Source organism: Ruegeria sp. YS9 (genome assembly GCF_024628725.1).
Taxonomy (GTDB): Bacteria; Pseudomonadota; Alphaproteobacteria; order Rhodobacterales; family Rhodobacteraceae; genus Ruegeria; species Ruegeria atlantica_C.
Window position 1 is genome coordinate 123,257 of record NZ_CP102409.1, and the last position, 218,264, is coordinate 341,520.

General features: G+C 58.9%; 244 protein-coding genes and 1 tRNA gene (2 of these 245 running past the window's edge). 115 read left to right on the forward strand and 130 right to left on the reverse strand.

The window, feature by feature from the left end:
* Window positions 1–163, forward strand: partial view of an NAD(P)H-quinone oxidoreductase gene (locus NOR97_RS00585; protein WP_257599908.1) — the end only. It extends 824 nt beyond the left edge of the window; the window shows 163 of its 987 coding nt (coding positions 825–987); its start codon lies off the left edge, out of view; it ends in the stop codon at window positions 161–163.
* 30 nt (window positions 164–193) lie between these two features.
* Here NOR97_RS00585 and NOR97_RS00590 read toward each other — a convergent pair whose 3' ends face one another.
* A complete protein-coding gene (locus NOR97_RS00590) occupies window positions 194–1,051 on the reverse strand; it encodes a DUF2189 domain-containing protein (protein ID WP_210093361.1) in 858 nt (285 codons plus the stop codon).
* Window positions 1,052–1,244: 193 nt separating this feature from the next.
* On the opposite strand from NOR97_RS00590, the gene NOR97_RS00595 reads away from it, so the two are divergent.
* Window positions 1,245–2,228: a quinone oxidoreductase gene (locus tag NOR97_RS00595; RefSeq protein WP_257599909.1), complete on the forward strand. Its 984-nt coding sequence runs from the start codon at window positions 1,245–1,247 to the stop codon at window positions 2,226–2,228.
* 49 nt (window positions 2,229–2,277) lie between these two features.
* Here the strand turns inward: NOR97_RS00595 and NOR97_RS00600 are convergent, their stop codons facing one another.
* The 10 genes from NOR97_RS00600 to NOR97_RS00645 all read right to left on the reverse strand — a co-directional run bounded on the left by NOR97_RS00600 (window position 2,278) and on the right by NOR97_RS00645 (window position 8,825).
* Window positions 2,278–2,811, reverse strand: coding sequence for an outer membrane protein (locus NOR97_RS00600; RefSeq protein WP_170346292.1), 534 nt, complete (start codon window positions 2,809–2,811; stop codon window positions 2,278–2,280).
* Between the two features lie 261 nt (window positions 2,812–3,072).
* A complete protein-coding gene (locus NOR97_RS00605) occupies window positions 3,073–3,549 on the reverse strand; it encodes a YHS domain-containing (seleno)protein (RefSeq protein ID WP_170346293.1) in 477 nt (158 codons plus the stop codon).
* 183 nt (window positions 3,550–3,732) lie between these two features.
* Entirely contained in the window at window positions 3,733–4,002 is a 270-nt protein-coding gene (locus tag NOR97_RS00610; RefSeq protein WP_170346294.1) for a hypothetical protein, read from the reverse strand.
* Window positions 3,999–4,604 carry a glycerol-3-phosphate 1-O-acyltransferase PlsY gene (gene plsY, locus NOR97_RS00615; protein ID WP_257599910.1) on the reverse strand — a complete coding sequence of 202 codons (606 nt, stop codon included), beginning with the start codon at window positions 4,602–4,604 and terminating at the stop codon, window positions 3,999–4,001. Before plsY ends, NOR97_RS00610 begins: the two co-directional genes overlap by 4 nt.
* Window positions 4,604–5,884 (reverse strand): dihydroorotase, encoded by a 1,281-nt coding sequence (gene pyrC / locus NOR97_RS00620; RefSeq protein ID WP_257599911.1) that lies wholly within the window; start codon window positions 5,882–5,884, stop codon window positions 4,604–4,606. Before pyrC ends, plsY begins: the two co-directional genes overlap by 1 nt.
* The gene (locus NOR97_RS00625) at window positions 5,881–6,333 is read right to left on the reverse strand and encodes a hypothetical protein (protein WP_257599912.1); all 453 of its coding nucleotides are present in this window, start codon (window positions 6,331–6,333) and stop codon (window positions 5,881–5,883) included. The genes pyrC and NOR97_RS00625 overlap by 4 nt, the downstream gene beginning before the upstream one ends.
* Window positions 6,330–6,716, reverse strand: coding sequence for a hypothetical protein (locus NOR97_RS00630; RefSeq protein WP_171616876.1), 387 nt, complete (start codon window positions 6,714–6,716; stop codon window positions 6,330–6,332). The genes NOR97_RS00625 and NOR97_RS00630 overlap by 4 nt, the downstream gene beginning before the upstream one ends.
* Window positions 6,701–7,219 (reverse strand): hypothetical protein, encoded by a 519-nt coding sequence (locus NOR97_RS00635; protein WP_257599913.1) that lies wholly within the window; start codon window positions 7,217–7,219, stop codon window positions 6,701–6,703. Before NOR97_RS00635 ends, NOR97_RS00630 begins: the two co-directional genes overlap by 16 nt.
* On the reverse strand, window positions 7,216–8,151 hold the full coding sequence (locus NOR97_RS00640; protein WP_170346299.1) for an aspartate carbamoyltransferase catalytic subunit: 936 nt from the start codon (window positions 8,149–8,151) through the stop codon (window positions 7,216–7,218). The genes NOR97_RS00635 and NOR97_RS00640 overlap by 4 nt, the downstream gene beginning before the upstream one ends.
* Before the next feature lie 59 nt (window positions 8,152–8,210).
* The gene (locus NOR97_RS00645) at window positions 8,211–8,825 is read right to left on the reverse strand and encodes a scavenger receptor class F, member 2 (protein WP_257599914.1); all 615 of its coding nucleotides are present in this window, start codon (window positions 8,823–8,825) and stop codon (window positions 8,211–8,213) included.
* Between the two features lie 83 nt (window positions 8,826–8,908).
* Here NOR97_RS00645 and NOR97_RS00650 point away from each other — a divergent pair, with 83 nt between their 5' ends.
* The 5 genes from NOR97_RS00650 to NOR97_RS00670 all read left to right on the forward strand — a co-directional run bounded on the left by NOR97_RS00650 (window position 8,909) and on the right by NOR97_RS00670 (window position 15,973).
* Window positions 8,909–9,676: a uracil-DNA glycosylase family protein gene (locus tag NOR97_RS00650; RefSeq protein ID WP_257599915.1), complete on the forward strand. Its 768-nt coding sequence runs from the start codon at window positions 8,909–8,911 to the stop codon at window positions 9,674–9,676.
* Window positions 9,673–10,272 (forward strand): metallophosphoesterase, encoded by a 600-nt coding sequence (locus NOR97_RS00655; RefSeq protein WP_170346302.1) that lies wholly within the window; start codon window positions 9,673–9,675, stop codon window positions 10,270–10,272. The genes NOR97_RS00650 and NOR97_RS00655 overlap by 4 nt, the downstream gene beginning before the upstream one ends.
* 196 nt (window positions 10,273–10,468) lie before the next feature.
* Window positions 10,469–11,011 carry a molybdenum cofactor biosynthesis protein B gene (gene moaB / locus NOR97_RS00660; protein WP_257599916.1) on the forward strand — a complete coding sequence of 181 codons (543 nt, stop codon included), beginning with the start codon at window positions 10,469–10,471 and terminating at the stop codon, window positions 11,009–11,011.
* Window positions 11,012–11,117: 106 nt separating this feature from the next.
* Entirely contained in the window at window positions 11,118–12,566 is a 1,449-nt protein-coding gene (locus NOR97_RS00665; RefSeq protein ID WP_257599917.1) for an efflux RND transporter periplasmic adaptor subunit, read from the forward strand.
* A 5-nt stretch (window positions 12,567–12,571) separates the two neighbouring features.
* On the forward strand, window positions 12,572–15,973 hold the full coding sequence (locus NOR97_RS00670) for an efflux RND transporter permease subunit (RefSeq protein WP_257599918.1): 3,402 nt from the start codon (window positions 12,572–12,574) through the stop codon (window positions 15,971–15,973).
* Here the strand turns inward: NOR97_RS00670 and NOR97_RS00675 are convergent.
* Both NOR97_RS00675 and NOR97_RS00680 read right to left on the reverse strand, forming a co-directional pair.
* Window positions 15,940–16,389: an NUDIX hydrolase gene (locus NOR97_RS00675; protein ID WP_257599919.1), complete on the reverse strand. Its 450-nt coding sequence runs from the start codon at window positions 16,387–16,389 to the stop codon at window positions 15,940–15,942. The genes NOR97_RS00670 and NOR97_RS00675 overlap by 34 nt on opposite strands.
* Window positions 16,390–16,393: 4 nt before the next feature.
* Window positions 16,394–17,194, reverse strand: coding sequence for a protein-disulfide reductase DsbD domain-containing protein (locus tag NOR97_RS00680; protein WP_170346307.1), 801 nt, complete (start codon window positions 17,192–17,194; stop codon window positions 16,394–16,396).
* Window positions 17,195–17,351: 157 nt separating this feature from the next.
* Here NOR97_RS00680 and NOR97_RS00685 point away from each other — a divergent pair, with 157 nt between their 5' ends.
* Window positions 17,352–17,906, forward strand: coding sequence for a YqgE/AlgH family protein (locus tag NOR97_RS00685; RefSeq protein WP_152456781.1), 555 nt, complete (start codon window positions 17,352–17,354; stop codon window positions 17,904–17,906).
* Here NOR97_RS00685 and NOR97_RS00690 read toward each other — a convergent pair whose 3' ends face one another.
* Entirely contained in the window at window positions 17,907–18,857 is a 951-nt protein-coding gene (locus tag NOR97_RS00690) for an L-threonylcarbamoyladenylate synthase (protein WP_257599920.1), read from the reverse strand.
* A 138-nt stretch (window positions 18,858–18,995) separates the two neighbouring features.
* Between NOR97_RS00690 and NOR97_RS00695 the strand changes: the two genes are divergently transcribed.
* The 7 genes from NOR97_RS00695 to NOR97_RS00725 all read left to right on the forward strand — a co-directional run bounded on the left by NOR97_RS00695 (window position 18,996) and on the right by NOR97_RS00725 (window position 25,500).
* Window positions 18,996–20,699 (forward strand): acyl-CoA dehydrogenase, encoded by a 1,704-nt coding sequence (locus NOR97_RS00695; protein ID WP_257599921.1) that lies wholly within the window; start codon window positions 18,996–18,998, stop codon window positions 20,697–20,699.
* Window positions 20,699–21,745 carry an MBL fold metallo-hydrolase gene (locus NOR97_RS00700; protein WP_257599922.1) on the forward strand — a complete coding sequence of 349 codons (1,047 nt, stop codon included), beginning with the start codon at window positions 20,699–20,701 and terminating at the stop codon, window positions 21,743–21,745. Before NOR97_RS00695 ends, NOR97_RS00700 begins: the two co-directional genes overlap by 1 nt.
* 4 nt (window positions 21,746–21,749) lie before the next feature.
* Entirely contained in the window at window positions 21,750–22,202 is a 453-nt protein-coding gene (locus NOR97_RS00705) for a DUF6173 family protein (RefSeq protein ID WP_170346311.1), read from the forward strand.
* Between the two features lie 56 nt (window positions 22,203–22,258).
* Entirely contained in the window at window positions 22,259–24,100 is a 1,842-nt protein-coding gene (locus NOR97_RS00710) for a glycerophosphodiester phosphodiesterase (protein WP_257599923.1), read from the forward strand.
* A complete protein-coding gene (locus tag NOR97_RS00715) occupies window positions 24,087–24,626 on the forward strand; it encodes a hypothetical protein (protein ID WP_257599924.1) in 540 nt (179 codons plus the stop codon). The genes NOR97_RS00710 and NOR97_RS00715 overlap by 14 nt, the downstream gene beginning before the upstream one ends.
* Window positions 24,627–24,715: 89 nt before the next feature.
* On the forward strand, window positions 24,716–24,850 hold the full coding sequence (locus NOR97_RS00720; protein WP_257599925.1) for an aa3-type cytochrome c oxidase subunit IV: 135 nt from the start codon (window positions 24,716–24,718) through the stop codon (window positions 24,848–24,850).
* Between the two features lie 17 nt (window positions 24,851–24,867).
* Window positions 24,868–25,500 (forward strand): hypothetical protein, encoded by a 633-nt coding sequence (locus NOR97_RS00725; RefSeq protein WP_257599926.1) that lies wholly within the window; start codon window positions 24,868–24,870, stop codon window positions 25,498–25,500.
* Here NOR97_RS00725 and NOR97_RS00730 read toward each other — a convergent pair.
* Both NOR97_RS00730 and NOR97_RS00735 read right to left on the reverse strand, forming a co-directional pair.
* Window positions 25,489–25,821, reverse strand: coding sequence for an AzlD domain-containing protein (locus NOR97_RS00730; RefSeq protein ID WP_170346315.1), 333 nt, complete (start codon window positions 25,819–25,821; stop codon window positions 25,489–25,491). The two genes, NOR97_RS00725 and NOR97_RS00730, sit on opposite strands and share 12 nt — an antisense overlap.
* The gene (locus NOR97_RS00735; RefSeq protein ID WP_170346316.1) at window positions 25,818–26,534 is read right to left on the reverse strand and encodes an AzlC family ABC transporter permease; all 717 of its coding nucleotides are present in this window, start codon (window positions 26,532–26,534) and stop codon (window positions 25,818–25,820) included. Before NOR97_RS00735 ends, NOR97_RS00730 begins: the two co-directional genes overlap by 4 nt.
* On the opposite strand from NOR97_RS00735, the gene NOR97_RS00740 reads away from it, so the two are divergent.
* Genes NOR97_RS00740 through NOR97_RS00765 form a run of 6 tightly spaced genes read left to right on the forward strand, consistent with a single transcriptional unit; the run spans window position 26,533 to window position 31,789 of the window.
* Complete coding sequence (locus NOR97_RS00740; protein ID WP_257599927.1) at window positions 26,533–27,471, forward strand: formate dehydrogenase accessory sulfurtransferase FdhD; 939 nt, start codon at window positions 26,533–26,535, stop codon at window positions 27,469–27,471. The two genes, NOR97_RS00735 and NOR97_RS00740, sit on opposite strands and share 2 nt — an antisense overlap.
* Window positions 27,468–28,004, forward strand: a complete 537-nt coding sequence (locus NOR97_RS00745) for a hypothetical protein (RefSeq protein WP_257599928.1) — start codon at window positions 27,468–27,470, stop codon at window positions 28,002–28,004. Before NOR97_RS00740 ends, NOR97_RS00745 begins: the two co-directional genes overlap by 4 nt.
* A complete protein-coding gene (mobA, locus tag NOR97_RS00750; RefSeq protein WP_170346318.1) occupies window positions 28,001–28,645 on the forward strand; it encodes a molybdenum cofactor guanylyltransferase MobA in 645 nt (214 codons plus the stop codon). The genes NOR97_RS00745 and mobA overlap by 4 nt, the downstream gene beginning before the upstream one ends.
* Window positions 28,642–29,133 (forward strand): molybdopterin-guanine dinucleotide biosynthesis protein B, encoded by a 492-nt coding sequence (mobB, locus tag NOR97_RS00755; RefSeq protein ID WP_170346319.1) that lies wholly within the window; start codon window positions 28,642–28,644, stop codon window positions 29,131–29,133. The genes mobA and mobB overlap by 4 nt, the downstream gene beginning before the upstream one ends.
* Window positions 29,134–29,153: 20 nt before the next feature.
* Window positions 29,154–31,199: a gephyrin-like molybdotransferase Glp gene (gene glp / locus NOR97_RS00760; RefSeq protein WP_374041613.1), complete on the forward strand. Its 2,046-nt coding sequence runs from the start codon at window positions 29,154–29,156 to the stop codon at window positions 31,197–31,199.
* Window positions 31,196–31,789 (forward strand): GNAT family N-acetyltransferase, encoded by a 594-nt coding sequence (locus tag NOR97_RS00765; RefSeq protein ID WP_257599930.1) that lies wholly within the window; start codon window positions 31,196–31,198, stop codon window positions 31,787–31,789. Before glp ends, NOR97_RS00765 begins: the two co-directional genes overlap by 4 nt.
* Here the strand turns inward: NOR97_RS00765 and NOR97_RS00770 are convergent.
* The 3 genes from NOR97_RS00770 to NOR97_RS00780 all read right to left on the reverse strand — a co-directional run bounded on the left by NOR97_RS00770 (window position 31,786) and on the right by NOR97_RS00780 (window position 33,878).
* Window positions 31,786–32,781: a hypothetical protein gene (locus NOR97_RS00770; RefSeq protein WP_257599931.1), complete on the reverse strand. Its 996-nt coding sequence runs from the start codon at window positions 32,779–32,781 to the stop codon at window positions 31,786–31,788. The genes NOR97_RS00765 and NOR97_RS00770 overlap by 4 nt on opposite strands.
* Window positions 32,782–32,795: 14 nt before the next feature.
* Window positions 32,796–33,266: a transcription elongation factor GreA gene (gene greA, locus NOR97_RS00775; protein ID WP_170346321.1), complete on the reverse strand. Its 471-nt coding sequence runs from the start codon at window positions 33,264–33,266 to the stop codon at window positions 32,796–32,798.
* A gap of 231 nt (window positions 33,267–33,497) precedes the next feature.
* Entirely contained in the window at window positions 33,498–33,878 is a 381-nt protein-coding gene (locus NOR97_RS00780) for a VOC family protein (RefSeq protein ID WP_170346322.1), read from the reverse strand.
* Window positions 33,879–33,964: 86 nt separating this feature from the next.
* Here NOR97_RS00780 and soxR point away from each other — a divergent pair, with 86 nt between their 5' ends.
* The 4 genes from soxR (at window position 33,965) to NOR97_RS00800 (ending at window position 38,830) form a co-directional block, all read left to right on the forward strand.
* Window positions 33,965–34,420, forward strand: a complete 456-nt coding sequence (gene soxR / locus NOR97_RS00785) for a redox-sensitive transcriptional activator SoxR (RefSeq protein WP_170346323.1) — start codon at window positions 33,965–33,967, stop codon at window positions 34,418–34,420.
* A gap of 136 nt (window positions 34,421–34,556) precedes the next feature.
* Window positions 34,557–36,203 (forward strand): electron transfer flavoprotein-ubiquinone oxidoreductase, encoded by a 1,647-nt coding sequence (locus NOR97_RS00790; RefSeq protein WP_257599932.1) that lies wholly within the window; start codon window positions 34,557–34,559, stop codon window positions 36,201–36,203.
* Window positions 36,204–36,348: 145 nt separating this feature from the next.
* Window positions 36,349–38,019, forward strand: coding sequence for a tetratricopeptide repeat protein (locus NOR97_RS00795; protein ID WP_257600816.1), 1,671 nt, complete (start codon window positions 36,349–36,351; stop codon window positions 38,017–38,019).
* Window positions 38,009–38,830, forward strand: a complete 822-nt coding sequence (locus tag NOR97_RS00800; RefSeq protein ID WP_257599933.1) for a 4-(cytidine 5'-diphospho)-2-C-methyl-D-erythritol kinase — start codon at window positions 38,009–38,011, stop codon at window positions 38,828–38,830. The genes NOR97_RS00795 and NOR97_RS00800 overlap by 11 nt, the downstream gene beginning before the upstream one ends.
* On the opposite strand, the gene NOR97_RS00805 is transcribed toward NOR97_RS00800, so the two are convergent.
* Window positions 38,823–39,821, reverse strand: a complete 999-nt coding sequence (locus NOR97_RS00805; protein ID WP_257599934.1) for a polyprenyl synthetase family protein — start codon at window positions 39,819–39,821, stop codon at window positions 38,823–38,825. The two genes, NOR97_RS00800 and NOR97_RS00805, sit on opposite strands and share 8 nt — an antisense overlap.
* 56 nt (window positions 39,822–39,877) lie before the next feature.
* On the opposite strand from NOR97_RS00805, the gene NOR97_RS00810 reads away from it, so the two are divergent.
* The 3 genes from NOR97_RS00810 to NOR97_RS00820 all read left to right on the forward strand — a co-directional run bounded on the left by NOR97_RS00810 (window position 39,878) and on the right by NOR97_RS00820 (window position 41,149).
* The gene (locus NOR97_RS00810) at window positions 39,878–40,093 is read left to right on the forward strand and encodes a DUF2007 domain-containing protein (RefSeq protein ID WP_152456800.1); all 216 of its coding nucleotides are present in this window, start codon (window positions 39,878–39,880) and stop codon (window positions 40,091–40,093) included.
* Window positions 40,090–40,869: a tRNA1(Val) (adenine(37)-N6)-methyltransferase gene (locus NOR97_RS00815; protein ID WP_257599935.1), complete on the forward strand. Its 780-nt coding sequence runs from the start codon at window positions 40,090–40,092 to the stop codon at window positions 40,867–40,869. The genes NOR97_RS00810 and NOR97_RS00815 overlap by 4 nt, the downstream gene beginning before the upstream one ends.
* A 115-nt stretch (window positions 40,870–40,984) precedes the next feature.
* On the forward strand, window positions 40,985–41,149 hold the full coding sequence (locus tag NOR97_RS00820) for a YdcH family protein (protein ID WP_170346328.1): 165 nt from the start codon (window positions 40,985–40,987) through the stop codon (window positions 41,147–41,149).
* Here NOR97_RS00820 and NOR97_RS00825 read toward each other — a convergent pair.
* The 11 genes from NOR97_RS00825 to NOR97_RS00875 all read right to left on the reverse strand — a co-directional run bounded on the left by NOR97_RS00825 (window position 41,146) and on the right by NOR97_RS00875 (window position 49,578).
* A complete protein-coding gene (locus NOR97_RS00825; protein ID WP_257599936.1) occupies window positions 41,146–42,012 on the reverse strand; it encodes a DMT family transporter in 867 nt (288 codons plus the stop codon). The genes NOR97_RS00820 and NOR97_RS00825 overlap by 4 nt on opposite strands.
* Complete coding sequence (locus tag NOR97_RS00830) at window positions 42,009–42,956, reverse strand: transcriptional regulator GcvA (protein ID WP_170346330.1); 948 nt, start codon at window positions 42,954–42,956, stop codon at window positions 42,009–42,011. The genes NOR97_RS00825 and NOR97_RS00830 overlap by 4 nt, the downstream gene beginning before the upstream one ends.
* Before the next feature lie 299 nt (window positions 42,957–43,255).
* Entirely contained in the window at window positions 43,256–43,978 is a 723-nt protein-coding gene (gene phbB / locus NOR97_RS00835; protein ID WP_170346331.1) for an acetoacetyl-CoA reductase, read from the reverse strand.
* Between the two features lie 186 nt (window positions 43,979–44,164).
* Entirely contained in the window at window positions 44,165–45,340 is a 1,176-nt protein-coding gene (locus NOR97_RS00840) for an acetyl-CoA C-acetyltransferase (RefSeq protein ID WP_170346332.1), read from the reverse strand.
* Between the two features lie 190 nt (window positions 45,341–45,530).
* Window positions 45,531–46,364 (reverse strand): EAL domain-containing protein, encoded by an 834-nt coding sequence (locus NOR97_RS00845; RefSeq protein WP_257599937.1) that lies wholly within the window; start codon window positions 46,362–46,364, stop codon window positions 45,531–45,533.
* A gap of 104 nt (window positions 46,365–46,468) precedes the next feature.
* Complete coding sequence (locus NOR97_RS00850; protein WP_170346334.1) at window positions 46,469–46,657, reverse strand: hypothetical protein; 189 nt, start codon at window positions 46,655–46,657, stop codon at window positions 46,469–46,471.
* A 94-nt stretch (window positions 46,658–46,751) separates the two neighbouring features.
* The gene (locus tag NOR97_RS00855) at window positions 46,752–47,723 is read right to left on the reverse strand and encodes a sterol desaturase family protein (protein WP_257599938.1); all 972 of its coding nucleotides are present in this window, start codon (window positions 47,721–47,723) and stop codon (window positions 46,752–46,754) included.
* Window positions 47,720–48,106, reverse strand: a complete 387-nt coding sequence (locus NOR97_RS00860; RefSeq protein ID WP_170346336.1) for a hypothetical protein — start codon at window positions 48,104–48,106, stop codon at window positions 47,720–47,722. The genes NOR97_RS00855 and NOR97_RS00860 overlap by 4 nt, the downstream gene beginning before the upstream one ends.
* A gap of 59 nt (window positions 48,107–48,165) precedes the next feature.
* The gene (locus NOR97_RS00865) at window positions 48,166–48,495 is read right to left on the reverse strand and encodes a hypothetical protein (protein ID WP_170346337.1); all 330 of its coding nucleotides are present in this window, start codon (window positions 48,493–48,495) and stop codon (window positions 48,166–48,168) included.
* Between the two features lie 84 nt (window positions 48,496–48,579).
* A complete protein-coding gene (locus tag NOR97_RS00870; protein ID WP_170346338.1) occupies window positions 48,580–48,948 on the reverse strand; it encodes a hypothetical protein in 369 nt (122 codons plus the stop codon).
* A gap of 63 nt (window positions 48,949–49,011) precedes the next feature.
* The gene (locus NOR97_RS00875) at window positions 49,012–49,578 is read right to left on the reverse strand and encodes a TlpA disulfide reductase family protein (RefSeq protein ID WP_050604043.1); all 567 of its coding nucleotides are present in this window, start codon (window positions 49,576–49,578) and stop codon (window positions 49,012–49,014) included.
* Between the two features lie 21 nt (window positions 49,579–49,599).
* On the opposite strand from NOR97_RS00875, the gene argH reads away from it, so the two are divergent.
* Together argH and NOR97_RS00885 are read left to right on the forward strand one after the other, a co-directional pair.
* The gene (gene argH, locus NOR97_RS00880; protein ID WP_257599939.1) at window positions 49,600–50,988 is read left to right on the forward strand and encodes an argininosuccinate lyase; all 1,389 of its coding nucleotides are present in this window, start codon (window positions 49,600–49,602) and stop codon (window positions 50,986–50,988) included.
* On the forward strand, window positions 50,970–51,185 hold the full coding sequence (locus NOR97_RS00885; RefSeq protein WP_374041593.1) for a hypothetical protein: 216 nt from the start codon (window positions 50,970–50,972) through the stop codon (window positions 51,183–51,185). The genes argH and NOR97_RS00885 overlap by 19 nt, the downstream gene beginning before the upstream one ends.
* A 260-nt stretch (window positions 51,186–51,445) precedes the next feature.
* Here NOR97_RS00885 and NOR97_RS00890 read toward each other — a convergent pair whose 3' ends face one another.
* On the reverse strand, window positions 51,446–51,832 hold the full coding sequence (locus NOR97_RS00890; RefSeq protein ID WP_257599940.1) for a glycine zipper family protein: 387 nt from the start codon (window positions 51,830–51,832) through the stop codon (window positions 51,446–51,448).
* A 94-nt stretch (window positions 51,833–51,926) separates the two neighbouring features.
* The gene (locus NOR97_RS00895) at window positions 51,927–52,358 is read right to left on the reverse strand and encodes a hypothetical protein (RefSeq protein ID WP_254440024.1); all 432 of its coding nucleotides are present in this window, start codon (window positions 52,356–52,358) and stop codon (window positions 51,927–51,929) included.
* A gap of 141 nt (window positions 52,359–52,499) precedes the next feature.
* Between NOR97_RS00895 and NOR97_RS00900 the strand changes: the two genes are divergently transcribed.
* The 3 genes from NOR97_RS00900 (at window position 52,500) to NOR97_RS00910 (ending at window position 57,031) form a co-directional block, all read left to right on the forward strand.
* Window positions 52,500–53,087 carry a TetR/AcrR family transcriptional regulator gene (locus tag NOR97_RS00900; protein ID WP_170346342.1) on the forward strand — a complete coding sequence of 196 codons (588 nt, stop codon included), beginning with the start codon at window positions 52,500–52,502 and terminating at the stop codon, window positions 53,085–53,087.
* Between the two features lie 97 nt (window positions 53,088–53,184).
* Window positions 53,185–54,450, forward strand: coding sequence for a diaminopimelate decarboxylase (gene lysA / locus NOR97_RS00905; RefSeq protein WP_257599941.1), 1,266 nt, complete (start codon window positions 53,185–53,187; stop codon window positions 54,448–54,450).
* A gap of 97 nt (window positions 54,451–54,547) precedes the next feature.
* Window positions 54,548–57,031, forward strand: coding sequence for a TIGR02302 family protein (locus tag NOR97_RS00910; protein WP_257600817.1), 2,484 nt, complete (start codon window positions 54,548–54,550; stop codon window positions 57,029–57,031).
* 3 nt (window positions 57,032–57,034) lie between these two features.
* On the opposite strand, the gene NOR97_RS00915 is transcribed toward NOR97_RS00910, so the two are convergent.
* Window positions 57,035–57,784, reverse strand: coding sequence for a zinc-ribbon domain-containing protein (locus tag NOR97_RS00915; protein ID WP_257599942.1), 750 nt, complete (start codon window positions 57,782–57,784; stop codon window positions 57,035–57,037).
* Window positions 57,785–57,966: 182 nt separating this feature from the next.
* On the opposite strand from NOR97_RS00915, the gene NOR97_RS00920 reads away from it, so the two are divergent.
* The 4 genes from NOR97_RS00920 to NOR97_RS00935 are packed head-to-tail and all read left to right on the forward strand — an operon-like array spanning window position 57,967 to window position 60,872.
* The gene (locus NOR97_RS00920; RefSeq protein WP_257599943.1) at window positions 57,967–58,644 is read left to right on the forward strand and encodes a cell division ATP-binding protein FtsE; all 678 of its coding nucleotides are present in this window, start codon (window positions 57,967–57,969) and stop codon (window positions 58,642–58,644) included.
* Window positions 58,641–59,540: an ABC transporter permease gene (locus tag NOR97_RS00925; RefSeq protein WP_170346346.1), complete on the forward strand. Its 900-nt coding sequence runs from the start codon at window positions 58,641–58,643 to the stop codon at window positions 59,538–59,540. The genes NOR97_RS00920 and NOR97_RS00925 overlap by 4 nt, the downstream gene beginning before the upstream one ends.
* Window positions 59,540–60,283 (forward strand): 1-acyl-sn-glycerol-3-phosphate acyltransferase, encoded by a 744-nt coding sequence (locus NOR97_RS00930; RefSeq protein WP_257599944.1) that lies wholly within the window; start codon window positions 59,540–59,542, stop codon window positions 60,281–60,283. Before NOR97_RS00925 ends, NOR97_RS00930 begins: the two co-directional genes overlap by 1 nt.
* Window positions 60,267–60,872, forward strand: a complete 606-nt coding sequence (locus NOR97_RS00935; protein WP_257599945.1) for a pyridoxamine 5'-phosphate oxidase family protein — start codon at window positions 60,267–60,269, stop codon at window positions 60,870–60,872. Before NOR97_RS00930 ends, NOR97_RS00935 begins: the two co-directional genes overlap by 17 nt.
* Window positions 60,873–60,892: 20 nt before the next feature.
* Here NOR97_RS00935 and NOR97_RS00940 read toward each other — a convergent pair whose 3' ends face one another.
* On the reverse strand, window positions 60,893–61,486 hold the full coding sequence (locus NOR97_RS00940) for an NAD(P)H-dependent oxidoreductase (protein ID WP_170346349.1): 594 nt from the start codon (window positions 61,484–61,486) through the stop codon (window positions 60,893–60,895).
* Between the two features lie 103 nt (window positions 61,487–61,589).
* On the opposite strand from NOR97_RS00940, the gene NOR97_RS00945 reads away from it, so the two are divergent.
* Entirely contained in the window at window positions 61,590–62,168 is a 579-nt protein-coding gene (locus NOR97_RS00945; RefSeq protein WP_257599946.1) for a TetR/AcrR family transcriptional regulator, read from the forward strand.
* 177 nt (window positions 62,169–62,345) lie between these two features.
* Here NOR97_RS00945 and lpdA read toward each other — a convergent pair whose 3' ends face one another.
* The 10 genes from lpdA to mdh form a co-directional block, all read right to left on the reverse strand.
* Window positions 62,346–63,734 carry a dihydrolipoyl dehydrogenase gene (gene lpdA / locus NOR97_RS00950; protein WP_170346351.1) on the reverse strand — a complete coding sequence of 463 codons (1,389 nt, stop codon included), beginning with the start codon at window positions 63,732–63,734 and terminating at the stop codon, window positions 62,346–62,348.
* Window positions 63,735–63,806: 72 nt separating this feature from the next.
* Window positions 63,807–64,076, reverse strand: a complete 270-nt coding sequence (locus NOR97_RS00955; RefSeq protein WP_152456823.1) for a hypothetical protein — start codon at window positions 64,074–64,076, stop codon at window positions 63,807–63,809.
* Between the two features lie 2 nt (window positions 64,077–64,078).
* Window positions 64,079–65,599: a 2-oxoglutarate dehydrogenase complex dihydrolipoyllysine-residue succinyltransferase gene (gene odhB / locus NOR97_RS00960; RefSeq protein WP_257599947.1), complete on the reverse strand. Its 1,521-nt coding sequence runs from the start codon at window positions 65,597–65,599 to the stop codon at window positions 64,079–64,081.
* Window positions 65,600–65,602: 3 nt separating this feature from the next.
* The gene (locus tag NOR97_RS00965) at window positions 65,603–68,560 is read right to left on the reverse strand and encodes a 2-oxoglutarate dehydrogenase E1 component (RefSeq protein ID WP_257599948.1); all 2,958 of its coding nucleotides are present in this window, start codon (window positions 68,558–68,560) and stop codon (window positions 65,603–65,605) included.
* Window positions 68,557–69,099, reverse strand: a complete 543-nt coding sequence (locus tag NOR97_RS00970; protein WP_257599949.1) for a DUF805 domain-containing protein — start codon at window positions 69,097–69,099, stop codon at window positions 68,557–68,559. Before NOR97_RS00970 ends, NOR97_RS00965 begins: the two co-directional genes overlap by 4 nt.
* Complete coding sequence (locus tag NOR97_RS00975) at window positions 69,096–69,749, reverse strand: hypothetical protein (protein ID WP_257599950.1); 654 nt, start codon at window positions 69,747–69,749, stop codon at window positions 69,096–69,098. The genes NOR97_RS00970 and NOR97_RS00975 overlap by 4 nt, the downstream gene beginning before the upstream one ends.
* Before the next feature lie 36 nt (window positions 69,750–69,785).
* Window positions 69,786–70,667: a succinate--CoA ligase subunit alpha gene (sucD, locus tag NOR97_RS00980; protein WP_170346357.1), complete on the reverse strand. Its 882-nt coding sequence runs from the start codon at window positions 70,665–70,667 to the stop codon at window positions 69,786–69,788.
* A gap of 13 nt (window positions 70,668–70,680) precedes the next feature.
* Window positions 70,681–71,508 carry a glycosyltransferase family 25 protein gene (locus tag NOR97_RS00985; RefSeq protein WP_257599951.1) on the reverse strand — a complete coding sequence of 276 codons (828 nt, stop codon included), beginning with the start codon at window positions 71,506–71,508 and terminating at the stop codon, window positions 70,681–70,683.
* Between the two features lie 709 nt (window positions 71,509–72,217).
* Window positions 72,218–73,411 (reverse strand): ADP-forming succinate--CoA ligase subunit beta, encoded by a 1,194-nt coding sequence (gene sucC / locus NOR97_RS00990; RefSeq protein ID WP_257599952.1) that lies wholly within the window; start codon window positions 73,409–73,411, stop codon window positions 72,218–72,220.
* A 308-nt stretch (window positions 73,412–73,719) separates the two neighbouring features.
* On the reverse strand, window positions 73,720–74,682 hold the full coding sequence (gene mdh / locus NOR97_RS00995; protein WP_117870353.1) for a malate dehydrogenase: 963 nt from the start codon (window positions 74,680–74,682) through the stop codon (window positions 73,720–73,722).
* 167 nt (window positions 74,683–74,849) lie between these two features.
* Here mdh and NOR97_RS01000 point away from each other — a divergent pair, with 167 nt between their 5' ends.
* Entirely contained in the window at window positions 74,850–75,605 is a 756-nt protein-coding gene (locus tag NOR97_RS01000) for a sulfite exporter TauE/SafE family protein (RefSeq protein WP_257599953.1), read from the forward strand.
* On the opposite strand, the gene NOR97_RS01005 is transcribed toward NOR97_RS01000, so the two are convergent.
* Window positions 75,606–75,911 carry a hypothetical protein gene (locus tag NOR97_RS01005; protein ID WP_257599954.1) on the reverse strand — a complete coding sequence of 102 codons (306 nt, stop codon included), beginning with the start codon at window positions 75,909–75,911 and terminating at the stop codon, window positions 75,606–75,608.
* Window positions 75,912–76,082: 171 nt separating this feature from the next.
* Here NOR97_RS01005 and NOR97_RS01010 point away from each other — a divergent pair, with 171 nt between their 5' ends.
* The 14 genes from NOR97_RS01010 to NOR97_RS01075 all read left to right on the forward strand — a co-directional run bounded on the left by NOR97_RS01010 (window position 76,083) and on the right by NOR97_RS01075 (window position 85,899).
* The gene (locus NOR97_RS01010; protein ID WP_257599955.1) at window positions 76,083–76,940 is read left to right on the forward strand and encodes a CoA ester lyase; all 858 of its coding nucleotides are present in this window, start codon (window positions 76,083–76,085) and stop codon (window positions 76,938–76,940) included.
* A gap of 6 nt (window positions 76,941–76,946) precedes the next feature.
* Entirely contained in the window at window positions 76,947–77,501 is a 555-nt protein-coding gene (locus tag NOR97_RS01015; RefSeq protein ID WP_171119697.1) for an NnrU family protein, read from the forward strand.
* A gap of 12 nt (window positions 77,502–77,513) precedes the next feature.
* Entirely contained in the window at window positions 77,514–77,720 is a 207-nt protein-coding gene (locus NOR97_RS01020; protein WP_170346365.1) for a DUF1737 domain-containing protein, read from the forward strand.
* Window positions 77,720–78,748 carry a MaoC family dehydratase gene (locus NOR97_RS01025; protein ID WP_257599956.1) on the forward strand — a complete coding sequence of 343 codons (1,029 nt, stop codon included), beginning with the start codon at window positions 77,720–77,722 and terminating at the stop codon, window positions 78,746–78,748. Before NOR97_RS01020 ends, NOR97_RS01025 begins: the two co-directional genes overlap by 1 nt.
* A gap of 54 nt (window positions 78,749–78,802) precedes the next feature.
* A complete protein-coding gene (locus NOR97_RS01030) occupies window positions 78,803–79,465 on the forward strand; it encodes a DUF1194 domain-containing protein (protein ID WP_257599957.1) in 663 nt (220 codons plus the stop codon).
* A 214-nt stretch (window positions 79,466–79,679) separates the two neighbouring features.
* Window positions 79,680–80,066: a succinate dehydrogenase, cytochrome b556 subunit gene (gene sdhC, locus NOR97_RS01035; protein ID WP_170346368.1), complete on the forward strand. Its 387-nt coding sequence runs from the start codon at window positions 79,680–79,682 to the stop codon at window positions 80,064–80,066.
* 13 nt (window positions 80,067–80,079) lie between these two features.
* On the forward strand, window positions 80,080–80,451 hold the full coding sequence (gene sdhD / locus NOR97_RS01040; RefSeq protein ID WP_117870336.1) for a succinate dehydrogenase, hydrophobic membrane anchor protein: 372 nt from the start codon (window positions 80,080–80,082) through the stop codon (window positions 80,449–80,451).
* Window positions 80,452–80,469: 18 nt separating this feature from the next.
* A complete protein-coding gene (gene sdhA / locus NOR97_RS01045) occupies window positions 80,470–82,275 on the forward strand; it encodes a succinate dehydrogenase flavoprotein subunit (RefSeq protein ID WP_257599958.1) in 1,806 nt (601 codons plus the stop codon).
* A 23-nt stretch (window positions 82,276–82,298) separates the two neighbouring features.
* Window positions 82,299–82,898, forward strand: a complete 600-nt coding sequence (locus tag NOR97_RS01050; protein WP_170346370.1) for a class I SAM-dependent methyltransferase — start codon at window positions 82,299–82,301, stop codon at window positions 82,896–82,898.
* Between the two features lie 132 nt (window positions 82,899–83,030).
* Window positions 83,031–83,672, forward strand: a complete 642-nt coding sequence (locus tag NOR97_RS01055; RefSeq protein WP_170346371.1) for a sulfotransferase — start codon at window positions 83,031–83,033, stop codon at window positions 83,670–83,672.
* A 31-nt stretch (window positions 83,673–83,703) separates the two neighbouring features.
* Window positions 83,704–84,483 carry a succinate dehydrogenase iron-sulfur subunit gene (locus tag NOR97_RS01060; RefSeq protein WP_257599959.1) on the forward strand — a complete coding sequence of 260 codons (780 nt, stop codon included), beginning with the start codon at window positions 83,704–83,706 and terminating at the stop codon, window positions 84,481–84,483.
* A 121-nt stretch (window positions 84,484–84,604) separates the two neighbouring features.
* Window positions 84,605–84,745: a hypothetical protein gene (locus tag NOR97_RS01065; protein WP_170346373.1), complete on the forward strand. Its 141-nt coding sequence runs from the start codon at window positions 84,605–84,607 to the stop codon at window positions 84,743–84,745.
* A gap of 49 nt (window positions 84,746–84,794) precedes the next feature.
* The gene (locus NOR97_RS01070; RefSeq protein ID WP_170346374.1) at window positions 84,795–84,989 is read left to right on the forward strand and encodes a hypothetical protein; all 195 of its coding nucleotides are present in this window, start codon (window positions 84,795–84,797) and stop codon (window positions 84,987–84,989) included.
* A 46-nt stretch (window positions 84,990–85,035) separates the two neighbouring features.
* Window positions 85,036–85,899, forward strand: a complete 864-nt coding sequence (locus tag NOR97_RS01075; protein WP_257599960.1) for a DUF1989 domain-containing protein — start codon at window positions 85,036–85,038, stop codon at window positions 85,897–85,899.
* Window positions 85,900–85,935: 36 nt separating this feature from the next.
* Here the strand turns inward: NOR97_RS01075 and deoD are convergent, their stop codons facing one another.
* The 3 genes from deoD to NOR97_RS01090 form a co-directional block, all read right to left on the reverse strand.
* Window positions 85,936–86,646 carry a purine-nucleoside phosphorylase gene (gene deoD / locus NOR97_RS01080; RefSeq protein ID WP_257599961.1) on the reverse strand — a complete coding sequence of 237 codons (711 nt, stop codon included), beginning with the start codon at window positions 86,644–86,646 and terminating at the stop codon, window positions 85,936–85,938.
* 17 nt (window positions 86,647–86,663) lie between these two features.
* The gene (locus tag NOR97_RS01085) at window positions 86,664–86,981 is read right to left on the reverse strand and encodes an H-NS histone family protein (RefSeq protein ID WP_257599962.1); all 318 of its coding nucleotides are present in this window, start codon (window positions 86,979–86,981) and stop codon (window positions 86,664–86,666) included.
* Window positions 86,982–87,105: 124 nt separating this feature from the next.
* A complete protein-coding gene (locus NOR97_RS01090; RefSeq protein WP_257599963.1) occupies window positions 87,106–89,073 on the reverse strand; it encodes a protein meaA in 1,968 nt (655 codons plus the stop codon).
* Window positions 89,074–89,217: 144 nt separating this feature from the next.
* Between NOR97_RS01090 and NOR97_RS01095 the strand changes: the two genes are divergently transcribed.
* The 6 genes from NOR97_RS01095 (at window position 89,218) to NOR97_RS01120 (ending at window position 96,131) form a co-directional block, all read left to right on the forward strand.
* Window positions 89,218–90,582, forward strand: a complete 1,365-nt coding sequence (locus NOR97_RS01095; protein ID WP_257599964.1) for a 1-acyl-sn-glycerol-3-phosphate acyltransferase — start codon at window positions 89,218–89,220, stop codon at window positions 90,580–90,582.
* Window positions 90,583–90,718: 136 nt separating this feature from the next.
* Window positions 90,719–92,002 (forward strand): crotonyl-CoA carboxylase/reductase, encoded by a 1,284-nt coding sequence (gene ccrA, locus NOR97_RS01100; RefSeq protein WP_257599965.1) that lies wholly within the window; start codon window positions 90,719–90,721, stop codon window positions 92,000–92,002.
* Between the two features lie 369 nt (window positions 92,003–92,371).
* Window positions 92,372–93,091 carry a LuxR family transcriptional regulator gene (locus tag NOR97_RS01105; RefSeq protein ID WP_170346381.1) on the forward strand — a complete coding sequence of 240 codons (720 nt, stop codon included), beginning with the start codon at window positions 92,372–92,374 and terminating at the stop codon, window positions 93,089–93,091.
* An 83-nt stretch (window positions 93,092–93,174) separates the two neighbouring features.
* Window positions 93,175–93,813 carry an acyl-homoserine-lactone synthase gene (locus NOR97_RS01110; RefSeq protein ID WP_170346382.1) on the forward strand — a complete coding sequence of 213 codons (639 nt, stop codon included), beginning with the start codon at window positions 93,175–93,177 and terminating at the stop codon, window positions 93,811–93,813.
* Between the two features lie 60 nt (window positions 93,814–93,873).
* Window positions 93,874–95,406, forward strand: coding sequence for an ATP-dependent RecD-like DNA helicase (locus tag NOR97_RS01115; protein WP_257599966.1), 1,533 nt, complete (start codon window positions 93,874–93,876; stop codon window positions 95,404–95,406).
* Window positions 95,403–96,131 (forward strand): SDR family oxidoreductase, encoded by a 729-nt coding sequence (locus NOR97_RS01120; RefSeq protein WP_257599967.1) that lies wholly within the window; start codon window positions 95,403–95,405, stop codon window positions 96,129–96,131. Before NOR97_RS01115 ends, NOR97_RS01120 begins: the two co-directional genes overlap by 4 nt.
* Before the next feature lie 3 nt (window positions 96,132–96,134).
* Here NOR97_RS01120 and NOR97_RS01125 read toward each other — a convergent pair whose 3' ends face one another.
* From NOR97_RS01125 to trpS, 14 genes are all read right to left on the reverse strand, one after another.
* A complete protein-coding gene (locus NOR97_RS01125; protein ID WP_170346385.1) occupies window positions 96,135–96,902 on the reverse strand; it encodes a TIGR02186 family protein in 768 nt (255 codons plus the stop codon).
* A gap of 2 nt (window positions 96,903–96,904) precedes the next feature.
* Window positions 96,905–97,825 carry a sulfite exporter TauE/SafE family protein gene (locus tag NOR97_RS01130; RefSeq protein WP_170346386.1) on the reverse strand — a complete coding sequence of 307 codons (921 nt, stop codon included), beginning with the start codon at window positions 97,823–97,825 and terminating at the stop codon, window positions 96,905–96,907.
* Between the two features lie 91 nt (window positions 97,826–97,916).
* On the reverse strand, window positions 97,917–98,840 hold the full coding sequence (locus NOR97_RS01135) for a sulfite exporter TauE/SafE family protein (RefSeq protein WP_257599968.1): 924 nt from the start codon (window positions 98,838–98,840) through the stop codon (window positions 97,917–97,919).
* Window positions 98,841–98,930: 90 nt separating this feature from the next.
* Window positions 98,931–99,899, reverse strand: coding sequence for an ABC transporter permease (locus NOR97_RS01140; protein WP_170346388.1), 969 nt, complete (start codon window positions 99,897–99,899; stop codon window positions 98,931–98,933).
* On the reverse strand, window positions 99,899–100,993 hold the full coding sequence (locus NOR97_RS01145) for an ABC transporter permease (RefSeq protein WP_152456858.1): 1,095 nt from the start codon (window positions 100,991–100,993) through the stop codon (window positions 99,899–99,901). Before NOR97_RS01145 ends, NOR97_RS01140 begins: the two co-directional genes overlap by 1 nt.
* A 1-nt stretch (window position 100,994) precedes the next feature.
* Window positions 100,995–102,524 carry an ABC transporter ATP-binding protein gene (locus NOR97_RS01150; protein WP_170346389.1) on the reverse strand — a complete coding sequence of 510 codons (1,530 nt, stop codon included), beginning with the start codon at window positions 102,522–102,524 and terminating at the stop codon, window positions 100,995–100,997.
* Between the two features lie 95 nt (window positions 102,525–102,619).
* Window positions 102,620–103,618 (reverse strand): BMP family protein, encoded by a 999-nt coding sequence (locus tag NOR97_RS01155; protein WP_170346390.1) that lies wholly within the window; start codon window positions 103,616–103,618, stop codon window positions 102,620–102,622.
* Between the two features lie 139 nt (window positions 103,619–103,757).
* Window positions 103,758–104,177, reverse strand: coding sequence for an N-acetyltransferase (locus tag NOR97_RS01160; RefSeq protein WP_254440026.1), 420 nt, complete (start codon window positions 104,175–104,177; stop codon window positions 103,758–103,760).
* An 11-nt stretch (window positions 104,178–104,188) separates the two neighbouring features.
* Complete coding sequence (gene tsaB / locus NOR97_RS01165) at window positions 104,189–104,779, reverse strand: tRNA (adenosine(37)-N6)-threonylcarbamoyltransferase complex dimerization subunit type 1 TsaB (RefSeq protein WP_257599969.1); 591 nt, start codon at window positions 104,777–104,779, stop codon at window positions 104,189–104,191.
* Window positions 104,769–105,332 carry a NifU family protein gene (locus NOR97_RS01170; RefSeq protein WP_170346393.1) on the reverse strand — a complete coding sequence of 188 codons (564 nt, stop codon included), beginning with the start codon at window positions 105,330–105,332 and terminating at the stop codon, window positions 104,769–104,771. The genes tsaB and NOR97_RS01170 overlap by 11 nt, the downstream gene beginning before the upstream one ends.
* Before the next feature lie 69 nt (window positions 105,333–105,401).
* Entirely contained in the window at window positions 105,402–105,995 is a 594-nt protein-coding gene (locus tag NOR97_RS01175) for a 2-hydroxychromene-2-carboxylate isomerase (RefSeq protein WP_170346394.1), read from the reverse strand.
* A gap of 9 nt (window positions 105,996–106,004) precedes the next feature.
* On the reverse strand, window positions 106,005–106,460 hold the full coding sequence (locus NOR97_RS01180) for a universal stress protein (protein WP_170346395.1): 456 nt from the start codon (window positions 106,458–106,460) through the stop codon (window positions 106,005–106,007).
* Between the two features lie 77 nt (window positions 106,461–106,537).
* Entirely contained in the window at window positions 106,538–107,401 is an 864-nt protein-coding gene (locus NOR97_RS01185) for a branched-chain amino acid aminotransferase (RefSeq protein ID WP_170346396.1), read from the reverse strand.
* Between the two features lie 59 nt (window positions 107,402–107,460).
* A complete protein-coding gene (trpS, locus tag NOR97_RS01190; protein WP_170346397.1) occupies window positions 107,461–108,489 on the reverse strand; it encodes a tryptophan--tRNA ligase in 1,029 nt (342 codons plus the stop codon).
* Window positions 108,490–108,575: 86 nt separating this feature from the next.
* Here trpS and NOR97_RS01195 point away from each other — a divergent pair, with 86 nt between their 5' ends.
* Window positions 108,576–109,262: a rhomboid family intramembrane serine protease gene (locus NOR97_RS01195; RefSeq protein WP_170346398.1), complete on the forward strand. Its 687-nt coding sequence runs from the start codon at window positions 108,576–108,578 to the stop codon at window positions 109,260–109,262.
* Here NOR97_RS01195 and murJ read toward each other — a convergent pair whose 3' ends face one another.
* Genes murJ through NOR97_RS01210 form a run of 3 tightly spaced genes read right to left on the reverse strand, consistent with a single transcriptional unit; the run spans window position 109,263 to window position 114,740 of the window.
* Entirely contained in the window at window positions 109,263–110,804 is a 1,542-nt protein-coding gene (murJ, locus tag NOR97_RS01200; RefSeq protein ID WP_257599970.1) for a murein biosynthesis integral membrane protein MurJ, read from the reverse strand.
* Entirely contained in the window at window positions 110,801–113,620 is a 2,820-nt protein-coding gene (locus NOR97_RS01205) for a [protein-PII] uridylyltransferase (protein WP_374041594.1), read from the reverse strand. The genes murJ and NOR97_RS01205 overlap by 4 nt, the downstream gene beginning before the upstream one ends.
* Window positions 113,580–114,740 carry a penicillin-binding protein activator gene (locus NOR97_RS01210; protein WP_170346400.1) on the reverse strand — a complete coding sequence of 387 codons (1,161 nt, stop codon included), beginning with the start codon at window positions 114,738–114,740 and terminating at the stop codon, window positions 113,580–113,582. The genes NOR97_RS01205 and NOR97_RS01210 overlap by 41 nt, the downstream gene beginning before the upstream one ends.
* 88 nt (window positions 114,741–114,828) lie before the next feature.
* Here NOR97_RS01210 and rsmI point away from each other — a divergent pair, with 88 nt between their 5' ends.
* The 3 genes from rsmI to gshB all read left to right on the forward strand — a co-directional run bounded on the left by rsmI (window position 114,829) and on the right by gshB (window position 117,053).
* On the forward strand, window positions 114,829–115,686 hold the full coding sequence (gene rsmI, locus NOR97_RS01215) for a 16S rRNA (cytidine(1402)-2'-O)-methyltransferase (protein WP_170346401.1): 858 nt from the start codon (window positions 114,829–114,831) through the stop codon (window positions 115,684–115,686).
* A gap of 1 nt (window position 115,687) precedes the next feature.
* Window positions 115,688–116,059: a YraN family protein gene (locus NOR97_RS01220; protein ID WP_170346402.1), complete on the forward strand. Its 372-nt coding sequence runs from the start codon at window positions 115,688–115,690 to the stop codon at window positions 116,057–116,059.
* Between the two features lie 61 nt (window positions 116,060–116,120).
* The gene (gene gshB, locus NOR97_RS01225; protein WP_257599971.1) at window positions 116,121–117,053 is read left to right on the forward strand and encodes a glutathione synthase; all 933 of its coding nucleotides are present in this window, start codon (window positions 116,121–116,123) and stop codon (window positions 117,051–117,053) included.
* Here the strand turns inward: gshB and NOR97_RS01230 are convergent.
* Genes NOR97_RS01230 through cobU form a run of 4 tightly spaced genes read right to left on the reverse strand, consistent with a single transcriptional unit; the run spans window position 117,050 to window position 120,648 of the window.
* Window positions 117,050–118,564 carry a YifB family Mg chelatase-like AAA ATPase gene (locus NOR97_RS01230; protein WP_257599972.1) on the reverse strand — a complete coding sequence of 505 codons (1,515 nt, stop codon included), beginning with the start codon at window positions 118,562–118,564 and terminating at the stop codon, window positions 117,050–117,052. The two genes, gshB and NOR97_RS01230, sit on opposite strands and share 4 nt — an antisense overlap.
* 47 nt (window positions 118,565–118,611) lie before the next feature.
* Entirely contained in the window at window positions 118,612–119,493 is an 882-nt protein-coding gene (locus tag NOR97_RS01235; RefSeq protein ID WP_257599973.1) for a glutathione S-transferase, read from the reverse strand.
* A gap of 58 nt (window positions 119,494–119,551) precedes the next feature.
* Window positions 119,552–120,130 (reverse strand): histidine phosphatase family protein, encoded by a 579-nt coding sequence (locus tag NOR97_RS01240; RefSeq protein WP_257599974.1) that lies wholly within the window; start codon window positions 120,128–120,130, stop codon window positions 119,552–119,554.
* The gene (cobU, locus tag NOR97_RS01245) at window positions 120,127–120,648 is read right to left on the reverse strand and encodes a bifunctional adenosylcobinamide kinase/adenosylcobinamide-phosphate guanylyltransferase (protein ID WP_171616775.1); all 522 of its coding nucleotides are present in this window, start codon (window positions 120,646–120,648) and stop codon (window positions 120,127–120,129) included. Before cobU ends, NOR97_RS01240 begins: the two co-directional genes overlap by 4 nt.
* 98 nt (window positions 120,649–120,746) lie before the next feature.
* On the opposite strand from cobU, the gene NOR97_RS01250 reads away from it, so the two are divergent.
* The 6 genes from NOR97_RS01250 (at window position 120,747) to NOR97_RS01275 (ending at window position 127,317) form a co-directional block, all read left to right on the forward strand.
* Entirely contained in the window at window positions 120,747–121,625 is an 879-nt protein-coding gene (locus NOR97_RS01250) for an RNA polymerase factor sigma-32 (protein ID WP_170346408.1), read from the forward strand.
* On the forward strand, window positions 121,622–122,446 hold the full coding sequence (locus NOR97_RS01255; protein WP_257599975.1) for a ChaN family lipoprotein: 825 nt from the start codon (window positions 121,622–121,624) through the stop codon (window positions 122,444–122,446). Before NOR97_RS01250 ends, NOR97_RS01255 begins: the two co-directional genes overlap by 4 nt.
* 63 nt (window positions 122,447–122,509) lie before the next feature.
* Window positions 122,510–123,706 (forward strand): bifunctional phosphopantothenoylcysteine decarboxylase/phosphopantothenate--cysteine ligase CoaBC, encoded by a 1,197-nt coding sequence (gene coaBC, locus NOR97_RS01260; protein WP_257599976.1) that lies wholly within the window; start codon window positions 122,510–122,512, stop codon window positions 123,704–123,706.
* A 15-nt stretch (window positions 123,707–123,721) separates the two neighbouring features.
* Complete coding sequence (dut, locus tag NOR97_RS01265; protein WP_171641698.1) at window positions 123,722–124,177, forward strand: dUTP diphosphatase; 456 nt, start codon at window positions 123,722–123,724, stop codon at window positions 124,175–124,177.
* A complete protein-coding gene (locus NOR97_RS01270) occupies window positions 124,177–125,226 on the forward strand; it encodes a HesA/MoeB/ThiF family protein (RefSeq protein WP_257599977.1) in 1,050 nt (349 codons plus the stop codon). Before dut ends, NOR97_RS01270 begins: the two co-directional genes overlap by 1 nt.
* Window positions 125,227–125,301: 75 nt before the next feature.
* Window positions 125,302–127,317: a M3 family metallopeptidase gene (locus tag NOR97_RS01275; RefSeq protein WP_257599978.1), complete on the forward strand. Its 2,016-nt coding sequence runs from the start codon at window positions 125,302–125,304 to the stop codon at window positions 127,315–127,317.
* Window positions 127,318–127,319: 2 nt separating this feature from the next.
* On the opposite strand, the gene NOR97_RS01280 is transcribed toward NOR97_RS01275, so the two are convergent.
* From NOR97_RS01280 to NOR97_RS01305, 6 genes are read right to left on the reverse strand one after another with little or no spacing between them, the layout of a single operon-like run.
* Window positions 127,320–128,252, reverse strand: coding sequence for a glyoxylate/hydroxypyruvate reductase A (locus tag NOR97_RS01280; protein ID WP_170346414.1), 933 nt, complete (start codon window positions 128,250–128,252; stop codon window positions 127,320–127,322).
* 15 nt (window positions 128,253–128,267) lie between these two features.
* Window positions 128,268–129,407, reverse strand: coding sequence for a rod shape-determining protein RodA (gene rodA / locus NOR97_RS01285; protein WP_170346415.1), 1,140 nt, complete (start codon window positions 129,405–129,407; stop codon window positions 128,268–128,270).
* Window positions 129,404–131,353, reverse strand: coding sequence for a penicillin-binding protein 2 (gene mrdA, locus NOR97_RS01290; RefSeq protein WP_170346416.1), 1,950 nt, complete (start codon window positions 131,351–131,353; stop codon window positions 129,404–129,406). The genes rodA and mrdA overlap by 4 nt, the downstream gene beginning before the upstream one ends.
* Window positions 131,350–131,886, reverse strand: coding sequence for a rod shape-determining protein MreD (locus NOR97_RS01295; RefSeq protein WP_257599979.1), 537 nt, complete (start codon window positions 131,884–131,886; stop codon window positions 131,350–131,352). The genes mrdA and NOR97_RS01295 overlap by 4 nt, the downstream gene beginning before the upstream one ends.
* The gene (gene mreC, locus NOR97_RS01300; protein WP_170346418.1) at window positions 131,879–132,781 is read right to left on the reverse strand and encodes a rod shape-determining protein MreC; all 903 of its coding nucleotides are present in this window, start codon (window positions 132,779–132,781) and stop codon (window positions 131,879–131,881) included. Before mreC ends, NOR97_RS01295 begins: the two co-directional genes overlap by 8 nt.
* A 58-nt stretch (window positions 132,782–132,839) precedes the next feature.
* Window positions 132,840–133,886, reverse strand: a complete 1,047-nt coding sequence (locus NOR97_RS01305; protein WP_039523195.1) for a rod shape-determining protein — start codon at window positions 133,884–133,886, stop codon at window positions 132,840–132,842.
* A 155-nt stretch (window positions 133,887–134,041) separates the two neighbouring features.
* Between NOR97_RS01305 and NOR97_RS01310 the strand changes: the two genes are divergently transcribed.
* On the forward strand, window positions 134,042–134,827 hold the full coding sequence (locus NOR97_RS01310) for a 23S rRNA (adenine(2030)-N(6))-methyltransferase RlmJ (RefSeq protein ID WP_257599980.1): 786 nt from the start codon (window positions 134,042–134,044) through the stop codon (window positions 134,825–134,827).
* A 178-nt stretch (window positions 134,828–135,005) separates the two neighbouring features.
* Here the strand turns inward: NOR97_RS01310 and NOR97_RS01315 are convergent, their stop codons facing one another.
* Window positions 135,006–136,574 carry a 2-isopropylmalate synthase gene (locus NOR97_RS01315; RefSeq protein ID WP_257599981.1) on the reverse strand — a complete coding sequence of 523 codons (1,569 nt, stop codon included), beginning with the start codon at window positions 136,572–136,574 and terminating at the stop codon, window positions 135,006–135,008.
* Window positions 136,575–136,862: 288 nt separating this feature from the next.
* On the opposite strand from NOR97_RS01315, the gene NOR97_RS01320 reads away from it, so the two are divergent.
* The gene (locus tag NOR97_RS01320) at window positions 136,863–137,528 is read left to right on the forward strand and encodes an SDR family NAD(P)-dependent oxidoreductase (protein ID WP_257599982.1); all 666 of its coding nucleotides are present in this window, start codon (window positions 136,863–136,865) and stop codon (window positions 137,526–137,528) included.
* Window positions 137,529–137,532: 4 nt separating this feature from the next.
* Here the strand turns inward: NOR97_RS01320 and NOR97_RS01325 are convergent, their stop codons facing one another.
* A complete protein-coding gene (locus NOR97_RS01325; RefSeq protein WP_257599983.1) occupies window positions 137,533–139,014 on the reverse strand; it encodes an MORN repeat-containing protein in 1,482 nt (493 codons plus the stop codon).
* Window positions 139,015–139,167: 153 nt separating this feature from the next.
* Here NOR97_RS01325 and NOR97_RS01330 point away from each other — a divergent pair, with 153 nt between their 5' ends.
* The 3 genes from NOR97_RS01330 to NOR97_RS01340 all read left to right on the forward strand — a co-directional run bounded on the left by NOR97_RS01330 (window position 139,168) and on the right by NOR97_RS01340 (window position 142,833).
* Window positions 139,168–140,826, forward strand: coding sequence for an NAD+ synthase (locus NOR97_RS01330; protein ID WP_257599984.1), 1,659 nt, complete (start codon window positions 139,168–139,170; stop codon window positions 140,824–140,826).
* Window positions 140,827–141,088: 262 nt separating this feature from the next.
* The gene (locus tag NOR97_RS01335) at window positions 141,089–141,364 is read left to right on the forward strand and encodes a hypothetical protein (RefSeq protein WP_171363624.1); all 276 of its coding nucleotides are present in this window, start codon (window positions 141,089–141,091) and stop codon (window positions 141,362–141,364) included.
* Between the two features lie 137 nt (window positions 141,365–141,501).
* A complete protein-coding gene (locus NOR97_RS01340; RefSeq protein WP_257599985.1) occupies window positions 141,502–142,833 on the forward strand; it encodes an FAD-binding oxidoreductase in 1,332 nt (443 codons plus the stop codon).
* A 4-nt stretch (window positions 142,834–142,837) separates the two neighbouring features.
* Here the strand turns inward: NOR97_RS01340 and NOR97_RS01345 are convergent, their stop codons facing one another.
* Entirely contained in the window at window positions 142,838–143,770 is a 933-nt protein-coding gene (locus tag NOR97_RS01345) for an MBL fold metallo-hydrolase (RefSeq protein WP_257599986.1), read from the reverse strand.
* A 116-nt stretch (window positions 143,771–143,886) separates the two neighbouring features.
* Here NOR97_RS01345 and NOR97_RS01350 point away from each other — a divergent pair, with 116 nt between their 5' ends.
* A complete protein-coding gene (locus NOR97_RS01350) occupies window positions 143,887–144,321 on the forward strand; it encodes a DUF1801 domain-containing protein (RefSeq protein WP_257599987.1) in 435 nt (144 codons plus the stop codon).
* Between the two features lie 75 nt (window positions 144,322–144,396).
* Entirely contained in the window at window positions 144,397–145,722 is a 1,326-nt protein-coding gene (gene gltX, locus NOR97_RS01355; protein WP_170346428.1) for a glutamate--tRNA ligase, read from the forward strand.
* Window positions 145,723–145,775: 53 nt separating this feature from the next.
* On the opposite strand, the gene NOR97_RS01360 is transcribed toward gltX, so the two are convergent.
* A complete protein-coding gene (locus NOR97_RS01360) occupies window positions 145,776–146,345 on the reverse strand; it encodes a gamma-glutamylcyclotransferase family protein (RefSeq protein WP_257599988.1) in 570 nt (189 codons plus the stop codon).
* Window positions 146,346–146,438: 93 nt separating this feature from the next.
* On the opposite strand from NOR97_RS01360, the gene NOR97_RS01365 reads away from it, so the two are divergent.
* A complete protein-coding gene (locus NOR97_RS01365; RefSeq protein ID WP_170346430.1) occupies window positions 146,439–146,885 on the forward strand; it encodes an Rrf2 family transcriptional regulator in 447 nt (148 codons plus the stop codon).
* A 2-nt stretch (window positions 146,886–146,887) separates the two neighbouring features.
* Here NOR97_RS01365 and NOR97_RS01370 read toward each other — a convergent pair whose 3' ends face one another.
* Together NOR97_RS01370 and NOR97_RS01375 are read right to left on the reverse strand one after the other, a co-directional pair.
* Window positions 146,888–149,416: an ABC transporter permease gene (locus NOR97_RS01370; protein ID WP_257599989.1), complete on the reverse strand. Its 2,529-nt coding sequence runs from the start codon at window positions 149,414–149,416 to the stop codon at window positions 146,888–146,890.
* Window positions 149,413–150,108, reverse strand: a complete 696-nt coding sequence (locus tag NOR97_RS01375; RefSeq protein ID WP_170346432.1) for an ABC transporter ATP-binding protein — start codon at window positions 150,106–150,108, stop codon at window positions 149,413–149,415. The genes NOR97_RS01370 and NOR97_RS01375 overlap by 4 nt, the downstream gene beginning before the upstream one ends.
* A gap of 66 nt (window positions 150,109–150,174) precedes the next feature.
* Between NOR97_RS01375 and NOR97_RS01380 the strand changes: the two genes are divergently transcribed.
* Window positions 150,175–150,801 (forward strand): arylesterase, encoded by a 627-nt coding sequence (locus NOR97_RS01380; RefSeq protein WP_257599990.1) that lies wholly within the window; start codon window positions 150,175–150,177, stop codon window positions 150,799–150,801.
* 18 nt (window positions 150,802–150,819) lie between these two features.
* Here NOR97_RS01380 and NOR97_RS01385 read toward each other — a convergent pair whose 3' ends face one another.
* The 4 genes from NOR97_RS01385 to NOR97_RS01400 form a co-directional block, all read right to left on the reverse strand.
* Complete coding sequence (locus NOR97_RS01385) at window positions 150,820–151,374, reverse strand: L,D-transpeptidase (protein ID WP_170346434.1); 555 nt, start codon at window positions 151,372–151,374, stop codon at window positions 150,820–150,822.
* Between the two features lie 164 nt (window positions 151,375–151,538).
* Window positions 151,539–151,745: a cold-shock protein gene (locus tag NOR97_RS01390; RefSeq protein WP_170346435.1), complete on the reverse strand. Its 207-nt coding sequence runs from the start codon at window positions 151,743–151,745 to the stop codon at window positions 151,539–151,541.
* Between the two features lie 123 nt (window positions 151,746–151,868).
* Entirely contained in the window at window positions 151,869–152,060 is a 192-nt protein-coding gene (locus NOR97_RS01395) for a hypothetical protein (protein WP_257599991.1), read from the reverse strand.
* Window positions 152,061–152,195: 135 nt separating this feature from the next.
* On the reverse strand, window positions 152,196–153,230 hold the full coding sequence (locus tag NOR97_RS01400; protein ID WP_170346436.1) for a fatty acid desaturase: 1,035 nt from the start codon (window positions 153,228–153,230) through the stop codon (window positions 152,196–152,198).
* A 309-nt stretch (window positions 153,231–153,539) separates the two neighbouring features.
* Here NOR97_RS01400 and rplO point away from each other — a divergent pair, with 309 nt between their 5' ends.
* From rplO to NOR97_RS01485, 17 genes are all read left to right on the forward strand, one after another.
* Complete coding sequence (rplO, locus tag NOR97_RS01405; protein WP_170346437.1) at window positions 153,540–154,013, forward strand: 50S ribosomal protein L15; 474 nt, start codon at window positions 153,540–153,542, stop codon at window positions 154,011–154,013.
* A gap of 109 nt (window positions 154,014–154,122) precedes the next feature.
* Window positions 154,123–155,487, forward strand: a complete 1,365-nt coding sequence (gene secY / locus NOR97_RS01410) for a preprotein translocase subunit SecY (RefSeq protein WP_170346438.1) — start codon at window positions 154,123–154,125, stop codon at window positions 155,485–155,487.
* The gene (locus NOR97_RS01415; RefSeq protein WP_257599992.1) at window positions 155,484–156,128 is read left to right on the forward strand and encodes an adenylate kinase; all 645 of its coding nucleotides are present in this window, start codon (window positions 155,484–155,486) and stop codon (window positions 156,126–156,128) included. Before secY ends, NOR97_RS01415 begins: the two co-directional genes overlap by 4 nt.
* Before the next feature lie 200 nt (window positions 156,129–156,328).
* Window positions 156,329–156,697 (forward strand): 30S ribosomal protein S13, encoded by a 369-nt coding sequence (gene rpsM, locus NOR97_RS01420; RefSeq protein ID WP_170346440.1) that lies wholly within the window; start codon window positions 156,329–156,331, stop codon window positions 156,695–156,697.
* A 15-nt stretch (window positions 156,698–156,712) separates the two neighbouring features.
* Window positions 156,713–157,102, forward strand: a complete 390-nt coding sequence (rpsK, locus tag NOR97_RS01425; protein ID WP_093965380.1) for a 30S ribosomal protein S11 — start codon at window positions 156,713–156,715, stop codon at window positions 157,100–157,102.
* 114 nt (window positions 157,103–157,216) lie between these two features.
* Window positions 157,217–158,233 (forward strand): DNA-directed RNA polymerase subunit alpha, encoded by a 1,017-nt coding sequence (locus tag NOR97_RS01430; protein ID WP_117870179.1) that lies wholly within the window; start codon window positions 157,217–157,219, stop codon window positions 158,231–158,233.
* Window positions 158,234–158,351: 118 nt separating this feature from the next.
* Window positions 158,352–158,774: a 50S ribosomal protein L17 gene (rplQ, locus tag NOR97_RS01435; protein ID WP_170476977.1), complete on the forward strand. Its 423-nt coding sequence runs from the start codon at window positions 158,352–158,354 to the stop codon at window positions 158,772–158,774.
* A 159-nt stretch (window positions 158,775–158,933) separates the two neighbouring features.
* Window positions 158,934–160,319: a trypsin-like peptidase domain-containing protein gene (locus tag NOR97_RS01440; protein ID WP_257599993.1), complete on the forward strand. Its 1,386-nt coding sequence runs from the start codon at window positions 158,934–158,936 to the stop codon at window positions 160,317–160,319.
* Between the two features lie 3 nt (window positions 160,320–160,322).
* Window positions 160,323–161,633, forward strand: a complete 1,311-nt coding sequence (locus tag NOR97_RS01445) for a replication-associated recombination protein A (protein ID WP_257599994.1) — start codon at window positions 160,323–160,325, stop codon at window positions 161,631–161,633.
* Window positions 161,634–161,731: 98 nt separating this feature from the next.
* Window positions 161,732–162,538, forward strand: a complete 807-nt coding sequence (locus NOR97_RS01450; RefSeq protein ID WP_257599995.1) for a crotonase/enoyl-CoA hydratase family protein — start codon at window positions 161,732–161,734, stop codon at window positions 162,536–162,538.
* Window positions 162,539–162,658: 120 nt separating this feature from the next.
* The gene (locus NOR97_RS01455) at window positions 162,659–163,702 is read left to right on the forward strand and encodes an RluA family pseudouridine synthase (RefSeq protein WP_257599996.1); all 1,044 of its coding nucleotides are present in this window, start codon (window positions 162,659–162,661) and stop codon (window positions 163,700–163,702) included.
* The gene (locus NOR97_RS01460; protein WP_257599997.1) at window positions 163,699–164,370 is read left to right on the forward strand and encodes an HAD-IA family hydrolase; all 672 of its coding nucleotides are present in this window, start codon (window positions 163,699–163,701) and stop codon (window positions 164,368–164,370) included. The genes NOR97_RS01455 and NOR97_RS01460 overlap by 4 nt, the downstream gene beginning before the upstream one ends.
* A 3-nt stretch (window positions 164,371–164,373) precedes the next feature.
* On the forward strand, window positions 164,374–165,081 hold the full coding sequence (locus tag NOR97_RS01465; protein ID WP_257599998.1) for an ATP12 family chaperone protein: 708 nt from the start codon (window positions 164,374–164,376) through the stop codon (window positions 165,079–165,081).
* 205 nt (window positions 165,082–165,286) lie between these two features.
* On the forward strand, window positions 165,287–166,303 hold the full coding sequence (locus NOR97_RS01470; RefSeq protein WP_170346448.1) for an amino acid ABC transporter substrate-binding protein: 1,017 nt from the start codon (window positions 165,287–165,289) through the stop codon (window positions 166,301–166,303).
* A 126-nt stretch (window positions 166,304–166,429) separates the two neighbouring features.
* Window positions 166,430–167,662, forward strand: coding sequence for an amino acid ABC transporter permease (locus tag NOR97_RS01475; RefSeq protein WP_257599999.1), 1,233 nt, complete (start codon window positions 166,430–166,432; stop codon window positions 167,660–167,662).
* 3 nt (window positions 167,663–167,665) lie between these two features.
* The gene (locus tag NOR97_RS01480) at window positions 167,666–168,964 is read left to right on the forward strand and encodes an amino acid ABC transporter permease (RefSeq protein WP_170346450.1); all 1,299 of its coding nucleotides are present in this window, start codon (window positions 167,666–167,668) and stop codon (window positions 168,962–168,964) included.
* A gap of 12 nt (window positions 168,965–168,976) precedes the next feature.
* Complete coding sequence (locus NOR97_RS01485) at window positions 168,977–169,768, forward strand: amino acid ABC transporter ATP-binding protein (RefSeq protein ID WP_170346451.1); 792 nt, start codon at window positions 168,977–168,979, stop codon at window positions 169,766–169,768.
* Between the two features lie 49 nt (window positions 169,769–169,817).
* Here the strand turns inward: NOR97_RS01485 and NOR97_RS01490 are convergent, their stop codons facing one another.
* From NOR97_RS01490 to rpmH, 12 genes are all read right to left on the reverse strand, one after another.
* On the reverse strand, window positions 169,818–170,315 hold the full coding sequence (locus NOR97_RS01490) for a histidine phosphatase family protein (RefSeq protein WP_257600000.1): 498 nt from the start codon (window positions 170,313–170,315) through the stop codon (window positions 169,818–169,820).
* Entirely contained in the window at window positions 170,312–170,998 is a 687-nt protein-coding gene (locus NOR97_RS01495) for a ferredoxin (protein ID WP_257600001.1), read from the reverse strand. The genes NOR97_RS01490 and NOR97_RS01495 overlap by 4 nt, the downstream gene beginning before the upstream one ends.
* 22 nt (window positions 170,999–171,020) lie before the next feature.
* Complete coding sequence (gene argB, locus NOR97_RS01500; RefSeq protein WP_117870155.1) at window positions 171,021–171,884, reverse strand: acetylglutamate kinase; 864 nt, start codon at window positions 171,882–171,884, stop codon at window positions 171,021–171,023.
* 60 nt (window positions 171,885–171,944) lie between these two features.
* A complete protein-coding gene (gene yihA, locus NOR97_RS01505) occupies window positions 171,945–172,598 on the reverse strand; it encodes a ribosome biogenesis GTP-binding protein YihA/YsxC (protein WP_170346454.1) in 654 nt (217 codons plus the stop codon).
* Window positions 172,595–173,332: an MOSC domain-containing protein gene (locus NOR97_RS01510; RefSeq protein WP_257600002.1), complete on the reverse strand. Its 738-nt coding sequence runs from the start codon at window positions 173,330–173,332 to the stop codon at window positions 172,595–172,597. The genes yihA and NOR97_RS01510 overlap by 4 nt, the downstream gene beginning before the upstream one ends.
* Entirely contained in the window at window positions 173,329–175,158 is a 1,830-nt protein-coding gene (gene yidC / locus NOR97_RS01515; RefSeq protein ID WP_257600003.1) for a membrane protein insertase YidC, read from the reverse strand. Before yidC ends, NOR97_RS01510 begins: the two co-directional genes overlap by 4 nt.
* Before the next feature lie 126 nt (window positions 175,159–175,284).
* Window positions 175,285–176,817 (reverse strand): bifunctional diguanylate cyclase/phosphodiesterase, encoded by a 1,533-nt coding sequence (locus tag NOR97_RS01520; RefSeq protein ID WP_257600004.1) that lies wholly within the window; start codon window positions 176,815–176,817, stop codon window positions 175,285–175,287.
* Between the two features lie 61 nt (window positions 176,818–176,878).
* Complete coding sequence (gene ttcA / locus NOR97_RS01525; RefSeq protein ID WP_257600005.1) at window positions 176,879–177,772, reverse strand: tRNA 2-thiocytidine(32) synthetase TtcA; 894 nt, start codon at window positions 177,770–177,772, stop codon at window positions 176,879–176,881.
* 43 nt (window positions 177,773–177,815) lie between these two features.
* Window positions 177,816–179,432 (reverse strand): acyl-CoA dehydrogenase family protein, encoded by a 1,617-nt coding sequence (locus NOR97_RS01530; protein WP_257600006.1) that lies wholly within the window; start codon window positions 179,430–179,432, stop codon window positions 177,816–177,818.
* A 67-nt stretch (window positions 179,433–179,499) separates the two neighbouring features.
* Window positions 179,500–179,745, reverse strand: a complete 246-nt coding sequence (yidD, locus tag NOR97_RS01535) for a membrane protein insertion efficiency factor YidD (protein ID WP_152456928.1) — start codon at window positions 179,743–179,745, stop codon at window positions 179,500–179,502.
* Window positions 179,742–180,167 carry a ribonuclease P protein component gene (rnpA, locus tag NOR97_RS01540; protein ID WP_257600007.1) on the reverse strand — a complete coding sequence of 142 codons (426 nt, stop codon included), beginning with the start codon at window positions 180,165–180,167 and terminating at the stop codon, window positions 179,742–179,744. The genes yidD and rnpA overlap by 4 nt, the downstream gene beginning before the upstream one ends.
* 25 nt (window positions 180,168–180,192) lie before the next feature.
* Entirely contained in the window at window positions 180,193–180,327 is a 135-nt protein-coding gene (rpmH, locus tag NOR97_RS01545; protein ID WP_005980833.1) for a 50S ribosomal protein L34, read from the reverse strand.
* A gap of 295 nt (window positions 180,328–180,622) precedes the next feature.
* On the opposite strand from rpmH, the gene NOR97_RS01550 reads away from it, so the two are divergent.
* The 5 genes from NOR97_RS01550 (at window position 180,623) to NOR97_RS01570 (ending at window position 185,609) form a co-directional block, all read left to right on the forward strand.
* Window positions 180,623–181,354 carry a TVP38/TMEM64 family protein gene (locus NOR97_RS01550; protein ID WP_257600819.1) on the forward strand — a complete coding sequence of 244 codons (732 nt, stop codon included), beginning with the start codon at window positions 180,623–180,625 and terminating at the stop codon, window positions 181,352–181,354.
* 3 nt (window positions 181,355–181,357) lie between these two features.
* Window positions 181,358–182,776: an NAD(P)/FAD-dependent oxidoreductase gene (locus NOR97_RS01555; protein ID WP_257600008.1), complete on the forward strand. Its 1,419-nt coding sequence runs from the start codon at window positions 181,358–181,360 to the stop codon at window positions 182,774–182,776.
* 18 nt (window positions 182,777–182,794) lie between these two features.
* Complete coding sequence (locus NOR97_RS01560; RefSeq protein ID WP_254440029.1) at window positions 182,795–184,177, forward strand: ATP-binding protein; 1,383 nt, start codon at window positions 182,795–182,797, stop codon at window positions 184,175–184,177.
* A 64-nt stretch (window positions 184,178–184,241) separates the two neighbouring features.
* Window positions 184,242–184,318 (forward strand) — tRNA-Arg (locus NOR97_RS01565).
* 533 nt (window positions 184,319–184,851) lie between these two features.
* Window positions 184,852–185,609 (forward strand): IS5 family transposase gene (locus NOR97_RS01570; protein ID WP_257599340.1). Its coding sequence is split into 2 segments (ribosomal slippage): window positions 184,852–185,176 and window positions 185,176–185,609, totalling 759 coding nucleotides; the frame shifts between segments, so codons are not numbered across the junction.
* Window positions 185,610–185,626: 17 nt separating this feature from the next.
* Here NOR97_RS01570 and NOR97_RS01575 read toward each other — a convergent pair.
* Window positions 185,627–186,415, reverse strand: a complete 789-nt coding sequence (locus tag NOR97_RS01575) for a hypothetical protein (RefSeq protein WP_257600009.1) — start codon at window positions 186,413–186,415, stop codon at window positions 185,627–185,629.
* Window positions 186,416–186,663: 248 nt separating this feature from the next.
* Here NOR97_RS01575 and rpsJ point away from each other — a divergent pair, with 248 nt between their 5' ends.
* Genes rpsJ through NOR97_RS01595 form a run of 4 tightly spaced genes read left to right on the forward strand, consistent with a single transcriptional unit; the run spans window position 186,664 to window position 188,626 of the window.
* Window positions 186,664–186,978, forward strand: coding sequence for a 30S ribosomal protein S10 (rpsJ, locus tag NOR97_RS01580; protein WP_008756422.1), 315 nt, complete (start codon window positions 186,664–186,666; stop codon window positions 186,976–186,978).
* A 15-nt stretch (window positions 186,979–186,993) separates the two neighbouring features.
* Window positions 186,994–187,719 carry a 50S ribosomal protein L3 gene (gene rplC, locus NOR97_RS01585; RefSeq protein WP_152459170.1) on the forward strand — a complete coding sequence of 242 codons (726 nt, stop codon included), beginning with the start codon at window positions 186,994–186,996 and terminating at the stop codon, window positions 187,717–187,719.
* Window positions 187,716–188,333: a 50S ribosomal protein L4 gene (gene rplD, locus NOR97_RS01590; RefSeq protein WP_155148664.1), complete on the forward strand. Its 618-nt coding sequence runs from the start codon at window positions 187,716–187,718 to the stop codon at window positions 188,331–188,333. Before rplC ends, rplD begins: the two co-directional genes overlap by 4 nt.
* Window positions 188,330–188,626 carry a 50S ribosomal protein L23 gene (locus tag NOR97_RS01595; protein WP_009176651.1) on the forward strand — a complete coding sequence of 99 codons (297 nt, stop codon included), beginning with the start codon at window positions 188,330–188,332 and terminating at the stop codon, window positions 188,624–188,626. Before rplD ends, NOR97_RS01595 begins: the two co-directional genes overlap by 4 nt.
* Before the next feature lie 835 nt (window positions 188,627–189,461).
* On the opposite strand, the gene NOR97_RS01600 is transcribed toward NOR97_RS01595, so the two are convergent.
* From NOR97_RS01600 to NOR97_RS01610, 3 genes are all read right to left on the reverse strand, one after another.
* On the reverse strand, window positions 189,462–189,674 hold the full coding sequence (locus NOR97_RS01600; RefSeq protein WP_257600010.1) for a DUF1127 domain-containing protein: 213 nt from the start codon (window positions 189,672–189,674) through the stop codon (window positions 189,462–189,464).
* Window positions 189,675–189,853: 179 nt separating this feature from the next.
* Window positions 189,854–190,303, reverse strand: coding sequence for a hypothetical protein (locus NOR97_RS01605; protein WP_257600011.1), 450 nt, complete (start codon window positions 190,301–190,303; stop codon window positions 189,854–189,856).
* 21 nt (window positions 190,304–190,324) lie between these two features.
* Window positions 190,325–190,693, reverse strand: coding sequence for an antibiotic biosynthesis monooxygenase (locus NOR97_RS01610; protein WP_170347642.1), 369 nt, complete (start codon window positions 190,691–190,693; stop codon window positions 190,325–190,327).
* 77 nt (window positions 190,694–190,770) lie between these two features.
* Between NOR97_RS01610 and NOR97_RS01615 the strand changes: the two genes are divergently transcribed.
* Entirely contained in the window at window positions 190,771–191,202 is a 432-nt protein-coding gene (locus NOR97_RS01615; RefSeq protein WP_170347643.1) for a MarR family winged helix-turn-helix transcriptional regulator, read from the forward strand.
* 115 nt (window positions 191,203–191,317) lie between these two features.
* Here the strand turns inward: NOR97_RS01615 and rpmD are convergent, their stop codons facing one another.
* The 20 genes from rpmD to ettA all read right to left on the reverse strand — a co-directional run bounded on the left by rpmD (window position 191,318) and on the right by ettA (window position 203,494).
* Complete coding sequence (rpmD, locus tag NOR97_RS01620) at window positions 191,318–191,506, reverse strand: 50S ribosomal protein L30 (RefSeq protein ID WP_005621828.1); 189 nt, start codon at window positions 191,504–191,506, stop codon at window positions 191,318–191,320.
* A gap of 12 nt (window positions 191,507–191,518) precedes the next feature.
* Window positions 191,519–192,085, reverse strand: coding sequence for a 30S ribosomal protein S5 (rpsE, locus tag NOR97_RS01625; protein ID WP_170347644.1), 567 nt, complete (start codon window positions 192,083–192,085; stop codon window positions 191,519–191,521).
* Between the two features lie 173 nt (window positions 192,086–192,258).
* Window positions 192,259–192,618: a 50S ribosomal protein L18 gene (gene rplR / locus NOR97_RS01630; protein ID WP_152459162.1), complete on the reverse strand. Its 360-nt coding sequence runs from the start codon at window positions 192,616–192,618 to the stop codon at window positions 192,259–192,261.
* Window positions 192,619–192,629: 11 nt separating this feature from the next.
* Window positions 192,630–193,163 (reverse strand): 50S ribosomal protein L6, encoded by a 534-nt coding sequence (rplF, locus tag NOR97_RS01635; RefSeq protein WP_170347645.1) that lies wholly within the window; start codon window positions 193,161–193,163, stop codon window positions 192,630–192,632.
* 13 nt (window positions 193,164–193,176) lie between these two features.
* Complete coding sequence (rpsH, locus tag NOR97_RS01640; protein WP_068340741.1) at window positions 193,177–193,569, reverse strand: 30S ribosomal protein S8; 393 nt, start codon at window positions 193,567–193,569, stop codon at window positions 193,177–193,179.
* 13 nt (window positions 193,570–193,582) lie between these two features.
* Window positions 193,583–193,888, reverse strand: a complete 306-nt coding sequence (gene rpsN, locus NOR97_RS01645) for a 30S ribosomal protein S14 (RefSeq protein ID WP_010437098.1) — start codon at window positions 193,886–193,888, stop codon at window positions 193,583–193,585.
* Window positions 193,889–193,907: 19 nt separating this feature from the next.
* Window positions 193,908–194,468, reverse strand: coding sequence for a 50S ribosomal protein L5 (rplE, locus tag NOR97_RS01650; protein ID WP_170347646.1), 561 nt, complete (start codon window positions 194,466–194,468; stop codon window positions 193,908–193,910).
* A complete protein-coding gene (gene rplX / locus NOR97_RS01655; protein ID WP_152459159.1) occupies window positions 194,461–194,772 on the reverse strand; it encodes a 50S ribosomal protein L24 in 312 nt (103 codons plus the stop codon). Before rplX ends, rplE begins: the two co-directional genes overlap by 8 nt.
* Window positions 194,773–194,774: 2 nt before the next feature.
* The gene (gene rplN / locus NOR97_RS01660) at window positions 194,775–195,143 is read right to left on the reverse strand and encodes a 50S ribosomal protein L14 (RefSeq protein ID WP_039523372.1); all 369 of its coding nucleotides are present in this window, start codon (window positions 195,141–195,143) and stop codon (window positions 194,775–194,777) included.
* A gap of 75 nt (window positions 195,144–195,218) precedes the next feature.
* Complete coding sequence (rpsQ, locus tag NOR97_RS01665; RefSeq protein ID WP_152459158.1) at window positions 195,219–195,449, reverse strand: 30S ribosomal protein S17; 231 nt, start codon at window positions 195,447–195,449, stop codon at window positions 195,219–195,221.
* 4 nt (window positions 195,450–195,453) lie between these two features.
* A complete protein-coding gene (rpmC, locus tag NOR97_RS01670) occupies window positions 195,454–195,660 on the reverse strand; it encodes a 50S ribosomal protein L29 (protein WP_010437082.1) in 207 nt (68 codons plus the stop codon).
* A gap of 812 nt (window positions 195,661–196,472) precedes the next feature.
* A complete protein-coding gene (locus tag NOR97_RS01675) occupies window positions 196,473–196,679 on the reverse strand; it encodes a cold-shock protein (RefSeq protein ID WP_170347647.1) in 207 nt (68 codons plus the stop codon).
* Window positions 196,680–196,935: 256 nt separating this feature from the next.
* Window positions 196,936–197,556 (reverse strand): 2OG-Fe(II) oxygenase family protein, encoded by a 621-nt coding sequence (locus NOR97_RS01680; protein ID WP_257600012.1) that lies wholly within the window; start codon window positions 197,554–197,556, stop codon window positions 196,936–196,938.
* 235 nt (window positions 197,557–197,791) lie between these two features.
* On the reverse strand, window positions 197,792–198,205 hold the full coding sequence (rplP, locus tag NOR97_RS01685) for a 50S ribosomal protein L16 (protein ID WP_117872242.1): 414 nt from the start codon (window positions 198,203–198,205) through the stop codon (window positions 197,792–197,794).
* A gap of 12 nt (window positions 198,206–198,217) precedes the next feature.
* Entirely contained in the window at window positions 198,218–198,928 is a 711-nt protein-coding gene (gene rpsC, locus NOR97_RS01690; protein ID WP_117872244.1) for a 30S ribosomal protein S3, read from the reverse strand.
* Window positions 198,928–199,308, reverse strand: coding sequence for a 50S ribosomal protein L22 (rplV, locus tag NOR97_RS01695; protein WP_039538267.1), 381 nt, complete (start codon window positions 199,306–199,308; stop codon window positions 198,928–198,930). The genes rpsC and rplV overlap by 1 nt, the downstream gene beginning before the upstream one ends.
* A gap of 3 nt (window positions 199,309–199,311) precedes the next feature.
* Entirely contained in the window at window positions 199,312–199,590 is a 279-nt protein-coding gene (gene rpsS / locus NOR97_RS01700) for a 30S ribosomal protein S19 (protein ID WP_068348022.1), read from the reverse strand.
* A gap of 3 nt (window positions 199,591–199,593) precedes the next feature.
* Window positions 199,594–200,436: a 50S ribosomal protein L2 gene (gene rplB, locus NOR97_RS01705; RefSeq protein ID WP_170356688.1), complete on the reverse strand. Its 843-nt coding sequence runs from the start codon at window positions 200,434–200,436 to the stop codon at window positions 199,594–199,596.
* Between the two features lie 798 nt (window positions 200,437–201,234).
* Complete coding sequence (locus NOR97_RS01710; protein WP_257600013.1) at window positions 201,235–201,774, reverse strand: hypothetical protein; 540 nt, start codon at window positions 201,772–201,774, stop codon at window positions 201,235–201,237.
* A 52-nt stretch (window positions 201,775–201,826) separates the two neighbouring features.
* Window positions 201,827–203,494: an energy-dependent translational throttle protein EttA gene (gene ettA, locus NOR97_RS01715; protein ID WP_257600014.1), complete on the reverse strand. Its 1,668-nt coding sequence runs from the start codon at window positions 203,492–203,494 to the stop codon at window positions 201,827–201,829.
* Window positions 203,495–203,630: 136 nt separating this feature from the next.
* Between ettA and NOR97_RS01720 the strand changes: the two genes are divergently transcribed.
* The 3 genes from NOR97_RS01720 to dacB all read left to right on the forward strand — a co-directional run bounded on the left by NOR97_RS01720 (window position 203,631) and on the right by dacB (window position 206,299).
* The gene (locus tag NOR97_RS01720) at window positions 203,631–204,101 is read left to right on the forward strand and encodes an MOSC domain-containing protein (protein ID WP_257600015.1); all 471 of its coding nucleotides are present in this window, start codon (window positions 203,631–203,633) and stop codon (window positions 204,099–204,101) included.
* Between the two features lie 32 nt (window positions 204,102–204,133).
* The gene (locus NOR97_RS01725; protein ID WP_170347363.1) at window positions 204,134–204,754 is read left to right on the forward strand and encodes a nicotinate-nucleotide adenylyltransferase; all 621 of its coding nucleotides are present in this window, start codon (window positions 204,134–204,136) and stop codon (window positions 204,752–204,754) included.
* 66 nt (window positions 204,755–204,820) lie between these two features.
* Window positions 204,821–206,299, forward strand: a complete 1,479-nt coding sequence (dacB, locus tag NOR97_RS01730; RefSeq protein WP_257600016.1) for a D-alanyl-D-alanine carboxypeptidase/D-alanyl-D-alanine-endopeptidase — start codon at window positions 204,821–204,823, stop codon at window positions 206,297–206,299.
* Between the two features lie 19 nt (window positions 206,300–206,318).
* Here the strand turns inward: dacB and NOR97_RS01735 are convergent, their stop codons facing one another.
* From NOR97_RS01735 to NOR97_RS01745, 3 genes are all read right to left on the reverse strand, one after another.
* Window positions 206,319–206,741, reverse strand: a complete 423-nt coding sequence (locus NOR97_RS01735; RefSeq protein WP_170347312.1) for a tellurite resistance TerB family protein — start codon at window positions 206,739–206,741, stop codon at window positions 206,319–206,321.
* Between the two features lie 88 nt (window positions 206,742–206,829).
* Window positions 206,830–207,204 carry an EamA family transporter gene (locus NOR97_RS01740; RefSeq protein ID WP_216603830.1) on the reverse strand — a complete coding sequence of 125 codons (375 nt, stop codon included), beginning with the start codon at window positions 207,202–207,204 and terminating at the stop codon, window positions 206,830–206,832.
* On the reverse strand, window positions 207,201–207,926 hold the full coding sequence (locus NOR97_RS01745; protein ID WP_257600017.1) for a class I SAM-dependent methyltransferase: 726 nt from the start codon (window positions 207,924–207,926) through the stop codon (window positions 207,201–207,203). Before NOR97_RS01745 ends, NOR97_RS01740 begins: the two co-directional genes overlap by 4 nt.
* A 364-nt stretch (window positions 207,927–208,290) precedes the next feature.
* Between NOR97_RS01745 and NOR97_RS01750 the strand changes: the two genes are divergently transcribed.
* From NOR97_RS01750 to NOR97_RS01770, 5 genes are all read left to right on the forward strand, one after another.
* The gene (locus tag NOR97_RS01750; protein WP_170347314.1) at window positions 208,291–209,865 is read left to right on the forward strand and encodes a lysine--tRNA ligase; all 1,575 of its coding nucleotides are present in this window, start codon (window positions 208,291–208,293) and stop codon (window positions 209,863–209,865) included.
* A 49-nt stretch (window positions 209,866–209,914) separates the two neighbouring features.
* Window positions 209,915–210,316, forward strand: coding sequence for a DUF4864 domain-containing protein (locus NOR97_RS01755; protein ID WP_257600018.1), 402 nt, complete (start codon window positions 209,915–209,917; stop codon window positions 210,314–210,316).
* A gap of 138 nt (window positions 210,317–210,454) precedes the next feature.
* Window positions 210,455–212,743, forward strand: a complete 2,289-nt coding sequence (locus NOR97_RS01760) for a glycoside hydrolase family 55 protein (RefSeq protein ID WP_257600019.1) — start codon at window positions 210,455–210,457, stop codon at window positions 212,741–212,743.
* Window positions 212,744–212,886: 143 nt separating this feature from the next.
* Window positions 212,887–213,213, forward strand: a complete 327-nt coding sequence (locus NOR97_RS01765) for an antibiotic biosynthesis monooxygenase (RefSeq protein ID WP_170347317.1) — start codon at window positions 212,887–212,889, stop codon at window positions 213,211–213,213.
* Between the two features lie 65 nt (window positions 213,214–213,278).
* Entirely contained in the window at window positions 213,279–213,686 is a 408-nt protein-coding gene (locus tag NOR97_RS01770) for a universal stress protein (protein ID WP_170347318.1), read from the forward strand.
* Between the two features lie 3 nt (window positions 213,687–213,689).
* Here NOR97_RS01770 and NOR97_RS01775 read toward each other — a convergent pair whose 3' ends face one another.
* Window positions 213,690–214,172: a HugZ family protein gene (locus NOR97_RS01775; RefSeq protein WP_257600020.1), complete on the reverse strand. Its 483-nt coding sequence runs from the start codon at window positions 214,170–214,172 to the stop codon at window positions 213,690–213,692.
* 145 nt (window positions 214,173–214,317) lie between these two features.
* Between NOR97_RS01775 and NOR97_RS01780 the strand changes: the two genes are divergently transcribed.
* Together NOR97_RS01780 and NOR97_RS01785 are read left to right on the forward strand one after the other, a co-directional pair.
* Window positions 214,318–214,740 carry an excalibur calcium-binding domain-containing protein gene (locus tag NOR97_RS01780; protein WP_257600021.1) on the forward strand — a complete coding sequence of 141 codons (423 nt, stop codon included), beginning with the start codon at window positions 214,318–214,320 and terminating at the stop codon, window positions 214,738–214,740.
* A gap of 158 nt (window positions 214,741–214,898) precedes the next feature.
* Window positions 214,899–215,132 (forward strand): zf-TFIIB domain-containing protein, encoded by a 234-nt coding sequence (locus tag NOR97_RS01785; RefSeq protein ID WP_257600820.1) that lies wholly within the window; start codon window positions 214,899–214,901, stop codon window positions 215,130–215,132.
* Between the two features lie 5 nt (window positions 215,133–215,137).
* On the opposite strand, the gene NOR97_RS01790 is transcribed toward NOR97_RS01785, so the two are convergent.
* The 4 genes from NOR97_RS01790 to uvrB all read right to left on the reverse strand — a co-directional run.
* Window positions 215,138–215,566, reverse strand: a complete 429-nt coding sequence (locus NOR97_RS01790) for a hypothetical protein (RefSeq protein WP_257600022.1) — start codon at window positions 215,564–215,566, stop codon at window positions 215,138–215,140.
* A 43-nt stretch (window positions 215,567–215,609) separates the two neighbouring features.
* Window positions 215,610–216,317 (reverse strand): ORF6N domain-containing protein, encoded by a 708-nt coding sequence (locus tag NOR97_RS01795; RefSeq protein WP_257600023.1) that lies wholly within the window; start codon window positions 216,315–216,317, stop codon window positions 215,610–215,612.
* Window positions 216,318–216,490: 173 nt separating this feature from the next.
* Window positions 216,491–217,045: a hypothetical protein gene (locus NOR97_RS01800; protein ID WP_171119003.1), complete on the reverse strand. Its 555-nt coding sequence runs from the start codon at window positions 217,043–217,045 to the stop codon at window positions 216,491–216,493.
* Window positions 217,046–218,264, reverse strand: partial view of an excinuclease ABC subunit UvrB gene (gene uvrB / locus NOR97_RS01805; RefSeq protein WP_306978689.1) — the 3' portion only. It continues 968 nt past the right edge of the window; 1,219 of the gene's 2,187 nt are visible here — the last part of the coding sequence; its start codon lies off the right edge, out of view; its stop codon occupies window positions 217,046–217,048.

Genomic DNA, 218,264 nt, shown 5'->3' on the forward strand with positions numbered 1-218,264 from the left:
GATTGCGCAGGACCTGCGCGAAGCTGTCTGGCCTCTGCTTGAGGCCGGCAAGGTTGCGCCTGTCATGGACAGCGAGTTTGATCTGGCCGAGGCTGCCGCCGCCCATGCACGCATGGAAAGCTCGGGCCATATTGGCAAGATCGTTCTGAACGTCGCGGGCTGAACTCTGCGCGCGCGGGGCAGACCCGCGCGTTCACGCAACCGCGCGGCGGTACAGGTGCCATGTGGCATGACCCAGAACCGGCATCACTATGATCAGGCCCAACAGCATCGGCAGGGCTCCCAGAAACAGAAGGGCCGCCACGATGAACCCCCAAGTCAAGATGACGCCGGGGTTGTGACGCAACACGCGAAACGACGTCACGACCGCCACCGGCAATCCGACTTGCCGGTCCAGAAGCAACGGAAAGCTGACGACGCTGACGGCCAGAGCGCAAAGAGCGAATACGAAACCAACGGCGAGTCCGACAACCATCATGGTCCAGCCGGCAGTCGTCGTGAAAGCCTGCGTGGCAAAAGTGCCAAGTGATGCGGGGGCTTCAGGCCCCATTGTATGCGTATAGATGCTCTGGGCCACCATCAGCCAGATCAGCAGAAGCATCACCAGATAGAAGCCCAAAACCAGAATTGCGCCGAATGCCGGTGAGCGGAATACGCCGAACGCATCCAGCCAATGCACCGTGCTGCCTTGTTCACGTTTGCGGCTGATCTCGTACAAACCCACAGCTGCCACCGGACCGATCAAGGCAAAACCTGCGACCAGAGGCGCCAGAAGCGGAACCATGTTGACGTTCAGGGCGAAGCCGAACATCAAAAGCCCCGCGATCGGGTAGATCAACACAATGAATATGGCATCCGCCCGTGTTTCGACAAAGTCGTGATACCCCGCCCGCAGGCAAGCGCGCAGATCCTGCACCGTCAATGTCTGCACCATCGGCAAGTGTTTGGTATCTGCGCTTCCGAGTTGTGAAACGCTATCCGAGACATGATCACTGGCCGCCCCCAGATTCCGGGCGGCCCAACTGATCGGATTTCCGATTGTTTTAGCCATTTTCATCCCCTTTCCTGGCGAGAATTGCGCCGCGGAATGGATCCGGCATTTGGTTGTCCGCGGCCGGACCAGCCGACAACGCCTGGTCGCAGTATAGCACAGTTTGGCGGAATCCTGATCAACACTGTGGCACCAGACGGATTGCCCTGCATTGCAGTCATGTTAGCTTGATGTCAGGCAAGAGGAGGTCAGGATGCAGACAACAGCGAAAACGGTGGTATTGCACGAATTCGGCGGGCCCGAGGTGTTGCGGATCGAAGACAGGCCATTGGGCGATCCCGGACCGGGTGAAATACGTATCCGCCATCATGCCTGCGGTCATAATTTCATCGATGTTTATCAACGCACTGGATTGTATCCCCTGGAACTCCCCCATGCTTTGGGGATGGAAGCGGCGGGTGTCGTCGAGGCCGTCGGGGACGGGGTAACGCACCTGCAACCCGGTCAACGGGCCGCGTATGCGGCAGCCCCGCCCGGCGCGTATTGCGAGGCCCGCGTCATGCCTGCGGCACAGGTGTGCCCTCTGCCGGACGACATCTCTTTCGACGCTGCCGCGGCAATGATGTTGAAGGGCTTGACGGTTGAGTACCTGTTTCACCGAACCACTCCGATGAAACGCGGGGATACTGTGCTGTTCCATGCAGCGGCGGGCGGGGTCGGACTGATCGCCTGCCAATGGGCGAAATCCGAAGGGATCACCCTGATTGGTACGGCGGGGACCGACGAGAAATGCAGCCTCGCCCGGTTCAACGGGGCTGCGCATTGCATCAACTATCGGTCCGAGAATTTCGCCGAACGGGTGGCCGATATCACCAAAGGCAAGGGCGTGGACGTGGTGATGGATTCCGTCGGGGCGGACACGTTCGAAGGGTCGCTGAACTGCCTGAAACCCTTGGGGATGATGATTTCCTTCGGCAACGCGTCCGGGCCGGTGCCGCCATTCGATATCGGTGTTCTGGGTCGGAAAGGATCGCTCAAGATCACCCGACCCACCTTGTTCACCCATATTGCGGACCACTCCGTATGTCAGGCAATGGCGCGCCGCTTGTTCGGCAAGGTCGAGGGCAGAGAGGTCAAGATCCACATCGATCAGCGCTTTGCGCTGGATCAGGTAGCCGATGCACATCGCGCGTTGGAAGCGCGGCAGACGACCGGCAGTACGATTCTGGACCTTTGATGCGAAACCCGGCCTGTCAGGCCGGGTTCAACTTTATCCGGAGTGCCGTTCAGAACCTGTAAGAGACACGAACCTGCAATGTGGTTGCGTCGACATCCACATTGTTTCCGTTGAAGTTATCGAATTCGTGGTACAGCAGCTCTCCGCCAATGCTGACATTCGGGGCCACGATCTGTTCATAGCCTGCGCCGATGAACCACCCGTCATCACTGCCCAGAGTGTCGGTGCCCGCTTCGGCGTAGCCTGCCGTGCCGTACAGCAAACCTTGCGGGTTTACCTTGTAGCCGGCGCGCGCTTTCAACCGCCAGACATCTTCAACAGTTGCCGCGCCGGACAGGCCCACGTCAGTCCAGTCATAGTCAAAACCGCCGCCAACGACCCAGTCGCCCAGATCATAGTCGTAACCCAGGATGATACCACCGATTACGCCATCGCCGTCGACCCCGGACAGGCTGGTGTCCACATCGGCATAACCCAGTTGCAGACCGCCATAAAACCCGGTCCAGTTGCCCGAGGATTGCGCCATTGCCGATCCCGCGACCACGGTTGCGACAGTGGTGATGAGAGCCAATTTCAAAGTCATCTCATTTCCTTTCGATTGTCACTCTGCTCAAGTGAAATTCAGTTCACCTATGCAGACCATTACGATCCGCTCGCGTTATCGGATCAGTGATACCTACGAATTCCAGCCCGTATTCTGGCGTTGAAACAAAAAACAGACACGCCGGTGCCCTCTGAAAACGGCCACTTCTGATAAAGATGAGATAGGACGAAATGAGAGGTCTTCAAACGACATGCGGCGGCGGAACATTCCGCCGCCGACACGTCTGAAAGTTTCAGCGGGTTATTGCTTCTGCAATTCAGCAGGGGTCTTGTCCGCGATGTCTTCCCATTTTGCGCCCGCGCTTTCGATAAAGCCCGGGATGTCGCCTTCCCAGCGTTCCTGGATGTCTTCCGACAGGTTCAGGTACAGCTTGTTGTCGACGATTTTCCAGTAGTTCGGGTCGCCGTCGAACTTGAAGCCCATGGCTGTGCCAAAGGCACAGTAGCCCCCGTAGGCAGGCAGGTAGGCTTCCGGGTTGGCTTCGAAGGCGGCTTTGTTTTCCTCGGACGAGAAACGGTACAGCGCATCGTCGTGCAGCGCGGTGATGCGATAGTCGCCCTTGGTGGCTTCACCAACGGTGAAATAGGCAACCGGGTCATAACCCTGCATGGCCAGACCGGTCGAGCTTGCGTTGATGTCCACACCAGCGGCCAGAGCGGATGTTGCCAGTGCAACGGACAGAGCGACGCCACCGATCAGAGATTTAAACTTGTTCATTGTTCCACCTTTCGTGAAAGGAGCCTCGTCAGTGTGCCGATCGAGGGCCCCGGATTGTTGTCCTGTGTGGCCCGTAATTGACCGTCACGACAGCGATCTGGGAAGCAGGCGGATCACGTTCAAAACAATGAATCGTGATTGTGCGCCAGAGAGGAGCGTCTGTTCAAAAATGCAGACCTGACATTACGCGTCCGGTTCAAAATCCAGAACAAACGCGATGACTTTGCAGGCCGCCATTTCACAAGGCTTCAACAGGGCGCCGCTGAGGCGTGTCTGATACAGGTTCATGCTGATATAGTCGGTGCCGCCCAATTCGTGCGCAACCAGCTTGTGGGATTTCCCCTTTGCCATCTGTTGGCGCACGACGACATAGCGCCGATCCCCCGATGAACCGGTAAAACTGCCTTCGGGCAGCGCGAAAAACGCGGAAACGAAAGCGTCCGGCGGTGTCACGACTTTCCGATTTTCGGTTCAGTCCCGGCCTTGATCCGTGCGACGTTGGTGCTGTGACGCCAATAGATCAGAAGGGTCAGGATAATCCCCAGGATAAAGGATTGTCCGTTTGTCAAAACCAGCACCCAGGTCGTTGAAAGCGCGGCCGCGGCCAGCGCGCCGACCGAAGATATCCGCCAGATCGCCGCCGCCACCAACCAGCTGAGACAGCACGCAACTCCGACGCGCCAGTCCAGCGCCAGCCAGAGGCCCAGAAAGGTGGCCACGCCTTTCCCGCCCTTGAAACCCAGCCAGATGGGAAAGCAATGACCCAGAAAGGCAAAAAGGGCTGCGATCTGTGCGGCGTCTTCTCCGGCATAAGCACGGGCAATCAGAACCGCCACCGCGCCCTTGGCCGCGTCGAACAGCAAGGTCAGCGCCGCGGCGGCTTTGTTGCCGGTGCGCAGGACGTTGGTTGCGCCGATATTTCCGGATCCGATTTCGCGCAGATTTCCCAACCCCATGACCTTGGCAAGCAGCAGGCCGAAGGGAACGGAGCCCATCAGATATCCAACCACCGCCCACTGGAGCAAGTCGCTAGTCGAGTTGTCGATCGGGGGCATCAGGAACTCCGGAACACTTCTTTACCTGCAACATAGGTCGAAATGACCTTACCTTGCATCCGCTGGCCGTCAAATGGAGTGTTCTGAGATTTGGATTTTAAGGCAAAGCGATCAAGCACAAAAGGCACATCCGGGTCGAACAGAACCAGATCCGCCGGGGCGCCTTCCGACAATCGGCCGCTTTCCAGACCAAGCCGTTTGGCCGGGTTCAATGCCATCGCCCGGAACAGTGTTGGCAGGTCCAACTGGTCGGCATGATACAGGCGCAATGCCGCAGGCAACAGCGTTTCCAGCGCCACCGCGCCCGAGGCGGCTTCTTCGAACGGCAGCCGTTTGCTTTCCTCGTCCTGCGGTGTGTGCATCGAACTGATCGTGTCGATCAGACCGGTTCGCACCGCCTCGATCACCGCCTGCCGGTCATCCTCGGACCGCAACGGAGGCTTGACCTTGAAGAAGGTGCGATAGTCGGCCACGTCCAGCTCGTTCAGCGTCAGGTGATGGATCGAGGTGCCGGCAGTGATGTCCAGCCCGTTGCGCTTGGCCCGTTCCAGCGCAGGCAGGGCGCGGGCGGTGGTGATCTGGTCGGCGTGATAGGCCGCGCCCGTCATTTCCAACAGCGCGATGTCACGGTCCAGCCCCATGCGCTCGGCCATGGGCGAGACCGCAGGCAATCCGCGCAAGGCGGCGAATTTGCCGCTGGTGGCCGCGGCGCCATGGCTCAGGCCCGGATCTTGCGGGTGGGCAATCACCAGCGCGCCGCAGGATTTCGCATAGGTCAGTGCGCGGGAAAACACCTTGGTATTGGTGATGACGTGATCGCAATCGGTAAAGGCCACGGCGCCTGCGTCCTGCAAGAACCCGATTTCCGTCATCTCACGCCCTTCGCGCCCCTTGGTCAGCGCGGCCATCGGCAGCACGTTGACCGGTGCATCCGCCTGAGCACGCCGGGTCGCGAATTCCAGCGTTTCCGGTGTATCGACCGCCGGCAGTGTATCCGGGCGGGTGACGATGGTGGTCACACCACCGGCCGCGGCAGCGAGACCCGCGGATTTGTAGCTTTCCTTGTGCCGCTCGCCCGGCTCGCAGACCTTGACGCCGATATCCACGATGCCGGGGGCGAGGCACTTGCCGCCGCAGTCGATGACCTGAGCGTCAGCGACGGGCGCGTCCCCGTAGCCCTTGCCCTGAATAAGGCCGTCGGCAATGTGCAGCCAGCCGGGATTGTCCGTGCCGGTTTCAGGGTCGATCAGGCGGGCATTGGTGAAGATCAGGGCGGTCATGTATGGGCCTTTCGGGCTTGGGTCAGCGCGGCCAACGCGGCATCCGGGTCGGGCAGATGGTCGAATCTGAAAAAGGGGTGGCGGTTAAAAACCACCGCAGACGGCACAGTGCGGAAATTCAGGAACCGGTTGATTTCCAGTTTCTTGGTTTTCAGTTCTTTGTTGACTTGCCACGCGTTCTGCGGCGTCACAACATAAACGCGTTGCGAGCGAACAAAGCGGTCCGCCCACATCACAAATGCCAACGCGCCCGTGCAACTGAGCAGCTTCCAGAAATCCCGCACGGTGTCGGCAAACCAGGGGCTGGCTAACCACGCCAGACCGACAGCGCCGATCAGAATCCTGTAGGACCAACCCAGATGAGGCGGAAAAAACCCGTTATGCGGCCGCCCGAACCATAGAACCTGTTCGCCCTCTGGTATCTTCTCACGCCACCATTCGTCGCTCATCCCATTGCCCTTTCAATCGCGGCTTTGGTGGCGGCCGGGTCTGACTGGTACTTGATCAGATGCTTGTCGCCGGTTTTGGTGACAACCTGGACGAAGCTGCCCATGATATTCACGGCTGTGATCTGGTTCAGCGGCACGCTGCGTCCGCCGGGACCGGTCAGCGCGGTGTCTGACAATTGCCAATTCGAGACCAGTTCTTCCGAGGCCAGATACCACGCGCGTATGCCTATGGCGGCCAGGCCAGCTGGGGCTCCGGTCCAGACGTAAGGATTGCCGATCAGCCACAGCACGGCCATCGCACCGGCCATGGCAACAGCAGCCAGCCATGCGTTGGTGCGGATATAGGCCCCCTTGTCCGGGGCGAAGATCACAGGATCAGCCATAAGATGCCTCCGATGACCACAAGCGCGACCAGTGCCAGAATGGCAGATCCGACGCGGCGGGGGGTGTCACTTGCTGTGGCGGTTTGCGGGGCGGAAAAGGGTTTGGCGCTTTCGGTTTCGATGATCCCCCCGGTCCAGTTCGTGGCCTCTTCCGTGAACAGGCCGATCAGGCGTAGGCGCGGATCGGGCTTCAGCGTCGCCGGGTGTCCGTTGAAAGCCGCGCTGCGCAGGACCATGACCCAACCGTCGACAGAGGCCAGAGTGTTCCGGTCCAACTGATCCGCAGACACGCCGCAGCCCTCGGTCAGGTAGCCGTACAGGCCGAGGTCCTCGAGGTCGGATACCGGGAAGATATCGATGTGGCTGGAATCCAGCCCGTCGACCCCAAGCACCTGATCGGCGGCACCCGGTTCGCGCAGGAACTTCGCCTCTTCCGGGCGCATGTCCAGCGTAAACAGGCGCAAAACGCCGCGTTCGTGGGGGGCAACGGTCAGATCGCTCATGCAGCCTCGCGCAGGTTGCGGGCCAGCAGGTCCATGGCGGCCATTCGGACGGCGACACCCATTTCCACCTGTTCCTGAATGACGGACCGGTTGATGTCGTCCGCCAATGTGCCGTCGATCTCGACCCCGCGGTTCATCGGGCCGGGATGCATCACGATCGCGTCTGGCTTGGCCTGCGCCAGCTTCGCGGCGTCCAGCCCGTAGCGGTGGTAGTATTCGCGTTCCGAAGGGATGAACCCGCCATCCATCCGTTCTTTCTGAAGGCGCAACATCATGACGACGTCAACATCCTTCAGGCCCTCGTTCATGTCATCGTAGATCTCGGCCCCGAATTCGGCGAATTGCGCGGGCACCAGCGTCGGCGGCCCAATCAGGCGGATGCGGTTTTCCATCTTGCCCAGCAGGATCAGGTTCGAGCGGGCCACGCGGGAATGGGCCACGTCCCCGCAGATCGCGATGTTCAGCCGGTGCAGGCGACCCTTGGCGCGACGGATGGTCAGGGCGTCCAGCAGGGCTTGCGTGGGGTGTTCATGTTTGCCGTCACCGGCGTTCAGAACGGCGCAATTGACCTTCTGCGCCAGCAGATCGACCGCGCCGGAATGCGGGTGCCGCACCACCAGAAGATCCGGGTGCATCGCATTCAGCGTCATCGCCGTGTCGATCAGTGTTTCACCTTTCTTGATCGAACTGGCCTGCATCGCCATGTTCATCACATCCGCACCCAGGCGCTTGCCCGCCAGTTCGAAACTGGCCTGTGTGCGGGTCGAGTTTTCAAAGAACATGTTGATCTGGGTCAGTCCCGACAGCACATCCGAATGCTTGGTCGACTGGCGGTTCATAGCGACATAGGTCTCGGCCAGATCCAGAATTTCGGTGATATCGGATTGCGACAGATGCTCGATGCCAAGAAGGTGACGATGGGCGAAACGCATGGGCGGGCTCCTGTCTGACAATCGCGCCGCTTATAGGAAGCCGGGCGGCGCAAGGCAACCTAAGGTTCCGTACCCTCAGGCAGTTTTTCGCAGCCGCCCTCGGGCAGGCATTGCTGGCCCGGCTTGCACCATTTGCCATAGCCGCAGTCGATCGCCTTGATCGGTACGCACCCTTGATGGGCCGAGCATTTGAAACCGGGACGGCATTGTGATCCGGTTTCCTCGCACAGGAACCATCCCGGACGAGAGCATCCCCCGCCGGGCAGGCAGGACGAGCCACGCGCGCAGGTTCTGCCATCAGCGCAAGTGGTCGGAGGCGTCGTATCCAACTCGGGTGCGTTCCGTTCACACTCACCACGGCCATTGCAGAAACTGTCGCCCGGACAATCCAGCCGCGAGGCGCATTTGTTCAGGCCTGCGGGCGCACATCTGAGTCCACCAGCAACGCAGCGTTCGAACGGACCGCAACTGCGCCCGCCGCCGCAATAGGTGCCGCCCAGCGGAATGCAATGGCCATCAAAACTGCATCTTTGCCCGCCTGAACAGCATGTGCTGCCGCATTTGAACTGACCCCCACGGCACTGCCCGTGTTTGTCGTGAAACGTGGCCACTGCCGGATCACCAGTGACAACCAGCACTAGTCCAATGATGAGGAATCGCAGAAATCTGAGCATCGCAGGCCGATGGTCGGCGCGACAGAGCGACCGATCAAGCCCTATTCGCTTTCCCTCAGCCCTCAGGCGGGTAAGTTATCCCTATGGAATCGGGTTTGGACTATTATTCTGCGCGGGCGCTGCTGGAATGGCAGATCGAACTGGGCGCCACCGAGGCAATCGGAGATGCGCCGGTTGACCGGTACGCGTTGCCCGACACCACGGCCAAACCCAAGAAAGCAGAAGCGCGCCCCGCCGCCCCGGCGAAGCCACGGGATGTAAACCCAGTAGCAATCGCAGGATCCGCAGCACAGGGCGCGGGATCGCTGGATCAGTTGCGCGCAGCGATGGACGCTTTCGAACATTGCGAGCTCAAACGCGGTGCGCGGCAGTTGGTCTTTGCCGCTGGGACCCCCGGCGCACGGGTTATGATCATTGGCGAGGCGCCGGGCCGCGATGAGGACCGCGAAGGCAAGCCCTTTGTCGGCCGTGCGGGCCAATTGCTGGACCGGATGCTGGCGGCAATTGAGCTGGATCGTCGCGAGAACGTCTATATCACCAACGTGCTGCCATGGCGGCCCCCGCAGAACCGCGACCCCAAACCCGAAGAGATCGGGATGATGAAGCCGTTCCTGGAACGTCATGTGGCCCTGGCCAGGCCAGAGGTTCTGGTGGTGATGGGGAATATCAGCTGTCAGGCCGTGCTTGGCAAACGCGGCATCACCCGCCTGCGCGGCAAATGGGATCAGGCGATGGATCTGCCGGTGATTCCGATGTTCCACCCGGCTTATCTGCTGCGACAACCGCAGATGAAACGGCAGGCCTGGGCGGATCTGCTGGAACTGAAAGCGCGGCTGCGAGGTGCAACATGAAGGTTCTGGCATTCTCTGATCTGCACATGGCGCGCAACCGTGCGGCCGATCTGGTAGCCGCCAGCGCCGAGGCTGATCTGGTCATCGGCGCCGGTGATTATTGCAATTCGCGTCAGGGGCTGGACGAGGCGATGCAGATGCTGTCGGGCATTTCGGCCCCGCTGGTCCTGATCCCGGGAAACGCGGAAAGTGCAGAAGAGCTGGGCAATGCGGCCCCGGACGGTGTTCATGTCCTGCATGGGTCTGGCATGACCATAGACGGCTTGCGCTTGTTTGGCCTTGGCTACGGCGTACCACCGACTCCGTTCGGAGCCTGGTCCTGTGACCTGACAGAAGGTGAGGCGTCCGAGATGCTCGACCGGTGTGAGACGGCTGATGTCCTGATCGTTCATTCTCCGCCCAAAGGGTATGGGGATCAGACATCGCAAGGCCTTTCGGTCGGATCAACTGCCATACGAGATGCGGTGGAACGCCTTCAGCCGGGGTTTGCGTTCTTTGGCCATGTGCATGAAAGCTGGGGCTATCGAGGGTCCTTGGGTCGAACACAACTGGCCAATCTGGGACCGAAACCGAATTGGTTTGAAGTAGGCCCATGACCAAAACCTTCCCCTTGTTGGCGCCCATTCGGCAGTTTGTGAACCCCGGGGCGGGATCATTGCCGTCGGAGTGTTTGTCGTGAACGGGCAGCATGTCGGCAACCGGCGCGCCTCGCGTATTATTGGTTGGATCACGGGGCGCATATGTTCCGCCCTCGCAATCCGACTTGTCATGATTGAAAGGGCCTGACGCAAGATGTCACGCATTGACGAAACCATGGAGTTCATCCCCGTAAGAATTGCCGTTCTGACCGTTTCGGACACCAGATCGATGGACGAAGATCGCTCGGGGCAGACATTGGTGGACCGGATCGAAAAAGCGGGCCATGTGGTCGCGGATCGCCAGATCATCCGGGATGAGCGCGACCAGATCGCCGACCAGTTGCGGGCATGGGTGGCGGATGAGCGGATCGATGTCGTGATCTCGACCGGCGGAACGGGTCTGACCGGGCGGGACGTGACAGTCGAGGCGCATCGGGACGTGTACGAAAAAGAGATCGACGCATTCGGTACCGTCTTCACTATAATCTCGATGGAAAAAATCGGCACCTCGGCGGTGCAGTCCCGTGCAACCGGGGGCGTTGCGGGGGGAACATACCTGTTTGCATTGCCCGGCAGCCCGGGGGCCTGCAAGGATGCGTGGGATGGGATTTTGGAAAAACAGTTCGATTACCGGCATCGCCCCTGCAATTTTGTGGAAATAATGCCCAGATTGGACGAACATCTGCGACGGAAGTAGACTGGTCGTACGTTCAATTCCGTATAACCGCTTTGTGGCTTGGCATAATTCGTGATCCGGCTACATGTTGTGGACGGCAGCTTGGTGCAACCGGGGTAACTGTTTGATGCGATTTCTACGGCAGAGTCTTGTCGGTGTCTTTCTGGCGTTCCTGACGCTTGCTCTGCTGTTTGTTGCTGCGCAGATCATCATGGGTGCCGTTCAGGACGTCCTGACGCGTGAGGACCAGGCGCCCGCCGCTCGGGAACGGGTCTTTGCGGTTGCCGTACGTCAGGCCGAGGCGGAAACCGTTATCCCCTATCTCGAAGCATTCGGAGAGGTCCAGAGCCGGCGCAGGCTGGAATTGCGCGCGGCACTGGGTGGCCGTGTTGTTGCCCTGGCAGAAGACTTTGTGGATGGCGGAACGGTAACTGCCGGGGAAGTTCTGGTGGAACTGGATCCGGCGGATGCCCAATCCGCGCTGGATCGGGCCAAGTCCGATCTTTTGGACGCACAATTCGAAGAACGTGATGCCGAACGGTCTCTGCTGCTGGCGCAGGACGAATTGAAATCGGCCGAGGCGCAAGCCGAACTGCGGGAACGGGCGCTGCAACGGCAACGCGATCTGGAGTCCCGAGGGGTAGGCGCCGCCGCCAGCGTGGAAGAGGCGGAACTGGCGGCTGCGTCAGCCCAACAGGCCGTTCTGGCGCGTCGTATCGCGCTTGCACAGGCTGAATCCCGCGTCGATCAGGCAACGACATTGTTGGCGCGGGCTGAGATAGCCCTGAAGGCGGCGGAACGCGATCTTGACGATATGACCATTCGGGCCGGTTTCAGCGGCACCCTGACCGATGTGACGCTTGTGGAAGGGCGCTTGGTGTCGGCAAATGAAAAACTGGCTGAACTTGTTGATCCAAACGCTCTTGAAGTGGCATTCCGGGTGTCAACGGCACAATATGTGCGTCTGTTGGACGAGAATGACAGGCTGATCAACGCACCGGTGACGGTTTCGCTTGAGGTGACGGGCACCGATCTGACCGCGACAGGCTATATCAGCCGTGACAGCGGGTCAGCGGGCGAGGGCCGGACCGGACGTTTGATCTATGCGCGTCTGCAAGAAGCATCCGGGTTCAAGCCAGAAGATTTCGTCACCGTCTCGGTTCAGGAACAACCGCTTGCCAACGTGTTCCGCTTGCCGTCTTCGGCATTGGACGCATCAGGAACGGTTCTGGTGCTGGGTGCGGATGACCGTCTGGAAAGCTTGCCGGTGCAGCTTGTCCGCAGACAGGGTGACGAGGTTTTGCTGCGGGGCGACGGGTTGGAAGGGCGCGAGGTCGTCATCGGTCGCACGCCATTGCTTGGGCCTGGCGTGCGGGTGCGGCCCTTGCGGCTTGAGGCCGGGGCAGACCCGGGCATGGTCGAGCTGTCAGATGCGAAACGCGCTGAACTCGTGGCCCGGGTTGAGGCCAACGAAACCATGCCTCAGGATGAAAAAACTCAGGTTCTCGGTCAGTTGCGGTCAGCGCGCGTACCTTCATCTCTGGTGCGGCGCATTGAAACCAAGGCCGGGGGCTGAGCGTCATGATGCGCGAGATACCTGGCGCAGCGGGTGGCCTTCTCAGTTACTTCACACGGCACCGGACGGTGGCCAATTTGCTGCTGCTGGTGATGCTGGTTCTGGGCGCGGCTGCCATTCCGAACATGCGGGCGCAGTTCTTTCCGGATGTCATTCTGGAACGCATCGATGTGACCGTCTCGTGGGAAGGTGCAGGCCCCGAGGACATGGATGCCGGTATCGTGCAGTTGTTGGAACCTGCGCTGCTGGCCGTTGAAGGGGTAACCAGTACCGAGGCCAGTTCACACCCAAGTTGGACCCGCGTCAGACTGGAGTTCGAGCCGAACTGGGACATGTCCCGCGCGGTCGAAGATGTCCGGTCCGCGATAGACGGTGTGACGGATCTGCCCGAAGGCTCGGAAGAACCTGAAATTCGACGCGGCGCTTGGCGGGATCGGGTGACGGATGTCGTTATCAGTGGCCCCACCGACACCAATCAACTGGCGAAGCTGACGGATGAGTTCATCAACCGCTTGTTCTCGGCGGGCGTCACGCGTACCGAAATCAGGGGCATTGCCGCGCCCCAGATCATTGTCGAGATCACCACGGCGCAATTGATCGCCAATGACATCACCATGGAAGAGATCGCATCGGCGATTGCGGGCGAGGTCAGCACCGATCCCGCTGGTGAGGTTGAGGGCGCAGGTGCGCGTATCCGGGCCGGAACCGAAAAGCGGACCCCGGAACAGATCGAAGACATCGCGCTGCGGACCTTTGCCAACGGGTCGAAGCTGAAAGTCGGTGATATCGCCAGGATTCGGGTCGAAGGTGTCACACGGCATCGCAGTTATTTCGTCGACGACGATCCGGCCATGTCCATCCGGGTCGACCGGTCAAATCTGGGCGATGCGATAGACATCCAGCACACGGTCGAAGATGTTGCCCGCGAAATGCAGGCCAGCTTGCCCGAAGGTGTGAAGATTGAGCTGATCCGCACCCGCGCCCAGGCCATAACCGACCGATTGAACATCCTGGTCAACAACGGGTTGATGGGTCTTGGCCTTGTCGTCTGCCTTCTGTTCTTGTTCCTCAACGCGCGCATCGCCTTCTGGGTTGCGGCAGGTATCCCGGTGGCGATGTCAGCGGCAATTGCGTTGATGTATCTGGGGGGATTGTCGCTGAACATGGTGTCGCTGTTCGGTCTGATCATCACGCTGGGCATCGTGGTTGATGACGCCATCGTGGTGGGGGAACACGCGGATTTCCGCGCCCGGCGTTTGGGTGAGCCGCCTGTCGTGGCTGCGGAACGTGCGGCGCGGCGAATGGCCATGCCGGTTCTGGCTGCGACCGTCACGACGGTAATCGCGTTCTTCGGTCTGACGCTAGTGGGCGGACGTTTCGGCGAACTGATCCGCGACATTCCTTTTACAGTGATCGCTGTACTGATCGCTTCGCTGGTCGAATGCTTCCTGATCCTTCCCAACCACATGGCACACGCCATCGCACATTCGGCCAAGGAACACTGGTATGACCTGCCCAACCGGGTCGTCAATCGTGGTTTCCGTTGGGTTCGGGACCACCTGTTCCGCCCGTTGATCGCCTGGGTGATATGGGCGCGTTACGTGGTCGTGGCGCTGATGATCGCGGTACTGGCCAGCCAGGTCGCGCTGTTCATTCGCGGCGACGTGAACTGGCGTTTTTTCAATGCACCAGAACGAAGTTCGGTGACCGGCGGCTTTATCATGCGCGAAGGCTCGACGCGATCAGATACGCTGGAAATGATGCGCCTTCTGCAACAGGCGGTCAATGATCTGGGCCAGATCTACGAAGAGCGTCACGGCCGCAATCCGATCGACTATGTCCTGGCCGAGGTTGGCGGCAACGCAGGCCGGCAACTGGCTGCCGCGGATGGTAAGGATGGCAGTTTGTTGGGCGGTATCTCGATCGAGCTTATCGATGCCGATCTGCGCCCTTACTCGAGTTTCGAATTCGTCGGAGAGTTGCAGGAATTCGCGCCGCGCCATCCCAAGCTCGAAGTGGTAAGCTTCCGCGGTTGGCGGTCCGGCCCTGGCGGCGATGCCATCGATGTGCAGTTTTTCGGCTCTGATGTGAGCGTTCTCAAGGCCGCGTCCGAAGACTTGCAGGCCGAGCTGTCGAAATTCCCCGAAGTCTCGGCGCTGGAAGACAACCTGGCTTATGACAAGGAAGAGTTCATCCTGGACCTGACCGCGCAGGGAGAGGCGCTGGGATTCCGGATTGAAACGCTGGGTCGCGCCCTGCGCAATCGCCTGAACGGCATCGAAGCGGCGACATTCCCGGACGGACCACGCAGTGCCGAGATCCGTGTGGAACTGCCTGAGGGCGAACTGACGGCAGATTTCCTCGAGCGTACGCTGATGCGGTCTCCTGACGGGGTTTACGTACCGCTGGCCGACATCGTATCGGTCGAGCGTAAATCCGGTTTCTCGACGGTTCGGCGCGAAAACGGCCTGAGGGTTGTTTCGGTCTACGGCGACATCTCGGAAGATGATCCGGCACGCGCCACCGAAATCGAATGGGCGATGCAGGAAGAAATTCTGCCCGATATCGCAGCCGAGCGGCAAGTTGAGTGGCGCATGTCGGGTCTGAGAGAACAGGAAAATGAATTCCTTGCCGAAGCCCGCACCGGTTTGATCCTGTGCCTGACAGGTATCTACCTTGTACTGGCCTGGGTGTTCGCCAGCTGGACACGGCCAGTGGTTGTCATGGCAATCATCCCTTTCGGCCTCGTTGGTGCGATCTGGGGCCACTACATCTGGGAAGTGCCGCTCAGCATGTTCACGGTGGTCGGATTGCTGGGCATGACGGGGATCATCATCAACGACTCGATCGTTCTGGTGACGACGATAGATGCCTATCAAAAAGACCGAGGTCTGGTTCCGTCCATTGTCGAAGGTACCGCAGACAGGTTGCGGCCGGTGATGCTGACCACTTTGACCACGGTTCTTGGACTTGCGCCGTTGCTTTACGAAGGCTCGCAACAGGCACAATTCCTCAAGCCGACCGTGATCACGCTGGTTTACGGTCTTGGGTTCGGGATGCTGCTGGTTCTGATCCTTGTGCCTGCCCTGCTGGCGATCCTCAATGACGTGGCGCGTCCGATGACAGCCATGCGCCGCGCTGCGCGGGCACCCGACCGGGTGGTTCGGGGGGCGCTGGCGGCAACCGGGGCCGCATTGGCTGTTTGGTTCGGCCTGACGATGATATGGCCCGCGGTTACCGGCGCGCCGCTTGGTGTGCTGCAAGGCCTCTATGCGGGTGGAGATGGCATTGCGGTGCTGCGAATGGGGTTGGGTGCATTCCTGGCCGGGGCAATTCTGATCGTGATCCTGAGCGTGGTGCTGTCAGGTTTGCTTTATGGGCGGCTGACAAGATCGGCCGATGCCTGATCCGCGCGGATCGCGTGTTCCAAAAGGTCGATGACCCGCGCGCTCATCGGCAGGTCGCCCCGGCGTATCTGCTCGATGGCAAACCAGCGGGCATTCAGCGCGTCGTCACCAGCCTGTGGTGTGCCGGACCGATAGCGGCAGGCAACGCCGACCAACAGGTAATGGGACAGAACCCGCCCCGCCTTGTCGTGACGCAGCAGATCCAAGTTTCTCAGGTAATGTGACGGTTCCGCAATCACCGAGGTTTCTTCGCGCAACTCGCGCTGCGCCGCCTGCAAAACGGTTTCACCCCACTCCACGTGGCCGCCGGGGAACCCCCACAGCCCTTTGTCCGGCTGTTTGCTGCGCTGAACCAGAAGAACCTTGCTCTGATGCAGAACAACCGCCAACGCACCGATCTTGGGGGATTGGCTCATGCAGTCAGCCCGCGCTACAGCCCAGAATATCGACGGCGTGATCGGAACCCAGAACGGTGATCCGGATCTCGGACCGGTCCAGTGCAAAAGGTGCACCTGATGCGTGTATGATTTCCGCTTCAGCCACCAATGTATCCCCCTGCCTTCGAGACACAGGCTGCGAGGCCCAAAGCGAAGGATTGCCGGGTTCGATAACGGCGACTTCACGGCCACCCGCTGACGGCATCGTCATCCGCGCCTCTATCCGCATTCCGTCTTTCGTGGGCGTCAGATTGCAGGTGGTCTTGGTGACACGGGCCTCGCGCGCGGAATAGGGCCTTTGCGCCATCGCTGCGGCAATCGCCGGGTTGCGATCAGCGTCCGCGTCCAGCGTATGGTCGAAATCCAGGCGTTCCGGGATGCAAACGTCTTTGCAGACCCCCAGATCCATCCTGCCTTTCAGGTGGACCGGTTTTGCCGGGTTGCGCGGAGTGACCTTGATGGGCAAGACCAGCTGGTTTTCATAGCCAATCGATTGCAGGCCATCCTGATCGAAGATTTCGGGCGCGGGCCAGATGATTTCCACCTGGCCGATATTGCTGGATCGCTTCCAGTCGAACTCGGGCGGGATGCCGGAATCTCCTGGCGCGCGCCAGTAGGTCTTCCAGCCATCCTTGAGCGTCAGCTTCAAAGCGGACATGTAGGTGCCGTTGGCCGCCCGACCACCATCCAGAACATCCAACTGAACCACGTCATCCAGGCCTTGCGCGGCAACTGGAACGGACAGGCTCAGACACGCGAGTGCGGCGACAGCGGTGGGTTTCATCGACATCTTCATACCCCATAAATGCGCGTCGTTGGCGCGGATTCCAAGTCACGATCCGGTCACCGCGATGAAATCCGTCGAAATACGGGTTCGACTCTTGCAAACTATGGTGCGGCGGGGCCATTGTTGACGTGAACTGACAAAGAGATGACGGCCCATGGACCTGACCGGAAAACTGTTGATTGCGATGCCCGGAATGGGCGATCCGCGATTCGACCATTCGGTAGTGTATATGTGCAGCCATGGCGACGATGGCGCCATGGGATTGATCGTGAACAAGCCTTCGGATCTGCGAATCAAGACGTTGCTGGGGCAACTGAACATCGCCTGTCGTATCCCGGTCATCGGAGAGCGCCTTGTGCATTTCGGTGGCCCGGTTGAGATGTCGCGCGGATTTGTCCTGCACAGCGCCGACTATGAGGCCAATCTGCATTCGATGCATATATCCGCAGATTTCAGCATGACGGCGACGCTGGATGTGCTTGAAGATCTGGCGTCTGGCAGCGGACCGCTGAATTCGATGCTGACGCTGGGCTATTCCGGCTGGGGGCCAGGTCAGCTTGAGGACGAAATTGCCATGAACGGCTGGCTGACCACCGAAGCCACGACGAAACTTGTCTTCGACGTGCCCGATGACGAAAAATGGGAAGCTGCGTTGGCGACGCTCGGTGTGGATCCTCTGACGTTGTCCGCCAGCGCTGGCCGGGCCTGATCAGCTGTCGCGTGGTGCGGCGGCGCGGCGCAACCTGTCATTGATTGCAGCCCCCAATCCGGTGTTCGGTATCGGAGATACGGCAATTGGTCGCCCGGTCTCGTTCAGCCTGTGAAGGGCTGCAAAGAGGTTCGCGGCCGCCTCGGTCAGACGTCCTTCGGCAGACAGGTTCAGGTCGCAATCCACTGGTCCGAAGCCCAGCAGAACCTCATCGCCCTGACGGGCCGTGGCATTCAGGCGAACAGGCGCATCCGGCGCATAATGCGACTGCAACTGTCCCGGAGCGGTCAGCAGATCGCCGGATTGACGCAGGTGCAGTCGCATGTTCAGCACTCTTTCGACCCGGTCCAACGCAACGCCACCCGGACGCAGCAATGTGGGCTCTCCGGCCAGACCGACAATGGTGGATTCCAGACCCACCGCACAGGGGCCGTCGTTCAGAACAGCTGCGATCCTTCCGCCAAGACCGGACCACACATGAGCCGCCGTCGTGGGGCTGATCTGACCCGAGGGGTTTGCCGAGGGGGCCGCGACCGGTCCGTCAAAGTCGGCCAGCAGCGCACGCGCCGTCGGATGCGCGGGCACGCGCACGGCCAGAGTGTCCAGCCCGGCGGTCACCAGTGAGGAAACCCCGTGCCCTTCGCGCAACGGCAAAACCAGGGTCAGAGGACCGGGCCAGAAGGCCTGTGCCAGCTGCTCGGCCTGATCCGACCATTGCACAAACCGCTGTGCCGCTTCGACCGAGGCGACATGGGCGATCAGCGGATTGAAGCTGGGCCGTCCCTTGGCCTCGTAGATCGATGCGACGGCCTGACCGTTGCGGGCATCGCCGCCAAGGCCATAGACCGTTTCGGTCGGAAAGGCGACCAGAAGCCCCTGGCGCAAAAAATCGGCAGCCTGCGCGATACCGCCGGGATCTGCCGTCAATTCCTGTGTGCCGGATGAGATCATAACTGATGACGCCGCGTTTTGGTTGCCTGGAACTTGAGGAAAGGTAGGTAATCGGTTCAGGCCCACACGCTTACCGGCGCTTGCATTTGATTCCAAGCCCGCCGATGTATTCTGATCCGTTAGACCCCGAGAGAAATCATGCTATATCGCGCCCCAATCTCAGATTATCAATTTCTGCTGGACCATGTCGTCGGGTTCGACCAGGTCGCCGCCACCGAGACTTTTGCAGATGCCAGCGCCGATGTCGTCACGGCCATCCTGACCGAAGCGGCCAAGATGAGCGAAGAGGTTCTGGCCCCGTTGCAGCGTGCTGGTGATCTGGAACCGGCACGTCTTGAGAATGGCGTGCTGCGCAGCTCTCCGGGTTATGCCGATGGCTGGAAGGCGATTGCCGAAGGCGGGTGGATCGGGATCAGCGCTGATCCTGAATATGGCGGTATGGGCCTGCCGATGGCTGTCACCACTGCCGTGAACGAGATGATGAGCGCCGCTTGCCTGTCGTTGCAACTGGCTCCGCTGATGGCGCAGGGCCAGATCGAGGCGTTGGAACATCACGCCAGCGACGAACTGAAGTCGCTGTATCTGCCCAAAATGATTTCCGGCGAATGGTCAGCCACCATGAACCTGACCGAAGCGCAGGCCGGATCGGATGTGGGGGCGCTGACCTCGAAGGCTGAACCAAATGGTGATGGCACATACTCGGTGACCGGGCAGAAGATATTCATTTCCTGGGGCGACAACGACTTTGCCGAAAACATCTGCCATCTGGTTCTGGCCCGCCTGCCGGACGGTGTGCCCGGCACCAAGGGCATTTCCTTGTTTCTGGTGCCGAAATACATCCCCGATTCGGATGGCAATCCCGGCGCGGCCAACGACCTGAAGGTTGTATCTGTCGAACACAAGATGGGTCTGCACGGCTCACCCACCTGTGTGATGCAATATGACGGCGCCAAAGGATGGCTTGTCGGTAAGGAACATGGTGGTATGGCGGCCATGTTTACCATGATGAACAACGCCCGCCTGGGCGTGGGTGGCCAGGGTGTGGGCGTTGCGGAAGGCGCCTATCAGCACGCTTTGGCCTATGCGCTGGAACGCAAGCAGGGCAGGACGCCTTCGGGTACGATCATCGATCATGCGGATGTGCGTCGCATGATCATGGATATGCGCGCCGATGTCTTTGCAGCTCGGGCGATTCTTCTGGCCAACGCAACGGCGATTGATATGGCGAAAGCCACCGGCGACGCCGATTGGGCCGCGCGGGCTGCGTTGTTGACGCCAATCGGCAAAAACTTTGGGGCCCGGACCGGAATACGCGTGGCCGAAACCGGCGTGCAGGTGCATGGCGGCATGGGCTTTGTCGAAGAAACGGGTGCGGCGCAGTATTCCCGCGATGTTCGCGTAACCGCGATCTACGAGGGAACCGATGGCATTCAGGCCATGGACCTTGTTGCGCGCAAAATGATGGACGGGGGCGAGGCGGCGTCGAACCTTCTGGACGAGATCGAAGAACAGGCAGAGCACGCGCGTGCGACGATGCCCGATCTGGCCGGTCCAGTTTGGGAGGCCACGGAAACCCTGCGCGAGGCAACCGAATGGTTGGTGGCGCAGGACGACATGAACGATCGGTTTGCAGGCGCAACGGCATATCTTCTGGCGTTTGCCCGGGTGCTTGGCGGGCACTATCACCTGTCCGCGGCACTGGCCGATCCGGATGGACCACGGGCCAAACTGGCGCGGTACTACATCAACGCTTTGTTGCCCGAGCATTCCGGCCTTCTGGCGCGGGTGCAAAGCGGTGCGGATGACCTCTTTTCGCTCAGCCCGGATGAATTGGCGGCGTGATGGGCGGGGATCGCGTATCGGGGATCAGATATCCGTGGGCGGAACCGCCCGCGCCGGGTGAAGCCGTCGAGGTTGCCGAGGGTGTCCTGTGGATGCGCCTGCCTCTTCCGATGGCGCTGGATCACGTCAATATCTACGCGCTGGACGATGGCGAAGGTTGGACGGTGATTGACACCGGGCTGTCGTCGAAAAAGACGCGGCGTATCTGGGAAACCCTGATGGGCGGGCCTTTGAAAGGCAAACCGATCACCCGTGTGGTGGTGACGCATCATCATCCTGACCATGTCGGCAATGCCGGATGGTTTCAGTCGGAACACGGGGCCGAGCTGGTCACAAGCCGCACCTCATGGCTGTTCGCGCGGATGCTGACGCTGGATGTGCAAGAGACATGGCCGCAGGAAACGCTTGATTTCTATCGCAACGCCGGCATGGCGCCCGAGGTTCTGAATGCGCGGATGAAGGATCGTCCGTTCAACTTTGCCGACACGGTTTACCCCATGCCGCTGGGCTTTGCCCGCATCAAGCAGGGCGACGTGATCCGAATGGGAGGGCGCGATTGGGATGTGCATATGGGCAATGGCCACGCGCCGGAACACGCCACTTTCTGGAGCCGTGACGACAAACTGGTGTTGAGCGGCGATCAGATTCTCAGCTCGATCAGTCCCAATCTGGGCGTCTATGCCACGGAACCGATGGCCGATCCGGTTTCAGCGTGGCTGGAAGCCTGCGAGCGGTTGCAGACGCTTGCTCGGCCCGATCATCTGGTTCTGGGCGGGCACAAGCTGCCGTTTTCGGGCCTGCCGCTGAGGATGAAACAGCTGATCGACAACCATCACGGCGCGTTGGACCGCCTGTTGAAGCATCTGGATCAACCCAGAGCGGCCGCAGATTGTTTTCTGCCACTGTTCAAACGCACGATCCGCGAAGGCGAATATGGGCTTGCGCTGGTTGAGGCGGTTGCGCATGTGAATCATCTCTACCACATTGGTGCGGTAACCCGGACGCAACGCGCTGACGGGGCATGGCTGTATCAGCGCAAAGGGTAGAAGAATGCAGGACCAGATCGAAACCTCGGCCGAGGCCGCCGAAGCCGCCGCTTTGCCGCGGTGTCACGAGGTGCACGCGGATCCCAATGCCGAATCCGGAGCCAAGGACCTGCCCGAGGGGTTGAAGAAGCCTGTTGCCAACAAAAGCCCGGCGCAATGGGCTTACGAGCGTCTGATCATGTATATCCAGAACTTTGAAAAGACTCTGGACGGCGATCACGAAGTCGCCATGGGCTTTACCGGCGGCGATGCCGGCGTCATGCGGATCGAAGGGATGGGGTATTTCGACCCCGACATGATCACTTTTTACGGATCTGACGGAACCGGGGCCCGCACGCAATTGGTGCAGCATGTCAGCCAGTTGAACGTGATGCTGCGCGCCCTGCCCAAATCGGTCGAGGACAAACCCGCCAACCGCATCGGTTTCCGTCTGGCGGCGGATCTGGAAGACAGCTGACTTGCAATTCACGCTTGCGCGCCTTTGAATGACTGCATCAGTCCGGAGGCGCCCACGTGACAAGATTTTTTCAAGCAGTAACACATGCCTATGCAGGTGCCTGGGAACGGCGCCGGGTCTTTGTGCCAATCTATATCGCTGTGCGCTTGCTGCTGGTGGCGCTGATCGCGCCGGGTGTGGCTGTGGCTGTCAATCTGGCGGTCTCTCTGTCAAATCAGACCGCTCTGACCGATCAGGACATTGCGATGTTCCTGCTGTCTCCGGCAGGGTTCATCGCGGGTGTTGCGGTGCTCAGTCTGTTCTTGCTGGCCGAGGTGCTTGTGTTCGCGGTCATGGCCGGGTCCTTGCGTATGGGAGAAAATGACCCCTGGCGCGCAGGCAGCGCGGCACTGGCACTGAACCTGTCCCGCTTTCCGGCGCTGTTCGGATTTGCCGTTCGGTTCATCCTGCGCGTTCTGCTGCTCGCCTTGCCGTTTGTGGCCATCGCGGGGTTGATCGCATGGTGGACGCTGACGGAATATGACATCAATTATTACCTGACATTCCACCCTCCGGCCTTTCAGGTGGCCGTGGTTCTGATCGGACTTGTCGTTCTTGCGTTGGCATGGGTGTTGATCCGCCGACTGTCGGGATGGGCGCTGGCGTTGCATCTGGTCCTGTTCGAGGGGGCCTCACCACGCGGAGCATTCGCGAAAAGCGAACAAAAGATGGAAGGCAAGCGCGGGCGTTTGAAGATCGAGCTTGCCCTTTGGCTGGGACTGCGGCTTGTGATTGCGGCTTTGATTGCGGCGGTGGCCAGTCTGTTGTTTGCGGTTGTGCCCTTGCAGGAAGGCGGCAGCCTCAGACTGGCATTGATCCTCAGCCTGATCATTGCGGGGCTTTGGTCCCTGACGGGCTTGGTTCTGGCGGCCACGGCGCTGGGCGCATTGGCGGTCTTGCTGGACGGTTTCTTTGAAGCTGAGACCAAGGACGTTCCCCATCCCGAACCCCGAAGGATCCGCGTGCCGGTTCTTGTCACTGTCGCGGCGGCCTTGGCCGCGTTGGGCGTTGGCTTCTGGCTTGGGCAAAGCTTGCTGGAACGCGTGCAGGCGCCGGATCAAGCCGAGGTCATCGGCCATCGGGGCGCTGCGGCTTTGCGACCTGAAAACACAATGGCCTCGGTCCTGAAAGCGATAGAAGATGGTGCGGACTGGGTTGAGATAGACGTTCAGGAAACGGCGGACGATGTGGTTGTCGTGGCCCATGACAGCGATTTCATGAAATTGGCCGGCGTCAACCTGAAGGTCTGGGATGCGACCATGCAGGATGTGGCTGATATCGACATCGGAAGCTGGTTCGGACCGGAATACGCCGCAGAGCGGACCCCGACCCTGCGAGAGGTACTGGAAGCGGCCAAAGGTAAGTCGAAGGTTCTTATCGAGTTGAAATATTATGGTCACGACGTCGATCTGGAAAATCGGGTGATCGGCCTTGTCGAAGAACTTGGGATGCAGAACGACGTTGCCACCATGTCGCTGAAATACCCGGCCGTGCAAAAGATGGAAAAGTTGCGGCCCGATTGGCGCTCTGGTGTGCTGGCGGCCACGGCCATTGGGGATCTGTCGGGGTTGGAAGGTGAATTTGTCGCCGTCAATGCAGGCATGGTTACACCCGGGCTGATCCGCAAAGTGCAGGACGCTGGTAAGGATATCTATGTCTGGACGGTGAATGATCCGTTGCAGATGTCCAGGATGGCCTCGATGGGTGTGGATGGTTTGATTACCGACCGCCCGGCCATGGCCAATGAGGTTTTGCGCGTCCGCGCTGAAATGGGGCCGGGCGAGCGGCTCTTGCTGTGGCTGGCAACCACCTTTGGATTGCAGGTCGATACAGAGGCGATGCGCGATGAAAGCCCTTAACATGGCGCTGTTTCTGTCTCTGCTGCCACTGTCGGCATGGGCACAGGATCTGATGCGCGGATTTGAGATGCCGGGCCACCGCGCCCTGATCGAGCAAAGCAAGGACGCCGAACTGACGCCGTTTGCAACCGATGGCTGTTCAGGCGGGTTGTCAGCCAGTTGGCGCTGGGTAGCAAAACAATTCCCACAGGTTGGCGCGCTATATCAAGAGCACCCGCCGTGGGAGTACTGCTGCGTCATCCACGACCGGGCATATCACAATGCTGGCGGTGCAGAGACAGCCAACGAAAGCTATGAGGCACGTCTGGCAGCGGATGACGCCTTGCATGCCTGTGTGGTGCAGCACGGAGACAACCATGCCGAGGACTATGCCGACCAGTACGACATGTCGCCTGAACAGATTCGCAGCGTGCACGCGATCACTGCGGATGCAATGTACGGGGCGGTGCGATTCGGTGGCGGGCCGTGCAGCGGCCTGCCCTGGCGGTGGGGGTTCGGGTATCCCGGTTGTTCGGTTCTCAAGTAACAGCGTCCTGCGCGCGAATGACGTGGTGACAGGCGTTCTGTTTTCTATTATCCAACAGATCAAACACGCGAATTGGGAATCTGAGACTCATGGCTGAACACAAGCACGGCGAAATGGACATCACGGTCCAAACCAAGACATTCAACAGTTTCATCAAGGCCACCACGTGGTGTGTGGTCGCCATTGCCTTCCTGTGCCTGTTCTTGGCGGTTTTCGCCTCCTAATCATTTCGGGGGCTGACTTGCTCAGGATATTGATTGCCTGCTTGCTGGCAGCGACAGTGGCGGGCTGCGCCAATTCGAACCGTCCACAGGCTGATCGGAACGAGATCGTGTCCCGGTCCTACCGTGATCCGGGGCCAGCGACCCTGACGCTGTACACAATGATCAACACACGCACCGGATCGGGCGCGCATACTTCGTTGATGATCTCGGGCAGCGAGCGGGTGATCTTTGACCCTGCCGGTTCGTTCCGGGCGGATGTGGTTCCGGTGAAGGATGATGTGCTTTACGGCATTACCCCGGCGGTCGAGCGGGCCTATCGCAGTTCGCACGCGCGCGAGACGCATTATGCCCGCATACAGACCATCCAGGTGAGCCCGCAACAGGCTGAAATCGCCTTGCAACTGGCAAAGCAATCCGGTCCGGTCGCCGGCGCGTTCTGCACCAATGCGACATCGCAACTTTTGAAACAGGTGCCGGGGTTCGAGCAGATCGATGTGACGTTCTATCCGGTGAAATTGTCGGAGCAGTTCGCGCAGATTCCGGGCGTCGTGACCGAAGAATACCGGGAAAATGACGATGCGGATCTGCAAAAAGGTTTGGCGGCAAACAATGCGCGTCTCAACCAGCTGAACGCTTCCTCAACTCAGTAGATACAGCAGACCATAGAGCGTGGCGGCCCCGGAAAAGATGGCCGCCAGCACGTTTTTGCTGATCACTCCCACCACCAGGGCAACAGCCGCCGCCGACATGCGGGGCAGATCGGGCTGTCCTTCGGTGGCCGATGGCCAGACAACAAGCGGCGCGATCAATGCAGGAAGGATGGCCACCGCTGTATATCGCAGGTGACGCAGCAGCCAGGGCGGCATCGGGCGATCACCTACAAAACCGATAAAAACAAAGCGCAGCGCATAGCTGCCGATGGCAAGCCCGATGATAATGGCCCAGATGGTGACGGAATCCGGCTGCGTCATGACTGCGTCTTTCCACGTTCGAGGATCAGTTCCGCTTGCGCTCCGGCAATCATTCCAGCGCATCCGGCAATCAACAGACCCAGATTGAACGGGATTGCGACGGTCAGCAACGATACCGTGATGGCCACAAGGGCCGCGACCACATGTGCAAAGGTCCGCATCATCGGCCCTATCATGGCCAGAAAGGTGATAGGCAGGGCAAAATCCAGTGCCCAGCTTTCCGGTATTTGCGCACCCAGCACTGCGCCCAGATACGTACCCAGAATCCAGAGCGGTGTGATCGGCGTGACAGAGCCCACGAAATAGGCCATGCGTTGCGGCACTGACAGGTCGGGCTCTTTCTCGAACCGCACGATGGAGCAGGCATAAGATTGATCCACGGTCAGATATGCCGCAAAGGCACGCTGCCACATGGGCGCGGAACCCAGGTAAGGTGTCAGTGATGCGGAATACATCGCCATGCGCAGATTCACCGCCAGCGCCGAGATTATGATGATCACGGTCGGAGTGTTGTCCTGCAACAGTTGCAGGGCCGCGAACTGCGCTGCTCCGGCAAAAACGGTCGATGTAAAGGCCATCGTCTGGACAAGGGTCAGCCCGGCTTCGGTCGCGAAAACACCGAACAGAAGGCCAAAGGGCACGGCGACGAAGATAAACGGCGTCCCATCCCGAAAACCTTTCCAGAAGTATGACTTGGATGTGGCAGAGGCCATGTCTAAATCCTATGGTGATGTGTGCAGCAGTAACTGTCTTGGGAAGGGGTTGCAATTGGCCACGGAATTCGATCTGTCGGACTATCTTATCGCCCCTGATCCGGGCGCGACACGCCTGACCCGCGCGGTCGAGGGCGTGGACCAGAATGGTGAAATCAGCCAGATTTCGGTGGTTGAAGAGCGCCCGCTGACCATATTCCTCAATTCGCAGGAAATCGTGACGGCGATGACGATTGGCGATTACCCCGAATACCTGGCGCTGGGCTTTCTGCGCAATCAGGGGATGCTGCTGGCGGATGACGAAATCACGCGCGTGGAATATGACGACGATCTTGAAACCGTGATCGTCCGCACCGCGCGCCAGACGTCTTACGAGGACAAGCTGAAGAAAAAGACCCGCACCAGCGGGTGTGCCGTAGGTACGGTGTTTGGCGACATGATGGAAGGTCTTGAAGACGTGCAATTGCCGCAGGTTCAGGTGCGGACGTCGTGGCTGTACGACCTGGCGTCCAAAATCAACCGCACTCCGTCGCTGTACCTCGAGGCCGGAGCAATCCACGGCACTGTTTTGTGCCGCGAAAACCGCCCGCTGGTATATATGGAAGACGTGGGCCGTCATAACGCCGTCGACAAGATTGCAGGCTGGATGTTGTCCGAGAATGAGGCGGCGGAGGACAAGATCCTCTATACCACCGGTCGCCTGACATCCGAGATGGTGATCAAAACGGCGATGATGGGAATCCCGGTTTTGGCCTCCCGCTCGGGCTTCACCGCATGGGGTGTCGAGATCGCGCGCGAGGTTGGGCTGACGCTGATCGGCCGGATGCGCGGGCAGCGCTTTGTCTGCCTGTCGGGCGACGACCGCCTGCTGCGCGACGTGGATCCGTCAACCGTTGCTGTCGAAGACAGGAAACACCGCCGGAAAAGTGCAGGATGATTTTGGAAACCCTTAGACCCTTTTTCCTGTTTGTTGTGACGGTCGGTATCTTGCCGCTGAGCATTCTTGCTGCGCGAAACTACGCACGCAGCAAACGGACAATCGTAGACGGCATGGCACGGTTGGACGAGGAAACTCTGGATCGATTGGGATGGGAAGCAAGAGACTATATCGGCACATTTGACCTGTTTGCCCCATTCCGGATGGGGTGGACGGCTTGGGGATTGGCGGTGCAAAAACAAAGCGCCGTATTGCAACGTATCCTCCTTCAAGGTTTACCGGACTCAGTTGTATTACCCGACGAGATCCGACGATCACTCCGCAGGTATCGGTGCTATTTCTGGTCGTTTTTCGCGCCAGTGGCGGTTTTGGTGCTCTTTTTCGCTTTCATTCGCTTGAGCCATGTCTTGGCCGGTTTTTCCGGACTTCCTTTGAGCCTGTGTTTCATCTTGCTGGGTGCGGGCAGCGGGGTTTGGATTTTCACACCGCTGGAGAAATTCCGAAAATGGCCGGACATCGAGGACCCATCATGACCAAACCGCTCGGCGTCATTCTCGCAGGCGGGCAGGCCACCCGTATGGGCGGCGGCGACAAGGGCCTGTTGCAGATCGGGGGGCAGAGCCTGCTGTCTCATGTGATCAACCGGCTTGCGCCACAGGTCGATGGGCTGGCGCTGAATGCCAATGGCGACCCTGGGCGGTTCGCTGATCTGGGCCTGCCCGTCCTGCCTGACACGATCGAAGGGTTCGCCGGGCCTCTGGCCGGTGTGCTGGCCGGGCTCGACTGGGCGGCAGAGCAGGGGGCGGACAGCATCGTGACAGCTGCCGCGGACACGCCATTCTTCCCGCGCGATCTGGTGGCGCGACTGACGCAGGCTGCGGAAGGGCAGGTACACCCATTGGTCTTGGCCACCACGCCGCGTACGGGTGACGAGGCGCTGAAATCCGGTGGCGGCAAGCGGGTCAACCGACACCCGACATTCGGGCTTTGGCCCGTTGCGCTGCGCGATGATCTGCGGGCGGCGCTGATGGACGGGTTGCGCAAGGTGGTGCTGTGGACCGACAAACATGACGGGCGCGAGGCTTTGTTCAGCGCCGACCCGTTCGATCCTTTCTTCAACGTCAACACGCCTGAAGATCTGGATCGCGCCCGAACCTTGTTGGAGCAGGCATGAGGGTTTACGGCGTCACGGGCTGGAAGAATGCCGGCAAAACCGGGCTGATGGAACGGCTGGTGGCCGAGATCACAGGCCGGGGATTCGCGGTCTCTACGGTCAAGCACGCGCATCACAGCGTCGATGTGGATCAGCCGGGCACCGACAGTCACCGGCACCGCGTGGCAGGGGCCAGCGAGGTATTGCTTGCCTCGGGGCAACGTATTGCTTTGATGCAGGAATTGCGGGGCGCGCCTGAACCGCCGCTGGCCGAGCTGCTGGCGCGGCTCTCGCCGGTCGATCTGGTGTTGGTCGAAGGGTTCAAGCGCGAGGACCACCCCAAGATCGAAGCGTATCGCGCAGCGGCGGGCAATGCGCTGATGGCACCGGAAAACGGCACCATCCGCGCGGTGGCCAGCGACACCGCGCTGGATCTGGACCGCCCGGTTTTTGACTTGAACGACACGGCCGGCGTCGCGGATTTCATCCTGAAAGAGGTCGGATTGTGAGCCTGTTCCAGACCTTTGCAATGGTGGATTGGTCTGGCGGAAACGACACCGGACCGACCCGGCGCAAGGATGCGATCTGGGCCTGCATTGTACGTAATGGGAAAGTGCTTGACCCCGAATACCTGCGTAACAGGCTGGTTGCAGAGCAATGGTTGGATGCTCTGATCCACGCCGAACTGATGGCCGGTCGCCGTCTGCTTCTTGGGTTCGATTTTCCTTTTGGATATCCATGCGGCTTCGCGCGGGCGATGACCGGAACGGACGATCCGCTGGCGTTGTGGGATTGGTTCGACCAACATATCGAGGATTCCCCGAAGGCCAACAACCGCTTTGATCTGGCGGGTCGGATCAACCTTCAGTTTGGCGGCCGTGGCCCGTTCTGGATGAATGGACTGCGCCGAGATATTGACGGCCTGCCACGCACCAAATCGAACTATTCCAACCCATTCCCGAACCGTCGTGCCGTGGAGACTTTGGCAAAGGGCAGTTTCACCTGCTGGCAGATGGCGGGTGCGGGTGCAGTGGGCGGGCAGGTGATGATGGGCCTTCCGGTTCTGAACCGGCTTCGCCATCGGTTTGCCGGGCAAATCTCGGTCTGGCCGTTCGAACCGCTGGATAAACCAGTCGCCTTCGTGGAAATCTGGCCGTCTCGGACCTTGGGCGCGCCTCCGGAAGGGCGGATCAAAGATGAATGGCAGGTTGAACAGGTCGCCTTGACTCTGTCGGGTTTGACAGAGCAGGAGTTGGATGCGCAATTGAACGTCTCAGCGGCAGAGGAAGGTTGGATATTGGGTGTGCCTCAGGACAAGCCGAACATAGCCCCGCCCCCGTTGCGGAACGATTGTTTTGCCTTGCCCGCCGGGGTCAACTGGACACCGGTGGATGAGGCGCTGGCCTATTTGCGTGACAGGCTGCACCCGATTACCGCATCTGAGACGATGGCGCTGACCAAGGCGTGCGGGCGCGTTCTGGCCGGGGATGTGGTCGCACGACGTTCGAACCCGCCGCTTCCCAATACGGCCGTGGATGGGTACGGGTTTGCCGGCCCCGCCCCAGATGGCCCGCAGATCATGCCATTGATTGACGGGCGCGCGGCGGCAGGGATCCCGTTCGACGGTGACGTGCCTGAAGGCCGTGCCTTGCGCGTGCTGACGGGGGCGGCGCTGCCTGCCGGTGTCGACACGGTCATTCTGGAAGAGGATGTCACGGTCAAGGACGGCCACATTGCCTTCCACGGCCCGCTGAAAAAAGGCGCCAACACACGGCGCGCGGGAGAAGATGTGGCCGCAGGCGATATCGCTCTTTCTGCTGGGCGCAGGCTGACCCCCGCCGATCTTGCGCTGCTGTCTGCCGTGGGGATCGCCGAAGTCAACGTGCGCAAACCGCTTCGCGTGGCCGTGGTCTCTACGGGTGATGAATTGGTCGAAGCCGGAGAGCGCGCAGGTCCGGGTCAGATTTTTGACGCCAACCGCCCGATGCTGCTGTCCTTGATCGACCGTATGGGCTTCGTGCCCGTGGACATGGGGCGTGTTTCGGATGATCGCGACGCCTTGCGGGATCGATTGGACCAGTCCGCAGAACGGGCTGATGTGGTTTTGACCAGCGGTGGCGCGTCAGCGGGTGACGAAGACCATGTTTCGGCCCTGTTGCGTCAGGCCGGGGCGATGCAGCACTGGCGCATTGCGTTGAAACCCGGGCGGCCGCTGGCTTTGGGTTTGTGGTCCGGCGTGCCGGTGTTCGGCCTGCCCGGAAACCCGGTTGCCGCCATGGTCTGTACACTGATCTTCGCGCGTCCGGCCTTGGGGTTGATGTCCGGTGAAGGCTGGGCTGAACCGCAAGGTTTCGAAGTGCCTGCCGCCTTTGAAAAGCGCAAGAAGCCCGGTCGTCGGGAATATCTGCGTGCCAGAATGCGGGATGGGCGGGCCGAGGTCTTCCACTCGGAAGGGTCAGGCCGGATCAGTGGCCTCAGCTGGGCTGAAGGGTTGGTTGAAATCGAAGATGGTGCGCGCCATGTCAAACCGGGCGATATGGTCCGGTTCCTTCCTTATGGAAGTTTCGGCGTGTGACGGTCACGATTTCACGAGGATTCGCCGATCAGGAACGCGCGCAGGCGGCGGCACTGTTCTGGCAGGCATTTGCGGCCAAGCTGGGCAAAGTCATGGGGCCGGACGAAAAAGGATTGGCTTTCTTTGAAATCGCATTGAACCCGGATTTCGCGCTGGTTGCGCGGGATGAAACAGGGCGGATGCTGGGCCTGGCAGGATTCAAGACGCGCGATGGAGCCTTTTCAGGGGGCAGCATGTCCGACCTTGCGCGGGTTTATGGATGGTTCGGGGCGATCTGGCGCGCCTTGGTTCTCAGCGTGCTGGAACGCGAGCTGAAACCGGGCGTGTTCCAGATGGACGGTATTTTTGTCGCCGCCGAGGCGCGCGGCAAAGGAGTGGGCACGGCATTGCTGAACGCCGTCAAGTCCGAGGCCCGCAACCGCAACATGTCAGAGGTTCAGCTTGATGTCATCGACACAAACCCCCGCGCCCGCAGCTTGTACGAACGCGAGGGGTTCCAGCCCCTGGGTCAAGAAAAAACCGGACCGCTGAAGTATCTGTTCAATTTCGGCAGCGCGACCAAAATGTCGTGGGTTGTCGGGCAGGATTAATCAAACGTGCCTGCCACGCGCCCCAGCAACATGAATGCGCGTGCCGTTCGGGTTTCACCCAATTCACTCAGTTCCGCATCGCTGGCCGTGGGTTCGAACTCGGCTATCATCTTGTCAAACCGACGCAGGAAATGGTGCGCGGCGTCGCGGAAAATCGGGTCCTGCTTCATTCGGGCCGCTGTCAGCGCCAATGAAGATCTGTCGCGCACACCCCCCAGCGCCGCCACGGCGCGCCCGCGTGTGCCTTGGGCGAACTGGCGCCAGATTTCTGGCCGGGCCATGTCGGGGCGCAGGTCATCCATGTAGATGCCTTCCTGGCTGAGCAGCGTCAGAACATCCTGCGAAGCTTGCACAAGCTTTGCCGTCTTGCGGTCCTTCAATGCAACACGCAGCGCATTGAACCCCTCGGTGTCATCCTGCGTTTCGGGGAAATTCAGGGCACGGATGAAAACCTCGGTACTCAGTGGTGGTGTGATCTCTTCCGCAGGCGTCCCCAGTTCCAACGAGGTCTGGTCTCCCTGAGCGGAAGGCTGCGAGGCCGCGGCAGAGCGCGCTGTGCGTGTGGTCGAGAACGTTGCCAAGGCGTCTTCGGTTTTCCGTGTGGCCGCAGCGATTTCATCCAGCTTTTTGGTCACCGCAGGTTCATAAGTGCTGGAGGCGCGCTGCTGCTGCGCCACATAGGCCTGCCGGATCGCGTCGATTGCCGTTTGCAGGCGTTCGCTTTCCTCTCGCATCACCCGACTGGCACGCATCGCGGTGGCCGCAACCCAGATCATCGCCACAGGCATGAATACAGCCAGAAAGGTGACGACGAGGCCACCGTTCTGCCCCTGACCGGGCAGCACGAGAAAGACAACCGACACCACCAGCCAGATCAGGCTGAGCACCAGTGCGGCAATCTCGATTTCGGTGACAGCCGGAGTCTTCGGGCGATCATAGATGCCCAGCGACGTCGGCTTTTCGGTTTCCGGGTCAGGTTTTGGCCCCGACATTACATGCGCTCCGGTCAGGCGTACTCGATACTCAGGATTTCGTAAGAGCGCACGCCGCCGGGTGTGCGCACTTCGACGCTGTCCCCTTCATCTTTGCCGATCAGGGCGCGGGCGATGGGGGATTTGATGTTCAGCAGGCCGTTTTCGATATTGGCCTCGTATTCACCAACGATCTGCCAGGTCTTTTCTTCATCGGTATCTTCGTCGACCAATGTGACTTTTGCGCCAAACTTGACCGCGCCCGACAGTTTTGCCGGGTCGATGACATCGGCCAGCGACAGGATACCTTCCAGTTCCTTGATGCGACCTTCGATGAAGCCCTGTTTTTCACGGGCAGAATGGTATTCGGCGTTTTCCTTCAGGTCGCCCAGCTCGCGCGCCGAGGCGATGGCTTCGATGATCGCCGGGCGTTCAACGGATTTGAGGTTCTTCAGCTCCGCCTCGAGCGCGGCATTGCCCGCAGGCGTCATCGGGATCTTTTCCATACTCTCTACGTCCACGCATAAATTGAGTCGCCCCGCCGCACAGGAGCGTCGGGGCGAATGTTAGATTGGCAGTTACCTGACCCAAATGCCACGTGAATTGCAAGAGGTGACAGCGTCAGCAGCGATCAATTCGCGACTTCGCGCCGTTTTGATTTGGGGTGGGGCCTGTGCCGATGATCGGGATGCCGCGACCTGCGCCAACGCTGCGATGGGGTGCAAAGCCAAATCATCTCAATCATATTGCACCACTTCGAACTCGATCCCGTTGTCATCCCTGAAATAGAACCGGCGCCCTGGTTCGTAATCGGCGTGGTTGTGGGGCTCGAATCCAGCTTTGCGAACCTTGTCTTCGGTGGCATCTATGTCTTCGACCAGAACACCGACATGGTTCAGCCCGCCGATCACATCATAGCTGCTTTCATCCGACTGTTTCGGGTCGTCAGGTTTGTACAGCGCCAGATACGTATGGGCCGAGCCGACATGCACAGTGTATCCACCGGCAATTGCAGGGCCTTCCCAACGGGTTTTCCAGCCAAAGACCTTTTGCATCCAACCGGCCGAGGCCTGCGGGTCGCGGACAGTGAAATTGGTGTGTTCAAGCGTCGCCATCATGGGATCTCCTGTGTTTTTTGGCTTGTCCCGACTCAGCGTAATTTCTAAACCTAACTTTAGGTCAAGGTATTTCTCGTGAGGGTTTGATGGCGGTATCAGAGGGGCTGGCGATTGGCGCATTGGCCCGGCGCACAGGTCTGGCCGTTTCGGCCATCCGGTACTACGAAGCGCAGGGTTTGATTTCGCCCTGGCGCAACGCGGGCGGGCAGCGACGTTACCAACGGGCCGATATTCGGCGGCTGAGCTTTGTGATGATTGCGCAGCAGTTCGGCCTGACCCTGCCTGAAATCCGGCAGGTGTTGTCGGGCCTGCCCGGAAACCGCACGCCGACGCCCCAGGACTGGAAGGCGATCAGCGTACAGCTGAGGGCCCATCTGGATCAGCGAATCGACACCCTGACGCGGTTGCGCGACAATCTGGATGGCTGTATCGGATGCGGGTGTCTGAGCCTGCCGAAATGCGCGCTTTACAACCCCGATGACCGGGCAAAATCGCATGGTAGCGGTCCCAGATACCTGATGGGGGACACACCGGAAGGTTGATGTGTCGAATAGCGCCCTTGTTACGCCGTGTTTCGATTGACCAATGTCTTTGTGACCATGTAATCAGCCGTGAAACAAAATTGCGCAGATCATGCGGTGACAGCGCCAATTCGGAAAGTTAGCTAAGGAGCCCGCGATGGCCGAGATTGAACGCGAAGCGATGGAATACGACGTGGTGATCGTGGGTGCAGGTCCTGCGGGCCTGTCTGCGGCCATCCGTCTGAAACAGCTGGATGCCGACCTGAACGTAGTGGTTCTGGAAAAAGGTTCGGAGGTTGGCGCGCATATCCTGTCAGGCGCGGTTCTCGACCCCTGTGGTCTGGATGCTCTGATACCGGACTGGAAGGAAAAAGGCGCGCCGCTGAATGTGCCCGTGAAAGACGACAAGTTCTACATGCTGGGTGAGGCGGGTCAGGTCCGTATCCCGAACTTCCCGATGCCGCCCCTGATGCACAACCATGGCAACTACATCGTTTCGATGGGCAATGTCTGCCGCTGGATGGCGGAACAGGCCGAAGAACTGGGTGTCGAGATCTTCCCGGGCATGGCGTGCTCGGAAATGGTCTATGGCGAAAATGGCGAAGTCAAAGGCGTGGTTGCCGGTGTCTTCGGTCTGGAACCAGACGGTTCCTATGGCCCCAACACCGAACCGGGGATGGAGCTGCACGGCAAATATGTCTTCCTGTCGGAAGGTGTCCGTGGGTCGCTGTCCAAGGAAGTGATTGCCAAATACGATCTGTCTGCCGGCAAAGAGCCGCAGAAATACGGTGTCGGCATGAAAGAGATCTGGGAGATCGACCCTGCCAAGCACAAGGAAGGCAGCGTGACGCACACGATGGGCTGGCCGTTGGGCAGCAACGCTGGCGGCGGGTCCTTCATTTATCACCTTGAAAACAATCAGGTTTACGTCGGATTCGTGGTTCACCTGAACTACAAGAACCCGCACCTGTACCCCTATATGGAGTTCCAGCGGTTCAAGCACCACCCGATGGTGGCCGATCTGCTGAAAGGCGGCAAGCGCGTGGCCTACGGCGCCCGCGCGATTACGGAAGGCGGCTATCAGTCGATGCCAAAACTGGTTGCTCCGGGCGTGGCGCTGTTGGGCTGTTCGGCGGGCATGGTCAACGTGCCGCGCATCAAAGGCAACCACAACGCGATGCTGTCGGGCAAAGCTGCGGCCGAGGCTGCTTATGACGCCATCAAGGCCGAGCGTTCGGGCGATGAACTGACGGTTTACGAGACCGAAGTTCGCAATGGCGCGATTGGTTCCGACCTGAAAAAGGTTCGCAATGTCAAGCCGATGTGGTCGAAGTGGGGCCTGACCGCCAGCCTGATGTTGGGTGGTCTGGACATGTGGACCAACACGTTTGGCTTTTCGCTGTTCGGCACGCTGGGTCACGGCAAGAACGACGCGGAATCGACCGAGGATGCCAGCAAGCACCAGCCAATCGATTACCCAAAGCCGGATGGAACGCTGTCCTTCGATCGTCTGACGAATGTCTCGTTCGCAGCGACGAACCACGAGGAAAGCCAGCCCTGCCACCTGCGTCTGGCCGATCCGGAAATCCCCGTGAAGGTCAACCTGCCGAAATACGATGAGCCGGCGCAGCGGTATTGCCCGGCCGGTGTGTATGAAGTGGTCGAGGATGAGAGCGGTCCGCGATTCGTCATCAACTTCCAGAACTGCGTTCATTGCAAAACCTGCGACATCAAGGATCCCAGCCAGAACATCACCTGGACCACACCGCAGGGCGGCGACGGTCCAAACTATCCGAACATGTAAGCAAAAAACGGGCAATGGCGGCGCTGTGAAGGCTCTGCCATTGCCTCTTGCCTGCCGAAGCCCTAGCTTACCCCTCAGTCAACGATAGCAAGGCAGGATTTCGGTGTTTTCCCTGGTTCGTCGCGCGGCTTTGTCCGTGCTGTTCATGTCGTCGGTCGCAGTTCCGGCCTATTCGGAAACGGGTGCCGGGTCATATCTGGCCGGGCGGCAGGCGATTTACGAAAACGACTATTCTGCCGCTGAAAGGTACTACGCTCAGGCCCTCAGGTTTGATCCCCAAAATGCGCTGTTGCAGGAAAGTGTTGTCGTCGCGCGCATCGCTTTGGGGGAAGTGGCGCACGCGCTGCCGATCGCCCAGCAGATCGAAGAAGCCAACCTGCCCAGTCAGGCTGCGCGTATGGTGATTTCGGCCAATCTGATCGCCGATGGGAAATTTGACGACCTGCTGGCCCGTGACCCTGAAACACAGGGAGTTGGCCCCCTTGTTGACGGCCTGATGATCGCCTGGGCCCATCTGGGACAGGGTGAGATGACGAAAGCGATGGAACAGTTCGATTCCGTCGCCACACAGGATGGTCTCAGGGAATTCGCGCTTTACCACAAGGCGATGGCTTTGGCGTCTATCGGTGATTTCGAAGGCGCCGAGGCGATACTTGCGGACAATGATGAAACGGTTGCCCGGTTCTCTCGTCGTGCCGCCTTGGCCCGCACCGAGATTCTGTCACAGCTGGATCGCAACGAAGACGCCATTCAGTTTCTGGACAATGTTTTTGTGGCGGGCAGTGACCCGACCATCGAGGCGTATTTGAAACAGTTGGCGGCGGGTGAAACATTGCCGTTCACTCATGTCCGATCCGCTCAGGACGGCATGGCCGAGATTTTTTTCACCGTCGGTGCCGCGTTGAACAGCGAAGCTTCGCCCGATTACGTTCTGCTTTACGCACGCCTGGCCAGTTTCCTGCGCCCCGATCATGTGGATGCCATTTTGCTGAGTGCGGACCTGCTGGATAACTTGCAGCAATATGATTTGGCGGTTGAAGCGTACCGCCTGGTCCCGGCGGACAGCAACGATCACCATGCGGCCGAATTGGGCCGGGCCGAAGTTCTGGACCGTTCGGGAAAAACCGATGCGGCCGTCGAGGTGTTGCAAAACCTGGCTGCGCAGGACCCTGATTTTCCGGGCGTGCATGTCGCTTTGGCAGACTTGCAGCGCCGACAGGAAAACTATGCCGCTGCCGTGGCCTCTTATGACACTGCGATCGCCCTGACGGACAGCGCGGCGGGTGGGAATTGGTTCCTGCATTACGCGCGAGGAATCAGCCATGAAAGGTTGAAGCACTGGGATCAGGCCGAAGCTGATTTCCGCCGGGCGCTGGAGCTGAACCCGGATCAGCCCCAGGTTCTGAATTACCTGGGGTATTCGCTGGTAGAGCGCAAGGAAAAGCTGGACGAAGCATTGGACATGATCGAGCGCGCCGTAGCTGCGCGTCCGGACAGTGGCTATATCGTGGACAGTCTGGGCTGGGTTCTGTTCCGTCTGGGGCGTTACGACGAGGCCGTCGAACATATGGAACGTGCAGTTGAGCTGATGCCGGTGGATCCGGTGGTCAACGATCATCTGGGTGACGTCTATTGGGCTGTAGGGCGCGCGCGCGAGGCCGAGTTCCAGTGGCGTCGCGCCCTGTCCTTTATCGATCCGGAAGACACGGACGGCGAAGCCGACCCGGATCGGATCCGGCGCAAGATCGAAGTGGGGCTGGATGCCGTTCTGGCCGAAGAAGGTTCGGAGCCATTGAAAGTCGCCAATGGAAATTAAGGCGTTTGCGCCCGCCAAGATCAACCTGACCCTTCATGTAACCGGCCGTCGAGACGACGGCTATCACCTGTTGGATTCGCTGGTTGTATTCGCCGATCTGGGTGATCGGCTGACATTCAGCCCCGGCCCCGAGTTGTCCATGGACGTGCGCGGCGAGTTTGCCGACGGAGTCCCCACGGACCGCCGAAATCTGGTCTGGAGGGCGGCAGAAGCTGTCGGTTGGACCGGTCATATCCGACTGACCAAGTCCTTGCCCCATGGGGCGGGCATTGGTGGAGGGTCGTCTGATGCTGCGGCCACGCTTGGGGCCCTGGCAGATCAGGGCTACGACCTCCCGCAGGGCCTGCCGTTGTCATTGGGGGCGGATGTCCCCGTCTGCCTGGAAGGCCGGGCAATCAGAATGCAGGACATTGGTGATCGTTTGACGGCGGTGAACCTTCCGCACCTGCCCGCCCTTTTGGTCAACCCGAATGCACTGGTGCCCACCGGTGCCGTTTTCAACGCGCTGGCGATCAGAGACAATCCGCCAATGCCTGAAATCACGCCTGAGTTTGACAATGCCGATGAGTGCGCCCAGTGGCTGCGCAATCAACGCAACGATCTGGAACTGCCCGCCATGAACGTCGCACCCGAGATTGAACAGGTGTTGGACGAGTTGAAGATGACCAATCGCGCGCTCGTGGTGCGCATGTCAGGGTCAGGATCAACCTGTTTTGCGCTGTATCCGACTATGAAAGACGCGCATTTTGCCGCCTATGAGGTCGGCGCAGCCCATCCTGATTGGTGGTGCCGCGCCACGCAGCTCAATTGAGACGTGAAACCACGTAATCGGCCAATTCGCGTAGCAGACCGCGAATTTCGTGGTCAGGCAATACATCCAAAGCGGCTTTGGCCTTGTTTGCCCAACCCAAGGCGTCTTGCCGGGTTTCTTCCAGCGTGGCGTATTTGTTCATCAGACCCAGCGCCTGATCCAGATCCCCGTCCTGTTGGCGGCCTTTTTCGATCGTGCGCTCCCAGAAGGCGCGTTCTTCCGGCGTGGACTGCGCCACGGCTTTGATGACGGGCAGGGTCAGTTTCCGTTCACGGAAGTCATCGCCAACATTCTTCCCGGTCGCTTTGCTGTCGCCCTGATAATCCAGCAGGTCATCGGCAATCTGGAACGCGATCCCCAGGGAATCGCCATAGGCGAAAAGCGCTTTGACCTGCTCTTCCGAGGCGCCTGCGATCACGCCGCCCACTTCGGTCGCGGCAGAAAACAAGGCCGCCGTCTTGCCGCGCACGACCTGAAGATAAACGCTTTCATCCGTACGCAGATCGGTTGCGGCCGTCATTTGCAGCACTTCGCCTTCGGCAATGGTTGCAGAGGCATTGGCCAGGATATCCAGAACCCGAAGCGAGCCCGTTTCCACCATCAATTGGAAACTGCGTGAAAACAGGTAGTCGCCAACCAGAACACTGGATTTGTTGTCCCACAGCAGATTGGCGGTCGGGCGGCCCCGTCGCTGTGCGCTTTCATCCACGACGTCGTCATGCAGCAGGGTGGCGGTGTGGATGAACTCGACCGTCGCCGCAAGGCGCACATGGTGGTCGCCGGAATAGCCAAACAGGCGTGCTGCGGCCAGTGTCAGCATCGGGCGCAGGCGTTTTCCACCGGCTTCGACCAGGTGCTGCGTCACTTCGGGGATACGTGGCGCATGGTCCGACGCCATCCGCGTGCGGATCAGCCCGTTCACGGCCTCCATCTCACCCGCCAGAATTTCAGCGAGACGCTCATGCGGTTTTGAGATCATGTCGACGGTCATCACACTCCTGATACAAGGCTCGACTTTCGCCTCGCCTTGCCCTTACATCCATCCCCATGAAAGAACTGTTGCGCAGTACCGATCCGACGATCCTGGCCTTTGCATCCGCTCTCCTTGAGGGCGAGGATATAGACTGCTTTCAGATGGACGTAAATATGAGCATCCTCGAAGGTGGTATCGGAATATTCCCCCGACGTCTGATGGTTCGGTCCGAAGACCTGACCCGGGCCGAGCGTGTGATGCGCGACAACGAGATCCCGCTGGGCCGATGATGCGCTTCGACGACAATGAATTGACGTGCAACGATTTCCTTGGTGGTCGGGTGCGATTGCTGCAACCTGCGTCAGGTTACCGCGCCGGGGTAGACCCTGTTCTGCTTGCCGCATCCGTCCCTGCAAAGGCCGGGCAAACCGTGCTGGAACTGGGGTGTGGCGCGGGGGCCGCCATTCTGTGCCTGTCCGCGCGGGTACCGGGGCTGCAATTGGTTGGGATCGAATTGCAACCAGCCTATGCGGATCTGGCCCGCCGCAACTCGGAAATCAACGGCTGTGATCTGGACGTGATCGAGGCTGACCTGAACGCTTTGCCTGATGACCTCCGACAGCGTCACTTTGATCACGTTATCGCGAACCCGCCCTATTACCGTGCAGGGGCGCATAGCCCCGCCAGCGACACAGGGCGGAGCATTGCCCTGGGCGAAGATACGCCGCTGATCGACTGGATCACTGTTGCGGCCAAACGCCTTGCCCCTCGGGGGTTCCTGCACATGATACAGAAAGCCGACCGTCTTCCCGATATGCTGACGGCATGTGAGGGGAAACTGGGTTCAATCGAGGTGCTGCCGCTCAGCGCGCGGGCGGGCCGCCAGGCCGAGCTGGTCATCCTGAGCGCCCGCAAAGGGGGACGCGCGGCATTTCGTCTGCATGCGCCTTTGATTCTGCACGCCGGTGAGCGCCACGAAAAGGACGGTGACAGCTATACCGAGGCGGTCTCTGCCGTGCTTCGACAGGCCGCTCCGTTGCCTCGGAACTTGTGCCATCGGCAATGACCAGCCGAATTTGTCGGATTTGTTACAGATTCTGTGCGTCTGCAGCGTGACAGGGTGGAAACGATGTGGTCAAATTCTTACGTGACATACAGACACATAAACAAGGAGGATCGCAATGAGCGTGAGCGCACATCTGACGGAACTGAAGAAAAAGCACGAATCTCTCGGTCTGGAAGTGGAAGAAGCCCAACGCTCGCCAGGTATCGATGATCTCCATATTGCTCAGCTGAAAAAACAGAAGCTCAAGCTGAAAGAAGAGATCGAACGCCTGTCTGCTTAAGTTTTCAGGCTGGCGCGGGCCGCTATCAAGGCTCCGCCGGTGATCAGGAAGGCCGCGATCGCAAGCCCCCAGGATGGGGCGGCGATCCCGGCCACCACCAAAGCTAGGGTCGACAACAACGGGGCCGCATAGGATGAGGTTCCGAGGATTTGTATGTCGCCTTGCTTGACGCCTATGTCCCAGACGTAGAACGCCAGCCCGACGGGCCCAAGGCCGAGTGCCAGCACCGACGCCCAGCCCAGTGCCGTATCGGGCAGTACAGTGTCTTCCACCGCCAGATGCAGCAAACCCGAGGCGAGCGCAGCCGCAAGGCAGAAAATTGCGACGGAACTGGTCGGCGTGCCCTCCAATCTGCGTGATAGAACGGAATAGCCCGACCATGTCAGTGCGCACAGCAAGGCCAGTGCATATCCGGGCAGGTATTGGGCCTGAAAGCCCGCACCGCCGCCTCCGGCGATGATCACAGCGGCACCTGCAAATCCAAGGCAGGCCCCGATCAGGTGGCCAATACGCAGATGTTCACCCGGCAGCAGCCCCGACAGAAGCACAATGAGCAGAGGCCAGAGATAAGCGATCAGCCCGGCCTCGGCAGCCGGTGCCATGCGCAAGGCCGAAAAATACAGCGCGTGATAGCCAAACAGGCCCAATGCGCCAAACAGGTAGGTCGTCCAGGGAACTCGCTTCAGATCGCTCAGACCACCTGTCACCATCGCCCAGACAAGCCCAAGCGCACCGCCAATCGAAAAGCAGATCGTGTTCAGCAGCAGGGGCGGCGTAGGCGCCGACCCGACGGTGAACAACGCCAGCAAGGCCCATAGCAAGACAGCCACGAAACCGATGGCCGTTGCGCGCATTTTGGTCATGGGTGGGAAACCTCTTCAATCGGTATGATTTTGAACTCATCCGATATATGCGCGGTTTTTTCAATCTCGGTCAGGAACCAATCGCGAAACGCTGCGATCTGAGGTTTCTTTTCGGCCCCCGGCAGGCAAAGAAACCGGAACCGGCCTTGTGTTTCCAGGGCCACCTTGAACGGTGCAACCAGGCGGCCTTCGGTCAGGTCCTTGAGAATCATGGCGCGTCGCCCCAGTGCCACGCCGACACCGGCAACAGCGGCATCAATCGCGTGATCTGCATTGGAAAAATGCGCGCCATGGGTCGGGGTAAAATCCATTCCCACGGCACGGAACCAAGCGGGCCAATCGCAGGGCGGGGTCAGAAAACTGATCGAATCGTCATGGATCAGCGGGGCCGCTTCAAGGCTGCCCGGTGTGGTGAATTGTTCCGCCAACTCCGGGGTCATGACAGGGGTCAGCCATTCCTTTCTGACGGGAACGGAATACAGCCCGTCATCGGCTGAATTCCCGAACCGGATGGCGACATCCACATCGTCCCGCTCCAGATCCATGTTGCGTAGCGTGGCCGAGAATTTCAGATCGATCTCGGGATGCGCCCGGGCAAATTCATAGAGCCGCGGCGCCAGCCACTTGGCGGTCAAAGCAGGGCCCGCGGTGACGGTCAGGCTTGTGTCATCTTCCTGTCTGCGCACTGCGCGCCACGCGGATTGCAGGGTGGCAAACCCTTCTGCCGCACCGGGCGCAAGGGCACGGCCCGCCTCGGTCAGTTCTACGGCGCGGTTCAGGCGGCGGAACAGCGGACGTCCAAGGTGTTCTTCAAGCGACTTGATCTGAAAGGACAGGGCAGCTGGTGTCACATGCAGCTCTTCCGCCGCCTTCGCAAAAGACATGTGCCGGGCCGCGGCGTCAAAAGCACGCAACGCGGTCAGCGGAGGAAGATAGTCACTCATAGTGAAGTAAATCTTAACTGAAGATCCAAGAAAGCTCGTTTGTCGCTTTCATTCGTAACCCTCATATTCACATCAGGTCAAATAAAACTGATTTGAAAAAGGAGACTGCCATGATCGAGATGACGACAAATCCCGCCGCCCAGATGGCGATCCTGCGTGCCCATCAAGAGCGCAGCCGGGTGGTCTGGCAGTTTTGGGGGTGGATATTCGGTTCCCGCTGATCGCAGCGCGCGCGTTCTTACGGGATCAGAAAGGGCCGGCCCAAAGGGACCGGCCCGTTTTTTGTTCACAAGTCTGGATCAGACGAAGAATTGCGCACCGTTGGCCGAGATCGTCGAACCGTTGATGAACTGCGAATCGTCCGATGCCAGGAAGACCACGCAGCGCGCGATTTCCTCTGGCTCACCCAAGCGGCCGGCCGGGATCTGGCTAATGATGGACTCGCGCACCTTCTCGGGCACAGCCATGACCATTTCGGTTGCAATATAGCCGGGGCAGATCGCGTTGGCAGTGATGCCCGCCCGCGCGCCTTCCTGCGCCAAAGATTTCACGATGCCCAGGTCGCCGGCCTTGGTCGCAGCATAGTTCACCTGAGCGAATTGGCCTTTCTGACCGTTGATCGAGCTGATGACGATGACACGGCCGAACTTGCGCTCGCGCATGCCGGGCCAGATGGGGTGTACGGTGTTGAACACACCGGTCAGGTTGGTGTCGATCACGTCCTTCCACTGGTCGGGGGTCATTTTGTGGAACGGAGCATCGCGGGTGATGCCTGCATTGGCGACGACCACATCGATGGGGCCAACTTCGGCTTCGACCTGTTCGATGCCCGCTTTGGATTCGTCGTAATCCGCGACGTTCCACTTGTAGGTCTTGATCCCGGTTTCTTCGGTGAATTTTGCAGCGGCTTCGTCATTCCCCGCATAGGTGGCCGCAACGTTATACCCTTCGGCTTTGAGCGCCTTGGAAATTGCTGCGCCAATGCCGCGGGAACCGCCGGTTACGAGAGCTGTTCGTGCCATTTATGACTCCTTCAATTTTAGTCGTCTTGGTAATGCTGTTACTCTGAGAGATGATCGTGCGCAATATTGTTTCGTCGTGAATCTTGGTTTCCAGGCGGCAATATCGTCGCATCCAAGGGTTAGAACCTCAATGTAACAAAAAAGGCGCCCAACTGGGCGCCTATTTCTATTTGATTGTCAAAGCGCTTAGTCGCGCTCCACACACAGGGCAACGCCCATGCCGCCGCCGATGCACAAGGTGGCCAGACCCTTTTTCGCATCGCGTCGCTTCATTTCGAACAGCAGGGTGTTCAAAACACGGCACCCCGAAGCACCGATCGGGTGGCCGATGGCAATGGCGCCGCCGTTTACGTTCACGATCGACGGATCCCAGCCCATATCCTTGTTCACGGCGCAGGCCTGTGCGGCAAAGGCTTCGTTGGCTTCGACCAGGTCCAGATCGTCAACCGACCAGCCTGCTTTTTCCAGCGCTTTGCGCGATGCATAGATCGGGCCGACGCCCATGATCGACGGGTCCAGACCGGCGGTCGCATAGGACGCGATGCGCGCAAGAGGTTCGATTCCGCGCTTTTCGGCGTTTTCGGCTGACATCAGCAGTGTCGCGGCCGCACCGTCGTTCAATCCCGACGCGTTGGCTGCGGTGACCGAACCGTCCTTGGTGAAGGCCGGGCGCAGTTTGGCCATGGCTTCCATGGTCGCGCCATGACGGATGTATTCGTCTTTGTCCATCACGATGTCGCCCTTGCGGGTCTTGATGGTGAAGGGCACGATTTCGTCCGCGAACTTGCCGGCCTTTTGGGCTGCTTCGGCTTTGTTCTGCGAAGCGACGGCGAATTCATCCTGCATTTCGCGGCTGATCTGCCATTTCTCTGCAACATTCTCGGCAGTCTGACCCATGTGATAGCCGTTGAAAGCATCCCAAAGACCATCGCGGATCATCGTGTCGATGTATTTCATGTCGCCCATCTTGTGACCGGCGCGCAGCGCGGCGGCGTGGGGTGACAGGGTCATGTTTTCCTGACCACCAGCAGCGACGATTTCCGCGTCTCCCAGCTGAATATGCTGGGCGCCCAAAGCAACGGCGCGCAGGCCCGAGCCACAAACCTGATTGATGCCCCATGCGGCGCTTTCCTGAGGCAGGCCGGCATTGATATGCGCCTGACGCGCGGGATTCTGGCCCTGGGCGGCAGTCAGAACCTGACCCATGATGGTTTCGCTGACTTCGCCTTTTTCCACTCCGGCGCGCTCGACAACTGCTTCCAGGACGGCAGCGCCCAGATCATGGGCAGGGGTGTTCGCAAACGAACCACTGAAGCTGCCGACACCTGTTCGTGCGGCGGATGCGATTACTACGTTGGTCATATGATCAGTCCTTTACCGTCATGGGCCAGCGGAATTTCTGACGGCGCAGGTCAAGAGGTGTCCTCTCGAAACAAGAGCGCCCCGTGATCCCCCGCTCAAGTACCCTTGCAATAGCGCAACGCTGCACATGCAGCAACGGGCAGCTTGTCTCAGTGTCGGAAAAGGTGGGAAAATGTCGATGAGCAGGCAATCAACTTCCTGTTTTTGATTTGTTTTCCTGTTTCCAGGGTTCCGCGACGCTGGGTGCGCCATACAAGAATCCTTGCAGGCAATCCACGCCACTTGCCACCAAAAACGCTGCATCCTCCTGCGTTTCAACCGATTCGGCCGTGACCAGAATTTCGAATTCACGGGCCACCGCGATCAGCGCCCGCACCAATGTCTGGTTGTCGGGGTCGGTGCTGATGCCCCGCACGAACTGTCCATCGATTTTGGCTGCGTCGAACAGAAACTCGCGAAAATGGCGGAAGCTGAAGTTGCTGGCACCAAAGTCATCCAGCGCAAAGGCGATGCCACGATCCTGCAATCGGTCCATGAAATCGACAACCAGCTCAGGTACCTGCATGGCCGAGCTTTCGGAGATTTCGAGGATCAACCGTTCGCCCAAGCCGGCATCTCGTTTCAGAAACCTGTCCAGTATTCTCGACCAGTTGGAATAACCGATCGAGCGGGCTGACATGTTGATCGACAGGCGTATTTCCGGGTTCTTCGCCAAGGTACGCAGCCCAAGCTCCAGCGCCACGCAGTCGAGTTCGCGGCCGATAGGCGTGTTTTCGACCTGAGGCATGAATTCGCGGGCCGGGATGACGCGGCCGGTTTCGTCCAGAACCCGAATGAACCCTTCGTAAAACGCGACACTGTACGGGGCGTGCGCCTGTATCACCGGCTGAAAGGCCAGTTTGCATTGCTTATGCTTCACGGCATCGGTTGCCATTTGCACAACCGAACGATCCCGTGTCGAAACTGCCGCATTCAACGGGCTGTCCGACCCTTCAGGCAGATGTGCCAGTTTTTTGTTTCCCATAAGCGCGGATTCCCATGTGTCCGGGACAGGTGTCCGGTCACAGTCTCGGGGCAAAGGGATGAATCTGCGGTTAAGGGTTCGGAAAAATTTCCGCCTCGCGGGGCTTAGCGGGTGGATTGCCAAGCGCGCGCCAAAGAGGCTGCGGCGCCAAGTATTGCGCCCATCGCACCTAGGGCCATCATTGCAAAACCCAGCGCGATCAGGGCTGAAACGGCGCCCCCAAGGGCTGCGAGCATGGCCATCAACAGGCCGAACAGGCCGAAAAAGGTTGAAATGGTTGCCAAACGATTCATACCGACCCTCGCTCACTCAATACACGGCGCCTGTCGACCGATATGGCGTTGAATGGCCGAGTTTCAAGGCACAAGCAGGGTTCAGCCGGCCGTTTCAGGCCTGTTCTGCTTGTCCGCTGGGCAGTTTTTTGTCCAGATGCTCAAAACCTGGCGTTCCGCGATCTTCCGGATGGCGCGCCAGATGCTTGGCCTTGATCTGTTCCGAATTATCCCGGCTGCCATCGTGGCTGTACCCCGGTGGGGCAAAGCAGTAGGCCAGCCGCTGTTTCAGGGTCAGGCCCGGCTGGGTCGCGTCGCGCCAGATGGCCACCCATTCGTGAAAGGCCACCCGCAGGGGATTGAAGGTGCCGATATTGTGCACCAGACCATAGTCCACCCGGTCGTCCTCCTGCTCGGGGACGAAGGTGCCGAACAGCTTGTCCCAGATGATGAACACCCCGGCATAATTGCAATCCAGATAGCGCGCGTTGCGGCCGTGATGGGCGCGGTGGTGACTGGGCGTGTTCATTACCGCCTCGAACCAGCGGGGCATCTTGCCGATGGCTTCGGTGTGAATCCAGAACTGATAGATCAGATTGAGGCCGCCGACGAACAAAACCATTGCCGGATGGAACCCAAGCAGGATCAGTGGAGCGCGGACGACCATCATGAAAGTGAACGTATAGGTCCAGGTCTGCCGCAGCGCGGTCGTCAGGTTGTAGTGCTGTGAGCTGTGATGGTTTACGTGACTGGCCCAGACCCAGCGGATGCGATGGCCAAAGCGATGGACCCAGTAATACCGCAGATCATCCAGGACAAAGCACAGGATGATAACCGGAATTGACGTGCCCAGGTTCATCGGCGTGATTTGCCACAGCCACATGAAAAACGCATAGGCGATAAAGCCCAGCAAAAAGCCCGACGCGATGTTTCCGGCGCCCATGATCAAAGAGGTCACCGCATCGCGTGTTTCATAGCGCCCGCCTTTGCCTTTGACTGCGATCCACAGAAACTCGGCCAGAATTGCTGCGATGAAAAAAGGAACGGCCCATTGTACCGCATCGGGAAAACTAATTTGGTCTGTCATGCGGGCTCCATCAGGTCACGCCAGTGATGGCGTTCGAATTCGTCCAGTCGGATGAGTGTTTTGGGCACCGAGAATTCGTGAAACAGAATCTCAAAGCCTTCCGGATGATCCAGAAGATCATAGTCCAGCAGATGCCGGGCCACAGTGTCGGCCCCGAAGGACCAAAGCAACCCATTGCCGGTACTGGTGCGCACCACCGCGGCGTGGCCATCATGGGAAACCGTGACATCGACCACATCATCGTCCGGAAAGTGACGTGCCCATTGTGATCGTGCAGTGTCGGGCGTCAGCGTCACCTGCTGCGACCTGCCGTTGAGATGCAATAACAGGGTGACGCCAGCTATGCCGCCGACGACCAGCGCCAGTAGAACTTCAAGTGGCATTCCATCCTCCTGAGCGCAGAGTGCAAAGGAGTTGAAACTCTGTCAAAGGTGGCGTTGCGTCAGCTGTTTTCCAGCCGTTCCAGTATCTCGTGTTGCACCACACGTTCGACGAAGGGCACCAGCCCCTCGGGGCCGGATGTACGATCCTTCAGATGGATGCAGATATCTGGGCGGCGGGCGGCAATAATACCCACCATTTCACCACGGATCTTGTCGTCAAGCCCCGCGCCCAGGATGGCGCAGGCAATCCGGGGCTCGGCATCCAGCTGTTTCCGAACCTCGTCCGTGTCATGTGCGCCCAGCCACTGAATCGGCAGATGATCCAGTTGCCGCGCCACGTCACCGATTACATTTGGCAACCGTCCGATCAGCAGTACGACGGGTTTCATCATTGCCTCCATTTCAAACAATATGCCTGCCCTGTCCGGCAGGGCAGGAACAGTATATCACGAGATTGAAAGGGGCTGACGCCTTTAGTTGCTGACCGAATAAACGGTTGTTTTGCCCTTGCCTTTTTCGCGGGTCATTCGGGCAGTGGCCCCGTCAATTTCCCAAAGCTGACAATCCGTGCCCAGTGCCTTGCCGTCCAATACTCCGTTTCGGCACCAGAATTTTTTGTTCCAGACCCAGGTTCCGCTGAACTTTTTCCCACTTTTGAGTTTGGCTGAAATCGTGCCATCAGCATTCGCGACAAAAACATTGCCTTGTTCGTCGGTCAGCTTTTTACCAACAATATCGGAATTGAACTGCTTTGCGGTCTTGATCCGTTTGTAGTCCGCATGTGCGGCGCCAGCGATTGCCAATGTGCCTGCAACAGCAAGGAATAAAATCGTATGTTTCATATAAAACCTCCCACTCTTAATGCGTGGGAGGGTACCATGTTTCCGCAAATTTTTCTAAATGCGTTAACTTTCAGCGCCAACAAGCGTCGAAATGATCGCCTTCGCACTGTCCGAGTTCCATTCGGCGTCGCCGATCAGCCGGGCGATTTCCTGCCCTTCGGGGTTCAGGATGACCGTGATCGGCAAGGCGATGACGCCGAACTCACGGGCAGCGGCCGAGCTGGGGTCCTGGTGACGGGGCAGGTTGGCGATGCCGTTCTCTTCAAAGAACTTTTTGATGCCGGCAGGCGAGTTGCGGCCCGTGGCCAGTGTCAGAACCTGAAACTTGTCGCCGCCGAACTCTTCCTGAAGCTCAGCGATCTGAGGCATCTCTTTGCGACAAGGCGCACACCAGGTGGCCCAGAAATTCAGCAGCACATATTTGCCCTCATAATCGGCAAGCGTGCCGACGCCGCCGTCATCTTCCAGCTGGAATTCGATTGATTTGGCGGGTTTCGGTTCCTTGTGCAGGATCAGACGTTTCAGGCTGTCTTCCCGCAGAGGGGCCAGCGTCTCGGCATCGGTCGCCAAGGCGGCATTTGCACCCAGCGCAAGGGCCATATAAAGGGGGATCAGACGAAATAGGCGCATATCAACTCCGGGTTTTCTTACATGACCGATCAATCCTCGAACCAGATGTGGGGCGGCCGCTTTGCCGCCGGTCCAGACGCGATCATGGAGGCGATCAACGCCTCGATCGGGTTCGATCAGCGGATGGCAGCCCAGGACATCGCAGGCTCGCGCGCCCATGCGGCCATGCTGGCTGCCACAGGCGTCATAAGTGATAGTGACGCCGAAGCCATTCGGGAAGGGCTGCTCACCGTTTTGTCAGAAATCCAGAACGGAGAGTTCCAGTTTTCGACTGCGCTGGAAGACATCCACATGAATGTCGAGGCACGCCTGAAAGAGATCATCGGCGAGCCCGCAGGCCGTTTGCACACAGGGCGTTCGCGCAATGATCAGGTTGCAACGGATTTCAAGCTGTGGGTCCGCGATCAGCTGGACGCGGCTGAATCCGGCCTGTTGGCCCTGATCCGCGCGCTTTTGGCGCAGGCCGAGGCCGGGGCCGATTGGGTCATGCCGGGCTTTACCCACCTGCAAACGGCGCAGCCGGTGACATGGGGCCATCACATGATGGCCTATGTCGAGATGTTCGGCCGTGATCTGTCCCGCGTTCGTGACGCCCGCGCCCGGATGAACGAATCCCCACTGGGTGCGGCGGCGCTGGCTGGCACGTCCTTTCCGATCGACCGTCATATGACGGCCCAGGCGCTGGGCTTTGACCGGCCCGCTGCCAACTCGCTGGACGCCGTCAGCGACCGGGATTTCGCGCTGGAGTTCCTGTCGACCGCCTCGATCTGCGCCGTCCACCTGTCGCGCTTTGCCGAAGAACTGGTGATCTGGTCCTCGGCGCAGTTCCGCTTTGTTACACTGTCAGATCGGTTCTCGACCGGCTCGTCGATCATGCCGCAGAAGAAAAACCCCGACGCGGCCGAGCTGATCCGCGCCAAGGTGGGCCGGATCTTTGGCGCCAACACTGCGCTGATGATGGTGATGAAGGGCCTGCCGCTGGCCTATTCCAAGGACATGCAGGAAGACAAGGAACAGGTCTTTGATGCCGCCGACAACTGGATGCTGGCGCTGGCGGCGATGGAAGGCATGGTCAAGGACATGACCGCCAACCGCGACAGCCTGGCCGCTGCCGCCGGCTCGGGTTTCTCGACTGCAACCGATCTTGCCGACTGGCTGGTGCGCGTGCTGGGCCTGCCATTCCGCGATGCGCATCATGTTACCGGATCGCTGGTGGCCATGGCCGAGAAGAAGGGCTGCGACCTGCCGGATCTGACGCTGGATGACATGCGGGCGGTCCATCCCGAGATCACAAATGACGTCTACTCTGTCCTTGGTGTCGAAAACTCTGTAAACTCACGCCAGTCCTATGGTGGCACGGCCCCGGATCAGGTGCGTGCTCAGGTTGAACGATGGAAGGCAATGTTGTGATGACCGTGCTGCGAGCGATCCTGATTGCAGGGTCCGGCCTTATGCTTGCCGGATGCGGAGCCGACGGCGAGCCCGTACAGCCCGCGCCCGCTCAGCCAACTGTCAGTGCGACCATTGGGGTCGGCTCAAGCGGAGCGTATGTTGGCGGTGGTGTGGGTCTGAGCCGTGGGCCGCTGGGAATTTACCTGGGTTTCTAAGCCACTTTCATATTGCGCATCGGTTTTGTTTCTACCAACGTGAATTGGCATGCCGATGCGCATGTCATCCAAAGAAAAGATACTGAAATGAGAACACTAGGACTGTTTCTGGTATTTGCGGCTTTGACGGCTTGCGAACCCACATCGGCAAGACGCCCGGAACCTGTGGAAGATCCCGCGCGCTCAGGTTCTGGAGTATCCATTTCCGGTTACGCGCGGGCAGGGGTTTCGAAGACCTTTTAATCGATCGGCTGATGATCTCAGCCAACCACCGGGTGCCCGCGCTGCTGTAGGCACTCGATCAGGATATCGCGGCGTGTATTGCGCATATCTGCCGCACCTGCGACCGCACCCGCCGCTGATCCGACCGCCGCTCCGGCCAACGCGCCCTCGGCGTTGCTGACCGAGTCGTCCGCGATCCCGGCCAGTGCGCCAATTCCGGCACCGATAAGGGCCTGGGACCGGGTTTCCGGGTTCCACAGGTTCTGGGATTTGGCCACGGCGCGGCATTGTTCCAGATCCGCAGCAAAGGCCGGACCCGGTTCGGCCGACAGAACGGGCTGATGTTGCGCCCCGGTGCCGCTGCACGCGGCCGTGATCAGGGCCAACGGTAAGGCCATCAATGTGAAACGTTCCTTGAAAAGCATGGGTTTTCCTTCTTCCTGAGGTTTTGAATAGGGTCTCGGGTCTCATCCGAATCGGTATGGCTGCGGTTTCGGTTCGGGTGTGAGCAGGGTCGGTTCAGATGTGTCCAAGGCTGCGATGGACCAGCGCAAGGACATAAAGGGCGAGGACGAAATCCAGGATTTCGACCAACCCCAGCATCAGCGGGATCGGGTCGGGCGATGTCGGAAAGACATGACCGAGGTCCAGAAGGACCACGAAGACGTACCCCCAGGCCGCCACGATGGCGCCCCAGCCTGCGGCAACCGAGCCGCGCAGCATGGCCACCGCCGATCCTACGGCCAGCAGGGCAAGTGCGATCAGAAAGGCGTTGAAGCCCCAGAACACTCCTCCGCCCAACCCCGAGAAATCCCGGGTCTCGATCGGCCCGCCGGGGACAAGCGTGACAAAGCTGGCGACCAGAACAAGCAGAAGTCTGGCGGCGGTTGCAGTGTGGCGGGGCGTCGACAGCGATGTAGGTTCGGGGTTGGATCGTGACGGGTGTGCCATGGCGAAATCCTTTTAATGACTGGCGGGTCATAAATGGATGCGGTTTTAATGACCGTCAAGTCATTAAAAGAATGAATTTGCGTGACGCGGCGTCCAATCTGCTTCAAGAAAGGGCGAACCGGACGAAAACCAGGGGCCGATATGCCAAAGATCGTCGATCGCGAGGAAATGCAGGGGCGCATTCTGGATGCGGCCATGGCCTGTTTTCTGGACCAGGGTTATCACGCCACCAAGATGCAGGACGTGGCCCGCCAGTCTGGGCTGGCCAAGGGTACGCTGTACCTTTACTTCCAAAGCAAAGAGGTTTTGCTGTTGGCGCTGTTGCAGCGTTATTTCGACGACATCCGTGCGCGTATCCGCATGATCCCTTCCCCGCAGACGCTGGACCAGTTCATGATGGGGCTGCGCCTGACCATGCCCGCAGACCGGTTGGCCGCCACGCGTCTGTTCTTCGACGTTCTGGGGCCCGGATTTCAGGACCCGCGCGCGGCCGAGATCATCGGCGGTTTCTTTGCATGGCTTGCCGACCACTACGCAGCGCAGTTCGAGCCCCTGATCGAATCAGAAGAAATTCGCGACGACCTCAGCGCCCAATCTGCTGCCCAGGCGGTTACGGCAATGCTGGATGGGCTGGTGATCCACCTAGCGATCTTCGGTGTCGATAAAGACGTGTTCGAGACCCGGAGGGATGCTGCGCTGTCGCTGCTGGAGGTCGGCCTGCGGGGATGAATTGTAGCGCCCGCGGTGCCAGCCGCCAGCCCCCGTTTGTTTGACGCACGGCAAATCCCGTTGATCCGCTGGTCCTTTTTGGTCTAAGCGCGCAGGTATGGATCATTTTCTCTACCGCGACGGCGCGCTTTTCGCCGAGGATGTCCCTGTCTCCGAAATCGCTGCTGCGGTCGGAACGCCGTTCTATGTCTATTCCACCGCAACCTTGCTGCGGCATTTCCAGCTGTTCGACGATGCGCTTGACGGCACGGACCACCTTGTGTGCTACGCGATGAAAGCGGCCAGCAATCAGGCGATCCTGAAGACTCTGGCACAGGCGGGCGCGGGGATGGACGTGGTCTCGGGCGGGGAATACCTGCGCGCCAAGGCGGCGGGCGTTCCGGGCGAAAAGATCGTGTTCTCTGGCGTGGGCAAAACGGCGGATGAGATTCGTACCGCGCTGACCGGAGGCATCCGTCAGTTCAACGTCGAATCCGAGCCCGAGATGGAAGTGATCAACGCCGTTGCACTGGAATTGGGTGTGGTTGCTCCGATCACGGTCCGGGTGAATCCGGATGTGGATGCCAAGACCCATGCCAAGATTGCGACCGGCAAGTCCGAGAACAAATTTGGAATACCGATTTCCCGCGCGTCAGAGGTCTATGCCCACGCCGCCAGCCTGCCAGGTTTGGAAGTGATCGGTATCGACGTCCATATCGGCTCGCAGCTGACCGAACTGGAGCCGTTCGAGCTGGCCTATACGAAAGTGGCCGAACTGACTGAACAGTTGCGGGCTGAAGGCCACAACATCCGCCGTCTTGATCTGGGCGGTGGATTGGGCATCCCCTATACCCGCTCGAATGACGCGCCGCCGCTGCCGGTGGAGTATGGCGCGTTGATCAAGAAAACACTGGGCCATCTGGGCTGTGAGATCGAAATCGAACCGGGCCGCCTGATCGCAGGCAATGCGGGGCTGATGGTCAGCAAGGTGATCTATGTGAAGTCGGGCGAAGGCCGCGATTTCCTGATTGTCGACGGGGCCATGAATGACCTGATCCGCCCGGCAATGTACGAAGCGCATCATGATATCGTCGCGGTGCAGGAACCGGTGGCCGGCGTGGAACAGCAGGCCTATGACATCGTCGGCCCGGTTTGCGAATCCGGTGACACATTTGCCAAGCAGCGCAACATGCCGCCGCTGAAATCGGGAGACCTGATCGCCTTCCGCAGCGCGGGTGCCTATGGCGCGGTGATGGCCAGCGAGTACAATACCCGCCCGCTGATCCCCGAGGTTCTGGTCAATGGTGATCAATTTGCAGTCATTCGTGAACGACCAAGCTTTGACGAAATCATAAACCGCGATACCATACCTTCATGGCTTTGACGCGATGACCGCGCGGGCCTAACCCCGGAGGCCCGCTTTGTCCGACCGTTCAAACCTGCCTATTCCGCGCCTGTCCGTGTGGCTGACCCATGTCGGCATGGTGGCAGAACAGGTGTTGCGCGCGTTCTGGCCGGCGTTCTCGATCGTACTTGTTCTGCTTGCGGCGTTGATGCTGGGGCTTCAAGATATTGTTTCCGTGGAAATTGTCTGGGCAGTTGGCGCGCTGTCCCTGGGGTTGTTTTTGACGGCTGCGGTGCTTGGCCTGAGGGTTCTCAAGTTGCCTTCGCGCGCCGACGTTTTGGTGCGGCTGGATGAGACCTTGCCGGGACGCCCAATTCAGGCCTTGATGGATGATCAGGCCATCGGTGCGGCCGATCGGGATTCCGTGGCGCTATGGCAAGCCCACAAAGCCCGGATGGCGCAACGGGTCGCAACGGCCGAGGCCGTGAAGCCAGATCTTCGGCTGGCATCGCGAGATCCTTATGCGCTGCGCTACGCGGCATTGCTGGCTTTTGTCGTAGCGCTGGTTTTCGGCTCTTTGTGGCGCGTGGGGTCGGTGGCGGACATGGCCCCGGGCACTGCCGCCGCCGGGCAGGGGCCAACGTGGGAAGGATGGGTCGAACCCCCGCGCTATACGGGCCTTCCAACGCTGTATCTAGCGGATCAAACGGATGCAGAGCTTTCCGTTCCCAAGGGCAGCCGCGTTACCTTGCGGCTTTATGGTGAGGTTGGTGCACATAGCCTGACGGAAAACAGCTCGGCCCTGGGCGCCGAAGCTGCGACCGACCCCGAGCAGGAGTTCGTGGCAGAACGCTCTGGCCAGTTGCGCATCGACGGGCCCACGGGGCGCGAATGGGCCGTTGAGATCATTGACGACACGGCACCACAGATAGCCGTGGCCGGATCGGCCGAGGCCGAGGCGGGCGGGCAGATGAAACTGCCATTCGTCGCAGGAGATGACTATGGCGTCGTTTCAGGCTCAGCCCGGATCGAACTGGATCTGGCTGCCGTTGACCGCCGCTATGGCCTTGCGGCAGAGCCCGAACCACGCGAAGCGATCGAGATTGAACTACCGATGCCGATCACGGGCGACCGGGCGGATTTTGCCGAAGATCTGATCGAGGACTTCTCGCAACACGCCTGGGCACACTTGCCGGTCCGGATCACTTTGATGGCAGCGGATGCGGCGGATCAGCAATCTTCCTCCGAACCTTATGTGACCGACCTTCCGGCCCGTCGGTTCTTTGATCCGCTTGCCGCGGCGGTGATCGAACAACGGCGCGATCTGCTCTGGTCGCGGTCCAATGCGCCTCGGATCGCGCAAATGCTGCGGGCTGTGTCTCATCTGCCGGAGGACCTGTTTCGTTCGGACACTGCCTATTTGCGTCTGAGGGTCGTGCTGCGGCGGCTTGAGACCTTTGATCAATACGGGCTGAAACCTGAACAGCAGGCAGAGATCGCCCAGGCCCTCTGGGATCTTGCGGTGTTGATCGAAGACGGCACGCTGGCGGATGCGCTGGAACGGATGCGCCGCGCGCAGGAACGTCTGACCGAAGCGATGCAGAACGGGGCCAGCGACGAAGAAATCGCGGAATTGATGCAGGAATTGCGTGACGCGACGCAGGATTACCTCCAGCAGTTGCAGCGGCTGGCGCAGCCAAACGGCGAAGATGGCGAGCGGCAGCAGGGCCAGAACGGCGAGTCCCTGCAAATGACGCAGGATGATCTGCAACGCATGATGGACCGCATTCAGGAACTCATGGAACAGGGCCGCATGGCCGAAGCCCAGCAGGCGCTGGAAGAGTTCCAGCAGATGATGGAAAACATGCGTGTGACTCAGGGCCAGGGTCAGGGCCAGCAGTCCGAAGGTCAGCAGGCCATGGAAGGTCTTGCGGAAACTCTGCGCGAACAACAAGGTCTGAGCGATCAAGCCTTCCGGGATTTGCAGGAACAGTTCAACCCGGGCGCTCAATCCGGTGAAAGCCAGGGCAATGAGGGGCGCAATGGCGGGCAAGGCCGGGGGCAAAGCCACGAAGGCCAGGGCGGTCAGGGGGAAGGCTCGGATCAGGCTGGCGAAGGCCAGCAGGGTCAAGGCTCACTTGCGGATCGGCAGCAGGCGCTGAGAGATGAGCTGAACCGTCAGCAACAGGGGTTGCCCGGTGCCGGCACGCCCGAAGGCGACGCCGCGCGCGAGGCGCTTGATCGGGCCGGGCGTGCCATGGACGAGGCGGAACAGGCCCTGCGTGGGGATGATCTGGCCGAAGCCATCGACCGGCAATCCGAGGCCATGGAAGCCCTGCGCGAAGGGATGCGTTCGCTGGGTGAGGCGATGGCGCAGAACCAGCAGAACCAGCCGGGTCAGGGAACGCAGGATGGCGACATGCAAGCCAACAACCGCGATCCGCTGGGCCGAAACCCGGGTGCCGCCGGTTCGATTTCAACGGATGAGAACCTGCTGCAAGGCGAAGACGTGTACCGCCGGGCGCGGGAACTGCTGGATGAAATCCGACGCAGAACCGGGGAATCGGACCGCCCCCAGATCGAGCTGGAATACCTGAAGCGTTTGTTGGAGCGGTTCTAGACCTCAGTTCTGGGCACCGGATCCAGCCTGTGCCTCAAGCCAGATACGCGCCTGATCCACAAGCGACACATATGAGCTCAGCAACGGGTCGGCCTGAGGGACTGCGTCGCTGATCTGTTGGGCATTTCCATAGATCAGATACAGAACCACGCCGATAATCAGCATCAACGCAAAGCCGCGGAGGAATCCGCCCGATTTGCGGGGTGGTTGCGGGGCCTCTTCCGACTCATCTGATCGCATGGTCGAATTGATGGCTTCGACATCCGGCAGCGCGTCTTTCTGCCCGGCATCGACAGCGGTTTCCGAAGCCGAAGGCCGCTTGGGGCGCACCTTGGGTTCTGGGGGTTCTGGCGGCGTATCCAGCCCCAGATCGGGCTGGCTTTCGAGGCTGCTGCCTTCCTGCGCCCGCAATTCCGCTTCGCGGGCAGCTTCTTCTTTCAGAATGCTGGCAACGGAAGGATCGACACTCCCGGTGGTCGCGGCGGGTTCATCAACTTCTGGCTTGTCTTCGGATACCGCTTCTTCAACAGGTTCCGGTTCAGCGTCCTGCGGAGCGTTAACCACGTCGGGCGATGCGTCATCCTTTTCGGGGGTTTCCGCTTTTTCGTCCGGTGCGCCTGCGGCTTCGGCAGGGTGCTTCGCTTGAAACCAGGTCTGATCGCAGTTGGAACACTGTACATCGCGGCCTTCCTCGGGGATGACCTCGTCAGGAACCTCGTACTGCGCACTGCAATTCGGACATGTTAGACGCATGCTGCCTCCTCGGCCGGGCGAAGGGCCGATAATAGTTTTTTCAGGAATGATATTCGGTTAAGACCCAACAGCAAAGAGCGTTTTCGGTTTCGCGGGTCAAGTGTCACCAATTGGACTCGGTAGAGCCATTGAAACCATCACCATGCTCGGGCAAGAAGAGCGGCAAAATAACGGGGGCACGTGTGATCGAGCTGGAAAATGTCAGCTACACCTACGGTGGCGGCGAATTGCTGAGTGACGTCTCGGTACAATTGCAGCCGGGTACGTTTCACTTTCTGACCGGGCCTTCCGGGGCGGGCAAGACCACGTTGCTCAAGCTGTGCTATGGTGCCCTGCTTCCGAGCTCAGGGCGGTTGAGCGTGTTTGACCAGGACATTTCAGCCCTTGATCGCGACCAGCTGGCGGTGCTGCGCCGCCGCGTGGGTGTGGTGCATCAGGATTGTCAGTTCCTAGACCATATGACGCTTGCCGAAAACGTTGCGTTGCCGCTGATGGTGTCCGGGCGTTCGGAAACATCCGAGCAGGAAAACCTGACCGAGCTGCTCAGCTGGGTGGGTCTTGGCTCCAGGCTCGAAGCGCTCCCGCCTGAACTGTCCGGCGGCGAACGCCAAAGGGCCGCTCTGGCGCGTGCCGTCATATTGTCGCCTGACGTGGTTTTGGCGGATGAGCCGACGGGCAATGTTGACTGGGAGATGTCGCAACGGCTGCTGCGTCTTCTGATCGAACTGAACAGGATGGGCAAAACCGTCCTGATCGCCACCCATGACCTGAGCCTGATTCGCGCGGCCAAAAGCCAGGTGCAGGCGCGTGTCTTGCGTATTTCGCAGCGCAAGCTGCAACTGGCGGGGGCGGATTTATGATCAGTCCTGACCTCAGAAATCTGTTGCGCGGCGACAAACGGGCAGACCGGGTTGTTCCTCCAACGGGATACACGGCGCACCTGACCCTTTTTGTCGCGGGTGCGATGGCGTTTCTTGCAGTGTTCGCCTTGGCCCTGTCTCTGGCGTCGGGGCGCATTGCGGATCGTTGGGCATCGGAACTGGCCGGAGCCGCAACCCTGCGCATCAACGCGCCCGCGGAACAGCGCGCGGCCCAGACCGAGGCTGCGTTGACGGTTCTTAGTCAAACGCCCGGCGTGGCCTCGGCCCGTGCTTTGACGCAGGAAGAGCAGGCGGCGTTGCTTGCCCCGTGGTTCGGGCCGGACTTGCCGCTGGATACGCTGCCCGTGCCGCAGCTTATCGAAATCATTGAAACCGAACCGGGCATCGATGTGGCCGGGTTGCGTTTGCGATTGGGGGCCGAGGTGCCGGGCGCCGTGCTGGATGATCATACGCGGTGGCGGGAACCTCTGGTCGATGCGGCGATGTCCCTGCGTCGACTGGGGTGGGTTTCAATCCTGCTGATCGGCGGTGCGACCGCTGCCATGATTACCCTTGCCGCCAATGCGTCACTTGCCGCAAATGCCCAGATCATCGAAGTGCTGCGCCTGGTCGGCGCACGCGACGGGTTCATAGCGGGCGCATTCGTAAGGCGGTTTACTTATCGCGCATTTTTTGGGGCCTCGGTCGGTACATTGCTGGGAATGACCGGTGTTCTGATGCTGCCCGAAGCCTCGGATGCGGGTGGGTTTCTGGCGGGCGTCGGCTTTCAGGGCAAAGACTGGGTGTTGCCGGTACTTATCCCGATCCTTGGTGCCATGGTCGCGTTTTTTGCCACCTGGGCTGCGGCCCGACGCAAATTGAAGGAGCTTTCCTGATGTTGATGGCTGTTCAATGGGTTCGGTCGTTGATCTTCATGATCGTGATCTACGCCTGGATGCTGATCCTTGGCATTGTCTTTCTGCCCTACGCGTTGTTTTCCAAGGCTGGCGCCCTGAAGGCGTGCAAGACCTACGCGCGCAGTACCATGTGGCTGGCGCGTTGGATGGTTGGCATTCGGTGCGAAGTGCGGGGTAGGGTCCCAACGAACGAAGTGGTCATAGCCGCAAAACACCAGTCTTTTCTTGATATCATCATAATTTTTGATGCCATTCCGCATGGCAAGTTCATTATGAAGCGCGAGCTTTTGTTTACTCCCGTCATTGGAATGTATGCGCGGCGACTTGGCTGTATTCCGGTCAATCGCGGCAAGCGCGGTGCTGCCGTGACCAAGATGGTCAAGGATGTGTCGAAAGAGTTTTCGGAACCCGGGCAGCTTGTGATTTACCCGCAAGGGACACGTGTGGCGCCCGGTGCGAAGAAACCTTACAAGGTTGGAACAGCCGTTCTTTACGAAGGGCTCGGCTTTCCCTGCGTTCCGGTCGCCACGAATGCCGGCGTCTTCTGGCCTCGAACGGGTGTCATGCGCAAACCGGGCCTTGCGATCGTGGAATTCCTCGACCCAATCGAGCCGGGTGTTGGCCGGGACGACTTCCTTGCCCGGCTGGAAGATGTGATAGAAACACGTTCCAACGAGTTGATGCGGGAAGTGGGGTTTGATCCGGATGGAGCACATTCGTGACATTGAAACGCTTGAAGCGTTGTATGGTCGGCCCGGCGCGCCGTCCTTGCGAAAGGTCGTTCATCAGCTGACGCCTCTCTATCGCAAGTGGATCCTCGCATCGCGCCTCTGTGTGCTCAGCACGGTTGGCCCAGAAGGTGTGGATGGCAGCCCGCGGGGCGATGATGGCCCGGTCGTGAAAGAGCTGGATGCGAATACGCTGGCTCTGCCGGACTGGCGCGGCAACAACCGTCTGGACAGTCTGCGCAATATCGTGCGCGACCCACGTGTTTCGCTGATGTTCTTCGTCCCGGGGTCCAACAACGTCGTTCGGGTGAACGGGTTGGGGCGGGTAACGGCGGATGAGACCCTGCGGCATCAATTCGAGAAGGCCGGCAAACGCCCGGCGACCGTGATCGTGATTGAAATTGCTGAGATATACAGCCAATGCGCTCGTGCTCTGATCCGGGCGCGTATCTGGTCCAGCGGTGATGGAAGCGGCAATCTTCCCACGATAGGACAGCTTCTGTCCGAGGCATCAGACGGTGCGGAAGGCGGCGCGCAATATGACGAGGAATGGCCTGCGCGCGCCGCAAAAACGATGTGGTAGATGTAGGTGCCAGCTGTGGTTCAAACCGCAGCGGCTCCGATCCTTGATACTTTTTCCAACCAGCGATCGACGCTGCCGGGCTTGGGATAGCTTGCACCGGAAAAATAGGTGAACCGCGTTGGCTTGAAGCCGACGAACCCAAGGATCTGGTCCCGTACCTGACGGATAAGCGCCTGCCTGTATATCAGGCGCATGAACCATCCCGGCGTGTCTGACGTCAGGATGACACGCGCGGTGCGCCCTGTCAGCATGGGCGCCGGAAATCCGATCTTGGTGGTGTTCCGTGTGTCAAACGTTCGCCCCGGAATGAACATTCGGTCGATCAGTCCTTTGAGTTTTGCTGGAAGGCCGCCCCACCACATCGGGGTGGTCAGGACCAGATGGTCGCTCCACTCAAAGTCTTGCAACACTTGCTCCAGAACCGGCTCAAGCGGTTTGAAGTCGTGATAATTGCCCTGACCGAAATCAAAATCGAATTGCAGATCGCTCAGATGAACCAACCGTACATCGTGCCCGTTTTTGCGGGCCGCGTCTCTGTACGTTTCGGCAAATGTGCGTGACAGGCTGCTTTCTGCGGGGTGTCCGTCAAGGATGAGAATCTTTTTCGGTTGCATCGGGTATCTCCTGAAAAATGACCGTGGTCAGTTTATAGAATCAAAAAATGACCACGGTCAATAAAAAATTTGACCACGGTCAGAAATTATGCGATTGAGCCATATGCAAAAGACGATTCAGAAACGTACGATCAAGACCCGCGCCAAGCTTCTTGCGGCCGCTGAAGAGGTCATCCGCAATGGCGGATATGAAGCGTTACGGGTGGAAGAGGTCGTGAAGGCCGCAGGGGTCGCGAAGGGCACCTTTTTTGCGCATTTCCACGACAAGGATGCGCTGATGGAAATTCTGATCGCGGACAAGCTGAATGCGTGTCTGGATCAGGCCGAGGCCGGAGCACCACCCGATACTGTTGCAGAAATCGTCGCGTCGCTGGACCCGGTTCACAGTTTCATGACGTCCGAGCGATATGTATTCGATCTGTTGATCAGGTATTCCGGTGCAACAGCTGTCTCCGAAATAGGACCGGTGGCCTATTGTTTTGAGCGATATTTCCGCGTCGTGATGCTGTGGCTCGAAGATGCAGAGGTGCGCAAGGACGTGCCGCCCGAATTGTTGGCCGAAGGTGTGCAGGCCTTTGCCATACAAGCCATGTCATTAAGATTCTGCGCGTTGCATTCAGCGACGACATTTACCGACAGGTTGGAGACCTATCTGAATGCCTGGTTGACCCCGACAGGCTGATCGTCGCCGGGGTCAAGGTTGTCAGCTGTGGATCGGGCCGTCGCCGCAAGCCAGTGCCGCTTCACGCACGGCCTCGAAATAGGTCGGGTGCGCGCGGCAGGGTTTGACGTGGTTCGGCGCAGCCGATGAAAGGTCCGGTGGACCTTTCACGCGTCAAACGGGCGGAGCCCGACCTGCCTAGCTGTGGATCGGGCCGTCGCCGCAAGCCAGTGCCGCTTCACGCACGGCCTCGGAATAGGTCGGGTGCGCGTGGCAGGTCAGGGCCAGATCCTCGGCGGATGCGCCGAATTCCATCGCCACGCAGACCTCGTGGATCAGGTCACCTGCGCCGGGGCCGATGATGTGGCAGCCCAGGATACGGTCGGTTTCCTTGTCTGCCAGAATCTTGACGAAACCGTCAGAAGCAAAGTTGGCTTTGGCGCGGCCGTTGCCCATGAACATGAACTTGCCGACCTTGTAGGCACGGCCTTGTTCTTTGAGCGTCGCCTCGGTTTCACCGACATTGGCGACCTCCGGCCACGTATAGATCACACCCGGTATAACACCATAGTTTACATGGCCATGCTTGCCCGCAACCTGTTCCGCAGCGGCCATGCCTTCATCTTCGGCCTTGTGCGCCAGCATCGGGCCTTCGATCACGTCGCCGATGGCGTAGATGCCCGGTACGTTGGTCTGCCAGTCCGCACCCACCTTGATCTGGCCGCGCGGGGTCATCTCGACGCCCAGAGCGTCCAGCCCCAGACCATCGGAATAAGGTTTGCGCCCGGTGGCCACCAGCACGGTATCGGCGTCGATCACATGCTCGCTGTCGTCCTTGAGCAGCTTGTAGGTCACCTTGGCCTTGGTCTTGGTTGCTTCGGTTTTCTGCACCGCCGCACCCATGATGAAACTCAGCCCCTGTTTCTTGAGGATACGCTGGAAAGTCTTCTGAACTTCGGGGTCCATGCCCGGAGTGATTTCCTTGAGGAATTCGATCACCGTTACTTCGGCGCCTAGGCGGCTGTACACCGATCCCAGTTCCAGCCCGATCACACCCGCGCCGATCACCACCATTTTCTTAGGAATCTTGCCCAGAGACAGCGCGCCGGTTGAGGTCACAACGACTTTCTCATCCACTTCGACACCGGGCAGCGAGGACGGTTCGGAGCCTGACGCAATGATGATGTTCTTGGTTTCATGGATTTCATCGCCAACCTGAACCTTGCCGGCCGCAGGAATCGAGCCCCAGCCTTTCAGCCAGTCGATCTTGTTCTTCTTGAACAGAAACTCGATGCCCTTGGTGTTGCCCTCGATTACCTCATCTTTGTAAGCCTGCATCTGTTTCCAATCGACCGAAGGCGATTTGCCCTTCAGGCCCATCTTGGCAAAGTTGTGTTCGGCTTCATGAAGCTGATGGCTGGCATGCAGCAACGCTTTCGAGGGGATGCAGCCCACGTTCAGACAAGTGCCGCCCAGCGTTTCGCGCCCTTCGACCACAGCGGTTTTCAAACCCAGTTGAGCGCAGCGGATCGCGCAGACATAGCCGCCGGGTCCGGCGCCGATTACGATGACGTCATAGTTTGCCATTACATTCTCCTAATCCGACCGGACGATCCGGCGCTTTCCCGACCCGATCTGGCGGGTCGGGAATATCTATTGTCAAACGGGTTCCAGCAGCTTGATCGAGATATGGGCAATGCCGCCTCGTTCATGGTGCATCGCCAGTTCTTCGGAACCGAAAAATGCCTTGGCCTTGTCCAGGTTGATCACCTCGAACATCGCGATCGCATGGTCCTTCTGATCGGGATCGCGCCAGACATGCAGGTCGCGGATGCCCGCGGCCTTGCGCATCGGCTTGTCCTCGCGGAACACTTTCAGCCAGGCGTCGAAATCGGCAACATCGGCCTGCCAGAGTACATGTGTCGCCATGGTTACAGATCCATCAGCAGGCGGCGCGGATCTTCCAGCGCCTCTTTCACACGTACCAGGAAGGTCACCGCGCCTTTGCCGTCAACGATCCGGTGGTCATAGGACAGCGCCAGATACATCATCGGGCGGATCTTGATCTCGCCATTGATGACCATCGGCCGTTCCTGGATCTTGTGCATGCCCAGAATGCCCGACTGCGGGGGGTTCAGGATCGGCGACGACATCAGCGAGCCGTAAACACCACCGTTCGAGATTGTGAAGGTGCCACCCTGCATTTCGGCCATGGACAGCTTGCCATCGCGGGCGCGCTTGCCCTTTTCGGCGATGGCTTTTTCGATGGCTGCAAAGGACATGCTGTCCGCGTCGCGAATGACCGGTACGACCAGACCCTGCGGCGTGCCGGCCGCAACGCCCATGTGAACGAAGTTCTTGTAGACGATGTCGGTGCCATCGATCTCGGCATTGACCTCGGGCACTTCTTTCAGGGCATGGCAGCAGGCCTTGGTGAAGAAGGACATGAAGCCCAGACGCACGCCGTGCTTCTTCTCGAACTGGTCTTTGTACTGATTGCGCAGGGCCATGACCTCGGTCATGTCCACCTCGTTATAGGTGGTCAGGATCGCGGCGGTGTTCTGCGCATCTTTCAGGCGCTTGGCGATGGTCTGACGCAGACGGGTCATCCGTACGCGTTCTTCGCGGGCCGCATCTTCGGCAGCAACCGGTGCGCGCGGAGCCTGTGCAGCAGGTGCGGGCGCAGCCGCCGCAGGTGCCGGAGCCGAAGCAGCCGCAACCGCCTTGGCAACATCTTCTTTCATGATGCGACCATCGCGACCGGTGCCGGTGACCTGATCGGCCGACAGCCCGGCTTCGGCCATCGCCTTTTCGGCAGACGGCGCATTTGCAACATCCTTGCCGGTGCTTGTCGCAGCAGGAGCCGCCGCCGCCGCCGCAGGAGCGGGCGCAGGAGCTGCGCCAGCGGCCGCGCCAGAGATGACTGCCAGCTTTGCGGTTGCATCCACGGTTGCACCTTCCGGTGCGACGATTTCCGCCAGAACACCCGCAGCCGGGGCCGGTACTTCGACCGAGACTTTGTCGGTTTCCAGCTCACACAACATCTCGTCCTGCGCGACGCTGTCGCCGACTTGCTTGAACCAGGTTGAAACAGTCGCCTCAGTCACGGATTCGCCTAGCGTGGGCACCATCACGTCAACCGACCCGCCCGATGCGGCAGGTGCGGCCTCGGGGGCTGCTGCCGCTGTTGCCGGGGCAGGCGCGTCTGCACCTTCGCCGGCAGCAATCGTCGCCAGCAGAGCATCGACACCAACCGTTTCACCTTCGGCGGCCACAATCTCACCCATCACGCCGGCAGAGGGAGAGGGCACTTCGACCGTGACCTTGTCAGTCTCCAGCTCACACAGCATCTCATCCACGGCGACCGCATCACCGGGTTTTTTGAACCATGTTGCAACAGTGGCTTCGGTGACCGATTCGCCAAGCGTGGGAACACGAACTTCAATCGTCATCGCTTATTTTCCTTCGAGGCTCAGCGCTTCGTTAACCAGCGCTTCTTGTTGGGCTTTGTGTTGGCTGGCCAGGCCCGTTGCGGGCGAGGCCGAGGTTGCGCGACCGACATAAGCCGGACGGGTATGTTTCGCGCCGATCCGGGAAAGAACCCATTCGATATTGGGCTCGATAAAGGTCCATGCGCCTTGGTTCTTGGGCTCTTCCTGACACCAGACCATTTCGGCATTCTTGAACCGTTCAAGCTCGTTGATCAGAGAATGCGCCGGGAAAGGATAGAACTGTTCGATCCGCATCAGGTAAATGTCGTCGATGCCGCGTGCATCGCGTTCCTCCAGCAGGTCGAAATAGACTTTGCCGGAACACATCACCACGCGTTTGATCTTGTCATCCGCCACCAGCTTGGTGTCGGAATTGCCCTTCTGTGCATCATCCCACAGTACCCGGTGGAAGCTGGAGCCGGTGGTGAAATCCTCGGCGGTGCTGACCGCCAGCTTGTGGCGCAGCAGTGATTTGGGCGTCACCAGGATCAGCGGCTTGCGGAATGTCCGGTGCAGTTGGCGGCGCAGGATGTGGAAATAGTTCGCTGGCGTGGTGCAGTTCGCCACGATCCAGTTGTCCTGGCCGCACATTTGCAGGAACCGCTCCAGCCTTGCCGACGAATGCTCGGGGCCTTGCCCCTCGAACCCGTGCGGCAGCAGACAGACCAGGCCGGACATCCGCAGCCATTTCGATTCACCCGAACTGATGAATTGGTCGAACATGATCTGCGCGCCGTTGGCGAAGTCCCCGAACTGGGCTTCCCAAAGAACAAGCGCATTTGGTTCGGCCAGCGAGTATCCGTACTCGAACCCGAGCACAGCATATTCGGACAACATCGAGTCAATCACTTCGTACTGCGACTGACCTGCGCGAATGTTGTTCAGCGGGTAGTACCGTTCTTCGGTTTCCTGATGAATGAACCCCGAATGGCGCTGGCTGAAGGTGCCGCGCGTGGCGTCCTGACCTGCCAGGCGTACCGGGTACCCTTCTGTCAGCAGGGATCCGAAAGCCAGCGCCTCACCAGTGGCCCAGTCAAAGCCTTTACCGGTTTCAAACATCTGTTTCTTGTGCTCAAGCAGACGACCAACCGTCTTGTGCATGGCAAATCCGCTTGGTGCGCGGGTAAGGGCATCGCCGATTTCGGCCATGGTTTCGGGCGTGATCGCCGTCTCGCCGCGCATGTATTCGTCTTTGTTCTTGTCAAGATGCGACCAGCGCCCATCCAGCCAATCGGCCTTGTTGGGTTTATAGTCCTTACCGGCCTCGAATTCGTCGTTCAGATGGGCCTGGAAGGCCGCTTTCATATCCTCGATCTCACCTTCGGGGATCAGGCCATCCTTGACCAGGCGTTCCGTGTACAGAGACAGCGTGGTCTTATGCGTCTTGATCTTCTTGTACATGATCGGGTTGGTGAACATGGGCTCGTCGCCCTCGTTGTGACCAAACCGGCGATAGCAGAAGATATCCAGAACCACGTCCTTGTGGAATTTCTGGCGGAACTCGGTCGCCACCTTGGCTGCATGAACAACCGCCTCGGGGTCATCCCCGTTCACGTGGAAGATCGGCGCCTCGACCATCAGCGCGATATCCGTTGGGTACGGGCTGGAGCGTGAGAAATGCGGCGCGGTGGTAAAGCCGATCTGGTTGTTCACCACGATATGCATTGTCCCGCCGGTGCGATGCCCGCGCAGACCGCTCAGGCCAAAACCTTCGGCCACGACGCCCTGTCCGGCAAAGGCCGCATCCCCGTGCAACAGAATGGCCATGACCTTGGTGCGGTCCGTGTCGCCCAACTGATCCTGCTTGGCGCGGACCTTGCCCAGAACCACAGGGTTCACCGCCTCAAGATGCGACGGGTTCGCAGTCAGCGACAGGTGCACGCTGTTGCCATCAAACTCGCGGTCGCTGGAAGCACCCAGATGGTATTTCACGTCGCCCGAACCATCCACGTCTTCGGGTTTGAAACTGCCGCCCTGGAATTCATTGAAAATGGCGCGGTACGGTTTGCCCATCACGTTGGCCAGAATGTTCAAACGGCCCCGGTGCGGCATGCCGATGACGATGTCGCTCAGGCCCAGCGCGCCGCCGCGCTTGATGATCTGCTCCATCGCCGGAATAAGCGCCTCACCGCCATCGAGACCAAAGCGCTTGGTGCCCATGTACTTGACGTGCAGGAATTTCTCAAAGCCTTCGGCCTCGACCATCTTGTTCAGGATGGCTTTGCGGCCTTCCTTGGTGAACTGGATTTCCTTGCCATAGCCCTCAATGCGCTCTTTCAGCCATGCGGCCTCTTCCGGGTTCGAGATATGCATGTATTGCAGCGCGAAGGTGCCGCAATAGGTCCGCTTCACGATCTCGACGATCTGCCGCATCGAGGCAACCTGAAGCCCCAGAACGTTGTCGATGAAGATCGGGCGATCCATGTCGGCGTCGGTGAAGCCGTAGGTCTTGGGGTCGAGCTCTGGGTGATTGGTTGCCGCGCGCATGCCCAGCGGATCCAGATCGGCGGCCAGATGACCCCGGATGCGGTAGGCCCGGATCAGCATCAGGGCGCGCAGGCTGTCCAACACCGCGCGCTTGATTTGGTCATCGCTGACTTCGACGCCTTTGTCGGCGGCCTTTTCCTTGATCTTCTTGCCTGCGGCCTTGGCGTCAATCTCGGCCCACTCACCGGTCAGCGCACCGGTCAGATCATCGGCCGGCATCGGAGGCCAGTCCGTGCGCGCCCACGAAGGCCCTTCGGCCTCACGCTGCACATCCGGCGCGGCGTCGCCCATGGCCTTGAAGAACTCGACCCAGGCAGCGTCTACTGCACCGGGGTTCTTGGTGTATTGGGCATAAAGTTGTTCCAGGTATTCGGCATTATGCCCCTGCATGAAGCTTGAGGCATGAAAGGCAGAGTTGGGCGAGTGTTCGGTCATTGGGCTACCTCTGTTGGGTTGGGACCGTATTGATTGGTGCCTGGCTGGCTGGGGCGGGTCAGCCACCACAGCACCAGGAGGGGCGACACCACCAGAACGATAAGTGTCGGGATGACGATCAGCAATGTTGCGCGGGTAAACAAAATGTCCAGAGTGCCACCATGCTGGAAATGAGAGGCGAGGCCGATGCCGAAGATCAGAACCGCAAAGGCCCCAAGGATCAGCAGGATCGGCAGCAAAGCATAAAGCCCGCTGCGCCCGGTATCATGCATCCGTCGCCACGCGACAGCCAGATGCGGGAAGAAAACGATCAGGCCGACGATGCTCTGCACCGGTTGCGAAGAAGTGGCGGTGATGGATTTGGACGTATCCGTCTCAGTCACAGTGACCTGAGTGAAGAACTGCCAGTCAATGATCCCGGCGATGATGTTCCAGATCACGATGAACAGAAAGAAGAACCAGTATTCGGTCCGCGAGGCACGGCCTGAGAAGGTGAAGAACTTGGCGAAACAGGTGCGGATGGCGTCGGAGAAGGTCATCGTGACTTCTCCGGTCGCTTTGTGGTTACAGTTGTGAAAACTGACGATACATCAAATTCTGGGTCTGAGGCAGATTGCATTCGATGTATGTTCAGGATCGCGCCGTTCATGCTTCTTTTGAACGTATCATTTTCGGAGAACTGTGACCGAAGATGAAGAACTGGCGGAAGGGATTTGGGTTCGCGGTCCGAGTCCGCTAGTAACTTCTCAAAAGTAGTTGGAGAGTCTTCTTCTTTGAGCGCCAAAACACAGTTGGTTTGCTCGAAATCTCCATTCTTGTAGCTATCGACTCGCAAAACGCTACCGGTTTGGTCACGAACAAACCATCTGTCCTTCTTTTCGGAACCATCAACTATCTTCAAGTTGCGCGCACCTGTCGCATTGGTGAGAGCTAACTCCCAAGTGCTTGCGATGCGCGTGTCTGAGTAGTCGCCAGTGCCAAAGTGATTTGGTAAATAGGTGGCTGCGTAAGACCGGATTGCCCTGTCATCAAGATTTGCAGGCACCTTGGGCGTCCACCCAACTTGAATAAGCGCATCTGTCAGTATGGCCAGATCGGTTGCTGACTGGCATGCGCTGATGGCTTCTGAGGCGATGTCAGTGTTGCTAGCGATAGCAGAGACGGGTGCGGCTGCCACAATGGCAGCCACTAGACCATACAGAAATTTACCGCCCCGGCTCACAGCTTACCCAATCGCTTCCAGCACGGCCTCACCCAGCTGCGCCGGGCTTTCGGCCACGACGATACCGGCCGCGCGCATGGCTTCGATCTTGTCTTCCGCACCGCCCTTGCCACCGGCGACAATCGCGCCTGCGTGACCCATGCGGCGGCCCGGAGGGGCTGTGCGGCCTGCGATGAAACCGGCGGTCGGCTTCTTGCGGCCCTTCTTGGCTTCATCCGCCAGGAATTGCGCGGCTTCTTCTTCGGCCGAGCCGCCGATCTCACCGATCATGATGATCGACTCGGTCTCGTCATCCGCCAGGAACCATTCCAGAACGTCGATATGCTCGGTACCTTTGATCGGGTCACCGCCGATGCCCACGCAGGTAGACTGGCCCAGACCAACATCGGTGGTCTGCTTGACGGCCTCGTAGGTCAGGGTGCCCGAGCGGGACACAACGCCGACCGAACCGCGCTTGTGGATGTGGCCGGGCATGATCCCGATCTTGCAGGCGTCGGGCGTGATGACACCGGGGCAGTTCGGGCCGATCAGACGCGACTTGCTGCCTTCCAGCGCGCGCTTCACCTTCATCATGTCCAGAACAGGGATGCCTTCTGTGATGCAGACGATCACTTCCATCTCGGCATCAATCGCTTCGAGGATCGAGTCAGCCGCAAAAGGCGGCGGCACATAGATCACCGAAGCATTGGCTTCGGTCACATGCTTGGCTTCGTGGACCGAGTTGAACACGGGCAGGCCCAGATGCTCCATCCCGCCTTTGCCGGGGGTGACGCCGCCGACCATCTTGGTGCCATAGGCAATGGCCTGTTCGCTGTGGAATGTACCCTGCGAGCCGGTAAAGCCCTGACAGATCACTTTGGTGTTTTCGTCGATGAGGACTGCCATTTTGTCCCTTTCTCTAGGCGGTGTTGGATTGATTGGGTTCGGTCGCCGGCAGAACCTGCGGCGCATAGGTAATTTTCTCGAGCGTGGCGCGTCCCAGCGCCAGATTGGCCGTCGTGCGCAGGCCGCTGCTGATTTCAGCGACGCCGCGCCTGACTTTTTGCCGAATCAGGGGCCAGCCTGTTGGCCGCGCGCGCGGTGCACCCATATTGTATTCGCCGGGCGCTTCGTTGCCCTGTTCGACCATGGCCGGGATCACCTGATAGATGTTGATCTGACGCGCCGCCGGCGAGGCGGACGGGTTGAACAACAAACCATCCAGCGTGATGTCAAAGGGTTTCTGCGCCAGAAAGTGCCGGGCCGCTTCGCGTGTCAGCGCATAAGCTGCACCACCGGGATGGCGCGAGCGCATCAGGCGCAATTCCCGCCCCAGATGGGGCAGCCGCTTGCGCCCAAGGGCCACGTAAAGCTTCGTGCTGCGCCAGCGTTCGAACCGCACGATGTCGGCATCCTCTGGCCACCATGATGCATCATTCAACCAGTCTGCCAATTCCGGTGTCAGAAACACATCATCCTCAAGGATCAAGGCCTGTTCCGCCCCCGAGGCGATCAGCGCCTCCCACGCTTTGGCATGGCTGAGGGTGCAGGCCATGTCCTTGGTGTGGAAATAGCCCCAAGGTCCTTCCGCCCGGCAGTCGCGCAGGAAATCCTCACGGGTGGCGGCATCGCAATCAACAGCGTTGACGCGCGTCGCTGACAGGCCTGCTTTGTGCAGCTCCTGCTCCATCAAACGCGCACGCCCTGTGGCGCGTTCTAGGCCTATGAGGAAGATGGGGATGGTCATGGGTTACGTTCAGTTTCCAGAAAGATCAGACAGTCCACACCGAGTGCAATCCGTTATGCGAGCCGGTAAAACCCTGACAGATCACTTTAGTGTTTTCGTCGATGAGGACTGCCATTTGGCGTTCTCCTTTATTGGATTTCTGTGGGCAGCGCCTATCCGTCGAAAATCAGCGACGGGACTCTTCCCTGTGGAACTGGTTGAGAAATCAGAAACACGTTGCTTGTCGTGCTTCCCATGTCTTTTGCGTCGTGTGTAAGAAGGCTGCCGTTTGGAAGCTGGATAGCGTATTCGAACCTTTCGGATGGAAACTCTTTTTCAGTTCCAGAACCTACCGATGAGCGAGCTGCATTCAGAATAGCATCTCCAACGACTGACGAGGGCTCAGAACTAACTGCTCTAACACCGCAGACTTCAACGTCAGATGCACCTGGTAGATTCTGAAGCCCGACAAAAACCTTGCTGTTCGGCACTACGTATACAGTATGAATATTGCCTAGGTTCTCTGATGGTTTCAGTGATGCGGCGCGAGCGTTAGTCTGAAAGCGATCGAAGCCGGGCAAACTCTCAAGGCATGTGCTTGAGAATGCTTTGGCTGCTTGTTGCGCAACGCTTCCTCCAGAAGAAAGCCTTGAAGGGCTTTCAACACATGCAGAAAGCAAAGCGCTCGCGGCCAATAATCCCGGCAATAGGCTTATACGACGGGCTGTGTTCACCCCTTAACCGCCTTCACGATCTTCTCGGCACCGTCTTTCAGGTTGTCCGCAGCGATCACGTCCAGGCCAGAGGTGTTGATGATCTCTTTGCCCTTTTCGACATTGGTGCCTTCCAGACGCACGACCAGCGGAACTTGCAGGCCGACCTCTTTCACCGCGGCCACAACGCCCTCGGCGATGACGTCACAGCGCATGATGCCGCCGAAGATGTTGACCAGAATGCCTTTGACCTGCGGGTCCGAGGTGATGATCTTGAACGCCTCGGTCACTTTCTCTTTGGTGGCACCGCCGCCCACGTCGAGGAAGTTGGCAGGCTCAGCCCCATAAAGCTTGATGATATCCATGGTGGCCATCGCCAGACCGGCACCGTTGACCATACAGCCGATCTCACCATCCAGCGCGATATAGTTCAGGTCGTATTTCGAGGCTTCCAGTTCCTTGGGGTCTTCCTCGGTCGTGTCGCGCAGTTCGGCGATATCCGGGTGGCGGTAGACCGCGTTGCCGTCAAAGCCGACCTTGGCGTCCAGCACCTTGAGGTCGCCGCTGTCCGAGACGATCAGCGGGTTGATCTCCAGCATCTCCATGTCCTTCTCGACGAAGGCTTGATAGAGCTGACCCATCAGTTTGACGCATTGCTTGACCTGCGCGCCTTCCAGACCAAGCGAGAAGGCGATGCGGCGGCCGTGATAGGGCATGTAACCGGTGGCCGGGTCGACCGAGAAGGACAGGATTTTCTCGGGCGTCGCGGCGGCCACTTCTTCGATGTCCATGCCGCCCTCGGTCGAACAGACGAAGGAAATGCGGCTGGTCTGGCGATCCACCAGCAGGGCCAGGTACAGTTCACGCTCGATGCCCGAGCCTGCTTCGATATAGATGCGGTTGACCTGCTTGCCGGCCGGGCCGGTCTGATGCGTGACCAGTGTACGACCCAGCATCTTTTTGGCTTCTTCGGCCGCTTCTTCAACCGATTTGGTCAGACGAACGCCGCCTTTTTCACCGGCATCGGCCTCTTTGAACGAACCCTTGCCGCGACCACCCGCGTGGATCTGTGCTTTGACAACCCAAAGCGGGCCGTCCAGCTCACCTGCTGCGGTTTTGGCTTCTTCGGCGCGCAACACGGCGCGACCATCGGACACCGGTGCGCCATAGCTGCGAAGGAGGGCTTTGGCCTGATATTCGTGAATGTTCATCGAAACTGTCCCGTCTGACTGCGTTTAATCGTTATAGGGGTGTCTAGCGGGCAAGTTTAAAGGGTTTTTTGATGCTCGATGGGTTTTTAGCGAAGATTTTCGCTATTTGTGATCACAGTATTTTAGGGTGTGATCACAAACTTTCCGATGTGGCAAAACGATTCGAAAAAACGGCGCAGCATAAGAAAATCATATTCGAAAAAAGGGATTTGCGGCGTTTGCGCCAACATTTGCGACCGGGCATGCACGGGCCAAACGAAAACCGGCCCTGAAACGGGCCGGTCTCAAACTCGGATTGTATGGCTGACTTACGCCAGCGAGCTGTCGATGCCCTTGCACGCGTCGATCAGGCCCTTCACGGCGTTCACAGAGTTGTCGAACCCTGCCTGCTCGTCTTCGTTCAGCTTGATGTCGACGATACGCTCGACACCACCAGCGCCGATGACGGTCGGAACGCCGACATAGAGGCCATCGACGCCCAGTTCACCATTGCAATAGGCCGCGCATGGCAGAACGCGTTTCTGGTCTTTCAGATAGGCCTCGGCCATTTCGATCGCCGACGTTGCAGGCGCGTAATAGGCCGACCCGGTTTTCAGCAGGCCAACGATTTCCGCGCCGCCGTCACGGGTGCGCTGCACGATGGCGTCCAGTTTCTCTTGCGTGGTCCAGCCCATCTCGACCAGATCAGGCAACGGAATACCGGCAACGGTCGAGTAGCGTACCGACGGCACCATGGTGTCGCCGTGGCCGCCCAGCACGAACGCGGTGACGTCGCGCATCGAAACGTTGAACTCTTCCGACAGGAAATGTGCAAAGCGGGCCGAGTCCAGCACCCCTGCCATGCCACAGACCTTGTTGTGCGGAAGGCCCGAGAATTCGCGCAGGGCCCAGACCATGGCGTCCAGCGGGTTGGTGATGCAGATCACGAACGCATCGGGTGCGTGGGCAGCGATGCCTTCACCGACCGACTTCATGACTTTCAGGTTGATGCCCAGCAGATCATCGCGGCTCATGCCCGGCTTGCGGGCCACACCTGCGGTCACGATGCACACATCCGCGCCGGCGATATCGGCATAGTCGCTGGTGCCTTTCATCGAGGCGTCGAACCCTTCCGAAGGGCCGGATTCCGCGATGTCGAGCGCCTTGCCCTGCGGCAGTCCGTCTGCGATGTCAAACAGGACAACGTCACCCAGTTCTTTGACAGCTGCGAGATGTGCAAGCGTGCCGCCGATGTTCCCCGCGCCGATCAGCGCAATCTTGGGTCTGGCCATTTGGAATTTCTCCATATCCGGTCGGTATTGAAATCGCGGTTGTGCTAGTCGTTAAAACGTCAATAGGCAAGAGTTCTGCGACGTGGCATACAACCGCATACTGTTTGCAGGCCCTGCTTTGATTGCGCTAAACGGCCTTTGACACAAGCCAAAACCGGGACTGTCACATGTTCGAGCTGAACCTGATGTTTTTTGCCGTGGCGATCCCTGCCGTGATCTTTGCCGGCATTTCAAAGGGCGGTTTCGGTTCCGGCGTGGCTTTTGCGTCTTCGTCGATTCTGGCCTTGATCCTGACACCCGGGCAGGCTTTGGCCTTGATGCTGCCGATTCTGATGGTGATCGACGTGGCCACGTTGGGTCCTTATTGGAGACGGTGGAGCTGGCCGGATTCACGTCTGCTGATTCTGGGCGCGGTGCCCGGCGTGGCGATGGGAGCATGGCTTTATCGTGCAACGGATGATGATCTGCTGCGCCTGCTGATCGGTGGAATCTCTGTCGGGTTCGTGATTTGGCACATGGCGCAATCGCAAGGCTGGGTGCGGGGGTTTGCCAGGCGACTGCCGCCGTCTTCTGGTTTGTTTGCCGGGCTGGTCGCGGGTTTCACAAGCTTCGTCAGCCACGCCGGCGGCCCCCCGGCGGCTGTCTATCTTTTGTCGCAACGGCTGACCAAAACCGAGTTTCAGGCCAGCACGGTATTGGTTTTCTGGGTGATCAATATCGCGAAATTCGTACCCTACGCTTATCTGGGCATGTTCACATGGCAGACGTTGTGGGCGGACTTGTTGCTGACACCCTTTGCGATCCTGGGGGCATGGCTGGGCGTTCGGGCGCATTTCATGTTGTCCGAACGCCTGTTCTTCGGGCTCGCCTATGTGCTGCTGACACTCACCGGCAGCAAGCTGATCTGGGACGCGCTTACCTGATCAGGCATTGGGGGGTAGCGCCTCGGCCACCTCTTCAAAAGCCTGACCAGAAGCCACAAGGCAGGTGATCCCGTTGGGCAAAGTCACCGTGATCGTCCAACTGCCGGTTTCGTTCGAGGCAAAAAGCTCCATCACAGCGCCTTTCCGGGCCAGTCCCAAACCCCTGCGCGTTTCACCATAGGCCTCGTGCAAGCGCTCCAGCACAGCTTCTTTGGGCGCACAGTTTTGACCCTGAGCGTGCACATGTTGCGCGGCCAGGACCATGATCCCAAGCCCCATCGTCATCTTGAACACCGTCTTTTGCATCCCGTACCCTTTTTTGATTCCAACTGCCGATCAGGGTGGGTGGCAAGGGACGAAATCCGGTTAAGGGAACGCACGTTGCGTCGGGTTTGCTGCGGTGCGGCGATTTTAGGCTTGAACTTTCCTGCAAAAAATGCCCCATTCCGCGCAACTTTATTTCAATGGGAGTGGTCCATGGATCCTCGTCAGCGCCCCTATCGTTCGGTTCTCTACATTCCTGGTTCGAAGGACCGGGCCCTGGACAAGGCCCGTTCTTTGCCTGTGGATGCGATCATCTTCGATCTGGAAGATGCAGTTGCAGCGGACGAAAAAGAAAACGCACGCGAAACGCTGAAAGGGGCCTTGGCCGCCGGGGGGTATGGGGCACGGGTCAAGATCGTCCGGATCAATGGGCTGGATACCGAATGGGGGCGTGCCGACGCCGAGGCGGTGCGCGACATGGATGCCGATGTTGTCCTGTTGCCCAAGGTGAATGCGGCGGCTGACGTGGATGCACTGGCGGCGATCACCGGAGAATTGCCGATCTGGGCCATGATGGAAACACCGCGCGGAATGCTGAACGCCGCCGAAATCGCCGCGCATCCGTTGATGGCCGGGTTCGTGATGGGCACAAACGATCTGGCCAAAGAACTGCAAACCCGCTTCCGTCCTGATCGCTTGCCGATGATGACTTCACTGGGTCTGTGCCTGTTGGCCGCCAAGGCCGAAGGTCTGATCATCATCGATGGCGTGTACAACGCTTTCAAGGATACCGAGGGTCTGGCCGCCGAGTGTGCGCAGGGCCGAGACATGGGCTTTGATGGCAAAACGCTGATCCATCCGGCCCAGGTCGATGTGGCCAACACGGCCTTCGCGCCATCTGATGACGAGATCGATCTGGCCCGCCGTCAAATCTCGGCATTCGAAGAGACCGAAGCGCAAGGACAGGGTGTTGCCGTCGTGGATGGCAAGATCGTTGAAAATCTGCACGTTGCAACGGCCCGCGAAATTCTGGCAAAAGCAGAGGCGATTTCAGCTTTGCAAGCGGGGTAAGCCAGCATGGGCTTTTTTCTTCTGATCTTGGGCGTGGCACTGTGGTGGGCGGCGCATCTGTTCAAACGTGTGGCGCCTGAACGCCGCGCCGCTATGGGCGACGGGGGCAAGGGGGCAGTTGCCCTGGCGCTGGTCGCGTCGATCCTGCTGATGGTGTTCGGCTATCGCATGACCGACTTCATCTATGTCTGGGCGCCGCCGACCTTCCTGATTCACGTCAACAATCTGTTGGTCCTTGTCGCGATCTACATGATGAGCCCAGCGGGCACCAAAGGTCGGGTGCTGAACAAGTTTCGCCATCCGATGCTGGGTGGGTTCAAGCTGTGGGCCTTTGCGCATTTGCTGGTGAACGGAGATCTGGCCTCGATCATCCTGTTCGGCGGTCTTCTGGCATGGGCTGTGGTGGAAGTCATTGTAATCAACAAGTCCGAACCCGACTGGACGCCGGGTGAGCCCGGTACTTACGGCAAGGATGCGATGTTCTTTGTGGCCTCGATCGTTCTGCTGGGGATTATCGGATATATCCACGGCCTGGTCGGTCCGTCTCCGTTCGGCTCATGAGGACCTGACTCCATGGCGAAACTCTATCGTTTGTTGACCGAAGAAGACACGTCAGCCTTCTGCCACAAGGTGTCGGATGCGTTGGCAAAGGGATGGGAGCTGTACGGCGACCCGTCCTATGCCTTTGACTCGGCCAGCAACGTAATGCGGTGTGCGCAGGCTGTGACCAAAGAGGTCGAAGCCGACTATTCCCCCGACATGAAACTGGGACAGCAGTAATGGTAAAAACAAATCCGGGCCGATTTTTCGAGGATTACTCCGTAGGACAGGTACTGCAACACGCCGTGCCACGCACAGTGACCGAGGGCGAACGCGGTTTGTATCACGCGCTTTATCCCGCGCGTCACGCGCTGTATTCCTCGGACGAATTTGCCCGGGATTGTGGTTTGCCGGAAAGTCCGCTTGATGATCTGGCCGCGTTTCATCTGGTGTTCGGCAAGACAGTACCGGATGTCTCGCTGAACGCGGTTGCCAATCTTGGCTACGGCGAAGGCCGCTGGCTGAAACCTGTCTACGCCGGTGATACTCTGCGGTCCGTATCCGAGGTGATTGGTCTCAAACAGAATTCCAACGGAAAAACGGGTGTCGTTTGGGTCCGCACCCGTGGATTGAACCAATTGGACGAAGTGGTCATCGAATATGTCCGTTGGGTCATGGTGCGCAAAGCAGACGTGAATGCGCCAGCGCCCGAAACGGTTGTTCCCGAATTGAAGAAGGCATTGACACCTCAGGATCTGATCGTGCCCGAAGGTCTCGATTTCTCGAATTACGATTTCGCGTTGGCCGGTGAAGCGCATCGTTGGGGCGATTATGAAATCGGTGAGAAAATCGACCACGTGGACGGCGTCACCTTGGAAGAGGCCGAACATATGCTGGCCACGCGATTGTGGCAGAACACCGCCAAGGTGCATTTCGACCTGACGTTCCGCCCGGAAGGCAGGTTGATCTATGGTGGGCACGTGATCTCGATGGCGCGGACCTTGTCGTTCAATGGACTTGCGAACGCGCAGATGATTGTTGGCCTGAATGGTGGCGCGCATGCCAACCCCTGTTTCGCGGGTGACACGATCAAGGCCTGGTCCGAAGTCCTGGATAAAGCGGAAACCGGTGTTCCCGGCGTGGGTGCGATCCGTCTGCGCCTGGTGGCGACAAAGGGTGGCGATCCGTTCGTGTTGAAGACTGACGAGGGCCGGTATTTGCCCGATGTGCTTCTGGACCTCGATTATTGGGCACTCATGCCGCAGTAAGAGAACTGACGGTAAAGTGAGCCATTTGCGTGCAAGCCGTGCTAGGCTTGCACCATGCATCTTCTGCGCGCGATACTAGCCAGTATTTGTCTGGCCCCGTCGGCTCAGGCCTGCGATCTGGCATTGGCCCTGGCGGTTGACGTTTCCGGCTCGGTCGACAGCAACGAGTACCGCATCCAGATGGACGGGCTGGCCGCCGGTCTGCGCGACCCGATCGTGTCCGAGGCGCTGGTGCGGGGGCAGGCGCAGTTGATGCTGGTGCAATGGACCGGGTCATCGCGCCAGCAGGTCACGATCCCCTGGACCCGTATCGACAGTTTCGCGGCGTTGGATCGTTTCGCCGATCAGGTTGCCGCAGATCCACGCATCTGGCGGAATTTCTCGACGGCGATAGGTGAGGCGTTGCACACGACGCTGGACGCTTTTGATTCCGTTTCCGATTGCAAGCGACGTCTGATCGATCTGTCGGGGGACGGCGTATCCAATGAAGGGGTCGAACCAACGCAGGTTCATGCCGCTCTGCGCAACCGCGGCATTGTCGTCAATGCGTTGGCCATCGAAGAAAGTGAACCGGATCTGACGGCCTATTTCTTCGAGAATGTCATCGTGGGCGAGGGCGCTTTTGTGGTTTCGGCCTCGGGCTTCGCGGACTATCCGGAACGAATTCGCAAAAAACTGCTGCGCGAAGTGACGCAGCAAACGGCGGGCCTGAAATGACAGTCAGGAGATTCGTGATCACATGCCTTTAGTGTTGAAATCGCTAACATTGATGACGGGGAATGTAAAATGTGATCACGACAATATTTTGTGTGATCACATACCTGAATAATCCGCCAATTTGCGCTGAATTTAGTGGTTTTTGCACCCGCAGCACGTGACAGTGTCGCAAAAACCAGTAAAACGTTCGGTAGCCAACCGAAAAGGAGCCGCCATGGCCGATGTAAATCGGGGCAATCGCCCACTTTCGCCGCACCTGTCGATCTATCGTCCACAGCTGACGTCGGTCACATCCATCCTGACACGCATCACCGGAAACGCGCTTCTACTGGCGGCGCTGTTGATCGTCTGGTGGTTTCTGGCCGCAGCAACGTCGCCCGAGGCCTTCGCCGTTGCGAACGGAGTGATTACTTCGGTGCTTGGCGACCTGGTGATGGCTCTGTCCGTTTGGGGTCTTTGGTATCACACGCTGGCCGGTGTGCGGCACCTGATCTGGGACAATGCGGTTGGTCTGGACCTTCCCACAGCGACAAAGCTGGGCTGGGCGGTTGTCATCGGATCGGTCGTTCTGACCCTTCTGACCCTTGTCATCGTCGCGTGATTGGAGGCCTGACATGCGTTATCTGACCGACCGCAAACGCGCCGCTGGCCTTGGCTCGGCGAAATCCGGCACAGCCCATTTCTGGGCGATGAAAGTCAGCTCGGTGGCTCTGCTGATCCTTGTGCCTTTGTTTGTCTTCACCTTCGGCCCGGTTCTGGGTCAGCCGTTTGACGTGGTGCTCGAGTATTACTCGCGGCCTTTCCCAGCCATCGTGGCAGCATTGACGCTGGCGGTTGGCTTCAAACACTTCGCAGACGGTGCGCAGGTGATGCTTGAGGACTATGTTCACGGCACGCTTGAAAAGGTCCTGATCATCTTGGTGACCTGCCTGTCCTACGGTGCGGCTGCGGCCGGCATCTTCGCCATCGCGCGCATTGCCCTTTAATTCCCGGAGCTGAAAGAAATGGCTGCATACGAATACGAAACGCATGAATATGACGTGGTCGTTGTCGGCGCCGGTGGGGCCGGTCTGCGGGCGACATTGGGTATGGCGGAACAAGGCCTGCGTACGGCCTGCGTGACCAAGGTTTTCCCAACCCGTTCCCACACCGTGGCCGCGCAGGGTGGCATTGCCGCATCGCTGTCAAACATGGGCCCCGACCATTGGCAGTGGCACATGTACGACACCGTCAAGGGCTCGGACTGGTTGGGCGATACCGACGCGATGGAGTATCTCGCGCGGGAGGCACCCAAGGCAGTCTACGAGCTGGAGCATTATGGCGTGCCGTTCAGCCGGACGGAAGAGGGCAAGATTTATCAGCGCCCCTTCGGTGGGCACACCACTGAATTCGGAGAAGGTCCTGCGGTACAGCGCACCTGTGCAGCCGCCGACCGGACCGGCCACGCGATTTTGCATACGCTTTACGGGCAGTCGCTCAAGAACAACGCCGAGTTCTATATCGAATATTTCGCCATCGACCTGATTATGTCCGAGGACGGCCAGTGTCAGGGGGTCGTCTGCTGGAAGCTGGACGACGGCACCATGCATGTCTTCAACGCCAAGATGGTGGTTCTGGCGACCGGCGGCTATGGCCGCGCCTATTTCAGCGCCACCTCGGCCCATACCTGCACCGGCGATGGCGGCGGCATGGTGGCCCGTGCTGGGCTGGCCTTGCAGGATATGGAATTCGTTCAGTTCCACCCCACCGGCATCTACGGGTCAGGCTGCCTGATCACCGAAGGTGCGCGCGGCGAGGGCGGTTACCTGACCAACTCGGAAGGCGAACGGTTCATGGAGCGCTATGCGCCCCAGTACAAGGACCTCGCGCCGCGCGACTACGTTTCGCGCTCGATGACCATGGAAATCCGCGAGGGACGTGGAGTAGGGGCCGAAGGAGATCACATTCACCTGAACCTCAGCCACTTGCCTGCCGAGGCTCTGGCGGAACGCCTGCCCGGCATCTCGGAAAGCGCAAAGATTTTCGCGGGTGTGGATGTCACCAAGGAACCGATCCCGGTACTGCCGACAGTGCATTACAACATGGGCGGTATCCCCACGAACTATTGGGGTGAGGTTCTGAACCCAACTGCCGACGATCCGACTGCGGTCGTTCCCGGTTTGATGGCCGTTGGCGAAGCCGGCTGTGCCTCGGTCCACGGTGCGAACCGACTGGGGTCGAACTCGCTGATTGACCTCGTGGTCTTTGGCCGGGCGGCAGCGATCCGGGCCGGCAAGGTTGTCGACGCCGAATCCGCCAACCCGGTTCTGAACCAGGCGTCGGTCGACAAGGCGTTTGACCGTTTTGATGCGGTGCGCAACGCCAGCGGCTCAATCCCAACCGCCGAACTGCGGCTTGAGATGCAAAAGACCATGCAGGCGGATGCGGCCGTGTTCCGAACCGCCAAGACCATGGCCGAAGGCGTCGAGAAGATGACAGCGATTGCCGCAAAGATGGACGACCTGAAGGTCACAGACCGTTCGTTGGTCTGGAACAGCGATCTGATGGAAACCCTTGAACTGACCAACCTGATGCCAAACGCGCTTGCCACCATCGTCGGTGCCGAGGCCCGCAAGGAATCCCGTGGGGCCCACGCGCATGAGGATTTCAGCGAGCGCGATGACAAAAACTGGCGCGTTCATACGGTCAGCCGGGTTGAGGGCAACAAGGTTGAGCTCAGCTACCGTCCGGTCATCGTTGATCCACTGACGACCGAAGAACAAGGCGGTATCAGCTTGCAGAAAATCGCGCCCAAAGCGCGGACGTTCTAAGGGCTGGTCAGGAACAGGGCGAGATGGCAGAGTTTTCTTCGACCGATTATTGGCAACGCCGATATGAGCACGGCAAGACCTCGGGTGCGGGGTCTTACGGGCGTCTTGCTGTCTACAAAGCGAATTTCATCAACACGATGGTCGAGATGGAAGGCGTGGAATCGGTTGTAGAATTGGGATCGGGCGACGGAAATCAGGCGCAATTGTTTGATATCCCGAAATATACCGGCTTGGATGTCTCTGACCTCTGCGTTCGGCGCTGCAACGAAGTTTTTCGATCCCGCCCCAATTGGGTGTTCAAAAACGCCGATTCCGAGGTTGAGCCGCATGACGTTTCTCTTTCGTTGGATGTCATTTATCATCTGACCGAGGACAGCGTTTTCGACAACTACATGCGGCGGCTCTTCGGGTTGGCACAGCGTTATGTCGTTATCTATTCGTCGGATTTTGACCTGAACCCTTCCAACCAGCATGTGCGCCATCGCCCGTATTCCGCCTGGATAGAAGACTTCATGCCCGGCTGGCAGCTCTATTGTGAAGAAGAGAACCCGTTTGCCGTCAAAGGGCATGCCCATGCCTCAAAGAACAGCTTCGCCGCGTTCAAAGTGTTCGAGCGGAGATGAACGAGTGACTGGCGCAAGCACCATATCGCCCCGGGAAGCCAAACAAGCCGCTTTTGATCCTGTCAAATGCCGGTGGGGCGTTCAAAAAAGCGCATGCCATGATGAAATCCCAGGCGCATCGCGGCGTATGCTATGCTGGTGCTTGCAATGACGGTCGAGAAACTCCAATCCGGGCAAAGTGATCCCAAGATCATCCTGATCGGCTTGAACCGATGTGCGACGACCTCGTTTCACATGCTGTTTCAGAACAGCGGGATTCCTTCGGTGCATTGGGAAGATGACCAGGGTCTAAACCTTGCACATCGCATGGTAACCAATATTGCCATGGGGCGCAGACCGCTGGATGGGTTTGGTACAGTCCGGGCCTTCACTGATATCGCCTTCGTCAATTCGCGCTTCATGCTGGACGGCGCGCGGTTCTTTCGAGAGCTGCACGCGGCTTACCCGGACGCCTATTTCTTGCTGAACACGCGCAATCGCGATGACTGGATCGCATCACGTGCCAACCATTCCGGCGGTAGGTACCTTGAGCGATGCTGCAAGGCCAATGGACAGACGGCCGACCAGGTGAAGCGGGGCTGGGCGCATATGTATGACGTGCACCATTCCGAGGTCGAAGCTTTCTTTGACGACAACCCGCGCTTTCTGCGTTTTGATATCGACCGGGACGACCCGCAAAACCTTGCGGATTGGCTTTCTCCGGATTTCGACGTGAACATCGCCCATTGGGGGCATTATAACCGAGGGGCGTCTGAACGCGCCCGGACAGGCTGAAAGGCGGCCTTGTGCTGAATGGAGAATTGACATGGTTCAACTGACCCTGCCCAAGAATTCCCGGATTACCACCGGCAAGACCTGGCCAAAGCCGGACGGCGCCACGAACGTGCGCAAGTTCCAGATCTATCGTTGGAACCCCGATGACGGGCAGAACCCGCGTGTCGATACGTATTTCGTTGATATGGATACGTGCGGTCCGATGGTTCTGGACGCGCTGATCAAGATCAAGAACGAGATTGATCCGACCTTGACGTTCCGCCGGTCTTGCCGCGAAGGCATCTGTGGATCCTGCGCGATGAATATCGATGGGATCAACACACTGGCCTGTATTTATGGTATGGATGAGATCAAGGGTGACGTGAAAATCTACCCGCTGCCGCATATGCCGGTGGTCAAGGACCTGATCCCTGATCTGACCCACTTCTATGCCCAGCACGCCTCGATCATGCCGTGGCTGGAAACCAAGACCAATCGCCCTGCGAAGGAATGGAAGCAATCCATCGAAGACCGCAAGAAACTGGACGGTCTTTATGAATGCGTGATGTGCGCCAGCTGCTCGACCTCTTGCCCCAGCTACTGGTGGAACGGCGACCGCTATCTTGGCCCCGCGGCCTTGCTGCACGCCTATCGCTGGATCATCGACAGCCGGGATGAGGCGACGGGTGAACGTCTGGATGAGCTGGAAGATCCGTTCAAGCTCTACCGCTGTCACACAATCATGAACTGTGCCAAGACCTGTCCGAAAGGTCTGAACCCGGCCAAGGCGATTGCCGAGATCAAGAAGATGATGGTCGAGCGCTCGGTCTAACCACGAGCGCGATTTGCGGTTTTCGCATGTCCATCTTGCAAAATTAGGCGATGCAGCCCCGGCTGCATTGCCTTATTTTTTGGGCAGGGAGGAGTGATGAGTTTTAGTCAGGATCACTCCAATGAGCAAAGAAACATCCAAACGGAAAACCGACGCCCAAGAAGCGCTGGACCTGCTTGAACAGGCATGGGCCTATTACACGCCAGAACCTGCGAAGGCTGACAAGGAACCAGAGCTTTTCGAATACGCAAACGCTGCCTGATACGGGCGGCAAGACTTGAAAACCGACGGTTTATCGGCAAAGCAGAGGGATGCCTGTTCTTCTGCTTCTTCTGGCGACCGGCGTGTTTGCCTATTTCCTCTGGCGCTCGCGCCATTCCGGGCTGACACGTGATTGCAGGTGGCGGCAGGACAAGAGCCACGGCATCTGGCGGTGCAGCTTCTGCGGTGCCGAAATCACTGCGCTGGACCAACCATTGCGGTGTTTGCGGGCGCGTGATCCCTGAAAGATAGTGCTTTTCGCGGGCTGAATAATGCGCCACTCTGCCCGGCATGAAAGTTTCAGAAAACACTGTCCACCCTCCCGAAGATGCCGAAGCCCGACGCGCGGTTGCCCCTGTCATCTGTTACCCGAACGAGGCATTGCCGCGACCGGATGTGCGCTGGATGAGGTCCCTTCGCGAACGCGCAAGCAAAACGGGCGAAGTGCTGGTGCCGCCACGTGATGCGCGTTGTTTTGAAGTGCCTGCCGGCCATTTCTTTCGCATCACTTCCGTCGAGGGGCCGCAGGTTGGCGATCTGAACCTGTGGAACCGAAACGACTTGTCGGAACGCTTCTATTCCGGAAAAACCCGGGCGCTGCATGGCACGCATCTGACCACCGGAGAGCGGATATGGTCCAGTTTCCCGCATCTGCGCCCGATGGCCACGATTATTGCGGATACGCTTGAGTGGTACGGAATCGATCCCTATGGGGGGTCGGTTCATGACGTCATCGGCACGCGATGCGATCCGTATACGGGCAACCTTTTGTCCGGCACGCAATACCACCATTGCTGCCATTCCAACCTGACCCGCGCGCTTGCGGATCACCTCAATATTCCGCTGACCGAAGCCGAACCAGCGGTGCACGACGTACTGAACGTTTTCATGTGTACCGGTTTCACCCGCGACACGGGTCAATACTTCATGAAAGCCTCACCCGTACGTCCCGGAGATTTTCTGGAGTTCTTTGCCGAGATTGATCTGCTGGGCAATCTCAGCGCCTGCCCGGGCGGGGATTGTTCGTCCGAGCATTCCTCGGACACAGCTGCGTGTTACCCCTTGCTGGTCGAGGTTTTTGCTCCGGCTAGAGGCGATTTGGAGGGGTGGGACAGCCCCGCGAGCAATGGTTATGATCGCTCGCACGGGCGTTAGGATCGGCAGGCACCAATACTTGGTACCTGCGCTTTGTCAGCTGTTCGGGAATGCGGCCTGAAGTGCGATCTCGACCATATCACCAAAGCTGCTTTCACGTTCTGAGGATGGCAGAGCCTCTCCGGTCAACAGGTGATCGGAAACAGTGAGAACGGCCAGAGCGCGGCATTTGTGGCGCGCCGACAAAATATAGAGTTCGGCCGCTTCCATTTCGACGCCCAGAATGCCGTGACGCACCATCTGTTCGTTGAGATCAGGGCGCTCGTCATAAAAGACATCTGACGAGTAAATTCCACCAACATGGGTCGGCGTTCCCTTGGCCGCGGCCGCTGTGGCGGCAGCTTGCAGCAGCCCCCAATCGGCGCAGGGCGCAAAGTTGAGCTCTTTCATGATGCCGCGCGACGGTGTGCTCAGCGTGGTTGATGTCATGGCCAGAATAACGTCACGAATTTTGACGCTGTCCTGCATCCCTCCGCAGGATCCGATGCGGATCAGGGTTTTCGCACCGTAATCGCGGATCAACTCATTTACATAAATGGAAAGAGACGGCATTCCCATGCCGCTTCCCTGAATTGTTACGGGATTTCCCTTCCAGTTTCCGGTAAAGCCAAGCATTCCGCGAACGTTATTGACCTGTTTGACATCGTCCAAAAACGTCTCGGCTGCCCATTTCGCCCGGTAGGGATCACCGGGCAAAAGAACGGTTTCAGCTATTTCGCCTTTTTCGGCGCCAATATGAATTGTCATTTTCAAAATCGCTCAGATTAGATTTCCAGATCAGAAATATCCACGCCTGCGGTCAGCGCGTCATGCACCCATTGAGGTTTGCGGCCGCGACCGGTCCAGGTTTGATCGGGGTTTTCCGGGTTGCGGTATTTAGCCTTTGTTTTTGTTGTCTTAATACCGCGCGGCGCTTCTCCGGACAGTTCAGACAAAGAAAAGCCGAATTCTGCCGCGGCCTTTTCTGCGGCTTTCAAAGCCTCCTGACGTTCGCGTTTTTCTGCTCTGATCAAAGCTTTTTCAATATCATTACGCAAAGCCAAAAGGTCTTTACGTGACATTTGCTCAAGATTGATCCCCATCAGTCTTCTCCATCAGATAATTATTACGGTGCACATGAGCGCGCACCGTAATTCCAAATACCAGCTTATTCCATCCCGAATATTTCAGGGACGGAAACAGGAGAAAAAGTGCCTTAAACCTTGATTACTCTGCTGCGAGATTCCGAGGATCCGCCAGAGTAACAATATCGCCCATTATCGAATTGAGTTCGAAGTTCTTCGGGGTGTAGACCTTGGCCACACCCATGGATTTCAGTTTTTCGGCATCTTCGTCCGGAATAATGCCACCCACCACGACTGGGATATGAGACAACCCCGCCTGCCGCAGTCGTTCCATGACGTCTTTGACCAGTGGCAGGTGGCTGCCGGACAGGATCGACAGTCCAATGACATGCGCGTCATCTTCGCGGGCGGCCGCAACGATTTCTTCGGGTGTCAGGCGAATGCCCTCATAGCTGATGTCCATACCGCAATCGCGGGCACGGAAGGCAATCTGTTCGGCGCCGTTGGAATGGCCGTCCAGCCCGGGTTTGCCTACAAGGAACTTCAGACGCCGGCCCAGCTTGTCGCTGACGGCATCAACGGCGGCACGCAGGTCGTCCAACCCTTCGGTCTTGTTCGAAACAGACCCCGAAACACCGGTTGGGCCGCGATAGGTTCCGTAGACCGTTCGCATTTCTTCGGCCCATTCGCCCGTCGTCGCGCCGGCCTTTGCGGCGGCAATGGACGGTTCCATGATGTTTGCCCCGGTCTGTGCCGCTTCGCGCAGCGCCGCCAAGGCGGCTGTTACGGCCGCTTCGTCCCGTTCTGCGCGCCACGTATTCAGGCGGTCGATCTGTTCTTGCTCCACGGCAGGATCAACAACCATGATGCCACCGTCTTCGGTTTGCAGGGGGGATGCCTCGCCTTCGATCCATTTGTTCACACCGACGACGACGGTTTCATTGCGCTCGATCCGGTTCAGGCGTTCAGCGTTGGAATCCACAAGTCGGGATTTCATGTATTCGATCGAAGCGACCGCGCCGCCCATCGAATCCAGGTTGGCCAGTTCGGCCCGTGCGCCTTCTTTCAGCTCTTTGACCTTGGCATCGACAGCGGGGTTGCCATCGAACAGGTCATCATATTCCAGCAGATCGGTTTCATAGGCCAGAATCTGCTGCATCCGCATCGACCACTGCTGGTCCCACGGACGCGGCAGACCCAGCGCCTCGTTCCAGGCGGGCAACTGCACTGCACGGGCGCGTGCATTCTTCGACAGGGTTACGGCCAGCATCTCGATCAGGATGCGATAGACGTTGTTCTCGGGCTGTTGCTCGGTCAGACCCAGAGAGTTCACCTGCACGCCATACCGGAATCGACGGAATTTCGGATTTTCAACGCCATAGCGTTGTTGCAGGATCTCATCCCAAAGATCCACGAAGGCGCGCATCTTGCACATTTCGGTGACAAAGCGGATGCCAGCATTCACGAAAAAGGAAATCCGGCCGCAGAGCGCCGGGAAATCTTCGGCAGGTACACGTGGGCGCAATTCGTCCAGCACGGCGATGGCAGTGGCCAAGGCATAGGCCAGTTCCTGCTCTGGCGTCGCACCCGCCTCTTGCAGGTGATACGAGCACACGTTCATCGGGTTCCATTTCGGAACATTGGTATAGCAATACTCGGCCACGTCCGCGATCATCTTGAGCGACGGCTTGGGCGGGCAAACATAAGTGCCGCGGCTCAGGTATTCCTTGATCAGGTCGTTTTGAACGGTGCCCTGTAGTTTGGATACATCCGCGCCTTGCTCCTCGGCGACGGCGATGTAAAGCGCCAAAAGCCATGGTGCAGTGGCGTTGATCGTCATCGAGGTGTTCATCTGTTCCAGGGGGATCTGGTCGAACAGAACCCGCATGTCACCCAGATGACAGACCGGCACACCCACCTTGCCGACTTCACCGCGCGCCAACGTGTGGTCGCTGTCATAGCCTGTTTGTGTCGGCAGATCGAAGGCCACGGACAGACCGGTTTGGCCCTTCGCAAGATTCCCCCGATAGAGCGCGTTCGAGGCTTTGGCCGTGGAATGACCGGCATAGGTTCGGATGAGCCAGGGGCGATCTTTCTGCGTCTGCGTCATAGCGGGGCCTCGCATTTCAGTGGGCAATAAAATTTCGTCTTGAGGTTCTAAAGCGCAATTTTCGGGACATGTCAATTCGCTGCGTTGCGGCATGCCGCAATTGTTCAGATTGTGGGTCAGTGTGATTGGTGGCAATGTGCGGCCATGACGCAAACCGTGGAACTTCCGCTTTGGCTTTTCGTGCTGATCGTGGTCTTTGCCATGGTCACTTTCGCATCGCATTTCCTGTTCCCATCTGTCCGCTGGTTTTTCCGCCGGAGGCTGGAACGCGCGGTGGCACGCCTGAACCAGCGCCTTCAGCGCCCGATCCAGCCTTTCAAGCTGGCGCGTCGACACGACATGATTCAGCGATTGATTTATGATCCGCAGGTCGGTCAGGCGGTTCAGCAACATGCCCGCGAAACCGGCATGCCCGAGGCTGTCGCCTCGGAGCAGGCGCGCCGCTATGCCCGTGAGATCGTGCCGTCCTTTTCGGCCTTCGCCTATTTCAGCTTTGCGATTCGACTGGCCCGGCTGCTGAGCAACACATTCTACGAGGTTCGGCTTAGCTACCAGGACGAAGAATCCGTCAGGAATATCGACCCTGAAGCAACGGTTGTCTTTGTCATGAACCACCGGAGCAACATGGATTACGTATTGGTCACGTATCTTGCAGCCCGACATTCTGCGCTGTCCTATGCTGTCGGAGAGTGGGCCCGGGTCTGGCCGCTCAGCCGATTGATCCGGGCGATGGGGGCTTACTTTATCCGGCGCAAGTCCGGCAGCGAACTCTATCGCCAGGTTCTGTCCACCTATGTGCGTCACGCAACCGAAGCCGGCGTAACTCAAGCCATGTTTCCAGAAGGCGGGCTGAGCCTGACCGGGGCCATTGCGCGCCCCAAGCTTGGACTGCTCAAATATATTATGGATGGAACGTCGCCACAGGGGCGCGATGTGGTGTTTGTTCCGGTGGCACTGAATTACGACCGTGTGTTGGAAGACACCATCCTGACCCGCGCGGCACTTGGCACTGAGCGGCGGTTTCGCGCGCGGATCGGTGTCATCACGCGTTGGATATTGAAACAGCTTTGGCGTCGTTTGATCGGCCGATACAAGCGGTTCGGTCTGGCGTCCGTCCGGTACGGCAGGCCGATCTCTCTGAAGGACTTCCGGGCTGAGGGCAGCGACGACGTGATGACGGATTTGGCCCGGGTGCTGATGCAGCGAATCCAGCATGCTATTCCGCTGGTGCCGGCACCAGCGGCCTGTTTGCTGGTACGCGACAACGGCCCGATGTCCGAAGAAGACGCTCTGTCACGAATTCAACAGATGATGGAGCGCGATGACCCGCAGACCAAGGACAATTCGCAGGCCATATCAAATGCTTTGGATCAACTGGTTGAACGCCGGATTCTGAACCGACAGGGGAATATGCTGTCCGTATCAGGTCAGCGCGGTGATCTTCTGGACTATTACGCCGCATCCGTCCCGGCGGATTCAGGCATCGGAGTTTCTGCATCCGCAAAATAACTTTCTGCAAGCGCTGGGTCATAAAATTACAATATGATGCCAAAAACGGTTGCAATATTACTCGACGCCCAATATTCCAGTCTGTGAAGCGCGCGATTCTGCGTCGCGGCAAAGGTACTGAAAAGAGGAGGCCGGCATGGCTTTGGACACCGAAAGTGGTATCGCGTCGTACGAGGCACCTGAAAAAGATCTGTATGAAATGGGTGAAATCCCACCCATGGGATATGTCCCAAAGCAGATGTATGCCTGGGCCATCCGCAAAGAACGTCATGGCGAGCCGAACACGGCCATGCAGCAGGAAGTTGTGGATGTTCCGACCTTGGACAGCAACGAAGTGCTGGTTCTGGTTATGGCTGCCGGGGTCAACTACAACGGCGTCTGGGCCGCTCTGGGGCAGCCGATCAGCCCGTTTGATGGCCACAAAGCACCCTACCACATCGCGGGTTCGGATGCGTCGGGCATCGTTTGGGCCGTTGGCGACAAGGTAAAGCGCTGGAAAGTTGGCGACGAGGTTGTGATCCACTGCAACCAGGACGACGGCGATGACGAGGAATGCAACGGCGGCGATCCGATGTATTCGCCCAGCCAGCGGATCTGGGGTTATGAAACGCCGGATGGCTCGTTCAGCCAGTTCACGCGCGTGCAGGCTCAGCAGCTTATGCCGCGCCCCAAGCATCTGACATGGGAAGAAGCGGCGTGCTACACCCTGACGCTGGCAACCGCATACCGGATGCTGTTTGGCCACGAGCCACACGATCTGAAACCGGGTCAGAACGTCCTGGTCTGGGGTGCATCTGGGGGCCTGGGTTCCTATGCGATCCAATTGATCAATACCGCCGGCGCAAATGCAATCGGTGTGATTTCAGACGAAAGCAAGCGTGATTTCGTTATGGGTCTGGGCGCCAAAGGTGTTCTTAACCGTCGTGATTTCAACTGCTGGGGACAATTGCCCACGGTCAACACACCGGAATATGCCGAATGGTTCAAAGAGGCCCGCAAATTCGGCAAGGCGATCTGGGAAATAACCGGCAAAGGCAACAATGTTGACATGGTGTTCGAACACCCGGGTGAAAGCACTTTCCCGGTGTCGACCTTCGTTGTGAAAAAAGGCGGTATGGTCGTGATTTGCGCTGGAACATCGGGTTTCAACTGTACATTCGATGTGCGCTACATGTGGATGCACCAAAAGCGTTTGCAGGGCTCGCACTTTGCTCATCTGAAGCAGGCGGCAGCCGCGAACAAACTGATGGTCGAGCGTCGCCTGGATCCCTGCATGTCCGAAGTGTTCACCTGGAATGACCTGCCTGAAGCACACATGAAAATGCTGCGGAACGAGCACAAGCCGGGCAATATGTCCGTTCTTGTTCAGGCGCCGCGTACTGGTCTGCGTACCCTCGAGGAAGTCCTGGACGCAGGTTGATAACCCGCCAGGGTTGTAGACAAAAAAACACCCGCGAATCACCTTGTTGGTTCGCGGGTGTTTTGTGTTTTTCAGGCCTCTGACGATCTTTCAAATGTTTGCATTTTTGCCCATCGCTATTTTTGGGGAGTAGAAACCGGCGAATAGGCTGAAAAAGATCATACATGTTATGGTTGTGTTAACCCTTCGTTAACTGTTTCAGAGAGACCCTGATGGCGCAAAATGAGTGGATATTGGACGTATTGTCGGACCTCAATGCTTTCGCCGTTGCGAATGGTTTGAGCGCGCTTGCAGAGCAGCTTGATGACACAAGACTGATCGCGGCTGCCGAGATTGCGTCCTTGAAGAACGAGGTACGGGCGCCCGCGGATGGCAACGAAGGTCGATTTGGGTCAAATCCTTCAGGATTTGGAAAACACCAACACGCTTGAAGAACTCAGCGCCGTAGCGGAGCGTTTGCGGGACGCGTTGAAGGTCGAGCACCTGACGTATCACTGGGTTGACGGTGCCGGAGATCAATACGGCTACACCACCTATTCAGACGCTTGGGATGAGCGCTACAGGGAAAAAAACTATCACCGTATCGACCCAGTGATCTTGGGGTGTTTCCAGCGGTTTCACCCGGTTGACTGGAAGTCTCTGGATTGGTCCGGCAAGGTGGCGAAAGCCTTCCTTCTGGATGCGCAAAGCCATGGCGTTGGCAATCAGGGGTATTCCATCCCAATTCGGGGTCCAAATGGTCAGTTCGCCCTGTTCACGGTCAACCACAGTTGTGATGATCAAACCTGGAAGAACTTTATCTCGACTTACGGGCGTGATTTGATTCTTGTTGCGCATTACATAAATCGCAAGGCGCTGGAGTTTGAAAAAGACAGGCAGCCGGACTGCCCGCGCAGCTTGTCGCCAAGGGAAATCGACGCGATCACACTTTTGGCGTTGGGATACAGCCGCGCCCAAGTGGCCCATTCCCTGACGATTTCCGAGCATACGTTGCGCGTTTACATTGAAAGCGCGCGCTCAAAGCTGGGCGCACATAACACAACCCACGCAATTGCCACGGCACTCAGCCGGGGATTAATAGTGGTTTAAGGGGTGAACGGCCTCCACACGCAAAATTAACCACGACTCTGTACTCCCTTCGTTCCTGCACAGGACGACAAGGGGAACAAGTCATGTTGCGTTATCTATATGCCGATGAGTTACACAGATTTCCGACTCTGGCAGAGGGGATGTTCAAGGATCGCGCGGATCAGTTCAAGACCCGGTTGGGGTGGGATGTCCACGTCAACGAGAAAGGGGAAGAGCGGGACGAATACGATGATCTCAATCCGCTTTACGTCATCTGGGAAGAGCCGGATGGCAGCCACGGAGGGTCGATGCGTGTATTGCCTACGACCGGCCGGGTGATGATCAATGAGGTTTTTGGTCATCTCAACGGCGGTAAGCCGATTTGCAGCCCCCTGATCTGGGAGGTGACCCGGTTCTGCCTGTCGCGAACAGCCAGCCCGCATACTGCCGGCGCCATCATGCTGAGCGGAGGCGAAATGATGGAAGGTTTCGGCCTGACGCATATCGCCGGCGTATTCGATGCCAGAATGATCAGAATCTATCGCCTGATCGGGTCATCGCCCGAGGTTCTGGGAACCCAGGGCAGCGGACGCGATCAGATTTCAGTCGGTTTGTGGCCCTATTCCGCGGACGACTGCAACCGGGTGGCCGCGCGTGCGGGCATCCCGCGCGACCTGTCTCGGATGTGGTTCAAGGCCGCATTCGGCCCGAAGAAACAGCACCGGTTCGCCCTGTCCGCCTAAGTGTCGGAAAACGCAAATCCACATCTGGTGATGGCTGGCGCGGCCCTGTAGGGTCGCGCCATGTCCTTGCCGAATGTAACGTTCTCAGATGATCAGGCCGCCGCGTATGACAGCATCGCCGAGATGCTGCGGGCAGCAGGTGTTGATCTGGAAGATGATGCCCTTCTGAAACAGCCGGGCGCAGGAAAATCCGGTGTGATGGCCGTGATCGGCAAGGCCGGCTCGGGCAAAACGCTGCTGTTGGCCGAGCTGTACAAGGCACTGGCAGAGACGGGTGTTCAGATTGTGTCCGGCGATTATGAAAGCCGCAAATCGAAAGACAAGCGCAGCCTTGCCATCCTTGCCCCGACGAACAAGGCTGCAAGCGTTCTGCGATTGCGCGGCGTGCCTGCGACCACGATTCACCGAATATTGTACACGCCGGTTTATGATCCGGAATACGAGCGTATTGCGGAATGGCTGGCCGGCAATGACGAACGCCCCGATATCGAAGGTTTGACGGATGAAGCCTTGGATCGCGCGGCTGCTTTCTATCAAAACAACAAATCGATCCCCGGGGCGCTGGCCGCCGCCGGTTTGCGAGGGTCGGATTTCATCACAGGGTGGAAGCGCCGTGACGAACCACTGGATATCGGGTTTGTCGATGAGGCGTCGATGCTGGATGACCGTCAGTTCGATGATCTCAAAGAGATTTTCCCGACCCTACTGTTGTTCGGCGACCCGGCTCAGCTGGCACCGGTAAATCAGTCCGGCAGCATGGTTTTCGAGGCATTGCCCGAGCCCAGGAAGCTGACTCTCCAGCGGGTGCACCGCCAGGATGCGGACAATCCAATTCTGGATCTTGCGCATGCGCTGGCCGATCCGGCAATGGGCTTCGAGGATTTCGAGCGACTGATCGAAGAATCCGCTCGTCGGGATGACCGGGTTGTCTGGGGCCAGCGGGTTGAGGTCGATCTTATGGCCCGAAGTCCGGTTCTTGTCTGGCGCAACGCCACGCGCATTCGTTTGATACAGGCTTTCAGGCAAGTTCACGGTGCGCCGGATACGGAGTTGCTGGAAGGTGAACCGCTCATTTGTGATGGGATCGAGTTGCCCCTGAAACATCGCAAGAAACGGCTGGATCTAGAGGCGCGCGGGCTGATCAAAGGAGCTCAGGTGGTGTATCTGGGGCCGGGCCGGAAGCCGGGGTTCTCGCGTCTTCACGTGATGGGGGCCGAAGACCCTCAGGTCAGTGCCGCCTCGATCGTTCAGATCGAAAAACCTGACGAGGAGGAGCCTTTTATTCCCTACGCTGCCCGCATGGGGGCGACCTTTTTGCACGGGGCGGCCGTTACGATCCACAAGGCGCAAGGGTCACAATGGGATACGGTTCAGGTGTTCGCTCCGGATGTCTATGCCGCCGCTCGCATGGGCCGGACCGAGGCCGGACAGCCATTGTGGAAACGTTTGGCATATGTCGCGATCACGCGGGCGCAAGAGCGTTTGATCTGGGTGGTGCGCAATCGCCTGTCAAAGCCCACGCACCCCCTGCGTGTGGATGACTTGAGGGCGATTCCGGCGGCTTCGCTGACATTGGAGGCGGAAGAGACATGAAATCCATCATCGTGACGGGTGCCAGTTCAGGTATTGGTCGGGCGACAGCCCAGCTGTTCTTGTCCGAAGGGTGGACGGTCGGGCTGTTGGCGCGCAGCAAGGAAAAGATGGAAGCTCTGGCAAAAGAACATCAGGCGGCCATTGTCCTGCCTGCGGATGTGACCGACCCGGATGCGGTTGAACGGGCTTTCCGGGCTTTTACAGACCACACGGGGCGGCTGGATGTTCTGTTCAACAACGCCGGGATCTTTGCGCCGGGCGGTACGATCGACGAGATCGCTCTGGACGATTGGTATCAAAGCGTCAACGTGAACCTGAACGGCATGTTCCTCTGTGCGCGAGAAGCCTTCAGGATCATGCGCCACCAAAACCCGCAGGGCGGCCGGATCATAAACAACGGCTCGATAGCGGCGCATGTTCCGCGCCCGAATTCGGTGCACTATTCGGCCACGAAGCACGCCATTACAGGGCTGACGCGCAGCCTTTCGCTGGATGGGCGTCGCTTTGGAATCGCCTGCGGGCAGATCGATATCGGAAACGCGCGCACGCAGATGGTGCAAGGCCTTGTGGACGCGGCGCATGCCGCTGGCGAGACACCGGACCCGACGATGGCCGTGGAAGACGCCGCGCGTTCCGTCCTGCATATGGCAAGCCTGCCGCCCGAGGCCAACGTGCAGTTCATGACCGTCATGGCCACGACCATGCCCTATATCGGCCGAGGTTGACCGTTATTTTTCACGCAACAGCCGGAAGGCTGTCGAGGCGCCCCAGCCTGCCGCAATCGCTATGACCAGCGACATCAGGCCGTACCAGACGGGTTGCTGGCGGGACATATTGTACAAAAAACGCTCAAGGCCGACTTTCCGGACATCAATGATCGCTTCATATTGCGAGACGACCTCTCCGCCACGGGTCAGGAAAATCCGGGCGGCATAATCGCCTTCGGTCAGGTCGGCGGGCATATCGATTGAGGTGCGGAACAAGGTCTGTTCATCCACTGCCACGGTATTTTCGCGGATGGAATACAGGTGTTCGTTTTCTCGAATCCTTATCACGGCATCTGCAAAATCCTGTGCGCCCCGGATGTGCATCGCGGCACCGACCGAGCGGATCGCGCGTTCGATCGAAATCCGGTAGCGCAGGTCCTCGGTGTCGGACAGGATGTCGTCGAAGGGCCCGCTGGTCGCAACAGCATAAAAGCTGGGTGCAAGGTCGACAAGAACACTGTCGGTGTTCACCCAGATCCCAAGCTTGCGTTCCTTGCGTCGCACGGTGACAGGTTCGGACGGACCCGCAACCGCGACGATGACTTCAACCGGTGGGCCAGAAGGGATTGGGGTTTCCCGCTTGATGGCCCCAAAAATCAGAAGCTCCGATCCGTCGAATGTAGCGGTGATGGCAACCCGGTCCTGGCTGAGACCAAGGACAACCTGCTCTTCCGCCGCCAAAGCGGGCACGCAGAACAAGCACAGGGCGGCAATAAGCGAACGCAGCATCCTCAGTGCCCTCCGCCATTGCCAAGCGAGTAGAGCTCGGCAGGTTCAAGAAGCAGATCAAGTGCCAGCTTGCCACATACGGCCAGTACCAAAGCGGCAAGCAGCACGCGCAATTGTTCCGCCGGCATCCGGGCTCCGATCACGGTTCCGATCTGGGCGCCAATGACGCCGCCGACCAGCAACAAGACCGCCAGAACAACATCAACCGTATAGTTGGTGGTGGCGTGCAGCATCGTGGTGAAGGCTGTCACAAAGATGATCTGGAACAGCGACGTGCCGACAACGACCTTGGTCGGCATACCCAGCAAGTAGATCATGGCAGGAACCATGATGAAGCCGCCGCCGACACCCATAATCGCGGACAGAACCCCAACGCACAGACCGACCAAGGCCGGTGGAATGACCGAGATATACAGGCCCGAGGTGCGGAAACGCATTTTGAAGGGCATGGCATGGACCCAGCCCCGCTGCCGACGCTTGGCTGGGGCCGCGCCGCCCTTCTTGGCTTTACGCAGGGCCCTCAGGCTTTCGACAAACATCAGGCTGCCTATGACGCCAAGAAAAACAACGTAACAGAGTGTCACCAGCAGATCGACCTGACCCAGGCTTTTGAGATAGTTGAAGACAACCACGCCCAAAGCGGCCCCGACAAGCCCGCCAACCAGCAATACCGTTCCCATCTTGAGGTCCACGGTCTTTCGTCGGAAATGTGCCAGAACTCCGGAAAAGGATGATGCGACGATCTGATTGGCTTCGGTTGCAACGGCCACCGCCGGCGGAATACCGATGAAAAACAGCAGCGGGGTCATCAAAAAGCCGCCACCGACACCGAACATGCCGGACAGGATGCCGACCATGCCGCCCAACCCCAACAAGAGGAAGGCGTTTACTGAGACTTCTGCGATGGGAAGGTAAATGTGCATGGTACTGTTACTTTGCGTATGGTCGTGGCTTGCCTGTTATAGGTTGAGAATTCAAGTGTGGTAATTGTCATGTGCCGTGGGTCAAACAACATCAAATCCCCCCGGGTTCCGCCAAAGAAAAGATCTCTTCTTGCGGTAAAAAAAGGTCAAACCCGATCTTTCCGGCGACACCCATGACTAGAAGCGCCAAAAGGATACGCAACTGTTCGGCTTTCAGACGTGCACCAATCTGCGTTCCCAATTGCGCACCCAAAACACCGCCCAGCAACAAGAACAGGGCGAGGACAATGTCGACACTGTAGTTGGTCGAGGCATGTATCATCGTTGTGAACCCGGCGACGAAGATGATCTGGAACAGGGATGTCCCGATGACCACCTTTGTCGGGATACCAAGAACATAGATCATTGCGGGCACCATGATGAACCCGCCGCCGACTCCCATGATTGCCGACAGAACACCAACGCCGAATCCGACCAGCGCCGGAGGTATGACCGAGATGTAAAGTCCAGATGCCGGGAACCGTTTCTTGAACGGCAGGGCATGAATCCAGGTTCGCTGGCGTCGCTTGGGGGCAGGTTCATTGCCTGACTGTCTGGCCTTTCGGATGGCTGCCAGGCTTTCGATGAACATCAGGGTTCCGATGGCGCCCAAAAACGCCACATAGCAAAGCTGTACCGCCAGATCGACCTGCCCGAGATGCTTGAGGAAATTGAAAACCACCATCCCAAGGGCCGCACCGAACAACCCTCCGGCCAGCAGAACGCTTCCCATTTTCAGGTCCACGGTCTTGCGTCTGAGATGAGCCAACAAACCCGAAATGGACGAGGCAACAACCTGATTGGCGGATGTTGCCACAGCAACCACAGGGGGTATTCCGATAATGAACAGCAACGGGGTGATCAAAAACCCGCCTCCGACCCCGAACATACCGGACAAAATGCCGACGGCCCCGCCGATCCCCAATAGCAGGAATGGGCTGACGGAAACTTCTGCTATGGGAAGGTATACGTGCATACCCTCTTAGAACGGTTGCGGCATGCAAAATCAACTCTGCATGCCGCTCCGCAGCGAACAGGACTGAAACTCAGTTCGGAACTGGCCTTATCAGCGCTCTTTGACGTAGGGTTCTCCGCCCGCCCGCGGTGGAATGGCTTTGCCGACGAACCCGGCAAGAATCACCACCGTCAGGATATAGGGCAGGGCGTCCATCACCTGCACGGGAATCACGACGCCACCCAAGTCGATATTTTGGAACCGCAGCGCGATCGCTTGCAGCAGACCGAACAGCAAGCAGGCCCACATGGCATGCCACGGGCGCCACTTGGCAAAGATCAGCGCGGCCAAGGCGATAAAGCCACGACCGGCGGTCATTTCCTTGACAAACCCTGCCTGCAAGGCCGTGGCCAGATAGGCGCCTGCAATACCGCACAGCACACCGCAGATGGCGACAGCGGCGAACCGCAGGCCAATCACTGAAACACCGGCAGTGTCCACTGCGGCAGGGTTCTCACCCACCGCCCGCAGGCGCAGACCGAACCGGGTGCGATACAGAATCCACCAGGTGGCCGGAACCATCAGGAACGCGACATAAACCAGGATCGAGTGGCCCGAGAGCAGTTCGGAATAGATGGGGCCGATAATCGGCACACCGCTGAGGGACTCGGCGAATGGGAAGTTGATCGGTTCGAACCGCCCGCCGCCAAACAGCGATGGTGTCCGCCCACCCTGCTGAAACCAGCTTTGGGCGACCAGAACAGTCAGACCCGAGGCCAGAAAGTTGATGGCCACACCCGATATCAGTTGGTTGCCCCGGAAGGTGATAGATGCCAGCCCATGCAGACCCGACAGCAACAACGAGGACGCAATACCAGCCAGCAAGCCCAGCCAAACCGACCCAGTAACAGCAGCGATGGCAGCCGAAAAGAACGCTGCCATCAACATCTTGCCTTCGAGGCCGATGTCAAAGATCCCGGCCCGTTCTGAAAACAGACCGGCCAGACAGGCAAGCAGCAGCGGCGTAGACAGGCGAATGGTCGAATCCAGAACCTGAATGAGGGTTACGAAGATTTCCATCACTCAGCCCTCTTCCGCATACCCAGGAACAGTTTTTCAAGCGGCATTCGCACCATGTTGTCCAATGCGCCGGTGAACAGTATGACCAGGGCCTGAATGACCACGATCAGTTCCCGCGGGATCGAAGCCCACAGCGCCAGCTCGGCGCCCCCCTGGTACAGAAACCCGAACAAGAGCGCGGCCAGAAACACACCGAACGGATGTGAACGCCCCATCAGAGCCACGGCGATGCCAATGAAACCCGCGCCCTCGGTCGAGTTCATAACAAGTCGCTCGGCTTCGCCCATGACATTGTTGATGGCCATCAGCCCCGCCAGCCCGCCGGAAATCAGCATCGCAACAATCGTGATGCGCACAGGTGAAATACCGGCATAGACAGCGCCGGTCTCGGAATGGCCATAAGCCCGGATTTCATAACCCAGACGCGTGCGCCAGATCAGCGCCCAGACAACGACGCAGGCAAGCAACGCGATGAAGAAGGTGATGTTCGCCGGGGCGCCTCGGAAAACAACGTTCTCTGCGGTCGAGAACATCTCCTGGAAAGAGGGCAGATGCACGCTTTCAGAGAACCGCGCGGTGGCCGGGTCCTGCGACCCTTGGGGGCGCATGACATTGACCAGCATGTAGTTCAGGAAAGCAGCGGCGATGAAGTTGAACATGATCGTGGTGATCACGATATGGCTGCCGCGTTTTGCTTGCAGATAGGCCGGAATGGCCGCCCAGAGCGCGCCGAACAGCATCGATGCCGCGCAGGCGGCAAGCAAGGCAATGCTCCAATGCGGCCAGTCGACATACAGACAGACCATGGCCACGCCCAGCCCGCCCAGCATCGCCTGGCCTTCGCCCCCGATGTTGAACATACGGGCATGGAAGGCGACGGCCACCGCAAGACCGGTAAACATGAAGTTGGTCGCGTAATAGAGCGTATAGCCCCAGCCATAGGTCGACCCCAGCGCACCGGTGACCATCAATTTTACGGCTTCGACAGGGTTTTCGCCGATGGCGAGGATGACCAGCGCCGAAAGGATTGCGGCCAGTATCAGACTGATCAGCGGGATCAGAATGACATCGGCCCATTTAGGCATTTTTTCCATGTTACGCGGCCTCTCCCGCAACACCGGCCATCAGCAGGCCCAGTTCTTTTTCATCTGTCTCATGGGGCAGGCGTTCTCCCATGATATGTCCGTCAAACATCACCGCGATCCGGTCCGAGAGCGAGAAGATTTCTTCCAGCTCGACCGATACCAGCAGGATTGCCTTGCCCTGATCACGCAGCGCGACAATCTGTTTGTGAATGAACTCGATGGCGCCGATGTCCACGCCCCGCGTGGGTTGCCCGACCAGCAGCAGGTCAGGGTTGCGTTCAATCTCGCGCGCGACAACGATTTTCTGCTGGTTGCCGCCCGAGAAACTCTTGGCTGCCAACCAGGGATTGGGCGGGCGGACGTCGAATTTCTGGATCTTGGCTTCGGTATCGGCACGCAACGCCGCGTTGTCCATGAAGATACCGCGTTTGTAGGCCGGGTCGCGGTGATATCCGAAGGCCACGTTTTCCCAGGCGTGGAAGTCCATGATCAGGCCTTCGCGCTGCCGGTCTTCGGGCACGTGGGCGATATGTTGCGCGCGGCGGGCCTGACCATCTGATCCGGCCCCACTCAGTGCCAGCGGTTCGCCGTTCAGCTTGATCGTGCCCTGTCCGGGGCGCATTCCGCCAAGAACTTCCAGCAGTTCGGATTGACCATTGCCGGCCACGCCGGCGATGCCGACGATCTCACCTGCGCGCACGGTCAGGTCGATATTTTTGACCCGTTCAACGCCAGCCGAATCAAAAACGCTGAGATTTTCGATCTCGAGGATGGGTTTGCCGGGCGTCGCGGGCACCTTGTCGACCTGTAGCAGAACCTTGCGGCCAACCATCAGTTCGGCCAGCTCCTCGGGACTGGTCTCGGATGTTTTGACAGTCGCCGTCATTTGCCCGCGCCGCATAACCGATACGGTGTCGGTGTTTTCCATGATTTCGCGCAGTTTGTGGGTGATCACGATGACCGTCTTGCCCTCGGACCGCAGCCGGTCGAGGATGCGGAACAGCTGATCGGCCTCGGCAGGGGTCAACACGCCGGTCGGTTCGTCCAGAATCAGAATTTCGGCCTTGCGGTACAGCGCCTTCAGGATCTCGACCCGCTGCTGCATCCCCACGCCGATCTCGTCGATACGCTTGTCGGGATCGACGAACAGTTCGTACTCTTCCTCGAGCTCTTTCAGCTCTTTGCGGGCTTTTGCCAGTGATGGCGCCAGCAACCCGCCATCCTCGGCGCCCAGTACGATGTTTTCCAGTACGGTGAAATTTTCCACCAGCTTGAAATGCTGGAACACCATCCCGATGCCCGAGGCGATGGCCGCCTGGCTGTCCGGGATGTCGGTCTTGGTCCCATTGATCCAGATCTCACCTTTGTCGGCTTTGTAAAAGCCGAAGAGAATGCTCATCAACGTGGATTTGCCTGCGCCGTTTTCACCGATGATCCCATGGATCGTACCGGGTGCAACGCTGATCGAGATGTCTTTGTTGGCCTGAACTGGCCCAAAGGCCTTGGATATCCCTTTGAGCTCAATGGCTGGGACGGTCATGTCTTGCCCTCAACTGCCGAGAAAGCCATCCGGCTGTCCGCTCGGATGGCGAAGTGGGTGGCGAGGCGGAAGGCACTCTCCCGCCCCGCACGTTATCAGAACTGCAGTGCCGGGCAGCTGTCGTTCTCGTAATAGCTTACAACTTCGATGTCGCCGTTGATGATCGCCTTGCGGGCTTCGTCGACAGCGTCGCTCATGCGAACCGAAACAAGCTCTTTGTTGTTTTCATCCATGGCAACGCCGACCCCATCTTCGGCCAGACCCATGATGAAAACGCCGGTTTCGACGTTTTCGCCTGCTTTCATCGCTTCATAAACAGCAACGTCCACACGCTTCAGCATCGAAGTCAGCACCTTGCCTGGGTGCAGGTGGTTCTGGTTGCTGTCCACACCAATCGACAAGATGCCTTCGTCAGCCGCAGTTTGCAGAACGCCAACGCCGGTTCCGCCGGCCGCGGCGTAAATCACATCAGCACCCTGGCTGATCTGTGCTTTCGTCAACTCCGAACCTTTTACAGGATCGTTCCAGGCGGCAGGAGTCGTACCAGTCATGTTGGCGACAACATTGATGTCCGGGTTCACGGCCTTCGCGCCCTGGGCATAGCCACAGCCGAAGTGGCGAATCAACGGGATGTCCATGCCTCCGATGAAACCAACGGTGCCGGTTTTCGACGCCATGGCGGCCATCATGCCGACCAGGTAAGAACCTTCGTGCTCGGCAAAGCCGATCTGGCGGATGTTTGGAGCGTCCAGCCAAGTCACGTCAACCGCGACGAATTTGGTGTCGGGGTAATCACTTGCAACAGCGGCCAGGGCGTCAGCGATTCCGAACCCCATGGTGATGATCGGATTTGCACCGGATTCCGCGAAACGGCGCAGGGCCTGTTCGCGCTGCGGTTCTGCCTGAATTTCGATTTCCAGATACTTGCCGCCGGTTTCATTCGCCCAGCGCTGCGCGCCGTTATAGGCGGCCTCGTTGAAGGACTTGTCGAACTTGCCGCCCAGGTCAAAGATCACCGCCGGCTCGGCCAGAACCGCTCCGGCTGACATTGCGACCGCAGCGGCAGCACCCATCAAGGATTTCATCAGGGTCATTTCAGTCTCCCAATATTATTTTGTTGGCACAGGGTCAGATTAGCCCCGTTCACCCACTTTTAGCGAGCATAACTGTTGTGATGGCGGGTATTAAGGGGGTTTGCAACCACCATGGTCAACTGAATTCTGACCAAATGGTCTAAGAAACGGGCGATTGCCGTTGGGGCAGGCAGCATTCCATTACAAGTGCATCAGTTTTTTGGCCCGTTTCGCGCGCATAGTACGCCTTGCGCAGCCCGCACTGCCGATATCCGCATCGATTGTACAGGGAAATGGCCGCTATGTTGTCGGCCGCGACATCCAGAAAGGCACGCGTTGCCTGCAAAACGATTGCCTGATCATGCCATTCCTGCATGAGTCGAAGTGCCAGGCCCTGCCGTTGAAACGAAGGGTGGGTCGCAATTGTCAGCAATTCGGCTTCGCCCGCAATCACTTGAAACAGTGCAAAGCACCGGGAATCTCCGGCCGCATGAGTAAAGCGGTTTTCGAGAAGGTCGGCGAATTCATCTTCTGTCCAGCCGCGCGATTGCGAAAACGCAGCGGCATGAGTCGATGCCATCTCGTGCGGTGTCATTCGTTCAGCAGCACAGGGGGTGTATCACGGGACGGAGCCGCGTCGGCAGGCCTGACGTACAAAGGTGCCGGCGGCAAACTGGTACGATCCCAGCGCCGCGCGGCCAGAAGGGCGATGGATTGTGCCAGCAAGGCAGGGTCAGAGCAGGAAAACAACGGCCCGCCAAGTTCCGCTTGGGCCCGGGGCAAGAGACACGGATCGGCACCGGGCATTTTCACATAAACCTGGTCGCGCGGGGCGGGGATCGCCGGTATCTGCCCTTCTTCCGCCAATTCATGCAGGGAATCGAAGCCGGATACCCCGACCGCAGGGATTTCGAGCCCAAGCGCAAGACCCCGCGCGGCCGAGACCGAAATGCGAATGCCGGTGAAGTTGCCGGGCCCTATCCCAACGCCGATTGCGTCCAGACCAGCCCAGTCACATCCGGCTTCAGCCAGAACGTCTTCCAGCAGCGGAATCAATCGTTCTGCCTGTCCGCGTGACATCGCTTCGGCATGGGACGTCACGATCTTGCCGTCGCGCAACAAAGCGGCCGCGCAATGCGCGGCCGATGTGTCAAACGCCAGAATCGTCGGGTTAGACGGCAACAGGGCGAACCTCGGTCACTTCCGGAATGTAATGGCGCAGAAGGTTCTCGATACCCATCTTCAGGGTCAATGTCGAAGACGGGCAACCTGCGCAGGCCCCCTGCATGTGCAGATAGACTACGCCGCGATCAAATCCGTGGAACGTGATGTCACCCCCGTCCTGAGCCACAGCAGGGCGCACACGGCTGTCCAGCAAATCCTTGATCTGGTTGACGATATCAGCGTCCTCACCAGAGTGCTCGGCATGGCCCGAGGCCCCGGCGGAATCTGCGCCCATAACGGGCTGGCCGGATTGATAATGTTCCATCACCGCGCCAAGAATGGCCGGTTTGATGTGGTCCCACTGTACGTCTTCCGTTTTGGTGACGGTGACAAAATCATTGCCGAAGAACACGCCAGCCACACCGTTGACTGCAAATATGCGCTTGGCCAGCGGGGATTTTTCGCCCGCTTCCGCAGTTGGGAAATCCGCTGTTCCAGCTTCCAGCACCGTTTGGCCGGGCAGGAATTTCAACGTGGCCGGATTGGGGGTGGATTCGGTCTGGATGAACATGAGGGCGCTCCGTCTGATGTGCTTCTGATATGCGCGCAGGCGCACGGGAAGTCAAGATTTGGAACGATTCTAAATTGTCGAGGCGTATTCGAGCGCGTCATCCAGACGGTCATCGCCCCAGAACAACTCTTCCCCGGCCAGAAAACTTGGTGCACCAAACAGGCCAAGCGCCTTGGCGCGGGCAGATTGTTCGAACAGGGCCTCTTTTATGTCCTTGTCCCCTGCGCGGTTCATCACGCTGCCGCGCAACCCTGCCTCGTCGAGGCAGGAGGTCAGTACGCTGTCCTCTGAGATATTCTGCCCGGCGCCGAATTCGGCGCTGTAGACAGCCCGAACAAACGCCGCCCGTTCCCGATGATCCTCGATGGCCAGAACCAGACGCGCTGCCCTGAGCGAATTCTGCGGAAACGGATCAGGCTTTGCGAAAGGAAGCCCGCGCGCCTTGCACAGGCGTTCCATATCGCGCCACATGTACCGCCCTTTGGCCGGATACAGGTTGAAAGGCGAGGTGCGCCATCCTTGATCCGCGAAAATCGGACCCAATAGGAACGGGTGCCATTCAATGGCGACGCCCTTGTCTTGCGCGGCTGCTTCGATCCGCATCGCGCTGAGGTAGGAATAGGTCGAGGCGAATTCGAACCAGAACTGTATCGTCATCGCCATCGCCGCTCCTCAGGTAATTTCTTCCAGTTTCTCTTTGCTCAGATTGCCCGGAACGATCGTGATCGGAATCGGCAGGCTACCCGAGTTCTTTGTCAGTTGAGTCACCAACGGACCAGGACCTTTCTTGCCGGTCCCCGCCCCGAGAACAAGAACGCCAATCTCGGGATCGGACTGAACATGTTCGATGATCTCTGGCACGGGATCACCTTCGCGAATGGCCAGTTCAGGTTCCACGTTCTGTTTGTCCCGCATCCATTTGGCAAACACTTCGAAATGCGCGTGGATACGTTCGCGGGCCTCTTCACGCATGGTTTCGGCCACCCCAATCCAGTGATTGAATTCGTCAGGCGGGATGACAGAAAGGACCGTCACACCACCTCCGGTATGGGCAGCCCGCATCGCGGCAAACCGCATCGCGTTAAGGCATTCGCGGCTGTCATCCAGAACGACTAGGAACTTACGCATGGGTATCCTCTTTAGGTTTCCGGGATCATGCCCGACCGATCGCGCGCTGGCAACTCGGGCAAGCCTGGGGCATTGCGCTAGCGTTCACTTGCAGCCCAATCCCAATAGAGCGCGCGGGCACGGCGAGCAACAGGACCCACCTGAAATTGCGTGTCCTCCAGCGCAGTTACCGGTGTGACCTTGCTCATGTTGCCGGACATGAAGACCTCGTCGGCCTCGTGGAAATCCTCGAAGCTCAGAACCGTTTCGTGGACCTTTACGCCATCCGCGCGCAGGTTTTTGATATGCCGTGCTCGGGTAATGCCGGCCAGGAAAGTTCCGTTCGGGATCGGTGTAAAGACTTCGCCGTCCTTCACCATAAAGATGTTGGCCGTCGCCGTTTCCGCCACATGCCCCATCGCATCGGCCACCAGGGCGTTGGAAAAGCCTTTCGAGCGCGCCTCTTGCAGCATGCGGGCGTTGTTGGGGTAAAGGCACCCGGCCTTGGCGTTTACGACCGCGCTTTCCAGAACCGGGCGGCGGAAGCGCGTGGTCGACAGAGTGGCCGACGCGGTTTCGGGGGCCATTGGGATTTCTTCCAGGCAGATTGCAAAACCTGTGCTGTTTTCCTGCGGAACTATGGCCGTGCTGTCACCATCGATCCCCCAGTACATCGGGCGAATGTAAACGGCTGTGTCCGGGCTGTAGGCCTGCAACCCTTCGCGTACCAACTCGACCATCTGTTCGGTCGTCATGGTCGGTGTCAGCATCAAGGCTTCGGCTGAGCGGTTCACCCGCGCGCAATGGGCCTCCAGATCCGGGGCCACCCCGTCAAAATACCGCGCGCCGTCAAAGACCGAAGATCCCAGCCAGGCGCCATGATCCGCCGCGCGCATGATGGGTGCGTCCCCCTCATGCCATTGGCCTTGAAAATAGGTCCGGATGTTCGTGCCGGTTGCCATGACGCCCTCCTTTGATTCAGGCAAACCCTAGGAGGGCGTCAGGCGAAGGTCCAGCGCAATCAGCGTGATCCAGCGCCGACCATGCCCACGATTTCGTAGGTCTTTTGCAGGATCGGAGCCGCGATCTCGCGGGCGCGCTCGGCACCGCGGGCCAGAATCCGGTCGATCTCGGCCTGATCCCCCATCAGACGTGACATTTCGGTCGAAATCGGGGCCAGTTTCGCCACTGCCAGATCGGCCAGCATCGGTTTGAAGTCACCAAACTGCTTGCCGCCAACATCGGCCAGAACCTGCTCGATGCTTTGATCGCTCAGGGCCGCGTAGATATTGACCAAGTTACGCGCCTCGGGGCGGTCCTCCAGCCCTTCGGCTTCTGACGGCAGAGCATCGGGGTCGGTCTTGGCTTTGCGGATTTTCTTGGCAATCGCTTCGGCGTCATCCGTCAGGTTGATCCGGCTCATATCCGATGGATCGGATTTCGACATCTTCTTGGATCCGTCCCTCAGGCTCATGACCCGTGTGGCCGCACCTTCGATCACCGGCTCGGTGACGGGGAAGAAATCGACGCCGAAATCATTGTTGAACTTGATGGCGATGTCGCGGGTCAACTCAAGATGCTGTTTCTGGTCTTCCCCGACTGGCACGTGGGTTGCGTGATAGATCAGAATGTCGGCTGCCATCAGGGCAGGATAGGCAAACAAGCCAAGCGAAGCGTTCTGCTGGTTCTTGCCCGCCTTGTCCTTCCACTGGGTCATGCGCTGCATCCAACCCATACGCGCAACACAGTTGAATATCCAAGCCAGTTGCGCGTGTTCCGGCACTTGGCTTTGATTGAACAAAATCGATTTTTCGGGGTTTAGTCCAGAAGCGATGTAACCGGCACAAAGCTCCCGCGTTGCATGCTGCAACTCGATTGGATCTTGCCAGACCGTGATTGCATGAAGATCGACCATGCAATAGATGGTTTCAAACTCCTCGCTTTGCATTCTAACCCAGTTCCGAAGCGCACCGAGATAATTGCCGAGGTGCAGGTTGCCCGAAGGCTGTGCGCCGGAAAACACGCGGGGCGTGAAATGGGTCTCGGTCATCAAAGGGAACTCCCATCTGGAAAAACTAGCCTCCGTCGCTTACCCATGAGGCAAAGGGACGTCAACAGCCGCGAAAGGCCAGCCCAATGAGCAGCGATCATTACACACCGCCTGTGAACCCCCTGCCACCGGTCGTGGTGGCGCTGGTTCTGTTCATCATCGGCATTGAGCTTGTCTTCACGTTGGGCGCGCGGGGGCTGGTCGGGGGGCCAGCGGCAGTCGGCTGGCGCCTGGACGCGATACAGCATTATGCCTTCTCGGCGGATATTTTCGACTGGATGGTGCTGAACGGGCGTTGGCCGTTCGACCATGTGATCCGGTTCGTGACTTATCCCTTTGTATCCGCCAATTTCACGCAGGCGGTTTTTGTCTGTGTCTTTGTGTTGGCGATGGGCAAGATGGTCGGAGAGGTATTCGGGGGCTTTCCCATGCTGCTGATCTTCGTCGTCTCGGGGATTGGCGGTGCGTTGACCTATGCCGTTCTCCTTGATCCTCGCTATCCCCTGATCGGAGGGTTCCCACCTGTTTATGGCCTGATCGGAGCATTCACGTGGTTGTTGTGGCGCAAACTGTCGCTTGTGGGGGCAAATCAGGCAAGGGCGTTCCAACTGATCGCCGTTCTGATGGGCATACAGTTCCTGTTTGGTCTGATCTTCGGCGGCAACGCGGAATGGGTTGCTGATCTGGGCGGGTTTGCCACCGGCTTTGGCATGTCATTTCTGGTGGCGCCGGGGGCCTGGGCCCGGATCGTCGGGCGCATCCGCCGTGATTGATCAGGACCGGCGCAAGGCGCGTTTGAACTCTGACAGTTTGAACGCGCCCAGGACATGACCCAGGCAGAAATACGAGACGGCGGCGACCACGATCAGGGTCAACAGCGCAAGATAGCGCCAGCCGGCAATGTCCAGCGTCCAACCATAAAAGTGGGTCGCTGCAAACAAGACCGCGCCCATCCCGACCGAGGCCAGAACGATCCGGCCCGCACGTGCCCTGAAACGGTCATCGAAACGCGCTTCTTCGCCCATGCGACGTGCGCCGATCGCCAAAAGAACAACCATGGCCCAGCCGGCAGTTGACGCGGCAATCGCAGGGGCGATCCAGCCCACCAGCGGAAACAGGCCAAACGCCAGTGCCGCGTTCACCACCATTGCGACCACCGCATATCGGAACGGGGAACGCGTATCCTCGCGTGCAAAGAAAAGTGGTTGCAGCAATTTTTGCAGCATGAATGCAGGCAGACCGATGCCATAGATCGCGACCGCCAGCGCTGTCGCAGCGGTATCTTCGGGGCTGAACTGTCCCCGTTCGAACAGCACCGAAACCAGCGGGTTCGGGATGATCAGGAACGCCACGGTCGAGGGCAGCGTCAACAGCAGCATGAATTCCCCGGCGCGGGAAAACGCGTTGCGGGCTCCTTCCTTGTCGTCGGCGCGCAGACGGCGGGACAGGTCGGGCAGCAGGACAATGCCAATGGCGATTCCGACCACACCCAAAGGCAGTTGGTACAGGCGATCCGCGGCAAACAGCCAACTCACGGCTTTTTCAGTTTTGGACGCCACCAATTGCCCGACCACCAGATTGACCTGCGTAACCCCCATGGCCAAGGCGGCCGGAACCGCGATGCGAACCATCCGGCGCATCTCGGGCGTCAGGTGGGGCAGGCCGGGGCGTATGCGGATACCGGCACGCTCGGTCGCTACCCAGACCAGTACCAGCTGTGCGACGCCGGCGACCGGAATGACCGAGATCAGCCATCGTATCACCTCACCGCCGGAGATGGCCCCGGCAATCAGCGCGGTGCAGGCAAAGATGTTCAGCAAAACAGGTGCCGCTGCGGCCGCGGCGAACCTGCCGGTTGCGTTCAATACGCCCGAGAACAGGGCCGCCAAGGACATGAAAAGGATATACGGGAACACGACATAGCCATAGTCCACGGCCAGATCGAACCGTTCATCGCCATAAAACCCTTCGGCTGTCAGCCACACCAGGCCGGGCATGAAGACCATGGCCAGCCCGACCAGCGCCAGAACAGCCACGGCCAGCAGGTTGAACGCATCCTGCGCGAAGCCCTGTGGATTCTCATCCGCTTCCAGCCGTTTCGAGAACATGGGCACAAAGGCTGCGTTAAACGCGCCTTCGGCAAAAAATCGGCGGAACATGTTCGGCAGGCGAAAGGCCGCCACGAAAGCATCCATCACCGGCCCGGGGCCGATGAAGGCGGTCAGCAGAATTTCCCGCAGAAACCCCAGTATTCGACTGGCCAGCGTCCAGAAACCGACCGTGAACAGGCCCGAGACCAAGCGTATTTGCTTCATGACGCAGCACGCTCGGCGCCTTCGGTGATCGCCTTGCGCAGCTTGGCCTCGAGCCCACGTTGCTTGCTTTCCGAATGGTACTTCAAGCCGAACATATCCTTGACGTAAAACGTATCGACCACCTGTTCGCCATAGGTCGCGATCACCGCATTGGCGATGTAAACATTGGCTGCGGCGAGGGTGCGGGTCAGATCAAACAGCAGGCCCGGCCGGTCGCGGGTGTCCACTTCGATGATCGTGTAAATTTCAGAACCGTCATTGTCGAAGGTAATATGCGTCGGGACGTTGAAGGCACGCTCGCGTTTCTTGATCTTGTCGCGGGATTTCAACGCCTCCTTCGCAACGACTTCGCCGCGCAGTGTCTTGTGGATCATCTGCGTCAGACGTGGCAGGCGCGAGGCTTCAAACGGGTGCCCTTCGGCGTCCTGAATCCAGAAGGCATCGGTGACATAGCCGTCTTTGGTGGTATAGCTGCGCGCATCCACGACATTCGCGCCGACCAGGGCCAGCGCGCCGGAAATGCGGGCAAAGATACCGGGGTGATCGCCCATCGCAAAACAGGCTCGGGTTGCGTCGCGATCCTCGTCCGGTTGCAGGCGGATCTCCATCGCGCCGGGGTCGCCGCTTTGTTCCAGCGCGCGCAGCATGTTCGCAAACTCGACATGTGTAGCCAGATTGAGACCCTGCCAATACGGGTCGTAGTGGCGTCCTGTCTCGGATTTGAGGTCGGCCTTGGACCAGGCTGCAAGTTCGGTGCGCAGGGCTTTTTTTGCCTCGGCCCCGCGATTGGCGCGGTTGAGGTCCTCCATCCCGGTTTCCAGCGCGCGCTTGGTTTCAGCGTGAAGGGCACGCAGCAGCGTGGCTTTCCAGTTGTTCCAGGTATTCGGCCCCACGCCGCGAATGTCGCAGACGGTCAGAACGGTCAACAGGTCCAGTCGTTTGACTGTTTGGACTGCTTTGGCAAAATCACGCACTGTGCGGGGGTCTGAAATGTCACGTTTCTGTGCCATGTCGGACATGAGCAGATGATAGCGCACCAGCCATTCCACCGTCTCCGAATCCGCTTTGTTCAGACCCAATCGTGGCGCGACCTTGCGTGCGATCTGTGCCCCAAGGATCGAGTGATCTTCGGGTCGCCCCTTCGCGATATCATGCAGCAACAGGGCGACATACAGCACCTTACGATTGACCCCACCTTGCAGAATCGACGAGGCAAGAGGCAGGGATTCAATCAACTCTCCGCGTTCGATCTGGGCCAGGTTCACGATGCACTGGATGGTATGCTCGTCCACCGTATAGCTGTGGTACATGTTGAACTGCATCATTGCCACGATGGGCTCGAACTCGGGCAGGAAGGCGGACAGCACACCCAGTTCGTTCATCCGCCGCAAAGCCCGTTCCGGATTTCCGTGTTTCAGCATCAAGTCCAGAAAGATGCGCCGCGCCTCTTTGTCGTTGCGCATTTCGTCGTCGATCAGATGCAGATTTGCCGCCACCAGACGCATGGCATCCGGATGGATCAGCATTCCTGTTCGCAAGCCTTCTTCGAACAGGCGCAGAAGGTTCACTTTGTCGGACAGAAACTTGTCAGGGTCTGCTACGTCCAGACGGCCGTGAACAACCTTGTATCCGGCTTTGACCCGCCGGCGTCTGCGGAAAATGCGCTCCAGCAATGGCGCGCCTTTCACGTGCAGCGCCTCAAGCTTTGTCAGAAAAATCCGCGTCAACTCGCCCACACGTGTGGCTTCGCGGAAATAGCGTTGCATGAATACTTCGACCGCACGGCGACCGGCTCGATCCTCATAGCCCATGCGCGCTGCGACCTCGACCTGCATGTCAAAGGTCAGCTGTTCGGTGGCGCGGCCTGTCACCAGATGCAAATGCGAACGAACGGCCCAAAGAAATTCTTCGGCCTGAACGAAGGTCTTGAACTCTTCCGGGGTGAACAGACCCAAAGGCACAAGTTCGGCCACGTCCTGAACGCCATAGATGTACTTTGCAATCCAGTAGAGGGATTGGAGGTCGCGCAACCCCCCTTTGCCTTCTTTCACGTTGGGTTCGACCTTGTATCGTTCCCCTTGTTTCAGGTGCCGTTCATCGCGTTCATTCAGCTTGGCTTCGATGAATTCCCGTTCGGTTCCCTTGAACAGCTCGGTTTTCAGCCGTCGCTCAAGCTCGTCGGCCAGCGCCTTGTCGCCCGCCAGATAGCGTTGTTCAAGCATTGCGGTACGGATCGTGAAATCCTCGGTGCCCAGCCGAAGGCAGTCTTTGATCGTGCGCGAGGAATGCCCGACCTTGAGCCTGAGATCCCAAAGGATATAAAGCATCGATTCGATGACGCTCTCGGCCCAGGCGGTGATTTTGTAGGGGGTCAGAAACAGCAGATCGACATCGGAGGACGGCGCCATTTCACCGCGCCCGTACCCGCCAACGGCCAGAACAGCGATCTTTTCACCTTGTGTTGGCGTCGCAATCGGATGCAGGCGCGTGCTGGAGACCAGCATCGCGGTTCCGACCAGCTGGTCCGTCAGGTAGGTATAGGAACGGGTCAGCGCGCGCGCGTCGAACGGACGCTCGCTGAAAGCATCGGCAATGGCTTTGCGGCCCGCTTTCTGAGCGTCGCGCAGAATGCGCACTGTTTCAGAGCGCATTTTGCTGTTGTCAGAGCAGGTCTCGAACACCTCGGCCAGCGCATCATTGACGCTGACGCTGTCAAAGATGTTTTCGGCAGGGCAAATCAGCGCGCCATCCGGCGCCATGGTCTCGCCCGATCGCTCAGAAACCGGCACCAGAGAAGCTTTGCGGGGCAGGGTCAATCACAACCACCTGTTTATTCTGAATCGTCGCTACGGCAAGGCCGCGTTCATTGGTGCCGTTCGGGCGGAGGCGGAAGATACCGCCAACGCCCTGGAAACCGGCATTCTGAGTTAAGGCTGCACCGGTCAGGGCATTGGACTTGCCCTGACTGACCAAGGCACCGATCGCCGCTATGCCGTCATAGGCCAGACCGCTGATCGGGTGAGGCGCTTCGCCATAGGTCGCGTTGTACCGTTGACGATAGGCTTGTGCCTTGGATGGGTCGGGCAGGGCAAACCACCCCCCCTGCACGCCCGGCAGTTCCAGCGTCTGCGGGGGGATATCCCAACGGGTCAGGCCGATGAATTGTGTCGTCGCGGGTGAAACGCCGGCCTCAGGCAGCAATTGCGAGAAAAGCGGCAAGGCACCCGCAGTCGTGGCCGTCATGAAAATCGAGTCCGCCCCTGTCGAATCGACGGTGGCCTTGATGGTGGGAACCGAGTTGATGACACCCTGTTGCGACCGGTCATATCCGACGGTTCCGGCATTGTTGACGCGGCTGTTTGCCAGAGCATTGGCGATGGCAGATTGTCCCACTTGCCCCGCAGCATCATTGCTGTGCACGATAACCATGTTTGCTTTGCCTTGCCGACCTGCGAAACTGACCAGCCGGTTGGCGGTGTTTTCAAAGGTCGGCCCAAGCACGAATACGTTGCCACCCGCAATGCTGGTGTTGTTCGAGAACGAAAGAACATTGACGTTTTTGTTCAGCACCGCCAGTCCGGCAGCGTTTGCCGCCTGGGCGTAGACAGGGCCGACGATGATCTTGGCCCCTTCGGCAACGGCCTGCTGGGCCACCGCCGTCGCCGTGGTCGGGTTTCCTGCGGTATCGTAAACACGCAGGTCGATTTTGACGTTGGGCAGATCGGACATCGCCATACGGGCCGCATTCTCAAGGCTCTGCGCCAGCGCGGCGTCGCCCGAGCGGGGAACCAGCAAAGCAACCGGAACAGGGTTCGACGTGTCAATCGAAGGGCCACCCCCAACGCCGCCGGGTTCACAAGCGGCCAGAAATGCTGCTGTCGTCAGGGCAATGGCGGCTTTCGCCAGCTTGCTTACGGGCTTGCAAACGGTAAACATCTAAATGAAAACTCCCTGATCCGGCGGCTGTGATTGCTTCTGTTCTGTTGCGCCGCGATAATAAACGTCACGCTGTGAGGGTCCAGCTTTGAATTTCCAAAAGATCAGATTGGCTGCGGGCCTGTATTTTGTTGCCACTCCGATCGGAGCCGCGCGCGATATTACGCTCAGGGCGCTGGATGTTCTGGCATCGGCCGATGTGATAGCGGCGGAGGACACCCGGAGCCTGCGGCGGTTGATGGAAATCCATGGCATCCCGCTGGAGGGTCGGCATATCCAGGCCTACCATGATCACAGCGGCGCCGGGGCGCGTGGCAGACTTATGGATGCCCTGGCACAGGGGCAATCGGTCGCCTATGCATCCGAGGCGGGTATGCCTCTGATCGCTGATCCGGGATATGATCTGGGCAAGCAGGCGGCCGAAGCCGGGCATATGGTGACCTGTGCGCCCGGGGCATCCGCCGCCATAACAGCGCTGACCCTGGCGGGTCTGCCTACGGATTCATTCTTTTTCGCAGGTTTCTTGCCCAATGCATCGGGCGCACGCCGGACCCGGATTGAGGCGTTGAAAAACATACCAGGCACCTTGGTGTTCTATGAATCCCCGAAACGCGTCTCGGCCAGTCTTGCAGATCTTGCCGAATGCCTGGGGGCAGACCGTCAGGCGGCTTTGTGTCGTGAACTGACGAAAAAGTTCGAAGAAATCCGCCGTGGAAGCCTTGCCGATCTGGCAACTGATATTCAGGAAAAACCGGTGAAGGGCGAGATTGTTCTGCTGGTAGACCGCAGCCATTCGCAAAGTGTTAACGAAGCCGACGTAGAAGAGGCTTTGAAGCGAGCTTTGGAAACCCACTCGGTTCGGGACGCAGCGGATCTTGTTTCAGAAATGTATGATCTGCCGCGCCGTCCGATCTACCAGAAAGCTCTGAAACTGGGAAAGGGATGACATGGGGCGGCGTGCAATTCAGGGCTTGGTTTCCCATCAGGCGGGGCAGTCGGCCGAACTCCGGGTCGCCACGGACTACGAGCGCCGGGGCTTTGCAATTGCGCATCGCCGGTGGCGGGGCGCCGGTGGCGAAATCGATCTGATTGCGCGGGACGGTGACGGGCTTGTGTTCATCGAGGTCAAGAAAAGCTCCAGTTTCGAAAAGGCTGCGGCCCGGATCAGTCAAAGACAAATTGACCGAATCTGTGCCTCGGCCGCGCAATATCTGGAAAACGAACCGGGTGGACAGCTGACAGATGTCCGTTTTGACGCGGCACTGGTCGATGGCACTGGCGCGGTTCAAATCATCGAAAACGCCTTCGGTCACGCCTAAGCCCCATTGAACCCTCAGGCCTGCTGGGCCATGTATCTTGCGTGAAACTGAGGGACACGCCATGAAAATCGCCTTTCAAATGGACCCGATCGGGGCCGTGGACATCAACGCCGACAGCTCATTCCGTCTGGCGGAAGAGGCGCAGGCGCGCGGTCATTCGTTGTTTTTCTATGGGCCGGATCAGCTGGCCTATCAGGAAGGTCGTATCACGGCCCGCGGCCATGACATGACCGTACAGCGGGTTGCCGGCGATCCGGCGGTTCTGAGCCCCGAACGTGAAGTTGACCTGGCGGATTTCGACGTGGTCTGGCTGCGTCAGGATCCACCCTTTGACATGCATTACATCACGTCGACCCATCTGCTGGACCGCCTGAAAGGGCAAACGCTGGTGGTCAACGACCCGTTCTGGGTTCGGAACTATCCTGAAAAGCTGCTGGTTCTGGATTTTCCCGACCTGACCCCGCCGACAACGATTGCCCGTGACATAAAAACCATCAAGGCGTTCAAGGAAAAGCACGGCGACATCATCCTCAAGCCGCTTTATGGCAATGGCGGCGCGGGCGTGTTCCGACTGGATGCCAATGACCGCAACCTGACCTCTCTGCACGAGCTGTTCACGGGGTTCTCGCGCGAGCCTCTGATCGTGCAGAAATTCCTGCCGGATGTCAGCAATGGCGACAAGCGGGTGATCCTGGTGGATGGCGAACCTGTCGGCGCGATCAACCGGGTGCCGGCCGCGGGCGAAACGCGCTCAAACATGCATGTGGGCGGTCGCCCGGAAAAGATCGGTATGTCACAGCGTGATCTGGAGATCTGCGCCGCCATCGGGCCGCTGCTGAAAGAAAAAGGTCAGATTTTTGTCGGGATCGACATCATTGGCGACTACCTGACCGAGATCAACGTGACCTCGCCCACCGGTATTCAAGAGCTGGAACGGTTCGACGGCGTGAACATCGCCGAGAAGATCTGGCAGGCGATTGAAGCCAAGGTCTAAGCCATGACCCGGGCGCTGATGCGAAAGCTCAGCGCCTCTGCCACATGTGGTCTGCGGATGTCGGCTGAACCGTCCAGGTCGGCGATCGTCCGCGCCACCCTCAGGATGCGGTGAAAGGCACGTGCCGATAACCCGAACTGATCGGCTGCTTTCAGCAACACCGCTTTTCCTTCGGCGTCAGGTGTTGCGATCTGTTCCAGAACCTTGCCTTCGGCGTCGGAATTCTGGCGCAGGTTTGGCATTCCCCGAAACCGCTCTGCCTGAAGGGCGCGGGCGTTTTCAACCCGCGCGGCAACTGTCGCCGAGCTGTCGCCGGATGGGGGCAGATCAAGATCGGTGAAACCCACGGGCGGAACCTCGATCCGCAGGTCGAACCTGTCCATCAGGGGCCCCGAGATACGGTTCAGATAGTCCTCGCCGCAGCCGGGTGCGCGAGAGCAAGCTCGTGAGGGATCCGTCAGGTAGCCGCATTTGCATGGGTTCGCAGCGGCCACCAGCATGAAACGGCAGGGGTATTTCACATGGGCATTGGCCCGCGCCACCATGACTTCTCCGGATTCGATTGGCTGGCGCAGGGTTTCCAGAACCGTACGCGGAAATTCGGGGAACTCATCCATGAACAGCACGCCGTTATGCGCCAGTGAGATTTCACCGGGCTTGGCGCCTTTGCCGCCGCCGACAATGGCTGCCATCGACGCCGTATGATGCGGTTCCCGAAAAGGACGGGTGCGGTTGATGCCGCCTTCGTCCAGCAACCCGCACAGGGACTGGATCATCGAAGTTTCCAACGCTTCGACCGCCGTGAGCGGAGGCAAGATGCCCGGAAGCCGTGCAGCCAGCATGGATTTGCCCGATCCCGGCGTACCGATCATGATCAGATGGTGACGTCCGGCTGCCGCGATTTCCAGGGCGCGCTTGGCGCGTTCCTGTCCCTTTACATCGCGCAGATCCCGCATGCTGGGCGTCAGATTCACCTCGCCGGGTTGTGCCGCCGGCAAAGGGGACTGTCCCGAGAAATGGCGGACAACATCACCAAGGGAATCCGCGCCGATAACCTGAGTGGCATCGACCCATGCCGCTTCGGCGCTGGAGGCTTTGGGACATAGCAACATGCGATCCTCGGACGCTGCCGTCATGGCCGCGGGCAGGGCGCCGACAACAGGCACCAAAGAGCCATCAAGCGACAACTCTCCCAGTGCAACCGTTCCTTCGGCGGCATCGGCCGGGATGATTTCGAGCGCAGACAACAGCGCGACTGCGATGGGCAGGTCGAAATGGCTGCCTTCCTTGGGCAGATCCGCAGGAGACAGGTTGATCGTAATTCGTTTCGAGGGCAGGGCGATGGCCATCGCACTCAGCGCGCTGCGGACACGGTCGCGGGCTTCGGATACGGCCTTGTCGGGAAGGCCAACGATGGAGAAGGCCGGCAAGCCGGGCGATACGGCACATTGCACCTCGACCGGGCGGGCTTCGACCCCTTGAAAGGCAACAGTGTGGGCGCGGGCAACCATGGCAGTCCTGTTCTTGGTTAACAGGACGTTGCTGCCATGGTTGTGGTTTAAGAGTCGTTAACGGTTGCCCGCAAGGCAGCGAATTTGGGCCACGCGTCGGGATCTGCAACGGTTTTGTCGCGGCAGAACGGATTGCAGAAGCCCCAGCATTTGCCGTCCAACTCCAAAAACTCCACGACGGGTTTGCCGGAATAGGGGCAAACTTGGTTGATTGACGGGCCGGAGACCGGCTTGGCGGTTGAAACCCCTCCGATCGGCCAGGGCTTGGACGGCAAGTCCTGACGATAGGGAAAAGGGTCGTATCTGACGGTCAGGCCCATTGCGCGCCATTGTCTGACGGCGGGGTCTGACAACAGGTCCAGGCAATAGGTTCGGTTGGCCCTTGAAACTGGCAGTCCATATCCGATGATCCGCGCTGCGACAGGTGTGTAAAACACGTCCGCCAGCGAATACGTGCCAAACAACGGGCCTTGTTGCGCACCGGACACTGCGCGCGCATGGTCCCAGAGTGTTTCGATACGCGCCAGATCTGCCAGTGTTTCATCCGATGGGTCGAAACTCTGCCAGACATGCAGCAATTGCATCGGGCATTCGCCTCGTAGGGCACCGAACCCTGCCACCATCTCGGCGCACAGCCAGCGGGCGGTTGCCCGGGCGGCGGGATCTGATGGCCACAACCCGGCATCAGGGTGGCGCTCGGCCAGGGTTTCAGCCATGGCCAGGCTTTCGCCGACCACAGTTCCATCCGGCAGGCGCAGGGCGGGCACAAGTCGCGCTGGGGCCAGGGGAGCCATATCCTGTGTCATGGTGCCCGAATACAGGCCAATCATGTGGCTTCTATGGGGCAGGTTGAATTTCTCAAGCATCAGCCAGCCACGCATTGACCAGCTGGAGAAGAGGCGATCGCCGATATACAAATCATACGTCATACGCAGACGATGCCGCAGGTTCACAGCCCGGTAAAACAGTGATTTGTGCGGGGTCTGTTCACGGAAGGTGATTGATTGTACCGACGGACCACCTGCCTGCGTCGATCAGGATATCCGTCACCGACAGGTTGTCGACTCGGTGTGAAAAAGTCTGTTGTCCATCCAGATCAAGGGCGCGCTGTACCTGGGTGAGGATAACGCCGAAATGCGCAACGATGACCAGATCGCGGCCTGAATGTGCTGAAACAAGCGTGTCGATCGCTGCGTCGACCCGATTGCGGACCTCGTTCCAGCTTTCACCTTGCGGCGGGCGGACATCGCCAGGGTTGTCCCAATAGGCAAAGGCCAGTTCCGGGTCTTCGGCTTCGATTTCGGCAAATCCGCGCAACTCCCAGCGACCAAAATGGATTTCCCGCAAGCCCGGGTGATGAGGAAGACGTTGACGTTGGCCTTGGATGGCCGTTGCCGTGTCAACTGCCCGTGACAGATCGGACGAGATCACAAGCGCCTCGGGCGGCAAATGGTCGTGCAGTCGGTTCAGTGCGGCTGTATCGCTCAGGTCAGCGGGCAGGTCGGACCAGCCGACCATGGTTTTCGCATGTGTCGGCCCGTGTCGGACAAGGTGAAGACGCGTCACGGCAATTGTCCTTTCAGAACCAAAGGCAACCCGGCGGTGATCTGCACCACCAGATCGGCCTGCGCTGCAAGCGCGATGTTCAGCCGCCCCTGGGCTTCGCGAAACCGCCGGGCCAGGGCGTTGTCCGGGACAATGCCGTAGCCAACTTCGTTCGAGACCATCACGATTTGCGCCGGGCATGCGCGCAATGCTTCAAGCAGGGCGGTTTGTGCGGCTTCCAGATCGGTTTCGGCCAACAGGTGGTTGCTCAGCCACATGGTGGCGCAGTCAATCAGGCAAATCTGATCGGGCGACAACGTGGCCAGAACCGGCCCCGGATCGAAGGGCTCTTCAATCGTGGTCCAACCGTCGCCGCGTTGCGCGAGATGGCGCTCGACCTTCTGGCGCATCTCGTCATCAAAAACTTGTGATGTCGCAAGGTAAACTTGGCTTTTCCCCCGAGAAACAACCAGTTCTTCGGCGAAAACCGACTTGCCCGACGCGGCCCCGCCCAGAACCAAGGTTAAATCCGGCGACACAATACTTACCTATAGTTGATCCGATTGGTGCTGTTTTGCGTAAAGGTCATAGGTCGGCAAGGCAAGTCTGACCAGTACCTGCAAACAGGGAGAGGTTTATGGCACTGGATAATGCGACGGACTTTTCGATGTCCCGGCAAGCAATGAAGGCCGAGTTGCTGGATGCGGAAACTGAACTGAAACTGGCTTATGCCTGGCGTGATGAGCGTGATGAAAAGGCGTTGCACCGTCTGATCACCGCCTACATGCGTCTGGCGATTTCGATGGCGGCCAAGTTTAAGCGCTATGGCGCGCCGATGAATGATCTCATTCAGGAAGCGGGCCTTGGCCTTATGAAGGCCGCGGACAAGTTCGATCCGGATCGCGGCGTGCGTTTTTCGACCTATGCCGTTTGGTGGATCAAGGCAAGCATTCAGGATTACGTGATGCGGAACTGGTCGATGGTTCGGACCGGGTCAACCTCATCTCAGAAATCGCTGTTCTTCAACATGCGCCGTGTTCAGGCCCGGCTGGAACGGGAAGCCGCCACCGAAGGTCAGGAACTGGACCGTCATCAGTTGCATCAGATGATCGCCACGGAAATCGGCGTGCCGCTGCGCGACGTCGAGATGATGGAAGGCCGCCTGTCCGGCTCTGATTTTTCGCTGAATGCGGTTCAGTCCGCTGATGAGGATGGGCGCGAGTGGATCGATGCCCTGGAAGATGACCGCGAACAGGCAGCCGAGGCCGTTGAGCACAGCCACGATACCGAACAATTGCGCAAGTGGTTGTTGACGGCGATGAGTGCCTTGAATGATCGCGAGCGTTTCATTGTGCGCGAGCGCAAGCTGCGAGACCCCGCTCGAACCTTGGAAAGCCTTGGAACAGAGCTGGGCCTGTCCAAAGAACGTGTGCGACAGCTTGAGGCCGCAGCCTTTGCGAAGATGCGCAAGAACCTTGAAGCCCAGTCGCGCGAGGTGCAACACTTCCTCGCATGAAACAGTTTGCGATTCTTGCGTGTGTTCTTGGTCTTACGGTTGCGACAACGCGACCGGGGCTGGCAGAAAGACTTGTTCCTGCTGATGCTATGTCCGTGATGCGGGACGCTGACGTCGTGATATTGGGAGAAGTTCACGATAACCCGACGCATCATCTGGTGCAGGCCGAAGCTCTCGAGGCTGTTTCACCCTCGGCCGTCGTCTGGGAGATGGTCACCGAAGAGGGCGCGCAAAGGCTCGCGCAGAAAGCTGTGTCCAACCCAGAGGAGCTGAGCCGCATTCTGAAATGGGCTGAAAGTGGCTGGCCTCCGCTCAGCATGTATTATCCGGTGTTCGAGGCGTCAGGCGCGCCGGTTTACGGGGCCATGGTTCCGCGTGCTGCCGCGCGTGCCGCGATGGAACGCGGGGCCGCCACGGCGTTGGGTGCAGACGCGGCGCGTTATGGCCTGACGGTGCCTCTCTCGCCCGAAGAACAGGCCGCGCGCGAGGCCGACCAGTTGGCGGCGCATTGCGATGCGCTTCCGGCTGAAATTTTGCCCCAGATGGTTGCGATCCAGCGCCTGCGCGATGCTGTGCTGGCCCGTGCGGTTGTGCGTGCGATGGACGAAACCGGGGGTCCGGTTGCCGTGATCACCGGAAACGGTCATGTGCGAAAGGATCGGGGCATACCGACCTATCTTGCGCGCCTCAAGCCAGGTTGGAAAGTCGTGGCCGTCGGACAATCCGAAGATGGAGCGATCGAAGGAGAATTCGATATCGTGATTGACAGCCCTACAGCCGAGCGCGAAGACCCCTGTGCGGCCTTTCAGGTTCAGAATTAATCGCTGGAACTACCTGCGGGCCTTGCCTAATGTCGGGGCCGACCGGGACAGGAAGGGCTGAACATGCTGTCATCCAAACGCATTCTGCTGATTATCGGTGGCGGAATCGCGGCCTACAAGTCGCTGGACCTGATCCGCAGGTTGCGCGAGCGTGGCGCGGACGTGACCCCTGTAGTGACGCGCGCCGCGGAAGAGTTCGTGACGCCGCTGTCGGTATCCGCTCTGGCAGGCAAAAAAGGCTTTCGCGATCTGTTTGACCTCACCGATGAGGCCGAGATGGGGCATATTCAACTGTCCCGCTCTGCGGATCTGATCGTTGTGGCCCCCGCAACGGCGGATCTGATGGGCAAGATGGCCGCAGGGCTGGCCAACGATCTGGCCTCGACCCTTTTGATGGCCACGGACACGCCCGTTCTGTGTGCGCCCGCGATGAATGTGCGGATGTGGACCCACCCGGCAACACAGCGAAACCTGAAGCAGTTGCAGGCGGATGGCGTGCGCTTTGTGGGCCCGAACGAAGGCGACATGGCCTGTGGTGAATACGGCCCGGGGCGCATGTCCGAGCCGATGGAAATTGTAGCGGCAGTTGAGGCTCAGTTGTCTGCGGGGCCTTTGGCGGGCAGGCGAGTGCTGGTGACGTCCGGCCCGACGCATGAACCGATAGATCCGGTCCGGTATATAGCCAACCGGTCGTCCGGGGCTCAGGGTGCGGCCGTGGCGCGGGCGCTGGCGGAATTGGGGGCCGAGGTGACCTTTGTGACCGGCCCGGCAGATGTGCCGCCCCCGGCGGGCGTGCAGGTCGTACCTGTCGAAACCGCGCAACAGATGTCTGATGCGGTTGATGCGGCTCTGCCCGTCGATGCCGGAATATTCGCGGCGGCGGTCGCGGATTGGCGTGTCGCCAGCGCATCGGACAAGAAGCTGAAGAAAAGCCGCGATGGCCTGCCGGTACTGGAATTCGCCGAAAACCCGGACATTCTGAAACGTGTTTCCAGGATGGAAGCGAACCGTCCGCCGTTGGTTGTCGGTTTTGCGGCCGAGACCGACAATGTGGTCGAACACGCCACGGCCAAGCGCCTGCGCAAAGGCTGCGACTGGATCGTCGCCAACGATGTAAGCCCTGCAACAGGCATTATGGGCGGGTCAGAAAATGCGGTCATCCTGATTTCGGACAACGGGGCCGAGGAATGGCCCCGCATGGGCAAAGACGAAGTTGCCCGGCGTCTGGCGGCGAAAATTGCGGACGCGTTGGCAGGCTGAAGGAAAGGCAAGGGCATGGTTGCAATCCGGGTGATCCGCGAAGACGGGGCAGACCCCGCCGTGGCGCTTCCCTCTTACGAAACCTCGGGGGCGGCCGGCGCGGACGTGCGTGCCAATCTGCCCGGCGGCGCGCCGATTACGCTGGACCCTGGTCAGCGGGCGCTGGTGCCGACCGGCCTGCGTATTGAAATCCCGCAAGGGTATGAGGTTCAGGTTCGGCCCCGCTCGGGCCTTGCGTTGAAGCATGGGATTACACTGCCCAACACACCGGGCACCATCGACAGCGACTATCGTGGGCCATTGGGCGTGATCGTGATGAATGCGGGCCAGGAACGGTTCGAGATCGCACACGGAGATCGTATCGCGCAGCTTGTGGTCGCGCCGGTGGTGCAGGCCAGGTTTGAACTGGCTCAGGCGCTGGGCGAAACCGATCGCGGGGCTGGCGGTTTCGGCTCGACCGGGCGCGGCTGATGCTGTTGGTTTTCATCCTGGCTGCGGGGCTTTGGGGTGTCGGTTATATCGCCGGCACGTCGAAAAAAGCGCGCATGGTTTCCGTGAGTGTGCTGCTGGCCGGCGTCATACTGTCCCATCTGATCTTGCCGGATGGGCACCCTCTTCGCGAAGCAACCGGCGGGTCTGCGGCGCTGTGGCTGATCCTTGTGGGTTTCGTGGCGCTGGCTTTGCTGTATGGCAGAGTACTCAAAGCCTTGCGCAACCGTGCAGTTTCATCTGCGGACCCGGAGCCCAATATGCCCTCGGACCGATTTACCGAGACCGAGCTGGATCGCTATGCCCGCCACATCGTTTTGCGTGAACTGGGTGGACCTGGTCAGAAAAAGCTAAAGAAAGCCCGCGTTCTGGTGATCGGCGCTGGTGGTCTGGGTGCCCCTGCGCTGCAATATCTGGCGGCTGCGGGTGTCGGCACGATTGGTATCATCGACGATGACGTCGTCGAGAATGCCAACCTGCAACGGCAGGTCATTCACCGCGACGCGGATATTGGAATGCCCAAGGTCTTTTCGGCCCAGCAGGCGATGGAGGCGCAGAACCCGAACGTCGTTGTTCTGCCCTACCACCGCCGTTTGAGCGAGGAAATCGCCACCGATCTGTTTGCAGAGTTCGATCTGATCCTTGACGGGACCGACAATTTCGAGACCCGGTATCTGGCCAACCGAACCGCCGTCGCGCTGGGCAAACCGCTGATATCGGGGGCTTTGTCACAGTGGGAAGGTCAACTGAGTGTGTTTGACCCGGCCAATGGCAGCCCCTGCTATCAGTGTATCTTCCCAGAGGCCCCGGCCCCCGGTCTGGCCCCTTCCTGTTCCGAGGCCGGAGTGATCGGCCCGCTGCCGGGCGTGGTTGGGTCGATGATGGCGGTCGAGGCGATCAAGGTAATAACGGGCGCCGGCATGGCGCTGCGCGGCGAGATGCTGATCTATGACGCACTGTACGGCGAAAGCCGCAAGATTGCTCTGACCCGCCGGGACGATTGCCCTGTTTGTGGCATGAGAAACGATTAACCTTTCTTCACATGGGTTGGGTGTTCTGGAACACCCGGCCATGGCGACATAGCTATGGGATCAAAGGAGATCCGCATGACCAACCCGATCCTGTCCAATTGGACCACACCGTTTGAAATCGCCCCTTTTTCCGATATCTCGGATGATGATTTCTCGCCCGCACTGGAGCAGGCGATGAAAGAGCATAACGCCGAGATTGATGCGATAGCTGCAAATCCGGATACCCCCACATTCGCCAACACGATCGAGGCGCTCGAGGCCGCGGGTGGGCAACTGGACAAGGTCCTGTCGGTGTTCTTCACGATTGCGGGCGCGGACAGCAACCCAAAGCGGGAAGAACTGCAACGCGCGTTTTCCCCCAGGCTTTCAGCGCACTTTTCGGGCATTTCTTCAAACAAATCGCTGTTCAAGCGTGTTGCCGACCTATGGGCACGGCGCGATGATCTTGACCTGACCGAGGAGCAGGCGCGTGTTCTGATGTTGACCCACCGGGGTTTTGTGCGTGCCGGCGCGGCCTTGGAGGGGGACGAAGACGCCCGTATGCAAGAGATCAAGTCGCGCCTCGCGTCGCTGGGCACGGCGTTTACCCAGAACCTGCTGGCGGATGAGCGGGACTGGTTCATGGATCTGACCGAAGAGGATCTGAACGGCCTGCCGGATTTCGTCGTGGACGCGGCACGTGCCGCGGGGCAGGAGAAGAAAGCCAAGGGACCAGTGGTCACCTTGTCACGGTCGCTGATCGTGCCATTCCTACAGTTTTCGCCCCGGCGGGAGCTGCGCGAAAAAGCCTATCGTGCCTGGGCCGCGCGCGGTGCCAATGGGGGCGAGACCGACAACCGAGACATCGCGGCCGAGATCCTGGCCTTGCGCGAAGAGCGCTCCAAGCTTCTGGGCTATGACACGTTCGCCGACTACAAGCTGGAAACCGAGATGGCGCGCACGCCGGATCGGGTGCGTGAGCTTTTGATGCAGGTATGGGAACCGGCCAAGTCCCGCGCAGATGCTGACGCGGATGTTCTGACGCAGATGATGCAGGAAGACGGCATCAACGGCCCGCTGGAAGCCTGGGATTGGCGGTACTACGCTGAAAAGCGGCGCAAGGCGGAACACGATCTGGATGAGGCCGCGTTGAAACCCTATCTGCAACTGGATCGCATGATCGAGGCTTCGTTTGCCTGCGCCAACCGGCTTTTCGGGCTGGAATTCAAACCGTTGGACGTACCCCTCTATCACCCGGATTGCCGGGCTTGGGACGTTACCCGCGACGGGCAGCATATTGCCGTGTTTATCGGAGACTACTTTGCACGAGGGTCCAAGCGGTCAGGTGCCTGGTGCAGCGCGATGAGGGCACAGGCCAAATTCCCAAAGAAGCAGACACCGGTTGTCATCAATGTCTGCAACTTCGCCAAGGGGGATCCCGCCTTGCTGTCCTATGATGACGCGCGGACCCTGTTTCATGAATTCGGCCATGCCCTGCACCAGATGCTGTCCAACGTGACATATGAAAGCATCTCGGGCACGTCGGTCGCGCGCGATTTCGTGGAATTGCCCAGCCAGCTTTACGAACATTGGCTGGAAGTGCCAGAGGTCCTTGCCGAATTTGCGACCCATGCGGAAACGGGCGAGCCGATGCCGCAGGAAATGCTGCAAAAGGTGCTGAAGGCGGCCAATTTCGATCAGGGATTCCAGACGGTGGAATATGTCGCCTCGGCCCTTGTCGATCTGGCCTTCCACGATGGCGAGGCACCGGCAGATCCGATGGCGAAACAGTCGGAAGTTCTGGCCGGGTTGGGGATGCCGAAGGCCATTGGAATGCGCCACTCCACTCCGCATTTCGCGCATGTCTTCGCAGGCGACGGCTACAGCTCGGGGTATTACAGCTATATGTGGTCCGAAGTGATGGATGCCGACGCCTTTGCCGCCTTTGAAGAGGCGGGTGGTGCCTTTGACCCCGAACGCGCCAAGGCGCTGGAGGACAACATCCTGTCCACTGGCGGTTCGCGCGAGGCAGAAGACCTGTACCTGGCGTTCCGGGGAAGATTGCCGGGGGTTGACGCCCTGTTGAAAGGCCGCGGTCTGATCGCGGCCTGAAATCAGTAGCCCAATGTGCGATCCACCAGGTGCACGAAGGGCTCTCCGGCTTCGCCACGCCGGATGTTTTCGCAAATGACCTGCGCGGCTGTGACCGGGCGGGTCTCGGACGCGATATGAGGGGTCACGGTCACGTTCGGATGTGACCAATACGGGTGGTCGGGGGGCAGGGGCTCGACCCGGAACACATCCAGCGTCGCGTGACCGACCTGACCCGAGTTCAAGGCATCCAGCAGCGCTTCGTCATCAATCAGGGGCCCGCGACCCGGGTTGATGATCCGCGCGCCTTTGGGCAGCAGGGCCAGCGTTTCAGCATTCAACGCGTTTTCCGTGGCAGCGGTGTCAGGCAGCAGCAGAACCAGTATCTCGGCCCGGGAAAGCGCATCACGCAGCCCGTCGGGACCGTGCAGACAGGTTACGCCGGGGATGTCCTTGGCGGTGCGGCTCCAACCAGTGACCGTGAAATTCAGCGAGGCCAGGGCGCGGGCCGCGGCTTCACCCAACGCGCCGAGGCCCAGAATGCACAGGTTGCGCTGCTGCGCCAAAGGTGGGGCATCCGGGGCCCAGACGCCATCCTGGATGGTGATGTGGCGATCCATTCCCAGATGATAGCGCAGCACATGGCCCACCACCCACTCGGTCATTCCCTGCGTCAGCCCGTGATCCACCATCCGTGCCAATGGGACGCTCAGCGTGTCATTGTCCGCGATCTTTTCGACACCGGCCCAAAGGCTCAGAACCGCCTTCAGGCGCGAAAAGGGCGAAAAATCCAGTAACCCGCCATTCGGAGCGTAGACAACGTAATCAACCTGATCCGGGTCAAACTCCGTACTGATCTCCGCCTCTACGCCAGCTTCTGCAAGGTATCGAGTGAGCAGCGGTTCATACACGGGCCACAGGGCAGGGCGCGCGGAAAACAGAACGTTTACGGGCATCGGGGGCCTTTCAGATCAGCGGGGGCGATGGATATGAGCGCTTTGGACGATGCCGAACGCGGCCATCAGCACCAGCATGGCCGATCCGCCATAGCTGACCATGGGCAGTGGGACGCCCACGACCGGTGCCATGCCCATCACCATCGACATGTTGACGGCAAAGAACAAGAAGAAGTTCAGCGCGATGCCCAGAGTAACCAGAGAGGAGAACCGATCCTTGGTGGCCAGCGCGGTCGCCATGCAGAACACAAGGATCAGGGCGTAGAGAACCAAGAGCGTGATGCCCCCGACAAAGCCGAACTCCTCGGCGAGGGTGGTGAAGATGAAATCGGTGTGTTTCTCGGGCAGGAAGTTCAGCCGGGATTGTGTACCCTGCATGAAACCACGCCCGTTCCAGCCCCCCGATCCAAGGGCGATCTTGGATTGCGTGATGTGATACCCGGCACCCAGAGGATCGGTAGAGGGGTCGAGAAACGTGTCGATCCGGCGGAACTGATAATCCTTGAGCAACTGCCATTCGGTCCCGCGACTGTTGAACACGGCGGCGATCAGGCCCACGACGGCGGCAATGACGGCTGCAAAATACGCCCAGTGCACACCCGCAAGAAACATCAGCCCTCCACCGGCGGCCAACAGCAGGATCGACGTGCCGAGATCCGGTTGCTTAAGAACAAGCAAGGTGGGCAGAACAATCAGGGCCACGGGGATGAAGACCCACAGAGGGCGGGACGTCTTGTGCGATGGAAGCCAGTCGTAATACGCCGCCAGAACCATGACCAGGGCCACCTTCATGACCTCTGAGGGCTGAAGGCGCATGAACCCAAGGTCGATCCAGCGCTGTGCGCCCATGCCGATGGTGCCGAACAATTCCACGAATACCAGCAATGCGACCGACCCGAGATAGGCCAGAACGGACATGTTGCGCCAGAACCAGATCGGAACCAGAGCAATGATGAACATCGCGATCAGGCCAAGCCCGAACCTCTCCATCTGTGGCTCGGCCCAGGGTGTCCACGACCCGCCTGCAACTGAATACAGCATCAGGAACCCAGCGCTGGCGGTGCTGATCAGCAGCAGGGTCAGCGGCCAGTTCATGTACAGGAACTTCCGAAACCCCGACGGCGTGGATTTCACGGCATATTCTAGATAGCTCATGCGCGGTCCTTTCCGTCTGGACGCGCTTTGGGACGACGGTCGCCCTCGAGCCGTTTTTGCTGTTCCTTGATGCGCTCGCGGTCGGCAACCGGATATGCCTCAAGCGGCGGAGTACCGTTGTAGAGCGCCTGAAGCATGATATCGCGGGCCACCGGTGCCGCCGCCTTGGACCCGCCGCCGCCATGTTCAACGACCACGGCAACCGCGTATTTCGGATTGTCATAGGGCGCGAAGCAGACGAACAACGCGTGGTCGCGACGTTCCCATGGCAGGTCTTCGTTGCGGATCACGCCGGCGGCACGTTCGGCCTTGGTGATGTTTCGAACCTGACTGGTGCCGGTTTTGCCGGCCATGCGGAACTCGTCCGCGATGATGCGGCTGCGATAGGCAGTCCCCCGCCGGTCGTTCGAGACCGAATACATGGCCTTGCGCACCTGTTCCAGATTGTAGGAGTTGATGCCCAGCGGTTCCCCCGCGCCCGAAGTCTGTTCGATACCGTCGATCGAACGCACAAGCCGCGGTGTCACAGATCGGCCGGTGGCGATACGAGCCGTCATTACGGCCAGTTGCAACGGTGAGGCCAGCATGAACCCTTGCCCGATGGACGCGTTGGCCGTGTCGCCCACCAGCCAATCCTGACCGTGTGTTCGCTGCTTCCATTCCTGATTGGGGGCAAGTCCAGCGGCAACCGCCGACATCGGAATATCGTGCTTGACGCCCAGCCCCAATGTACGGGCCATCTCGGATATCTTGTCGATGCCCACCCGCAAGGCCACGTCGTAGTAATAGACGTCGCAGCTGCGTTTCAGCGACAGGTTCAGATCAACCGTGCCATGCCCGCCGCGTTTCCAGCAGTGGAACCGGCGGCTGCCGACCTTCAGGTGCCCGGGGCAATACACTGTGTTTCCGGGGCCTATCACGCCAGCCTCCAGCGCGGCCAATGCAGTGACCATCTTGAACGTCGACCCCGGGGGATAAGTGCCTTGCACGGACTTGTTGGCCAGGGGGCGATACTTGTCCTGCGTCAACGCCCGATAATCAGCGACCGAGATACCGCGCACAAACAGATTTGGATCGAAACTGGGTGTAGAGCTGACGGCGCGCAGATCCCCGGTTTCGCAATCCAGAACAATGGCAGCCGCGCTTTCACCTGCCAGCCGCGCTTGCGCGTATTGTTGCAGGTCGGCATCGATCGTCAATTGCAGGTCCGCACCCGGCTGACCTTCCTGCCGGTCCAGTTCGCGCATGACGCGCCCGGTGGCGTTGACTTCGACACGCTTTGCGCCGGCTTTGCCACGCAAGGCAATTTCCTGTTTGGCCTCCAACCCGACCTTGCCGATCTGGAACCGGGGAATCCGCAAAACCGGCTCGGGGTCTTCGAGCTTGCTGAGATCATAGTCGCTGACCGGGCCGACATAGCCGACGATATGGGCGAAATCCTCATAGCGTGGGTATTGTCGCGTCAGGCCGACCTCGGGCGTCACACCCGGCAGGGCCGGGGCATTGACCGCGACTTTCGAGATGTCTTCCCAAGTGACCTGATCCGCCAGAGTCACTGGCAGGAACGGCGCTGATCGGCGCATTTCGGTCCGGGCGCGCTCGATCTCATCATCGTTCAGCGGGATGAGTTCCGACAATTTGGCAATCACCTTGTCGACGTCACCTGCGTCTTCACGCACGATGACGATGCGATAGGATGGTGAGTTCTGACCGATGATCTGCCCGTTGCGGTCATAGATACGTCCACGGGTTGGCGGGATCAGTCGAATGTTGATGCGGTTTTCTTCGGCCAGCAGGCGATATTCGTCGGCCTGATCCACCTGCATGAAGCGCATCCGTGCGGCCAGCCCGCCGATAAAAGCCGCCTGCAAACCGCCCAGCAGCAGCGCCCGGCGTGGCAGGCGTTTATAGGCAAGGCCCGGCGACTTGGGTTTGCGTTGCTTCATGCCCTGCCTCCTACGGCTCCGGCATCCGCAGCAGACAGGCGGTGGACGCCAAATACGCTTTGGGTCAGCAGCACGATGACCGGGTAGAAGGCGATTGTCAGCACAAGTTGAATCACCACTGGCCACAAGGCGGCCTGCTGCACCGACAAGATCGACAGAACGACTCGGTTCATCAAAAACACCATGGCAATCACCACACCGACCGACACCCATTCTCCGACAAATCCAGTGTCCTTCATACCCGGAGCGGCGGCGCGCAGATAGGCTGCGCCAAACACCACCAAGGCGGCCAGAAGGCCGGGCGGGCGTTGCAGCAGCAGATCCGCCATCAGCATGACAAACGCGACCAACAGGGTGGGCACATAATCAGGCCGCCGCAACACCCAGGCAAAGGTCAGCGCAATCAGCACATCGGGAAAGGGCCAGCGATCCGGTTGCGCATCAAGCGGCAGCAAATGCAGGAACAGCACGACAAAAGCCAGTGCCGCGTAAAGGCTGCGCATGGCCCAGTTGTATGAGGCGGGCCTATCCATCACTTACCTCATCCGGTACAAGCGCAGTTTCTGGTCGCGTTGGCCCGACGATCCCACCCGGATCCTGAATTGGTGGGGGCGAATGGAAGCGCAGAACACGAAGAAACTCGAGCCGTTCAAAATCCGCCGAAAGGCGAACGCGCAGGCGGCCGCCCGGATCCGCGGCGATCTGGCCGATCAGCAGACCTGCCGGAAAAACGCCACCGTCGCCGGATGTGATCACTCGATCACCGGGACGGACCAGCTCTCGGTTTTCCAGGAACTCGACCACTGGGGCCGGGGTGTTATCTCCTTTGATCAGTGCGGTCTGGCCAGAAGGCTGGATCGTTGCCGGAATGGCGCTGGTCGCGTCCGTCACCAGGATCACCCGAGCCGTGTCCGGCCCGACTCCGGAAATGCGGCCAACCAGCCCGATGCCATCCATCGTGGCCCAGCCATCAACGATCCCGTCGCGCTCCCCCACATTCAACAGGACGGACTGCCGGAAGGGTGACCCGCTGTCGGCCATCACGACACCCGTGATGTATGTCAGGCGCGGGTCGAGGCGGACATTGTTCAGATCCAACAGCCGTGCATTCTCCTGCTCCAATTGCAGTGCGGCCTCTTTCCAGGCACGCATCAGCCGCAGTTCGCTGCGCAGTTCGCGGTTCTGCTCGCTCAGGCGCTGGTAGCTTTGGAAATCGCGCACAAGGTTCACAGCGGCAGTTACGGGCACCATGGCCCAATCCATCGACGGTACGACCGCGTCCACCACCTGCGCGCGGAACCGCTCGACTCGGGGGCTGTCGATCCGCCAGACCAGAAAGATGCCCAGCAAGCACAGGATAACGATCCCCAGCAACAAGCGGCGCAGAGGGGTCGTGTAGTCATCGCGCTGTGATCGGTCTTTTGCCACAGGTTACCTTCCCGTGCTGCTCGTGCCGAATTAAGCCTGTCCCTAGAAGGTGCGCGCCTTAGCTTTCGTAGTCAATCGCGTGGCGCAGCTGTTTTTCGTATTCTAGCGCCTTGCCCGTGCCCAAAGCCACACAATTCAGGCTTTCGTCCGCAATGGACACGGCCAGGCCGGTCTGTTCGCGCAGGGCAAGATCAAGATCGCCCAGCAATGCACCACCACCGGTCAGCATGACGCCCCGGTCCACGATATCGGCGGCCAGATCGGGCGGAGTGGTTTCCAGAGCGGTCATCACAGCCTCGCAGATCTGCTGGACAGGTTCCGACAGCGCCTCGGCGACCTGGGCCTGGCTGATCTCGATTTCCTTGGGAACGCCATTCAACAGGTCACGACCCCGGATATGCATCGACTGGCCGCGGCCATCATCGGGCATCCGGGCCGTGCCGATTGTCGTCTTGATCCGCTCGGCGGTGGATTCACCGACCAGCAGGTTCTGCTGACGACGCAGGTACGAGATAATGGCTTCATCCATGCGGTCACCACCGACGCGGACCGAGCGGGCATAGACGATGTCACCCAGCGACAGAACCGCCACTTCGGTTGTACCACCACCGATGTCGACGACCATGTTGCCGGTCGGGTCGGTGATCGGCATGCCCGCGCCAATCGCGGCGGCGATCGGTTCGGCGATCAGGCCGGCGCGGCGGGCGCCAGCGGACAGAACCGACTGACGGATCGCACGCTTTTCAACGGGTGTCGCGCCATGGGGGACGCAGACAATGATCTTGGGCTTCGAGAAAGTCGAACGCTTGTGCACCTTGCGGATGAAGTGCTTGATCATTTCTTCGGCTGTATCGAAGTCAGCAATCACGCCTTCGCGCATGGGGCGGATGGCTTCGATCGAACCGGGCGTTCGCCCCAGCATCAGCTTGGCATCTTCGCCGACAGCCAGAACTTTCTTCACGCCGTCCTTGACGTGATAGGCTACGACCGAAGGCTCAGACAGGATGACACCGCGCCCCTTGACGTAAACCAGCGTGTTCGCCGTTCCAAGGTCGATGGCCATGTCCGCTGTGAACAGGCCGCCCAGATTGCCAAAGATCCCCATGTTTCCCCTGATCCTGTATGTCGGTTTTTCTACTGCCCGCGACTCGACGGTTCCGGGACGGATGACTTATAGGGTGCCATCACGCCCGGTAAAAGGGCTGATTCCGCGACAATCAGCACCTTTCCGCCTTATTGAATGGGACTTTAGAAGGCAAAATGCTCTCTTATCAACACATTTACCACGCCGGGAATCTGGCTGATGTCCAAAAGCACGCATTGCTGGCCTGGGTGCTGGATTATTTGACGCGCAAGGACAAGCCGCTCAGCTATATCGAAACGCATTCCGGACGGGGGCTGTACCAGTTGGACGCAGACGAATCCATGCGGACGGGCGAGGCAGCGGCAGGGATCGCGCGCGCGAAACGAGAAGGGTGGTTCGGACCCGGACATCCGATGGCGCGGGTTCTGGAAAACGTACAGGCCCGGCACGGTGACGCGGCCTATCCGGGATCGCCGATGATTGCAGCACATCTGTTGAGGGATCAGGACAGTCTGCATTTTGCCGAGCTGCACCCCCAGGAACATGCCGCGCTGTCTTTGGCGATGTCGCCGTTCGGGGCGAGGGTGTATCAGCAGGACGGGTTTGAACTGGCGCAATCCCTGCTGCCTCCGACGCCGCGACGGGGAATGTTGCTGATTGACCCAAGCTATGAGGTGAAGACTGATTACGATCGACTGCCCGGCGTGATTGCCAAACTGCACCGGAAATGGAATGTCGGGGTGGTCGCGCTGTGGTACCCTGTTCTGACGGACAAACGCCACGCCCGGATGATCGCGACGCTTGAAGCGCAAAACTTCCCCAAGGCCATTTGTCATGAGGTGACATTCCCACCGGTGCGCGAGGGGCATCGGATGGTGGGATCAGGGATGTTCATTCTGAACGCACCATTCGGCATCGAGGAAGAAACGACACGTCTGTCGCAGCTATTCGCAGGTCTCTGAAGTCAGCCAAAAGAAATGCAACCGATGCTCCCGCCCTGTTTGCCCGCATCAGAGATGCCGTCAAACTTGTTGAGCCCGGCAGCGCGCCGCAGGCGCGCTGCCGGGCTCAAAGCTGCAAGGGTGCTCGGCGCAGCCGGGCAACCGCAGGTGCGGGAGCCCCTCGCCGCGCCAATTCGGATCAGGTCAGGTCTTTGTAGCTGATTTCGCGGGAATCGGCGCCCGGGCCGGTCTTTTCCCGGCGCACGATCAGGCGGTTCAGCGCGTGGATATAGGCTTTGGCCGAAGCCACGACGGTATCCGTGTTCGCTGATTGACCCGTGGCGATGATACCATCTTCTTCCAACCTGACCGAAACCGTGGCCTGCGCATCGGTGCCTTCGGTCACCGCATGAACCTGATACAGCTGCAAGCGGGCCGTGTTGGGGTAAATCGCACGGATTGCCTTGAAGGTCGCGTCTACCGGCCCGTCACCGTGTTCAGTTGCGATGACGTCCTTGCCGTCGACTTCCAGCTCGACCGTCGATTCCGCCTGCCCGCCGGTGCCGCAGGTGACTTTCATCGACACCAGTTGCAGATAGTCGTCCGCCTCATCCAGGGTCATCAGCGCAATGAGATCGTCGTCGAACACTTCTTTTTTGCGATCCGCCAAATCCTTGAACCGCACGAAGATGTCTTTGAGTTGATTGTCGCCAACTTCAAAGCCCAGCGTTTCCAGTTTGTCGCGCAGAGCCGCACGTCCCGAGTGTTTGCCCAGAGGCAGGGATGTGCCCGACAGGCCGATATCCTCGGGGCGCATGATCTCGAAATTGTCGCGGTTCTTGAGCATGCCGTCCTGATGGATGCCGCTTTCGTGGGCAAATGCGTTCTTGCCGACGATGGCCTTGTTGAACTGCACGTTGAAGCCCGACACCGTAGCGACCCGGCGCGAGATATGCATGATCTTGGTCGTGTTGATCCCGGTGTGGAAGGGCATGATGTCATTGCGCGTGCGCATTGCCATCACGACCTCTTCCAGGGCGGTGTTGCCGGCGCGTTCGCCCAGGCCGTTGATGGTGCATTCGATCTGGCGCGCACCACCGATGACCGCCGCCAGCGAATTCGCGGTCGCCATGCCGAGGTCGTTATGACAATGGGTGGCAAAGATCACCTCATCTGCGCCCGGAACCGTTTCGATCAGGCGTTTGATCAGGTCCGCGGATTCCAGCGGCGCAGTATACCCCACGGTGTCGGGGATGTTGATGGTGGTCGCCCCGGCCTTGATCGCGATTTCGATGACGCGGCACAGGTAATCCCATTCGGTCCGGGTCGCGTCCATCGGCGACCACTGCACGTTTTCGCACAGGTTGCGCGCGTGGCTGACCGTTTCGTGAATTTTGTCAGCCATCTCGTCCTGTGTCAGGTTCGGAATGGCGCGGTGCAGCGGAGAGGTGCCGATGAAGGTGTGAATGCGGTTCTGTTCCGCGTGTCTGACCGCCTCCCAGCAGCGATCGATATCGGCGAAATTGGCGCGGGCCAGACCACAGATACGGGCGTTCTTGGCGTTCTTGGCGATCTCGGACACCGCTTTGAAGTCACCTTCGGATGCGATCGGAAAACCGGCTTCGATGATGTCGACGCCCATGTCATCCAGCAGCTCGGCAATCTCGAGCTTTTCGTCATGGGTCATGGTCGCGCCTGGGCTCTGCTCGCCGTCGCGCAAAGTGGTATCGAAGATCAAGACACGGTCTTGGTCGGTCACGTTGGTCATGGGAATCTCTTTCTTGTCTGTCCTAAAGCCTGTTGGCGCGCTGGCGTCCTCCTCTGAGCGGGCGCGCCGGATGGCACGCTCAGAGGCGGATTAGGATCAGTAGGCCACGCAGAACCGCGCCGCGAGGGGCGGCTTTGGCAAAAGGGATATCTGCGCAGTTGATCATGGGTTTGAGGTTATACAGACGCCGCCGGGAATGAAAAGAACCAATTTTCGACAAGTTGCGGCGTAGGGGGGTCGAAATTCCCGTCCCTTGATTGATCCGTCCATGCCGCTAGCTGGTCGCAGATGGATACTGCTTTGATCATTGGTGCGTCCGGCGGGATCGGTGCGGCCGTACGCGAGCAATTGGAGGCACAGGGTGTTGCGGTGACGTGCCTTTCGCGCTCTGTCGAGGGGTTCGATCTGATGGAACCGGACCAAGCGAGTCGGATGCTTGATCGCCTTTCAGGCCCGTTCGATCTTGTTCTTGTCGCTTCCGGGGCGCTGGAAATTTCAGGCAATGGGCCCGAAAAGACCATTCGATCTGTTTCGGCAAGGGCAATGATGGACCAGTTTGCTCTGAATGCCGTTGGTCCGGCGCTGGTGCTAAGCCGGGCCCATCAGTTGTTGCCGCGACAGCGGCGTTCGGTGTTTGCTGTTTTGTCCGCGCGGGTCGGTTCAATAGGAGATAACCGGATGGGCGGCTGGATCAGCTACCGCGCGGCCAAAGCAGCGGTCAATCAAATCGTCCATACTTCGGCGATAGAATTGGCCCGGACCCATAAACAGGCGATATGTGTTGCGCTGCATCCCGGCACGGTCAAAACAGAGTTTACTCGGAAATATCTGGGACGGCATCCCGCCGTTGAATCCGGTGAAGCCGCGCGCAATCTGTTGTCCGTGATCGGCGGGTTAAGCCCGGCAGATACCGGTGGGTTCTTTGACTGGGCCGGAAAACCAGTTCCCTGGTGAGCGATCATTCGCCAGACGGATCTGGCTGTGCCGTCTCTGAGTCCGGGTCTGTCTGCTGTGCCGGAGTGTCTGCGCCGCCCTGTTGATCCGGGGTTTGATTCGGCAGCACACCGTTTTCCCAGATACCGGTTTCTTCTTGCCCGTTGGCGTAACGCATGGTCCCGCTGCCCTGCCTCTTGTTGTCGACAAAGTTGCCCTCATAGACGTCGCCGTTCGAGTAGGTCGCTATGCCTTCGCCGTTGATTTTGCCCTCGGACCAGTCGCCGACATACTTGAACCCGGCAGGGGTCACGATTTCTCCTTTGCCGTGACGTTTTCCGTTCATGAAATCTCCGGTGTAAACGGTGCCGTCAGAGTAGGTCGCCTTGCCTTTTCCCTGACGGACCCCGTTGACCCAATCCCCGTCATAGATCGAACCGTCCGCGCGGGTCATCACACCCTTGCCGTGGCTTTGCGCGTTTTTGAACTGACCCTTGTAGATCATACCGGTGGCATAGGTCGCCGTACCCTGACCTTCGATGACGCCCGCGATCCACTCACCCTCGTAGGTGGAGCCGTCGGGATAGGTGATGAGGCCGTTTCCTTCCGCCAGATCGGCCACGAAATCGCCCACATAGACCGAGCCGTCGGGATAAGTCAGCTCTCCCAGGCCTTCTATCTGACCCTGGTTCCAGTCGCCGGTGTACACAAAACCATCGGTTCCGGTGAACGTGCCCTTGCCATGGCGGCGATCATCGACAAAGTCACCCTCGTAGACGTCCCCTGACGCGTGAGTTACTTTGCCCTTGCCCTGGCGGCGCCCTTCCACAAGCGCGCCTTCATACACATCGCCATTGGCATAGGTCAGACGACCTGTCCCGGTGATCTGGTCCTGTGTCCATTCGCCCTCGTATATCATTCCGTCAGGCATCGTCTGGGTGCCTGTGCCATCGCGCAAGCCGGCATTGACATTGCCTTCGTAGACGCTGCCATCGGCATAGGTGATCGTGGCCTTGCCTTGCCGCTGGCCGTCCACCCAATCGCCATCGTAGACATATCCGTCGGGAAAGGTCAGTTTGCCCTTGCCGTGCCGCTGTGCGTTCCTGAATTCACCCTCATAGCGCGAGCCATTGGCAAATTCAGCGACGCCCGTGCCGTTGATGGATCCGTTGGACCACTCACCGTCATAGCTGCTGCCATTGGCATAGACGATCTTGCCGCGCCCTTCCGGCTGACCTTTGGCGAACGCACCTTCGTAAACCGATCCATCCGGGTACTTGGTGACGCCCTGACCCTGAATTTCGCCTTCCACCCACTGGCCGGTGTATTCGAACCCGTTGGGCAGCCGATACGTACCCGTCCCGTGGCGCAGGCCATTCTCATAAGTGCCCTCGTAGACGCCGCCCACTTCGTCATCCTTGACGATAACCGTACCGTCCTGCGCAAAAGCGGTCGCAGCTGCCAGGCCCATGGCCACAGCCCCAATTGAGTTTCGGATCACGTTCATTTTGGTCCTGCCTGCCGGATCATCGTTGGTTGCATCCCTGGGCGCAAAACTAGGGTACCGTCGAGGGCAGGGCAACGGGTTTTGCCGCATTGGCCTTTTACTCGCGCGATGATCTGCTAAATGGCAATAGGACTGACGAGGCAAGAGGGCAGCATGGCCGACCGTTTCCGCATCACTCTGGCGCAACTGAACCCGACCGTAGGGGACATCGACGGCAATGCGGCCAAGGTCGTTGCCGCGTGGGAACAGGGCAAGGCGGCGGGGGCCGATCTGGTGGCGTTCCCCGAGATGTTCATCACCGGATACAACACGCAGGATCTGGTGCTGAAGCCTGTGTTTCATCGCGCGGCCATGGATGCGGTCGAGACTCTGGCCGCGAAATGCGCCGATGGGCCCGCGATTGCCCTGGGTGGTCCGTGGGTCGATGATGGCAAGTTGTACAATGCCTATCTGATCCTGAAGGGGGGGCGGATCACCAGCAAGGTTCTGAAGCACCACCTGCCGAATGAAACTGTTTTCGACGAAGTGCGCCTGTATGATGCGGGTCCTCTGGGCGGTCCGTATTCGGTTGGCAACTTCCGGATCGGCAGCCCCATCTGCGAGGATGGCTGGCACCCGGATGTGGCGGAAACCCTTGAGGAAACCGGGGCCGAGTTTCTACTGATCCCCAATGGGTCGCCCTATTTCCGGAACAAATACGATGTACGTCTGAACCATATGGTCGCGCGCGTGGTCGAAACGGGCCTGCCGCTGATCTACCTGAACATGGTCGGCGGGCAGGACGATCAGGTCTTTGACGGCGCCAGCTTCGGTCTCAACCCGGGCGGAGAGCTGGCCTTCCGGATGCCGGTATTCGACGAAGTGGTTTCTCAGGTGGATCTTGAGCGTGGCGATGATGGCTGGCGCATTGTGCCGGCAGAAATCGTGCCCCAGCCAGATGTGTGGGAGCAGGATTATCGCGCGATGGTGCAGTCCCTGCGGGACTATATGGGCAAGACCGGTTTCAAAAAGGCAGTTCTGGGACTTTCCGGAGGGATCGATTCCGCCTTGGTGGCGACCATCGCGGTGGATGCCATCGGGGCCGACAGTGTTCGCTGCGTGATGTTGCCGTCGGAATACACCAGCCAAGCGTCATTGGACGATGCCGAGGCCGTCGCCAAGGCGCTGGGTGTGCACTATGACCATGTGCCGATTTCGGAAAGCCGGGCTGCCGTCACCAACACGCTTGCTCCGCTATTTGCGGGGTTGGACGAAGGCTTGACCGAGGAGAACATTCAGTCGCGCCTGCGCGGGCTTTTGCTGATGGCGATTTCGAACAAGTTTGGTGAAATGCTTTTGACCACCGGCAACAAGTCCGAGGTCGCGGTGGGCTATGCCACGATCTATGGCGACATGAATGGCGGCTACAACCCGATCAAGGATCTGTACAAGACCCGCGTGTTCGAAACCTGCCGCTGGCGCAACGCCAATCATCGAGACTGGATGATGGGGCCTGACGGAGAGGTCATTCGCCCGTCCGTCATCGACAAACCCCCCAGCGCCGAACTGCGCGAAGATCAGAAGGACAGTGACAGCCTGCCGGACTATCCGGTACTGGATGGGATACTTGATATTCTGGTCGATCAGGACGGATCCATCGCGGATTGCGTCGCCGCCGGATTTGACGAGGCGGATGCGAGAAGGGTCGAACATCTGATCTATATCAGCGAGTACAAACGGTTCCAGTCCGCTCCGGGCACGCGCTTGAGCAAGCGGGCATTCTGGCTGGACCGGCGGTACCCGATCGTGAATCGCTGGCGCGAACGTCGCTGAAATCGAAGCCAGTTCTGCAAGATCGGAAACAGTGACGTTTCCTTTGCGCGCTTTGTTCCCAGATCGGGGGGTGTTGCCTGTTAAATGGGGCAAAAAAGGCCACCCCAGACTTGTTTGGATGACATTTTTCTGACACATTTTTGCTTGGAAGTTGCCCAATGTGGGGCGGATGCGACGTATTGTTTGTTGAAGTTGCAAAGCTGTTTTTGGTGAACGCGACGTATCCGGGGTTGGATGTCTGAGTGAATGGTTTGGTGTTAAAATGTACGAGGATTATGAAAGATCGCTTCATGCGCCTTTGAAATGGCGCACAATGGAATCTCCGCCGCAAGAATTGGATGAAGAAAAGCTGGATGCAGCAATTGCCGATCTGTTGAATGAGCAGCGGCAGTCGGAAGATCAGAAAGCGGCCATGTTGCGGCCAGAGTTTCCGCAATTGCTTCCTCAGGAAGACGTATCCGCGCAAGCGGCGCTGAAGGAAAACCGGTTGTCCGCGATCTTGCGCCAGAAATGGGCGGAACTGTCCGGCGCAGCGTAACCTTCGGCCCCGCGCATTTAACCTCAGGCGTCCGGGTCACAGATGCCGAAAATCGTATGTTGCGGTGGCAGTTTGTATTGCCCATGCTTTGTCTTTCGGTCTCCATGGCGGTCCAAGCGACAGAGTAAGGCCTATTGATGACCGCGCCCAAACCGACTCCTGTAGAACCTGATCTTGCCCTGCCCAAAACCGTTGATGTCGTGGTCATCGGCGGCGGAATCATCGGCGTTTCAACCGCGTTGGAACTGGCAGAGCGGGGCGCTTCGGTTCTTTTGTGCGAAAAAGGGCAGATTGCAGCCGAACAAAGTTCTCGCAATTGGGGTTGGGTCCGTCTTGGGATGCGGGACCCAAGAGAGATACCCCTGATGCAGGAATCGTCGCGCATCTGGCAGACGCTCGATGACCGGCTGGACCGCAAGACAGGTTACACCCGATCCGGTATCCTTTTTGGCGCATCCGGCAGGCGGGATGCCGGCAACATGGAACGTTGGCTGCACCATGTGGACGGATTGCAGACCGGCGCGCGGATGGTTTCGGGCGGTGAGTTGACAGACCTTTTGCACGGCAACCAATCAGGCTTTGAAACCGCTTTGTACATGCCGCAGGACGGTCGTGCCGAACCTCAATGGACAGCCCCCGCCATTGCCGAAGCTGCGCGGGCTCGGGGCGCGGTGATCATGACGAATTGCGCCGTGCGCAGTGTGGACGTTCAGGCTGGACGTATCGCCGGTGTCTTCACCGAGCGCGGCAGAGTTGCCAGCGGCCGCGTCGTTCTGGCCGGAGGGGCGTGGTCGCGCCTGTTTGCAGGCAATGCGGGGATCGAACTGCCGCAGCTGAAGGTTCTGAATACGGTCCTGCGCACATCCCCCATCGCAGAGGGGCCCGAGGTGTCGTTGTGGTCGGATGACTTTGCGATCCGAAAACGGGCCGATGGCGGTTACACAATTGCCTCCGGTCATGAGAATACCGTGGACATCGTGCCGGACAGTTTTCGATTGGCGATGCAGTTCCTGCCGGCTTTTGTGCAGGAATGGAAATCTCTGCGCTTTCGCCTGTCCAAACGCTGGACGATCGAAGCAAAACAGGACCGGAGATGGCTGCCAACTGATGTGACACCATTCGAAAAGTGCCGGATCCTGGACCCTGAGCCGTCGCAAAAAACGTTGCGACGCGCCTGGGCCAGTGCATGCAAGGGATATCCCGCTGTGCAAACGGGCGAGATCGTACAAAGCTGGGCAGGTATGATCGATGTGACGCCGGATGCCATTCCCGTCATCTCGGGTGTGGATGACCTGCCGGGAATGTACATCGCCACCGGGTTTTCAGGCCATGGTTTTGGAATCGGACCCGGGGCGGGGCGGCTGATGGCTGATCTGGTTTCAGAAACAGTGCCTTGCGTGGACCCGGCTGCCTTTCGCCTGTCGCGGTTCAGCGACGGTTCAAAAGTGCGACCGGATCCGGGGTACTGACAGCCTAACCCATCATCTGGTAGCTGACCGGGACAAAGCGGAAGCCTTCTCCGCGTGCCTCAACATAGCCTGCACCGGGGAAAGGCATGTGATAGCCGACCATGGGCACTTTGTCGGCAGCCAGCATGCCAAGGACATTGCGGCGCGCGGCAGTTGCTGCGGCCTTGTCCATGTCAAACCGGATTTCCCATTCGGGATGAGCGAAAGACCAGACATAATGGTTGGCCAGATCCGCCGTCAGCACCAGACGTTGCCCGTTGCTTTCCAGATGATAGACCGTGTGGCCTGGTGTATGGCCATAAGCGGCAACCGCGGTAATGCCCGAGGCGACCTCGCCCCCGTCTTCGACAAAGGTCATTTTCTCGGCCAGTGGTGTGACTTTTTCGGCGACCAGATCGCCCACGCGATTGCCTGCGTCCTGCGCAGCCCAGAAATCATATTCCGGAGAAGCCGTCACGTAGCGCGCATTGGCGAAGGTGGGCGCGCCTTCGGTCGTCATGCCACCGATATGGTCAGGGTGCATATGCGTTATCACGACCACATCGATCTGATCCGGGGTTACACCCGCATCTGCCAGCGCGGCCTGTATGCCACCTTGCCCCAGACCGGTATCAAACAGAACCAGCTCTGAGCCTGTGTTGACCAGCGAGGGGGTAAAGAAAAACTGTGCGACGTCTGCGGGAATGAAGTTCTCAGCCGAAACCTTGGCGAATTCTTCGTCCGTCGCTCCGCCCCCAAAAATCTCTTTGGCTCCGTCGCGTGGAAAGCTGCCATCCAGCAGGGTCGTGACCGTGAAGTCGCCAACATGAAATGACTTGGCGATGGTCGAGTTTGCTTTGGTTTCCGGGCTTGCGGCCAGAACCGGTGCAGCTGCGGTTGCAAACGGCAAGGCGGCGGCAGTTCCCAAAGCGGCGCGGCGCGTGAGTTTCATTGTCATCTTCGTTCTCCCTGTCAGGACATCATTGTTGCAGTTAGGGCGTCGAGAGTCTCTTGCCAGTTTATACGCCATTCAGATGGGGTGCATGGATGAATAATACGTGTTAATTTTTGTTCATGGCGCGATCAGACAACAAGACAGTTCCGACAGATCAAAGCGTCGAGAATTTCCTGAGAACGGTTCAACCGGCGCGCCGTGCTGAAGACGCGCACCAGCTTGACAAATTGTTTCGCGCCACCACCGGGTTTAGCCCGGTCATGTGGGGCCCGTCGATCGTCGGGTATGGCCGCTACCATTATCGCTACAAATCGGGTCGTGAAGGCGACTTTCTGGCAACCGGTTTTTCGCCGCGCAAATCAGCTTTGGTGATTTACATCATGCCGGGTTACGCAGGTTTTGCGGATCTCATGGCCAGATTGGGAAAACACAAACTGGGCAAGTCCTGTCTTTACGTCAACAAACTGGCGGATATCGACACGGGCGTTTTGGGCGAACTCATTCGCGCCGGATTGGACGACCTCGACAGGGTGTGGCCGGTGAAACCATTCTGAATCACCTGATGGATCAAGCGGCGGCTGGACAAAAACGCCCCCATGTGACAAGAGCCGCGCCAACAGGAGACACCCATGACAACCACCCGTTTCGCCCCGTCGCCCACCGGTTACATCCATGTGGGCAACCTGCGCACCGCCCTGATGAACTATCTGATTGCCCGCAAGGCAGGCGGTACGTTCATCCTGCGCATCGATGATACCGACCCCGAACGGTCGAAAGAAGAATATGTCGATGCCATCAAGCAGGACCTGGAATGGCTGGGTTTGCATTGGGACCGGGTCGAGCGTCAGTCGGACCGTCTGGATCGCTATGCCGAAGCGGCCGACAAGCTGCGCGCGATGGGTCGTTTGTACGAGGCATTCGAAACGCCGACCGAACTGGATCTGAAACGCAAGAAGCAACTGAACATGGGCAAGCCGCCGGTCTATGACCGCGCTGCGCTGAACCTGTCGGAGGCCGAAAAAGAAGCCTTGCGCGCCGAACGTGGCAACGGCGTCTGGCGCTTCAAGCTGGATCATGAACGTATCGAATGGAATGACGGCATTCTTGGCGACATCTCGATTGATGCGGCTTCGGTTTCCGATCCGGTTCTGATCCGTGGCGATGGTCAGGTTCTCTATACGATTGCGTCGGTTGTGGATGATACTGAAATGGGCGTAACTGATGTCGTACGGGGTTCGGACCATGTGACCAACACGGCGACGCAGATCCAGATCATCGAGGCGCTGGGCGGGCGTTGTCCGCGTTTTGCCCACCATTCTCTGCTGACTGGTCCGCAGGGCGAGGCATTGTCGAAACGGCTGGGCACGCTGGCTTTGCGCGATCTTCGCGAACAGGGTGTGCAACCGATGGCGTTGCTGAGCCTGATGGCGCGTCTGGGCTCGTCTGATCCGGTTGAGCTGCGCTCGGAAATGGCCGAGCTGATCGACGGATTTGATGTGAACCGGTTTGGTGCCGCGCCGACCAAGTTCGATGTACAGGACCTGTTCCCGCTGACCGCCAGGTATTTGCAATCGCTGCCGCTGTCCGATGTGGCCGGTGCCGTTGCGGATGCCGGTGTTCCCGATGAATTGGCAGAACCTTTCTGGGCCATGGCCCGTGAAAACATCACCACCCTGGCCGATCTCAAGGGCTGGTGGGAGCTGTGCCGTGACGGGGCCGATCCCCTGATCGCCGATGAAGATCAGGAATTCATTGCCCAGGCGATGGCTTTGCTGCCCGAAGGCCCGTTCGACGGCGAGACCTGGAACACCTGGACCAAAGCCGTGAAAGAGGCAACCGGTCGCAAGGGCAAAGGTCTGTTCATGCCGCTGCGCAAAGCGCTGACCGGCAAGGAGCGCGGCCCGGAAATGGCAGCGCTGATGCCGTTGCTACAGGTGATCCGCGCGCGCGGCTAACGTGGTGGCACATCAGAATTCTGGGCCACGTCTTCGGCGTGGCCCTTTTTTGTTTACGCTGGTTGCACAAATCGAACCGACAAACTGGTCAGGCGGTCATCGACAAAATCACGTTCGACAGGTTTGAGTTGCTGGTGGCGTGGATAACGCGGTTCGGCGCGATCATTCAGGATCGGGGCATCCCATCCGGTTGTCGTCTCAAAGAATCGATCCGCGCCGTCCTCGCCGAATGCCCGCAAGTAACCTTGCACGACAACGTCGATATAGCTGAGCAGCAATGGATGGTGATTGCTGGGCTCGCTGTGCCGATCCTGAGGGACGGCGTAGACAGCTATTTCGACATCGTGCGTCAGGGGATGTGAAACCGACTGCGTTGCAGGAATTCGGTCATACGCCCATTCCCGTTCATCCAGCGCGGCCCAGTCATTTTTTGGAACATGCGCAATCATGCCTTCGATCTCTGACTCGGGGTCGGGCACGGCAGTCAGAAACGCCACGGGTCGCAGATCGGTATGCTGCCAGGCCCGCCGCCAACCTTTCAGTCGCGCGGGGCGCGGATCGGGGAAATCATGCGTCGCGAGGTTCACGAGGCTGCCATAGCCAAAGAAATAGGGGTCGGCCATCCGAGAAGTGTCCTTTGGGTCGATTGATGTATGTCAAACCGCTTTTTTCCCGGACATGCAATAAGGTTGCATCTTGATTTTAGGGAGGCCCTCATGCGGATTACCAAACGGACGAATATCGCTGTGCGCCTGTTGATGTATTGCGCAGCTCACCCGGACAGGCTGGTCACGAAATCCGAAATCGCCGAAGTGTGCAACATTTCGGAAAACCATCTGGCGCAGGTGATCAATCAGCTGAGCCAGCTGAACTATCTGAGCACGCAGCGCGGTCGTAACGGTGGCATGTCGCTGGCGCGCCCCGCGGATCAGATCCGCATCGGTGCGGTGTTCCGGCATGTTGAAGGGGCTTTGCCTATTGCCGAGTGTTTCGCCGACGCTGACAACACGTGCCCGCTCACGGATGCCTGCCGGCTGAGGCTTGCGCTTCAGGACGCGGCAGAGGTGTTCTATGCGTCCCTGGACGATGTTACCCTGGATGCGCTGGTATGTGACAATGATCCGCTGCTGAGGCTCTTGCAGCCTGTGGCCTGCGTGCGCTGATTTCAATCGCTTGCGCGCAATATGCGCGCCGGACGCACCGAAAGTGGCCGCAGGGCAAATACCAGCCCGGCACATAACGTGACGCCTATCCCGGCCAGAACGATGCCGAAGGCCGATGACCAGATGACCGTGAACTCTGTGTCGAAGATGTAGGTGGCAACGGCCCAGCCGCCCAGGATACCAACGAACAGCGCGACGCAACCCGCGGCGGCCCCAAGCAGAACAGATCGCAGGCCAAAGCTGCGCAGGATATGGCTGCGGTCTGCACCCAGTGTCCTGAGGATTGCTGCTTCGTACCTGCGGGCAGGTTCGCCCGCCGCCGCTGCACCGATCAGCACCAGAAATCCGGTCAGCAGGGATACTCCCGCGCCATACGAGGTTGCTGCGGCGATGCCTGCCAGCAGGCCCGAGACGCGATCAATGGCGTCGCGCACCCGGATGGCCGTGATATTGGGGAACTGGCCTGCAAGATCCCGCAGGATGGCTGCCTCAGCCTGTTCGTCGGCATAGACCGTCGCGATAAAGCTGTGCGGCGCACCCGCCAGCGCAGAGGGGTTCATCGACATGACAAAGCCCATTCCCGCGGTAGAGAAATCCACCTCGCGCAGGGACGTCAGTTCTGCCGTGATGTCACGCCCCAGGATATTGACGGTCAGTTGGTCGCCCAGGTTCAGGCCCATCTCTTCGGCTTCTTCTGCGGCAAAGCTGACCTGCGGTGCACCTGCGTAATCTTCGGCCCACCACTCCCCTGCGGTCAGGCGTGCGTTCGGCGGCGGTTGAACCGAATAGGTCACGCCGCGATCCCCTTCCAGAACCCAGTGATCTCCGGCCACGTCCCGAGCGGGCCGGCCATTGATCTGCGTGATGATCCCGCGCAACATCGGCGCGCTTTCAATGCGGCTGACCGCGGGGTCGCTTTGCAGGCGCTCGGTGAAGCCGGGCATTTGATCTTTCTGGATGTCTACAAAGAAGTACGACGGCGCCACATCCGGCAGGTTGCCCGAAATGGCGTTGCGCAGGGTGCCGTCGATCTGCCCGACCGCTGCCAGCACCGACAGGCCCAGCCCCAGCGACAGAACCACAGACCCTGCGCCTTCGCGTGGGTCCGAGATGGCCGACAACGCCCATCTGACGGTGGGCCGCCCGCGGGCCAACGAAGCCCCAGCCCGGGCCAGTTTGCGAATGGCATAAGCGGCGAGGGCCAACAGCGCCAGTGCACCGACAAGCCCGCCACCGGTCCAGACAGTAAGCCGCGTCGAGCCACTGAACCATGACGCCAGGGCGATCAGCAACAACAGCCCGACACCCGTTGCCACGACGTAAATCAGACGCGGAAAGGGGCGGGCCGAGCTTAACGCGTCGCGAAACAACGTCGCGGCGCGCACATCCTCGGTGCGGGCCAGAGGCCAGAGGGTGAACAGGAACGCTGTGAGCAGACCGTATATTGCTGCCTCGATCAGCGGCTGTGGATACAGGGAAAACACTGCGGGAACCGGCAATTGGCTTTCCAGCAGCGGGGCCAGAACAAGCGGCGCCAACCCACCCAGCGTCAGGCCGATCACGATCCCGAAGACGGACAGAACGCCAATTTGAATCATGTAGGTTTGAAAAATGGTGGCGCGATCGGCCCCCAAGGTGCGCAGCGTCGCAACGGTTTCCGTCTTCTGCGTCAGATAAGCACGCACGGCGGCAGACACGCCGATGCCGCCGACGGCAAGCCCCGACAGCCCGACAAGGACAAGAAAGGCACTCAGGCGATTGACGAACTCGGATATCCCGGGGGCACCGTTGCGCGCGTCCGTCCAACGCATCCCGGTGCCTTCGAATGCTGCATCAGCTTTTGCGGATACATCCGAAAGATCTGCGTTCCGGGGCAGGATCATCCTGTACTTTGTCGAAAACAGTGTTCCGGGTTCCAGCAGACCGGACGCCTGCAACGCCTCGGTTCGTACCAGAGTACGCGGCCCAAGACCAAACCCATCCGCCGCACTGTCGGGCTCGTCCAGCAAGGCAGCCGTCAGGATGAACTCTTGCGTCCCAAGTGAAAACCGATCACCGACGGACACCCCAAGCCGGTCCATCAGCACAGGTTCCATCACCGCCCCGGGCAAGCCGGAACTGCCGTTCAGGGCGTCTTCCAGCGGGATCTCGGGTTCCAGCCGTACCGAGCCGACAAGTGGGTACGCGGCGTCGACCGACTTGACCTGAGTCAGCGCTCGTTCCGGACCTGTCGCGCCGGGCACGACGGCCATCGAGCGGAAATCGACAATCTCGGAAACGCCCGCAGACGTCTGTTGCATCCACGCGCGTTCGGCCGGGTCGGCAAATCGATAGGTGAACTCAAGCTCGGCATCGCCCCCCAGCAGCGAGGCTCCTTCCTGAGCCAGTCCCGTCTGGATGGCTGTACGGACCGAACCGACGGCCGCGATGGCCGCGACCCCCAACGCCAAACAGGCCAGAAAGATCCGAAAACCACTCAGGCCTCCGCGTAGCTCGCGGCGGGCGAGCCGCCCGGCCATCCGCAGGCTCATTCAGCGGCCTCCTGCCGGGTCTCTTCGGCGATCCTGCCGTCACGCAACCGAACGACCCGATCACATCTTTCGGCCAATGAATGGCTGTGTGTCACCAAAACCAGGGTTGCGTCGTATTTCCGACGCAGACCAAACAGCAGATCAACAATTGCGGCCCCGTTGGTTTCGTCCAGGTTCCCGGTCGGTTCATCAGCCAACAGGATTTTGGGACGTGGCGCAGATGCTCGTGCCAGGGCAACACGTTGTTGTTCTCCGCCCGACAGTTGCGCCGGGTAATGGTCGCGACGGTGCGACAGGCCCACGGCGTCCAGCTCTTGCTCGGCCCGGTCGAACGCATCCTTGTGCCCCGCCAGTTCCAGTGGGGTCGCCACGTTTTCAAGCGCCGTCATTGTTGGGATCAGGTGGAAGTTCTGAAACACCACCCCCATACTGTCGCGCCGAAACCGGGCCAGTGCGTCCTCATCCATGTCGGTCAGGTCCTGACCCAGCGCCACGATTTGACCACGCGTGGCCTGTTCCAACCCGCCCATCAACATCAGCAGCGAAGACTTGCCCGAGCCCGAAGGCCCGATAAGCCCCAGCGTCTCGCCCTTGTTCACGGTCAACGTAATGTCATGCAGAATATCGACCCGCCCGGCATTGCCATCCAGTGACAAAGCGGCATTTTGGAGGGCGAGAACAGCAGTCGTCATGGGTCTACCCGAAAAAGGAGCGGTCTTTTGGGATATGGAGCGATCACTACGTTGCGCAAGGCTTTGATGGCAGGCCTTTTCACGTGGTGCGGTTTTGCGGCCACAGCCGAACAAGTGGTGATTGCGGCTTTGGGAGACTCGCTGACTCAGGGCTATGGGCTGGTGGAGGAGAACGGGTTTGTTCCGCAGCTTGACCGTTGGCTGCACGCGCAGGGGGCGGATGTCAGGGTAATCAACGCCGGGGTTTCGGGCGATACCACGGCGGGCGGGGCCGCGCGCGTGGATTGGACCCTGACCCCGGATGTGGACGGGATGATCGTGGCCTTGGGTGGGAACGATCTGTTGCGGGGGATCGATCCGGCCGTCTCAAAAGCCAATTTGCGCAAGATCCTGGACGTGGCGCGGGGCGCGAATGTACCGGTTCTGCTGATCGGCATGCAGGCGCCGGGCAACTATGGGGCCGATTACAAGCAAGCTTTTGACGGGATGTACCCTGACCTGGCACAGGAGTTCGATGTCCTCTTCGCCGCCAGTTTCTTTGAAGGGCTTACGGCAGAGGGCGACCCCGGTGCGGTATCGCAGTTCATGCAGCCTGACGGAATACATCCAAACACGGACGGGGTGGCAAAGATCGTTGAATCACTGGGGCCGTCCGTTCTGAAGCTGGTTGATCAGGCAGATCGAGCGGAATAGGCGCCCATCCATGCGCACTCAGACGACTGTAACGACAGTTCCGATCGGGACCCGATTGTACAAATCGATCACATGCTCGTTCAGCATTCGTATGCAACCGTTGGACACTGCGCGACCGATGGTTTGCGGCTGTGTCGTGCCGTGGATACGGAAATAGGTATCGACACCGTTCTGGAACAGATACAGCGCCCGCGCGCCCAGCGGGTTGTCTCCGCCACCGGGTTGGACATAGTCATTGTCCTTGAATTTTGCGTAAGCGACGGGATCACGTTCGATCATCTCATCGGTCGGACGCCAGGTCGGCCATTCCTTTTTCACATCGATGGTGGCTGTGCCGGTAAACTCCAGCCCCGCCTTGCCGACACCGCAGCCATAGCGGATCGCCTTGCGAGGTTCAGTGACGAAATAGAGATAGAACGACCGGGGCGCGACCAGCAGCTGACCTGGTACAAACTGTTTTTTGATGCGCACGAATTGCGGTGTCGGATCATACTCGACCGCCTTTTTGGCGCTGGCGATGCCCGGCAACATGCTGGCCGCCGTTCCGGCCAGAAAAATACGGCGTGTAAACATCGAAACCCTCGTCGAATGACCAATGAAACTGAAACCAATTTCATCATGATATGATATTTGGTCAATTCTAGGGCAGACATCACGTGGACGTGATGTGTTCTGCCTGCCACCGGAAGGTCGCGGCGGGAAAGGGGCGAGGGGGATCCCCTCACCCGATCTCAAGCTCAGGCCAGCTGGATGCTGTCGGCGCTTTCGCGGCCGTCACGGCCGGCACGCAGCTCGTACGTGACTTTCTGGTTGTCGGCCAGACCGGTCAGGCCCGAACGCTCGACAGCCGAGATGTGTACGAATACATCTTTGCCGCCCTCTTCCGGTGCGATGAAGCCGAAGCCTTTGGTGGTATTGAACCATTTTACGGTGCCTGTAGGCATATCCGTGTCTCCTGTTTGAGTGCTGCCCACGGAGTTGCGGCAGCCTGGCGTCGTCGGTCTGTATCGATAGACTGACTGCCGATGAAGGAGACAGTAGGTCGAATAGATAAACGTAAGCTCTTTTCATATGGCATCGGGGCGGGGGTGTGACAAGAGATTTTGTTGGGTTTGTGCATGGGTATGAGCGATTTCCGCCGTGCCTACATGCCCGGGGGCCGCGTATTCTTTCAAGGTGCCGCAGCCTTGCCCAGAATCGACGAACAGGTTGAACGGCTGCATTTGGTCATCACAGAAACCGTGCAGAGTGGTGTTCATGTCGGCAGATGGTCACGCGCCCTTTTCGCAGCCATGCAGGTCGCGATGGATGGAGAGAATCCCGCGCCACACGCCCCTGTCGTCGGCGCAAGGGACACGCTGCGATATCAGGAAACAAGCTGGCAGGCATGCCCGTTACTTGTAAAGTGCGCGGGCCTCGGCGAAGGACAGCAGACGACGGTTCTTCTCGTCCCACAGGTGAAGCCGCGCATTGGCAAGACTTTCCCGAATGGTCATCCGGTTGCTGTTCGCCAGTTCTTCATGATCGCGCAGCACTTCGGTCAGGCGGTAGAACGGAATGCGGCTGTAGAGGTGGTGTACATGGTGGATGCCGATATTGGCACTGAACCACTGCAACACCGAGGGCAGGATATAGTGTGAACTTCCGTGCAGCGCCGCCTCATGCAGTTGCCAGTCTGCATCGGCGTCCCAATGCGTGTTCTCGAACTGGTGTTGTACATAAAACAGCCACACTCCGGCCGTTGCGGCAATCAGTGTCGACGGCAGAAAGATCAGCAACATCGGCATCAGCCCGCCAAAATAGTAGATGGCCACCAGTGCAATCAGAATGGCAAGATTGGTCGCCATCGCGCTGACCCAGAACCTGACGCTGTCCGTCAGGCCCAGCGGAAGGCGGTTTTGAAACAAAAACAGATAGCCAGGGCCAAGTACGAACAAAGTGATCGGGTTCCGGTACACGCGATACCAGAACCTGTTCAGTGGTGTTTTGGCCCGATATTCGGCCACGGTCAGGGTATGGATATCGCCCATCCCGCGCTTGTCCAGGTTGCCTGAACTGTTGTGATGTGCGGAGTGCGTGCGGCGCCAGACATCATATGGGGTCAGTGTCAGAACACCGATGCCGCGCCCGATCCAATCACTGACGGTCCGATTCTTGAAGAACGCGCCATGCCCGCAATCATGCTGGATGGCAAACAAGCGCAGCAGAAAGGCCGCATTGAGGACGGAAAGCGCAAAGGCCAGCCAATAGCTGACCGACAGTGACATCCAGGACAAAGCCCACAGCGCGAAAAAGGGGATAATGCTTATGCCCAGCTCAAAAGAGCTGCGCATTTGGTCCGGTTCGCGATATCTGGCAAGCGTTGTTACCCAGTCACGTGCGGCGGTGGTCTCCGGCTTTACCCGGTGCGAGGGAGAGGGTTCAGTCATACGCCTGCCAGTCAAGTGTTTGCAGGCCACCGGATAGACGACCACCCCGACATAGCAAGCAGTTTTTGTAAAAGTCGCTGCATTTTACGGTCACTTTTCGGTCAAGGGCCGGCAGAGGTGCCCTTTGCGTAACACTTGGCTCGGGTCCCCATGCCGGAACTTCAGGGCGCAGGGCAATCTACAGGCTTGTCAAGTGCGTTTATCGGGCCTATACGCCTGCGGTGGCTTTCCGCCACGAGAATCAAAACCAAGAAATGCCGTGTTTGGCCCATCACGCTTCGGGGTCATATCCGGCTTAGGAGAAGCGACATGAAACTGAACGAATTGCGCGACAATCCCGGCGCCAGCCCGAAACGCACCCGCGTTGGCCGTGGTCCGGGTTCCGGCAAAGGTAAAATGGGTGGCCGTGGTATCAAAGGCCAGAAATCCCGTTCGGGTGTGGCCATCAATGGCTATGAAGGCGGTCAGATGCCATTGTACCAGCGTCTTCCCAAGCGTGGCTTCAACAAGCCGAACCGCAAGGAATTCGCCGTTGTCAACCTGGGTCTGATCCAGAAATTCGTCGAAGCGGGCAAGCTGGACGCTTCGGCTGCGATCACCGAAGACGCTCTGGTTGCGTCCGGTCTGGTTCGCCGCAAGCTGGACGGTATCCGCGTTCTGGCCAAAGGCGAAATCAGCGCCAAGGTGAACCTGGAAGTGACCGGTGCTTCGAAATCTGCCGTCGAGGCAGTCGAGAAAGCGGGCGGTTCACTGAAGGTCACAAAAGCTGCTGCGGCAGAGTAATCGCTTGTGAGCGGGCAAAGACCCGCTTACATAGACCTCAGAGTTTTCCAAGACGCCGTCCGAGCCGGAAAACGGTTCCGGGCGGCGTTTGCATAAGAGAGACCGATTTATGGTATCAGCAGCAGAACAAATGGCAGCCAACACAAGCTGGGCTGCTCTGGGCAAGGCCACCGATCTGCGCAACCGCATCCTGTTCACGCTGGGTTTGCTGATCGTCTATCGTCTGGGCACATTCATTCCGGTGCCGGGGATCGACGGGGCAGCTTTGCGCGAATTCATGGAGCAGGCGGGGCAGGGCATCGGCGGCATGATTTCGATGTTCACCGGCGGGGCGCTGGGGCGGATGGGTATCTTTGCCCTCGGCATCATGCCCTACATCTCGGCCTCGATCATCGTTCAGCTGCTGACATCGATGGTTCCCGCGCTCGAGCAACTCAAGAAAGAGGGCGAGCAAGGGCGCAAGAAGATCAACCAGTACACCCGGTTCGGCACCGTGGCTCTGGCCACCGTTCAGGCTTATGGCCTGGCCGTTTCGCTGGAATCGGGCGATCTGGCGACTGATCCGGGTCTCTATTTCCGGATGTCGACCATGATAACGCTGGTTGGCGGCACCATGTTCCTGATGTGGCTGGGTGAGCAAATCACCGCGCGCGGTATCGGCAACGGCATCTCTCTGATCATCTTTGTCGGCATCATTGCCGAGGTTCCGGCTGCTCTGGCGCAGTTCTTTGCAAGCGGCCGCAGCGGTGCAATCAGCCCTGCCGTCATCGTTGGCGTGATCGTCATGGTGATCGCGGTCATCACTTTCGTGGTGTTCATGGAACGTGCATTGCGCAAGATCCACATTCAGTATCCGCGCCGCCAGGCCGGTATGAAAATCTACGAAGGCGGCTCAAGCCACCTGCCGGTCAAGGTCAACCCCGCAGGTGTCATTCCGGCGATCTTCGCCAGCTCGCTGCTGCTGTTGCCGGTCACGATCTCGACCTTCTCGTCAGGTGCCGCGAACGGGCCCGTCATGTCTTGGCTGCTGGCCAATTTCGGCCCCGGACAGCCGCTTTACCTGCTGTTCTTTGCCTCGATGATCGTGTTCTTTGCCTATTTCTATACGTTCAACGTGTCGTTCAAACCGGACGATGTGGCGGACAACCTGAAAAAGCAGAACGGTTTCGTGCCCGGCATCCGCCCCGGCAAGAAAACCGCTGAATATCTGGAATACGTGGTCAACCGCGTGCTGGTGCTGGGTTCGGGCTATCTGGCGGCGGTCTGCCTGCTGCCCGAAATCCTGCGGGGCCAGTTTGCCATTCCGTTCTATTTCGGCGGCACCTCGGTTCTGATTATCGTCTCTGTGACCATGGACACGATCCAGCAGGTTCAGAGCCATCTGCTGGCGCATCAATATGAAGGGCTGATCGAAAAGTCCCAACTGCGTGGCAAAGGCAAGAAACGCGGCAGAAAGGGAGCTGCTCGTCGATGAACATCATTCTTCTGGGCCCCCCGGGGGCAGGCAAGGGAACGCAGGCGCGTCACCTGGTTGAAACCCGCGGTATGATCCAGCTGAGCACGGGTGACATGCTGCGCGAGGCGCGGACCAGCGGCACAGAGATGGGCAAGAAGGTTGCAGCGATCATGGACGCGGGCAAGCTTGTCACCGATGAGATCGTGATCGGCCTTATCGAAGAGAAACTGACCACCGAAAAGGGCGCCGGTTTCATCTTTGACGGCTTCCCCCGCACGCTGGCACAGGCCGACGCGCTGTCGGCTCTGCTGACCAAGCTGGGTCAGTCTCTGCACACCGTGATCGAGATGCGTGTGGATGATGATGCGCTGGTGGAACGGATTACCGCGCGGTCAACCTGCGGCGGATGTGGTGAGGTCTACAACGACAAGACCAAGCCGATCCCGGCTGATGGAAAGTGCACCAATTGCGGCAAGAAAAACGACTTCGTGCGTCGCGCTGACGACAACGAGGAAAGCCTTCGCACGCGTCTGATGGAATACTACAAGAAGACGTCGCCGCTGATTGGCTATTACTACGCCAAGGGTGATCTGCGCCCGGTGAACGGGCTGGCGGACATCAAGGAAGTCACGGCGTCGATCGAAGCCATTCTCGGCTGAGTTCAATATGGGCTTGACGGCACCGCCAAAAGCCCATATCGACCCCCATCCCTAAAGGGAATCAAGATCGCGTGAGGGATTCGTCGCTTGCGCCCCGACCACCTCGAATAATACTGGACCCTCTGGCGTCACTGCCACGGTCAGGTGTTGTGAAAAAAGGTTCCGGAGTTACGGAACCGCAACAAAAAGGAAAGTGACACGTGGCACGTATTGCCGGCGTAAACATCCCGACTGCAAAGCGGGTACCTATCGCCCTCACATATATCACCGGTATCGGAAACACTTCGGCCAACGCAATTTGCGAAGCCGTAGGCATCGACGCATCGCGTCGTGTCAACGAACTGTCCGACGCCGAAGTTCTGGCCATCCGCGAGCACATCGACGCAAACTTTACCGTCGAAGGTGACCTGCGTCGTGAAGTTCAGATGAACGTCAAGCGCCTGATGGACCTGGGCTGCTATCGCGGTCTGCGCCATCGCCGCAACCTGCCGGTTCGCGGTCAGCGTACCCACACCAATGCTCGTACCCGCAAAGGCCCCGCAAAGGCCATCGCTGGTAAGAAGAAATAAGGGAGGGTCTGACCGATGGCACGTGACAAGACTCGCGTTAAGCGCAAAGAGCGCAAGAACATCGCATCGGGCGTTGCCCATGTGAATTCGACCTTCAACAACACCAAGATCCTGATTTCGGACGTGCAGGGCAACGCCATTGCATGGTCCTCTGCCGGGACCATGGGTTTCAAAGGGTCGCGTAAATCGACACCCTACGCCGCTCAGATGGCTGCCGAAGACGCAGGCAAGAAGGCGCAGGAACATGGCGTCAAGACGCTGGAAGTCGAAGTTCAGGGCCCCGGTTCGGGCCGTGAATCGGCACTGCGCGCGCTGGCTGCCGTGGGCTTCAACATCACGTCTATCCGCGACGTGACGCCGATTGCTCACAACGGCTGCCGACCGCCGAAGCGTCGTCGCGTCTAAGCGATTTTGAATTGAGCTGGGGCTGTGTTTCTGCACGGCCCCAGCACGTCATTTTGAACCTCGGGCGTCTGCACCTTGTTGGTCATGGGGCGCGGACAGGAATGGAGGGATTACATGATCCACAAGAATTGGGCCGAATTGATCAAGCCGACCCAGCTGGAAGCCAAGCCGGGCAATGATCCTGCACGTCAGGCCACCCTGGTTGCCGAACCGCTGGAGCGTGGCTTTGGTCTGACCCTGGGCAACGCCCTGCGCCGCGTTCTGATGAGCTCGCTGCAAGGCGCGGCCATCACCAGCGTCCAGATCGACAACGTCCTGCACGAGTTCAGCTCGGTCGCCGGCGTTCGTGAAGACGTCACCGACATCATCCTGAACCTCAAGCAGGTTGCCCTGCGCATGGAGGTCGAAGGCCCCAAGCGCCTGTCGATCAATGCCAAAGGCCCCGCAGTCGTCACCGCTGGCGACATCAGCGAAAGCGCCGGTATCGAGGTTCTGAACCGTGATCACGTCATCTGCCACCTGGACGATGGCGCAGACCTGTTCATGGAACTGACCGTCAACACTGGCAAGGGCTATGTCTCGGCCGAGAAGAACAAGCCCGAAGACGCACCCATCGGCCTGATCCCGATCGACGCGATCTATTCGCCGGTCAAAAAGGTCGCCTATGACGTTCAGCCGACCCGTGAAGGTCAGGTTCTGGACTATGACAAACTGACCCTGAAGATCGAAACTGACGGTTCGATCACGCCGGAAGACGCGCTGGCCTTTGCCGCTCGTATCCTTCAGGATCAGTTGTCGATCTTCGTCAATTTCGACGAGCCGGAATCGGCAAGCCGTCAGGACGAGGACGATGGTCTGGAGTTCAACCCGCTGCTGCTGAAGAAGGTGGACGAGCTGGAACTGTCGGTCCGTTCGGCAAACTGCCTGAAGAACGACAACATCGTTTACATCGGCGACCTGATCCAGAAGACCGAAGCCGAGATGCTGCGCACCCCGAACTTCGGCCGCAAGTCGCTGAACGAGATCAAGGAAGTGCTGTCCGGCATGGGTCTGCACCTGGGCATGGATGTCGAGGACTGGCCGCCGGACAACATCGAAGATCTGGCGAAGAAATTCGAAGACGCGTTCTAAGCGCGTCTTCCCCAATGCCCGGGCTGCCGGGGACAAAATGGGCATATCCGCCCCAAGGAGAGCCGGTGACACGCATCGCCGGCCAGACAAAGCAAAACGCGAAAGAAGGAACTAGAAAATGCGTCACGCACGTGGTTACCGCCGCCTGAACCGTACTCATGAGCACCGCAAGGCGCTGTTTGCGAACATGGCCGGCTCGCTCATTGAACATGAGCAGATCAAAACAACTCTGCCCAAGGCAAAAGAACTGCGCCCGATCGTTGAAAAACTGATCACTCTGGGCAAGCGCGGCGATCTGCACGCCCGCCGTCAGGCCGCATCGCAGCTGAAAGAAGACAAGGACGTCGCCAAGCTGTTCGAAGTTCTGGGCCCCCGCTACGCCGAGCGTCAGGGCGGTTACGTCCGCATCCTGAAAGCTGGCTTCCGCTATGGCGACATGGCTCCGATGGCGATCATCGAATTCGTTGACCGCGATCTGGACGCCAAAGGCGCGGCCGACAAAGCCCGCGTCGCCGCCGAAGAGGCAGCAGACGAAGAGTAAGACCTGACCCAAGGTCACGATAGAACCTCCGTTCGGGAAACCGGACGGAGGTTTTTTCGTTATGGCATGCCGGGCATGTTGCGGGGCATACCCGACCGCTGACTTGCAATTCAGATTTTGTGTCAGCATATCTGGGCCAATCACAAAAACGGAGCCACCATGATCCGCGTAATGCTGACCCTTGTTGCCTTGACCTGCGCGACGCAAGGAATGGCCGAAACGAAAGTTCCGCAGTCACAGGCCGAGATTTCGTTGGGATTTGCCCCGGTCGTAAAACAAGCTGCGCCGGCGGTTGTGAACATCTATGCCAAGATCGTCCGGCAGGGCCGGGCTAGCCCGTTTTTCTCGGACCCGTTCTTTCAGGATTTCTTTGGCCGGGGATTTGGCGAACCCCGTCAGCGTGTACAAAACTCGCTGGGTTCCGGGGTTATTCTGTCTGACAATGGGTACGTCGTTTCCAACTATCACGTGGTCGGGTCCGCGACCGAGATCCGGGTTGTCACGACGGATCGGCGCGAGTTTTCGGCTGAGGTTGTGCTGGGTCACGAGGAAAGCGATATCGCGATCCTGCGGCTGAAAGAGGCCGAAGACCTGCCTTACCTGACCCTTCGCGATTCCGATCAGGTCGAAGTCGGAGAGCTGGCCCTGGCCATCGGAAACCCGTTCGGGGTGGGGCAGACGGTATCGTCCGGCATCATCTCGGGGCTGGCGCGCACGGGCACGGCAACCGGGAATGGCCGCGGATATTTCATCCAGACGGATGCGGCAATCAACCCGGGCAACTCCGGCGGGGCGCTGATCGATGTGAATGGCCAGCTTATCGGGATCAATACCTCGATTCTGACCCGATCGGGTGGGTCAAACGGAATAGGCTTTGCCATCCCCGCCAATCTGGTGGCGCAATTCCTCAAGCAGGCGCAGCAGGGAAACGAAACCTTCGTCAGCCCGTGGGCAGGAATGTCGGGTCAACACATGAGCGCGGATATCGCGGAATCCCTTGGTCTGGCCATCCCGTTGGGCGTTGTGATCTCTGATCTGCATGAGCTCAGCCCTTTGCGCGACGCAGGGTTCAGAGTGGGAGACGTGGTAACCCATGTGGACGGGGATGAGGTCAATTCACCCGCCGAGATGAAGTTTCGGATGTCGGTTGCTGGAGTGGGCGGAACCTCGGTTCTGACCCGTCTGCGCGGCGACCAAAGTGAAGATGTTGAGGTGGCGCTTATCAAAGCCCCCGATGTTCCGGCCGCCGAAGACACGACGTTGAATGACAGAACCGTTCTTCCGGGGTTGGTGGTGTCCCGGGTCAATCCCGCGGTGATCACCAGGATGGGATTGTCGCTGTCGCAGACCGGTGTCGTCGTGGTGGATCCCGGCCCGTATGGCGGAAGGGCGGGTTTGCGAACCGGTGATATTCTTGAAAGCATCAATGCCGATGAGATCCAGCGCCCTCGGGACGTTGAGACCGCGCTGACCGATCCGGGCCGTTACGTGCAGATAGGTCTGGTGCGCGGGGGGCGGTCCGTCTCTTTGCGGTTCCGGTTGTGACCTGTGAGTGATCTGTTCGATACCGGGGCGGCAGAACCTGCCGCTTCTCCTCACCGGCCTCTGGCTGACCGGTTGCGGCCTCGAACCCTGGCCGAGGTGATCGGGCAGGAACAAGTGCTGGGCCCCGAGGCCCCGCTGGGGGTCATGCTGGCGGCAGGTAGTTTGTCCAGCCTGATCTTCTGGGGTCCACCCGGAGTTGGAAAGACGACGATTGCACGGCTGTTGGCGCAGGAAACCGATCTGCATTTCGTTCAGATCAGTGCGATCTTTACCGGTGTGCCGGATCTGAAGAAAGTTTTCGAGGCCGCGAAAATACGCCGCCAGAACGGGCAGGGCACCTTGTTGTTCGTGGACGAGATCCACCGTTTCAACAAGGCTCAGCAAGATGGGTTTCTGCCCCATATGGAAGACGGCACCATTCTGTTGGTCGGCGCAACGACCGAGAACCCGTCATTCGAGCTGAATGCCGCTGTGCTCAGCCGGTCGCAGGTGCTGGTGCTGGAACGGCTCAGCCTTGCCGATCTGGAGCGTCTGACCCAGCGGGCCGAAAAAGAGCTGAACCATGCGTTGCCATTGACGCCTGCCGCACGCGATGCGTTGCAGGAGATGGCCGATGGCGACGGTCGGGCTTTGCTGAACCTGATCGAACAGGTTTCGGCGTGGAAGGTGGATGCGCCGCTGGGCCCTGATGCGCTGTCGACGCGATTGATGCGGCGGGCCGCAAAATACGACAAGTCCGGTGATGAGCATTACAACCTGATCTCGGCCCTGCACAAATCGGTGCGCGGCTCTGACCCGGATGCGGCTTTGTATTGGTTTGCGCGCATGCTGACCGGGGGCGAGGACCCAAGGTATCTTGCACGCAGGATCACACGCATGGCGGTCGAGGATATAGGCTTGGCCGATCCACAGGCGCAGGCCATTTGCTTGCAATCGTGGGAAACCTACGAACGTCTGGGTTCCCCGGAAGGAGAGTTGGCGCTTGCTCAGGCGCTGGTCTATCTAGCGCTGGCGCCAAAATCCAACGGCACCTATGTCGGCTACAAGGCGGCAATGCGATTGGCCAAGCAGTCGGGCAGCGAGCCACCGCCCAAGCATATCCTGAACGCGCCGACCTCTTTGATGAAGGATCAGGGTTACGGCGCGGGCTATGCCTATGACCATGATGCCGAGGACGGGTTTTCCGGTCAGGACTACTTCCCCGAGACGATGAAACGCCCGGTTCTGTATCAACCGGTCGAACGTGGGTTTGAGCGTGAGCTGAAGAAGCGCCTCGATTACTTTGCCAAGCTGCGGGCGCAGCGTAACAGTTAGTTACGCAGGGTCAGTCGTGGGCGTTCCGCGGCGTCACAGGCGACAGGATTGAAATTGGACGCTTCCCTTGGGTCAACGCTTGCAGGGGAGGACTTGATATGTCGGTTTCAATCGAAAAATCCGAAGATGTCTGGACCGTCGTTCACGACAGGCCGGATGCGCGGAACGCTGTTGATACGGAACATGCCGAGGCTTTGGCAGAGGCATTTCTGAGTTTTGAGGCCAGTTCGGCCAAGGCTGCGGTGTTTTGGGGCAAAGGTGGCAATTTCTGCGCAGGGTGGGATCTGAAACTTGCCGCATCGCTGGCCAATCCGGAACGGCGTGAGGCTTACTTTGATAAACTTGCTTTTCCTATCGGGTCAGCCCCCTCAACGCTTGGGCCGATGGGACCGTCGCGGCTGGAGCTTTCGAAACCCGTCATTGCTGCGGTTGAAGGCGCGGCAGTGGCCGGAGGAATGGAGCTTGCCTTGTGGTGCGATATCCGGGTGATGGCGCAAACCGCTTACATGGGCGTTTTCTGCCGCCGCTGGGGGATCACCCTGATGGATGGTGGCTCGGTCAGGTTGCCGCGTCTGGTGGGGCAGGGCAAGGCGTTGGAAATCGCTCTGACTGGTCGCAACGTCGAAGCTGAAGAGTGTTACAGGATTGGGTTGGCGGAAAAGGTCGTCCCACAAGGCACAGCACGCAGTGCGGCTGAAGACATGGCTCATGAAATCGCCCGTTTCCCGCAAGAGGCCGTTCGGGCAGACCGCCGATCGATCATAGAAACGCGTGGAATGCCGGTACGTGACGCGCTCAAGGTCGAATGGGCCAACGGGTTGGACGCCATTCGCCGTGAAGGTACCGCTGGTGCGGCCCGTTTTCGGGATGGAGCGGGGCGGCACGGCGACTTCTCGAACATCTGAGAACCATAGCCAGATACCTTGACTCTTGCCGCGTTGCGCGCGACAGACGCCCATGATTTCTGGGACACGGGTAAACACGCAATCCGGGCGGATCACCCGCGCGGAACAAGGGGTAATGGCATGAGTGGCGTACAGATGATTACAGTCGCTGAAGGGGATGGGGACCAGCGCGTGGATCGTTGGCTGCGCCGCCTGTTTCCGCATGTCAGCCAGGGGCGCATTGAAAAGATGTGCCGCAAGGGGGAATTGCGTGTTGACGGAAGCCGCGCCAAGGCCTCGACCCGGTTGGAGGCAGGGCAGGTGGTTCGCGTGCCGCCCCTTCCGGATGCCGATCACAAACCGGCCGAGGTCAAGCATCGTATCTCGGATGCGGATGCCAAGATGATCCAGTCCTGCGTGATCTACCGCGACGATCACATTCTGGCCCTGAACAAGCCGCATGGCCTGCCGGTGCAAGGCGGCAGCGGGCAGACCCGGCATGTTGACAGCCTGTCCGAAGCATTGCGGTTCGGCTATGACGAGAACCCTCGGCTGGTCCATAGATTGGACAAGGACACGTCAGGTGTTCTGCTGCTGGCCCGCACGCGGGAGGCCGCCAAGGGTCTGACGGCCGCCTTCCGTCATCGTGATACGCGCAAGATCTACTGGGCGCTGGTTGCCGGTGTTCCGACACCGTACCTGGGTGAGATCAAAACCGGCCTTGTCAAAGCGCCGGGTCATGGCAAGCACGGTGAGGGCGAAAAGATGATCCCCGTGCATATGAACGAAATTGACAGCACTCCGGGCGCGAAACGCGCGCATACGCATTACGCAACCCTCTATCGGGTTGCCAGCCGCGCTGCATGGGTGGCGATGGAGCCGATCACCGGACGGACGCACCAATTGCGGGCTCATATGGCCGCAATCGGGCACCCGATCATCGGCGACGGAAAATACGGCGGTTCGGGTCAGGAAAACCTTGGCGACGGATGGGGCGCGCAACTGGGCGGAGTCATAAGCAAAAAGCTGCATTTGCACGCAAGGCGGCTGTCCTTCCTGCATCCGATGACGCGGAAACCGGTGACGGTGACGGCGCCCCTGCCCGAGCACATGAAACACAGCTGGGACACGTTCGGATGGAGCGAGGATCTGGCGGCTGACGACCCGTTTGAGAAGCTGCAATGAGCGCACCCTTGCGGCTGGTCCTGTTCGACGTCGATGGTACCCTGGTCGACAGTCAGGGCAGCATCGTTCATTCCATGACCGCCAGCTTTCAGGCCGCTTCCGTGCCGGTTCCGACGCGAAAGGCGATCCTGTCCATTGTCGGCTTGTCGCTACCGCACGCCATCGCACGGTTGGCGCCGGAACAGCCCGTCTCGGTCCAGAACGATCTGGTTGAAGGGTATAAAGAGGCCTTTCACGCCCATCGTCTTGAATTGGGCGCGGCAAGTTCGCCGCTGTACCCCGGTGCGCGCGAGGCGATTGAAGCGTTGCATGCCGTGCCCGAAGTGCTTCTTGGCGTGGCAACCGGCAAGTCGCAGCGCGGGTTGGACGCATTGATCGAAGCCCACGGGCTGGAACCGTATTTCGTGACCCGACAGGTCGCGGATCACCACCCGTCAAAGCCGCATCCGTCCATGGTGCAGACCGCATTGGCGGAAACCGGGGTCGATCCGGCCTGTGCAGTGATGATCGGCGACACGAGCTTTGACATGGATATGGCCGCGGCCGCCGGCGTTCGCGGCATCGGCGTCACCTGGGGCTATCACGACCGATCGGCTCTGACGGCAGCTTCTTGTATTGTCGAAACCTTTGACCAGTTGCCCAATGCGCTGGCTGGGATGTGGAATTGAAAGATGAGTGACTGGAAACCGAAACGCTTCTGGAAGGACAGCACCGTTGTCGCGGTTGATGGCGGCTTCACCGTCGAACTGGATGGCCGCAGGGTCAAAACACCCGCCAAGGCAGACCTGATCCTGCCAACCCGCCCCATGGCCGAAGCGGTGGCAGGGGAATGGGACGCCCAGGAAAAAGAGGTTGATCCTGCCGCGATGCCTTTCACCCGTTCTGCAAATGCAGCGATTGACAAAGTCCGCATCCAGCACGGCGAAGTTGCCGACATGCTGGCCGATTATGGCGATTCTGATTTGTTGTGCTATCGCGCAACCCACCCGCAGGAGTTGCATGATCGTCAGAGCGCCGAATGGGATCCCGCCCTGGATTGGGCCGAGACCGCACTGTCCGCCCGTCTGGTTCCGGTTGCCGGGGTTCTGCATCAACCGCAGTCGGAATCCGCCCTGGCGACATTGCGATCTCGGGTGCACGGGCTGGATGCGTTCCAACTGGCCGCTTTTCACGATCTGGTCAGCCTGTCGGGGTCATTGATTCTTGGCTTTGCGGCCGCCATGAATTGGCGCAATCCGGACGAAATATGGCGCATTTCAAGATTGGATGAAACCTGGCAGATTGAACAATGGGGCCATGACGAAGAAGCCCATCAGGTTGCCGAGACCAAGAAAGCGGCATTCATGCATGCCAAACGCTTCTTTGACATATCGGTTTGATCCTAAATTCCGGTTTTTTGAGCAAATCTGTAAACAGCTTGGGGCCTGATCCATCGTTTTCGATGATCCGGCCCTTGACGTTTGTTTATGAATACGCCCAAACTCGGTGCCACTAAAGGGGAGACACCTTTGGGGTAACCTATCCGGCATCCACTTGCCGGGCAGAGCCGTCTCGGACGGGGCGGAAAATCAGGAAGAGGTAAAAATGAAAAAATCCGTATTCTTGGGCGCGGCAACGATTGCCGGTCTTGCTGCTGGCGCAGCCATGGCAGGGACCGTTGACGACGTTAAAGCACGCGGCAAGCTGAATTGTGGTGTGACCACCGGTCTGGTTGGTTTTGCTGCGCCCGACGCCAATGGCGAATGGCAGGGCTTTGACGTATCGCTGTGCCGCGCCGTTGCTGCTGCCGTTCTGGGCGACGCCAACGCCGTTGAATTCGTTCCGACCACCGGTAAGACACGCTTTACCGCTCTGGCCTCTGGCGAGATCGACATGCTGGCACGGAACACCACCTGGACCTTCAGCCGCGACGTCGACCTGAAGTTCGAATTCACCGGCGTGAACTATTATGACGGTCAGGGCTTCATGGTTCCCAAGGCGCTGGGCGTCAGCTCGGCCAAGGAACTGGACGGCGCCCGTGTCTGCATCCAGACCGGTACCACCACCGAGCTGAACCTGGCCGATTTCTTCCGTGCCAACAACATCAGCTACGAGCCGGTTCCGATCGAAACCAACGCCGAAGCGCAGCAGCAGTACCTGGCTGGTGCATGTGACGTTTACACCACCGACGCATCGGGTCTGGCTGCAACCCGCGCCACCTTCGAAGCGCCGGACGAGCACATCCTGCTGCCCGAAATCATCTCGAAAGAGCCGCTGGGCCCGCTGGTCCGTCATGGCGACCACGAGTGGGGCGACGTCGTGCGCTGGACTCTGAACGCACTGATTTCGGCTGAAGAGCTGGGCGTGACATCGGCAAACATCGACGAACTGAGCGCCGGCACCGACAACCCGGAAATCAACCGCCTGCTGGGTACAGAAGGCACTCTGGGTGAAATGCTGGGTCTGGACGCCGACTGGGCTGCCAAAGCGATCAAAGCTGGCGGCAACTATGGTGAAATCTTCGCCAAGAACATCGGTGAAGAAACACCGATCGGTCTGGCGCGCGGCCTGAACGCACAGTGGACCGAAGGTGGTCTGCTGTACTCGCCGCCGTTCCGTTAAGGCATAAATGGAGGAGGGCGCAGGGCAACCTGCGCCCTTTTCTACAATAAATTGCTGCGGGCAGATGCAGAGCGGGGAAAACCTCGCCGATATTTAACAGCTCGCAAGCCACGGGGATCCCAAAATATGTCGACTATGACTGACCCACCGAAAGCTGATTTTCGGTTGTCTATGCTCATAAACGATACCCGCTATCGCTCTCTTACATTTCAGGTGATTGCGGCCATCGTCATTGCGCTTTCGATCTGGTATCTGGGCAACAACCTGATCCAGAACCTCAGGGCCGCAGGGCTCAATATTTCCTATTCTTTCCTCGGCGATTCCGCCGGGTATGACATCAACCAGCGTCTTGTAGAATATGACAGTCAGTCATCACATGCACGCGCGGCACTTGTAGGTTTGCTGAACACATTGCTCGTGGCCTTTCTGGCCTGTATCACTGCAACTGTTTTCGGTGTGATCGCGGGTGTTCTGAGACTGTCGAACAACTGGCTCGTATCGAAGCTGATGGCAGTATATGTCGAGATCTTCCGGAACATACCGGTGCTGATCTGGATCATCATCATCTTCACGATCATGACGGCCGTGCTGCCGCCGCCAAGCGCGTTCCGAGGGGAAAACCCGACGTCATCGATGCTGTTTGGGTCCTTTGCCTTTACCAATCGGGGCATCTATTTCCCGCGTCCTGAATTCGCCAATGGCTTGTTTGCATCGGCAGCCCTGAACTGGTTGCTGGTCATCGCCGTCCTGATCGGATCGTGGTTCGTCAGCGGCGAAGTCGAAAAGCGCGCAACCAAGAAGCAGGAAGAAACCGGCGAGCGTCCCGCGACGCTGTTGCCGAAACTGGCAATCTGGCTGGTGCCTTTTGTGCTGTTGATGATCATCATGGGCTTGACCTGGGATGTCCCCGAACTGAAGCGCTTTAACTTCAGCGGCGGACTGAATGCCGGCGGTCCTCTGATTGCACTGTGGTTCGCCCTGTCGATCTATACCGGTGCCTTTATCGCGGAAAACGTGCGTGCGGGTATTCAGGCGATCAGCAAAGGTCAGACCGAGGCCGCAGCCGCACTGGGCCTGCGTCAGGGACGGATCATGAAACTGGTCATCCTGCCCCAGGCATTGCGTGTCATCATCCCGCCGCTGATCTCGCAGTATCTGAACATCACCAAGAACTCGTCTCTTGCGATTGCCGTGGGCTATGCGGATATCACCGCAACACTGGGTGGTATTACCCTGAACCAGACCGGCCGGGCGATTGAATGCGTTCTGCTGCTGATGTTGTTCTACCTCACGGCCTCGCTGCTGATTTCGACCGGGATGAACATCTACAACGCTTCCGTCAAGCTGAAGGAGCGCTGAGCCATGAGTGATCAAGCAACAAACCCGATCGCCTTCGTGGCCGAAGGCACCATCCCGCCCTCACCGCCGCCGGCGAATGAGACCGGCGTCATCAAATGGCTGCGCGAGAATCTGTTTTCCGGGGTCGTCAATTCGATCCTGACAGTTCTGTCGCTGATCCTGATCTACATTCTTCTCAAGAATACCCTGCCATGGATTCTGAACGGAGTGTGGAATGCCAACTCGCTGGCGGAATGCCGCGAAATTCTGGGGGACAAGACCGGAGCCTGTTTCGCGGTTCTGACGGAACGCTGGCCGCAGCTGATCTATGGGTTCAAATACCCCGTCGATGCCTATTGGCGGCCGAACCTGGCCTTTGTGCTGATGCTGGTGGCGATTGCGCCGGTGCTGTTCTTTGACCTGCCCCGCAAGATGCTGTTGTTCACGGCGGTCTATCCCTTCCTGGCTTTCTGGCTGATCTGGGGTGGCACGATCCTTGTGCCTCTGGTTGCACTTGTTGGCTGCATAGCCGCCGGTGGTGTCTTCCAGAAGCTGGGCAACAACAGCTTTGCCGCCGGGTTCTTCGGAGCAATCGTGACCGCGCTGGTCATCTGGAACGTCGGAGGGGCCCTGATCCCGGAAGGCGCATCAGAAAACGCGTGGCTGTCGGCCGTTCCCAGCCGTGACCTGGGTGGCTTCATGCTGAACATGATGCTGGGCGTGACCTGTGTGTCGCTGTCGGTACCACTCGGGATCGCATTGGCCTTGGGGCGACAGTCGAACATGCCGCTGATCAAGTGGGTCTGTGTCATCTTCATCGAGTTCATCCGCGGCGTGCCTCTGATCACGCTGCTGTTCGTGGCTTCGGTGATGCTGGCCTATTTCTTCCCGCCTGACAGCACGGTCGACCTGTTCCTGCGCGTTGTGATCATGATCACCATGTTCTCGTCCGCCTATATCGCCGAGGTGATCCGCGGCGGTCTGGCAGCGCTTCCGCGTGGGCAGTACGAGGCCGCAGACAGTCTTGGGCTGGATTATCCGCAGGCGATGCGGCTTATCATCCTGCCACAGGCGCTGAAGATCTCGATCCCCGGGATCGTGAACGTGGCCGTGGGCCTGTTCAAGGATACGACACTGGTTTCGGTCATTTCGATGTTCGATCTGGTGGGCATGATCCGTGGTCCCATCCTGGCGTCGACCGAATGGAACGGCGTCTACTGGGAGCTTCTGGGCTTTGCCGCGCTTCTGTTCTTCGTCGTCTGTTACGGCATCTCTCAATATTCTCAGTGGCTCGAGCGTCGCCTTGCCACAGATCATCGTTAAGGAGTTCAACACATGTCTGAACTTGCAATCGACCGCGAAATCGACCGCTCCAAGATGCAGGTGAGCGACGAGGTCGCCATCGAAATCAACCAAATGAACAAGTGGTACGGGTCCTTCCACGTGCTGCGCGACATCAATCTGACCGTCAATCAGGGCGAGCGGATCGTGATCGCGGGCCCGTCGGGATCGGGCAAATCCACGCTGATCCGCTGTCTGAACGCGCTGGAGGAACACCAGCAGGGCACGATCGTGGTGGACGGGATCGAGCTGTCGAATGACCTGAAGAACATCGACAAGATCCGCTCCGAGGTTGGGATGGTGTTCCAGCACTTCAACCTGTTCCCGCATCTGACCATTCTGGAAAACTGTACGCTGGCCCCGATCTGGGTGCGCAAGACGCCCAAGAAAGAGGCCGAAGAGCGCGCGATGCACTTCCTGGAAAAGGTGAAAATTCCCGAACAGGCCGACAAGTATCCCGGTCAGCTTTCGGGTGGTCAGCAGCAGCGTGTGGCGATTGCCCGCTCGCTCTGCATGATGCCGCGGATCATGTTGTTCGATGAACCGACATCGGCGCTGGACCCCGAGATGATCAAAGAGGTGCTCGACACCATGATCGAACTGGCCGAGGAAGGCATGACCATGCTGTGCGTGACGCACGAGATGGGTTTTGCCCGTCAGGTCGCCAACCGCGTGATCTTCATGGATGCCGGGCAGATCGTGGAACAGAACGAACCCGAAGAGTTCTTCAACAACCCGCAAAGCGAGCGGACCAAACTGTTCCTGAGCCAGATTCTGGGTCACTGACCCGCACAAAGGCGGAAAGAATGAAGGCGGGGTATAGCCCCGCCTTTTTTTATTCGATCAACTCACGCGGGATGGTGAACCCCAACACTGTCCCGGTTTGCCATCGGACCTCGGCCCAGCTGTTGATGTCGAATGACATGACCGTTGTTGCACAGGTTGGATAATCGAAAAAGCGTGCATGATCTGGCGGTTGTCGCACCAGACGGTTGGCGAAATCGGCGATCCCGGGATTGTGACCCAGCATCAATACAGCCGGTTCCGTAGCGCCCGAAAGCTCTCGCAGCATGACCTTTGAATCAGCGTGGTAGAGCGCGCTGAGAAAACTGATTTTTTTGGCCTGCAAACCCATGCGATCCCATGTCTCGCGGGTGCGGGTTGATGTGGAGCTGAGAACTTCATCCGGTAGCCAGCCGTGGTGACGCAACCAAGCAGCGATGGCCGGGGCTGACTTTCGTCCACGCTTGTTCAGCGGGCGGTCATGATCACCAAGACCCGGGCTATCCCAGCTTGATTTCGCATGACGTGTCAGGATCAGAATTCGGGTCATGACGGATGAAAGGCTTTCATGTGATGGGCCGATTGTTCGGGGTCGCGTCCTGCGCCCGCGCTCAGGGGGCAGGCAAGGCGGGCCAGACACCCACCAGACATGCAGGTCTGACCTTCAGCGGTGCCAAGATGGTCGTGGCATGCAGCGACGTCATAGAAATCCTGCGCGTTCAGCGCGCTGACCGGACAGGTCGTCGTGCAAGGCGCGGCGCAGGTTTCGCAAGGCGACACGCCGGCAGGGGCTGGGATGGCGAACTCTTCGGCAAAATGCAGTGCGCCCCGATAGGAAATCATCATGCCAACGGTATCATGCACCAATGCCCCGACCGGGCTGCTGAACGTCCGTCCAGATTTGAGCGCCCAGTCGATGAATGGCGTGTAAGGGGGGCCGCTAAACGGAAAATACGCCCGGGCGCCGAGCGCCTTGGCCATCTGACTGACCACCCTTTTCGACCATCGGTCAACGGGGTCGGCCTGGTGCCATTCTGGTGAGGCTTTCAGTGCGGGCCAGAAGTCCGGCCCAGCCCCCAACAGGATCAGCGTACCGGTGTCGAGGTCTTGGGCTGCAACGTGGCGAGGATGCAGTGCGCCCATGACCAACAAACCAGCATGACGGGCGGCGTTTTCAACCTGTTCATAAGGCGTCGCGTCACGATCAGAGGAAGGCTGTGCAAGATGTGTCATGTCTCCTCCTCTCGTGCGGGGGTCAGTCCGGGCGTATCAGTGACCCGGCCCCGTGTTCGGTGAACAGCTCCAGCAGCACGGCATTCGGTGCACGCCCGTCCAATATGACAACCGCCCGCACGCCGCTGTGCAGGGCGTCCAGCGCGGTTTCCGTCTTGGGTATCATGCCGCCTGCAATGGTGCCTTCGCGGGTCATTTCCCTTATCTGACCGGCCTTGAGTTCGGTCACGACATCACCCGCCGCGTTCTTGACACCGGAAACATCCGTCAGCAGCAACAGACGGTCTGCCTTGAGCGCAGATGCGATTGCCCCGGCTGCCGTGTCACCATTGACGTTGAATGTCTCACCGTCGCGGCCTGCACCAAGCGGCGCAATGACCGGGATTACGTCATGGGAAAACAGATCGTGCAGGATCTTCGGATTCATCTCGGCCGGAGTGCCGACAAAGCCCAGCGACGCATCTGTCTGATCGCAGACCATCAGGCTTGCGTCCTTGCCAGACAAGCCCACGGCCGACCCGCCCTGATCATTGATCGCCTGTACGATGCGTTTGTTCACGAGGCCGGACAGAACCATTTCGACCACTTCAACCGTGGCCTTGTCGGTCACTCGCTTGCCGTTCACGAAATCGGATTGAATGTCCAGCTTGCCCAGCATTGCATTGATCATCGGACCACCGCCGTGGACGACCACCGGGTTCACACCCACCTGGCGCATCAGAACCACGTCCCGGGCAAAGCTTTCCATCGCCTCGTCGCTGCCCATGGCGTGCCCGCCAAGTTTGATGACGACAATGGCTCCATCATAGCGCTGCAAATAGGGCAGGGCGCTGTTGAGTGTGGCTGCGGTGGCGATCCAGTCCCGGTTCATATCTCGTGTCTTCATAGATAAAGTCCTTCTGGAAAACCGTGTTAGGACCTTTGCCCCACGCTGCCAAGGGCGAAGCTATTCCAGATGCGCAATGATGGACCGCAGGGTCGCGATGCCATCACCCTTTTCGGAAGACGTGAGCACAATCTCCGGAAAAGCTGCGGGATGTTTGGACAACGCAGCCCGGGTTTGTTCCAACACCTTCTCGCGTTCGTTGGCTTTGACCTTGTCTGCCTTGGTCAGTACGCATTGAAACGTCACGGCGCTGGTGTCCAGCAACTTCATGATTTCGTCATCGACCGGTTTTACCCCGTGGCGCGAGTCTATCAGGACAAAGGCACGGCGCAACGTCTGGCGCCCGCTGAGATATTGTTTCAGCAGCTTCTGCCACTTCTCGACCACTTTCACCGGGGCGTTTGCATAGCCATAGCCCGGCAGGTCCACGAGATAGAGTTCCGGGCCTTGGGTGAAAAAGTTGATCTCTTGCGTGCGGCCGGGTGTGTTGGATGCGCGGGCCAGACCCTTCGTGCCGGTCAAGGCATTGATCAGGCTGGACTTGCCCACGTTCGAACGCCCCGCAAAACAGACTTCCAACCGGTCCGGGGCAGGCAGACCGTTCATGGCGACAACGCCTTTGACGAACTCGGACGGGCCTGCAAACAGTTTGCGGCCTCGTTCCAGGGCGAATTCATCCGGGTCTTCGGCCAGGGGGAAGGGAAGCGTGGTCATAGCACCTGCACCTCATCGTTGACGCGGATTTCGCCGCCCTGAAGGACCTCGGCGTAAACGCCGAAATCCTGATGATCCCATCTGTTCAGGGCGCGCAGCGTGTCCGCGTCCCTCTCACCGGTTTCGGGATTGGCAGTGGTGGCCATACACCGCGTGATCCGCTCGCGTACGCGAAGCACGGCCTCGCCTATGCGCACGTCACGGCCCAGCCAGTCAAACTCATCCCATAACGGCAGACCTTCGAACCAGATATTGCCGCGCCACCGAACAATGGACAGAGTCTGGCCCAGCTTCTGTTCGACTGCGCGATGCGATGCCATGTTGCACAGGCTGATCGACGGAAAATCGCTGTCGGTCATGCCGCGCCCGGGAACCCGAACGATCCGGGCTGATGCAGCGCGATCCGCAGGCATAAGCGGCTTTACCCAGTCCAGAAAGACTTCCTGTTCCGTATCAGGTTCAAAAGTCAATTCCGGTCGCTGCGGGTGGCGCAGTGTAACCCGTTCGCCCTGCAATTCGGCCGAAATGGCCATCAACTGAGGCGCTTTTGAACCGCGGCTGAAATTGAAACAGGGGGCCCATTCAGAACCATCGGTTTTGGCGGCCTCATGAGCGACCGCCCAAACGCGATCCCCGGGCATGGTCTGCCCGGGGATGAGTGTGACTTGGCTCAGGGCTTCACGCCCGTGGCTTTTGATCGGGTGGCGCCAAAGGCCTGAAACCGTTCCGCTCATTTGTTGTCCGTATTTGGCGTCCGCTTGAAACCGGACTTGATGTTTCCGAACACGTCCGGCTTGTAGCCTTGGCTGCGCATGATCAGATATTGCTGTGTGAACGTGATCGTGTTGTTCGCGATCCAGTATACGACCAGGCCACTGGCGAAACCACCCAGCATGAACATGAAGACCCAAGGCATCCAGGCAAAGATCATTGCCTGCGTCGGATCGGTTGGTGCCGGGTTCAGTTTCTGCTGCAACCACATCGAAATACCCAGCAGCAGCGGCAGAATGCCGATGAAGATCAACGCCATCAGGCTGTCAGGCTGCGGGCCGGCCCAAGGCAGCAAGCCAAAGAGATTCATGATCGAAGTCGGATCCGGCGCGCTCAGGTCCTGGAACGGGCCGAACCAAGGGGCCTGACGCAGTTCGATCGTCACGAAAATAACCTTGTACAGCGAGAAGAAGATTGGAATCTGCAACAGAATGGGCAGACAACCCGCGGCAGGGTTTACCTTTTCCTTTTTGTACAGCTCCATCATGCCCTGCTGCATCTTCTGACGGTCGTCGCCGGCGGCTTCTTTCAGGGCTTCCATCTGCGGCTGCAATTCCTTCATCTTCGCCATCGAGACGTAGGATTTGAAGGCCAGCGGGAACAGGATAGCCTTGATGATCAGCGTCAGTCCGATGATCGACCAGCCCATGTTTCCGATCAGGGCATTGATGTTGTGCAGCAGCCAGAAGATCGGCTTGGTCAGGAAGTAGAACCACCCCCAGTCGATGCTGTCGATGAACTTCTGAACACCTTCCGCCTGATACTCTCGGATGGTTTCCCATTCCTTGGCGCCGGCGAAAAGCCTGGTTGTGACCTCTTCCGTGGCGCCGGGCGCGACTGTAAGGGTCGGCAGAACCGTTTCCGTCTGGTAAATCTTGCGACGTGAATCGTATTTGGCAGCGGCCTTGAACGCTGAACCCTCGGCCGGGATCAGGGTGGTCATCCAGTAGTGATCCGTGAACCCGATCCAGCCGCCTTCTTTGACCTGATAGACCTCGGCCTGCGCGCGTTCATTGGGGTCGATATCGAAATCGCGCACATCGCCATAGTCGATCTCATCCAGAACGCCGTCAGCCATGACCATGACGCCTTCGTGCAGAATGAAGAAGTTCTTCAGGCCGGGCAGGTCACCGTCTTCGCCCATGCCGTGGCGTGCCAGAATGCCGTAGGGGGCCATGCCGACCTCGGCGTCCGTGGTGTTCTCGACCGACTGGGTGACCGAGAACATGTAGTTTTCATCCACGGCAATGGTGCGGCGGAAGGTGAGGCCGTTTCCATTGTCCCAGGCCAGCGTGATCGGAGTATCAACACCCAGAGTTTCGCCCTGCTCAAGCGTCCAAAGAGTGTTCGGGCCGGGAACGTCCGTGACCGACAGGCCCGCGCCGGGGGCCCAGCCGTAAAGGGCATAATAGGCCGAGTCACTTCCAACCGGGGACAGAAGTTCGACGATCGGAGAATCCTCGTCCAGTGAAACCTTGTAATCCTTCAGCGACAGCTCATCAATTCGGCCACCGGCAAGCGACAGGCTACCCGTCAGGCGGGGCGTGTCGATGCTGACGCGGGGCGCCTCGGTTTCGGCTTCGGCTTCGGTGGCGGTTGCAGTTGCTTCGCCGACCGTACCGGTGTCGGCGGCGCTGGGCGTCTGAACCTCATTCCCTTCGATGCTGGCGATTTCAGCCTGTTCCGTGGTTGGCGTCGGTTCCGGAGGAGGGAACAGCACGAACCAGACCAGGATCACGAGAAAGCTGAGCGCGGTTGCGAGGATGAGATTCTTGTTCTGATCGTCCATCTGGGACAGCCACCTTGAGCAGTGAAAGACACCCGCAGGGTTCAACAGAGTGCAGGCCCAAAGGTCAAGCGGAATCGCTCGTCATTTCGACACGGATTGGTCTTCTGTGGTGCAGTTTCCGGTTCTTCAGCCCGTTTGCCGCCCGATTTTGGGCGTTCCGTCGATCTTGTTGCGATGAGACGTGATCCAGCCCTCGGTTTTTTCGAAAGGCATGGGCTTGCCGATGCCAAACCCCTGAACATGGTCACATCCCAATTGCGCCATCAAGGCGTGTTCCCCGGGCGTCTCGACCCCTTCAGCAAGCGTTTCCAGATTCAGCCGTTCTGCCATGGTCAGAATTGCGCTGGCCAACTGCTGCTGGCTTGGGTCCTGGTCCGCCTTTGTCACGAAAGAGCGGTCGATTTTGATCCGGGACACGTTGAACCGCTTGATTGACGCGATCGAGGCATGCCCGGTGCCGAAATCGTCCAGATCGATACAGCACCCCATTGCGGCCAAGCCCGTGACATTGCGGGTGATTACGTCATCCGGCCCTCTGGAAAACACGGTCTCCAATACTTCGACCGCCAATCTGTCCGGCGTCAGGTCGAATTGATCCAATTCCCATTTCAGGCGATCGATCAGTCCCGGGTCGCGCAATTCGTCCGACGAGAAGTTGATGCCGATGCGCGGTACAGTCAGACCGGCGCGATCCCATTCGCGCATTGCGCAAAAGGCGTGATGCCGCATCGCCTGTCCCAGTTTGCCCATCAACTCTGCTTGTTCGGCAAAGGGTAGAAAGACATTGGGGCCCAGCACTCCTTTTTTCGGGTGTTCCCAGCGGGCCAGAGCCTCGAACCCGGACACGCGGCCGGTATCCGTCGAGATCTGCGGTTGAAACCATGGTCGAATCTCACCGCTTTCTAGCGCCGCATCAAATTCCTTGCGCAGATTGGTTCTGACCTGAGCCCGGCGACGTGTTTCGGACGAAAAGGCACGAATCGTCGACGGCCCGTTTTGCTGTGCTTCTTGCAGCGCGTTGTTTGCAGCATTGTACCAGTCTGTCGCGGTGCCGTCGGGGACATTGCTGCTGAGGCAGAAACCGATGGAGCAGGACATGTAAACTCCGGTTCCGTTCAGCATTATGGGGTCTTCGACTGCGGATTGCATTCGCCCCGACATCTGAATGCAGGTTTCCAGATCAAGCTGTTGCGCCGGGTGCAGAACAACCATCATCTTGTTTCCATCGATTCGGGTTGCGGAATCATTGGCGCGGATCATGGATATGACACGAGAGCAGAATTGCTGTGCCACATGGTTCGCTGCTGCTTGGCCATGCAGATCGAGCATTTGCAGATAGTCGTCCAGGATCACAGCGAAACAGGCTGATGTTTCACCCCTGCGACGGCTATCCGAGAGCACCTCTGCCAGAACGGTTTCGAACCGGTCATTCGGCAGCAGACCACCCTGTTGCCGTTTCCTGTTTGCCGGGTTGGGGGTCATTGCCTCTATGCCGGCAATCATCAGGGGCAAACCCAGGGCCACTGCGATCAACGCGGGTTCACCGCCAAGCCAGAACGCCCCCAGGCTTGTTGCCGGAACAAAGGCAAGAACGGCTGGGCCGTATGCCACGTTTCTCAAAGCTTCAATAATACGGTCGATGAAAGGATGATTCCGCATCGGGTCCTGACCTTGGGCATGAATTGTATGCCGAGCCTAGGAAACCAGTCTGAGTCAGTCGTTAACGCAGCAGCGGTATTTCTTCCAAATTTTCCGTTTTTTCGCCAGAGTTTACGGAAAGGTTAATAAAATCAAAGAGTTTCGCATCCAGAAGGTGCGACGGGCGCGCATTTGTTAACGCGCGGAACATAACCTGACGCCGACCTGGGCTGTTCTTTTCCCACTGATCGAGAATCTGTTTGACCTGCTGCCGTTGCAGCCCGTCCTGACTGCCGCACAAATCGCAGGGGATGATCGGATACTGCATTGCCCTGGCGAATTTTTCGCAATCAGCTTCAGCGACGTGGGCAAGTGGGCGGAAGACAAAAAGATCGCCCTCTTCATTCACCAGTTTCGGTGGCATAGTGGCCAGACGGCCTCCGTGGAAGAGGTTCATGAAAAACGTCTCGAGAATATCGTCGCGGTGATGACCCAGCACGACGGCGGAACAGCCTTCTTCCCTGGCAATGCGATACAGGTTGCCGCGGCGCAGCCGCGAACACAGGGCGCAATAGGTTCGGCCCTGCGGAACCTTGTCCATCACTACAGAATAAGTGTCCTGATACTCGATCCTGTGTGGCACACCCATGCGGTCCAGAAACTCTGGCAGGACCGTGGCCGGAAATCCGGGTTGCCCCTGATCCAGATTGCAAGCCAGAAGATCGACAGGCAGCAATCCGCGCCATTTGAGTTCGTAGAGGACGGCCAGCAGCGTATAACTGTCCTTGCCGCCCGAAAGGCAGACAAGCCAGCGTGGCGGTTTGCCGTCCTTGTCGTGGGCGGACGGGTCCACCATCCCGTATTGCTCGATCGCTTCGCGGGTCTGGCGCACGATGCGTTTGCGCAGTTTCTTGAACTCGGTGGTCGAGGGCGCGCCGGCAAAGAGCGGGTGGATATCATCTGCATCATCAAACATGCGCAGCCCCTACAGCAGATGGCGCAACCGGGCAAGTGGCGGGTCAGCCAAGCCGCGCCAGCAGGGCGTCGGTATCCAACCCGGCCACCGAACCGGGAATGCGGCCGCCATCGCCGGAAAGACGTGTGGCAACAAAGCCGTCAGCCACAGCGCCCGGCGCGTGACGCAGCAGTTGCGAGGCCGTCAGCAGCAGTGCCGTGCGTTCGGCGTACCAGCGCGCTTCGGCCTCGGGCGGCAGACCGGGCCAGCGGCTGCGATGCGCGGTCAGAGCTGTGTCATACCTTCTGTCCGTGCCTCTCACCGTATCCAACTCGGCCCCCAGAACCTCGGCGGCCAGCGGCTCACGGGCCAGAGTGCGCAGGATATCGAGGCAGATCACATTGCCTGACCCCTCCCAGATGCTGTTCAGGGGCGCTTCACGATAGATCAGGGGCAGGGGCGTGTCTTCGACATACCCCATGCCGCCCAGTATTTCCATCGCTTCGACGACGACGACCGGGCAGTGCTTGTTGTTCAGGAACTTGGCCAATGCGACGCTGATCCGGGCGAAGGCATTGTCTTCGGGTGTTTGTCCGTCAAATGACTGCGCGACACGCATTCCCAGGGTCACTGCGCCTTCCCAGTCCAGAACAAGGTCGGACAGGACCGCTCGCATCAGCGGTTGATCAATCAATCGGCGCTGAAATGCGCTGCGGTGTTCCACCCAATGATGCGCTTCGCTGAGTGCGGCACGCATCAGCCCGGCCGGCGCCATGGCTGTATCAAGCCGCGTGTGGTGCACCATTTCCAGTATGGTGCGCACGCCCGCGCCTTCTTCACCCAACTGATAGGCCAGCGCGTCATGATACTCGATTTCCGAGGATGCGTTGGATTTGTTGCCCAGCTTGTCTTTCAGGCGCATCAGGTGGATCGCATTGCGCTCGCCCTCCAGCCAGCGGGGCACCAGAAAGCAGGTCAACCCACCGGGCGCCTGCGCCAGCGTCAGGAACCCATCCGACATTGGCGCAGAGCAGAACCACTTGTGCCCAAGCAGGCGCCAGTGATCCCCGTCGCGTGCGGCAACGGTTGTATTGGCACGTATGTCCGAGCCGCCCTGTTTCTCGGTCATGGCCATCCCCAGCGTCGCGCTGGTCTTTTGACCGATCGGTTCCTCCGAAGGATCATAGTGCCGGGCCATGAGTTTTGGCTGCCAGAGTGAGGCAATGTGTTCATTGGCGGCCAGGGCAGGGATTGCTGCATAGGTCATGGTCATCGGACAGCAATGCCCGGGCTCGACCTGCCCGGCCAAGTAAACCATCGCCGCATGGGTTGCATGTCCGCCGGGCTGTCCATCCCAGGCCAGTGCGGCATAGCCGGCCGATTGGCTGATCTGCATCATCTGATGATAGGCCGGATGAAAGCGCACCTCGTCCAGACGTCTGCCACCCGGGTCGAACAGACGCAACTCTGGCGGATGCCGGTTGGCGTCCCGTCCCAGCTCCCGGGTTTCTTCGGTTCCGAGCCTCTTGCCATATGCCGCCAGTTCCAAAGCGCGCGCGCCCGCTGTTCTTGCTGCGTCTTGCAGGACCGGATCGGACAGCCAGAGATCGGTGTCGCCGCGCACGGGCGGTTGGTTCAGGACATCGTGGGTCGGCAGGGTGTCACGCGCTGGGGATTTCATCGGGACCTCGGGTTGGACTGGTCCAACTGTTCAGGCGCTGCGTATACCGGTCAAGTCTGACGGGGGGTCAGGACGAAGGGTCGTTATGCTTGTCATCGGGCACCGGATCATATCCGTCGCCGCCCCAAGGGTGGCAACGGCAGATCCGATGAGCAGCCAGGTAGGAGCCTTTGACTGCCCCGTGTTTCTCCAGCGCCTCAAGCGCATAGGCGGAACACGTGGGTTGGTAGCGACAGTTGAAACCGACCCATGGGCTGAAGATCAGCCGATACGCCCGAACAGGCAGGGCGACGATATGGGACAGGAAGGTCATTTTTCGGCCGCATGCACCTTGCGGAGCGCATAGCGCAGGTCGTCCAACAGTGCGTCATAGGGGCGGTTGGCGGTGACTTCGGCACGGCCGATCAACACGTAATCCCACCCGTCGCGGCCGGCTTCGGGCAACACGGCCCGTGCGGCTTCGCGCAGACGGCGCTTTGCGCGGTTGCGGGCCACGGCATTGCCCACTTTCTTCGAGCAGGTGAATCCCACGCGAATCCCGTTGCCCTCGCCGGGGGCACGCTTGCGGGCCTGTACCATCATCGAGGACGTGCCTTGTCGGCGGGCACGCGCGGCTTTCAGAAAGTCGGACCGTTTCCTGAGAACGGTCAGGGGGGCAGGCGCACAAACGGACGCCGCCGGGGGCGTATTCCCGGGGTGGTTCCTACCAACCTCAGGGGCCTCCGGCGGCGTCATGTTCATAACCTGATCGGTGAGCGGTTTACGCGCTCAGCGATTTGCGGCCGCGTGCGCGACGTGCATTCAGGATCTTGCGGCCGGCCTTTGTGGCCATGCGCGCGCGGAAACCGTGGCGGCGTTTGCGAACCAGGTTCGAAGGCTGATAGGTGCGTTTCATCGCTCCGTCTCCAATCTATGCGGTCGGGTGCGGCGCGGATTCGCCTGCCCGTGGTGTTCGAAGCCCGTCCTCTACTGCCAAGCGGTGAGTAAGTCAAACCCCAACAGCCAAGTTTTCGCGGCTTTTGCAACAATTCTGTAACCGGCAACGGCAAAAGGTTTCAAAATGCCCGTTTATCACCGAAATCCCTCACATTCGGTGCCACAAAGATCAAGGCCCCGTGATCCCCCTGTTGCTGGCCCGCCAAGCAGCGCATCTTGGGCACAAGATGAAGCAGAATGAACCGGAAAACCTGATGTCCGACACAAGCCATGCGCCGCGCAACGGTTTCGCGCGCCACATTCCGCTACTTGTAATCCTGAGCGTTGCCGTTGTCGGCTTTTTCACACTTGGGGATTACCTGACTTTCGAGACCTTGCGGGACAATCGCGAGGCGCTTCTGGCGTGGCGGGACGGTCACTATTGGATCATGGCTGCCGCTTTTGTGGCCATTTACATCGCCATAGTGGCCTTTTCCCTGCCGGGTGCTGCGGTGGCTTCGATGACGGGCGGCTTTCTTTTCGGTCTTTTTGCGGGAACCGTTTTCAATGTCGTGTCTGCCACCATCGGCGCGTCGGCGATCTTTCTGGCGGCGCGCTGGGGCTTGGGCGAAGCCCTGACGTCGCGGCTGGAATCTTCAGAAGGGACGGTCAAGAGGCTGAAAGACGGTCTGCGGGAAAACGAAATCTCGGTGTTGTTTCTGCTGCGTCTGGTGCCGGTCGTGCCGTTCTTTGTTGCCAATCTCGTGCCGGCTTTGGTCGGTGTAAAGTTCCGCAGTTTCCTTTTGACGACCGCGCTGGGCATCATCCCCGGAGGTATCGTGTACACGTGGATCGGAGTCGGTTTGGGTGGTGTGTTCGACCGCGGGGAAACGCCTGATGTTTCATTGCTGTGGGAACCGTTCGTGATCGGGCCGATTATCGGGTTGTGTGTATTGGCCGCCTTGCCCATCGTTTTCAAAGCGCTGCGCGCGAAAAGGGGCACCTGAGCCATGAAAGAGCTGAAAACCGATCTCCTGGTCATTGGTGCCGGGTCCGGAGGATTGTCTGTCGCCGCAGGTGCCAGCCAGATGGGTGCGGATGTAGTCCTGCTGGAAGGGCACAAGATGGGCGGAGACTGTCTGAACTTCGGCTGCGTCCCGTCGAAGGCCCTGATTGCCAGCGGCAAGGTGGCCTATGGTCAGGCGCATTCTGCACTTTTTGGCGTCGCGAATACCAGCCCGCAGGTCGACTATGCCGCCGTAAAGGATCATGTTCATGATGTGATCGCTCAGATCGAACCGATGGACAGCCAGGAGCGGTTCGAAGGCTTTGGCGTGAAGGTCATTCGCGAATACGGCGCGTTCATATCCCCAGAAAAGGTGCAGGCCGGGGATCATGTCATCTCTGCGCGTCGCATCGTCATTGCGACCGGTTCGTCGCCGCTGGTGCCGCCGATTCCGGGGTTGGACACGGTGCCCTATTATACGAACGAAACCATCTTTGACTTGAAAGAGCGGCCAGATCACCTGCTGATCATCGGGGGCGGTCCGATCGGGATGGAGATGGCGCAGGCCCATATACGCCTCGGCAGCAAGGTGACGGTTGTCGAAGGGCTCAAAGCCTTGGGCAAAGACGACCCCGAGGCGGCGTCCGTGGTGCTGGATACCCTGCGCAGTGAAGGTGTGGATATCCAGGAAAACGCCTTGGTCGCGCAGGTTCGCGGAACAGAAGGTGCTGTGAAAGTCGTTGCCGAAAACGGTGATATTCATCGTGGCTCCCACCTTTTGATCGCTGCCGGACGCAAAGCCAATATTGAGCGTCTGAACTTGGACGTGGCCGGAATTGAGCGCACGAGAACCGGCCTCAGGACGGATGACGCGCTGCGCACGACCAATCGCCGCGTCTATGCGATCGGAGATGTGGCAGGTGGCCTGCAATTCACCCATGTTGCCGGTTATCATGCGGGCGTCATCATTCGTTCGGCCCTGTTCGGTCTGCCGTCCAGGGCGAAAACGGCACATATCCCTTGGGCCACCTATACGGACCCGGAGCTGGCCCAGGTCGGACTGACCGAAGTTCAGGCGCGCAAAGCGCATGGAGAAAAGCTCGAAATCGCCCGCTTTGACTATCACCACAATGACCGGGCGATTGCCGAGCGCAAAACCGAAGGTTTCGTCAAGGTCATGGTCGTGAAAGGCCGACCCGTCGGCGCCACAATCGTCGGGCATCAGGCAGGCGAGTTGATCAACTTGTGGTCGTTGGCTTTGGCCAATAACCTGAAGATGGGGCAGATCGCCGCCATGGTTTCACCCTATCCGACGATCGGAGAGCTTAACAAACGTGTGGCGGGTGCCTATTTCTCGCCAAGGCTGTTTGAGAATCAGACAGTTAAACGAGTGGTCAGGTTCGTCCAGCGCTGGATTCCCTGACCTGAGGAGGGGCGCAAATTGAACTCGCTGTCGGGCCGATTTCTGATCCTGACGACGGTCTTCGTCATGTTGGCCGAAGTCCTGATCTTTGTCCCGTCGATCGCCCGGTTCCGCGAGGATTTTCTGCTGAACAGGCTCGAACGTGCGCAGATCGCCTCGCTGGCTTTGCTGGCGGACGATATGCTGGCGGAAGATCTTGAGGCGGAACTGCTGGCAAACGCAGGCGTCTATAACGTCGTATTGCGACGGGATGAGGTTCGGCAACTGATGTTGTCGTCGCCTATTCCGGGCCCAGTCGCCGACACGTTCGATTTGCGGGATGCAAGCCCCTGGGTTCTGATCCGGGATGCGATCAGCCGTTTTTTCAAGCCCGAAAACGAAGTCATCCGGGTCATCGGAGAACCGGTCAAGGGGGCAGGCCTTCTGATCGAAGTCACCACGGACAGCATGCCCTTGCGAACGGCGATGGTTGATTATGGGTTGCGTATTCTCGGTCTGTCCTTCGTCATTTCCATCATCACGGCGTTTTTTCTGTTTCTCGCCGTGCGCGTCGTACTTGTGCGCCCCATCAAAAGTGTTGTCGGCTACATGCAGCGCTATGCCAGTGCGCCAGAGGACGCGCGTGGCGTAATCACACCGAATTCGAAGGTGACGGAGCTGCGCGAGGCCGAGGAGGCGCTGAAGATGCTGCAAACGGACCTGACCCAGGCGCTCAAACAGCGCGAAAGGCTGGCGCAGCTTGGGGGGGCTGTTGCCAAAGTCAGCCATGACCTGCGCAATATCCTGACATCGGCGCAGCTGTTTACCGACCGGATCGAGGCCAGCGACGATCCGCTGGTGCGGCGGATGGCACCAAAACTGGTGAATTCCATCACACGGGCTGTGTCCCTTTGTGAAAGCACATTGGCGTTTGGCCGCGCGGAAGAGCCCGCGCCCACTCTGACAATGGTTCCGATACGCGCAATCGCAGCGGATGTCGCGGCCAGCGAACAACTCGCCGTCGCCGATGCTTGCGTCGAGATCGTGAACGAAGTGCCGGACGCGCTTGTGGCCCGCGCCGATCCCGAACAATTGTACCGCGTCATCATGAACCTCGTGCGCAACGCAAGACAGGCTCTGGTTGCTTCCGGAAAACCTGGCCGGGTTACCATTGCCGGGTGTGAATACGACGACACGTGGTGCATCGAAATCCGCGACACGGGGCCGGGCCTTCCCCCCAAAGCACGCGAAAACCTGTTCACGCCATTCCAGGGGGGTGTCCGAAAGGGCGGCTCTGGTCTGGGGCTGGCAATCTCGCAGGAGCTGGTGCGCGGCCATGGCGGGGATCTGATCTTGAAAGAGACGGGCCCCGAGGGAACTGTCTTTGAAATCAGCCTTCCGCGTGGGGACATGACTTTTTGATTTTTTTTTGAAGAATCGGCTTGCACGTCTCGGGCGGCAGGTCTAAACAGCGCCTCACCAACGCGGACCGATAGCTCAGCTGGATAGAGTACTTGACTACGAATCAAGGGGTCGGGGGTTCGAATCCTCCTCGGTCCGCCACTGGTTTCCTGTTGAACGTCACACGAACCTGACCCAACCGTCACAGTTGGACCAGAAATGCAGTGAACGTTCGACATCAGAAGGCGCCCCCAACGTTGGACATCAGTTGAATTTGACCTTTGCGTCATCAACTAACACGCCGCCCCCATTTCATACTCCCGCAGACAGTTTGGTTTGATCTGACTTCCCTTTCGGAAAATCAGAGCTGATTTGTAGGTCAGACAGCGAAGCTGCCTGTTCCTGCTAATCTGCCACGTGGCGAACGCGGGAGGGGGCGAGGCAATGCTATTCGACAGAGGTGGTGCGGCCCGCAGGCACAGCCGAGGACACGGCCCTGTCTAATAGGGTTGCCCGAGGGGGAGGGCCGCGCCCTCACCCTGACGGCCAGGGGCGTTTGGCCTGTCCAAATCCCGCTGACCCACGAAAGGAGTGCGGCGTGAAGGATGATAGCCACCATTGACGATCATTAGGGTCAGGACGCATTGATTTCCCGCGCATGACGTGATTCACGGCCCCAAAAACGGAGCGGTGATATGAGCGACCTTTACTGGCTGAGCGATGAGCAGATGGCCAAGCTTACCCCTTTTTTCCCGAAGTCGCACGGCAAGCCACGTGTCGATGACAAGCGCGTCCTGAGTGGGATTATCTTCATCAATCGCAATGGTTTGCGCTGGCGTGACGCTCCTGCCGCCTATGGTCCGCACAAGACGCTCTACAGCCGCTGGAAGCGCTGGAGCGAGAAAGGCATCTTTGCGCGGATGATGGCGGGTCTGGCCGCCGAACACGGCGAACAGAAGACCGTGATGATCGACGCGACCTACCTCAAGGCCCATCGAACAGCGACCAGTCTGGCCGCGAAAAAGGGGGGCGTGGGCGCCTGATCGGTCGAACCAAAGGCGGCATGAACACCAAACTGCACGCCATCTGCGATAGCCAAGGCCGCCCACTCAACCTGTTCGTCACCGCCGGTCAGGTCAGCGACTACATCGGTGCGCGGGCGTTGCTCAGCAGCCTGCCAAAGGTCGACTGGCTGCTCGGGGATCGCGGTTACGATGCCGATTGGTTCCGGGAAGCGTTGCAAGACAAAGGGATACGCGCCTGCATCCCTGGACGAAAGCAGCGCAAGAAAGCCGTCAGATACGATAAGCGTCGATACAAACGCCGAAACCGGATCGAGATCATGTTCGGCAGGCTGAAGGATTGGCGGCGCGTGGCAACCCGCTACGACCGTTGCCCAAAGGTCTTCCTCTCTGCCATCGCTCTGGCCGCGCTCGTCATCTACTGGTTATGAATCCTGACCCTAGGACGTTAGCTGCGAAGAATTACAGCTCCCATTCTGAATAGGGTTCGCAGCTCGAATTTCTCTGATGCGAGTTGGTCGAAGCGAAATACCAGCCCGTCCATTGTGTAACTAGCTCGCCTTAGCCAAGTGTCGGTTATCTGAATTCTGCTGGTTTCAGAAACGTTTAGAGGAAGCTCAATTTCTTTAGTTCTGGCAAGGAATAGATCGTTTACCACACAATCGTTGTGAGCAATCAAATTCCGCACTTCGGATGCTACGACTACTGTTTCAAAGGCCTCTTCGCTCGGAAATATATCGATGCCGGTTCGAGTTTTTATGAACTTTCTTAGCTCGCGGAGTGATTTGTAGGAGAGTTCGTGAACTTTCCGCTCTACAATCTGCCAGATGACATCTTCGTAGCTCCCAGATTCGATGATTGCGGCGATATCAATTGTTCCCTCTGATTTCAGCATTTCTGGGCGTGACAAGAATATGTCACGAAGAACTGTTGTAAGATACAGGTCAAAGGACTCGGTTGCTCTAGAGAGCATGATTTGGTTCACCAACTGGCGATGCTTGGAATAGTTGTATTCGAAGAGCTTTAGCTCCTCCGTACCAGCTCGTTCCCTGACCGAAACCGGCATTGCTTCGCCAATCTTGTGTGAAGTTTTTACGAAACTAAAGTAAAAAGAGACAAATTCTCGCAGCTCCATAATTCGAGCCATGTACGTCAAGCACGGTTCCGTTACATAGTCTGGTGGTTCCCCAAAGCCTTCAGCGATCGGGTCAACTTCATCAGGTGTTTCGTCATTCATAAAAGAAGTTCTCAAACTCTGGCTTAAACTCGAAGTGTCAATCAGCTTCTCGTCGCAATACTCGCCTTTGTCGCCGTCAGTATCAAATCCATTTACCCCTTGCCAAACCCCCTCAACCCCACTACTACGCGCGAGTTCTCCATAAGAACATCAAGGCGGGGTGATTCCCGCCTTTTGGGTTCGATGAGGGTTGGCGATGCGCGTCTGTCCTCCTCTCAACTCCAACGCCTGAATAAAAGGCTGTTAATATGCAAAGCCAAAACATCCGTATTCGGCTGAAGGCATTTGACTATCGCGTTCTGGATGCCAGCACGCAAGAGATCGTCAACACTGCCAAGCGGACCGGCGCGAACGTGCGCGGCCCGATCCCGCTGCCGAACAAGATTGAGAAGTTCACGGTTCTCCGTGGCCCTCACGTTGACAAGAAATCCCGCGACCAGTTCGAGATCCGCACGCACAAGCGTCTGCTCGACATCGTTGATCCGACCCCCCAGACCGTTGACGCGCTGATGAAGCTCGACCTCGCTGCTGGTGTGGACGTCGAGATCAAGTTGCAGTCGTAATCGGAGGGTATGAGAATGCGCTCTGGTATTATCGCAAAAAAAGTTGGCATGACCCGCCTGTTCATGGAAGACGGCAAGCAGATCCCTGTGACCGTTCTTCACTTGGACAACCTGCAGGTCGTTGCACAGCGCACCGCTGACAAAGACGGCTACACCGCCGTTCAGCTGGGTGCCGGTGCCGCCAAGGCAAAACGCACCTCGAAGGCCATGCGCGGCCACTATGCCGCTGCCAAGGTCGAGCCCAAGCGCAAGCTGGCCGAGTTCCGCGTCTCCGAAGATGGCCTGATCGAAGTGGGTGCCGAGATTTCGGCAGAACACTTCCTGGAAGGTCAGAAGGTTGACGTATCGGGCACATCGATCGGTAAAGGCTTTGCCGGTGCGATGAAGCGCCACAACTTCGGTGGCCTGCGCGCCTCGCACGGTGTCTCGATCTCGCACCGTTCGCACGGTTCGACCGGTCAGTGTCAGGACCCGGGCAAGGTTTTCAAAGGCAAGAAGATGGCCGGTCACATGGGTGCTGCCCGTGTCACCACCCAGAACCTGGAAGTCGTCAAAACCGACGCCGAGCGTGGTCTGGTCTTCATCAAAGGCGCCGTTCCCGGACCAAAATCGGGCTGGGTCACCGTCAAGGACGCCGTGAAGAAGAAAGCACCGGAAGGCCTGCCTTTCCCGGCTGCTGTGAAATCGGCTGCATCTGATGCACCTGCGGAAGAAGCTCCCGCGGAAGGTGGTGAAGCATGAAACTTGATGTAATCAAACTGGACGGCGGCAAAGCCGGCGACATCGAGCTGAACGCCGATCTGTTCGGTCTCGAGCCTCGTGCGGACATCCTGCACCGTGTGGTCCGTTGGCAGCGCAACAACGCGCAGGCCGGCACCCACAAGGTCAAGACCCGCTCGGAAACCAGCTACTCGACCAAGAAGATCTATCGCCAGAAGGGCACCGGTGGCGCACGCCATGGTGACCGCAACGCGCCGATCTTCCGCAAGGGTGGTATCTACAAGGGCCCGACCCCTCGTTCGCACGGCCACGACCTGCCGAAAAAGTTCCGCAAGCTTGGCCTGCGCCACGCTCTGTCGGCCAAAGCCAAGGCAGGTGAACTGGTCGTGATCGAGAACGCCGAAGCCGAAGGCAAGACCGCCGCTCTGGCCAAACAGGTTGCAAACCTGGGCTGGAAACGTGCTCTGGTCATCGACGGCGCGACCGTGAACGAAGGTTTCCTGAAGGCGTCGCGCAACATCGAAGGTCTGGATATCCTGCCGTCGATGGGTGCAAACGTTTATGACATCCTCAAGCGTGACACTCTGGTGCTCACCAAAGCGGCTGTCGAAGCACTGGAGGCTCGACTGAAATGAGCGCGAAGGCAGAACACTACGACGTGATCCGCAAGCCGATCATCACCGAAAAGTCGACCATGGCGTCCGAAAACGGCGCGGTTGTCTTCGAAGTGGCGATCGACAGCAACAAGCCACAGATCAAAGAGGCCGTTGAGGCACTGTTTGGTGTGAAGGTCAAAGCGGTGAACACCACCGTGACCAAAGGCAAGGTCAAGCGGTTCCGCGGCCAGTTGGGCAAGCGGAAAGACGTCAAGAAGGCCTATGTGACCCTGGAAGAGGGTAACACCATCGACGTGTCCACCGGTCTCTGATCGGAACGGTCTTTGGAGAGAGATAAAGGCCCCCGCGAAAGCGGGGGTTTTTTGTTGTGACGCTCGAATCTAGGAGCGGTGTTCTTTCCGTTCTGTGTTTTCAAAGGCTCGCCATAGCATCGGGTGTATTGTCACTTTCACCTAGCAATACGGTCTTTGCCGTGTTGCAATGGAAGCATTCCACCCCGAGCAGAAAAGGGCAAGCAAGGTTAGCGCTTTAGTATAGTCAAAAATGATGTTAAAAAGATGTACTTCTGGGGTATGTTTTTCGAGCTGCACCTAACGCCAAAAATATCTATAGACACCCACCCCCAACCCTGTTTCACGCACCCAGTCTTACGGCCTCGGATTCGTTCCGGGGCCTTAGATATTTTGAACCGGGGACCTTCGGGGCCCTATACCCTTGGCACCTACGGGGGCCTCACACATAGCGGGGAAACTCCCTGCACTTGCTAAACGGAAGACAGAAAGCATGGCACTCAAGTCGTATAAGCGCGATTTTTTTGATCGCCGCAAAGACGGCTGGACGTCAGGTGCAGTTCTGGAAAAGAGCAATGAAATCGATTTGAGCACCGGTTTTTGACCCAACATGAGCGGCTGATCACGGCCCGGCGGTTTACCATGTACGGTCGTGTCACGAGCTTTGAGATGGCGCCATAGGTCCCCCTTGACATCCAGCAGGGGGCATAGGCCCGATATTAGCGTCATACAGTAGGGGTTACGCTCTTCTGCAGCGAGGGGCGCTCTGGCGATCTATGGGCGTTCTGCGGGCTTCTCTCGGAAACAGAAAAGGCGCCGTTTGGCGCCTTTGTATCTTGCTGCGGATCGTCCGCGATTATGAGCAGTAAACGTGCTTATGCGCGATATCTGCGATGTCGCAGCGGCGGATGCCGATATCGTCCAACTCACGGTTGCTCAGGCGCTGCAACTCGGAATAGGTGCGCTGATACTCAGCGGCACGGGCGCGCGCCGTTTTGATCCGTTCGATCATGTCCTTGATCCGGGGGCCGAAGTTGAAGCCGGTATGTGTCAGTGTAGCGGTTGTCATTTCTGTGTTCCTTTCTCAAATCAGGGCGAATTCCCTGACGTTTCCTTGTGTGTTCCTTGTTTGGACAAGGCTGAGATAGGTGTGTTTGGTACCGCTAACAACGGAACTTTTGGTCTAGCCGATATGCATCTATTGAATGGCTGTACATTTCGCTGACCCATTGCAGTCAAATGCTGCTTTCACGTCTTGCGCGCATTTCTTTTGCGTGCCGTCATTGCCCGGCCGTCACGAATGCTCAGCCCCATCAGTATCAGATTGGTTGCGCCTGCAATCAGTTCGATGACCTGCACAGCATAGAAACTGGCGTCAAAGGATCCCGCGTTTGCTTTTACGCTGAGGTAGATGGCGGCGGGAACGAGGATAAGAAGCCCGTTCATCGCTATGATTGGCATCCGCTTCTTCTTTGCAAGCGCCGGGGCATCTTTGCGGCGACGTCCAAGAGACATGCCGGACGCGCCGACAATCACCATCGCCGGCACCAGAACAAAGAGACCACTGACGATCATGGATTTTACTGCGGTGACGGTCGCATGGGTCGCAAACAACTCGCTGTACAAGGTGGATGTCCAGAACACGAGGATTGTAAGAAATCCGATGAGTCCGGCGATGGGGTGTATGGCTCTTACCATGGGGCTGCTCCGGTTTTAGTTTCAGGCGACGCAGTGGTTTTCGACTGCGAGTTTTCTAAGAAGATGTGGCCGGGCCACTGCGCTTTCCGGGTAGTCGGCAATCCGACGTTGGAACTCAGGATGGGTGAACGCGTCGCGAAAGCTTTTGACGTCCTGCCAGATCGCGTAGTTCACAAAGGTTGAACTGCCCGCGATGCCCTGATGGAGCTGGGTGGAGATGTATCCTGGCTGGGCTTTCATGAAATCTGCATCATGTGACCATGCCTCAAGCAGTGCTTTTTCGTCTTCCGCGTCCACCGTGAACAGGTTGATCAGAACCACCGGCCCTTCTTCGTTCTGCATTTGGTCCGCCAGTGAGACGGTCTTGTCCAACTCTTCGATACGAGCCATTTCGCTTCCCTTTGATTCTATAACATAGCAAGCTATATAAAATTGCATAGCGTGCTATTCAAGTGTAAATCTGAGACATGGACTTTGAAAAAGAGAACTCGGCCGGATACCTGGTCAATCACATGGCGCGATTGTTTGCGAAAAAATTGCAGCAGCGCATTGCGCCGTTAGGTATCGTTGTCGGGCAATTCCCGATCTTGCTGGAGCTTTGGGTCAAAGACGGAGTGACGCAAAAAGATCTTCTTGGAAAAATCGATGTCGAACAGGCGACCCTAGCCAACACGCTCAATCGTATGGAGCGCGACGGATTGATCAAAAGAACAAAGAATCCCTCTGATGCCAGAGCTCAATTGATCTGGCTGACCCGGAAGGCAGCCGCGCTTCGTGACAGCGCCTACGAGGCCGCTATGAGCGTGAATGCTGATGCCCTACAGGTTTTGAACGAAGCTGAGCGCGCGCAATTCATGAATGCCATGAGATTGATAATCAAAAACATGCGTTCGGTTTGAGTGAACCCAAAGCAGCCTGACCCTGATCAAAACGATAGGTCAGATGCAGTTAACCACAAGAAAAAACGCCCCCGCATTGATCGGAGGCGTTTCATGTTCTTCGAAGGTATTGCGCTTAGCCGCGCTCTTCGACGATCTCTACCAGATGCGGGATCTTGTTGATCATACCGCGGACCGAAGGGGTATCTTCCAGTTCGCGGGTTTTGTGCATCTTGTTCAGGCCCAGGCCGATCAGGGTTGCGCGCTGTTCGGCGGGGCGGCGGATCGGGGAACCGATCTGCTTGACGACGATGGTTTTTGCCATGGGTCGCTCTCCTTACGCTTCGGCTTCAGCAGCCGGTGCTTCGTCCCGCTTGGGCAGGATGTCGGCAACTTTTTTACCACGACGTGCGGCAACCGAACGCGGGCTCTGCTCTTTTTGCAGGCCGTTGATGGTGGCGCGGATCATGTTGTACGGGTTCTGCGAGCCCAGCGACTTGGATACCACGTCCTTGACGCCCAGCATTTCGAACACGGCACGCATCGGACCACCGGCGATGATACCGGTACCTTCAGGTGCGGTGCGCATAACCACTTTACCGGCGCCGTGACGGCCTTCGATATCGTGGTGCAGGGTCCGACCTTCGCGCAGTTGCACGCGGATCATCTGACGCTTGGCTTGTTCGGTCGCCTTGCGGATGGCTTCAGGTACTTCTTTCGCTTTACCCTTGCCAAAGCCCACGCGGCCTTTCTGATCGCCGACAACCACCAGAGCGGCGAAGCCAAAGCGCTTACCACCTTTTACGGTTTTCGACACACGGTTGATCGCAACCAGGCGATCTGCGAATTCCGGAGTTTCGTCGCGGTCACGACCACGGCCCCGGCGGTTATCACGTTCTGCCATTTGGCATCCCTTTTCTCATATGGCGCTCTCGGCACCGTTTCTTCAATCCAAGTGAGCCCCGACTGTTGCCGAGGCCCCCGGATCATCGGGGCGGATCGAAACCCGCCCGCAATCTTTGGCATTGCGCATCTTGACCCGAAAACCGGTTCCCACTTTTCGGGATGCGCTTGGTCTTAGATCTTCAGACCACCTTCACGCGCAGCGTCGGCCAGTGCCTTCACCTTGCCGTGGAACAGGAAGCCACCACGATCGAAATAGGCCTCTTCGACGCCTGCCTTCTTGGCACGCTCTGCGATGGCCGCGCCGACTTTGGTCGCCGCATCGATGTTGTTTTTGCCAACAACGCCCAGATCCTTTTCCAGGGTCGAGGCCGAGGCCAGGGTCACGCCACGCACGTCGTCGATCAGCTGAACAGAAATGTTCTTGTTCGACCGGTGCACGGACAGACGCGGACGACCCGCGTTGACCTTGCGAAGTTTGTTCCGAACGCGCAGGCGGCGCTTCAGAAACAGGGTTCTTTTGCTGTTTGCCATTGTGTTCGTCCTTACTTCTTCTTGCCTTCCTTGCGGAAGATGAACTCGCCCTTGTAGCGGATGCCTTTGCCTTTGTAAGGCTCGGGGCGGCGCCACTCGCGGATTTTGGCCGCGGTTTCGCCCACCAGCTGCTGGTCGATACCTTCCACAACGATCTCGGTCTGCTTCGGCGCGGTGATGGTGACACCTTCCGGAGCAGTGAAATCAACATCGTGGCTGTAGCCCAGGTTCAGCTTCAGGGTGTTGCCCTGCATCTGAGCCCGGTAACCAACACCCTGGATCTCCAGCTCTTTTTTGAAGCCGGTCGTCACACCGGTTACCAGGTTGGCAACCATGGTGCGGCTCATGCCCCACTGCTGGCGAGCACGTTTGGACATGCCGCGGGGGTCGATCTTAACCACGTTGTCTTCAACCGACAGCGTTACGTCGTCGGTGGCGGTAAAGCTGCGGGTGCCTTTCGGACCTTTCACTTCGATGGTCTGACCCGACACAGTGGCGGAAACGCCGCTGGGCAGCTCGACCGGCTTTTTACCAATACGAGACATTGCAGACCTCCCTCTAGAAGACGGTGCAGAGCACTTCGCCGCCAACATTGTTGGAGCGAGCGTTTGCGTCCGACATCACACCTTTCGGAGTGCTGACAATCGACACACCCAGACCCTGACGGACCTGTGGGATGTCATTGACGCCCATGTATACGCGACGGCCGGGCTTCGAGACCCGCTTCAGTTCACGAATAACAGGGGTGCCTTCGTAGTATTTCAGGCTGATTTCGATGGCCGGATGACCGTTTTCACCGGTCGTCTTTTCATAGCCACGGATGTAGCCTTCGTCCGCCAGCACGTCCAGAACCCAGCCGCGCAGCTTGGAAGCCGGGGTGGAAACGGTGGACTTGCCGCGCATTTGCGCGTTGCGGATACGGGTGAGCATATCGCCGATAGGATCATTCATATCTATGTCTCCCTTACCAGCTCGATTTCACCATGCCGGGGATCTGACCAGCAGAACCCAGCTCGCGCAGCGCGATACGGCTGACCTTCAGCTTACGGTAGTAAGCGTGGGGACGACCGGTCAGCTGACAACGGTTGTGCAGACGGGTAGCCGAGCTGTTGCGCGGCAGTTTCGCCAGTTTCAGACGCGCCTTGAAGCGCTCTTCCATCGGCTTGCTCTCGTCATTCGCGATTTCTTTCAGCTCGGCACGCTTCGCGGCATATTTGGCCACCAGGCGTTCGCGCTTCTTTTCGCGTTCGATCATTGCTTTTTTAGCCATGTCTCAATCCTCCCGGCGCTTATGCGTTGAACGGCATGTTGAAAGCTTTCAACAGTGCCTTTGCTTCAGCGTCGGTTTTCGCTGTGGTGGCAATTACGATATCCATGCCCCAGACTTCGTCGACCTTGTCGAAATCGATTTCCGGGAACACGATGTGCTCTTTCATGCCCATGGCAAAGTTGCCCTGACCATCGAAAGCAGGCTTTACACCGCGGAAGTCACGAACGCGCGGCAGCGCGATGGTGATCAGACGATCCAGGAATTCGTACATCCGGTCACCGCGCAGGGTCACTTTCGCGCCCAGCGGCATGTCTTCACGGACGCGGAAGCCCGCGATCGACTTCTTCGCCTTGGTTGCAACGGCCTTTTGACCGGCAATCGCAGTCAGATCCTCGACAGCAGCTTTCGCTTTCTTCGAGTCTTTGACAGCCTCGGCACCACAACCGATGTTCAGAACGATCTTGTCCAGCTTGGGCAGCTGCATGTCGTTCTTGTAACCGAACTCTTCTTTCAGAGCGGCACGGATGGTTTCAACGTACTGAGTTTTCAGACGCGGGGTGTAGGTTGCGTTATCAAGCATCGATCACGTCCCCTGTGGTCTTGGCGAAGCGGACCTTCTTGTCACCTTCCATGCGGAAGCCGACGCGGGTCGCTTTGCCGTTCTTGTCCAGCAGTGCCAGGTTCGACAGGTCGATCGGGTTTGCCTGGGGCAGACGACCACCTTGCGAGTTCTGCGACTGGCGGGTGTGACGGATGGCGATGTTGATGCCATCGACAACAGCTTTGCCGGCTTTGGGGTCAACCGAGGAAATGGTGCCCTCTTTGCCCTTGTCCTTGCCGGCCAGCACGACGACCTTGTCGCCTTTGCGGAGTTTAGCAGCCATGATTACAGCACCTCCGGAGCCAGCGAGATGATTTTCATGAAGTTCTTGCCGCGCAGTTCGCGAACAACGGGGCCAAAGATACGGGTACCGATCGGCTCGTTGTTGTTGTTCAGGATGACGGCGGCGTTGCGATCGAAGCGGATCGCGGTGCCGTCTTCACGACGGACTTCCTTGGCGGTGCGTACGACGACGGCCTTGCGGACGTCCCCTTTCTTTACGCGGCCGCGTGGGATGGCTTCCTTCACCGAGACGACAATGATGTCGCCGACGGAGGCGTATTTACGCTTGGAACCACCCAGGACCTTGATGCACTGAACTCGGCGAGCGCCGGAGTTGTCAGCGACATCCAGATTGGTCTGCATCTGGATCATGTGGTTTCTCCCGACCTGTGGGGGCTGGTCTTGTTAATTCCCCCAGGGTTTCGACAAATGGAAAGGCCTGGGGGCTTACGCCTCCAGAACTTCCCAACGTTTCGTCTTCGATTTCGGCGCGCATTCGATGATGCGTACGGTGTCGCCGACCTTGAAGGCGTTCTTTTCGTCATGAGCCCGGTATTTCTTGGACTTACGAACGGTTTTGTGCAGCAGCGGGTGCTTGAAACGGCGTTCAACCGAAACAGTCACGGTCTGCTCGTTGGCGTCGCTGGTTACTACTCCGGACAGGATACGCTTGGGCATAGGATTACTCCTCCGATGCCGCGGCAGCGGCCTTTTCGTTCAGAATGGTTTTGACGCGGGCGGCATTGCGGCGGGCCGCTTTGATACCAGCAGTGTTTTCCAGCTGACCGGTTGCCTGTTGAAAGCGCAGGTTAAAGCTTTCTTTCTTCAGGTTGGCCAGTTCCTCGCGGAGCTGGTCCGGGGTCTTGTCACGCAGTTCTTGGGCGTTCATCGCCTTTTTCCTTTGCTCAAAACACCAGAAGGCCCCGTACACGGGTCACCTTTGACCTGGTGGATGAATGATAGACATACGAATCCCCCGACTCAGCCGGGGGAACGCAAGATGCCGCTCTATAGGGGGTTCAGCAGTGGGTGGCAAGAGGAAGTTTGGCGGGTGTGTGAGCGTGGGCATTCGCCCACTACTTTCTGTGACCCACTTTAGCCATAACCCGAGTAATGATTCCTTCAAAATGCCAGGCATCTGGAAGGCGTGGCAACCACAATCTAGTGTCCGCACCCATCAACATCAAAGCAGAACGTGACCCACGGATTCTGTCGATGTCACTCAAACGCGCCTCGCCGATTACACCACCCGCATCCAACACGAGAGCTCTTTGCGTAGTGATGACGTAATAGGTTCTTCGAAAAGCGAAATGAACAACAAGCCATGGAAACATCATTAGTGTCGGCGCGAAAATCAAAATCAAAATAGCATCCGTAAGCGTTGGTAGAACGCATGCTTTGACCGCGTAGACGGCTTGCTCATCCTGATTCAACAAAATCGGTGACACCAAACTTGCGTGCAATACGCCACCTGTCCTCAAATACTAAATACTTATAGCTCCTTCCCTTTTTCACGCTTTATCGATGAAGTCGCAAGCTGGTATTCCATTCAGCTACCTAGTCAATTGGCAACAAGTGTCTGCAACCGCTGTTTTAGAGTGGAGTAGCGGCGTAGTTGAGTACGGCCCGATTTCCCCACAAACACAAAACGCGGCCTCGTTTGCACGAGACCGCGTCTTCAACTGTCTAAGTCTGTGTGACTTACGCCAGAGCGACGTTCACAGCCGATTCACGACCATCACGGCCGGGTTCGATGTCGAATGTTACTTTCTGGTCGTCGGCCAGGCCGGTCAGACCCGAGCGCTCGACAGCAGAGATGTGTACAAACACGTCTTTGCCACCGGTCTCCGGTGCGATGAAGCCAAAACCTTTAGTTGTGTTGAACCATTTTACGGTGCCATTGGCCATATCCGTAGTCTCCTAATAAATTGCTGCCCGCGGAATTGCGACAGCGTGGCGTAGTCGGTCTGGATCGAGAGACTGAACGCCGAATAACGGGAGACAGTGGTCGAAATAGAAAAACGTCTGCGAGGTTCAGCTACGCCATGTCGACGCATATTGCAAGGTCTATCGGTAACTTCTTGTGAATCGTGACCGGAATGGGCACCGTCCGTTCGTCTCGCAATCGCTTCACTGGGGTGACCCGTGTGTCATGAACCGGGGCTCACTCCCACTTGTAGTTGAAGCTGACACTGATCCGCTCGTCCTCGGCCATGTTCATCGGCACCTCGTGGCGCAACCAGCTTTCCCACAGCAGGACGTCGCCCACCTGCGGCTTCATATAGATGAACGGCTGCAAATCGCGCCGCCCACCTTTCAGACGCGTTGGCGCGGCCATCATGCGGCCTGAGCGGGGGTCTTCCAGTTTCAGTGCACTGGCCCCTTCGGGCATCGCCACATAGGTCGTGCCCGATATCACGCTGTGCGGGTGCAGGTGGCTGGAATGCATGCCACCCTCGGACAGGATGTTGATCCAAAGGTCTTCTAGCTTCAACTCGCCTTCGCCCAGATCGAACTCCAGATCCCTGGCAAAAGCGGCAACGTGCTGATCCAGTACCTTCACCACATCGGCAAAGATAGGGAACCGCCAAGGCAGATCGGTTAGCGAGGCATAGCTGGTATAGCCGGGATAGCCGTTTTCCTCACACCATTGCTGCCCGGCCTCGTCATCTTCGGCGATGACAAGACACGAGTTTTCCAACTCTTCCGCATCGATCTCGGGACCGAACTCGGACAAAGCTGCGCGATAGAGACGGGTAACAAAGAGTGATTCAATCTGTGCCATAGCGCCCTCTTAACGCAGCCTCGTCACGATTGCGATGGGTCTTTTGCGAGGCTCTGCCTCGCGCTCCGGGATATTTTTTGCCAGATGAAGCAGGGGGGTCCGAATTTCATCTGGCCATAAATATCCCGGGGGAGTCGCGGCTTGCCGCGGCGGGGGCAGCGCCCCCAAATGAAAACCCCCGCCGGTTTCCCGACGGGGGTCAATTTTGTCACGAACGGGGAAATTCCCGGATCGCTTACCAGTCTTCGCGAACTACGACGCGGGTCTTGATCGGCAGCTTCATCGCGGCCAGGCGCAGGGCCTCACGGGCGATGTCGTCATTGACGCCGTCGATCTCGAACATCACGCGACCGGGCTTGACCTTGCAAACCCAGCGGTCCACCGAACCCTTACCTTTACCCATACGAACTTCGATCGGCTTTGCAGTGACCGGAGTGTCGGGGAAGATACGGATCCAGACACGACCCTGACGTTTCATGTGACGGGTCATGGCACGACGTGCAGCTTCGATCTGACGTGCGGTGACGCGCTCGGGTTGCAGGGCTTTCAGACCGTAGGTGCCAAAGTTCAGATCAGAGCCGCCCTTGGCTTCGCCCTTGATCCGGCCTTTGTGCATCTTGCGGAATTTAGTACGCTTTGGTTGAAGCATATCTTTCCCTCCTTAGCGACGACCGCCACCAGCACCACGAGGTGCAGGGCCGTCCTGGAGTTCCTGTGCTTTACGGTCACGTGCCTGCGGATCGTGCTCCATGATCTCACCTTTGAAGATCCAGACCTTGATCCCGATGATCCCGTAGGGGGTCATCGCTTCGGCATGTGCGTAATCGATGTCGGCACGCAGGGTGTGCAGAGGCACGCGGCCTTCGCGGTACCACTCGGTCCGTGCGATTTCAGCACCGCCCAGACGGCCAGCGACGTTCACCCTGATACCCAGGGCGCCCATACGCATGGCGTTCTGAACCGAGCGCTTCATTGCGCGACGGAACGAAACACGACGTTCCAGCTGCTGAGCGATCGACTCGGCAACCAGCTGCGCGTCAAGCTCGGGCTTGCGCACTTCGACGATGTTCAGGTGCAGTTCGCTGTCGGTCATACCAGCAAGCTTTTTGCGCAGAACTTCGATGTCTGCACCTTTCTTGCCGATGATGACACCCGGACGTGCGGTGTGGATCGTGACGCGGCACTTCTTGTGCGGACGTTCGATGATCACACGTGCAACACCGGCCTGCTTGCACTCTTTCTGAATGAACTCACGGATCTTGATGTCTTCCAGCAGAAGATCACCGTAATCCTTGGTGTCAGCGTACCAGCGGCTGTCCCAGGTGCGGTTGACCTGAAGGCGCATGCCGATCGGATTGACTTTATGTCCCATTAGGCTTGCTCCTCAACTTGACGCACCTTGATGGTGATCTCCGAGAACGGCTTCATGATCTTGCCGAAACGGCCACGGGCACGCGGACGACCGCGCTTCATGACCAGGTTTTTACCAACCCATGCTTCGGCGACGATCAGCTCATCGACGTCCAGGTTGTGGTTGTTTTCGGCATTCGCGATTGCGGATTGCAGGCACTTCTTGACGTCCTGCGCGACACGCTTGTTCGAGAAAGTCAGGTCGGTCAGAGCCTTTTCAACTTTCTTGCCGCGGATCATTTGCGCAACCAGGTTCAGTTTCTGCGGGCTGGTGCGAAGCATGCGGGTTTTCGCCATTGCTTCGTTTTCAGCCACGCGGCGGGGGTTCTTTTCCTTGCCCATGACTTACTTCCGCTTCGCTTTTTTGTCTGCGGCGTGACCATAATAGGTCCGGGTCGGCGAGTACTCACCGAACTTCTGACCGATCATGTCTTCCGTGACGTTTACCGGGATATGCTTCTGGCCATTGTACACACCAAAGGTCAAACCCACGAACTGGGGCAGAATGGTGGAACGACGCGACCAGATCTTGATGACTTCGTTGCGGCCCGATTCGCGCGCTGCTTCGGCTTTTTTCAGCACGTAAGCATCGACGAAAGGACCCTTCCAAACAGAGCGAGACATGGATTAACGTCCCTTCTTCTTGGCGTGCCGCGAGCGGATGATCAGCTTCTGGGACGCTTTGTTCTTGTTGCGGGTACGCTTACCCTTGGTGTCCTTACCCCAAGGCGTAACCGGCGTACGGCCACCCGAGGTACGACCTTCACCACCACCGTGCGGGTGATCGATCGGGTTCATTGCAACACCACGAACCGACGGGCGCACGCCCTTGTGGCGCATACGACCGGCTTTGCCGAGGTTCTGGTTGCTGTTGTCGGGGTTGGACACGGCACCGACGGTCGCCATGCATTCCTGACGGACCATGCGCAGCTCGCCCGAGCTCAGACGGATCTGAGCGTAGCCGCCATCGCGACCAACGAACTGAGCGTAAGTACCGGCCGCACGTGCGATCTGACCACCCTTGCCGGGCTTCATCTCGATGTTGTGGACGATGGTACCGATGGGCATGCCCGAGAAGGGCATTGCGTTGCCCGGCTTGATGTCAGCTTTCGCCGACGCGATGACCTTGTCACCAACAGCCAGACGCTGAGGCGCCAGGATATAGGCCTGCTCGCCGTCTTCGTATTTTACCAGTGCGATGAATGCGGTCCGGTTCGGGTCATATTCGATCCGTTCGACGGTTGCCGCGACATCAAATTTGTTCCGTTTGAAGTCAACGATCCGGTAGAGACGCTTTGCGCCACCGCCGCGGCGGCGTGAAGTGATCCGTCCGGTGTTGTTCCGGCCGCCCGATTTGGTCAAACCCTCAGTGAGAGACTTGACCGGACGTCCTTTCCAAAGCTCCGAACGGTCGATCAGCACCAGCCCGCGCTGGCCCGGCGTCGTCGGCTTGTACGACTTGAGTGCCATGCTTTCTGTCTTCCGTTTAGCAAGTGCGAGGGGGTTCCCCGCTATGTGAGAGGCCCCCGTAGGTGCCAAGGGTATAGGGCCCCGAAGGTCCCCGGTTCAAAATATCTAAGGCCCCGGAACGAATCCGAGGCCGCAAGATTGGGTGCGTTTAGCAGTGTTGGGACCGGGTGACAAGAGAGAGTATCAAACTTCTTCTGTGGCCGTGAATACCACACCCTGGCCGAACGCGTCGTGGTTAATGGCCGGGATGTTAAACCCAGAAATGCACGAGTTGTCGCTGGAACTCAGAGAGCGGGAACAGGACCTGACAGAAAAGGTTGAAATCGTTTCCTGTGAACTTTGGTGCAGTGAGCCCTCATGGGAAGGTTCGGAGGCCGGGTTTATTGGTGCCGGGCCAGAAGGTTTCGCGGAAACCGATCTGGCAAAGTGCTGCCCCTGCAATCAGTCCAATGTATGCTATGTTGAGCCGCTGCTGCTTGGCGGCCGCATCCATGAGCGGGCTGGGGAAGCACTCGACCGAGTGACCGTAATCGTCAATCTATCACGATATCCGCGGGGGTCGGGTTGATCCGGAATGGAGCGGTTGTGTGACGGGCGGGGCATTCGGAGAGCCGTGATACAAAGAACACCCCCCGTAGGCCGGGCTTCAGCCCGGCATCCACCATTCCCCTCAGAGCGATTGAAGGGTTTTGAGGCCATTCATCGGCGGATGTTGGTAAAGTGTGGGTGTTTCGAGGGGTGCCGGGCTGAAGCCCGGCCTACCAGTTGGCGTGAAGGGAGCGAGCACTCAACTTACGCTTACTTGTTTTCTAGGTATTCCACACATGTGTCTCCAATTCTGCGATGGTTCGCATTTAGATTTCCTTGGCGATAAAAATCCTCAACCAAGCCGGCTGCAAAGCACGAAATAAATGCACCCTTTTGAGCCTGCTCTGTCGAAAACCCGTCCTCCACCAATTTGGTTTGCAATCTTGAAACGGACACAATGTAAACGTCAGAATTTAGTGTGTCGCCAAAGACGCGGCTCGAAAGCTGATAAAAATGCGTATCTACAATTGACAGAACAGTCTGGAATGAAGAGTAGAGTTTTGCTGGAACAAAATCGATATCTTCTCGATTTTCTATGAAAACCACAATCACATCAGACTTTTCTGGATCCACCCATTTGTCTGTGAAATCGAATTTTCCCTGCTCACTATCGTGCTTATGCAAGAAATGAGTGAAATCCGCTGGCGCGGCAAAGGTAGTAACCTTCTTTGGTGTCTCAGCAAATGCACTACCCGTACCGCAAACTAGGAAAGCAGAAATCTGGACACAGCGCGCCGCTAACCTAATCATTAACAAGACATCTCCATTTCGGCTTTTTCAGCCATACGATCCCCGTCCAGCCTCACCGCGCAAACTTCTTATGCTTCAACCGTTTGGGTTCCAGCGCATCCGGCCCCAACCGCCGCTTTTTATCCTCTTCGTAATCCTCGAAGTTGCCCTCGAACCACTCCACATGCGCGTCGCCTTCAAACGCCAGAATATGCGTGCAAATCCGGTCGAGGAAGAAACGGTCGTGCGAGATCACCACGGCGCAGCCGGCGAAATCGACAAGGGCATCTTCCAGCGCGCGCAGGGTTTCGACGTCGAGGTCGTTGGTCGGCTCATCCAGCAGCAGGACGTTGCCGCCCTCTTTCAGCAGGCGGGCCATGTGGACGCGGTTGCGCTCACCCCCTGACAGCAGAGAGACCTTTTTCTGCTGGTCGCCGCCCTTGAAGTTGAAGGACGAGCAATAGGCGCGGGAATTGACCTGCGCGTCGCCCAGCTGGATGATCTCGGCGCCGCCGGTGATCGCCTCCCACACGGTGTCGTTGTCGTTGAGGTCGTCGCGCGACTGATCGACATAGGACAGCTGCACCGTATCGCCGTATTCGATGGTGCCGGCGTCGGGCTTTTCCTGGCCGGTGAGCATTTTGAACAGGGTCGATTTACCGGCGCCGTTGGGGCCGATCACGCCGACGATGCCACCGGGCGGCAGGCTGAACGAGAGATTTTCGATCAGTTGCTTGTCGCCCATGTGCTTGGCCAGCCCATTGACCTCGATCACTTTGCTGCCCAGGCGCGGGCCGTTGGGGATGACGATCTGAGCGCGGGTCAGTTTTTCGCGCTCGGACTGTTCGGCCAGCTCGTTATAGGCGTTGATCCGGGCTTTGGACTTGGCCTGACGCGCCTTTTGACCCTGACGCATCCATTCCAGTTCGCGCTGTAGCGTCTTCTGCTTGGATTTGTCCTCGCGGGCTTCCTGCTCCAGCCGCTTGGCCTTTTGTTCCAGCCACGAGGAGTAGTTGCCCTCGTAGGGGATGCCGCGGCCGCGGTCCAATTCGAGAATCCAGCCGGTGATGTCATCCAGGAAGTAGCGGTCGTGGGTGACGATCAGGATGGTACCTTTGTAGTCGATCAGGTGCTGTTGCAGCCAGGCGATGGTCTCGGCGTCAAGGTGGTTGGTCGGTTCGTCCAACAGCAGCATGTCGGGCGCTTCCAGCAGCAGCTTGCACAGCGCCACGCGGCGTTTTTCACCGCCCGAAAGATTGGCGATGTCGGCGTCGTCCGGCGGGCAGCGCAGCGCCTCCATCGAAACGTCGATCTGGCTGTCCAGATCCCACAGGTTTTCCGCGTCGATCGCGTCCTGAAGGGCAGTCATTTCCTCCATCAGCTCGTCCGAGTAGTTCTCGGCGATCTCCATCGCGATCTCGTTGAACCGGTCGACCTTGGCCTTTTTCCCGGCCACGCCCAGCATGACGTTTTCACGAACGGTCAGGGATTCGTCCAGTTGCGGTTCCTGCGGCAGATAGCCGACCTTGGCACCCTCGGCGGCCCATGCCTCGCCGGTGAAGTCGGTGTCGAGGCCGGCCATGATCTTCATCAGGGTCGATTTACCCGCACCGTTGACGCCGACGACACCGATCTTCACGCCGGGCAGAAAGCTCAGGTGGATGTTTTCAAAGCATTTCTTGCCACCGGGATAGGTCTTGGAGACACCCTGCATGTGGTAGACATATTGATAGGCGGCCATGTCGCGTCCTCTGGGTCGGGAAATCAGGTTGAAACGCTGGATATCCGAGCGGGACGGGCGGGGCAAGCTGGTGGTATTGTGAATTTCGTCTTTGGGCCGGGCGGCATAGTCTGAGTGCGCTGAAAATGGGGGCGTTATGCCGGAACTGGCGGAATTGATTGCGGGTTGGGCGCAGCCCGGTTGCGTAACTTGGATCGGAGCGCGACCAGAGCGCCGGGCCGAGATGGTGTCACTGGAGGAATCCGTGATTGCTGAGGCCGGTCTGATCAGTGACCGCGCCCGCGTTGGCAAGCGGGCAGTGACTTTGATCCAGCAGGAGCATCTGGCGGCGATTGGGTCGTACTTGGGGCAGGGGCCGGTTGCGCCCGCGGTTCTGCGGCGCAATCTGGTGGTGTCGGGGATCAATCTGGCGGCGCTCAAAGGACGCGAGGTGCAGGTGGGCGAGGCTATTTTGCGATTTACAGTGATCTGTGCGCCATGCAGCCGGATGGAAGAAGCGCTGGGCAAGGGCGGCTATTCCGCCGTGCGTGGGCACGGAGGATGGTGTGCCGAAGTCGTGCGACCCGGGCGGGTTCGGCTGGGCGATGTGGTGCAACCTGTTGATTGACAACGCCCCGCAGTTCTGAACATCAGCAGGGTATGGAGCGGTACGGCATACCCTATGCGCGACCTGGGCAGGTCGTCGGTCTGTTCGGCGGGTCGTTTGATCCACCGCATCAAGGCCATGTGCATGTCACGCTTGAGGCGATGAAGGCGTTCGGGCTGGATCGGGTTTGGTGGCTGGTATCGCCGGGCAATCCGTTGAAGGAACGCGGGCCGGCCCCCATGGACAGGCGACTGTCGGCAGCACGGAATGTGATGCAGCACCCAGGGGTCGAGGTGACGGACATCGAGGCGCTCACGGGTACGCGCGCGACTGCGGATACTCTGACAGCATTGCAGCGATTGTATCCACAGGTCCGATTTGTCTGGCTGATGGGGGCGGACAATCTGGCGCAATTTCACCGCTGGAAAGATTGGCGGAGGATCATGGACAGCGTCCCTGTCGGTGTGGTCGCACGGCCCGGCGACCGGATATCCGCCCGGATGTCCAGGGCGGCGCGGGTTTATGCCAAGTACAGGATCGACGGGCAGGCGCGGCATCTTTTGGGGCGGGCGCAGGCTCCGGCCTGGTGTTTCGTGAACGTGCCGATGGTTGATGTCAGTTCCACTGAGATTCGGACACGCGGCGAATGGCGCGCGGAAGTGTTGCCGGAATAGCCTTGCCGGGCGCATAATCGCGGCGAGTGGTTGCGCGCATTTGATCTGTGGGATTTTATTTCACCTATGACTGGTCGTTTTTCACGTCGTGTGTTTCTGGGGGGATTGGGGGCATCTCTGATCCCGGTAGCTGGTCTGGCGCAGGCGCCGTTGGTCTCGCTCAGGCCGCGCGCGCGTGGTGTGCCGTTGAGTGGCGCCGAGCGTTTGGTCGCAGCCGCAGGGTTGACGGGCGAAGTTGTTTTCGCCGTTGCGGATGTGGCGACGGGGACGACGCTGGAGGTTTTTGGCGAAGGTACGGGTTTGCCCCCGGCCAGCGTCGGCAAGGCGATGACCGCGCTTTACGCACTGGACGTTCTGGGACCTGACCATCGGTTCGAAACCCGTTTGATCGCAGATGGGCCAATTGAAAACGGAATTCTGCATGGCGATCTGATACTGGCAGGCGGGGGCGATCCGCTGTTGGACACGGATGCGCTGGCCACGATGGCGGCCAACCTGCGCGAAGCCGGAATTATCGAGGTTCGCGGAGCCTTCAAGGTCTATGACGGGGCGCTGCCCTTCGTGTTCAGTATTGATCCCGGACAGCCGGATCATGTGGGGTACAGCCCGGCGATCAGTGGGATATCGTTGAATTTCAATCGGGTCCATTTCGAGTGGAAGCGTGCCGGTAAGGGTTATGATGTGACCATGGATGCACGCAGCGCGCGCTATGTGCCGGCAGTGGATGTGGCAGCCATGCGGGTCGAGAACCGCAGCTTGCCGATCTATACGTATCAGCCAAGCCCGCGTCAGGATCGCTGGACCGTGGCCAAGGGCGCGCTGGGCAATGGCGGCGCGCGCTGGCTGCCTGTACGCAAACCGGCATTGTACGCGGGTGATGTGTTTCGCACTTTGGCCCGATCCAATGGAATCGTTCTGAATCGGGTGCAGGTGACACGAGAGGCGCCAAAAGGTGTCGACCTTGTCGTGCATCGCAGCGATCCATTGGACAGTATTTTGCGCGGGATGCTGAAATACTCAACCAACCTGACGGCCGAGATGGTCGGATTGGCCGCAACCAAAGCGCGCGGCATTGACCCGCGGAACCTGGCAGAGTCGGCGGCCGAGATGAATCTCTGGGCGTCTCAGAGCTTTGGCGTGAACGGGATCGCGATGGTCGATCATTCCGGTCTTGGCGATGCCTCGCGTATGGTGCCGGCGGATCTGGTCGCGGCCCTTGTCGCGGCCCGGAAAATGGGCGCATTGCGCCCATTGATGAAGCCATTTGCCTTGACGGATCGCAATGGACGGCCGGTCAAGAACCACCCGATCAAGGTCGATGCCAAGACAGGGACATTGAACTTCGTATCCGGGCTGGGCGGTTTCCTGACAACGGCGGACGGGGTTGATCTGGCTTTTGCCATTTTTACGGCGGACGTGGCCCATCGCGCCAAGATCCCACGCGCACAACGTGAACGGCCTGAAGGTGCGCGCAGTTGGAACCGCAGGTCGCGGAAACTGCAACGGGCCTTGCTGGAACGTTGGGGCGCACTCTACGGAAGCTGAAACCCGTAGATTGCCCGGATCAGACCGTGTGGCGTGCGCGCGCCCCGCGTTCGATTGCGGCGGCATGCAGACGGTCGATATTCAGCTCGTACCGGATTTCTTCCAGCAGGCGCAGTTCCGTTTCGGCCAGCGCACCATCGGCAGCCGCAACATCGCAAGCCAGAGCATAGGCCGTTTCGTTCAGACGCTCGGGCAGGTTTTCACGGATCAGGCCAAACAGCGCATCCAGCCCGTCTTCCTGTTCGAACAGGTCAAAAACAACCTGCGATACGCGACGGGTCCGATCACTGTCGTATCCTGCAAAGACCGGCAACATGTTGACGGCAACTTCGATCTTGACCAGCTCGGCGGTTCGGATGTTTTCGTCAGAGGCCGAGACTGCAACCATGATCGCCACAAGGCAATCCTGCGGGGACATCGGGTGGGGCACTTGCTCGGTCATGGGATGGTCCTGATTGGGGTTGTTCGAAGACGCACGATATGAGCGCAGCGGGTCAGGTTCAACACCTTGTTTCATCCACCCCGTGCGATCAGGTGTTCATGACCATCATTCCCGAAATCAAAAGCGCAGCCCCCAGCCAGTAGCGCAGCCCAAGTGTTTCGCCGAAGAAGACGTGCGAGGCAAGTGGCACAAGAACGAAACTGAGGGCCATGAAGGGGTAGGCCTGGGACAGTGTCAGATACCGCAGGACATACACCCACAGCACCGTTGCCGAGCCATAGATGGCAAAGGCTGTCAGAAGGAAAGGATCGAACAGCGTCTGGATGAGGCCCGCCAATCCGGTGGCTTCGCGCCCATCAATCCGGTTTCCTGCCAGTTTGAACAGGATTTGCCCGGCTGAGATCATGACTGGTGTGCACAGCAACCCAGCCCAGACCAGTGTCGTGGGGGCGGGCGGGGTCATCCTTGTTGTTCCGGTTCCGGTTTTTCCTCGGGGCGGTCTTCACAGTAATAGATGTCGCGCCCCAGATCTTCGCAGACATGGATGTCCGGGCTGGGATGCACGGCACGCAGAAAGCTGTGTGTGTATGGGAAAAAGTTGAAATGTGGATTGAAGGTGAACCTGCTTTCGCGTTCACGCGGGACGACGATAATGACGCGTTTTCGCGCGACACGACGCAGTTCAGCGATCGCTTGCCGGTAGTCCAGAAGATGCTCGATCACATGGGTGCAGATGACGGTGTCAAAGCTGTTGTCTTCAAACGGAAGCTCTTCGATCCGGGCGGCGACATAGTCGATATTGTCGATGGCATCCGCATCATCGACGACGAAATCCACCCCTGTCAGCTGCGTGATATCCGGTCGGGCGGCTTTGATGCGTTGCAAAAGAACTCCGGTGCCGCAGCCGATATCGCAGATGCTTTGCCCAACGATATCCCTTGCTATCCGCTTGATGCAGGCTTCGGAATTGTCGGTGCCCTGATGCACGCGCGGATGATCGCGGTAGAGTTTTTCGTATTCGTCATCCGTCAGGTAGGTTGCGCGTTCACGGAATTCGGCAAGGCGCGTGATATGGTCGCCCCAAACCCTGCATGCCAGCCAATGAAAAGCGGTGCTGTCACGCAGGATGGGCGGCACGATATCTTCGAGTACAAAGCGTATACGGTTGGTGGTTTCGCGTCGCATCCCGTTTCCTCTGGTCCGGGGAAAACCCCCGTGTCGCCTTTGTCTAACACCGCCCGGTAAGCGTGCGAAACAACCAGGTCAAGTTTGCGCCCGCGCCCGTGTCTTTTTTGTTTCGGGGAACAATCGAACCGCCATTGTGGCCTGAGCAAGGCTGGGCGGTGAAAATGCAGCGCAAATATCCCCGACAGAGTGTTTGCGGGCCCAAAAACGGTTTCCCTACCGGCCCGAGGACGACTGTTTTTTGGCGCAGTGTGTCGCGAATTGCGCCACTGGTTTATTGACTCATGCTGCACTGGCACAATAGGAGGGGCCGGTCCGGTTGCATGGGGTGACCGTGACATTTTCCCCGATGGAGCACATTGAAATGTCTGAACTGCGTGAAACCGCGATGTCGTCCAAGGCCTGGCCTTTTGAAGAGGCGCGCCGGTTGCTCAAACGCTATCAGAAAGGTGCTCCGGAAAAGGGGTATGTGCTGTTCGAAACCGGTTACGGCCCGTCGGGCCTTCCACACATCGGTACGTTCGGCGAAGTTGCGCGGACCACGATGGTCAAGCGCGCGTTCGAGGCGCTTTCGGACATACCGACCAAGCTGATCTGTTTTTCGGACGATCTGGACGGGATGCGCAAAGTGCCCAGCAACGTGCCCAACCCGGAGGCGCTTGAAGAGCATTTGCAGCGCCCGCTGACTTCGGTTCCCGATCCGTTTGGCGAATACCCCAGCTTCGGCGAGCACAACAACGCGATGTTGCGCCGGTTCCTCGATACGTTCGGGTTCGAGTATGAGTTCTATTCGGCGCGCGATTTCTATCGTTCAGGCCAGTTCGACGAGATCCTGAAGCGCGCGGTCGAGCGCTATGACGACATCATGGCCATCATGCTCAAAAGCCTGCGGGAAGAACGCCAGCAGACCTATTCGATTTTCCTGCCGATCCATCCGGAAACCGGGCGGGTTCTGTATGTGCCGATGAAGAAGGTTTGCGCTGAGACCTATACCGTCACATTCGATGACGAGGACGGCAAGGAATGGACCCTGCCCGTGACTGGCGGCAACGTGAAACTGCAATGGAAGCCGGATTTCGGGGCGCGCTGGGCAGCGCTGGGTGTCGATTTCGAGATGTACGGCAAGGAACATGCGACCAACGAAAAGATCTATGACGCGATCTGCCGTGCATTGGGCGGCCGCGCGCCCGAGCATTTTTCCTATGAGCTGTTCCTGGATGAGAATGGCCAGAAGATCTCGAAATCGTCCGGCAATGGTGTGTCGATCGACGAATGGCTGACCTATGCACCGACCGAAAGCCTGGCGTATTTCATGTATCAAAAGCCCAAAACGGCCAAGCGGATGCATTTTGACGTGATCCCAAAGGCTTATGACGAATATCATCAACAGTTGCGCGCCTATCCGGGGCAGGACCTGAAAGCTCGGTTGAACAATCCGGTCTGGCACATTCATGGTGGCGACGTTCCTGAATCGACCCTGATCGTACCGTTTGCGATGTTGCTGAACCTGGCGTCGGTCTCGGGCGCGGAAGACAAGGAGACGCTGTGGGGCTTTATTCGTCGCTATGCGCCGGAAGCAACAGCTGAAAGCCATCCCGATCTGGATCAGGCTGCGGGCTTTGCGGTTCGCTACTTCAACGATTTCGTCAAACCAACGCGCAAACACCGCGCACCTACGGATCAGGAGCGTGAGGCGCTGGAAGCGCTGAAAGCCGCGCTTGAAGCTTATGATGGCCCGGCCGAGGACGAGGCGCTGCAATCGGTGGTCTATTCCATCGGGCGTGAGAGGTTCGACCCCATGCGCGGTTGGTTCACCGCGTTGTACGAAGTGCTTCTGGGTGCATCGCAGGGCCCGCGTTTTGGCGGCTTTATCGCGCTGTACGGTGTGCCTGAAACAATTGCCCTGATCGACAAGGCTTTGACCGGAGAGCTGACCTGATTTGACCTGATCCCGTATGGGGCTACTCTTTTTTGCAGGAGGTGGCCCCATGCGTCGATTTTTGCTTGCTGTATCCCTGAGTGTCGGGCTGGGGTCGGGCGCATTTGCGCAAAACGCAGAGATCGAAGCAAACATTTCGGCGCAGATACAGGCCTTCAAGGCGGATGATTTTGCCACGGCCTTCACCTTTGCCAGCCCCAGCATCCAGCGCCTTTTTCAGACCCCCGACAATTTCGGACAGATGGTGCGCAATGGATATCCTATGGTCTGGCGTCCAGCCGACATACGTTTTCTGGAATTGCGTGAAATTGCAGGAGCCTTGTGGCAGAAGGTGATGATCACGGATGCAAACGGGCGTGTGCACATACTGGACTATCAGATGATCCCTCTGGAAGGCGGTTGGAAAATCAACGGCGTCCAATTGTTGGGCAACGCGGACCCGGCGGCCTGAGGCAACACCACCGTCACGGTGAGATGAGCCGTGGTTAACTCTCTTTCGGTATTCAGACTGACGCGTTCGGGGCGGACCTGGACACGGGGTTTGGACGCGTCGCCAGATTGGCGCGGCGCGATTTAGAAAGGGTTTTCAATGAACAAGGCAATCACTGACGGCATCGTCTTCATGCCGCCTCAATTCGCGAATGGCCTGACCGTATGGTCTGCGGGGGACGGAACGCCGGGCTCGCCCACTTATGGTGGATCCGGCACCGGGGTTTTCGTGCCTGCGGATGCCGATTTTGGTGGCTGTCTGGAGATCCTGAAAGTTCAAACCACCCAACAGCTTCGATATATGGGCCAGACGCCGATTTTGCCCGGTTGCTATTTGCAGATCAAAGCGCGGGTCAAGGCGATCAGCGGTCCTTTACCGTCGGTGCGCATAGCGGCCTGGGCCGGGGGCGCAGGTGACACGCATGTGGCAGGTGTCGTGGAGCAGGGGCCTGCAACACAGCTGTCGGGCTATGGAAGCGTGCATGAAGTAACGGCGATTGTCGGAACCGGCAAGCGCCCCGGCGTGGACATGCCCTGGGGGCTGGCCGCCCTGTATGGCCATTTCGGTCTGGATATTGAGGGCGCGAATGGGGCGCTGGTGCGCGTCGACGATCTGGAGATCACGGATGTCACCGGTGTCTTCCTGCGTGAGATGATCAGTGTTGTGGATGTGCGCGACTACGGGGCCATCGGCGACGGTGTGACGGACGATTCGGCTGCGTTTGAAGCGGCCGACCAGGCGGCGGGTGGCCGTCGGGTTTACGTTCCGCAAGGGACTTATCATCTGGCCGAAAACACCAGTATGACGTCCGAAATGGACTTTGAAGGCACAGTCACCATGCCGGATGACAAGATGCTGTTGCTGACCAAGGATTTCCATCTGCCGGCTTACATTTCGGCTTTCGGAGACGAAGAACTGGCATTCAAAAAAGCGTTTCAGGCCCTTCTGAACAATTCGGATCATGACTCGCTGGATTTGGGTGGTCGCAAGATTTCCGTCACCGCGCCGATCGATATGGCAGCAGCGGTTCCCAACAAGCAGAGTGGTTTTTCAACCCGTCGCGTGATCCGGAATGGTCAGTTTGACGTCAAAAGCAGTTCGGCGTGGGATACGGAAACGTTCACCTCGACCGCGACCTATGACCCGTCCGACAAAACGCGTCTGACCAATGTCGCGAATGTCGCCAACATTCCCGTCGGGTCCTATGTTGCCGGCAGCGGAGTCGGGCGCGAAATCTATGTACGGTCAAAGAATGTCGGTGCGGGTGAGATCACGCTGAGCGCGCCTCTTGTTGGGGCGTCGGGGACCCAGTCTTTCACATTCTATTCCTTCAAGTACCTGCTGGATTTCAGCGGCTTCAGCACGCTTCGGAAATTCGGCATGGAACAGATCGAATTACAGTGCAACAGCCGATGCAGCGGAATTCGTTTGGCGGCCGCCGGAAGTACATTTTCGTTGAACGACTGTTCTATCAGCCGCCCAAAAGACCGGGGGATCACGTCGACCGGAACGGGGTGCAAGGGCATGCTGATCGACAATTGCCAGTTCCTGTCAGCAGAAGAATCCCTTGTCGTAACGGACCGGTATTCCATTGCGTTGAATACCAATTCAAACGATGTGAAGCTGCGCCACAACCGAGCGGTGCGTTTCAGACATTTCGCCGTTCTGGGGGGCGACAACAACATGGTTCTGGGCAACCATGTCTTTCAGGGCGATAGCATCCCGCAAGGTGTGCGTACGGCCGGTTTGATCATGATCGGCACCTACAACAGCTCCACTATCGCCGAGAATTATGTCGACAACTGTTTCATCGAATGGACGAATGAACGCGACCCGTCGCCGACCTATACGAGTGGCTTTTCGTTCAGTGCGATGAGCATCACGGACAACATCTTTTATTCCAGTCAGGCCCCGTCCTGGTTCAGTTTCATCGTCATTCGCCCCTATGGGCCCGGGCATTATCTCAACGGCCTGGTCGTGACCGGCAACAAGTTCCGTGCCACGAGCGGCGAAATCTTTCGAGCGGAACGGGTGGATACAAGCTTTGCCGACTTGAACAAAGACAGGCACACGAACGTGACCTTCCAGAACAACACCTACCATGGCGTAACCAGGAAATCCGCAAACCCGTTGAGGGTTCGTTATACGCAGAACTCGGTGTCCAATCTTTGGCCTGTCTCGGCAAACGGGCAGTTGCCTTTCGACGGCAAGGCGCGAAGCTGCGATGGGGTTGCGACGATCGGTGTGCTTTCGGGGGTGTTCAACAACCACGTCTTCAGCGCGCCTCATGTTGAGGTCGAACAGGGGGCGACAGGCGACAGTTTTCTGTTGCGTTGGCCAGAGCATGTGAAGGGTACGGCCTCGGTTCTGATGCGCATGGAACGTTAAAAGGCTGTCTGGCCACCCTGAAACGGGTGGCCATTTCACTCTGATCTGACCGTAAATGACTGACCTGGTTTGCAAGGTTGGCAGGAAATAGGCGACGTTTCATTTTCATGTGTTAGGCTTGGGACAGAAAGTGGAGAATCCCGATGCTGAAAATCGACAAAAACACCAGTGTTCAAACAGTTATCACGACCTTTGAAATGACGCCCGGCACCTGCCAAGACCTTCTGGAAGCTCTGACGGATGCCTATGCCGAGTTCATTTCGAAGCAGCCAGGTTTCGTTTCCGCCGGGCTGCACGTCAATGACGCACAAACCCGGATCGCAAACTATTCGCAATGGGAACGCCGCGAAGATTTCCTTGCCATGCTGCGCACGCCTGAAATGCGCGATCGCAACCGCAAGATCAACGAGCTCTGCAAAAGCTTTGAGCCGGTCATGTATGACGTCGCTGAGACATTCGGCAGTTCCTGACCTGAATCAAAGCCTGAAATTCAATTCTGTTTCAAAGTGAGCCTGCAAAAATGGAGGCTCACATCATGTATCACAACATTCTGGTCCCCATCTCGTTCGATGCTGAAAGAGATACATCCGGGCCTTTGAAGCTGGCCCGGATTCTGGCCACGCCAGACGCGCAGGTGACATTGTTGCATGTGGTCGAGCATATTCCCAACTATGCAATCTCGTACATGCCGTCCGAATACCTGACAGAGGCGCGTAAGGCGATTCAGACAGAACTGGATGAACTGGCATCGCAACTGCCGAATGCCAAGGGTTTGGTGATCGAAGGACATTCCGGCCGGACCATTCTGGATTGGGCCGAGGCGAACAAACCCGACCTGATCATAATTGCATCCCACCGACCGGGGATGCAGGATCTGTTGCTGGGCTCAACCGCATCTCATGTCGTGCGCCATGCGGGATGCGCCGTGCATGTGGTCCGCTGAGCGCTAGAAATCCTGTGCGGTAAGGCGGTAGGCCCTGCCAAATCCGGCGTTCAATAGGCCGTCCTGAATGGCGAACCGGACCAGTCCGAAATCGGCGAAATCGATGTAGAGTTTCGCTTTGGGCCGCCGCGCCAGGTACCAGTCGCGCAAGTCACCATAGCCTGCCGTGTCCCGGTGAACTGGCTGAGCGATCACGTGCAAGGTCAGGCGCGGATGGGTCAGCGGGTCGCCTTTGTCTGCGGACTCTCCGATCAGAAGGGCGCAGTTGGGACAAGCGCTCAACGCGCGCGTATGTTCCGCAAGGGTTGAAATCAGCGAGATGGGGCAACCTGCTTCATCCGTGGCCAGCGCGATCCGCGAAACAGACGGCAACCCGGTGTCAGGGCGCAGAAAGGCCAGTGCGGCACATTTGGCTTGAAAGAGAAGGTCCTGTGCTTGCGAGCGCGCCGCTGCGTCGGGCGTCTGATAAGGATCGGATTGGGTCAAGATATCGGTTCGGCAGCAAAGAAAATACGGGCAGATGAAGTTCCTTGTCATCTTAAGTGCCTGAAACGGATTGCGCCATTTGTTTTACCTCAGCCGATATGGGATTGCCTCGGCTTTGCCACAAATCGACGTTAAAGATCAGACAATGCTGTTCAAGAAACCCTCGCAGGATACGCCTGATCTGAAGCCACGGTCGTCCAGACGACACAGACGCGCAGAGGCAACGCGCAGGCAGGCGCTGTCTCCGGTTCGCATTCTGGTCATGGTTCTGTTGTTGCCGCTGACCACCGTGCTGATCGCCACGGGTGTTTTTCTGCGCCTATCTGAATTTGAGCGGGACGAGGCGGTGATCCACCTGATCGCATTGGCGGGTTGTGATGCAACCCAGTCGCTGGGGGTGGGGCCATTTTACGAAGGGCAGGCGGGTTATCACAAGCGCAATGACCCGGATGGCGACGGGGTCGCCTGTGGTTCTGCCAGCGTGCCGCGGTCAACTGCGCCGCCAGTTCACAACAGTCCTGAACCGCAACAACGGTCTCTTGGAACGGCCAAGTTCGTGCGACCCTGACGGCGGCAATTGCGAAGTTCAGAAGACCCACTCGGGACAGGACCAGTTGTCTGTGTCACCCGACTTCGGCCCGGGCGATCGGGCGTCATGTCACAGAGGGATGGCAATGCAGCGGATCAACCCCATCTCATACTGATAGCAAAATGGGAGATCGTATGATGCAATGCCCGATTGACGGAACTCAACTGGTCATCACGGACCGAAACGGGGTTGAAATCGACTACTGTCCGCAATGCCGAGGTGTCTGGTTGGATCGGGGCGAACTGGACAAGATCATCGATCGGTCGACAGCGTATTCTCCGCCGCCATCCGGTTACGATGACCGGGCGGATCACGGCTATCGCAAGAAAAAGAAGCGTGGCGGTTTTCTGGAAGATCTGTTCGATTTCTGACCCGGTCAGGACAGCTGAGCCCCGGCACATTCGCGGAAAATGCGAACCTGGGGCGCCGCACCGTCCAAGGGGAATTCAGTCACCCTGTCCTGCGTAAACGCATAGGCGGTCAGGTTGTATTCCAGCCCGTCCAGCACGTTGCCAAAGCCGGTATCGGTAACCGTCAGCATCGATGCACCGTCGGACAGAACATGATGCGGAGTGGCGATTTCGATGGGGTTCGGCCCCTCGAACCGCATCGCGAACCATGGGGTATTGGTCCAACCTTCGGTCTTGCGGGTAACGGACAGGGTATAGAGCGGTTTTGCCGGGTCATAGGTCAGGAATATCTCTGCCGTGTCCGTCACGTGTGACAGAGTGCAGATCTGGCCCACCGTTGCTTCCCACGCGGCGGCGGGTGTGCCGAGGATCAGTGATAACAGGACAACGCGCATGGGGCGGAGTCTAGCGGCCGAAAGGTCCGGGGCAAGGGCTGCCTCAGCCTTTCATCGCACTCAGCAGTTCCAGCAACCCCTTGCGGTCGTCATCATCGGCATAATCGCCCGCGGCCAACCGTTCAGCGATGCGCAGGCGCAGACGCTCGTGCTGGGTGCGCACCTCTTCCCCGGCGGTCTCGGCGAGGGTCTTCATGATCACGGCCACGGCTTGTTGCCGTTTGGTGGTGGGGTTGGCGATATAATCGACGAGGCTCTGCCGCCCGGAATCGAGGATGCTTTCGGCCAGCGCCCGCAACTGATCGCCATTGGGCAGCAGCGGGGCGGGGGCGTCCTCGGGCGGCAGGATCTCGGGCGCGCTGCGCGGGGTTTCAGCCAGGGCGTTGGCGCCGTCGACGAAGGCCTCGGTGATCATGCGGGTGATCTTGATCGCGCGCGGGTCCTTGAACAGGGTCGAGGCGATGGCCACGCCGTAATCGGTATAGACCCACGGATTGACCCGCCGCCCGCCGCGGCCCTTGGGCTTTGAAATCACATTCTGTGATTGCAAATCGGCCACCTCGTCGTCGGTCAGCTGAAAGCGATAGCCCTCGAACAGATCCTTGTTGCGCGCCACCGCCTGATTGAAGGCGCTGACGGATTTTCCGTAGAACCGCGCCAGATCCTCGGCCAGCACCACACGGGTACCGCGCACCCGGTGAATGGCGCTTTGGACCTCTTGTGTGCTGGGAAGGTTTTTCGGGTTCGTCATAGCAACCGTTTGGAATCACAATTTGTGATTTCAAACGTGGAGGAGGGAGGGGTGGGGTGCAAGGGTGGAGTGTGGGATATTTAATTGGGCAACGCCAATGTGGGGTGATGTACTTCACCCACCATTGTGACGGGTTCAGAAAAGAAAAGTGAAAACATCTATGCTGCCTTGAGCTACTCGGTGAGAGGATTTCTGTGAATGAGCTTTGAAGCTAGGACGTAGGGATCATTCTCGTACCCGATGGTGGAAAGATCCTTCAACTTTCGAGCAATAAGACTGGGGTCCCAAAGTAGCCAATCGCGTTCATCAAATAGGGCAGCAATATCGGCAACGTCTTTAGCGTAAATTTTTCCTGCCGCCAGTCCAATTTTTATTTTCGTTTCGTGATCGGCGAGACCGGACTCAATCAAATCGTTCTTAAGTCGGGAGAACACTATGTCTCGGTAATTCTCACAAGTGAATAGCTTGTATCTGCCTTGAGGCACAGCGTGCACTTCTTTCAAGTCATCAAACTGTACTCCCAGGGAGTCTAGGAATGACTTTACTTCCATTGCGATGACTTCGTTCGCGCTGGGTTTGAAGGCGATAACGTCAATCTCTGGCCTTGGGATAGAGTGTTTTCCAATCCTTTTTTTTTCGTCTTTAGTTAGATTCACCTTTTGCGAAATGCGGGTCCAGTATCCCTCTCGATCCAACAATAAACGGACCAAACTTTCAAAACTGTCCATCTACCGCTTCCTCCGCTTCACATTCCCCCCACGCTGCCCCGGCCTGCCAGCCGTCGACCGTCCGCGCGATTTCACTGCATCTTCCGAGGCTTTCTCGACCGCCCATTGGCGCGCCATGGGGTCGTCGGCGATGGCAAGATCGACCGCTTCCAAGCGTTTGATCTCATCCCGGATATTGGCGGCCTCTTCGAATTCCAGGTTCTCGGCCGCCTTGCGCATCTTGTCGCGCAGACCGTCCAGATGGGCCTCCAAATTCGCGCCGTGCATCGGTTTGTCGATGGTGGCGGTGACGCGGTTCATGTCCACGTCGCCCTGATAGAGCCCGGCCAGAACGTCCTCGACATTCTTCTTCACCGTCTCGGGCGTGATGCCGTGTTCTTCGTTATAGGCGATCTGCTTGGCGCGGCGGCGGTTGGTTTCCTCCAGCGCACGCTCCATGCTGCCGGTGATGCGGTCGGCATACATGATCACGCGGCCCTCGGCGTTGCGGGCGGCGCGGCCGATGGTCTGGATCAGCGAGGTTTCGGACCGTAGGAAGCCTTCCTTGTCGGCGTCCAGAATGGCGACCAGCCCGCATTCGGGGATGTCGAGCCCCTCGCGCAGCAGGTTGATGCCCACCAGCACGTCGAATGCGCCCAGCCGCAGGTCGCGCAGGATCTCGATGCGTTCCAGCGTGTCGATGTCGGAATGCATGTAGCGGACTTTTATGCCCTGTTCGTGCAGGTATTCGGTCAGGTCCTCGGCCATGCGTTTGGTCAGCGTGGTGACCAGCGTGCGGAAGCCATTGGCGGCGACCTTGCGCACCTCGTCCAGCAAATCGTCCACCTGCATGGATACAGGGCGGATCTCGACCTCAGGGTCCAAGAGGCCCGTGGGGCGGATCACCTGTTCGGTGAAGACACCGCCGGTCTGTTCGATTTCCCACTTGGCCGGGGTAGCGCTGACGAAGACGGATTGCGGGCGCATGGCGTCCCATTCCTCGAACTTCAAAGGTCGGTTGTCCATGCAGGACGGCAGGCGGAAGCCGTGTTCGGCCAGGGTGAACTTGCGCCGATAGTCGCCCCGATACATGCCGCCGATCTGCGGGACGGAGACGTGGCTTTCGTCGGCAAAAACGATGGCGTTGTCGGGGATGAATTCGAACAGGGTCGGGGGCGGCTCTCCGGGCGCGCGGCCGGTCAGATAGCGCGAGTAGTTCTCGATCCCGTTGCAGACGCCG

Excerpts from the sequence above, each read along its gene's own strand:
- NOR97_RS00590 (WP_210093361.1), bottom strand. The coding sequence starts at position 1,051 with ATGGCTAAAACAATCGGAAATCCGATCAGTTGGGCCGCCCGGAATCTG.
- NOR97_RS00595 (WP_257599909.1), top strand. The coding sequence starts at position 1,245 with ATGCAGACAACAGCGAAAACGGTGGTATTGCACGAATTCGGCGGGCCC.
- NOR97_RS00600 (WP_170346292.1), bottom strand. The coding sequence starts at position 2,811 with ATGACTTTGAAATTGGCTCTCATCACCACTGTCGCAACCGTGGTCGCG.
- NOR97_RS00605 (WP_170346293.1), bottom strand. The coding sequence starts at position 3,549 with ATGAACAAGTTTAAATCTCTGATCGGTGGCGTCGCTCTGTCCGTTGCA.
- plsY (WP_257599910.1), bottom strand. The coding sequence starts at position 4,604 with ATGCCCCCGATCGACAACTCGACTAGCGACTTGCTCCAGTGGGCGGTG.
- pyrC (WP_257599911.1), bottom strand. The coding sequence starts at position 5,884 with ATGACCGCCCTGATCTTCACCAATGCCCGCCTGATCGACCCTGAAACC.
- NOR97_RS00625 (WP_257599912.1), bottom strand. The coding sequence starts at position 6,333 with ATGAGCGACGAATGGTGGCGTGAGAAGATACCAGAGGGCGAACAGGTT.
- NOR97_RS00630 (WP_171616876.1), bottom strand. The coding sequence starts at position 6,716 with ATGGCTGATCCTGTGATCTTCGCCCCGGACAAGGGGGCCTATATCCGC.
- NOR97_RS00635 (WP_257599913.1), bottom strand. The coding sequence starts at position 7,219 with ATGAGCGATCTGACCGTTGCCCCCCACGAACGCGGCGTTTTGCGCCTG.
- NOR97_RS00640 (WP_170346299.1), bottom strand. The coding sequence starts at position 8,151 with ATGCGTTTCGCCCATCGTCACCTTCTTGGCATCGAGCATCTGTCGCAA.
- NOR97_RS00645 (WP_257599914.1), bottom strand. The coding sequence starts at position 8,825 with ATGCTCAGATTTCTGCGATTCCTCATCATTGGACTAGTGCTGGTTGTC.
- NOR97_RS00650 (WP_257599915.1), top strand. The coding sequence starts at position 8,909 with ATGGAATCGGGTTTGGACTATTATTCTGCGCGGGCGCTGCTGGAATGG.
- NOR97_RS00655 (WP_170346302.1), top strand. The coding sequence starts at position 9,673 with ATGAAGGTTCTGGCATTCTCTGATCTGCACATGGCGCGCAACCGTGCG.
- moaB (WP_257599916.1), top strand. The coding sequence starts at position 10,469 with ATGTCACGCATTGACGAAACCATGGAGTTCATCCCCGTAAGAATTGCC.
- NOR97_RS00665 (WP_257599917.1), top strand. The coding sequence starts at position 11,118 with ATGCGATTTCTACGGCAGAGTCTTGTCGGTGTCTTTCTGGCGTTCCTG.
- NOR97_RS00670 (WP_257599918.1), top strand. The coding sequence starts at position 12,572 with ATGATGCGCGAGATACCTGGCGCAGCGGGTGGCCTTCTCAGTTACTTC.
- NOR97_RS00675 (WP_257599919.1), bottom strand. The coding sequence starts at position 16,389 with ATGAGCCAATCCCCCAAGATCGGTGCGTTGGCGGTTGTTCTGCATCAG.
- NOR97_RS00680 (WP_170346307.1), bottom strand. The coding sequence starts at position 17,194 with ATGAAACCCACCGCTGTCGCCGCACTCGCGTGTCTGAGCCTGTCCGTT.
- NOR97_RS00685 (WP_152456781.1), top strand. The coding sequence starts at position 17,352 with ATGGACCTGACCGGAAAACTGTTGATTGCGATGCCCGGAATGGGCGAT.
- NOR97_RS00690 (WP_257599920.1), bottom strand. The coding sequence starts at position 18,857 with ATGATCTCATCCGGCACACAGGAATTGACGGCAGATCCCGGCGGTATC.
- NOR97_RS00695 (WP_257599921.1), top strand. The coding sequence starts at position 18,996 with ATGCTATATCGCGCCCCAATCTCAGATTATCAATTTCTGCTGGACCAT.
- NOR97_RS00700 (WP_257599922.1), top strand. The coding sequence starts at position 20,699 with ATGGGCGGGGATCGCGTATCGGGGATCAGATATCCGTGGGCGGAACCG.
- NOR97_RS00705 (WP_170346311.1), top strand. The coding sequence starts at position 21,750 with ATGCAGGACCAGATCGAAACCTCGGCCGAGGCCGCCGAAGCCGCCGCT.
- NOR97_RS00715 (WP_257599924.1), top strand. The coding sequence starts at position 24,087 with ATGAAAGCCCTTAACATGGCGCTGTTTCTGTCTCTGCTGCCACTGTCG.
- NOR97_RS00720 (WP_257599925.1), top strand. The coding sequence starts at position 24,716 with ATGGCTGAACACAAGCACGGCGAAATGGACATCACGGTCCAAACCAAG.
- NOR97_RS00730 (WP_170346315.1), bottom strand. The coding sequence starts at position 25,821 with ATGACGCAGCCGGATTCCGTCACCATCTGGGCCATTATCATCGGGCTT.
- NOR97_RS00740 (WP_257599927.1), top strand. The coding sequence starts at position 26,533 with ATGTCTAAATCCTATGGTGATGTGTGCAGCAGTAACTGTCTTGGGAAG.
- NOR97_RS00735 (WP_170346316.1), bottom strand. The coding sequence starts at position 26,534 with ATGGCCTCTGCCACATCCAAGTCATACTTCTGGAAAGGTTTTCGGGAT.
- NOR97_RS00745 (WP_257599928.1), top strand. The coding sequence starts at position 27,468 with ATGATTTTGGAAACCCTTAGACCCTTTTTCCTGTTTGTTGTGACGGTC.
- mobA (WP_170346318.1), top strand. The coding sequence starts at position 28,001 with ATGACCAAACCGCTCGGCGTCATTCTCGCAGGCGGGCAGGCCACCCGT.
- mobB (WP_170346319.1), top strand. The coding sequence starts at position 28,642 with ATGAGGGTTTACGGCGTCACGGGCTGGAAGAATGCCGGCAAAACCGGG.
- glp (WP_374041613.1), top strand. The coding sequence starts at position 29,154 with ATGGTGGATTGGTCTGGCGGAAACGACACCGGACCGACCCGGCGCAAG.
- NOR97_RS00770 (WP_257599931.1), bottom strand. The coding sequence starts at position 32,781 with ATGTCGGGGCCAAAACCTGACCCGGAAACCGAAAAGCCGACGTCGCTG.
- greA (WP_170346321.1), bottom strand. The coding sequence starts at position 33,266 with ATGGAAAAGATCCCGATGACGCCTGCGGGCAATGCCGCGCTCGAGGCG.
- NOR97_RS00780 (WP_170346322.1), bottom strand. The coding sequence starts at position 33,878 with ATGATGGCGACGCTTGAACACACCAATTTCACTGTCCGCGACCCGCAG.
- soxR (WP_170346323.1), top strand. The coding sequence starts at position 33,965 with ATGGCGGTATCAGAGGGGCTGGCGATTGGCGCATTGGCCCGGCGCACA.
- NOR97_RS00790 (WP_257599932.1), top strand. The coding sequence starts at position 34,557 with ATGGCCGAGATTGAACGCGAAGCGATGGAATACGACGTGGTGATCGTG.
- NOR97_RS00795 (WP_257600816.1), top strand. The coding sequence starts at position 36,349 with ATGTCGTCGGTCGCAGTTCCGGCCTATTCGGAAACGGGTGCCGGGTCA.
- NOR97_RS00800 (WP_257599933.1), top strand. The coding sequence starts at position 38,009 with ATGGAAATTAAGGCGTTTGCGCCCGCCAAGATCAACCTGACCCTTCAT.
- NOR97_RS00805 (WP_257599934.1), bottom strand. The coding sequence starts at position 39,821 with ATGACCGTCGACATGATCTCAAAACCGCATGAGCGTCTCGCTGAAATT.
- NOR97_RS00810 (WP_152456800.1), top strand. The coding sequence starts at position 39,878 with ATGAAAGAACTGTTGCGCAGTACCGATCCGACGATCCTGGCCTTTGCA.
- NOR97_RS00815 (WP_257599935.1), top strand. The coding sequence starts at position 40,090 with ATGATGCGCTTCGACGACAATGAATTGACGTGCAACGATTTCCTTGGT.
- NOR97_RS00820 (WP_170346328.1), top strand. The coding sequence starts at position 40,985 with ATGAGCGTGAGCGCACATCTGACGGAACTGAAGAAAAAGCACGAATCT.
- NOR97_RS00825 (WP_257599936.1), bottom strand. The coding sequence starts at position 42,012 with ATGACCAAAATGCGCGCAACGGCCATCGGTTTCGTGGCTGTCTTGCTA.
- NOR97_RS00830 (WP_170346330.1), bottom strand. The coding sequence starts at position 42,956 with ATGAGTGACTATCTTCCTCCGCTGACCGCGTTGCGTGCTTTTGACGCC.
- phbB (WP_170346331.1), bottom strand. The coding sequence starts at position 43,978 with ATGGCACGAACAGCTCTCGTAACCGGCGGTTCCCGCGGCATTGGCGCA.
- NOR97_RS00840 (WP_170346332.1), bottom strand. The coding sequence starts at position 45,340 with ATGACCAACGTAGTAATCGCATCCGCCGCACGAACAGGTGTCGGCAGC.
- NOR97_RS00845 (WP_257599937.1), bottom strand. The coding sequence starts at position 46,364 with ATGGGAAACAAAAAACTGGCACATCTGCCTGAAGGGTCGGACAGCCCG.
- NOR97_RS00850 (WP_170346334.1), bottom strand. The coding sequence starts at position 46,657 with ATGAATCGTTTGGCAACCATTTCAACCTTTTTCGGCCTGTTCGGCCTG.
- NOR97_RS00855 (WP_257599938.1), bottom strand. The coding sequence starts at position 47,723 with ATGACAGACCAAATTAGTTTTCCCGATGCGGTACAATGGGCCGTTCCT.
- NOR97_RS00860 (WP_170346336.1), bottom strand. The coding sequence starts at position 48,106 with ATGCCACTTGAAGTTCTACTGGCGCTGGTCGTCGGCGGCATAGCTGGC.
- NOR97_RS00865 (WP_170346337.1), bottom strand. The coding sequence starts at position 48,495 with ATGAAACCCGTCGTACTGCTGATCGGACGGTTGCCAAATGTAATCGGT.
- NOR97_RS00870 (WP_170346338.1), bottom strand. The coding sequence starts at position 48,948 with ATGAAACATACGATTTTATTCCTTGCTGTTGCAGGCACATTGGCAATC.
- NOR97_RS00875 (WP_050604043.1), bottom strand. The coding sequence starts at position 49,578 with ATGCGCCTATTTCGTCTGATCCCCCTTTATATGGCCCTTGCGCTGGGT.
- argH (WP_257599939.1), top strand. The coding sequence starts at position 49,600 with ATGACCGATCAATCCTCGAACCAGATGTGGGGCGGCCGCTTTGCCGCC.
- NOR97_RS00885 (WP_374041593.1), top strand. The coding sequence starts at position 50,970 with ATGGAAGGCAATGTTGTGATGACCGTGCTGCGAGCGATCCTGATTGCA.
- NOR97_RS00890 (WP_257599940.1), bottom strand. The coding sequence starts at position 51,832 with ATGCTTTTCAAGGAACGTTTCACATTGATGGCCTTACCGTTGGCCCTG.
- NOR97_RS00895 (WP_254440024.1), bottom strand. The coding sequence starts at position 52,358 with ATGGCACACCCGTCACGATCCAACCCCGAACCTACATCGCTGTCGACG.
- NOR97_RS00900 (WP_170346342.1), top strand. The coding sequence starts at position 52,500 with ATGCCAAAGATCGTCGATCGCGAGGAAATGCAGGGGCGCATTCTGGAT.
- lysA (WP_257599941.1), top strand. The coding sequence starts at position 53,185 with ATGGATCATTTTCTCTACCGCGACGGCGCGCTTTTCGCCGAGGATGTC.
- NOR97_RS00910 (WP_257600817.1), top strand. The coding sequence starts at position 54,548 with ATGGTGGCAGAACAGGTGTTGCGCGCGTTCTGGCCGGCGTTCTCGATC.
- NOR97_RS00915 (WP_257599942.1), bottom strand. The coding sequence starts at position 57,784 with ATGCGTCTAACATGTCCGAATTGCAGTGCGCAGTACGAGGTTCCTGAC.
- NOR97_RS00925 (WP_170346346.1), top strand. The coding sequence starts at position 58,641 with ATGATCAGTCCTGACCTCAGAAATCTGTTGCGCGGCGACAAACGGGCA.
- NOR97_RS00930 (WP_257599944.1), top strand. The coding sequence starts at position 59,540 with ATGTTGATGGCTGTTCAATGGGTTCGGTCGTTGATCTTCATGATCGTG.
- NOR97_RS00935 (WP_257599945.1), top strand. The coding sequence starts at position 60,267 with ATGGAGCACATTCGTGACATTGAAACGCTTGAAGCGTTGTATGGTCGG.
- NOR97_RS00940 (WP_170346349.1), bottom strand. The coding sequence starts at position 61,486 with ATGCAACCGAAAAAGATTCTCATCCTTGACGGACACCCCGCAGAAAGC.
- NOR97_RS00945 (WP_257599946.1), top strand. The coding sequence starts at position 61,590 with ATGCAAAAGACGATTCAGAAACGTACGATCAAGACCCGCGCCAAGCTT.
- lpdA (WP_170346351.1), bottom strand. The coding sequence starts at position 63,734 with ATGGCAAACTATGACGTCATCGTAATCGGCGCCGGACCCGGCGGCTAT.
- NOR97_RS00955 (WP_152456823.1), bottom strand. The coding sequence starts at position 64,076 with ATGGCGACACATGTACTCTGGCAGGCCGATGTTGCCGATTTCGACGCC.
- odhB (WP_257599947.1), bottom strand. The coding sequence starts at position 65,599 with ATGACGATTGAAGTTCGTGTTCCCACGCTTGGCGAATCGGTCACCGAA.
- NOR97_RS00965 (WP_257599948.1), bottom strand. The coding sequence starts at position 68,560 with ATGACCGAACACTCGCCCAACTCTGCCTTTCATGCCTCAAGCTTCATG.
- NOR97_RS00970 (WP_257599949.1), bottom strand. The coding sequence starts at position 69,099 with ATGACCTTCTCCGACGCCATCCGCACCTGTTTCGCCAAGTTCTTCACC.
- sucD (WP_170346357.1), bottom strand. The coding sequence starts at position 70,667 with ATGGCAGTCCTCATCGACGAAAACACCAAAGTGATCTGTCAGGGCTTT.
- NOR97_RS00985 (WP_257599951.1), bottom strand. The coding sequence starts at position 71,508 with ATGACCATCCCCATCTTCCTCATAGGCCTAGAACGCGCCACAGGGCGT.
- sucC (WP_257599952.1), bottom strand. The coding sequence starts at position 73,411 with ATGAACATTCACGAATATCAGGCCAAAGCCCTCCTTCGCAGCTATGGC.
- mdh (WP_117870353.1), bottom strand. The coding sequence starts at position 74,682 with ATGGCCAGACCCAAGATTGCGCTGATCGGCGCGGGGAACATCGGCGGC.
- NOR97_RS01000 (WP_257599953.1), top strand. The coding sequence starts at position 74,850 with ATGTTCGAGCTGAACCTGATGTTTTTTGCCGTGGCGATCCCTGCCGTG.
- NOR97_RS01005 (WP_257599954.1), bottom strand. The coding sequence starts at position 75,911 with ATGCAAAAGACGGTGTTCAAGATGACGATGGGGCTTGGGATCATGGTC.
- NOR97_RS01010 (WP_257599955.1), top strand. The coding sequence starts at position 76,083 with ATGGATCCTCGTCAGCGCCCCTATCGTTCGGTTCTCTACATTCCTGGT.
- NOR97_RS01015 (WP_171119697.1), top strand. The coding sequence starts at position 76,947 with ATGGGCTTTTTTCTTCTGATCTTGGGCGTGGCACTGTGGTGGGCGGCG.
- NOR97_RS01020 (WP_170346365.1), top strand. The coding sequence starts at position 77,514 with ATGGCGAAACTCTATCGTTTGTTGACCGAAGAAGACACGTCAGCCTTC.
- NOR97_RS01025 (WP_257599956.1), top strand. The coding sequence starts at position 77,720 with ATGGTAAAAACAAATCCGGGCCGATTTTTCGAGGATTACTCCGTAGGA.
- NOR97_RS01030 (WP_257599957.1), top strand. The coding sequence starts at position 78,803 with ATGCATCTTCTGCGCGCGATACTAGCCAGTATTTGTCTGGCCCCGTCG.
- sdhC (WP_170346368.1), top strand. The coding sequence starts at position 79,680 with ATGGCCGATGTAAATCGGGGCAATCGCCCACTTTCGCCGCACCTGTCG.
- sdhD (WP_117870336.1), top strand. The coding sequence starts at position 80,080 with ATGCGTTATCTGACCGACCGCAAACGCGCCGCTGGCCTTGGCTCGGCG.
- sdhA (WP_257599958.1), top strand. The coding sequence starts at position 80,470 with ATGGCTGCATACGAATACGAAACGCATGAATATGACGTGGTCGTTGTC.
- NOR97_RS01050 (WP_170346370.1), top strand. The coding sequence starts at position 82,299 with ATGGCAGAGTTTTCTTCGACCGATTATTGGCAACGCCGATATGAGCAC.
- NOR97_RS01055 (WP_170346371.1), top strand. The coding sequence starts at position 83,031 with ATGCTGGTGCTTGCAATGACGGTCGAGAAACTCCAATCCGGGCAAAGT.
- NOR97_RS01060 (WP_257599959.1), top strand. The coding sequence starts at position 83,704 with ATGGTTCAACTGACCCTGCCCAAGAATTCCCGGATTACCACCGGCAAG.
- NOR97_RS01065 (WP_170346373.1), top strand. The coding sequence starts at position 84,605 with ATGAGCAAAGAAACATCCAAACGGAAAACCGACGCCCAAGAAGCGCTG.
- NOR97_RS01070 (WP_170346374.1), top strand. The coding sequence starts at position 84,795 with ATGCCTGTTCTTCTGCTTCTTCTGGCGACCGGCGTGTTTGCCTATTTC.
- NOR97_RS01075 (WP_257599960.1), top strand. The coding sequence starts at position 85,036 with ATGAAAGTTTCAGAAAACACTGTCCACCCTCCCGAAGATGCCGAAGCC.
- deoD (WP_257599961.1), bottom strand. The coding sequence starts at position 86,646 with ATGACAATTCATATTGGCGCCGAAAAAGGCGAAATAGCTGAAACCGTT.
- NOR97_RS01085 (WP_257599962.1), bottom strand. The coding sequence starts at position 86,981 with ATGGGGATCAATCTTGAGCAAATGTCACGTAAAGACCTTTTGGCTTTG.
- NOR97_RS01090 (WP_257599963.1), bottom strand. The coding sequence starts at position 89,073 with ATGACGCAGACGCAGAAAGATCGCCCCTGGCTCATCCGAACCTATGCC.
- NOR97_RS01095 (WP_257599964.1), top strand. The coding sequence starts at position 89,218 with ATGACGCAAACCGTGGAACTTCCGCTTTGGCTTTTCGTGCTGATCGTG.
- ccrA (WP_257599965.1), top strand. The coding sequence starts at position 90,719 with ATGGCTTTGGACACCGAAAGTGGTATCGCGTCGTACGAGGCACCTGAA.
- NOR97_RS01105 (WP_170346381.1), top strand. The coding sequence starts at position 92,372 with ATGGCAACGAAGGTCGATTTGGGTCAAATCCTTCAGGATTTGGAAAAC.
- NOR97_RS01110 (WP_170346382.1), top strand. The coding sequence starts at position 93,175 with ATGTTGCGTTATCTATATGCCGATGAGTTACACAGATTTCCGACTCTG.
- NOR97_RS01115 (WP_257599966.1), top strand. The coding sequence starts at position 93,874 with ATGTCCTTGCCGAATGTAACGTTCTCAGATGATCAGGCCGCCGCGTAT.
- NOR97_RS01120 (WP_257599967.1), top strand. The coding sequence starts at position 95,403 with ATGAAATCCATCATCGTGACGGGTGCCAGTTCAGGTATTGGTCGGGCG.
- NOR97_RS01125 (WP_170346385.1), bottom strand. The coding sequence starts at position 96,902 with ATGCTGCGTTCGCTTATTGCCGCCCTGTGCTTGTTCTGCGTGCCCGCT.
- NOR97_RS01130 (WP_170346386.1), bottom strand. The coding sequence starts at position 97,825 with ATGCACATTTACCTTCCCATCGCAGAAGTCTCAGTAAACGCCTTCCTC.
- NOR97_RS01135 (WP_257599968.1), bottom strand. The coding sequence starts at position 98,840 with ATGCACGTATACCTTCCCATAGCAGAAGTTTCCGTCAGCCCATTCCTG.
- NOR97_RS01140 (WP_170346388.1), bottom strand. The coding sequence starts at position 99,899 with ATGGAAATCTTCGTAACCCTCATTCAGGTTCTGGATTCGACCATTCGC.
- NOR97_RS01145 (WP_152456858.1), bottom strand. The coding sequence starts at position 100,993 with ATGGAAAAAATGCCTAAATGGGCCGATGTCATTCTGATCCCGCTGATC.
- NOR97_RS01150 (WP_170346389.1), bottom strand. The coding sequence starts at position 102,524 with ATGACCGTCCCAGCCATTGAGCTCAAAGGGATATCCAAGGCCTTTGGG.
- NOR97_RS01155 (WP_170346390.1), bottom strand. The coding sequence starts at position 103,618 with ATGACCCTGATGAAATCCTTGATGGGTGCTGCCGCTGCGGTCGCAATG.
- NOR97_RS01160 (WP_254440026.1), bottom strand. The coding sequence starts at position 104,177 with ATGGCATCGACTCATGCCGCTGCGTTTTCGCAATCGCGCGGCTGGACA.
- NOR97_RS01170 (WP_170346393.1), bottom strand. The coding sequence starts at position 105,332 with ATGTTCATCCAGACCGAATCCACCCCCAATCCGGCCACGTTGAAATTC.
- NOR97_RS01175 (WP_170346394.1), bottom strand. The coding sequence starts at position 105,995 with ATGGCGATGACGATACAGTTCTGGTTCGAATTCGCCTCGACCTATTCC.
- NOR97_RS01180 (WP_170346395.1), bottom strand. The coding sequence starts at position 106,460 with ATGCGTAAGTTCCTAGTCGTTCTGGATGACAGCCGCGAATGCCTTAAC.
- NOR97_RS01185 (WP_170346396.1), bottom strand. The coding sequence starts at position 107,401 with ATGGCAACCGGCACGAACATCCGGACCTATTTTCAAGGCCAATGGCAT.
- trpS (WP_170346397.1), bottom strand. The coding sequence starts at position 108,489 with ATGACCGAGACCCATTTCACGCCCCGCGTGTTTTCCGGCGCACAGCCT.
- NOR97_RS01195 (WP_170346398.1), top strand. The coding sequence starts at position 108,576 with ATGAGCAGCGATCATTACACACCGCCTGTGAACCCCCTGCCACCGGTC.
- murJ (WP_257599970.1), bottom strand. The coding sequence starts at position 110,804 with ATGAAGCAAATACGCTTGGTCTCGGGCCTGTTCACGGTCGGTTTCTGG.
- NOR97_RS01210 (WP_170346400.1), bottom strand. The coding sequence starts at position 114,740 with ATGTTTACCGTTTGCAAGCCCGTAAGCAAGCTGGCGAAAGCCGCCATT.
- NOR97_RS01220 (WP_170346402.1), top strand. The coding sequence starts at position 115,688 with ATGGGGCGGCGTGCAATTCAGGGCTTGGTTTCCCATCAGGCGGGGCAG.
- gshB (WP_257599971.1), top strand. The coding sequence starts at position 116,121 with ATGAAAATCGCCTTTCAAATGGACCCGATCGGGGCCGTGGACATCAAC.
- NOR97_RS01230 (WP_257599972.1), bottom strand. The coding sequence starts at position 118,564 with ATGGTTGCCCGCGCCCACACTGTTGCCTTTCAAGGGGTCGAAGCCCGC.
- NOR97_RS01235 (WP_257599973.1), bottom strand. The coding sequence starts at position 119,493 with ATGACGTATGATTTGTATATCGGCGATCGCCTCTTCTCCAGCTGGTCA.
- NOR97_RS01250 (WP_170346408.1), top strand. The coding sequence starts at position 120,747 with ATGGCACTGGATAATGCGACGGACTTTTCGATGTCCCGGCAAGCAATG.
- NOR97_RS01255 (WP_257599975.1), top strand. The coding sequence starts at position 121,622 with ATGAAACAGTTTGCGATTCTTGCGTGTGTTCTTGGTCTTACGGTTGCG.
- coaBC (WP_257599976.1), top strand. The coding sequence starts at position 122,510 with ATGCTGTCATCCAAACGCATTCTGCTGATTATCGGTGGCGGAATCGCG.
- dut (WP_171641698.1), top strand. The coding sequence starts at position 123,722 with ATGGTTGCAATCCGGGTGATCCGCGAAGACGGGGCAGACCCCGCCGTG.
- NOR97_RS01270 (WP_257599977.1), top strand. The coding sequence starts at position 124,177 with ATGCTGTTGGTTTTCATCCTGGCTGCGGGGCTTTGGGGTGTCGGTTAT.
- NOR97_RS01275 (WP_257599978.1), top strand. The coding sequence starts at position 125,302 with ATGACCAACCCGATCCTGTCCAATTGGACCACACCGTTTGAAATCGCC.
- NOR97_RS01280 (WP_170346414.1), bottom strand. The coding sequence starts at position 128,252 with ATGCCCGTAAACGTTCTGTTTTCCGCGCGCCCTGCCCTGTGGCCCGTG.
- rodA (WP_170346415.1), bottom strand. The coding sequence starts at position 129,407 with ATGAGCTATCTAGAATATGCCGTGAAATCCACGCCGTCGGGGTTTCGG.
- mrdA (WP_170346416.1), bottom strand. The coding sequence starts at position 131,353 with ATGAAGCAACGCAAACCCAAGTCGCCGGGCCTTGCCTATAAACGCCTG.
- NOR97_RS01295 (WP_257599979.1), bottom strand. The coding sequence starts at position 131,886 with ATGGATAGGCCCGCCTCATACAACTGGGCCATGCGCAGCCTTTACGCG.
- NOR97_RS01305 (WP_039523195.1), bottom strand. The coding sequence starts at position 133,886 with ATGGGGATCTTTGGCAATCTGGGCGGCCTGTTCACAGCGGACATGGCC.
- NOR97_RS01310 (WP_257599980.1), top strand. The coding sequence starts at position 134,042 with ATGCTCTCTTATCAACACATTTACCACGCCGGGAATCTGGCTGATGTC.
- NOR97_RS01315 (WP_257599981.1), bottom strand. The coding sequence starts at position 136,574 with ATGACCAACGTGACCGACCAAGACCGTGTCTTGATCTTCGATACCACT.
- NOR97_RS01320 (WP_257599982.1), top strand. The coding sequence starts at position 136,863 with ATGGATACTGCTTTGATCATTGGTGCGTCCGGCGGGATCGGTGCGGCC.
- NOR97_RS01325 (WP_257599983.1), bottom strand. The coding sequence starts at position 139,014 with ATGAACGTGATCCGAAACTCAATTGGGGCTGTGGCCATGGGCCTGGCA.
- NOR97_RS01330 (WP_257599984.1), top strand. The coding sequence starts at position 139,168 with ATGGCCGACCGTTTCCGCATCACTCTGGCGCAACTGAACCCGACCGTA.
- NOR97_RS01335 (WP_171363624.1), top strand. The coding sequence starts at position 141,089 with ATGTACGAGGATTATGAAAGATCGCTTCATGCGCCTTTGAAATGGCGC.
- NOR97_RS01340 (WP_257599985.1), top strand. The coding sequence starts at position 141,502 with ATGACCGCGCCCAAACCGACTCCTGTAGAACCTGATCTTGCCCTGCCC.
- NOR97_RS01345 (WP_257599986.1), bottom strand. The coding sequence starts at position 143,770 with ATGACAATGAAACTCACGCGCCGCGCCGCTTTGGGAACTGCCGCCGCC.
- NOR97_RS01350 (WP_257599987.1), top strand. The coding sequence starts at position 143,887 with ATGGCGCGATCAGACAACAAGACAGTTCCGACAGATCAAAGCGTCGAG.
- gltX (WP_170346428.1), top strand. The coding sequence starts at position 144,397 with ATGACAACCACCCGTTTCGCCCCGTCGCCCACCGGTTACATCCATGTG.
- NOR97_RS01360 (WP_257599988.1), bottom strand. The coding sequence starts at position 146,345 with ATGGCCGACCCCTATTTCTTTGGCTATGGCAGCCTCGTGAACCTCGCG.
- NOR97_RS01365 (WP_170346430.1), top strand. The coding sequence starts at position 146,439 with ATGCGGATTACCAAACGGACGAATATCGCTGTGCGCCTGTTGATGTAT.
- NOR97_RS01370 (WP_257599989.1), bottom strand. The coding sequence starts at position 149,416 with ATGAGCCTGCGGATGGCCGGGCGGCTCGCCCGCCGCGAGCTACGCGGA.
- NOR97_RS01375 (WP_170346432.1), bottom strand. The coding sequence starts at position 150,108 with ATGACGACTGCTGTTCTCGCCCTCCAAAATGCCGCTTTGTCACTGGAT.
- NOR97_RS01380 (WP_257599990.1), top strand. The coding sequence starts at position 150,175 with ATGGCAGGCCTTTTCACGTGGTGCGGTTTTGCGGCCACAGCCGAACAA.
- NOR97_RS01385 (WP_170346434.1), bottom strand. The coding sequence starts at position 151,374 with ATGTTTACACGCCGTATTTTTCTGGCCGGAACGGCGGCCAGCATGTTG.
- NOR97_RS01390 (WP_170346435.1), bottom strand. The coding sequence starts at position 151,745 with ATGCCTACAGGCACCGTAAAATGGTTCAATACCACCAAAGGCTTCGGC.
- NOR97_RS01395 (WP_257599991.1), bottom strand. The coding sequence starts at position 152,060 with ATGAACACCACTCTGCACGGTTTCTGTGATGACCAAATGCAGCCGTTC.
- NOR97_RS01400 (WP_170346436.1), bottom strand. The coding sequence starts at position 153,230 with ATGACTGAACCCTCTCCCTCGCACCGGGTAAAGCCGGAGACCACCGCC.
- rplO (WP_170346437.1), top strand. The coding sequence starts at position 153,540 with ATGAAACTGAACGAATTGCGCGACAATCCCGGCGCCAGCCCGAAACGC.
- secY (WP_170346438.1), top strand. The coding sequence starts at position 154,123 with ATGGTATCAGCAGCAGAACAAATGGCAGCCAACACAAGCTGGGCTGCT.
- NOR97_RS01415 (WP_257599992.1), top strand. The coding sequence starts at position 155,484 with ATGAACATCATTCTTCTGGGCCCCCCGGGGGCAGGCAAGGGAACGCAG.
- rpsK (WP_093965380.1), top strand. The coding sequence starts at position 156,713 with ATGGCACGTGACAAGACTCGCGTTAAGCGCAAAGAGCGCAAGAACATC.
- NOR97_RS01430 (WP_117870179.1), top strand. The coding sequence starts at position 157,217 with ATGATCCACAAGAATTGGGCCGAATTGATCAAGCCGACCCAGCTGGAA.
- rplQ (WP_170476977.1), top strand. The coding sequence starts at position 158,352 with ATGCGTCACGCACGTGGTTACCGCCGCCTGAACCGTACTCATGAGCAC.
- NOR97_RS01440 (WP_257599993.1), top strand. The coding sequence starts at position 158,934 with ATGATCCGCGTAATGCTGACCCTTGTTGCCTTGACCTGCGCGACGCAA.
- NOR97_RS01450 (WP_257599995.1), top strand. The coding sequence starts at position 161,732 with ATGTCGGTTTCAATCGAAAAATCCGAAGATGTCTGGACCGTCGTTCAC.
- NOR97_RS01455 (WP_257599996.1), top strand. The coding sequence starts at position 162,659 with ATGAGTGGCGTACAGATGATTACAGTCGCTGAAGGGGATGGGGACCAG.
- NOR97_RS01460 (WP_257599997.1), top strand. The coding sequence starts at position 163,699 with ATGAGCGCACCCTTGCGGCTGGTCCTGTTCGACGTCGATGGTACCCTG.
- NOR97_RS01465 (WP_257599998.1), top strand. The coding sequence starts at position 164,374 with ATGAGTGACTGGAAACCGAAACGCTTCTGGAAGGACAGCACCGTTGTC.
- NOR97_RS01470 (WP_170346448.1), top strand. The coding sequence starts at position 165,287 with ATGAAAAAATCCGTATTCTTGGGCGCGGCAACGATTGCCGGTCTTGCT.
- NOR97_RS01475 (WP_257599999.1), top strand. The coding sequence starts at position 166,430 with ATGTCGACTATGACTGACCCACCGAAAGCTGATTTTCGGTTGTCTATG.
- NOR97_RS01480 (WP_170346450.1), top strand. The coding sequence starts at position 167,666 with ATGAGTGATCAAGCAACAAACCCGATCGCCTTCGTGGCCGAAGGCACC.
- NOR97_RS01485 (WP_170346451.1), top strand. The coding sequence starts at position 168,977 with ATGTCTGAACTTGCAATCGACCGCGAAATCGACCGCTCCAAGATGCAG.
- NOR97_RS01490 (WP_257600000.1), bottom strand. The coding sequence starts at position 170,315 with ATGACCCGAATTCTGATCCTGACACGTCATGCGAAATCAAGCTGGGAT.
- NOR97_RS01495 (WP_257600001.1), bottom strand. The coding sequence starts at position 170,998 with ATGACACATCTTGCACAGCCTTCCTCTGATCGTGACGCGACGCCTTAT.
- argB (WP_117870155.1), bottom strand. The coding sequence starts at position 171,884 with ATGAAGACACGAGATATGAACCGGGACTGGATCGCCACCGCAGCCACA.
- yihA (WP_170346454.1), bottom strand. The coding sequence starts at position 172,598 with ATGACCACGCTTCCCTTCCCCCTGGCCGAAGACCCGGATGAATTCGCC.
- NOR97_RS01510 (WP_257600002.1), bottom strand. The coding sequence starts at position 173,332 with ATGAGCGGAACGGTTTCAGGCCTTTGGCGCCACCCGATCAAAAGCCAC.
- yidC (WP_257600003.1), bottom strand. The coding sequence starts at position 175,158 with ATGGACGATCAGAACAAGAATCTCATCCTCGCAACCGCGCTCAGCTTT.
- NOR97_RS01520 (WP_257600004.1), bottom strand. The coding sequence starts at position 176,817 with ATGCGGAATCATCCTTTCATCGACCGTATTATTGAAGCTTTGAGAAAC.
- ttcA (WP_257600005.1), bottom strand. The coding sequence starts at position 177,772 with ATGTTTGATGATGCAGATGATATCCACCCGCTCTTTGCCGGCGCGCCC.
- NOR97_RS01530 (WP_257600006.1), bottom strand. The coding sequence starts at position 179,432 with ATGAAATCCCCAGCGCGTGACACCCTGCCGACCCACGATGTCCTGAAC.
- yidD (WP_152456928.1), bottom strand. The coding sequence starts at position 179,745 with ATGACCTTCCTGTCCCATATCGTCGCCCTGCCTGTTCGGGCGTATCGG.
- rnpA (WP_257600007.1), bottom strand. The coding sequence starts at position 180,167 with ATGACGCCGCCGGAGGCCCCTGAGGTTGGTAGGAACCACCCCGGGAAT.
- rpmH (WP_005980833.1), bottom strand. The coding sequence starts at position 180,327 with ATGAAACGCACCTATCAGCCTTCGAACCTGGTTCGCAAACGCCGCCAC.
- NOR97_RS01550 (WP_257600819.1), top strand. The coding sequence starts at position 180,623 with ATGTCCGACACAAGCCATGCGCCGCGCAACGGTTTCGCGCGCCACATT.
- NOR97_RS01555 (WP_257600008.1), top strand. The coding sequence starts at position 181,358 with ATGAAAGAGCTGAAAACCGATCTCCTGGTCATTGGTGCCGGGTCCGGA.
- NOR97_RS01575 (WP_257600009.1), bottom strand. The coding sequence starts at position 186,415 with ATGAATGACGAAACACCTGATGAAGTTGACCCGATCGCTGAAGGCTTT.
- rpsJ (WP_008756422.1), top strand. The coding sequence starts at position 186,664 with ATGCAAAGCCAAAACATCCGTATTCGGCTGAAGGCATTTGACTATCGC.
- rplC (WP_152459170.1), top strand. The coding sequence starts at position 186,994 with ATGCGCTCTGGTATTATCGCAAAAAAAGTTGGCATGACCCGCCTGTTC.
- rplD (WP_155148664.1), top strand. The coding sequence starts at position 187,716 with ATGAAACTTGATGTAATCAAACTGGACGGCGGCAAAGCCGGCGACATC.
- NOR97_RS01595 (WP_009176651.1), top strand. The coding sequence starts at position 188,330 with ATGAGCGCGAAGGCAGAACACTACGACGTGATCCGCAAGCCGATCATC.
- NOR97_RS01600 (WP_257600010.1), bottom strand. The coding sequence starts at position 189,674 with ATGACAACCGCTACACTGACACATACCGGCTTCAACTTCGGCCCCCGG.
- NOR97_RS01605 (WP_257600011.1), bottom strand. The coding sequence starts at position 190,303 with ATGGTAAGAGCCATACACCCCATCGCCGGACTCATCGGATTTCTTACA.
- NOR97_RS01610 (WP_170347642.1), bottom strand. The coding sequence starts at position 190,693 with ATGGCTCGTATCGAAGAGTTGGACAAGACCGTCTCACTGGCGGACCAA.
- NOR97_RS01615 (WP_170347643.1), top strand. The coding sequence starts at position 190,771 with ATGGACTTTGAAAAAGAGAACTCGGCCGGATACCTGGTCAATCACATG.
- rpmD (WP_005621828.1), bottom strand. The coding sequence starts at position 191,506 with ATGGCAAAAACCATCGTCGTCAAGCAGATCGGTTCCCCGATCCGCCGC.
- rpsE (WP_170347644.1), bottom strand. The coding sequence starts at position 192,085 with ATGGCAGAACGTGATAACCGCCGGGGCCGTGGTCGTGACCGCGACGAA.
- rplR (WP_152459162.1), bottom strand. The coding sequence starts at position 192,618 with ATGGCAAACAGCAAAAGAACCCTGTTTCTGAAGCGCCGCCTGCGCGTT.
- rplF (WP_170347645.1), bottom strand. The coding sequence starts at position 193,163 with ATGTCTCGTATTGGTAAAAAGCCGGTCGAGCTGCCCAGCGGCGTTTCC.
- rpsH (WP_068340741.1), bottom strand. The coding sequence starts at position 193,569 with ATGAATGATCCTATCGGCGATATGCTCACCCGTATCCGCAACGCGCAA.
- rpsN (WP_010437098.1), bottom strand. The coding sequence starts at position 193,888 with ATGGCTAAAAAAGCAATGATCGAACGCGAAAAGAAGCGCGAACGCCTG.
- rplE (WP_170347646.1), bottom strand. The coding sequence starts at position 194,468 with ATGCTTGATAACGCAACCTACACCCCGCGTCTGAAAACTCAGTACGTT.
- rplX (WP_152459159.1), bottom strand. The coding sequence starts at position 194,772 with ATGGCTGCTAAACTCCGCAAAGGCGACAAGGTCGTCGTGCTGGCCGGC.
- rplN (WP_039523372.1), bottom strand. The coding sequence starts at position 195,143 with ATGATCCAGATGCAGACCAATCTGGATGTCGCTGACAACTCCGGCGCT.
- rpsQ (WP_152459158.1), bottom strand. The coding sequence starts at position 195,449 with ATGCCCAAGCGTATCCTGTCCGGAGTAGTAACCAGCGACGCCAACGAG.
- rpmC (WP_010437082.1), bottom strand. The coding sequence starts at position 195,660 with ATGAACGCCCAAGAACTGCGTGACAAGACCCCGGACCAGCTCCGCGAG.
- NOR97_RS01675 (WP_170347647.1), bottom strand. The coding sequence starts at position 196,679 with ATGGCCAATGGCACCGTAAAATGGTTCAACACAACTAAAGGTTTTGGC.
- NOR97_RS01680 (WP_257600012.1), bottom strand. The coding sequence starts at position 197,556 with ATGGCACAGATTGAATCACTCTTTGTTACCCGTCTCTATCGCGCAGCT.
- rplP (WP_117872242.1), bottom strand. The coding sequence starts at position 198,205 with ATGCTTCAACCAAAGCGTACTAAATTCCGCAAGATGCACAAAGGCCGG.
- rpsC (WP_117872244.1), bottom strand. The coding sequence starts at position 198,928 with ATGGGACATAAAGTCAATCCGATCGGCATGCGCCTTCAGGTCAACCGC.
- rplV (WP_039538267.1), bottom strand. The coding sequence starts at position 199,308 with ATGGGCAAGGAAAAGAACCCCCGCCGCGTGGCTGAAAACGAAGCAATG.
- rpsS (WP_068348022.1), bottom strand. The coding sequence starts at position 199,590 with ATGTCTCGCTCTGTTTGGAAGGGTCCTTTCGTCGATGCTTACGTGCTG.
- rplB (WP_170356688.1), bottom strand. The coding sequence starts at position 200,436 with ATGGCACTCAAGTCGTACAAGCCGACGACGCCGGGCCAGCGCGGGCTG.
- NOR97_RS01710 (WP_257600013.1), bottom strand. The coding sequence starts at position 201,774 with ATGATTAGGTTAGCGGCGCGCTGTGTCCAGATTTCTGCTTTCCTAGTT.
- ettA (WP_257600014.1), bottom strand. The coding sequence starts at position 203,494 with ATGGCCGCCTATCAATATGTCTACCACATGCAGGGTGTCTCCAAGACC.
- NOR97_RS01720 (WP_257600015.1), top strand. The coding sequence starts at position 203,631 with ATGCCGGAACTGGCGGAATTGATTGCGGGTTGGGCGCAGCCCGGTTGC.
- NOR97_RS01725 (WP_170347363.1), top strand. The coding sequence starts at position 204,134 with ATGGAGCGGTACGGCATACCCTATGCGCGACCTGGGCAGGTCGTCGGT.
- dacB (WP_257600016.1), top strand. The coding sequence starts at position 204,821 with ATGACTGGTCGTTTTTCACGTCGTGTGTTTCTGGGGGGATTGGGGGCA.
- NOR97_RS01735 (WP_170347312.1), bottom strand. The coding sequence starts at position 206,741 with ATGACCGAGCAAGTGCCCCACCCGATGTCCCCGCAGGATTGCCTTGTG.
- NOR97_RS01740 (WP_216603830.1), bottom strand. The coding sequence starts at position 207,204 with ATGACCCCGCCCGCCCCCACGACACTGGTCTGGGCTGGGTTGCTGTGC.
- NOR97_RS01745 (WP_257600017.1), bottom strand. The coding sequence starts at position 207,926 with ATGCGACGCGAAACCACCAACCGTATACGCTTTGTACTCGAAGATATC.
- NOR97_RS01750 (WP_170347314.1), top strand. The coding sequence starts at position 208,291 with ATGTCTGAACTGCGTGAAACCGCGATGTCGTCCAAGGCCTGGCCTTTT.
- NOR97_RS01755 (WP_257600018.1), top strand. The coding sequence starts at position 209,915 with ATGCGTCGATTTTTGCTTGCTGTATCCCTGAGTGTCGGGCTGGGGTCG.
- NOR97_RS01760 (WP_257600019.1), top strand. The coding sequence starts at position 210,455 with ATGAACAAGGCAATCACTGACGGCATCGTCTTCATGCCGCCTCAATTC.
- NOR97_RS01765 (WP_170347317.1), top strand. The coding sequence starts at position 212,887 with ATGCTGAAAATCGACAAAAACACCAGTGTTCAAACAGTTATCACGACC.
- NOR97_RS01770 (WP_170347318.1), top strand. The coding sequence starts at position 213,279 with ATGTATCACAACATTCTGGTCCCCATCTCGTTCGATGCTGAAAGAGAT.
- NOR97_RS01780 (WP_257600021.1), top strand. The coding sequence starts at position 214,318 with ATGCTGTTCAAGAAACCCTCGCAGGATACGCCTGATCTGAAGCCACGG.
- NOR97_RS01785 (WP_257600820.1), top strand. The coding sequence starts at position 214,899 with ATGCAATGCCCGATTGACGGAACTCAACTGGTCATCACGGACCGAAAC.
- NOR97_RS01790 (WP_257600022.1), bottom strand. The coding sequence starts at position 215,566 with ATGCGCGTTGTCCTGTTATCACTGATCCTCGGCACACCCGCCGCCGCG.
- NOR97_RS01795 (WP_257600023.1), bottom strand. The coding sequence starts at position 216,317 with ATGACGAACCCGAAAAACCTTCCCAGCACACAAGAGGTCCAAAGCGCC.
- NOR97_RS01800 (WP_171119003.1), bottom strand. The coding sequence starts at position 217,045 with ATGGACAGTTTTGAAAGTTTGGTCCGTTTATTGTTGGATCGAGAGGGA.